The organism is Ruegeria sp. BG3, from assembly GCF_056538485.1.
The window spans coordinates 57031-283134 of sequence record NZ_JBQFTE010000002.1 but is presented as its reverse complement, the minus strand read 5'-3'; the positions used below and the strand labels follow the sequence as shown (position 1 = coordinate 283134).

The following is a 226104-nucleotide window of genomic DNA, read 5'->3' as shown; positions in this document are numbered from 1 at the left end:
GCGCCCGACAACACGAACTATGTGTTCTTTGTTGCGGATGGTACTGGAGGTCACGCTTTTGCCGAGACGTTGCAGGAGCATAACCGCAATGTCGCGAAATGGCGCGAGATTGAGTCCGAACGAAACTCGGGCAACTAAAGCGTTTTGCGTTTTGTCTGAAGCACGATTGTCGAAATGCGCGTTCGACCGCAGGGAGAGGCAGCGTATTTCGATTCAAACCAAACGCAAAGCGATCTAAGCCAAAACGAAAAACAGCGCCGCTTTCGGCGCTGTTTTTTTGGTCAGGCTGCGGGTTTGCGACGGGGGCGCCGGCGCTTGCTTTGCCCTGGTTTCGCGCCTCCGTTCGCCGGTCTCGGCTTGAAACGCCGGTTGTTCTGGCGACGCCCGCCACGTTCCGCCTCGACAGGTTCCGGCTGAGTGCCGCTGGCAACGGGGATGTCGATCTTCATCAGCCTCTGGATCTGACGCAGCAGGTCGACCTCTTCCGCCGAGCAGAACGCAATTGCCTCACCCTCGCGACCGGCGCGGGCCGTGCGGCCAATGCGGTGGACATAGTTGTCGGGCACCTCGGGCAGGTCGTAGTTGATCACATAGGCCACACCGGGAATGTCGATCCCTCGCGCGGCGACATCGGTTGCCACCAGCACGTTGATCTCTCCCGCGCGGAATGCCTTGATGGCGCGGTCACGCTGTCCCTGGCTTTTGTTGCCGTGGATCGAGGCGGCGTTGTAACCATCGGCGACCAACCCCTTCATTAGCTTCTCGGCCCCGTGTTTGGTGCGTGAGAAGACAAGGGTCAGTGCGTCGGTGTCCCGCGACAGAATCTCACGCAGTTTGCCGGGCTTCTCAGGCTTGGTGACGAAGTGAACCGATTGCGTGATCTTGTCCGCCGCTTTACCTGGAGGAGAGACCTGCACCCGCTGCGGATTAGTCAGGTAAGCGCGGCTGATCTCTTCCATCTGCTTTGGCATCGTGGCCGAGAACAGCATAGTCTGACGTGGTGTGCCCAGAGCAGGTGCGATTTTGCGCAACGCGTGGATGAAGCCCAGATCCAGCATCTGATCGGCTTCGTCCAGTACAAGGTGGCGAACCGAGCCGAGGTCGACAGCCTTCCGCTCCATCAGGTCGATCAGACGCCCCGGTGTGGCCACCAGAATATCTGTGCCGCGACCCAGAAAGGCGATCTGTTTGTTGATGGACTGACCACCCACAACAGTTGCTACGCGCAGTTTGGTCTTTCCGGTCAGAACCCGCAGGCTGTCGGCAATCTGGTTCACAAGTTCGCGCGTGGGCGCAAGGATCAATGCCTTGGCCGTTTTTGGCGCAGGTTTGCCGGGTTGCTTCAGCAGGTGATCAATCAACGGCAGGCCAAAGGCCAGCGTTTTGCCAGTACCGGTCTGCGCCAGCCCCAGAATGTCATGCCCGTTCAGAGCCAGCGGGATCGCTTGGTTCTGGATCGGAGTGGGCTGTGAAAAATTCGCACTCTTCAGTGCATCGTTGAGCGCTGGTGCAAGGCCCAGCATATCGAAGTCGAACAATATTTATCCTTTGCCGCCCGCAGCATTCGCCAACGGGCAAGTCGTGATGGGCCGCATTCGCGACCGGTAGGGTCAAGCGAGACCTCGGGACAGACAGGCGGTTCCTGCTCTATCTGGTCGTCGCGTTAAGAACCCTGCGTGATGGGGAACTGGAGAAATCTGTGGCGCTGTGGGGCAGATAGTGCCCGCCGAGGCTCACGCGTCAGCGCTGGTCAGAGGCACATGATGCGTGGCGACTGAAATGTCAAGGCTTGTGATTGATGGTTCCTTGGTCGCGCGAAAACCCTGATCCGACTTACCGGATCAGGGCATGGTAGGTTTAGGTGCGAAGATCCCCCGCATGGGCGATGCTATCGCGATTGTCTTCTACGAATTTCAGCATATGACCCATTGAGTATGTGCCGTCATCTTCTGCGCCAAGTTCTTTCCACGGCTTAAAGTCGTGGGTCGAGCAAACCAGGCTTTCCGGGTCAAGGTACAGAAGCCGCAGCAACACCGTCGCGACGATCGTCCCGCCCACCGGCCCAAGTCGACCGCTATGACCTTCAGCCTCTTGCAGACAGTAGTACCACAGCGGTGTTTTGGTGACGCCGTGGTCTGACAGCTCAGGCGGAGCGGCAAGTTCGGACACATGCATCTTGCGCGCCATTTGCTGACCTGAGGCGAGCTCCAACGTGAGGCGGTCGCGCAGCAGGTTGCGCAAGGGAAGTTTGCGGTTCTGATCTTCGGTCATTGTGGCGCCGCCGATATCGGCCGTGCCGCTGATGAAGGGGAGCGCGAAAATGGATTGCGCCATTTTGCGCCCAATGGGTCGCGCACGCGCGTCAGCAGTTTGACCTGGATAGTCGAACAATTTCTCGAAGTGAATGTTCAGGTCTGACGGTCGGAAAGAGAACTCCGGCCGTCCTAGCTTGAACAGGTCGAAATCCAGATTGTCATGATTGAGCTGGTATTTGGACTGCACTGTGGCGTGTCCGAAGCGGTAAGCAGCGCCGGAGAACTCTATCGGCATAACCGGGGAATCATCTTTGAAAGGTTTCGGAAGTGTCCCACCTTCGAGATGATCGCGCACATGTTTCAGAATGTCGGCGTCGACGAACGCCTGAAGCAAATCACGGGCCACGAGATACTGATAGTGCAGCCGACAAACTCGGCGCGCAACCAGGAAAGGCTCCTCGCTTTTCTTGAATGCATGCATGGCTGCCGCTGAAATGCCGGACAAGGCTTTGCGCGCCATGCCACTGTCTGCCTCCAAGGCTGTCATGACGATGTTGTGTAGGCAAATGAAAGCGCCCTGCAATTGCGATACGATCTGGTTCTCGTCGTTACGAGGGTCGCCAATCAGCGCCGTGCCTTGCTTGGTTCGGGCAAGATCGAGATGATTGTCAGCGTTGCCAAAAAGAAGGAACCCGTGATGGTCAGGGTGATAGAGGTGCGGCGATGCTTCGGGGCCATCGCCGTAAACGCAATCGAGGTCCAATGTCGGGGTGCGGATATTACGAATGGTGGCTGGATCAATAACTGTCCCAATGGCCGAGGTCGCGTCCAGCGTTACATCGTGGTCGACGAATTGACCGAAGAAGGTCATACCGGCGGCGACGTCATGCCCTTGTGGGTCATTGGCATCTTTCATAGAGTCGACTGCTGCATCAAATGCGGCGAGGACATCAGCGGTATCGAAGGGCTCACCGCCTGGGGCGATGCCTGAGAGAGGGTTGCGATGCCCAATTCGTCCAAACGTATCCGGCAGCGGCGGGCGTGGGGTATCTGCGCATTCTTTTACCAGCGTTTCATATCGGCTGAGCCCATGGGGTTGGCGTGACATAACTACTCCAAAAAATAAACAACTTCGTTCTAGGTTGAATCATGCTCACAAAATGATGAGCATAATGGCCAAAATAGCATAAATGAGGATCAATTTCCTTCTTTTTCTCAAAACAGGAAACGAAATTGGGAAATAAGTCTGTGTTTAATCTGCATATGCGAGCTGTATTGGTGGGGTTTTTCTGTCGATAGGGTGGTTCGCGCAGGAGGGCGCTCGCAAAAGGTTGTAAAAAATTTAATTTAAAGAACGGCTTAGTTGTTGCAGCCCGTTGCTGTCTAACTTGACACTACGCACTTAGTCTCGTAAAGGTTGTGCCATGCTAGAAGAAGTGGGCAACGGTCCCGGGGCAACCCGGTGGCCGTTTTTTCGTTTCTCTCGTGCGGGGAAAACTCACGCATGAGGTCACAGGCAAACATGACTTTGATTACCCCGGAAGAGCGGATTTCCCAGACGGCTGACTTGTTGCAGTCGCTCGAGAGGTCCATTCGCGATCTGCGCCATGCAGCGGAAGAACTGCGCCAGCAGATCGGAGCCGGGGAGGATGCAGACCTTGCCGGAACAGGCAAGCAACTCGGCCAGCTAGAGGGGCTGATCCGCAGTTGCCAGAAAGTGGAGACAAGCTTTGTCGAACAACATCACAGACAAGCCGGAATTGCCCAAGGGGGCTACGCGCTCGACCTTGACCGAGCTCGGTTTGAGGTCGGGTGCAGGCTGGCTCGCCTCCGCACCTGTTGCGGTGCAGGACAGATTTCTGAGTGAGATCGGGGAGGGGGGGCTTTGCGCCCTCCCTTTCCTTTTCGAGTTCTGGGCGCTGCCGCACCAGTTGCCGCCCGAAGGCGACTGGCGGTCCTGGGTGATCATGGGCGGGCGTGGGGCGGGCAAGACGCGCGCGGGGTCTGAATGGGTGCGTTTGATGGTCGAAGGGTCCAAGCCGTTGGACAAAGGCGCGGCGTCTCGCGTGGCATTGGTGGGTGAGACCTTTGATCAGGTGCGTGATGTGATGATTTTTGGCGATAGCGGCATTTTGCAGTGTTCGCCGCCGGATCGTCGGCCCACATGGAAAGCCTCGGAACGCAAGCTGATCTGGCCCAACGGAGCTGAGGCGCAGGCATTTTCGGCGCATGATCCCGAGGGGTTGCGCGGCCCTCAGTTCGATGCGGCCTGGGTGGATGAGTTGGCTAAATGGAAGAAAGCCGGTGAGACCTGGGATATGCTGCAATTCGCTTTGCGATTGGGCGATCAGCCTCGGGTTTGTGTGACGACCACGCCGCGCAATGTGAAGGTTCTGAAAGAGTTGCTGGCGTCTCCATCCACCGTTCAAACCCACGCGCCGACCGAGGCGAACCGTGCCAATCTGGCCGCGTCCTTCCTTGCAGAGGTGCGCGCACGCTACGCAGGCACGCGGCTGGGGCGGCAGGAGTTGGATGGGGTGCTATTGTCAGATGCCGAGGGGGCGTTGTGGACGGGCTCGATGTTGGAGGCGGCGCGTTGCGCGCATCTGCCCGAACTGGATCGGATGGTCGTAGCGCTGGACCCGGCGGTAACGGCGGGATCGGATGCGGACGCCTGTGGGATCGTGGTCGCGGGCGCACAGCTACAAGGCCCGCCGGAGGAGTGGCGCGCCTATGTGCTGGCCGACCGGACGGTGCAGGGCGTCGGCCCTGCGGGCTGGGCACAGGCGGCAATTGACGCGATGGATGAATTTGGGGCCGAGCGGTTGGTGGCCGAGGTCAATCAGGGCGGGCAACTGGTTGAAGAGGTCGTGCGGCAGGTGGACCCTCTGGTCCCGTTCCGTGCGGTGCGGGCGTCACGCGGCAAGGTCGCTCGGGCCGAGCCTGTAGCGGCTTTGTACGAGCAGGGGCGGGTGCGCCATGTGATTGGCTTGGACGCGCTGGAAGAGCAAATGTGTCAGATGACCGCGCGCGGTTTCGAAGGGCAGGGCTCGCCAGACCGCGTCGACGCGCTGGTCTGGGCTCTGCATGAGTTGATTGTGGGGCCTGCGGGAATGTATCGGCGGCCAAGGGTGCGGAGTTTGTGAGCTCTAAGAAGTGCGCTTGCCAAAAACCACATTTTGCATAGCGGACTGATCGCGTGTTGGAAGCACTCAGGTTTAGGACATCGGCTTCCCTTGGCTCCAACTATCCTCATATTCACCGAGCAATCGGGACAACGCCAACAGCGAAGAAAACAGCCTTGCATAGACATCCGGCGACATCATTGTTTTGTAGTCATCAAGCACCTGAACAAGATTTACTACACTTGAGGCAAACGCCTCGTAGACGTGTTTGTCGGCAGCGGTAGGTTCATTTGTCCAGATATCTTGCGCATCGTAGTAGATTGGCGGGACAGGGTCATTTTCATTCATCGTGTGGCCTCTTGCATTCGAAGCGCACGTGGGGGGCATATGAGACGCTAACAACATCTCTGGCATGAATTCAAAAGACTTTGGCCGCGACTGAAAAGGAATTTGGTTCAAACTTCGACGATCGGCCAATTCTTACAATTGGCCATGTTGGACTCGGGCAAGGTTCGCCCGACCACGTCAACACACTGGTCTATGCGTTGCATGAGTTGGTTGTGGGGTCTGCGAGGGCGTATCGGCGGCCTCGGGCGCGAGGCCTTTAGTTATTGCTCACCAGTTTTCTCGAATTTGGCAAACGCTCCTGCGTAGTCGGGGTGCCAGCGAGAGAGTGGAGGGCGGTTTTCGGTAATGTCTTGAATAGCCCATTGTGCTCGACGTCGGTCGCGTGTCTCGTCGACATCGTTGTCCGGGCAAAGGATATAGAAATCACCATTGGCCATTCGATTGAACAAGTAATCAACCGTTTGTTCACTGGTCCACGCCGCGGGCGGTTTTTCCGGGAGGAAAGGCGCAATCATACCAGTGTATGTAAAACCTGGCACAAACAAGTGAACAGAAATTGGCGCTCCGGCTTCTCGCAACTCATGAGCCAATTGTTCGCTGAGCACTTTGACCGCGGCCTTGGTGACATTATAGCCGGGGTTGCCCGGCGGTGTTGTAATACCCTGTTTCGAGCCGGTATTTATGACTAAAGCAGGGCGGTTCGCTTCGACCATGCGAGGCACAAAGGCCTGCACACCTCGTAGAACGCCGAAAAAATTCACCTGCAAAAGCCGCTGCCAGTTTTCCATTTCCGACCAAGCGGTTGTCGGCAGACTAATCCCCGCGTTGTTCATCAAAGCAGCAATTGGACCGATCTCAAATGCGAGATCGGCAAGTCTGTTTACCTCTTCATCTGATGTCACATCAGTCGGTATGCCTTCAACAGGCGCGTTAGCGGAGGCCAATTGACGTGCTTCTTGAACTGTTGCGTCAAGTTGTGCTCCGGGTAGATCTGCCAGAACGACGCCCAGACCCGCCTGCGCAAACCGTAGTGCCGCAGCACCTCCGACCCCACTTGCTGCCCCGGTAACGACCGCGACGCCACCATTTTTCACTGCCTCGTTGAACATATTGCGTTCCTTCCCGATCCATGAAACTGCGCAAATTTGAAATGGTAGTCCAAAAGTAAAAAGGTTGTCTCAATAGAGTATCGGTCTGGTCACCAATTCTGTCTACTACTCAGACCACAGATGATTTTGGGTGCTTGTGTTGCTCACCCTACGCGCGCTCCATTCCCAAGGTTTAAACTTCTCACCGTCATAACTCCTTTCAACAAGCCGGGCAGAGCGGCGGCAGAAAGGAGCACAGATGGTATTCGATTTCTTGCGTCGTGGATCGGCTGGCAAGGCACCCGAGGCGAAGGCGAGCGCAGCAGGCCCCGTCGTGGCTTGGCAGACGGGCGGGCGCGTGGCGTGGAGCCCTCGGGACGCGGTGTCGCTGACGCGGACGGGATTTTCGGGGAACCCGGTAGGGTTCCGCTCGGTCAAGCTGATTGCTGAGGCGGCGGCGGCCCTGCCTCTAGTTCTTCAGGATCAGGCGCAGCGCTATGATGCGCATCAGATCCTGTCCCTCATGCGCCGTCCGAATGCGGCGCAGGGGCGGGCAGAGTTGATGGAGGCTCTGTTCGGGCAGTTGCTGCTGTCGGGCAATGCCTATGTTGAGGCTGTCCAGACTGATGAAAGCTTGCCGGTTGAGCTGCATGTTTTGCGCTCGGATCGCATGAGCGTCGTGCCGGGCGCGGATGGCTGGCCTAAGGCGTATGACTATGCGGTAGGTGGCAAGAAGCACCAGTTTGCAGCAGAAAACATCTGCCATATCAAGTCGTTCCATCCGCAGGATGATCACTATGGATTCTCGCCGATGCAGGCGGCGGCGATGGCGATTGATGTGCATAACAGCGCGTCTCGCTGGTCTAAATCGCTGCTCGACAACGCGGCGCGGCCTTCGGGGGCTTTGGTCTGGAAGGGTGATGGCCACGGGGTGATGGCCGAGGATCAGTTTCGGCGTTTGTCGGATGAGATCGAGCAGAACTATCGCGGGGCGCGCAATGCGGGTCGTCCGATGGTTCTGGAAGGGGGGCTGGATTGGAAGCCGATGGGGTTCTCTCCGTCCGACATGGAGTTTCAAAAGACCAAGGAAGCCGCCGCCCGCGAAATCGCGCTGGCCTTTGGGGTCCCGCCGATGCTGCTGGGAATCCAGGGAGACGCGACCTATTCGAACTATCAGGAGGCCAACCGGGCGTTCTATCGCCTGACCGTGCTGCCTCTGGTGACGCGGGTGGCGGCGGCGGTGTCGGAATGGCTGGCGGGCTTTACCGGCGAGGATCTGATGTTGAAACCCGATCTGGATCAGGTGCCCGCGCTGTCGGCGGAACGCGATGCGCAATGGGCACGGGTTAACGGAGCCGATTTCCTGACGGATGCTGAAAAGCGGGCCTTGCTGGGCCTGCCGGAGCGTGCGGATGTCTGACGGGTATCCTCCGTTCGAATGCGCGCCGGGCCTGCGTCTGGCCGCGCATGAACGGGTGGCCGAGATCCAGCATGCGCATCTGTGCAGGCGACTGGATCAGATCGAAGAGATGATGGAGCGGCTGGAGCGCCGGTTGTGGCTGACGGTCTATGGCGTGGTCGCGGTGATCCTGGCGCAGGCGTTTCAATCCATCTTGGTGGTAACGCCATGAGTTCAGTAAGTTACATGGAGAAGTTCATGGATTTAGAGCATAAATTTGCCCAGTTCGGAGACGGGTTGTCCGTCACCGATGACGCCGTGATCGAAGGCTATGCCAGCCTGTTCGGACAGGTCGATCAGGGCAGCGATGTAGTGCAGCGCGGGGCGTATCGCGGCTCGCTCGACGGGCTGGCAAAGGCTGGGCAGCGGGTAAAGATGCTGTGGCAGCACGATCCGGCGCAGCCCATCGGTGTCTGGGACGAGGTACGCGAGGACGACCGGGGTCTTTGGGTCAAAGGGCGTCTGCTGGAGGCTACGCAAAAGGGCCGTGAGGCGGCGGAACTGATCCGAGCGGGCGCGATGGATGGCCTGTCGATCGGCTATCGCACCAAGCGGGCCGTGAAGAATGACAAGGGCCAGCGGGTCCTGACGGAACTGGAGCTTTGGGAAGTGTCCTTGGTGACGTTCCCGATGCTGCCCAGTGCGCGGGTGGCGGCAAAGGGCCTGGACCCTGAGGCCGAGAACACCTGGCGCAATATTGCCGAGGTGTTCGATGACGCCCGGCAGGAGCTGGCGCGGACCTAGCGCGCCTCAAAACCCACCCAAAAAAGGAAGTGCTGATGAGCAAGACCGAAACCCCGGCCTTGACCGGAGAGGGTGCGCCCCTGGTTCAGGAGGTGAAGCAGGCGATGGCTGGCTTTGTGAATGAATTCAAGGGCCTCAAGGCTGAAGTTAAAACCCAACTACAACAGACAGAAGAGCGACTGACTATGCTGGATCGTAAATCAACCATCGCGGCGCGCCCGCATCTTGCGGCCTCGATCGAGGACGGCGCACCACATCAGAAGGCCTTTGACGCCTATGTGCGTTCGGGCGAGGATGACGGGCTGCGCGGGCTTGAAATCGAAGCCAAATCGCTGTCGAGTGCGGTGAACAGCGATGGCGGCTATCTGGTTGATCCGCAGACCGCCGAGACGATCAAATCGGTCCTGAACTCGACCGCTTCGATCCGCTCGATTGCGTCGGTGGTGAATGTCGAGGCGAACTCGTTCGACGTTTTGATCGACCATACCGATGTGGGCGCGGGTTGGGCCGACGAGGCCTCGGCGACGACCGAGACCGCGACGCCGTCCATCGACCGCATCTCGATCCCGCTGCACGAGCTGAGCGCATTGCCCAAGGCCTCGCAACGTCTGCTGGATGACAGTGCCTTTGATGTCGAGGGCTGGCTGGCTGGCCGTATCGCCGACAAATTCGCCCGCGCCGAGGCGGCTGCGTTTATCGGTGGTGACGGGGCGGACAAGCCCAAGGGTATTCTGGACCACCCGGCTGTCGATAACGATGTCTGGGCCTGGGGCAATCTGGGCTACGTTGCGACCGGCACGGCGGGTGGCGTCGATGCGGACGCGATCGTGGATGTTGTCTATGCGCTAGGCGCGCAGTACCGCGTGAACGGCACCTTCGTGATGAACTCGAAAACTGCTGGTCTGATCCGCAAGTTGAAGGACAGCGACGGCCGCTTCCTGTGGTCGGATGGTCTGGCCGCGGGTGAACCTGCGCGTCTGATGGGCTATCCGGTGCTGATTGCCGAGGATATGCCGGATGCGGCGACCGACAGCTTCTCGATTGCCTTTGGCGATTTCCAGGCAGGTTACACCATTGCCGAACGTCCCGATCTGCGCGTGTTGCGCGATCCGTTCAGCGCCAAGCCGCATGTCCTGTTCTACGCGACCAAGCGCGTTGGCGGCGACGTAAGCGACTTTGCTGCGATCAAGCTCGTGAAATTCGGCACCGCCTAAAGCGGGCTGAATCCGGGGGGCCTTAGGGCCCTTCGGGCGGCGGGCGCGGGCCGGGGTGAGATCCCCCGCGTTGTCTAGCTGCTCCCCTCCGTCCGAGCAACGTGGGGCGGCGCGTGCCCGTCATTTTCAAGGATACGGCCCCGGAGGGGTCCGAGATTGCGGAGTGAATGGATGATGTTGATCGAAGAAACCGCCATCGCGGATGCGGCGCTGCCGGTGGATCAGTTCAAGGCGCATCTGCGGCTGGGCACGGGGTTCGCCGAGGGTGATACGCAGGATGAGGTTCTGACCGGTTTTCTGCGTGCAGCGATTGCAGCGATCGAGGCGCGCACTGGCAAGGTGCTGATCGAGCGCGAGTTTTCGTGGAGCCTGAACGGCTGGCGCGATCCGGAAAGCGAAACTCTGCCGGTGGCCCCGGTGGTTTCAGTTGGTGCTGTGACGCTGACGGATGCGCTGGGCGCTGAGACCGCGGCAGACAGTGCGACGTACCGGTTGGAGCGGGATGCGCAGCGCCCTCGGGTGCGGCCGGCGGGGTCTTGTTTGCCGAAAATCCAGACCGGCGGATCGGTAAAGATCGCCTTCACAGCGGGCATGGCCGCAGATTGGGGCGGATTGCCTGCCGATCTGGGACAGGCGGTGCTGCTGTTGGCGGCGCATTACTACGAATATCGCGACGAAACAGCCTTGGGCGCTGGGTGCATGCCCTTCGGTGTGACCAGCCTGATTCAACGCTATCGCACGGTGCGCTTCGGCGCTGGGGTGATGCAATGAACGCGCCTCGACTGAACCGCAAGCTGGAGCTGGAGGCACCGGTTCGCAGCGCTGACGGCGCTGGGGGCTATACCGAAACCTGGGCCGCTTTGGGCTCGCTCTGGGCCGAGGTGACGGCGCGCAACGGAGCTGAGCGGGCGGTCGGTGGGGCTTCGGTTTCGCGCGTTGGCTACCGGATCGTTGTGCGGGGCGCGCCTGAAGGGTCGAGCATGCGGCCCGCTCCGGACCAGCGGTTCCGCGAAGGGGCCCGCCGGTTCGTGATCCGCGCTGTGGCCGAGCGGGACCCGCGGGGCCAGTACCTGACCTGTTTTGCAGATGAAGAGGTGGCGGCATGAGCTACGGCGTTTCAGCCGCTTTACAGGCGGCGGTGTTTCAACAGCTGTCAAGCGATGCACAGGTCAGCACGCTGTCGAGTGGGGCGATCTATGACGCGGTACCTGCGGGGACCATGCCGCAAACCTACGTGACTTTGGGCCCGGAAGAGGTGCGAGAGGCCTCGGACCGCGCAAACGCGGGGGCTGTGCATCGCTTCACGGTCTCGGTGGTGTCCGAGGCAGCAGGCTTTGGCGCGGCCAAGACGCTGGCCGGTGCGGTTTGTGACGCGCTGGAAGGTGCCGCGCTGAGTTTGGACCGGGGCCATCTGGTGGGGCTGTGGTTCGAACGGGCCAGCGCCCGACGCACGGGAACTGGCGGTGCGATCCGCCAGATCGATCTGAGATTCCGCGCTCGCGTGGAAGACGACTAAGCAATCAACGGAGAGAGCATATGGCTGCCCAGAACGGAAAAGACCTGTTGGTCAAAGTGGATATGAACGGCACGGGCCTTTTTGAGACCATCGCGGGCCTGCGCGCCACGCGGATCAGTTTCAACGCGGAAAGCGTCGATGTTACCAGCCTGGAAAGTCAGGGCGGGTGGCGCGAGCTACTGTCAGGGGCGGGGGTCAAGTCGGCCTCGATCTCGGGCTCGGGGGTGTTCAAGGACGAAGGCACGGATGAACGGGCGCGTCAGCTGTTCTTTGACGGCGAGACACCCAGTTTTCAGGTGATCATCCCTGATTTCGGCATCGTCGAAGGCCCGTTTCAGGTCAGCAGCATCGAATATGCGGGCTCGCATAACGGTGAGGCGACCTATGAGATGAGCATGGCAAGCGCCGGTGCGCTGAGCTTCACGGCGCTCTGATGGCCAATCCGTGGACGGGCGAGGTGGCTTTGACCATCGATGGGGAGCAGCGGGTGCTCAAGCTGACATTGGGTGCCTTGGCGGAATTGGAACAGGAACTGGGGGCCGGGTCTCTGGTCGAATTGGTGCAGCGGTTCGAAGGCGGTGCGTATTCCAGCGGCGACGTGCTGGCGCTGTTGGTAGCGGGTCTACGCGGCGGCGGCGCGGCGGTCACACGCGATGACCTGCTGCATGCCGAAATCGCTGGTGGACCGATGGCGGGCGCCAAAGCGGCGGCCGAATTGCTGGCCCGCGCCTTCATGGTGCCGGAGCAGTGAGCGGGTTCGACTGGCCCGCGCTGATGCGGTCCGGGATCCTCGGCCTGCGGCTGACGCCAGATCAGTTCTGGCGTCTGACCCCGGCCGAGTTGCGGCTGATGCTGGGGCAGGTCGCGGGGATGCCTGCGATGAACCGGAAGGGACTCGACGCTTTGCTGTCGGCCCATCCGGACAAGGAAAAAGGAGAGCGTGATGACGGATCGTGAAGGTTTTGACGACCTGCAGGAACGGGGCGAGGCGCTGGGCGGTGCGCTGGGTGACGCAGCGAGTATGGCAGCAGCGTTTGATGGTCACTTGCAGCGGGTCAGGGCCGCCTTTGAAGAGACTGGTAAGGACGTTGCCACTTTGGAACGGGGCCTGTCCGGTGGTTTGCGCAAGGCGTTTGACGGCGTGGTGCTGGACGGGATGAACCTGTCGGATGCGCTGGATGTGCTGAAGAACTCGATGATCCGCACGGCGTATTCGGCGGCGATCAAGCCGGTGACGGATCATTTTGGCGGCATGCTGGCCAATGGGGTTGGCAGTCTGGTGCAGGGCATTCTGCCCTTTGCTGATGGCGACAGCTTCAGCCAGGGCCGGGTGATGCCTTTTGCCAATGGCGGCGTGGTCAGCAGCCCGACGATGTTTCCGATGCGGGGCGGCACTGGACTGATGGGTGAGGCAGGGCCCGAGGCGATCATGCCTCTAGCGCGCGGCGCGGACGGAAAGCTAGGCGTCCGGACGCAGGGCGGCGGGCGTGCCGTGAATGTGGTGATGAATATCTCCACGCCCGATGTGCAGGCGTTCCGCCGGTCGCAAGGCCAGATCGCGGCGCAGATGAGCCGCGCCTTGGGTCGCGGCAATCGCAATAGATAAGGGGAGCAGAAGATGAATTTCCACGAGGTGAGATTTCCCGCCAGCCTGAGCTTCGGCTCGGTCGGTGGACCCGAGAGGCGCACGGATATCGTGACGCTGGCCAACGGGTTTGAAGAACGCAACACGCCCTGGGCGCATTCGCGCAGGCGCTATGACGCCGGGCTGGGAATGCGGTCGCTTGATGACATCGAAACAATGATATCATTCTTCGAGGCACGTCAGGGCCAGATGTACGGGTTCCGATGGAAGGACTGGTCGGACTATAAGTCCGGCTCGGCCACGGCCGAGGTCGATCACGGCGATCAGGTTATCGCGCGCGGCGACGGAGAACGCACCGAGTTCCAGCTGGTGAAAACTTACAGCTCGGGCGGGGTCAGCTATGTGCGACCGATCACCAAACCCGTCCTCGGTACGGTGCGTTTGGGTCTGGATCAGGATGCCATGCGCGAAGGTGTCGACTATGAGGTTGATCTGGCCCGTGGGGTGGTCACATTCGTGGCCCCTCCGCCCGAGCAAGTCGAGATCACGGCGGGGTTCGAGTTTGACGTGCCGGTGCGTTTCGACACCGACAAGATCCAGACCAGCGTGGCCAGCTTTCAGGCCGGGGATGTGCCAAATGTTCCCGTGGTCGAGGTGCGCGTCTGATGAGCGGGGATACTCAGGCATTGCAGGCCCATCTGCAAAGCGGTCTGACCACGGTCTGCCGCTGCTGGGCGATCACCCGCAAGGATGGTCAGGTCTTTGGTTTCACTGATCATGATATGGAGCTGCGGTTCGACGGGCTGACCTTTCGGGCCAGCACCGGCCTGACCGCAGCCGCCATCGAACAGGCCACCGGGCTGTCGATCGACAATTCCGAGGCGATGGGCGCGCTGTCCGATGCCTCGGTCCGTGAGGATGATATTGAGGCCGGTCGCTTCGACGGGGCCGAGGTGCGCGCCTGGCTGGTCAATTGGGCTGCGCCCGAGCAGCGTGTGCTGCAGTTTCGCGGCTCGATTGGTGAATTGCGCCGAGCGGGTGGAGCCTTTCACGCAGAGCTGCGCGGGCTGACCGATCTGCTGAACCGCCCGCTGGGACGGATCTATCAAAAGCCCTGCACAGCCGTCTTGGGGGATTCCGCGTGCCGATTTGCCGTAAGCCAGCCCGGCTATCAGGTCGAGGCTGAGATCTCCGGTTTTGACGGTGGAACGTCGTTGCGGCTGCGTGGTGGGACCTCCTCCGACGAAGCCTGGTTTGAACGGGGACGGTTGGATGTGACCTCGGGCTCGGCAAATGGGCTTTGGGGGTCGATCAAGCAGGACCGTCGGACGGAAGACGGGCGCGAGATCACCCTTTGGGCCAGCATCGGGGGTGGATTGGCCGTTGGAGACCGGGTGCGCCTGACCGCTGGCTGCGACAAGCGGATGGAGACCTGTCGGTTGAAATTCAACAATTTTCTGAACTTTCAGGGCTTTCCGGATCTTCCGGGCGAAGACTGGGTGATGGCTGTGCCCAAGAAAGGCAACGCGAATACAGGCGGTAGCAGACGATGACGAAATGCAAGCAAGAGATCGTGGACACCGCACGCGCGTGGCTGGGCACGCCCTATGTGCATCAGGCCTCGGTTCGCGGGGCGGGGACGGATTGTCTGGGCCTGCTGCGCGGCGTGTGGCGCGAGGTGATCGGGCACGAACCCGAGGCGGTTCCCGTCTACAGTATGGACTGGTCCGAACCGCAGGGTGAAGAACGCATGTGGGCAGCTGCGCGCAGGCACCTGAGCGAAAAGCCCTCAGCCGAAATGGTCGCCGGAGATGTGCTGCTGTTCCGGATGCGGGACAGCGGCGTTGCAAAACATCTGGGCATTGTCAGCAGCATCGGCGAGGTGCCGCGCTTCATCCATGCCTATTCCGGACATGGCGTTGTCGAAAACGCCCTAAGCGACCCCTGGCGCCGCCGGGTGGTCGCCTGTTTTGAATTCCCGTTGGAGGGTCGCTGATGGCTACTATTCTTCTTTCCGCAGCAGGGGCTGCGCTGGGCGGCTCGATCGGCGGTACGGTGGCCGGTCTGTCCACCGCCATTGTCGGTCGAGCGGTCGGGGCCACGCTGGGCCGCGTGATCGACCAACGCATGATGAGCCAATCGGTCATGGGCAGCGGCAGCGAAGTGGTCGAGACCGGCCGCATGGACCGTTTCCGCCTGACCGAAACAGCCGAGGGCGCCCCCGTGGCCACGGTCTTTGGCCGTATGCGCGTGGGCGGTCAGGTGATCTGGGCCTCGGACTTTCTGGAGACCCGATCCACAAGCACGCAATCCTCGGGCGGGGGCGGCAAGGGCTCACCGAAACCGCCCAAGGTGACGACAACGACCTACAGCTACTCGATCTCTCTTGCGATTGCGGTTGGCGCGGGCGAGATCGCCGATGTCACGCGCGTCTGGGCCGATGGCGAGGAGCAGGAGCGCGCGAGCCTGAATATCCGTGTCTATCACGGGACGCGGGATCAACTCCCCGATCCCTTGATCGAAGCCGTCGAAGGCACCGGCAATGTCCCGGCCTATCGCGGTACGGCCTATGTGGTGATCGAAGATTTCCAACTGGCGTCCTTTGGCAACCGGGTGCCTCAGTTCTCGTTCGAAGTGGTGCGCCCCACACAGCCGGAAATGCCGGATCATGTGTCCGCGCTGGGCCAGATCGTCAAGGGCGTGGCCCTGATGCCGGGCACTGGTGAATATGCGCTGGCCAGCACTCAGGTGAACTATTCGCAAGGACGCGGGCGCAGTTGGGCGGCCAATGTAAACTCGGCCTCAGGCGAGGCGGATCTGGTCACCTCGACCAAAGCGCTGGCGCGTGAGCTGCCGGGCTGTGAGGCGGCATCCCTGATCGTGTCGTGGTTCGGGAATGACCTGCGCTGCGGAGACTGTCAGATCACGCCCAAGGTGGTGCGGGATGACATAGATGGTGTGAACATGCCGTGGGTCGTGTCGGGCTTGCGGCGCCATACGGCCGAGGTGGTCCAGCATCAGGATGACCGGCCTGTCTACGGTGGCACGCCGGCGGATGGTGCGGTTGTGCAGGCGATCCAGCATCTGAAGGAGACCGGCAAGGATGTGATGTTCTACCCGTTCATCCTGATGGATCAATTGCAGCAGAACGGCTTGCCCGATCCCTGGTCGGATGAAGAGCAACCGCATCTGCCGTGGCGCGGGCGGATCACGCTAGACGTGGCTCCGGGGCGCGACGGGTCGCCGAACCAGACAGCTGCCGCCGACGCGCAAGTCGCCGCGTTTTTCGGGGCGGCTCAGCTCAGCGATTTTGGCATCAGCGCGGGGCAGGTGACTTATTCTGGTCCGGACGAATGGGGGCTGCGGCGCTTTATCCTGCACTATGCCACCCTCTGCCAGATTGCAGGTGGCGTAAGTTCCTTTTGTATCAGTTCGGAAATGCGCGGCCTGACGCAAATTCGCGGAGAAAACGGCTTTCCTGCCGTCGAGCAGCTGCGCCAGTTAGCTGCGGACGTTCGGCAAATTCTCGGGCCGGATACCAAGATCGGCTATGCAGCGGATTGGAGCGAATATTTCGGCTATCAACCCGCGGGGAAAGGAGACAGGTTCTTTCACCTCGATCCTCTTTGGGCGGATGACAATATCGACTTCGTCGGTATCGACAACTACATGCCTCTGTCCGATTGGCGCGATGGAGAAGACCATCAGGATGCCGATGCCGGGTCGATTTACAATCTGGACTACCTGCGCGCCAATGTCGAAGGTGGCGAAGGCTATGACTGGTATTACGCCTCGCCCGAGGAGGCCGAGGCGCAGATTCGCACTCCGATCGAAGACAGCACCCATGATGAGCCCTGGATCTGGCGCTACAAGGACCTGCGCAACTGGTGGTCGAACTGGCATCACGAACGGATTGATGGCGTGCGCCAGAATGATCCGACCGATTGGGTGCCGGGGTCCAAGCCGATCTGGTTCACCGAACTCGGCTGCGCTGCCGTGGACAAAGGTACCAACCAGCCGAATAAGTTCCTCGACCCCAAATCTTCTGAATCGAGCCTGCCGCCACATTCCAACGGCCTCAGGGATGACTTCATTCAAGTGCAATATCTGACGGCAACGCTGGGCTACTGGTCCGAGCCGCAGAACAACCCGATATCCGAGATCTATGACGGCCCGATGCTGGACCTCTCCAACGCCTATGTCTGGGCCTGGGACGCGCGCCCTTATCCCACCTTTCCGAACCTGCGAAGCCAATGGGACGACGGCGAAAACTATGCCCGAGGGCATTGGCTGAACGGTCGATCCGGCGCGCGCACGCTGGCCTCGGTGGTGACCGAGATCTGCCATGGGGCAGGGGTCACGGACATTGACGTCTCGCAGCTCTATGGCGTGGTCCGGGGCTACGCGGTCGAGGACGTCTCGGACGCACGTTCGGCGTTGCAACCGTTGATGTTGCGCTATGGGTTTGACGCGATCGAACGGGACGGTGTCCTGCGGTTCCAGACACGTGATGGCTTTGGCGCTGTGGCGCTGGACCCGGATCATCTGGCTGTCAGCTCCGATCTCGACGGCACCGTGGAATACCGCCGTGAGGCCGAGGCCGAGATGACCGGACGTGTTCGCCTGCGCTTTGTTCAATCGGATGCCGATCATGATCTGGTCGCGGAAGAGGCCGTTCTGCCCGACGCGCAGACCCATTCGGTTGCGGTCAATGAGATGCCCCTGTCCATGACCCGTGCCGAGGGTCGCCAGACCGCCGAACGCTGGCTCAGCGAGGCGCGTGTGTCCCGTGACACCGCCCGGTTTGCCTTGCCCCCGTCCATGTTGCATCTGGGCGCCGGAGACGTGGTGCGCCTGTCTGAACAGGATGGCAGTGCGCTCTACCGTATCGACCGGTTGGAGAAAGCCGACCTGCAACTGGCCGAGGCGGTGCGGATCGAACGTGGCGTCTACACGGCCAACGGATTGCAGGATGACCCGGTCGCGATCCGGCCCTTCGTCGCCCCTGTACCCGTCGTGCCGGTGTTCATGGACCTGCCGCTGTTGACGGGGACAGAGGCTCCGCACGCGCCCTATCTGGCCGTATCGGCCGATCCTTGGCCCGGTAGTGTCGCGGTACACGCTTCTGCCAGGGATGAGGACTATGCGCTGCGCGACGTCATTTCGGACCAGGCGGTGATGGGCTTTACGGAAACGCCGCTGCATCGCGCCTCTGCCGGGATCTGGGATGAGGGCGCGCCTCTGCGGGTCAAGCTGATTGATGGCATTCTGGAATCCCGTCCGCGTACATCCCTGCTGAACGGGGCGAATCTGGCGGCCATCGGTGACGGAACACCGGGCAATTGGGAGGTGTTTCAGTTTTCTGACGCCGCTCTGCAAGAGCCGGGCGTCTATGCCCTGTCCGGCCGTCTGCGTGGTCAGCTGGGAACGGACGCCCTGATGCCCGACGTCTGGCCCGAAGGATCAACTTTCGTCCTGCTGGACGAACGCGTTGCGCAGACCAGCCTGTTGCCAAGCGAACGGCGCGTGGCCCGGCACTTTCGGATCGGCCCGGCCTCGCGCGGGTATGACGACCCATCCTACGAGTATATGGTTGAGGCTTTCGACGGGAACGGCTTGCGCCCCTATGCGCCGGTGCATGTGTCTGTGCAGACCAAGTCGGATGAGGATGCGTTCAGTTGGATCAGGCGCACGCGGATCGAAGGGGATGACTGGGCGGGTCTGGATGTCCCACTGGGCGAGGAAAGCGAGTCCTACCTCATCCGTGTCCGGGCCAACGGTGCCTTAGTCCGCGAAGAAATCGTGGCCGAGCCGCGCTGGGCCTATACCGCAGCCGCGAAGTCCGCCGGTGGTTTGACAGGTGGGTATGCGGTCGAGATCGCGCAAATCTCGGCCATATACGGCGCCGGTCCGGCGGCGCGCATTCAGGTCGCGTAGGACTTATGCGCCCCGTCCTCCACGGAGATGTCAGCGCCGCGGCACGTGCCTTGTTGGCCGTGCCGGAGCGCAGCCGCCGAAAACTCTGTATCAAGATGGTGGCAGAGGCCGAACTGGCCGACCGCCATGTCCAGCGCACTGGGCGGATGCATCCCGTCTATGGCAATGGATCATTGATGACAGCCGCCCGCACTCGGGTGCTGGCGGATGAACCGGACTTTGACGATCCGACCTATTGCCAGTGTTTTGAAATGGTTTTGCGTCAGTTGATACGGCATCAGACCCGGCGCGCTTTGGGCTGACTGTCTACATTACCAAGAGGCGCAATACCCCTCTCGGAACACATTCATTTTGGTTAAGTTACAGATCACGGGTTTGCGTTTGGCGTTTTTGCCACTAAATGGCATGCTAGGCGCAGCAAAGGATCAAAGCCATGTTTGAAAAGCGCAGCCACGTGACCCCCGTCGACCCGGTCTGGAACCGGATCACGACCGAGGCCCATACCGCCGTTGAGCAAGAGCCCCTGATGGGCGGGCTGGTGCATGCCTGTATTCTGCATCACCGCAGTCTTGAGCGGGCATTGTCGTATCGAGTGGCGGCCAAGCTGTGTTCGAACGAGATGTCGATGATGGTCCTGCGTGAGATCGTGGACGAGGCCTACGCCGACGACCCAAGCTTGATTGAGGCCGCGCGCGCCGACCTGATGGCCGTTTACGAACGCGACCCGGCCTGCCACCGCCTGCTGCAGCCAATCCTTTATTTCAAAGGTTATCAGGCAATGCAGGCCTATCGCGTGGCCCATTGGTTGTGGCGCAAGGGACGGCATGATCTGGCCTATTTCTTCCAGATGCGGTCGTCTGAGATTTTCGGCATCGACATTCACCCCGCCGCCAGGATCGGCAAAGGGATCATGATCGACCACGCCCATTCCATCGTGATTGGTGAGACTGCTGTGGTTGGTGACAATGTCTCGATGCTGCATTCTGTGACGTTGGGTGGGACCGGCAAGGAAGAAGAGCAGCGCCACCCAAAGATCGGTGATGGAGTTCTGATCGGTGCCGGGGCCAAGGTTCTTGGCAACATTGAGGTCGGCCATTGCAGCCGGATCGCCGCCGGATCGGTGGTGCTACAAGAGGTTCCCGCCTGCAAGACAGTTGCCGGCATCCCGGCCAAGATCGTGGGCGAGGCGGGGTGCGATCAGCCCTCGATCTCGATGGACCACATGCTGGGCAAGGACCAGTAAACCTCAGTTTGAGCGGTTGTTCTTTCTGTTCAACCGCTCCTGCCGTCTTTGTTCCCTGCGTTCCTTACGCTCGTCGATGCGTTGCTGGCGCTCAGCCTTTTGCTGGGCGATGACGGCTGGATCACTGGATTTGAACCTGGAGTTTTCGCCCGGATAACTGTTGGGTTTTGCCAGCGCCGTGTCAGCCGCAGTTGCGGACGCGGCAACGACAAGCAATATCTTGGGTAAATTAAAAAAGCGCATGGGCCACCTTTGGTTTTCAAAACCGTCTGGTTCAAAGGTGGGAGAGCGAAGTTGCGGAAGCAACCTTTGGGGCTATCACGCATGCTCACATCGTGGTCGTGATCGTGAGAGCACCCGCCGAGGTCGGACCCCGGCGAGTAGAGTTTTTTCAGGCCAGCATGACCATCGGATTTTCCAGGTTTTCGACGATGGCTTGCAGCAACTGTGCCCCAAGCGCGCCGTCGATGACCCGGTGATCCACCGACATCGTGACGGACATCACTGTGGCGACTGTCAGCTCGCCGTCGTCGCCGACAACTGGCTTCTTCAGGCCAGTGCCGACTGCAAGAATACCTGCATGCGGTGGGTTCACGATGGCGTCGAAATTGTCGATGCCGAACATGCCGAGGTTCGAGACCGCAAAGGTGCCGCCCTGATATTCATGCGGAGCCAGCTTGCGTTCGCGCGCGCGCCCGGCAAGGTCCTTCATCTCGGTCGACAGCGCCGACAGAGACTTGGTGTCGGCATCCTGAAGGACCGGAGTGAACAGACCGCCTTCAATAGCGACCGCAACGGCCACGTCCGACGGTTTCAGCTGTAGCACCCGGTCGCCCGCCCAGACGGCGTTGCACTCGGGAACCTGCTGCAGCGCGTTGGCGACAGCTTTGATGATGAAGTCATTGACGCTGAGCTTTACGCCACGGCCTTCCAACTGCTTGTTCAACTGGCTGCGGAACTTAAGGAGCGCGTCCAGTTTGATATCGCGGCGCAGGTAGAAATGCGGGATGGTCTGCTTGGCTTCGGACAGGCGCGCGGCAATGGTCTTGCGCATGCCGTCGAGCTTGATTTCCTCGTAGTCGCGAGTTTCGTACATCTTGGCTACTGCATCTGCCGATGGGCCAGCCGGTGCCGCCGCTGCGGGCGCGGCTGCTGCGGCAGGCGCAGGAGCGGCTGCTGCTGGTGCTGCGGTTGCGCTTTCCACATCCGCTTTGACGATGCGACCATGCGGGCCGGAGCCGGTGATTTGTGCCAGATCGAGGCCCTTTTGCGCCGCGATGCGACGGGCCAGCGGTGAGGCGAAGATACGACCACCATCGGCTTTGGCAGGCGATGCCGGGGCAGGGGAGGGCGCCTCTGATGCCGCTGGCGCGGCGACCTCGTTACTCGCGGCGGCCGCAGGTGCAGCCGCTGGGGCCGCGGCCGGTGCTGTGCCAATATCATCGGCACTTTCGCCATCTTCCAGCAGAACTGCGATGGCTGTGTTGACCTTAACCCCTTCGGAGCCTTCCGGGATCAGGATCTTGCCGATGGTGCCTTCGTCGACAGCCTCGAACTCCATCGTGGCCTTGTCGGTTTCGATCTCGGCCAGCAGGTCGCCGGAGGAGACGGTGTCGCCCTCTTTGACCAGCCATTTGGCAAGGGTGCCTTCTTCCATGGTCGGAGACAGGGCGGGCATTAGGATTTCGGTGGGCATTTCAGCGCTCCTCAATCAGAGTAATTTGGTCAAAGGGCGCCTTGGGGCGCCCGGTGCCGCGTGCGAGCGTCGCAATCGCAGCCTCGATTTTCTCTTTGTTTTCAGCCATCCAGACGTATGCGGTCTGATGAGAGGGGCGTGCACCGATCAAACGCATATCCGCCGCCAGTCGCTCGGGCACAAGCGCCCGTACGATGCGGTTGTCGATGTCAATCTCGACACGGTAGCATTCGGTTGCTGGATCGCGGCCCCTGATCTCCATTATCGGTAGGTCACCTGTTTGACGGCAGCGATCACCTCATCCGTGGTGATCAGGGCCAGCTTTTCGAGGTTCGCTGCATAAGGCATCGGAACATCCTTGCCTGTGCAGTTGATGACCGGCGCGTCGAGATAGTCGAACGCTTCCTGCATCACGACCGAGCTGATGTAGCTACCGACCGATCCTTGTGGCCAACCTTCTTCCACAGTCACGAGACGGTTGGTCTTCATCACCGAGTTGATGATCGCGCCAGTGTCCATCGGACGGATGGTGCGCAGGTCGATGACCTCCGCGCTGATGCCCTCTTCGGCCAGTTTATCGGCGGCTTCGAGGGCATATTGCATACCGATGCCGAAGCTTACAATGGTCACGTCTGAGCCTTCGCGCCAGATACGAGCCTTGCCCAGAGGAATGGACAGGTCATCCACTTGCGGCACGTCGAATGTGCGTCCGTAGAGGATTTCGTTTTCCAGGAAGATCACCGGGTTGGGGTCGCGGATCGCCGATTTCAGCAAGCCTTTTGCGTCGGCGGCCGAGTATGGCATCACGACTTTCAAACCAGGGATCTGCATGTACCATGCGGCGTAATCCTGAGAGTGCTGCGCGGCCACGCGGGCGGCGGCACCGTTGGGGCCACGGAACACAATGGGGCAGCCCATCTGACCGCCGGACATATAGAGCGTTTTGGCGGCGGAGTTGATGATCTGGTCGATCGCCTGCATGGCGAAATTGAAGGTCATGAATTCGACGATGGGTTTCAGGCCACCGAAGGCTGAACCAACCGCGATACCTGCAAAGCCATGCTCGGTGATCGGGGTATCGATCACGCGTTTGGGGCCGAATTCGTCCAGCAGACCTTGGCTGATTTTATAGGCGCCCTGATATTCGGCGACTTCTTCGCCCATTAGATAGACATCTTCGTCGCCGCGCATTTCTTCCGCCATCGCGTCGCGAAGCGCTTCACGGACGGTCTCGGTTTTCATTTCCGCGTCGGCTGGCCAATCGGGCGACAGGTCCACAACCGGAGCGGCCGGGGCGGCAGCTGCAGGAGCGGGGGCCTCAATCGCCGCAGGGGCGGCCTCGGTCACCGTTGCGGCTGCGGGGGCAGCCGCGGGCAGGGCGGAGGCGTCTTCGCCTTCTTCCACAAGGATCGCGATGGGGGTGTTGACCTTGACCCCTTCGGTGCCCTCGCTGATCAGGATTTTGCCGACGATACCTTCGTCAACGGCCTCAAACTCCATCGTGGCCTTGTCGGTTTCGATCTCGGCCATGATGTCGCCGGAAGATACGGTGTCGCCTTCCTTGACCAGCCATTTGGCCAACGTGCCCTCTTCCATTGTGGGCGAAAGGGCGGGCATGAGAATTTCGGTTGCCATGTCTTATTCGTCCTCTCAGGCGTAAATGTCAGTCCAAAGCTCTTCGACGGAAGGCTCGGGGCTTTCTTTCGAGAATTCGGCGGCTTGGTTCACGACTTCTTTGATTTCTTTGTCGATCGCCTTCAGGTCATCCTCGGTCGCATGTTTGCCGGTCAGCAGCAGCTCGCGCACATGTTCGATCGGGTCGCTTTGCTCGCGGACCTTCTGAACTTCTTCGCGGGTGCGGTACTTGGCCGGGTCGGACATCGAGTGACCACGATAGCGGTAGGTCTTGACCTCAAGGATGTAGGGGCCTTTGCCTGCGCGGCAGTGGGCGACGGCTTTCTCGCCTGCGGCTTTGACGGCCAGAACATCCATGCCGTTGACCATTTCGCCCGGGATCCCGAAAGCCTGACCGCGGTGGTAGATATCCGCCGAAGAAGTCGAGCGCGCTTGTGCTGTGCCCATCGCATATTGGTTGTTCTCAATTACGAAGACGACTGGCAGATCCCAGAGGGCGGCCATGTTGAACGTCTCGTAGACCTGACCCTGGTTCGCAGCACCGTCACCAAAATAGGTGAACGTCACGCCGCCGTTTTCCTTATACTTGTCTGCAAAGGCCAGACCCGCGCCTAGCGGGACCTGAGCGCCAACAATGCCGTGGCCGCCGTAGAAATGCTTCTCTTTCGAGAACATATGCATCGAGCCGCCTTTGCCCTTGGACAGGCCGCCCTCACGCCCGGTCAGTTCGGCCATCACGCCGCCCGGATCCATTCCGCAGGCCAGCATGTGGCCGTGGTCGCGATAAGATGTGATGCGTTTGTCGCCTTCTTTTGCTGCAGCCTCAAGGCCGACAACAACCGCCTCCTGTCCGATGTAGAGGTGGCAGAAACCACCAATCAGACCCATACCGTAAAGTTGCCCCGCCTTTTCTTCGAATCGACGGATCAACAGCATCTCGCGGTAGTAGGTTTTCAGCTCTTCCGCAGAAACGTTTGGTTTCTTTGTGGTTTTTCGCGCAGCCATTGTGGCGATCTCCCCCTTTCGGACAGATAGTTTAGCGTTAAACTATCTTTTAGAGCATTTCTTGCGATCTGGCGAGCGTAAATATGACGCAGCGTAGCTTTGCGCAATTCATGCAGGGGGAGAAGGGGGTTAGCGGATGACGATTTCATCCGCGCGGATCATGCCCAGTACGGATCGGGCCTGTTGATCCAGCAGGTCGAGATCAAGGTAATTGTCCGAGAGGCGACGGGTGAGGTTTTCCATCTCGGAAATCTCAGATTTGAGCGCCGCGAGGTCGCGTGACAGGGCGTCCCGTTCCGCCGAAATCTCGACCCGTCGGAACAGGCCATAGTCTCCCTGGACGGCGGCGAAGGTGAAATATACACCCAGCATAAAAGCCACCGAGAAGAAAAAAACTGCGCCCAAACCGGGCCGATGGGAACGGGACACTCTGTTGACCGCCGTATGAAGTCTGCCTCAATAACGGGCCCTTTGTGGGCCTCTGATTGCACTATGTCACAGGTGATTCGGGATGTGAATCCCCTGATTCGCAAAAATTGTGCGGTTGAGTCAGATTGTCTCGCGGCCCGGTTTTGAGCGCCGCGATGATCATTGCTCCAGTGCTGCGACGCCGGGCAGGGTCTTGCCTTCCATCCATTCCAGGAAGGCTCCGCCTGCGGTCGAGATATACGAGAAGTCCTTGGCCGCGCCCGATGCATTCAGCGCGGCAACGGTATCCCCGCCACCTGCGACCGAGATCAACTGACCCGCGCGTGTCAGCGCAGCGGCTTTCAGGGCGGCGGCGTTGGTGGCGGCGTCAAAAGGCTCCAACTCGAACGCGCCGAGCGGGCCGTTCCAGATCAGGGTCTGGCTTTTACTGAAGATCTCGGTGATGGCGGCGACGCTTTCAGGGCCTGCGTCCAGGATCATACTGTCTTCGGGGCATTGATCGGCGGGCAGGACCTGATGCGGGGCGTTTGCTTCGAATTTCTCGGCGACTACCACATCAAATGGCAACACGATGCTGCAACCGGATGTTTCGGCCTTGGCCAGAATCTCTGCGGCGGTGTCTTTCATCGCGGTTTCGGCCAGCGATTTTCCGACATCAACGTCCTTGGCGACAAGGAACGTGTTCGCCATGCCGCCGCCGATGACCAGATAGTCGACCTTGTCGATCAGGTTGCCCAACAGCTCCAGCTTGGTCGACACTTTCGCACCGCCAACAACGGCTGTCACAGGGCGTTTTGGTGCGCCCAAAGCGCCCTCCAGCGCCTCAAGCTCGGCCTGCATCAAGCGACCGGCGCAGGCGGGCAGCAAACGGGCCAGCGCCTCGGTCGAGCTGTGGGCGCGGTGCGCGGCCGAGAACGCGTCATTGCAGTAGACATCGCCGAGACGCGCCATGCCAGCGGCCAGATCGGGATCGTTCTCGGTTTCAGCCGCGTGGAAACGGGTGTTTTCCAGCAGCAGCACCTGACCGGGCTGTAAGGCGTCTGCGGCCAGTTCCGCCTCAGTGCCCACGCAATCGGCGGCGAACAGGACCTTCGCGCCGAAAGCAGACTCCAAGGTCGGGACAAGTTGGTTCAGCGACAGGCTTTCACGGCGTTCACCGCCGGGACGACCGAAGTGGGCCAGCAGGATGGGCTTGCCACCGGATGCCAGAATGTGCTGCACCGTGGGAACAATGCGCTGAATACGGGTGGCGTCGGTCACAACACCGTCAACGACCGGCACGTTGATATCCACGCGCACCAGCACGCGTTTGCCGTTCAGGTCCATATCGTCCAGTGTTTTCCAGCCCATCGCGCAATCCTCGTGTTTTGATACCCTTTGGGCGGTTCTTTTCCTGCATTTTGCCCTCAGGTCAATGCGTCACTTGGCATTCAGGCGCTTGGCGCATAGGTATTTGCGCAAGACAAACGACAGGAGGGCCAGATGGCCGAGATCAAGGATCCCGAAAACACAATCATCATCGAGCTGAAAGACGGCAATGTCGTCATTGAGCTGCTGCCCGACGTGGCGCCTCTGCACAGCGCCCGGATGAAGGAGCTGGCCCGTGGGGGCGAATATGACAACGTGGCCTTCCACCGTGTGATTGACGGCTTCATGGCCCAGACCGGCGACGTTCAGCACGGCGACATGGAAGACGGATTCAACATCCGCATGGCGGGCACAGGCGGGTCGTCTCTGCCGAACGTTCCGGCGGAATTCTCGAAACTGCCGCATGACCGTGGAACTCTGGGCGCTGCGCGCTCGCAGAACCCGGATTCGGCAAACTCGCAGTTTTTCATCAACTTCAAAGATAACCACTTCCTGAATGGTCAGTACACGGTCTATGGCCGCGTGATCGACGGGATGGAGCATGTAGACGCTATTGTACGGGGCGAGCCGCCTGCGAGCCCGGACCGCATGATCAGCGTCAAGGTAGCGGCAGATGCATAAGCTCGCCGCCGCTTTTGTCCTGCTGGCCAGCCCCGCGCTGGCCACTGGGCTGCAGATCGAGGTTGAGGGGGAGGCCAATGGCACCATCACCGTTGACCTGTTCGAAGATGTCGCACCCAAGCACGTGGAGCAGATCACCGCGCTCGCCAACGCAGGTGAGTATGACGGGGTCGTCTTCCACCGCGTGATCGAGGGGTTCATGGCCCAGACCGGAGATGTTCAGTTCGGCAACCAGACCAAGGGCAGCTTCAACGCTGCCAATGCAGGTCGTGGTGGCTCGGACCGTCCTGACTTGCCGGCCGAGTTCTCGGACATCACCTTTGATCGCGGTGTGGTCGGCATGGCGCGGTCTCAGAACCCCAACAGCGCGAACTCGCAATTCTTCATCATGTTCGAGCCGGGACCGTTTCTGGATGGCCAGTACACCGTTGTCGGTCAGGTCACGGACGGGATGGACGTAGTTGATGCGATCAAACGCGGTGCTGGTCAGAACGGCGCCGTTGTCGGCCAGCCCGACGCGATGAAAAAGGTCACTGTGACCGAGTAACGAAAAACCCCGGCGCAAGTTCATGCGCCGGGGTTTTCTTGTGGGCTAGGGATTGAAATCAGTCGTCGCCCATTGCTTTCCAGATCAACGCACCGATAGCCCCCCCGATCAGTGGGGCGACCCAGAACAGCCAAAGTTGTGCAAGGGCAGGGCCATCCGCAAACAGGGCCACGCCCGTGGACCGTGCCGGGTTGACCGACGTGTTGGTGACAGGGATCGAGATCAGGTGGATCAGGGTCAGGGCCAGACCGATGGCAATCGGGGCAAAGCCCGCAGGCGCTCCGCTGGAGGTGGCGCCCAGAATGATGACGATAAAGAAGGCGGTCAGCACGATCTCGATCACCAGCGCGGACATCATGGAATACCCTTCGGGTGACGCCTCGCCATATCCGTTTGAGGCAAATCCGCCCACGCCTTCAAAACCGGGCGCGCCGCTGACGATCACGTACAGCACCACCGCTGCCGCAATTGCACCCAGCACCTGAGCGACCCAATAAGGCAGCAGGTCCTTGGCGGGGAAGCGCCCTCCGATCATCAGGCCGAGGCTGACCGCGGGGTTGAAATGCCCGCCCGAGATATGGCCCACCGTATAAGCCATGGTCAAAACGGTCAGGCCGAAGGCGAAGGATACACCAAGCCATCCGATGCCAACATCAGCGACCCCTGCCGCCAGAACTGCGCTGCCGCAGCCGCCCAGAACCAGCCAGAACGTGCCGAAGAATTCGGCCGTGAGTTTTGATGACATGAATAGTCCTCCGTAAATCAATGAGGACCAGAGTAATTCAAAAACTGTGATTTGTGAAACTAGCGTTTGGGGGAATTTTCACGGTTTGCAAGTCAGTTATGCACTTCACCCCATGCTGCGGGATCGAGATTGAACAGCGCGGACAGCTGTTCGTAGACCTGAGGCACTGCCTTTTGCAGGGCGTTAGGACGCTCAAAAAACACCTCGACCGAGACGGCGAAGAACTCCTCATGGCCCTCGGCTCCGTAAGGATCGATGACGGTGCGATGCCCGGCCTCTACTGCTTTGACATGGTCGGAATAGGCCGTCAGGAAGACATGTTCCCACTCGGCATAGCTCTGCCCCTTTGCAAGGACCGGAATGCCGTTGGTGCCGCCCGACAGGTCGTCGATCTGATGCGCAAACTCGTGGAACACCACGTTGTGCCCGTCATGGTCATTCATCGCGCCCTGCTTGCTATGCGCCCATGACAGGATCACCGGCCCACGATCCCAGCTTTCGCCGGTTCGGATGATTTCCTTCTCGGTTACGACATAGCCGCTGCGCCTTTTCTGCCGAGACTTGAACGCGTTGGGATAGATCAGAACGGTTGTCAGGTTGTCGTACCAGGTGTCGGTGTTCACCACGAGCAGGCAGGCTTGCGCGGCGATGGACAATTGCATCTCATCGGTGACTTCCAGCCCGTCGCAGCCGTAAAAGCTCACCTGCTCGAGAAACAAGTTGATCTTGCCATCCAATTTCTCACGTAGGTCGGATGGGACGCGTTGGAGGATAGGGACCTGTGCCGCGATGATGCGCCGGTCGTCTTCGCTGAGCGGCTCGGCCAGAAGTGCTGCACGCGCCTTTTTCTTGGACCAGGACCAATACAGAAACGCGCCTGCGACGGCTGCGACAATAGCAAAAAACATCCACATGGGCGGAGTTTATCTGGATCAGTTCAAGCTTGGAACTGGAATCAGAGCAAGGCCCACAGTTGAATCGAAAACGCCGCAGGATGACCTGCGGCGTTTCGAAAATCCGGGTTGGATTTGCTTTACTGTTTGACTTCCGCAGCCGGGTTGGCACCCGGTTTTGCGCCGCGGCCAGGGTTCAGGGGGTCGTCCTGACGCTGAACCGAACCTTCGAAATGCGCGCCGCTTTCGATGGCGATTGTCTTGTGGATGATGTCGCCTTCTACCCGTGCGGTCGAGGTCAGGCGGACCTTCAGGCCACGCACGCGACCCACGATGCGGCCGTTGACCACAACGTCGTCTGCAGTGACTTCGCCTTTGATGGTCGCGGTTTCGCCGATGGTCAGAAGATGTGCGCGGATGTCGCCTTCGACGGTGCCTTCAACCTGAATGTCACCGGTTGTCTTGATGTTGCCGGTGATGTGCAGGTCCGAAGACAGGACCGACGCGGGCGGTTTGGGCTTGGGCGCCGTGCTGGCCTTGGGTTCGGAAGGGGCAGGGGCCGCCGGAGTCGCCGGAGCAGCAGGTTTTGCCGCCTCAGAATCCTTGGATGCGGGCTCGTTGATTTTGCTCTTAGAAAACATTTCTCGCAGCCTTGATGTAAGTCATTGGGTTTACAGGTTTTCCGTTCACGCGCACCTCATAGTGCAAATGCGTGCCGGTGGACCGTCCGGTGCTACCCATATCAGCAATATGATCCCCGCGCGAGACCCTTTGGCCGACCTTGACGTTGATCTTGGTGTTATGAGCATAAAGTGTCTCAATCCCGAAGGCGTGTTTGATCCTCACAAGGCGTCCAAAGCCCGACTGCCAGCCGGCATGGGTGACCACGCCATCTGCGGTTGCAAAGATATCGGTGCCTTGGGGACCCGCGAAATCGACGCCGTTATGCATCCGACGTCCGCCCGTTTTGGGGTCGCGGCGGGAGCCGTAGCCGCTGGTGAACCGCACAGCGGAATGAACCGGGTTCGCAAAGGGCGCTTTTTCGGCCGCCAGACGATACAGGTTCAACTGATCCATTTGTTGTAGAAGCTGGTTTGCGCGCACCTCGTCGGCGGAGATGTCACTCTCCTCGCCGCGGGTGCTCAGGGATAAAGGGGTCAGCGGACCGCCCATACCGCTATATCCGCGCCGCACCTCTTCGATGATGCGGTCCGTGGGCATGCCCGCCTGACGGAACATCTTGTCCAGAGGCTCGACCGAGATCACCATCGCCTCTTCCAACTGGCGGAAAATCTCGTCACTGCGTTCCTGCATCAGTCGGATTTCCAGCTCCAGATCATCGCGCTGGTCCAGCGCATCGCGTGCGTCAGCTGCAATCTGATCCCGCTCTTCCGCGGTGCGAGCCAGCGCGTCGGTCATGAATTCCATCTGCGCCGGGGCCGAGGCGGCCACGACATAGGCGTCCGTTGTATCCGCATCCTGTTGCAGCTTCGCCAGTTCGCCACGGGCCTCTTCGCGTTGCTTCATCGTGGCGCGCAGGGTCGTCTGGATCACTTCGATTCCGGTCTCCAGCTCGCGCCGACGGTTTTCCGAGGCCAAAAGCTCGGACTGCATCGCCGAGACCTGTGCCAGTGCAGCGTTGAACCGGTCCTGTGCGGCCAAGGCTTCCTGAGCGCGGGCGTCACGCTCAGCGGACAGGATGTTGAGACGTTCTTGATAGGTGGCCTGATCGCGTTTGGCTTGTTCGCGGAAGTTGCCAGATCCGATGCTGTCCATCAGCAGAATCGCAGTGGCGACGGCGGTCCAGCCAACCATGACGGCCACACCGGTCACCGCAGCGATCTGCGTTTCCGAGCTGAGTCGGATGTACCGTGTGTCTTTGTCAGATTTCAGAAAAACCCGGCGTTCCGGGAAGTGCCGTTCGAGCAGCGAGTGAAATTTAATTGCCAGACGTGTTCTCACGCGTCTTACCTCTCATCCCCAAGATCGGGACCGGTCGTGGTGCAATAGCCGTCCCTTGGACGGGATGCTTAATAGGGTCTCAGCATTCGGGCAAGTTTGTTGACCAATTTGTCGTCGAAGGTGCAGTTTTCCCCCTACGTATCGGCGAAAACCTGCCGAAATTAACCTTTAACCTCAGTCTGAGACCTGACCCGGCGCGGGCATATCCTCGGTTAGCGGCCAGTAGAAGTCCGGCGGCAATCCTGCCTCGGCGCGTTTCTCTTCGTTAAAGGGGGGTTTTAGGGCACCGTGGAAATAGCGCCGAACCAATTGGTGGAAGACGTCCTTGGGGTCAGCGTTTTCGCGTCCGCACAAAAAATGGAACCATTTGGAACCATAGGCGACATGGCCGACCTCTTCCGCATAGATCACCTCAAGCGCAGCGATGGCTTGCTCGGTCTTGGCCTTGCGAAAGATGTCGATCATGCCGGGTGTGACGTCCAGCCCTCGTGCCTCTAGAACCATGGGAACCACGGCTAGGCGGCCCATCAAATCCTCGGCGGTGTCTTCGGCAGCGCGCCACATGCCTGCGTGGGCGGGCAGGGCGCCGTAAAAGCTGCCCATCTGTTCCAGACAATCGCAGACCATCTCAAAATGGCGCGATTCTTCCTCGGCGCATTTGACCCAGTCATCATAAAAACCGATCGGCATGGGCACATGACCGAAGCGGGCAATGATGTCCCAATGCAGATCCACGGCATTCAGTTCGATATGTGCCACGGCGTGCAAAAGCGCGATCCGCCCGGCCTCGGACCCCGGTTTGCGCTTTGGCACTTCGCGGGGTGAGAGCAGCTCGGGCTTTTCAGGGCGTGCAGGGGTCAAAGGCGGGGTGGCGGTGCCGATTTCAATCGCGTCACCTTCGCCCTTGCGCGACGCGACCCAAGCGGCGGCATGGCGTTTGGACAGGGCGGTTTTTTCCCGCCCGTCCGCTGTTGTCAGAACTTCGGTTGCCATCTGGGTCAGTGTTTGGGGCACTGGTACGCTCCGCCTTGTCGTATCGAGGCTGGGGATAGACCGGATGGCGCTCGAGGTCGAGGGGGGCTACATCGCCTTAACGGCTTCAAGCACTGCATCCACGTGGCCAGGCACTTTGACCTTGCGCCAGACCTGTGCGATGCGGCCCTCGGCGTCGATCAGGAAGGTCGAGCGTTCGATGCCCATGGATTTGCGGCCATACATGTTTTTCTCGACCCAGACGCCGTAATCTTCGCAGACGGTCGAGTTTTCATCCGACAGCAAAGGCGTAGTCAGGTCGTGTTTGGCGACGAACTTGTCATGTTTGGCCACGCTGTCGCGCGAGATGCCGAAGACCTGAGCACCCGCATCGGCAAAGTCCTGAAGCTGCTCCGAAAAACCGATGGATTCCTTGGTGCAGCCCGGCGTATCATCGCGTGGATAAAAGAATAAAACGACGGCACTGCCGCGCAGATCCGCGAGGGATACCTCACCACCGCCGTCTCGGGGAAGGGTGAAGTCTGGGGCCATGTCTGAAACGTCGGGCATTGGAAACTCCGCTAAAGGTTTTTAAACGCTGCCCGATATCATAGGGCAACGCGGACGGGTTGAAAGGCGTGGAACGCAAATTGGTGCAGCAGGATCAGGACAATAGCGAAGAGGCGAGCCAACCGAAACGTCGCCGCTCGCGCCGTCGGACGGCGGGCATCTGGACGTTGCGCGGCGTTGTTTTGCTGGTCGTTCTGGCTGTGGTCACGGGGTTCATGGTTCTGGGCCAGCGTATGCACGCCCCGGCCTGGCTGCGCAGTCACGTTGAGGCGCGGTTGGAAGAAAATCTGGGCGGTCTCCAGATCCGCTTTGGCGATGTCAGCTTTATTATTCACGAAGGCTGGCGGCCCCGTTTGCGTCTGACGGATGTGTCCATCAGTGATCGGGCCGGACAACAGATCGCCCAAGTGTCGGATATGCGGGCCAGCCTGGCGATGCGGCCCTTGCTGCGAGGTCATGTGCGACCCAAGCGGATCATACTCAGCGGGGCACAGATCGCCCTGACTCGGGGTGACGACGGTGCGCTGACCCTGACGGTGGGCACTGGCAGCGCGCCCGTGCAAAGCGCATCGAACCTTGCCGAATTGATCGAGGCCGGGGATGAGGTGTTCCTTTCTCCGGTCCTGTCCGCGCTGACCTCGGTGCAGTTGGACGCGATCACGCTGGACTATCGCGATCTGCGGTTGGGGAGGTCCTGGATACTAGACGGCGGCCATATTCAGCTGACCCGCAATGACGATGACATGCGGTTGGCCACCGGCTTCTCGGTCCTGTCCGGGCGCGATTATGTCAGCCAGATTGAGGCCAATTACACCAGCATTCTGGGCACGCCCGAGGCACGTTTTGGCGTGACGATCACCGACCTGCCGGCCGAAGACATCTACGGCCAAAGCCCGGCATTGGCGTGGTTGCAGGTTTTGAAAACGCCGATCTCGGGCGCGGTGCGGGGCAGCGTGGATAGCTCAGGGGCGTTCGGCCCTGTTTTCGCGACGCTCAATCTAGGCGCCGGGGCGGTGCAACCCAACCCAGAGACACGTGCCATCCCGTTCGACTCAGCGAGCACCTACTTCACCTATGATCCCATCCGGCAGGAGCTGGACTTCAACGAGGTCTCGATCGATTCCGCCTGGGGATCGGTGCAGGCAGCAGGCAAAGCCTATCTGCAAGGGGTGGAAAACGGGACGCTCGACAGTCTGGATGGGCAGTGGAGCTTGACGGGGATCAACGTCAACCCGGCCAACCTGTTCCCCGAGCCGCTTAACCTGAAAAGGGCCGATCTGGACGTTCAGATGAAATTTGCCCCGTTCCGGCTGCGCGTGGGTCAGATGACGATTGAGGATGGCGGCCACCGCGTGCGTGCCTCAGGTCTGCTAGTCGGTCTAGCGGACGGCTGGTCGGCCGATCTGGATGCGCATCTGAACCAGATGGATTCTGAAGAAGTCCTAAACTATTGGCCCGAGCGTCTGGCGCCGAAGCCGCGGGAATGGGTGACAAAGAACCTCTCCAAGGGGGCGTTGTCGGATATGGATTTCGCGCTGCGTTTGCGACCCGACAACAAACCCGATATTTATCTGGATTTCGGGTTCGAGGATGCCACCATCCGTTTTGCCAAGACCCTGCCTCCGGTCGAAGGCGCGCAGGGGCAGGCCAGCCTGATTGACGACCGCTTTACCGCAACCGCGCAGCAGGGCGTGGTGATGGCCGATCAGGGTGGGTTCGTGGATGCATCGGGGACTTCTTTCATTATTCCCGATACCGAAATCAAAAAAAATACGCCGGGTATTGCACGGATAAGCGCGACGGGGGGCGTCACTGCCGCGCTATCCTTACTGGATCGCCCGCCGCTCAGCCTGCTCAGCAAGGCAGGGTTGCCGGTCGATATGGCCGAGGGAAATGTGGCGCTTACGGGCACGTTGTCCTTACCGCTGATCAAGGGCCTCAAGTTTCAGGACACCCAGTTTCACTTTACAGGCACTCTCGGAGACATGAGCAGCGATCGTCTGGTACCGGGGTTTTCCGTTAGCGCACCGATGCTAGAGCTGTCCGGAGACCAGACTGGAGTGCAGATCGAAGGGCAGGGCCTGTTCGGCGATGTGCCCGTGCAGGCCAAATGGCAACAGCCGATTGATGGCGAAACCGCGCAGCGCAGCACCTTGACGGGGCAGATCGAGCTGTCTCAGCGCCTGATGGCTGAATTGAAGGCCGGATTGCCGCAAAGCTTCCTAAGCGGGTCTGGCACGGCTGATTTTACGCTCGGTATCGGTGCAGGCGCACCGCCGCAACTGTCGGCCTATTCCGATCTGGTTGGCGTCACGCTTGCTATCCCCGAGCTAGGATGGCGCAAACCCGCGTCGACCAGCGGCACGCTGACTGCTGATGCAACGCTGGGCGATGGTCTGAAGGTTGATGCCTTGAACCTGCAGGCGGCGGGGTTGAGGACTGCGGCGTCGATCACCTTCCGGGAAGGAGAGTTTGACCGCGTGTCTTTTAGCTCCTTCGATCTGGGCAACTGGCTGGCTGTTCCGGCCGAGCTGATCGGGCGGGGCAACGCCGCACCCGACATTCGCGTTCTTGGCGGGGTGCTGAACCTGGGCCGCGCCACATTTGGCGAGTCCGAGGGTGGCGGCAGCGGGTCGGGCGCTGGCCCGAATCTCGACGTAACGCTTGACCGCCTCCAAGTCACTGAGAGCGTGGCGCTGACCGGCTTCAAGGGCACGTTTCAAACGACCGGAGGGGTCAACGGCACCTTCAACGCCCGTGTCAACGGAGGGGCTGCCATGCAAGGGCGCCTCACCCCGCGGGGCGCGCGGAGCGCGGTAGAGCTGACCTCGAACGATGCCGGCGCCGTCTTGCGCTCGGCGGGTTTGCTGACGCAAGCAAGGGGCGGAACGTTGGACGTACAGTTGGAACCGGTCGCGGCGGCTGGTAGCTATGACGTGATCCTGAGTATCGTCAGCACCCGTATTCAGGATGCGCCTGCGATGGCTGCGCTGCTGAACGCAATCAGTCTGGTCGGGTTGCTGGATGAGATGGCTGGCCAGGGCATTTTCTTCTCGTCCATCGACAGCCGGATGCGGATCACCCCGACCGAGGTCAAGATCCTCAGCGGAAGTGCTGTTGGCCCGTCCATGGGCCTGTCTTTTGACGGAACGGTGAATACGGTGGCCGGGACGTTGAACCTGCGGGGTGCCATTTCACCGATCTATTTGCTGAATGCGGTCGGCAGCGTTTTTACCAAAAAGGGCGAAGGGGTCATCGGGTTCAATTATTCTCTTACCGGGCCGTTGGCGGACCCGAAGGTCTCGGTGAACCCGCTGTCGGGCCTTGCGCCGCTGTTCCTGCGCAACCTTCTGCGTCCTCCGGCCCCTACGGTTTCAGATGGGCCGAACGCTCAACCGCGCAAACCTGACGAACCCAAGCGTACTTACGGAGCCCCGAAAAGCGACCGCTAGGGATATGGCCGAATCTCTTGCGGCCTTGTATGGCGCGGCCATGAAACTAAGCGATTTTGATTTCCACCTGCCCGAAGACCTGATTGCCACCCGGCCCGCCAACCCGCGCTCATCCGCGCGTTTGCTGGTGGCCGAGGGTAGGTCGATTTCGGACAGCCATGTGTTCGATCTGCCCAACTGGCTGCGCCCCGGCGATCGGCTTGTGTTGAACGATACGCGCGTGATCCCGGCAAGGCTCAGCGGGCGGCGGCACCGCGACAGCGCGCAGGGGCCGGTTTCCGCCGCGATCGAGGCGACGTTGCTGGAGCCTCAGGCGGATGGGTCCTGGACCGCGCTGATCAAGCCGCTGAAAAAGGTCAAGCCGGGCGAAGAGATCGTATTCTCGGACGATCTCAGTGCGACGCTGGACCGGGTAGAGGACGGGCAGGCCTATCTGCACTTCAACCTCAGTGGCGAGGATTTTGACGCCGCCCTTGAACAGGCCGGTGCGATGCCCTTGCCGCCCTACATCGCTGCCAAACGTCCGGCGGATGAGCAGGACAAGACGGATTACCAAACCATCTGGGCGCGCAACTCGGGCGCTGTGGCCGCACCAACCGCGTCGCTGCATTTTGACGATGCGCTGATGGCGGCACTGGCCGAGCGCGGGGTGGAGTTCAGCCACGTGACCCTGCATGTGGGCGCGGGCACGTTTTTGCCGGTCAAGGTCGAGGACGTGACAACCCACAAGATGCATGCCGAGTGGGGCCGGGTCAGCCAGCAGGCCGCTGATGAGATCCGCGCCACCAAGGCGGAGGGGGGGCGGGTGGTCCCGATCGGCACCACCGCCCTGCGCCTAATCGAAAGTGCAGCGCGCAGTGGTCAGATCGCGCCTTGGGAAGGGGAAACCGACATCTTCATTTATCCGGGCTTTAAGTTCCACGTGACGGACGCACTGATGACCAATTTCCACCTGCCCAAATCGACCCTGCTGATGCTGGTTTCGGCTCTGATGGGGCAGGAGCGTATGCGGTCCGTCTATGCCCATGCGATTGAACAGAAATATCGCTTCTTCTCATATGGGGATTCATCCCTTCTGATCCCCTAAAACCCTCAGCCGCGACACTGTCAGACAGGGAATGTCGTAGACAGGCGCGATCTGCATTTGTTTTGATCACATAACGACTCGCAATTCAGCTTGGCACATCCCGGAGGCCCAAATGATTCAGGTTCTGTCCACCGCTTGGGCGCTTCTTCTCGGCATGGGATTGCTGATGGTCGGCAACGGCCTGCAAGGCACGATTCTGGGTGTTCGTGGTGAAATCGAAGGTTTCTCGACCCTGGAGATGTCCTTTGTGATGTCGGCCTATTTCATGGGGTTTCTGGGCGGATCGCGCCTCGCGCCTGAGATGATCCGCAGGGTTGGCCATGTGCGTGTCTTTGCAGCCCTGGCCTCGTTCATTTCCGCGGTCATGATCATGTATCCGATGCTGACCGACCCGATCGCGTGGTTCCTGGGGCGTGCCGTGATCGGCTTCTGTTTCTCGGGCGTTTATGTGACCGCTGAAAGCTGGCTGAACAACGCGGCCAGCAATGAGAATCGGGGGCAGGCATTGTCGCTCTATATGATTGTGCAGATGCTGGGGATCATTTCGGCTCAGGGATTGGTTCTGCTGGGCGATCCAGCGGGGTATGAAACATTTGTGATCGCGTCGATCCTCGTTTCTGTCTCGTTCGCGCCGATCCTCTTGTCGATTTCTCCAACCCCCGCATTCGACACCACCAAACCCATGACCCTGCGCGAGTTGATGGGCAAATCCCCCTTGGGCTGTGTGGGCATGTTCCTGTTGGGTGGGGTGTTCTCCGCGCAGTTCGGCATGGCAGCGGTCTATGGCGCGCGCGCCGGGCTAAGCCTGATCGAGATTTCGACCTTCGTGGCCGCCTTCTACATCGGCGCTATCGTGCTGCAATACCCGCTGGGATGGTTCTCGGATCGGATGGATCGGCGTTTCCTGATCCTGCTGGCGGCAGCCATAGGCGGTGCCAGTGCCGTAGCTGGCATGCTATTCGGGGTGAATTTCCCGATCCTTCTGGTTACCGCTTTCTTTATTGGCGGTATGTCAAACCCGCTCTATTCCCTGCTAATCGCCCATACGAACGATTTTCTAGATCGCGAGGACATGGCCGCTGCATCTGGTGGTTTGCTTTTCATCAACGGCCTGGGCGCGATTGCTGGCCCGCTGATTACAGGTTGGTTGATGGGGGACGGGATCTTTGGACCTCCGGGCTTTTTCCTGTTCATCGCGGCGTTGCTGTTCGCGATGGCTGGCTACGCAATGTATCGCATGACGCAGCGCGCGGCGATCCCAGTCGACGAGACCGGCACCATGTCGCCCCTGTACCCGTCCGCATCCCCTGTTGCGCTTGAGGTGGCCCAGGAAGTGGCTATCGAAGCCGCCGAGGCCGAGGAAGACGCACAAGATGTTTCCGCTAACGCCTAAATATGTCCGAAATGTAGTAATATTTTACTGTTACAAATCTGTAAAACAGCCTTAAATGACCTTACGTCCCTGGGGAGGGCAACACACGGAGTTAAGGGCAATGGTTGGTCCTGAAGACGTATTGAGTTTTTGGTTGGATGAGGTCGGCCCCAAGGGGTGGTACATGCAGGACGACGCGCTGGATCAGCAGATCCGCGATCGCTTCCTGACCACTTGGGAAGCCGCGACAGAGGGCAAGTTTTCGCTCTGGCTGACATATCCCAGCGGGTCTCTGGCTTATATCATCCTAACAGACCAATTCCCGCGCAACATGTTCCGCGGCGAGGCACGGGCTTTTTCGTCGGATCGGGCGGCTCTTGCCGCTGCGAAATGCGCGGTGGACAAGGGCTGGGATCTGAAAATCGACGAACCCGCGCGGCAGTTCTTTTATCTGCCGATGATGCATTCCGAGAACCTGTGTGATCAGGAGCGCTGTGTGCGTCTGATGTGCCAGAACCTCAGCAGCGAAGATTCCAGCAACCTGCTGCACGCGCGCGCCCATCGCGAGGTGATCCGGAAATTCGGACGCTTCCCCTATCGGAATGAGGCCCTGTCACGCACCCCAACCGTGCATGAGACCGCCTATGTCGATATGGGCGGCTATGGCTCCACTGTGCGTGAGTTGCAAGCAGCCGGTTAACTTTCGGGCCCGCATCCACGGATGGCAATGATCCGGTCGGCTACCACGTCGGCCGAGGTCTCAATTGCATAGTCAATTAATTGGTCAGGTGATTCCGCCAACTCTTCAAACCTGGTCTGAACGGTCTGCAGCTTGGTTTCTATCGTCTCCAGCTTGTCTAGCGTATTGGACATTCGCAGAGAAACGGCGGTGTTGCTCACCACACCGTCCTCTTGAATGCGGGCCAAATCACTGCGCAGTCCGGAAAGCTGCTCGCGAATACCCTGCGCCTCGTCCCGCAACGGGGCGACAACTTGCAGCTTTTCCGACAGCCCCGAGGTGACGTCCTCCACCGTCGAAGCCAGTTTCCAGCCCAAAAACAGGCAAAGCGCCACTAGGATCAGCGTTGCATTCAGAAGTGCAAGGAGAAGGTCTTTGAGGGTCTTGGCCATGATAAGTCTTTCGAATGCTTTGTGAATATAAGACGGGTGGAGGCCCCGACTGTTCTTTTCTAGCCTTTGAAAAAGCTTGGGTATAGGCTGAAAACTGCACGTATCGACCATAACATACCGGCGTCGCTTTTGTCGCGGTATGTCTATATTGATGCGCTGTGAAAAATAGTTTAATACTAAACTAAATTTCAAACCGACCTGGGCCGAGAGGGACACATGGCTGAAAAATCTTTTGATCTGATCGTAATCGGCGCTGGTCCGGGCGGCTATGTGGCCGCAATCCGCGCGGCGCAGCTGGGCCTCAAGACCGTCGTGGTCGAGCGGGAGCATCTGGGCGGCATTTGCCTGAACTGGGGCTGTATCCCAACCAAGGCAATGCTGCGCTCTTCGGAAGTCTTCCATCTGATGGAGCGCGCAAAGGACTTTGGTTTGACGGCAGACAAGTTCGGTTACGATCTGGAAGCGGTGGTCAAACGCTCACGTGGCGTTGCCGGCCAGTTGTCGGGTGGGATCGGCCACTTGCTCAAGAAGAACAAAGTCAGTGTCGTGATGGGCGAGGCGACGATTTCCGCAAAAGGCAAAGTCTCAGTCAAAACCGAGAAGGGCACCGAAGAGCTGACCGCCAAGAACATCGTCCTCGCCACCGGCGCACGTGCGCGTGAGCTTCCAGGGTTGGAAGCAGATGGCGATCTGGTCTGGACCTACAAACACGCCCTTCAGCCGCCGCGGATGCCGAAGAAACTGCTCGTCATCGGCTCGGGCGCCATCGGGATCGAATTCGCCAGCTTCTACAACACGCTGGGCGCGGACACGACCGTGGTTGAAGTGATGGACCGCGTGCTTCCGGTTGAAGATGCCGAGATCAGCGCCTTCGCTAAGAAAGCTTTCACCAAGCAGGGCATGACCATCATGGAAAAAGCGATGGTCAAGCAGCTTGATCGCGGCAAGGGTAAGGTCACCGCGCATATCGAGGTCAAAGGTAAGGTCGAGAAGCACGAGTTCGACACGGTAATCTCGGCCGTTGGCATTGTCGGCAATGTCGAGAATCTGGGACTGGAAGCACTCGGCGTGAAAATCGACCGTACTCATGTTGTGACGGATGAGTTCTGCCGCACCGGCGTTGATGGTCTCTATGCAATTGGAGATATCGCCGGCGCGCCTTGGTTGGCTCATAAAGCCAGCCACGAAGGCGTCATGGTAGCAGACCTGATCGCAGGTAAACACGCGCATCCGGTCAAACCCGAAAGCATCGCAGGTTGCACCTATTGTCACCCACAGGTGGCCTCGGTTGGCTATACCGAAGCCAAAGCCAAAGAGTTGGGCTACGACATCAAGGTCGGCCGCTTCCCCTTCATCGGGAACGGTAAGGCGATTGCGCTAGGAGAGCCTGAGGGCATGATCAAGACGATCTTCGACGCCAAGACCGGTGAGCTGCTGGGCGCGCATATGATAGGTGCAGAAGTGACCGAGTTGATTCAAGGTTACGTAGTCGGTCGCCAGTTGGAGACAACTGAAGAAGACCTGATGAACACAGTCTTCCCGCATCCGACGCTGTCAGAAATGATGCATGAAAGCGTTCTCGATGCATATGATCGCGTGATCCATATGTGATGGGTTAGGGGCGCTCCCAAGTTGTCGATTTCACTGTTGTTTGGCGAAGCCTCAAGCTTTTCAACTTAGGCCGAAAGCTTAGGCGCTCTCGCACATTGCGGAGCGCCAAGGCGACATTGGTTTTTCACGCAGCATTGGTTTGCAAAAACAGAGAACGGACGTTTGCCGCCGATGCGGTAAGAAATTATAGGTAATGCGAAAGAGGACCTTCACCGGATTGTTAGTTGGATATTGGCGGCTGTTTCAAGAAGCGCTTTTTCGATGGTTGATCTCTGTTTTGCAAACCGAGTAGTGGGCACCGGGATAGAGATCGCGTGCAGATCGCCAACCCAATCGACGAAAGAAAACCCAATTGCGGATACACCTCCAGAATGCTCATCTAAATCATAGGCTAGGCCGTGTTCTCGGATCACATCCAGTTCTGACAGGAACTCATCTATATTCCTATGTATGCCATTCCGGTCCCATTCGTTTTTGATTAGCTTGATCGCATCCTCTTTTGTGAGTTGCGCAAGACAGGCTTTACCATTTGCCGTGGTGGTTAGTGGAAATACTTCGCCTACTTGCGAGACCGTGGTCAAACGGTAAACGCCCGGAACCTGATCCAAAAAAACCATGCCAATTCCACGCATCACAGCGAGGTCTGTGGTTTCCCCAGTTTTTTGGGTTAGTTCCATCAATAGAAGCCGGCAGTGTTCCACGATGCTGTACTGCGCGGCGCCTGCGAGAGCGCTTAGTTCGGGGCCGAGCCTCAAGCCACCTCCATTTGCATCTGCTATGATAAGATTTTCTTCAGCAAGTGCACTTGTGATTCTCTGTACCGTAGAGCGGGGCAGGTGAACACGCTCGGCGATTTTCCCCAAGCTCATTCCGGATTGGTTTTCTTTCAGTACACGTAAAATCGAGGCCGCTCTGGAAATGACCTGAATGCCACCTTTATATGCTTTTTCAGACATTTAACCCATCCCATTCTGTCTTCGCATTGTAGTTCTGGATGTTTAGCGATTTCTAAGTGTTGTACCACAATGCGGTGCAAGTCAACCGTATAGTGAGTTTTTAGTTGACCGTAATACGGTGCGTATGCATCATCATACGGGACAGGTGGGGAGGCCACCCAGACAATTGAAAACCGAACACCGCCGCGTTGTCGGCGAACAGAGGAGATATGCCCAATGGTCGAAATCCGCGGCATTGAGTTTCAGGCAAACACCGACAACGACATGGGGCTCGAGTTCTATAACCTGAGCCACAGATACGGGTTTCAGTGTCCCAACTGGCCGTATTTCAAAGACGTCCAGATCGACCGAAAGCACTATATGGCCAAGTCCGGCGTATTGTCTCAGACGATTACGACGACGATGCACGTGACCACGCATATTGATGCGCCAGCGCATGTTGTTCAGGGAACGCCGTTCATTGACGAGGTACCGCTCCCCCATTTCTTTGGCTCGGGTTTAGTGGTTTCCGTACCCAAGAAAAAATGGGAGCAAATCACCGAAGATGATCTGGAAAAGGCCTGTGGTCATGCAATCCGCAAAGGCGATGTGCTGATCATCAACACTGGTTGGCATAAGCAGTACGAAGACGGTGACTACTTTGCTTATTGCCCGGGCCTTGTTCCTTCCGCTGCCGAGTGGATGATCGAGAAAGGTGTGAAAGTCGTTGGCCACGATACGCAGGCGAACGATCACCCTCTGGCAACTGCAATCGGTCCGCAGCGAAACGGTCCGATCATGCCACACCTCGAAAAAGAGTATCTTGAGTGGTCAGGCGGGACACCGTGGGAAGTTGATTTCCCCGAGTGGGAGCCAGTGCACAACATGCTGTTCTCTAAAGGCATTCTTGGAATTGAAAACGTCGGCGGCGATCTGGATGCCGTGACCGGCAAGCGGTGCACCTTCGCGTTCTTCCCGTGGAACTGGGACCGTGGCGACGGTTGCATCATCCGATTGGTTGCAATGATCGACAAGCACCAGTCCTACCGCATCGAAGCTGGTGAAGAATTCTGAACACACACGGACCGGTCGCCGGTTCGCCGGTGGCCGCCAATAACCTTGAGCGGAGACGGACATGCATCTGAAGCGTTTTCAAGACGCGTCACCCTACGAAGCACCGAACCACTTCGGGTGTCATGGGCTTCGCTTGCAAGGGTTCGAAGAGGGTGGGCCGACAAATCAGTGGATCGGCTTCAGCCAGTTTTTACCAGGAGGTGGCGCAGGCCCCGACTCTACACCTTTTGAGAAAGTCTACGTGGTTTTGGAAGGCGAAATGACCGTCATCGTTGATGGTACAGAAACCACTCTTGGACCCATGGATAGCTGCACGATCGCATCGGGCGAAATACGCAAAATTGAAAACCGCGCCAACCACACCTGCAAAATGCTGGTGGTCATTCCGTATCCGCCAGAAAGCTAAGGACGAAAAGAATGTCTGATCCACTTAAGATGTTTGACGTAAAAAATGACGTCGCACTGATCACTGGAGCGTCGGGCGCCTTTGGCATGGTTGCTGCCCGCGTGTTGGCTGGAGCTGGTTGCAACCTTGTTTTAGCCGCGGGAAACCAAGAGGCAGTCGATGGCATTGCTAAAGAGTGCGAGGCGCTTGGTGCGACCGTAGCCGCAATAAATATGCGCCCTACTGATGAAGCGTCCTGTGGCGCATTGGTCGACGAAGCCATCAAAAGCTTTGGTAAGCTCGACATTCTGGTCGTTGCGTCAGGCATGAATAAAGTTGCGCCGATCAACGAAATGGCGCCAGAGACTTTCGATGCAGTGATGGACGCCAACGTGAACCAAACCTGGCTTTTGGCACGCGCGGCGGCGGCGCACATGAAGCAAAGCGAATACGGCAAGATCATTTTCGTCAGTTCTGCTCGTAGTATCCTGGGCCACCCGGCCGGTTACACGGCATATTGCGCTTCAAAGGCTGCTGTGAACGGGATAACCAAAGCCTTGGGATGTGAACTGGGTCCAACTGGGATTACCGTCAACGCGATCGCGCCCACGGTATTCCGTTCGCCTTTGACCGCTTGGATGTTTGAAGACACCGACGATGCAAAGGCAGTGCGCGATGGCTTTCTGACTCGTGTTCCCAAAGGACGACTTGGTGAGCCTGAAGACCTTGCGGGTCCGCTTTTGTTTCTCGCGTCGCGGGCATCTGATTTTTACACCGGGCATATCCTTCATGCCGACGGCGGATACACGGCGGGTTAAAGAATGGTGCGTAAGAAGCAGCAGATAGCGGTAATTGGCGCGGGTCTAATGGGGCACGGTATCGCCCTGACTTTGGCAAAAGCCGGTCAATACGTCGCCATCACAGATCCCGTTGAAGAGGCGCGAGCCACCGTACCCGACCGCATTCGCGCCAGTATGGCCGCGATGGGGGATGACGAGGTCACAATCACGAAAACCCTCAAGATGATTGAGATCTTTGCGACAACGGAAGGTGCGGTTCGAAAAGCGGACGCCGTGTTCGAAGCGGCACCCGAAAAACTGGAGCTCAAGCAAGCGATTTTTGCTGAGATCGAGGCGCACGCACCAGAAACTTGCATACTCGCATCCAATACCTCGGTCATGCCGATTACTCAGATCATGTCCGGTTTGCAACAGAAAAACCGAGCTTTGGGAACCCATTGGTGGAATCCCCCGCACATGATCCCGCTAGTTGAAGTTATCAAGACGGAATGGACTGACCCCAAGATTGCGCAAACCATGTTCGATCTGCTGAAGGACGCTGGAAAAACTCCGGTGATGGTCGAAAAGGACGTGCCGGGTTTTATCGGCAACCGCCTTCAGCATGCGCTGTGGCGCGAAGCTGTCAGTTTAGTGGAAAACGGTATTTGCGATGCAGAAGCTGTTGATACTGTGATCAAGTCCAGCTTCGGGCGACGCTTGGCTGTACTCGGTCCGCTGGAAAACGCTGATTTGGTGGGCACCGACCTGACGCTCGATATCCACGAAAACGTGCTGCACGATCTCGAAGTGCAAAAGGGGCCTTCAAGTTACCTCAGGTCGCTTGTCGATGAAGGTAAGCTTGGCATGAAATCAGGCGAAGGGTTCAGGAAATGGGCCGAGGGCGAAGCAGATCAGGTTCGCAAACGTGTCGCGAAACATCTGAAAAATCTCGAGAAGACTTTGTAAGATCAATCAAACACTGGCGGGAGGCCGGTGAAGGGAGGACGCAATGACAAAGACTTTTAAGACGGCCACAAGGCGCGGTTTTATTGCCGGGGCTACGGCGGCAATCGCTGCTCCGGCCATCCTCCGGGCAACGCGTGCTTATGCGGCAAACCCGACGCTAAGGATTGGCAATGTCAGCCCGCGTACCGGTCCACTGGCTGGTTTCGCCGAGGCCGACGAGTACGTGCTTCAAGCCATCCAGCAGGTCTTCTCGGCCGGGTTGGACAACAATGGAAAGACCTGGAATGTCGAGATTATCTCAAAAGACAGCCAGTCCAACCCCAACCGTGCAGCCGAGGTCGCCGCTGAACTGATCTTGGGCGATGAGGTCGATATCATCGTGGCGGCTTCAACGCCGGACACGGTGAACCCTGTCGCTGATCAGGCAGAGATCAACGAAGTTCCCTGCATCACGACCGACTGCCCTTGGCAGCCCTATTTCTTTGGCCGCAATGGCGTTCCGGGTGAGGGTTTTGAAACGACCTATCACTTCTTCTGGGGTTTGGAGGATGTGATCGCGGCGTTCCTTGATATGTGGGATAAAACGGGTGTCACAAAAACCGTCGGCGGTCTATTCCCCAACGATGCCGACGGTAATGCTTGGGGCGATGCGGAACTGGGCCTGCCTAAACCGCTCGCCGCAGCTGGCTACACGTTGACCGATCCCGGTCGCTATCAGCCTTTGTCCGACGACTTCTCAAACCAGATCGCAGCGTTCAAGGCTGCCGGCTGCGAAATCGTCACGGGTAACATGATCCCACCTGATTTCGCTACGTTCTGGAGCCAGGCCGCCCAGCAAGGGTTCAACCCAAAGGTCGTGACCATTGGCAAGGCGCTTCTGTTCCCATCCGTCATTGAATCGCTGGGAGACCGCGGTGACGGGTTGTCGACCGAGGTCTGGTGGTCCCCGCATCATCCGTTCTCGTCCTCACTCACCGGCATTTCCTCGAAAGACCTTGCCGAAGGTTATTCAGCAGAGTCGGGTCGACCTTGGACGCAACCGCTCGGCTTTAAGCACGCGCTGTTCGAGGTCGTCGCGGATGTCATCAAACGGGCGGATGATCTGGAAGACCCGTCTTCGATCATTTCGGCAATCACGTCCACCAACCTGAACACAATTGTCGGGCCGGTGAATTGGGGTGATGGGCCAATGAACAACGTCACCAAAACGCCGCTGGTCGGTGGCCAGTGGCAGAAGTCCGGAGACGTCTATGAGCTGCAGATTGTTGCGAACAGCACGGCGCCAGAGGTTCCGGTGACGGCGGACATGAAACTGCTGGGCTAACCAGACATTCGGCGCCGATCTTAGCGCCAAATCCTCCATCCGAGAGAAGCATGACGACAATCTTGAGACTCCAAGACCTGAGCAAGGCATTTGGCGCGGTCACTGTCGCCGATGCACTGAGCTATGAGGTCCAGCAAGGCGAGGCACTCGGGGTAATAGGTCCTAACGGTGCCGGCAAAACCTCGATGTTCAACCTGATCACTGGGACGCTCAAATCGAACTCGGGTGCCATAGAATTCAATGGGCAGAATGTCACCAAATGGAGCGCAGCAAAGCGCAGCCATGCAGGCATCGCGCGTTCTTTTCAGGTCCCGCAGCCGTTTTCGGGCATGACTGTTTTCGAAAACGCGATGATCGCCGCCACGCAATCAGCTGGCATGCATGGACACAAGGCCGAAAACTTTTGTCTGGAGGTTCTGGACCAAACAGAACTGCTGCCCAAGGCAAACGTTCTTGCCGGTAGCCTGACTTTGCTGGAGCGCAAACGCCTGGAACTAACACGTGCGCTTTGCGCCAAGCCCAAACTGCTATTGCTGGATGAGATTGCAGGTGGTTTGACCGAAGCCGAGTGCAAGTCACTGGTCCAGACCATCAAAGACATCCACGCCTCTGGCGTCACCATCATCTGGATCGAACATGTTGTGCACGCCCTGCTGGCCGTCGTGGATCGTCTGATCGTCATAGACTTCGGAAAGAAGATCGCCGAGGGCGAGCCGCAGGCAATCATGGAAAGCGCTGAAGTCAAAGAAATCTATCTGGGGATCGAAGCCGATGCCTGATCCTATTCTCCAAACACGGGGCTTGAACTCCTACTACGGCGATTTCCAAGCGCTCTATGATGTCGAATTGGACGTTGGTGAAGGCGAAGTTCTTGCCATTGTCGGTGCGAACGGCGCAGGCAAGACAACCCTGATGCGGTCTATCACCGGGCTACTGACGAACGGAGTGGATCAGATTCACTACCGGGGTCAGGATATCAGCCGCCTTCGCGCAGACCAGGTTGCAGAGCTTGGCTTGGCGATGGTCCCAGAGGGTCGACAGCTATTCCCCTCTTTGTCTGTCAAAGAAAACCTGATGATCGGGGCTCAAGTTGGTCGCTCAGGCCCTTGGGATTTGAAAGCCGTCTATGATCTATTCCCGATCCTTGAAGAGCGCAAAGATCAGGCCTCTACATCGCTGTCGGGTGGTCAGCAACAGATGGTCGCCATCGGGCGTGCATTGATGGCCAATCCCGATCTGATCCTCTTCGATGAAATCAGCCTCGGGCTCGCGCCGATCATCATCAAGGACATCTATGAGGCGCTGCCCGGCATCATCGGCGAGGGCATGAGCGCGATCATCGTCGAACAGGACATCACCAAGGCGCTGTCGGTCTCGAGCCGGGTCTACTGCCTGCAGGAGGGGCGCGTATCGCTGGAAAGCGCGTCTGACACCGTTTCGCGCGAAGACATTTCGCGCGCGTATTTCGGGATTGAATAGTATGGAATGGCTGAACGCTATCGTGCAGGGAACTTTGCTGGGCGGGCTATACGCGCTGTTTGCCGCAGGTCTGTCGTTGATCTTTGGGGTCATGCGACTCGTCAATATTGCCCATGGCGATCTAATCGTGTTGGCGGCATATCTCGGGCTGACCGTGACGACTGCGACCGGGATGCATCCGATGGCCGCCCTGGTGATCGTTGTGCCCGCCATGGCGGCAATCGGGTATGCCCTTCAACGCGGCCTGCTGAACCAAACTCTGGGCGACGATATTCTTCCACCGCTGCTTGTAACCTTTGGGTTGAGTGTAATTATCCAGAACGGATTGCTGGAGGTCTACACGGCCGACCCGCAAACGTTGAACGCTGGTGCACTGGAAACAGCCAGCGTTGCAGTAGGTGGTGTGACCCTCGGAATACTACCGCTACTAACCTTCGGGATTGCGATCGTTGTAGTCTGGGGGCTGCAATGGACCTTCTATCACACCGCGCTTGGGCGCGCGTTCCGAGCGGTTTCTGACAATCAAGACATCGCACAGCTCATGGGTCTCAATCGTCGGCATATCTTTGGACTGGCCATGGCGCTGGCCCTCGGCGTGACAGCTGTCGCTGGTATCCTGCTTGGTATTCGGACAAGCTTTGATCCGTCCATCGGTGGTGGTCGCCTGATCTTTGGCTTTGAGGCTGTCATTATCGGCGGGCTTGGCAACCTTTGGGGCACGCTGATTGGCGGCGTTATTCTTGGCGTCGCGCAAACCATCGGAGCCAAGATTGATCCGGGCTGGCAGGTGCTTGCCGGACATATCGCTTTCCTTGTCATTCTTGCCGTTCGTCCGAACGGCCTCTTCCCGAGGGTTTCCGGATGAACCTGCAGGACTACTCTGTTTCTCGATCGTCTAAAGCAGCACGAGTTGCCGCGATCCTTGCGGCAATCGGTTTGCTTGTTCTGGTTGCAGCGCCCTGGTGGGCAGGCCGCGCCGACATGCGCTTGATGGGAGAGCTGTTTCTCTATCTGTCACTCGCCACCCTTTGGAACCTCATGGCGGGTTACGCCGGTCTCGTCTCTGTTGGGCAGCAAGCCTATGTGGGCTTCGGCGGCTATATGCTCTTCGCACTTACGATGCTGGGTGGGCTGAGCCCGTTGGTTGCTATTGCAGCAGCGGGACTGTTAGGGGCTTCGATTTCGATCCCGGTCGCAGTTCTGATCTTCAGGCTTCGGGGCGCTTATTTTGCCATAGGCACCTGGGTCATCGCAGAAGTCTTTCGGCTGAGCTTCGCGCAAATCTCAGCGCTTGGTGGAGGGTCAGGATCTTCACTGCCCGTCGCCATCGTTAAATCAATGGCCTCCGGGCGCGCGATGCGAGAAGCGCTCAGTTATTGGCTGGCGCTTGGAGCCGCTGTGCTGGTGGTGACAGCCGTGTATCTCTTTCTTCGTTCGCGCCAAGGGTTGGCGCTGACGGCAATTCGCGACAATGAACTGGCCGCCGGAAGCCTCGGCATCGATATCTGGCGCACGAAGTTCATTGTATACGTCGTCACGTCGGCGTTCACGGCGATGATCGGCGCTCTCATCTTCCTACAAAAGCTGCGCATATCGCCGGATGCTGCGTTCAGCGTCAACGACTGGACCGCCTTCGTCATCTTCATCGTAGTGATCGGGGGCATCGGCACCATCGAAGGACCAATCATCGGCACACTCGTCTTCTTTGCGCTACGCGAAACGCTGGCTGACCTTGGAACAACATACCTGATCGTTTTGGGCGTAGTCGCAATTGTCGTCATGCTCAAGGCACCTAAAGGCATCTGGGGCGTGATCCGTAGCCGCTATGATCTGCAACTTTTCCCGCTGGGCTATCGCGTAAAGCACACCGGACAATCCAAGGAAAACTGAACCTATGGCCCGTCAGAAAAAGACTATCATTACATGTGCTGTAACAGGAGCGATCCACACACCAACCATGTCGGATGCGCTCCCGTACACTTACGACGACATCGCACGGCAGGCGATCGAGGCCGCCGAGGCCGGAGCGTCGATCCTACACCTCCATGCCCGCAACCCTGATAACGGGTCGCCATCCGTTGATCCGGACGACTTCGCGCCATTCCTGCCCCGTATAAAACAGGCAACGGACGCTGTTGTGAACCTATCGACCGGTGGGTCGCTGACATTGTCCATTCAGGACCGGATCAATCCGGCCAAGACTTTCAGCCCTGAAATGTGCTCGATGAATATGGGTTCGATGAACTTCTCGTTTCACCCATTGGCCAACCGGTATGGCGACGACGACTGGAAATTTGATTGGGAGAAAGACTATGTCGCGAACTCCGATCAGAACATCTTTCGCAACACGTTCCGGGACATTCGCGAAGCGGCAGAAACGCTCGCGCCGCATGACATCAAATTCGAACATGAATGCTACGATGTCGGCCACTTGTATAACCTGAAATTCTGCATGGATATCGGGTTGTTCAAAGCACCTATTTTCATTCAGTTCATCTTTGGAATCCTCGGTGGTATCGGGCCTGAGGTCGACAACTTGATCTTCATGAAACGCACGGCCGACAGGCTGTTCGGTGACGATTACCGGTGGTCGGTGCTGGGCGCAGGTGGAGCACAGATGTCGCTCGCTACGACAGCCAGTCAGATGGGCGGTAACCTTCGCGTTGGATTGGAGGACAGTTTGTTCATCTCTCGCGGCAAATTGGCCGAAAGCAATGCTCAGCAAGTCGCTAAGGTTCGACGTATTTTAGAAGATCTGGGCAGTCAGGTCGCGACCCCTGATGAAGCAAGGGAAATCCTAGACCTAAAGGGAGGAGACCGCGTCGCCTTCTGAAGGTAGGATGACCAAAATCAACCCTAGCCGATTAACATTTTTGGAATTTCCGAAAGCCCAAGGAGATTGAGCCATGCGATTGAAAATTCTGATATTCAGTGCGCTTTTGACGGGATCTGCTGCCGTTCAGGCTCATGCGCAAAACGAAGCTCAAGACATCACCAACCTTTTGCTCAGCAACCGGTCCGGAGATTGCGCGGACTATGTGGGAGTTTACTCTGCTTCAGTCGAGGACGTCACGCGCCAGCAACGGTTTAACTCCGAAATCGAAATCTCGGCAGAAAGCCAGCACTGCACCCTCAAGACCAATGGCATTCCCAACCATGATTTCAATGGGCCTACAGCCAACTTCGCTAACAATGTACGCGAGTTGCCTGGCACTTTTCGGATTCCCAGAAATCCGGAGAAGGCCCGCAACCAAACCGCGCTGTCGCAACGGAGTTACGACGCCATTTTGTTGAATGGCGTGCCGGTCGATTTGCTTTCGGCTGGGTGTTATCGCCCGAGCGGCCCGCGAGCAGATAAGAACGGCAATGTACTGGCGGGGTGTCGAGACACTGATCCCTGGCTGCTCGATCCGCCGTCCTACGATCAGTATTTTGGCGTAGATCTTCACAATGCTCACGCCCAGCCCGATGGGAGATATCACTACCATTCCAATCCAAATGCTCTGTTTTTGGATCACGACCTTGATAAACTGTCACCTGTTATTGGCTTCGCAGCTGACGGCTTTCCGATCTACGGGACGATTTTCAAAGACAGCAATGGTACGATAAGACCTGCGATTTCCGGCTACCAACTCAAAACAACGCCTCGGCCTGCGCCGCCTAACGGGCCGGGCGGTACTCCGGACGGGACATATATCGACGACTACGAGTTCACTGGGACCGGCGATCTGGATAAGTGCAATGGCATGACTGTGGATGGCCAGTACGGATACTATGTCACGACAAGCTACCCGTGGGTACTGAACTGTCTGGTAGGAGAACCTGATCGCTCATTCGAAAAAAGGTGATCGTTGCCCCGAAGTTTGAGGCGCGATGTTGAACTATGCCAGAGAAATGTTTCGGATCGAAGAACCCGGGACTTACCCCTACAACGCGCTTAACTCCGGCGCTGAGCCGCGATACTCTCTAACCCGTGCAACGCTTAGAGGAGCCGCCTGATGTCTCTTTTGTCAAAACTATTCGGAGGCGTTAAAGAGCCCGAGCCGGCTTCCGTCTCGTACAAAGGGTTCGAGATCTTACCCGACCTTATGGCCGAAGGTAGCAAATACCGTCTGTCGGCCCGTATCGAAAAGATCATCGACGGAGATCGCAAAACCTGTGTGGTGATCCGGGCGGATGTTTTTGACAGTCGGGATCAGGCCGAAAGTTTCAGTATCGCTAAGGCGAAACAGGTAATTGACGATCAGGGCGAACGCATTTTCGACTAGGGCAACTGACAGCTTAAGGCCTATTCCGCGATCGGGGCCGCAAATTGACAGAAGTCTCGTGCCCACACTGGATAGCCAGGGCGGAAAAAACACGTCGAAAAAGGCAGGGTTTGAACCGCCCCCTTTTTTCTATACTTTGTGCTTGCCTTTAACCGTTTACCCCTTGGTTTCTGGATTTGGTCTTGCCGTCACCTGCGGCTTACTCTTTTTCGCCCCTAGCAGTTTCTCGAATTCTTGGTCGATGCCTGCTGTACGCGACGGATGATGTTAAGTTTTTTGCTGCGCTGTTTTTAGCGGTGGCTTCAAAGTGTATGAAGACTTTTCGCCCAAAACCCTTCTCAAGCTGGCCTCCGAGAAACTGCAAAGCGGTGTCGGCACCAGGTTCAGGATGCCCAGTAGCCCGCTGGCGGCACGCACCATGCTGATCCTATGTTTGGATTTGGCTATTACGTCTACAACGATCAGGCCGTCGCGCCGCTCCACTTGTTTGCGGCTAGCATGGTCGAAATCATCGATCTTGATGCCCATCAGGACGACGGTAGCGCCGCCAATCCATCGGTTTTCCTCTCTTCAATGCACAGAGAAAGAATTTTTCCGTTCGGCAAGTTTCCGGTGGACCTCGAGGTTGCACTGCCGGATGGCTCCGGCAACGAATATTACCTTCGAGCTTTGCCCGACCAATTGCCGACTGTATTCGAATTTCGCCCCGATTTCATTCTATACCAAGCAGGCGTTGATCCGATGTTAGAAGTCAGCCGGGACGGCTTGAGCTGACCAAAAACGGCAACATCAAACTCGACGAGGGGGATGCAGCACCAATGCAAAGACCGCGGTATCCTGGTCTCAATGGCCATTGCAGGCGGTTGTGCTGACCTCGCTCAGGCTTCCGTCATGGCCTATGCCAAAACCTATCGGGTTCCAAAGAACGTTCTCCGGTTTTGATGACGGATAGTAACTCTGTGATTTGTTATTCACACTACATTTAGATAGCCCGCTCTGAACCGAAAGCACTTAGTTCTTTCTGGTTAGTGATTGCCCTTGAACATCTTGGGCCAGCGGTTGGCACAAGCCCGATAGTAGCTGCTTTAGTTGCCCCCTAGCTTCCTGAAAATATGCAAATGGAGGTTTACTAGAGCTTGATGCGGAAAGCTGCGAAACCGTCTGTGCCATCTCCAGCGTCTTCGATTGAAACGTCTTTGACGTCGCCAATGTAGTCTCGGGCCTTTGGGCCGGTCTCGAAAAGCACGGTTGTGTTCTCAAGAGGTGCAAAAGACCAATTGGCGTCCGCTTTTGGGTTGATCGTTCCCTGTTCAACAATATAGCGCACAATGACGTCGCGATTGGTGTCCGGGGCCTCGAATACAATTGTATCACCCAGTGCACCGGGGAATGAACCGCCACCCGATGCGCGATAATTGTTGGTGGCGATGATGAACTCCATGTCATCAGTGACCGGTTCACCTTGGAAGGACAAATTCACAATTCGGGCTGCATCGGGGTTCACCTCTTGGCCCTTTGGTCCAAAGCGCGACGGTTGTGAAAGGTCGATCTGGTAGGTCACACCATCCACTACATCGAAATTGTAGGACGGAAACTCAGGATTCAGTAGAACCGCGTCCTCTGAGCCTGGCTCGATCTTGTTGAACATTCCGGCCGAACGCTCCAGCCAACCACGCAGTTGAACACCGTTCACGCGCACCGCGCGCACCGTATTTGGATAGAGATACAGATCAGCCACGTTTTTTATAGCAACATCCCCGACCGGGACGTCGGTGTAGTAGTCGGGGCCTCCGCGACCACCCGCCTTGAACGGCGCTGCCGCTGACAGGATCGGCAAACCTGCGTGCTCGGTACCTTTCAGCATTTCTTCGACATACCATTTCTGTGCGATTGAAACGATCTGTACAGACGGATCGTCAGCAACCAGCGCGAAATAACTATGCAATGGAGCAGATGTCTTTCCGACTGCTCGACGGACATAGGCGAGCGTTTCGTCGTGATCCTTCGCAACCGAGTCGAGAACCTTCTGATCGTCTCCGACCAAAGCGGTGATTGAGCGGTCTTCATTGCGTTGAGAAATCGCACGGGCCTCGGACGTCGTGGTAACTACGCGCCACTCATTTCCGTCCCTTTCTAGCAACAGATCTAGCAAACCAAGATGTGAGCCCCAGAAGCCGCCCATGACAGCAGGTTTGCCCATCAGGGTGCCCTTTTCGACATCGATGCCGGGGCTGTCCGAAAAGGTCGGCGAGGGGAAGACAAGGTGATTGTGGCCCGTGACCAACGCGTCGATCCCGTCAACACCCGCCAAAACGACTGAGGCGTTTTCCATACCGTCGACATGGTTGGCGTCGCCGATCCCAGAATGTGAAAGGGCGATGACTAGGTCACACCCTTGTTCTTTCATCTCTGGCACGTATGCCCGCGCGGTTTCGACGATATCGCGGGCTTGAACATTGCCTTCCAGGTGCTTTCGATCCCAGTTCATGATCTGCGGCGGTGTAAAGCCAATTACGCCGATTTTGATTGAGTGTTTGGTCCCGTCGCCCGTTTCGATTTCACGGTCGATGATCGCGTAAGGTTTGATCAGCGTTTTGTCGTCACGTGGAGTTGCGCCTTGTGCCTTTGAAACATTGGCCAAAACGACTGGGAACTCTGCGCCTGCGAGTGATTTTTCCAGAAAATCCAGCCCGTAGTTGAATTCGTGATTGCCCAGAGTGGCGGCATCATAGCCAACTGTGTTGAACGCGGTGATGATAGGGTGGGCGTCCCCTTCTTTCATACCACGCTCATAGGCGATGTAGTCGCCCATCGGGTTCCCTTGCAGAAAGTCACCATTGTCGACCAAGATCGAGTTCGTCGCCTCAGATCGAATTTCGTTTATGATTGAGGCCGTACGGGACAAGCCCACGGTGTCACGTGGTTTGTCAGCATAATAGTCATAGGGGAACACGTGAACATGGATGTCCGTTGTTTCCATAATGCGCAAATGCGCTTGGTTGTTGGCAGCCAAGACTGAAAAAGGATGCAAGGTGATAGCCGCTGCACCGGCAGTTGTTGCAAGAAATTGGCGACGCGAAATTGACGAGAGGCTGGAAAATGACATGGGTGACCTTTCGGATTGGCTGGCAACGAGAATTGTTGCCGCTTTTGCATAACGATCTTATGACAGTTTTTCCTACCACACTTTGCAGACTTATTTCAGGTGGTTCGGACAAGCACCATGCACCTACTCCCGCGAAGTTGCTCAGTGATTGTCTGAAGTGAAATCAAGCCAGAAGTGTTTTGATAACTTATGGGTAACTTGCTCGGTGCTTCGTACCATTGTCCGTGCTGCATTGACGGCGCAAAACTATTCTGAAGGGAATTGCAGGAGCCTGTTCTGGCCGGTGCGTTGCCCAGGCCTGCCAGTGACGTACACTAACCGATAGTCGGCTTAAGCGGCATTGCCGGTGTTGCCTCCGCCTTGACCCATGAAGGACCCACTGGCATGCACCACCTATTTTTGCGCGAAATCCGGGCTTGAGACCCAGTGAAAGTTGTCTTTGAGCATTCGCCACCCGTCGATCCAGAGCAGGGGGCGGAACAATGTTTGGAGCCGCCGCGACGCTTTGAATTTCGGGCGCTACTGACGGTGAGTTATGATGTTGAAACCTTCTTCGGGTGATGGTGGCACGAAATGCCGCGAAATTCGGCGATATTGATCTTCCGTTGCTGCAAAGGCATGAGCGCCTTCTCTGTTGCGCTCGTGCAGGCGTTGCAGACAAACCTCATCTGGCACATCCAAAAAGTGAAGGTGGTGCTTCGCAGCAGTGTCTTCCAGCAGGTCGCGCATCCAAACCCTATTTTCAATTGTGTTCGCTGGAAAATCGAGAACAACGGAAACGCCAGCCTTCAGCAGAGAAGCCACGTGACGCCCCATGACCGGTCGCAGTTTAAAAGCGCAATTCACATAGTCCTGAAGGGACTTCATCTGTTCGCCAAACAGGGTGCTAAGCCATTCATCTTCTGAGATAAGCACGGCCGCATCTCTTTCCGCGAGTTCTGCTGCCAGAGTTGATTTCCCAGAAGCTACTTTGCCGCATAGCAAGTGAAGCGTTGGAATAGCCTGTGACATAAAGCGAACTCCCGGATTACCTGATGGTCCCTGCGCTAAGTTGGTCCGCCAGTTGATCAAACACCAACCTGATCCTTCTTGCGGTGTGTAACTCGGAGTGCGTCGCCAGCCAAATCGGGAACTTAAACGGCTCACGCTCGGGAAGCACGCGCTCCACACCCGGCGTTAAGGCAGCCACATCATCCGACATTACACTTATGCCAAAACCTTGGCGTACCAGTTCCCAGGATACAATCCCGCTTTGTGAGCCAATCCTGAAGCTTTTTCGGGTGACTTTAATGCCCGCCGGATCGAGAAAGCCGATCATCGTGTCGATGTCCCCGAACCCGACAAAGTCCAATTTCGCAAGTTCATTTTCATTTTTCGGCCGTCCCACCTGATCAAGATACGAAGGTGCTGCGTAAAAATGGGCGCTGGCCTCGGCGACAAGCTTTGCTGTCAGATCCGGCTGAGTTGGGCGTACATGTCGGATCGCGATATCAGCCTCACGTCGCTGTATGTCTCGTATGTCATTTGCAGCAACGATGTCTATCTCTAGTCGAGGTGCTGCAAGTCTGATCTTTTTCAGTATCGGTGGCAGCTGGTATGCAGACATCACATCGGATGCAGTAATCCTGACTTGCCCTTCAACAGCTTGCGACTGGCTTGTCGCAGTAAGAGAAATCCTGTTTGCCACATCCGCCATTTCTCTGACATGCAACAAAAGCTCGGCGCCAGCTGTCGTCAACTTTAGCGACTTGCCGACTCTTTCAAACAGGGTGATGCCAAGCGCAGTTTCCAGTGCAGCAACTTGACGGCCGACAGTGGGTTGAGTTTGCTCAAGAACGCGCGCCGCTGCGGAAAATGAGCCTTCTTCGGCTGTCGCAAGAAAGGACCGCACCTGATTCCAGTCGAAGTTTATAGCTTTCCAGTTCATGCATTTATGCATAACAGTTCTGCGGATTGTAGCAATTCCATAAATGATTGTTTGGACGTAAAGGATACGGCAACAATTTTGTAAGAGAGTAATGAAATGACTGCTTTGTCCAAGGATGCCGCGTTCTGGAGCAAAATCTCGCGAAAGTACGCGGCAGACCCAATCCGCAATATGGAAGGGTATCTGAAAACACTTGAGCTTACGAAGTCGTACCTGAAAGCAGACGACAACGTACTGGAAATCGGGTGCGGGACGGGTTCAACAGCGCTGCTGCTTGCACCGCATGTTGCCCATATCACCGCGACGGATCTCGCTCCGGGCATGATCGAGATTGCCGATGAGAAGCGTGCGAAAGAAGGATTGGAGAATGTCACTTTCAAGGTGGCCGAAGTTCTTGAGCACGGTCTTGACGAAGGGTCTTACGATGCGGTCCTGGCGCACAATTTACTTCATCTCCTGCCCGATTTGGACCAAGCGCTTGAGCACATTTCCGCACTTACAAAACCCGGTGGGTTTTTCATATCCAAAACCGTTTGCGCACCTGAGAACGGTGGTTTCAAGTATACGATGATCAGTCGGGTCGCGATCCCAATCATGCAGGCTATTGGGAAAGCCCCATTTGTGTATTTTGTGTCTGGATCAGTGCTTGAAAGTAAAATTGCGTCCGCAGGCTTCGATATCCTCTATACGTCTGATCAAGCCTCAATGCTCCAAAGCCGCTATATTGTCGCGCAAAAATCTTAAAGTTATAGTTCGTTTAGCGGCATGCATTGAAACGATCTTTGCGTCATATTACGCGTTACTCTTTTACTGTAATGAACGGAGTTACTTGGCTCTGCTTCTGCCTAAGGAAAGATATTGCGAAAGGCTGTTTTGTTCGCCCCAACGCCATCCGATGTTCTTGTAGCTAGGGTTGGCTTGGGCTCCTGTCGCTGTGGCAATCAAAAACTCAGATGGTACTAAGTATTGGCGCGATGATCGAGTTGGTTATTTCGAAGCTAAAGTGGTGATGGGTGCTACGGTTTTTGTGACAACACCTGACCTCGACTTGTAAACGAGATTCCTTGAGTGCCGCTTCCACCAACCATGATAGCTTCAACAATAGGGGGTAGTACCGGCACTTCCGCCGACCAAGTAACTACGAAATTCGCGCCAATCCCGTCTCCGACGCTACCGATAGGTACAAGAGCATTCATCGACCCAAATGGCATCAGTTGCACAGGCTCATTGATGAGAGTTTCAAGAAGCTGCCCCGCTCTGTCGTAATATTCGACACGCTCAACTTTGATCTCTGATTGAAGACTAATGTTGTGCACAACAAGGGTAGACGCGAGCGGCTCGCTGCGGCCCTCCTGCGTGAAAACGCGCGAGTAAGACGGAACATAAATGACTTGAGATGTTACAGTCTCCGCAACCTGTGCGAATGAAAGGCTTGGTACGGTCATCAACGAAGCCAAAACCATTGAGAAAGTCCAGAAAGATTTGCGGGAGAAAAACTTCATGTAGGCGAATGCTCCGTTTCTTCTGTTGTCAAAATGAGCATACGGATGACAAGATTCGGCGCAAGAATATGTCTGCTTTGTCCCCCGTCCTGTCATCTGCGGGTCTTGCGGATAAGGTCCCCACTTGAGCTCTTGTTGCAGTTGTCGGCATCGTAGCATCAAGTGAATTGACTGACAGCGAGACATAGAAATTTAGTTGATTTGACTCGTAAGTTTGTTCTGCTGACAGGGTGTTCTGGCGGCCGAAGATCAACTCCGCTGAAGGCTTTGGAAGGGCGCGGTTTCGATCCGGGTAATGGTTATGTTTTATGTTTTCTCAGTTGGGGAAGTTTTTTGGGGGGTATTGGCGGAGTTAGGATAGGTCGCTTGCCAACTCGTTTTGGTACCCAAAGAGTGCAGGCAACCCACCCGTGTGCACCATGACTACTTTCTGCCCCGGTTGAATTTTTCCTGCGTTTACCAAATGCAACAATCCAGCGAAGGTTTTCGCGGTATAGACGGGGTCAAGGAATATTCCTTCCGTGCGAGCCATCTTGTCCAATGCAGCCCGCGTCCCTCCACTGAGTTTGCCGTAGCCGGGAGGCAGCGCTTCATCCATAACGTTAAGCCTGGCATGCAACGGCGCTGCGTCGATATCCAACAAATCCGCCAGTTTCTGCAGAACGGTTTTCATTCGGACCATTTGCTTTTCGCTATCCCGGCGTACGCAAACGCCAAACACAGAAGCAGCTTTTTCTTCCAAGGCTACTCCAGTCAACAAGCCTCCATGTGTGGCTCCACTACCTGAGGGTACGACAATCGCATCGATATCAGGCATCTGCTGACACAATTCTTGTCCAGCGACGACGTAGCCCAAAGCACCCAAAGGCGGGTGGTTTAATCCCAGATGAATGACATAAGGTTTGCGTCCTTCAGCTTTCAGTTCGTCTGCACGTGCGTGCAACGCAGCATCTGCTCCGGCTTCGTCCTCACCCTCAGGGTAGGTCATGTGTTCGGCGCCCAGAATTTGTGCCAAAAACACATTCCCAGAGCTGTAATACGCATCGCCCATATCCGGCACGCGCTCTTCCAGTTGCAGGACGGATTGCATGCCCAATTTTGCTGCGGCGGCTGCAGCAGACCGAACAAAGTTTGACTGAACTGCGCCGGTGATCAGAATAGTATCCGCACCTTTCTGCAGGGCATCACCGAAATAGAATTCAAGCTGACGCGTTTTGTTTCCGCCAAACCCAAGCCCGGTGAGGTCATCGCGTTTCAGCCAGAGGTCGATGCCCAATTCCGAAGACAACCTGCCCAGCCGATCCAATGGGGTTGGGCCTGACATGAATTGGGCCCGCGGAAATCTGTCTAGTTTATTGTCTTGTGTCATCGTCTGCCCTTCGAGTTTACGCGATCGCAAATGCGCGATGAAAGAGAACGCCACAGGCTATCAGAGATACCACGCGGATCGCCGTTGTGACCAAGGTCTGCGGTAAATGTGGCCCCATTGCACGACCAAAAAAACTGCCGATCAATGTGAGCGCCACGAAGCCCCATAGCTGCGGGCCATAAGCGAAGGCTTGAGTCTCGGACAGGCTATGCAACAGGAATGCGATGCCGTATGCCACCAGCGCAATGGGTTGAACCAACTTGGCAACTTCTTTGGCAGGGCGGCCTTTCGCAATCAATCCAAAAACCATTAGCGGGCCGGGCGTCGCTGCCCAAACAGTCGCCAACCCGGACAAGCCGGAAACGGTCGAAAACCCTGCTGTTCCAATTGAGCGGCGCAGGGGCAGCAAGGTCGTTACAAGCCCGATCAGCAACAGGCTGGCTGTTAGGGCAAGGACAAACGCCTCGCTCAGCCAGGGGTATACGACAAGGCCCGCGACCACTCCGATGAGGCATCCGATGATTGCCGTTCGAATGGTCTGTCGGTCGGCCTTCAACACATTTCGGTCTGTCGCGACCGCTGAAACGACGGTATTCAAAAGCAGCAACATTGGAACAGCCGTTGACGTACCAAGCAGGATCATCATCGGCGGTCCGGCAAGGATGCTAAACCCGATGCCGACGCCGACTTGCAGCATTGCGCCAAGGCCGATGGCAACCATCAGGATGGCTAGATCAACGGACACTTAAATCCTCCAAGTCCCGCGCGATACTGCTGTTCCTTTAGGTCCAAGGCATGATGCCAACATAGGATTTGCGCGTCGCAACGGTATGCGCCATCTGCGCCAGTGTCGTCAAATCGAAGACGGGAAGCTGCAACTCGTCCTGAAGACGCGCGGCATAAGGCGGCAGATCGGTACATTCCAACACTAGCGACCGTATGTTCGGCGCTTTGTGTTTGAGTCGCCGCGCCGCCTCAAGGACTTCTGCCTCAATTAGATCGGTGTCCATGTGTGTGCGCGTGTTTCGCAGGATCACCTCAGCGAATTCGCTGGTGTCCTCTAGGCCTTGTACCGCGACGGGAATGCCGACCGCGCCGACCCCTTCGAAATGCTTCGGTGTCAGGGCAGATGCATCTGCGGTTAACACGCCCACCGGGGCATTCGCCCCGGTCATGTGAAAGGCCAAAGGCACCTGTATCAAACTGGATGCAAAGACGGGTACGGAAACAGCTGCAGCCAATTCCTTTTGAAACAAAGCCAGAAATCCGCAGCTTCCCGTGATTGCCCGAACGCCCTCGGCCTCAAGCCGTTGCGCGCCCTCGATGAAGGGTGCCAGTAGATCGGGTGTCGGGTTGTTGAGTAGGGTCGGGACAGTGATGCCGTCGATCATTTCGTAGAGAACGGGAAACGGAAGGCTGGACGGATTCTTAATGTGCCCGGGCGGTTTGGGAAAATAGCTTTCAAGGCACAAAACCCCGATCGATGCCCCGCAGATGTTTTGGCCACCTTCGTAAATTGGCATGGTGCTCAGGTCCTTTCGAATAGGGGATTTAAAAACGGGCCAGCGAGAACGGGTCCAGATTGATATTCGGGCTGCGTCCGGACACCAGATCCGCCACAAGCTCTCCGGTCTTTGGCGCCATCATCAGCCCGTAATGAGAATGGCCGAATGCTGTAAAAAACCCGTCCTTTCCGTTCAGCGGCCCAATCGCTGGCAGGCTATCGGGAAAAGAGGGGCGTCGGCCCATCCAGAACTTTGCCTCACCAGTATTTAGGTCCGGCACCAAAGATTTTGCCTGATCGGTCAGTATCTTTTCCTTGCGCGGATCGGCTGGCGCATCAACGCTGCCAAACTCGGCCGTACCGGCGACCCTAAGGCCGCCCTGCATCGAACTTGCGACGACCTTTGCGTCCACATCCATGACCGAGTTGTTCAGTACAGCCGAGGGGATCGGAAATTCAACGTGGTAACCTCGCTCGGCCACCAACGGCACGGGTAGGCCAAGGGGTTTGAGCAGGTCGGCAGACCACACTCCGGCTGCGAGGACAATATTGCGCGCGTGTAGCGTGTCATGCGATGTAGCAAGCTGCCAAATGCCGTCTTCGGTGTGGCTCAGCTTGGTGACTTCGGACCGCACAAACTCGGCCCCTTGCGCACGCGCTTTTTCGGCCAATACAGCTCCCAAACGCCCGGGAGACGTTGCTCGAGCCTGACCCTTGATCACAATCGCAGCCTTGAGGTCTTTTGACAGCGCTGGTTCCAGACGCTGCAATTCAGTGCCATCGACACGCTCCAATTCACCGCCTTTTTCCTTGCGGATCAAATAGCCAAGGTCGTTCAGCTTGGCCTGTTCAGGGTTCCGGAACGCGTGGATGTAGTAACTGTCCACAATTAGCGCTTCGTGGCCCGTGCCCTGCAGGTGCCGACGGTACAGATCAATGGACGGACGACACAAAACCTCCATTGCATCTGAGATCTCGCGAACCGACTTTTCGCCGGACTTGCCCAAAAAGCGCAGCCCCCACGGGATCATCTTCGGCCAGAAGGACGCCCGGACCGAAAGCGCGCTTTTCGGGTCCAAAAGCATTTGAGGCAGCTTTTTCCAAATGCCCGGAACGGCCTGCGGAATGATCGACCAGGGCGACACAACCCCCGCATTGCCAAACGAAGTTTCCTGTCCAGGGTCGCTCCGATCGATTAGACGGACCGATATGCCCCGTTCTTGCAGCGACAGCGCGCAACAGATGCCGACGATCCCCGCGCCGATGATGGTCACTTGTTCTGTCATCGTATCAGGCCGGGGAATGGCTGCGATTGCGCGCGATCAGTTGGGAGACAATGACCGGCGACGCGACGGCAAGCGCTATCAGGTCAGCCGTCAGGCTGGGCGCAACAAAGATCACCCCCGCGATGGCCATCAGGATACGCGACGCGATGTTCAGCGGTTTCAGCCAGTATCCGACCACAGCTGCGGACAGGGCGATGACCCCGGCGATACAACTCGTGGCGGTGTAGGTGAATTCCCACAGGTTGAACCCGGTTGAGGACACGAACAATAGAACCGGCGCATAAACGAAGGCCATTGGCGCGATCACCTTGCCCAACCCAAGGGTAAAGGCAGAGAGACCAGTTCGGAAGGGGTTTGAGTTCGCAATGGCCGCCGCGGCATAGGCCGAAGTGCAGACGGGTGGCGTGATCTCGGACACAACACCGTAGTAGAGTACGAACAGGTGGCTTGCGATCGGCGGGACACCCAGCTGCGCCAGCGCGGGCTGTGCGACTGAGACCAGCATGATGTAGAGCGCGGTGGTGGGGATGCCCGCGCCCATCAGGATGCAAACAATGGCAATGAAGACCAGCGAGATGAACAGTTGCAGGTCTTCCATCGCAAACAGCTGCCAGCTGCCAAACGAGATCATGTTGTACAGGTCAGCGGCCAGATTGCCTGCGCCTTGAGTGACCATGAACCCGATACGGAAGCCAATGCCGGTTGTGTTGATAACACCGACGACAATGCCGACGGCGGCAGCAGCGGCGCCCACGGCCAGCGAGTATTTCACTCCCAACTCAACCGCTTGCAGCATCTCGGGTACTTCGATGCGTTTCTGCGGGTTCAGCGTGGCGATCACCGACAAGGCACACAGGATCGCTGTCATCGTCAGATCGAACCCGCCATCTGAGAATTTCCATAGCACGAAGGCCAGAAACGCCGCGGCATAGATCAGCGTGGGTGGTTGTTTGATGCGCGACATGCCTGCGATCACTGCCAGAGAAATCCCGCAGAAGGCGGACATGAACGGCGTATATCCTGTGAACAGCACGACCAGCAGACCGATCAGAGGTACAATGTTGGCCCAACCTTCGGCCCAGACGGCCTTGAGTTGCGGCAGTTGCTCTTTCGCCAAGCCTTGCAGGTTCAGCTTGCGTGCCATCAGATGCACCACGGCAAAGACGCCGACATAGTGAAGGATCGCGGGGAAGATCGCGGCGATGACGATGGTAGTGTAGGGCACCTCAAGGAACTCTGCCATGATGAAGGCCGCTGCCCCCATGATCGGCGGCGTGATTTGCCCTCCGGCTGACGATGCAGCTTCGACGCCGCCCGCAAAATGGCCGGGGTACCCAAGGCGCTTCATGTTGGGAATGGTCAGCGCGCCGGTCGAAACGGTGTTGGCCACCGAAGAGCCCGAGATCGTGCCGAAGAACGCCGAGGATACCACCGACACTTTTGCCGGCCCGCCGGTATAGCGACCCGCCAAAATGGTTGCGTTGTCGATGAAGAGTTGCCCCAATCCGGTGCGCTGCGCGATCACGCCGAACAGGACGAAATGGAACACGATGGTCGAGACGACCCAGAGGGTGACGCCATAGATGCCTTCCTGCGGGAAATACATCGACGACACGAAGGTTTTGAAGTTGACACCTGGATGCTGCAGCAAGCCGGGGAAATACGGACCCAACAGGGCGTATGAGATAAACACACAAATGATCAGTGGCAGCACCCAACCCAGCGTGCGGCGTGCGATGTCCAGAACCAGCAGGATGATGATTACGCCCAAAACCACGTCATAGGTGTTCGGGTTGCCCATTCGGAACGTCTGTTCCTCGATCCCCAGAAACGGGATGCCGCGCCATGCGACCCCAACATAAAGCGCCGCGATGATCCCCAGCGCCATAAAGACCAAGTCGTACAGAGGAATGTTGCCGATACGGAACCGGCTGACCTTAAGCGCATAGAGGTTTTTGGAGCCGACAATCGGAATTGTCGCGTAGACCAGAATGAACAGCAGCGCCAGATAGATACCCATGTGCCAATGGTCGGCGGGCAGGCCAAAACCGGCCGTGAAGAATTCGTAGAACGCAAGGATCAGGGCAACAACGCGCAGTACCTTGCCTGCGGTGGGCGTGACCTGCCGGACGGCGGCGCCTTCGTCGAACTGTTCTTCGATGGCGGCCAGTTCCTCGGCCGTCAGTTCGTGGTCATCAAGTTTCTGGGTCTCGGACATGATGGCCCCCCGATTTCGCATAATTCCAGGGTGCGGTGCCCCACGCAGGGGCACCGACGACAATTGTCAGAAAGCTACGATTACTGAAGCAGACCGGCTTCTTTATAGAATTTCTCGGCCCCAGGATGCAGAGGCACACCCAGCGCCTCGACACCATCCAGCGCTGTATCGGGCGTAATCTGCTTGCCTTTGGCGTGACCATTGTCCAGCAGCTTGCGGGTATTGTCGTTCCACAGCGCCTTGGTCAGGCCGTAGACCAGTTCGTCGGACAATTCCGAAGACACTACCAGCATCGCGCTGACCGCCGGGGTTTTGGTTTCACCGTCGATACCTTCGTAAACGCCACCCGGGATGGCCGAGGGGATGTATGCCGGGATGATCTCATTGATCTTCGCCATGTCTTCGTCGCTGAAGGAATGCAGATTCATGCCCTTGGTTGAAGACAGCTGAACCATCGCAGCTACGGGCCAGCCTGCAGCGTAGAAATAGGCGTCAAGCTGACCGTCAGCCAGACGCTCGGCGCTTTGGCTGTTGTTCAGCTCGGCCTCATCCATGTTGTCACGGTTGACGCCCCATGCATCGAGCATCTGAAGCACGGCAACCTGTGTACCGGAACCGGCTTGCGCGATGCCGACGCGCTTGCCTTCCAGATCGCTTAGGTCGTTGATTGTTTCACCTGCCGGCAGAACCAAGTGCAGGTCTTCGGGGAACAGGTTGGCCACGATGCGAAGGTTGGGGTGAGGTTTGCCCTCGAACTTACCCTCGCCCAGATACATCGAGCGGGTGACGTCTGCTGCGGCCAGACCGGCCTCAAGCTCTCCGTTCTGAACGGCGGCGTTGTTGAACACCGACGCGGTGGTGGATTGAGCGATAGCAATCAGCCCCGGTACGCCGCATTGGCCGCCTTCTTCGCAGGGGCGCGAACCCGGAGGGGCGGAGATACCGTTCGCGATGGTGCCGCCGATGGGGAAGTAAGTTCCGCCTGCGCCGCCTGTGCCGATGCGGAAAAAAGTTGGGTCCTGTGCCAGTGCCGGGGCGGCAAGTGCGCCTGCCAGGGCCAGTCCCGTCAAACATTTCACAAATTTCATCATCATCTCCCTTGTTGGATCGTCGGATTCGGTTCGGCCGAATTTCGATCCTGCAAGCGTAGTAGCAATTTTCATAAATACAAATTTGTTATATTTCATAAAACTAAGGTTTAGCTTATATATTAACCATGAACCTTATGCAGTTGACTGTTTTTCGCGAGGTGATGGAGACCGGCTCTATCTCTCAAACCGCCAAGAAACTGAATCGCACCCAGCCTGCGATCAGTCTGGCCTTGAAGAACCTTGAAAAGACCCTTGGCCTGACACTGTTCGAGCGTAAGGGACGGAGATTGGTCCCGGTTCCCGAGGCGCATTACCTTTTGGCCGAAACAACAGGTATTCTGGACCGCCTTGCAACGATTTCCAGTACAATGGAAGGATTGATTAAGGGGCATTCCGGCAGCCTGAATATCGCTACAATGCCAGGCCCATCCGCTTTCTTGTTCCCGCGTTTTATCAGCCAATCAGTCGGCGAAAACCCCGAGATACGTATCACTTTGTCGACACGCAGTTCGCCTCAGATTATTGAGCTCGCAGGCACGCAGAATATTGATTTCGGCTTTGCAGACTTCGATCATTCAACCGGGAAAGAGCCTCAGTATTCAACAGAACTGATCCGGGCAGATTGTTTTTGCGCCGTTGATCGTGACAGCCCACTTGCTTCACGCGGGACCATATCCATTTCTGATCTCGACGGAGCGCCTATGGGAGGATTGCATGCCACGCACCCGTTCCAGCGTAAAATTCGACAAGAGTTTCAAGATGTTTCAGCTGACTACAACCCAACAGTGACCTGTCAGTACTTTCTACCCCTGATACCCTTTGTGAGCTCAGGTCAGTGTTATTCGATCGTGGATCCGTTGACCGTAGCGACTGAACGAGAACTAAACCTGTCCAACGGAAAAGTCGCGTTCGTGCCCTTCCAAAAGCCGCTCAGATATGAATATGCGCTCCTTGAGCCAGACCACCGACCACCGTCTCAACTGGCTTTAAAGATCAAAGCGGGCTGGAAAGCTGAAGTTATAACGAAGTTGACAGGTGTGAACGCCAACCCTCATGCAATTGGGATGGATGAAACAGTAAGCGAGCAAACTGAATAGCATTGTTTTAAAACGAAAAATTGATCGGAGGGAATGTCGACTTGGATCGACTTGCGACAAGTAAAAAAACGTCCAATGGCAGGCTTAAGCCGTTCGAGGCTTTGTTGCATGCAACGTTCAAGCTTGCCATTGAAGTGTCTGCTAACGTCTTCTGCACTCGCCATCCATGAAGGACTCATATACGTCCTTGTAGTCCGGATGCCAGCGGCTAAGCGTGGGGCGGTTTTCAATCATTTCCGCCAAGTTCCATGCGATGCGTTTTTCGTCGATTTCCCGCGTCACGTCGTTGTCCGGGCACAGGATGTAAAAGTTACCCCGCTTCACACTTTCAATGAAGAAATCAACAGTCTGCTCAGCGGTCCAGGCAGAGGCGGATTTTTCCGGTGCAGAGATCATACCGGTGTAGACAAAGCCGGGAACCAGCAGATGGGCTGTGATTTTGTGTCCCGGGCCGGTTCTCAACTCGTGTGACAGCGCTTCAGTAAAGGCCTTCAAAGCCGCTTTTGAAACATTGTAGGCCGGGTTTCCGGGCCGGGTGGTAATACCCTGTTTTGAGCCGGTGTTGATGATTGCGCCCGGCCTGCCTCTGGCGATCATATTTGGAGCAAAGACCTGCGTGCCATGGATCGGCCCCCACAGATTGACACCCAGCATTTTCTCCCAGGGTTCCGCAGCGCCTAATGTGGATGACTTGCCGACCACACCGGCATTGTTCATCAGTATATCTGTGCCGCCAAAACGGTCTGACACCTGTTTTTCAAGCGCTTGCAATTGTGAGCGATCGCTGACATCGACCTCGGCGGTAATCACATCTGCGGCCCCGGCAGCCCTGATCAGATCAGCGGCGGTGGTCAGCTTCGCAGCATCCCGATCAACGACAACAGCACGCATGCCCATTTGAGCGAATTTCATCGCGGCAGCTAGACCAATGCCGGATGCCCCGCCTGTGATGACGGCAACAGAGTCGGAATGGAATGCGGGATGGGTCATACGGTACACCTTTTCGATTGCGGAAATCTGGCGGCGAGCCCGGACGCCAACCCGAGCCTGCTGCGTGCATCACGCTGCGTCAACGACGTCGGAGTTCAAGGTCATCATGCCTTCTATACCATAGGCGATAAAGAGCGCGTTGGTGGCCGCTTCCGCCTGCTCGTTCATTGGAACAACAGGCTCTGCCATGCCGCTTTTGTCCACTTCATTGCGGAATTTGCGCTCGCCTGCGGGCGTATGGATGACCTCCAACACCGCGTCCGCTACGATTTGAGGCACCTGCAAGGGATTGTTAGCGAGGGACTCTCCCATGCCTTGAAGCATGGCCTCAGGTGCACCGGCGAACTCGCCATAACTTGCATCCCGATCACGCGACGTCGGAGCAATAAGGTTGGCTAAGAAATTCGTCGGGAAACCCCCCGGCTCAATCACGGCCACGTCTACACCGAGTTGGCTCAACTCCCAGCGATAATTCTCGCTCATGGCTTCAACCGCCCATTTTGCTGCATTGTAGGGCCCCAGGAACGGAACGGTGACCCGACCAAGAAGGCTGGTGACATTCAAGATCAGCCCGGATCGCCGCTCTCTCATCTTCGGCAGCACTGCGCGCGTCATGCGCTGGACCCCAAAGACGTTGACGTCGAAGATGCGTTGGAAGTCTTCGCCGGAGAAGTTTTCCTGTAGGCCGTGTGCACCGGCACCCGCATTGTTGACCAGAACGTCGACATGGCCAAAGGCTGCCTCGACCGCGGCGACGCCTGCTTCGACCGACGCGTCGTCGGTCACATCGATATTGACCATTTCCACACCGATCTCACGCAACGCCTTGGCAGCGTCTTGGTTGCGTCCGTCCGGATCGCGGACTGTCCCGGCGACGCGATGCCCGGCCTTGACCAAGTCAGCCACGATCAGATTGCCAAACCCGCTGCTGGCTCCTGTGACGAGAATGTTCATTTGCTTTCTCCTGCATGTGATCCCGGTCTGGGACCGTCTGATGAGCCCAAGTTAGGTATTGCCAAGAAAAAGCAACAGATGTATCAAAATGAACCAATGGTTGTGAATATTAGAACAGTCGGCTTACATGCTCTCATCAGCTTTCACACAGTCGCGCGTCTGGGAGGTATCAGTGTTGCAGCCGACCATCTGAATGTGGCGAAGTCCGGGGTCAGCCGACACATCTCTCGGCTCGAAGAGCATTTTGGTGTCAAACTGGTCGAACGCAGTGGCAGGTCAGTCAAGTTGACTCCTATAGGCATTCGGCTGCATCAGCGCATTCAATCCATTCTGGCCGATATCGACCTCCTCGAAGACATTGCGCGCGAAGAAATTGGCGATGTGTCGGGACAGGTCAATATCGCTGCTACCGCTGAATTCGGGTCGCTCATCGCCTCGACGCTACTTCCGGCTTTGCGAAACAGGTTTCCCGATCTTACTTTGGTCATGCGTCCGGCCTATGACTTTGAAGATATGCAAGACCCGAGCACGGATCTGGCTTTTCGCATAGGCACGTTCGATGACGACCGCCTAGTTGCAAAGGAACTCGGCAGCTTTTCATGCTGGTTGGTTGCTGCACCGGAGCTCGCGGCACGCTCCCCTGTAAGCGCGCCAAGCGACCTTAGCGACAAACCCTGCCTGACATTCCGCAGTGATATTGCAGAGACCACATGGACATTCTTCTCACCCAAGGATGTATCTCCAATACAGGTCTGCGGGCCGTTTGCAACGCGAAGCTTCCCGGTGTTGTTCGACTTGGCAGTGACCGGACAAGGCTATGCTTTTCTGCCAGAGTTTATGCTGGCGGAGGCCGTGAGCAATGGTCGGTTGGTCAGATGTCTTCCCAACCACGTATCGCGACCATATTCGGTTTTTTTGACCTATCGCCCAGGAACGCGTCGCATCGCGCGCGTCGACGCGGTCGCATCGCTGGCTGAGAAACTGATCCCCACACTTCTGCAGGGTGTCGAAACGGGATAGGGCACAAGGTGGCTACTCAATAAGTTATTGACAACAGCGGCTTGGGTGACGGGTTGTGCCGCAGGTTTTTCATTCAGCTCTTTTGGAATCGCGCGCAAGCAGCGAAGGTCCGGATCAAATTGCTGTAATGTAGCGGTGTTGCGCATAGGCCAATCGTAGGTAAGGGCTCATTTTATCGTTCAAACCCGAGCAATGCCTAAGAAATCGCAATCAAGGTCGATATCTGCTAGACCACAACCGCAAGAGCAACTATCGAGCGGGCCAAGGGCTTTGCCCCCTCGGCCTGCGTCCTCACCCCCAAGATATTTTTAGCCAGATGAAGCTCGGATCAACATTTTAAGGCTTGGTTCAGGCTTTTGCGGCCTGTGAAAGGGCCGAGGTCTGATGTGGTCCATCCACTGGTGTAGGTGACGCTGATGATGCGCGTCCAATCGGCGCTGGCTGTGATCAGTTCTGGCGTCTCGCCGCAGTCACGCAGGCCACCAGAGATATAGTCTTCGCCGATGCGATGGTTGGTTAAACCGGGTAGAGAGGTGATCTCGGCCAGCGCGCCCTCTTTGTAGCGCCAGATGCGTAGGGTTTTGGCGAAGTGGGGGCGGTCGATATAAGCGATCTCGGTATAGCCATCGCCATCAAGGTCGGCGGCTCCGATCGGGGCAAGCCAGCGGAAGCGGGTTCCGATATGCGGGGTGGCAGCGATCTTTGTGCCGCTTGCGTCGTAGATTGCAAGTTGTGCGCCAAGTTGAGCGTGCGACTCGACCACGATCACTTCGGGCGTTCCGTCGGAGTCGATGTCCACCAGTCGAGGAGAAAGGTCTTCGAAAACCCGATCCTGCGGCAGGCGCATCGTTTGCACATTGTCTGAACCGCGCGTTTCAACCCGGATTTCCAATGCGCCGTATTCCACCTCGTCCCCCAATACGCCATGGGCATAGCGTGTTGTGGGTTCGATAAATCGGGCTTCGATGATTTCTTCTGATGCTGCGGCGGAGCTTGCGCCCGCCAGCCAAAGGCACGACATCAGTGTCGCGCCGCGTGCCCGACGGTGCCAGGGGCAGGCTGGGGGACGCGGCGCTTTGGAGTGCATCAGATCTGTTTTTCCGGCATTTGCACGACCAGTCCGTCCAGTGCGTCCGTGACCTTGATCTGGCAGGTCAGGCGCGAGCGGGCCGGATCGGGCTCATAGGCAAAGTCCAGCATGTCCTCTTCCATGTCGTCCTTGGCGGGGATTTTCTCTACCCAGTCGGGGTGAATGTAGACGTGGCAGGTCGAGCAGGCGCAGGCGCCGCCGCAATCTGCCTCGATGCCGGGAATGTTGTTGTCTCGGGCACCTTCCATAACGGTCAGCCCATTGGCGACGTCGACTGTATGTTCGGTACCGCTATGCTCGACATAGGTGATCTTTGCCATGGCTTGCGTCTTCCTTTTGCGATGTTCGAATTCTTCCTTAATCAAGGCATTTAGCTCTTTCTAGCCTCATTTGCGACTCTGTGCGCCGCGTCTGGACTTTCTGTGCAATTGTTCTATTTTTGTTCTCATGCTTGTTGCCGCGACTTACCCTGATGTTTCAAACCGAACCTGGCCCCGACCGCCGGCCTGTTTGCCTGCCAACCGGTTGGATCAGCCGCCCGAAGGCGCGCGGGTGGCGGTGGCGGGTCTAGTGATCCTGCGGCAGCGACCCGGAACCGCCAAAGGGGTGATCTTTCTGACGCTTGAGGATGAGACGGGGATCGTGAACATCGTGGTCTGGCGCAAGATCTACGAACAATTCCGCCGCGCGGTGATCTCGGGGCGTTTGCTGAGGGTCACGGGCCGAATGCAGAAGGCCGACGCCGTGATCCATGTAATTGCGGAAGAGATCGAGGATATCTCGGGAATGCTGGATGTGCTGGTGCGGGGAGAGGGGTGATGTCTACAAAGGCGACAGCCTATCTGCCGATTACCACCGCCCCGAAGCGCCACCTCCGCCTGAACGCCCTCCGCCAAAACCACCACTGCTGCCGCTGTTATTGGAAACCTGTGCGATGTAATAGGAAAACTCTTCATTATACCCACAGTAAGAACACTCGACCCGGCGCGCACCCGAGCCAGGCATTGAGGTGGTCGGCCGCAATATGACACGACGGCTCTGACGAATGCTGCGTTGACCACAGTTTGGGCATTTGCGGAAACGAGCCAGCACATCGCCCAAAAAATCGCGCCCTTTCATCACAACAACAAAGATTGCAGACGCCGCAAAAAGAAACAGTGGAAGTTCATCATCCTGAGATTTGACCGGGCTGTCTTCGCCGGCTCGAAATGGCATGATGATATCGTCGATGACTGCCTTTGTTCCCGTCTTGATCCCGCTAGGATAATCACCGTTTTTGAACGCCGGCAGGAAATCGCTGTTTACGATATCCCGAGCGGTAGAATCCCACGTCCGGGCATAGGCCGCCCCTAGTTCGATACGCATCTCGCGGTCGTCGCGTAAAACCAAAATCAAAACACCATCATTGCGTGTGGCGTTGCCGATTCCCCAGTTGTTGAACAGCCCGGTGGCAAACTGCTCAAGGGTTTGATTCTGAGAATAATCTGACTTTCTAGCAAGAGTTACCACAGTCATTTCGACGCCGGTCTCATGGCGCAGTCGATCAAGCTGTTTGGACAGAGACACCTCTTCAGGTGCAGCTAACAAATCAGCAAAATCGTTTACTGTCGTAGTTTGCGGATCCGGATAGGTTTGGGCCGCAGCTGCACTAGCGAAAAACAAAAGGAAAAGAATCAGTCTCATTTAAATCGAATTATTTCAACAATATGTTTGCATTTAGACGCGACAATTCATCGCTTGAACAAAACACTCTGCGCTTGTTTGCTACTGTGATCCCCACGCAGCTCGGCGTGTAGCGCGCGTCCGGCTTGAACGGCGGGGCGGGCGCTGACGGCCTCTAGCCAGCGGGTGAAGTGAGGCTTGTCGTCCAGAACCTGCTGCTGACCCTCCCAAAGGCTCGCCCAACCCCAGATAGATATATCGGCGATCGAGTAAAAATCACCCGCAACATACTCGTTCTCGGCCAGACGCCGATCCAGCACGCCGTAGAGCCGGGCGACTTCGGTCCGGTAGCGGTCTTTGGCGTAGGGCAGGTCCTGCGGAGGCTCTAGGTTGGGAGCATATTTCAGGAAGTGATGCGCCTGACCCGCCATCGGGCCAACGCCGCCCATCTGCCACATCAGCCACTCTTCTACCGCAACCCTGTCCCGTTCGGTCGCGCCGTAAAACCGGCCGGTTTTACGGGCCAGATACATCAGGATCGCGCCGCTTTCGAAAACCGTGATCGGCGCACCATCGGGGCCGTCTGGATCGACGATAGCGGGCATGCGGTTATTGGGCGAGATCTTAAGGAACTCCGGTTCGAACTGGTCACCCTTGCCGATATTGATCAGATGCGTGGTGTAGGGCAGCTCCATCTCTTCCAGGGCGATGGAGCCTTTCCAACCGTTTGGGGTTGGCCAGAAATACAGGTCGATCATGATGTCTCCTCAAGCTGACGGGATCATGAAGCTTTCTGAGCAAACGGCAAGAGGCCCTGTGGGCGGGGTAGGGCAAAAAACCGTGACCAGCGCCTGTGCGGTTTTTCGGGGATACCGCGTTTGAGCCTTTGCAGGCAGAGGCGCTCGGGGTCGCGCAGCAAGGCGTTGTAGACGCGTAGCACGCCTGGGCGTGTGTAGCTGGACCAGTGGCAGATACGCCGCTCGGGCGCGGCGAGCGGGGAGATTAGCGCCGACAGGTGATCCACCGTGTCCGGGCAATCGATCTGCAATGTGACCGAGTTTGGTGCCGTCAGGCCCGCGCCAATGCTGACATCGCCACGACAGGGTGGCTGGATGAAGGTTTCGTAAAGAAAGTCGAATAGATCGTTCTCGCGGCTGATGATGTTGATGAAATCAGCTGCGCGCCCGGCAGGTGTTTTCAGGGCCGCGACGGTGCGGGATTGATAGGCGGCTCCGGTGAGAGAAATGATCCGACTGAGAGCGCCGGGTGGAATGTGATGCAGAGCCTCCAGCGCCACTTCGATACCCATGGAATGGCCGATGAAATGGATCGGACGCTTTGGATTTAAATGATGCACTTTACGAATGACGTCAGCCAGTACTTTGCCCGCTTCAACGGCACGACGTTGCGCTGACCAGAGCGGGCCCCGCGCGTCCCAACCAACGGCAATGGCAAGACCTTCGTCCTCAAACCCGCTACCAAAGCCCAGATGCTGCGGCCAGCTGGGGCTGTACCAGGGCATCGCCTTGGGGTGCAGCGATAGAATATGCCGGTGTGGGCAAGCACCGGCATCGTCGGGCCGATACTTGTATCCGTGGGTCATTAAAATGACTGGCCCGTCGGATTGCTGGGCCTCTTGCACAGCATCGATCAGGGGTCGGCAACTACCATGCAACTCAGCACGTCCATTGACAGCCTTGATCCTGACTACTGGCATAGCTCTGCCCCATACAAGATGTTGTGGTGTCGCTTTGTCATGGCGCTATGACGTTTCCGTGAATGAACGATTACAGAACCGTGACGTTGCAGGTGTCAGGCTTGACGAATTCGCAACTGCGGCGTAAGGGCAACAACACCACGTGGCGATTTGTTACCGGATTGCGGGCCACGCTAAACAACACCGCTAAAAGGTCAGGATGAAAGGCCCCTTTCGCTTGACCGCGTCTGGGGTTTTTTTGATGCGCCTCGGGGATCGAGGCCGAAAGGAATGACATGAGCGAGAACTGGACCAAACGCACCCAAGCCGTCCATGGCGGCATCCGTCGCAGTCAGTACAATGAGGTGAGCGAAGCGATCTTCCTGACCCAGGGCTTCGTATACGACACTGCTGAGCAGGCCGAGGCACGGTTCCTGGAATGTGGCCCGGATGAGTTCATCTATGCCCGCTATGGCAACCCGACAGTGTCGATGTTCGAACAGCGCATCGCCGCGTTAGAAGGGGCCGAGGATGCCTTTGCCACCGCGTCTGGCATGGCGGCTGTCAATGGTGCGTTGACCTCGATGCTGAAAGCGGGGGACCATGTTGTCTCGGCCAAGGCGCTGTTCGGGTCGTGCCTGTTCATCCTGGAAAACATCCTTACCCGCTACGGTGTCGAGGTGACGTTTGTCGATGGCACCGATCTTGACCAGTGGAAGGCGGCGATCCGCCCCGACACCAAGGCCGTGTTCTTCGAGTCCATGTCAAACCCGACGCTCGAGGTGATCGACATTGCCGCCGTTGCGGAACTGGCCCATTCGGTTGGTGCTCTGGTTCTGGTGGACAACGTGTTCTCGACCCCGGTGTTCTCGCGCGCGGTCGAGCAGGGCGCGGATGTGGTGATCTACTCGGCGACCAAACATATCGACGGGCAGGGCCGGGCGCTGGGTGGTGTGATCCTGGGCACCAAGGAGTTCATCCGCGGCACGGTCGAACCCTACATGAAACACACCGGCGGTGCGCTTAGCCCGTTCAGCGCGTGGATCATGCTGAAGGGTCTCGAGACGATGGCGCTACGGGTCAACGCGCAGGCCGCAACGTCGCAGGCCGTGGCCGAGGCGCTGGAAGGTCACTCGGCGCTGGAGCGGACGCTTTATCCAGGTCTGAAAACCCATGCGCAGAACGCTCTCGTGCAGACGCAGCTCGGGGGCAAGGGCGGAACCGTACTGTCTTTGGACATCAAGGGCGGCAAGGACGCGGCCTTTGCGTTTCTCAATGCGCTGACGATCCCGGTGATCTCGAACAATCTGGGGGATGCGAAATCCATCGCGACCCATCCGGCAACCACAACCCATCAGCGTCTGAGCGATGAACAGAAAGATGAGCTGGGCATCACACCCGGTCTGATCCGCCTGTCCATTGGTCTTGAGGATGCAAACGATCTGTTGGCCGATATCCAACACGCATTGGACGTCTCGCAGGGGCAGTAGAAAACGCCTCAAACTGGTGACGCTACAGGCAGAGAGGTGGTGCAACCTGCCTCTATGATCCACCGAGGTTGGCGTAAACTGTGTCGCTGCCGCGCGCAGAATGCCGGATTTACGCTGGGTTTTTTCGATCCATCCTGTTAATTGGCCCGTATCGGGTTAAACTGGATACTGAACTTCAGCCGTTTTTATTTCGACGGCCAACCGAGGAACCTCAGCCTATGAATGTTCACCCCCGTGACATCGACGACGCACCAAACCGGGAACAGGCCGCAGAAGCGCTGAAATTGCTGCGGCAATGGGCCAAGACCGCGCCTGCGGCCGAGATCAGCCAGCTGGACCCGTCCTTGGCGCGGCTCGTGCCCGGCATGTCGGCGGTGAACTATCCGTCCCTGTCACGTGAATATCCCGAAGGTTTTGTCGCGGATGAGGAGTACCGGGCCACATTGCCCGACCTGCAAAACGGCCCGTCCAGCCTGATACGGGGCGCCAAGCAGCAGATCCAGCACGTGGGCATCTCGAACTTTCGCCTGCCGATCCGGTTTCACCGCAAGGATGGGGACGACCTGACGCTTGAGACTTCGGTCACCGGCACGGTGAGCCTTGAGGCGGAAAAGAAGGGCATCAACATGTCCCGCATTATGCGGTCCTTCTACAAACACGCTGAGCGGACTTTCAGCTTCGAAGTAATGGAAGCCGCGCTGAGCGACTATCTGACCGACCTCGACAGTTTCGACGCGCGCCTACAGATGCGCTTTTCCTATCCGGCCAAGGTGAAAAGCCTGCGCTCTGGCCTTGAGGGCTACCAGTATTACGACATCGCGCTGGAACTGATCGAACAGAACGGTGTGCGCCAGAAGATCATGCATCTGGACTATGTCTATTCCTCGACCTGTCCTTGCTCGCTGGAACTGAGCGAGCATGCCCGGTCGCAGCGCGGACAGTTGGCGACGCCGCACTCGCAGCGCTCGGTCGCGCGGATTTCAGTGTTGGTGGATTGCGACGCTGATTGCCTGTGGTTTGAAGACCTGATCGAGTTGTGCCGCCGTGCGGTCCCGACGGAAACACAGGTCATGGTCAAGCGCGAGGATGAACAGGCCTTTGCCGAGTTGAACGCGGCCAATCCGATCTTTGTCGAAGACGCTGCGCGCCTGTTCTGTGCCGAATTGCTGGCCGATCATCACGTGGGCGATTTCCGTGTGATCGCCAGCCATCAGGAGAGCCTGCACAGCCATGATGCGGTCTCGATCCTGACGGAGGGGCCCACATTCGCGGCCTCCAGCCTTGATCCGCGTCTGTTCACGACCTTATTCCACGTGGGTTAACCCTCCGGAGATGCGGAAAATTTAGCCGCGTCCTCCCAAAAACAGCGCTTTTTCGCCGCAATGCAGCAAAACTTGCTGCGTATGCGCAGTAAATGGGCTATGAAGGCAGGGAATGCAGCTGCCGCTTGCCCGTTGTCAAACGGGTGTGCCGCCCCCGGAAGGAAGCCGAGACGTGCGACGCCTTGGACTGCAAGACCCCGCCAACCGCCCGAGTGATCGGCGCGGACTGGGCATCCCTCTCTCAGTGTTCCGGCTGCATCGCATTTACAGGAGAGACATGTCATGAACCCAATTTCCCAACCGTTGGAGCTGCAGGCGGCTGCAATGCGCGTGGCTGGATACGCCGTGGTCAGCCAGATGAAAATTATGCAGATCATGGCCCGGTCGGCCATGGAACTGCCGATGGCGCCCTTGCACGCGCTGCGCAATACTGCATCGGAGCCGGCACCGGCCAAACCTGCAGCAAAACGTGCGGCTGCACCTAAAACTGCTGCAAAACCTGCTCCGGCTAAGCGGGCATCGACTGCTAAGAAGGCGCAGCCCAAACCCGCCGCGCCGAAGCCCAAGGCCGAACCGGTTGCAAAATTCACTGCCAAACCGCGCCCGGCGGCAAAACCCGCAGCCGCCAAAGTTGCCACCGCACCTGCAACGCCTAAACCGGCGGCTAAGGCAGCTCCGGCTGTAGCAAAGCCCAAACCGGCTGCTAAGACGACCCCCGCAACAGCAAAGCCCAAAACAGTTGCCAAGGCGGCGCCTGCACCGGCGACATCCAAACCCGCGGCCAAGGCTGCCCCTGCGCCCGCAACACCTAAACCTGCGACTAAGGCAACTCCGGCAAAGACCGTGGCAAAAAAGGCGGCACCGGCCAAAACTCCGGCGGCCCCCAAGACTGCGCCAAAACCCGCGGCCAAGGCACCAAGTGCGGCACCGGCCAAAGCGGCTGCAGCGACGACAGAGTCCCCTAAACCGGCCCCTCGCAAGACGCGCGCGCCGTCTAAACCGCCCGCGATGCCCAAGGTCGTAGCGAAATCCGACGAGTAATCGGGGTCATCTGCTTGACACGGTCGGGCTGGCGCGCCAACGCTGCGCGTCATGATGGATCTTCGCCCGGTCGGATATGTGATTGGCATGCTGGTCGCCATTCTGGGGGCGACCATGCTGCTGCCTATGCTTGCCGACATGATCGAGGGGCGGGGCGAGTGGCATGTCTTTCTTGAAAGCGCGATCATCACCGTTCTGACCGGCGTTGTCCTTGCACTGAGCTGCGCTAATGGCGTGGGTGAGGGTCTGACCATCCGTCAGACCTTTTTGCTGACCTCGGGCGTCTGGGTCGCGCTGCCGGTGTTCGGGGCTATCCCGTTTCTGTTTGGCGAGACCGAGCTACGCTTTGTCGACGCATATTTCGAGGCGATGTCGGGTCTGACCACCACGGGATCGACTGTGATCTCGGGGCTGGATGACCTGCCGCAGGGCCTGCTGCTGTGGCGAGGAATCCTGCAATGGCTGGGCGGCATCGGGATCATCGTTGTCGCTATGGTTTTCCTGCCTGAGCTGCGGGTCGGTGGTATGCAAATCTTCCGCTCGGAAGGGTTTGAAACCATGGGAAAAATCCTTCCCCGCGCACAGGAGATCGCGGGCCAGATCTCATTAATCTATGTGTTTCTGACGCTAGCCTGCGGCCTTGTCTATGCGGCCGTCGGGATGGGGTTCTTTGACGCGACGGTCCACGCCATGACGACCATCGCAACGGGCGGATTTTCGAACTACGACAGCTCGTTTGCAACCTTCAGTGGCCCGGCGGAATACGCGGCCTCGGTCTTTATGATCCTCGCGGCATTGCCGTTCGTGCGCTATGTGCAACTGGCCAATGGCAACACCTCGTCGCTATGGCAGGACAGTCAGATCCGGGCCTTTTTAGCTACCATTCTGGTACTGGTCGTGGTGATGTCGGTGTTCCTGACCTCGGTCTTTCCGCACCATTGGGAGAGGGCCCTGCGCGAGTCGCTGTTTAACATCACTTCGATCATCTCGGGCACCGGCTATGCCAGTGTCGACTACATGCTCTGGGGCAGCTTCCCGATTATGTTGTTCTTCCTGATCGGCCTGATCGGGGGCTGCGCCGGATCGACCGCCTGTTCGATCAAAGTGTTCCGCTATCAGCTTCTGTTTGCGTCGATCAAAACGCAGATCCGGCGCATTCGATCGCCGCATGGGGTGTTCGTTCCGCTTTATGACGGGCGCCCCGTCAGCCGGGACGTTCTGACCTCGGTCATGAGCTTTTTCATGTTCTTCGTCCTGTCGATGGGGATTCTTTCTTGGGCGCTGGCGCTGACCGGGCTGGACTTCATCACATCCGTTTCGGGTGCCGCGACGGCGCTGGCCAATGTCGGGCCGGGGCTGGGGAGTCAGATTGGCCCTGCGGGCAATTTCGCCGGCTTGAACGACACCGCAAAATGGCTGTTGACCGCAGGCATGCTGGTTGGTCGGCTCGAGTTGCTGGCCGTCTATGCAATCTTTACCGTCCAATTCTGGAGAGACTGATGAAAAGACCCCTTGGCGCGCAAATCTCCCATATGCTGAGGGATCGCGGCGTGGATGTGATTTTCGGCATTCCCGGCGTCCACAATCAGGAAATGTATCGCGGCATTGAAGAGGCCGGGATCACCCATGTGCTGGCCCGGCATGAGCAGGGTGCTGGTTTCATGGCCGATGGCTATGCGCGCGCGACGGGTAAGCCGGGCGTTGCCTATGTCATCACCGGTCCGGGGCTGTGTAACATCATGACGCCGATGGGGCAGGCCTATAGCGACTCGGTCCCGATGCTGGTGTTGTCATCCTGTCTCGATGAGACGCAGGCGCAGCGCGGTCAGTTGCATCAGATGAAGGACCAGCAAGGCGCCGCGGGCACGGTCGCGGACTGGTCGGCGCAAGCGAACACTGCGCAGGCTGCCTATGGCCTGGTCGAGCGGGCATTTGAGGAATTCGAACTCTCGCGCCCGCGACCCAAGCACATTCAAGTGCCGATTGCTCAGCTTGAGGGCGATGCCGATCCCGCGCCATTTCCGAACCAACCGGCCCTGCGCACCAAGGTGTTTGCCCCGGACGTCGCGCCGGTTGTGTCCTTGCTGAACATCTCCAAACGACCTTTGTTCATTCTGGGCGGAGGCTGCAAGTCCAACGAATGGCGGCAAATCCTGACCCAGCTGGGGGCGGCCTGTTTCACGACTTATGCCGGACGCGGCATGGTCGGAGCGAACTATCCGCTGGATTTCGGGGCGATGCTGCCTCGTCCCGGCAGCGCCGAGGTGATCGCCTCGGCCGATCTGGTGATCGCTGTTGGGGCCGAGCTGGGTGAGGTTGACCTCTGGCGGGAAGAGCTTGGCCATTCGGCGCATCTGGTCCGCGTCGATCTGGACCCTGAGGTCCTGTCAGACCGCCACCGCGCCGCAGTCAAAATTCAGGCCGACAGTGCCAGCTTTGCCCGCGCCCTGTGGGCTGTGACCGAAAGCGCCAAACCTGCGACAGGCTGGACGGCGGAGGAAGTCGCCGAGACCCGCAACCGCTGGCGGGCCGAGGTCGATGCAGAGCGCCCGGGTATCGTGCCCGTCGCAGATATGCTGCGCGCCGCGATGCCTGCTGACACCATGATCTATTCCGACATGACCCAATTCGCCTACGCCGCGAAAGAAGTCTGGGACATGGCCTATCCCCATCATTGGCACCATCCAACCGGCTTTGGCACCTTGGGCTATGCGTTGCCCGCTGGTATCGGTGGGGCAGTGGCGCGGCGGGGACGACCGACGGCGGTGATCGTCGGGGACTATGGGTTCCACTACACGATGCAAGAACTAGGCTTGGCGGTGGAACTGGGCCTGCCGTTGCCGATTATACTCTGGGACAACGGCAAACTGAAAGAGATTGAGGACAGCATGGTCCGTAGCCAGATCGCGCCTAACGCGGTTGTGGCGCGCAATCCTGATTTCTGCAAACTGGCTGAGGCGTTTGGGGCGCTGTCCAGTGCCCCGAAAACTGTGGATCAGATGCAGGAGGCGATCAAAGCTGCATTTCAGGCCTCAGGGCCAACTCTAATATACGTCACGCCGGACATTCTTTAGTCGGGAAACAAAGAAGCCGCCGCGCAGAAGCGCAGCGGCTATTTCAGTCTTAGGACGTTGTTAGTCCCAGCAATGCACCAGAACGGTCATTCCATTTGCGCGGCGGCTCAGCTCATTGGGTGAGATCTCAGCCGTCTCTTGCGCCGCTTGGCCCGAGATGCCCGCTTGCGACAGGACATCATTCAGCCCTTGGGTCGAAACCGCCAGGCTGACCGAGCGGGGCAGGGTGCGGCCCTCGGACGGGGAGGGCAGCAGCATGCCGACGACGCTACCACTGTAGTCAAAGACCGGACCACCGGCATCGCCCGGCTGGGCGGCCAAAGCGAGGCGCTTTACACCGGTTTCACCATTTAGGCCGCGCACGTCTGCGATTTGGCCGAAGGTCAGGGTAGGCGCCCCCAAAGCCCCTTCGTAAGAGAACCCGGAGACCGCGACCTCGGACTGAATACGCGGCTGGTCTGAGCGGAACTCGGCTACGTTGATCGGGGCCAAAGACTTGCGCGGGCGCAGGACAGAGACGCCCAGAACGGCATCCGTCCAGGCCACCTGAAGCTCCTGATCACCGTCCAGCGTGACACGGCTGCAGCTGTCGGCGGCCTCGGATACGGTCAGAACAGTGCCGGACGCATCCGCAAAGAAGCCCGAACGAGACAGGCGCGGTTTGCGAACCTGAAGACCCGAGACCAGATCGACGCGTTGCTCAGCATCTGCGCCTGCGCTTGAATCCAGAACCGCATCCGTGGTGGCAAAGCTGGCCTTCATCGCGGCCAGAACGCGGGCGCGGCGGGCCTCATCGCCCTCGGGCCAGACCAGCGTGAAGCCTTTGATCTTGCCATCCTTCAGCGCCGCTTCGGTATAAGAGACGATGCCTTTGCCGCGCCCTTCAAGAGTAAAGCGATCACCGCGCAGCTCTCGCAGGCCGACCAGCGGCACGATTTCCAGCGACTGCATCACCTCATAAAGCGCGCGCAGCGTGGATTTGCCGCCCTCCTGACTGATCAGCAGCGCCTGTGCGTTCAGGTCAGAGGTGCTTTTGAAATGCGCGAAAGGGGCCTCATAGCGGTCAAAGGCGATGGCTCCCAGCGGCAGATCAACCGAGATCCCGGCCTGACCGTCGGTGTATCGCTTCATTCCAACGCTGATCAGCGGCGCGTTATAGTCTTCAATCAATGCGGCGCGTTGGACAGTGGTCAGAACGCCGGTTGCCTCATATCCGTTGAAGCTCTGCCAGTCAGCCATCGACCGGCGTGTACCTTGGCCGAAGGCTCCGTCGATGGTCGAGTTGTAGAAGCCGGCAGCCTGAAGTGCAGTCTGCAGGTCCCTGCGTTCCTGCGACGTGAGTAAACGTTCGGATTGCAACGCCTGGGCACGGGTTTCATCCGAAGGCTGCGGGGTTGCGTCGGACAGCGTGTCGATGGTGGGTTGTTCGGGTTCTAACGGCGGGACAACGGTGCCCCGGTTCAACACATTTGCCCCGATCGGCCAGTACTGCTGGCCCAAGGAACTTGAGAAAGTAATGAAGCTGTCGCGCGGGATTTGTCCCTCAGAGCGGTAAACCCGCAGCACCTGTTCTGCGTCGCTGCGCAGATAGGGGCCGATCACAATGGCGTACCAACCGCTGTTTAGGCGAAAGCCGTTCACGTCAGGCAGTGCGCGGGCGTAATCCTGCGCACGATCCTGTGCCTCACGCAGGGATGGCTGCGCCTCGACCTGAACCCAGACGCCCTGATCTTGCTGGGCGGTTGCGGCGCGTAGGCCAACTAAAAGAAACAATAGAATTGCCGTAAATACTCGTGTCATTTTCTGCCCGTTTATGCAGTTTTGATGCTTTTGCTCAGAATACCCGATTTCGGGTGGCGAAAGCCATGGTGGGAATGCGGGGAATTTGCGGTGTGGCAGCGCAGATACAGCAAGGACCCATTGGCCCGTTGACGCCCCTCGGCCCCTTGCATAGGAAGGGCCAAACCCATCGGAACCGGGCGCAGGCGCGCCCAAAGGGAATGTCATGACCGATCAGTCCAGCGCACCTCGTTCTTTTCAGGAGATCATCCTGCGGCTTCAGACCTATTGGGCCTCGAAAGGCTGTGCGATTCTGCAGCCTTATGACATGGAGGTGGGCGCTGGGACGTTCCACCCGGCGACAACCCTGCGGGCGCTCGGGTCCAAGGCATGGGCCGCGGCCTATGTCCAACCCTCGCGTCGTCCGACCGACGGGCGCTATGGTGAGAACCCGAACCGTCTGCAGCACTACTATCAGTATCAGGTTCTTATCAAACCCAGCCCGCCGGACCTGCAAGAGCTGTATCTGGGCAGCCTCGAGGCTATCGGCATCGACATGGAGCTGCACGACATCCGTTTTGTCGAGGACGACTGGGAAAGCCCGACCCTTGGGGCATGGGGTCTTGGATGGGAGGTCTGGTGCGACGGTATGGAAGTCAGCCAGTTCACCTATTTTCAGCAGGTCGGTGGTCATGATTGCACGCCGGTCTCAGGTGAACTGACCTATGGATTGGAGCGTCTGGCGATGTATGTGTTGGGCATCGACCATGTGATGGATATGCCGTTCAACGATCCTCAGTCCCCCAGCCCGCTCACATACGGTGACATCTTCAAGCAGACCGAAGAGGAATACGCCCGTTGGAACTTTGATGTGGCCAACACTGAGGTTCTGCTGCGTCATTTCGAAGAAGCTGAGGCCGAATGCGCCACCATTCTGGCGCAACAGCATGATGATCCGAAAACCGGCAAACGCATCGTGATGGCGCACCCGGCCTATGATCAGTGCATTAAGGCCAGCCACATCTTCAACCTCCTGGACGCGCGCGGGGTGATCTCGGTGACCGAACGGCAGGCCTATATCGGCCGTGTCCGAGCGCTGGCCAAGCAATGCGCTGATGCGTTTGTCCTGACCGAGGCCGCCGGGTACGAGGCCTGATGCAGCGTTCAGGCCAATCCGGGCAGCAATGCCTTGAGGCCGTCAGAAATCATGCCGATGGCGATGGCCGACAGGATCATACCCATGAAGCGGCTCATGATGACGCGTGCGTTGCTCGAAAGACGTTTGGACAGCCATGGGGCATTCCAGAAGGTGACCAGAAGCAAGGCGACGACGGTCAAGAATACACCCGCGAAAACAACAGCTTCAAGCGGCTTGTTGACGTGATGCGCGTACAGGATCAGGGTCGTGATCGTGCCCGGGCCAACCAGAATGGGAAAGGCCAGCGGATAGAACGCGACTGTGTCAGGCGCAGGATAGGCCTCTTTTTCTCCGTCCGTCCCGTGATGCGAGGTGCTTTCGTTGCCGTTCAGCATATTCAGGCCGATCATGAGCACGACCAACCCTCCGGCGACACGCAGATGGTCCACGCTGATTCCGAACAAGCTCAGCGTCTGACTCCCAATGGCTGCGAACGCGCCGCCCAGGACCAGGCAGTAGAGCGCGGTTTTAACTGCGACTTTACGTTGATCCGCAGGGGGCAGGTCCTGCGTAACACTCAGGAACACAGGCAGGTTGGTGATCGGGTTCATGATCGCAAACAGCGCACCAAAGAACCCAACGGCGAGGGTCGATTCCATGAAAACACCCTTGTGGTTTCCAGTTTCCACCCGAAACCTGTCCCATTTTTCAGGAACTTGAAAGAGGCAGCCTAAGACAATGACGGGAAAATTGCTTGCGATCATTCTGGGGCTTTCGGCCGTGCTTGCCGGGGCGGGCATGTATTACCTGCAAGTCTACGGCTTTTATTATGAGGTCGAACCCATGCCCGGACAGGACGTCGCCCTCTTGTCCGTGGGCGGTGAGACTCCTCAGCCGATTGCCTATTCGTTGTTTCAGGCGATTGATGCAGACAGCTCTCCGATCCGGTACCGGGCCTGCTTCAACACGGATCTCTCCAAGGAACAATTGTCGGGTTTCACAACGGTCGAGAATGCAGAGCCCTTGACCGCTCCGGGTTGGTTCGACTGCTATGATGCGGTCGCTATAGCCGATGCGTTGAAGACGGGGCAGGCGCAGGCCTACATGAGCGCGAAGAATATCCACTACGGGGTGGACCGCATTGTTGTGATTGCTGAGGATGGGCGTGGCTTTGTCTGGCATTCTCTGAACAATTGCGGTGAAAAAGCCTATGATGGCACCGTGGTCGGCGAGGAATGCCCACCCAGACCGCAGCAGTAAGGAGACCGCCATGCAGCACGTCGTCGAAATCCCTGAGTTTCTGACGGCGACCTTAGGTTTTGCCGTCTACCTGCTTGGCGCGCGGATCAATGATCAAGTCGCCGCACTTCGCAATTTCAACATCCCCGAACCCGTGACCGGAGGGTTGCTGGCTTCGTTTGCCGTTCTGGCGCTGTATTTGATATTCGATCTTGAACTCGCATTCGAGCTGGGTACGCGGGATTTTCTACTGGTCGTATTTTTTGCCGGGATCGGATTGAATGCACGTCTTTCGGACCTGATTTCGGGCGGCAAGCCGCTGTTTTTGCTTCTGATCCTGACCCTTGTGACGATCGTTTTGCAAAACGTGATCGGTGCGGCTGGCGCTTCCATGTTTGGTTATCCGGCGCAGGCGGGTGTTCTGTTCGGCTCGGCGGCGCTGATCGGCGGGCACGGGACCGCAATCGCATGGGCGCCCGAAGTTGCGCGGGCGACAGGGTTGGACAGCGCGACCGAGTTGGGTGTTGCCGTTGCAACGCTAGGTTTGGTTCTGGCCGCCCTGGTCGGTGGACCGATTGCGCGGTTGCTGGTTGAAGGGCGCAATCTCAGCCCCGACCGTCCAGACGAGGGGCCCAGTGTCGGATTGCCGGACGAAACAGAAGGCAGGTCGCTCGATATCGACCACGTGTCGATCATGCGCGTTTTGCTGCATCTCAACCTCGCGATCATTGCGGGTTATTCTCTGGGCGAAGCGATCTCAGCTGCCGGTCTCAAGCTGCCGCTGTTCGTGCCATGTTTGATCATGGGAATCGTCATCGCCAATGTGCGCGCCTTAGTGGCACCGTCGGCCCCACCGGTATCGCGAACGCCATCGCTGGCGTTGATCTCGGAATTTGCCTTGGGCGCGTTTCTGGCGATGTCACTGATGAGCCTTCAGCTCTGGACCATCGCCGAGCTTGGCATGGCCATTGTCGTCATCATGTCCGCCCAGACCCTTTTCACGGTAGTTTTTGTGCTGTGGGTGTTGTTCCCTGTCATGGGTTCAAACTACCGCGCCGCGGTTTTGGCTGCGGGGTTTGGAGGCTTCGCTTTGGGTGCAACCCCCACTGCTATCGCGAATATGACCGCAGTAACCAAGCGATATGGCCCATCGCCTATTGCCTTTATCGTGCTGCCCCTTGTATCCGCATTCTTTGTGGATATCGCCAATGCCATCGTCATCCAGACGATCGTAAATTTCTAAGGACCGAAAATGCCCGACCTGCTGATCGAACTGTTTTCCGAGGAGATCCCCGCGCGTATGCAGACCCGCGCGGGTGAAGACCTGAAAAAGCGGATCACCGATGGTTTGGTCGAGGCCGGTTTGACCTATGCCTCTGCCGCCGCCCTGACTACGCCGCGCCGTCTGACCTTGGCAGTCGAAGGCTTGCTGACCGAGAGCCCCACGATCCGCGAGGAACGCAAAGGCCCCAAGGTCGGCGCGCCAGACAAAGCGATCGAAGGCTTCTTGCGCGGCGCTGGTTTGACCCGTGACCAGCTAGAGGAACGCGACACCCCCAAAGGTGCGGTCTATTTCGCCCAGATCGAAAAGCCCGGACGCCCGGCGGCAGAGATTGTGGCCGAGGTGCTTGAAGCCACAATCCGCAACTTTCCATGGCCCAAGTCGATGCGCTGGGGCTCCGGTCCGATGCGGTGGGTGCGGCCTTTGCACTCGATCCTGTGCATTCTGACCGATGAGACGGGTGCGCAGGTTGTCCCGCTTGAGGTCGAAGGCATCACATCCGGTGACACGACCGAGGGCCACCGGTTCATGGCCCCGAACCGCTTTGCCGTTACCTCGTTCGAGGATTACGCCGCCAAACTCAAACGCGCCTTTGTGGTGTTGTCACCCGAGGAACGTGCCGAGCATATCTGGAACGATGCCCAGAACATGGCCTTTGCCGCTGGTCTGGAAGTGGTCGATGACAAGGGTCTGCTGGCCGAGGTAGCTGGTCTGGTTGAATGGCCAGTTGTGTTGATGGGGCAGATTGACGACGAATTCCTCGACCTGCCGCCCGAGGTGTTGCAGACCTCGATGAAAGAGCACCAGAAGTTCTTTTCCTTGAAGAACCCCAAAACGAGCCGGATCGAGCGGTTCATCACCGTCGCCAACCGTGAAACTGCCGACAATGGCGCGACCATTCTGGCAGGGAACCAAAAGGTGCTGTCGGCCCGCCTGGCGGATGCGAAATTCTTCTGGGAGAACGATTTGCGCGTCGCCAAAACGGACATCGCCCAATGGACCCGCGCGCTGGAAAACGTGACCTTCCACAACAAACTGGGCACGCAGGCCGAACGCATCGACCGCATCGCCGCGCTGGCCCGCGAACTGACGCCGGTGACCAGAGCGGATGCAGATCAGACCGAAAAAGCCGCGCGTCTGGCCAAGGCCGATCTGAGCTCCGAGATGGTCTATGAATTCCCTGAGCTTCAGGGGCTTATGGGCCGCTATTACATCGAATCCGCAGGCGAGGACGCTGCCGTGGCCGCCGTGGCACAGGACCACTACTCGCCGCTTGGTCCGTCAGATGACGTGCCGACCGCGCCGCTCTCGGTGACAGTGGCACTGGCCGACAAGCTGGACACGCTGACAGGATTTTGGGCGATTGATGAGAAGCCCACCGGTTCAAAAGACCCGTTTGCCCTGCGTCGTGCTGCATTGGGTGTGACTCGATTGATACTCGAAAACGATCTGCGGCTGTCTTTGGATCGGTTCTTTGACAGCCAACTGATACGAGCAGAAAGCGCAATCAATGAGGCGCTGCCGGAAGCCAATGTTCTTGATCTGTTAGAAGAAATCGCAGAACGAGGTGTCTTTGGCGCTGCGTTTCAGACCGTGCGAGACAAAATAGATGATTTGCCTGCGGCAGCTTTTCTTGAACTTGAGAAAAAGGTCCCAGACGCATCTGACGATCTTCTGTCGTTCTTCCACGACCGTCTCAAAGTCTTCCTCCGCGACGAGGGCATCCGACACGACATCATCGACGCCTGTATTGCGATGGACGGCAATGACGATCTCAACTTGCTGGTCAAACGCGCCCGTGCTCTGAACGCGGTGATCGCGACCGAGGATGGGGAAAACCTCGTGCAGGGGTTCAAGCGGGCCAACAACATCCTGACGCAGGCCGAAGAGAAGGACGGGGTCGAATACTCCTACGGTGCGGATGTGAAATTCGCCGAGACCGACAGCGAAAAAGCTCTGTTTGCGGCACTGGATGCGGCGCAGGCTCAGATTGATCCGGCGCTCAAGGCCGAGGATTTCCCGACCGCCATGGCGGCCATGGCCGCGCTGCGCGGGCCGGTCGATGCGTTCTTTGAGGATGTGCAGGTTAACACCGACAATGACATCCTGCGTCGCAACCGTCTGAACTTGCTCAGCCAGATCCGCTCGGTCTGTTCCAGCGTTGCCGATCTGACCAAGATCGAAGGCTAAAGGTCCGGGCGCGCGGATTTGCGCGCCCAGATCACCCTTGCGTGACGGGCGCAGGGGCCTATGCTGCGGTGAAACCAAAAGGTGCCGCAGTGCAGAATAATCCGCATACCACGCTCATCACGTCCACCGCACCCGTTGCCCCGCACACCCATGGGGGGCGGGCAAAGTGCCTGCAACGTCTGGTCCGGTTGGAGATGCCGGTGCCGCGCACGGTCGCGTTGTCTTTTGACGCGGTGCAGCGCATTGCCGAGGGACAAATCCCCGATCTGGCCGCAATCCTTGAGCAATTCGAGCCGACGGCGTTGTTGTGTGTGCGTCCCAGTTCCGAGGACCCCGATTGGGGCGGCCCCGGTGCGGTTCTGAATATCGGTATGAACGAAGCGCGGTTTGCTGAGTTGTCGAACTCGATGGGTGATGAGCCTGCCGCCGCCATGTATCTGCGCTTTGTGCAAAGCTACGCGATCCATGTGGCGCGTCTGGATGCGGATGTGTTCGACGAGATTGACGAGGATGGTGTCGCGGGGTTGAAGCGTACTCTGCACGCCTATGAGGATGAGACTGATGAGGTTTTTCCCGAGGATCGCGGTGAGCAGCTGATTGGAGTTCTGCGCTCGATGGCGCGGGCGTGGGATGGCACCTCAGCGCGCCTGTTACGTCAGGCCAAGGGCGCTCCGGCCGATGCGGGGTTGGGGCTCGTCATCCAAGAGATGATACCGGGCGTCGGACAGGGCGAATGCGGATCGGGTGTGTTGCAGTTGGTGGATCCGACAACCGGGATGCCTCAGATCACTGGCCGGTACCTGAGCCAGAGTCAGGGGCGGGATGCGTTGGGCGAAGACGTCTCGGCGCTGTATCTTGAGAAAGACCCGCGGGGACCGTCTCTGGAAGAAGTGGCGCCCAACGCATTTGCCGATCTGAAAGCTCAGGCCGCTTTGATGCGCGAGAAGCTGCGCGAGGAAATGCAGGTCGAATTCGTGATCCAGAACGGCAATGTGCATATTCTGGACGGCGTGCGCGTTCAGCGGACCTCGCGCGCGGCGATGCGGATTGCGGTGCGGCTGGCTGAAGACGGTATCATCCCGCCACAAGAGGCGGTGATGCGCGTGGACCCTCATGCACTGAACGAACTGTTGCACCGGCAGGTCCACCCCGAGGCAGAGCGGGATGTACTGACCACCGCGATTGGCGCAAGTCCGGGGGCGTCGACCGGCAAGATCGTGTTTACGGCCGCCGAGGCGCAAGCCAGCGCCGCGCGGGGCGAAGCCTGTGTTCTTGTACGCCGCGAAACCTCGCCCGAGGATGTTCGGGGCATGCATGCCGCCGTTGCCGTTCTGACCGAAAAGGGAGGGATGACCAGCCATGCCGCCGTGATCGGGCGGGGTTTGGGTCTGCCTTGCATCGTCGGTGCCTCTGAAATGCGGTTCCAGACCAAGAAGAAAATGCTGACGACCCCGGATGGGCGAGTGTTCAAGACCGGAGACGTTCTGACGATCGACGGAAGCTCGGGTCAGGTTCTGGCGGGGCAGCCCGAGATGCTTGAGGCCGCGCTGGACGACTGCTTCCAGACACTCATGGGCTGGGCGGATGCCGAGCGGGATATCGAAATCCGCGCCAATGCCGATACCCCTGCGGATGCGCAGACTGCGCGCAATTTTCAGGCGCAGGGCATCGGCCTGTGCCGGACCGAGCATATGTTCTTTGACCCCGGCCGCCTGATCGTGATGCGCGAGATGATCTTTGCGCAGACCTCCTCGGGTCGTGCCGCCGTGTTGGAGCGTTTGCTGCCTATGCAGCGCGACGACTTTGTGCAGCTTTTCCGCATCATGGAGGGGCAACCGGTCTGTATTCGCCTGTTTGACCCGCCGCTGCACGAATTCCTGCCCACCACCCGCGGCGGCCAGCGCGAACTGGCCGAAGCTCTGGATCTGCCTGTCTCGGATGTGGAGCGTCGTGTCTCCGCAATGACCGAATACAACCCGATGCTGGGCCTGCGCGGGGTTCGTCTTGGCGTTACAGTGCCTGAAATCTACGACATGCAGGCTCGCGCGATCTTTGAAGCCACGCTGGAGGCGCGGAAGAACGGCGCACCGGTCGTGCCTGAGGTGATGATCCCTCTGGTTTCGGCCAAGCGAGAGGTCGAGTTGGTCAAATCCCGCATCGACTCGGTGGCGGCCGCTGTCGCTGCCGAAAAGGGGCAGGAGTTCGAATACCGCCTCGGTGTGATGGTCGAAACACCACGCGCTTGCCTGCGCGCCGAAGAGATTGCGCCAAACACCGCGTTTTTAAGCTTCGGAACCAACGACCTGACCCAGATGACCTATGGTCTTTCACGCGACGACGCGGGGCGTTTCATGTCGGCCTATGTCCGGCAGGGGGTGTTCACAGAGGACCCGTTCCATGTTCTGGACGCCGACGGGGTTGGCGAATTGCTCAAGCTCGGGTCCGAGAGAGGGCGCGCGGCACAGCCCGATGTGACCCTTTCAGTCTGCGGAGAACACGGCGGAAACCCCGAATCAATCGCCATTTGCCGCGATCTTGGCTTTGACTATGTGTCCTGTTCTCCGTTCCGGGTACCGGTCGCTCGGCTGGCTGCCGCTCAACTGGCGATTTCGTCCAGACTTGGGGGTTGACAGCAGCCTGAAACCCAATGATTAGTGGTCAATAAGCGAACTTGTGGCGGAATTGTTTTTCTCCACGAGCGAATTTCCACTTGTATTTGTCTCTGATCTGGACCTTTGCGCAAGACTGCGCTAAATGCCTCGTCGCGCCCGCCGGGGGAGGGTTTGGCGCGTGAAGTGCCTGTGCGAGGTTATCTGATGCTACGTTACATAATGGCTGTTGCCACATTGGCGGCAACCGTGCTGCCGAGTGCGTCCTACGCTGAGAGGGAAGCTACGGATGCCAATAAGAAAGAACTAGTTACCCGCAGTGAATTGCCGGGTCAGAGCTTTCGGGATTATCTAAAATTGTTCCAGCCGCGCAAAGTGGTGGAACCGATCAAAGTATCCTATTCTAAGGATTGGCTGGACCAACAGCCCAAAGCGTCTGGAGATGAAAACTGGAAATGCCTGTCAGAGGCGCTGTATTTTGAAGCCCGCGGCGAAAGCGTGCGCGGGCAGTTTGCAGTGGCCGAGGTTATCCTGAACCGGGTCAAGAGCAGCCGCTTTCCCGACAGCCTTTGCGGTGTGATCCGTCAGGGGACCGGTAAAAAGTACCAGTGCCAGTTCACCTATACATGTGATGGCCGCAAGGAAGTGATCCACGAGAAGAAAGCCTTTGAGCGTGTCTCGAAAGTCGCCCGCGCGGCGATGGATGGCGTTGCCAAAGAGCTGACCGAAGGGGCGACCCACTATCATACCACTGCGGTTCGCCCGTCCTGGGCGCGGGTTTATAAACAGACGGCGAAGATTGGTGTTCACATCTTCTACCGTCACAATTACCGCACTGCGAGCAACTGAGGCAGGTCTAGCGCTGCGTCTTGAATTCAAGGCGCAGCGTATACCATTGCACGCAGAAAAAGCGTCGAAATCAGCGGTTGGAATGGCGTTTGTATGAATGCTATAGGCCCTCGAAACGCCTAAACTGGGCGAAAGTTTCACCGAGCCCAAGAAGGCCTGACCCATGAGTTCTGAAATCCGCCTCGCTTTTGCGCACCCCTCTGAACGGTCCGAGGCGACCTCGCCCAGAGGGCCTTTGGATCGCATCTCGCTCCGTGATCATACTGTCGAGGTTGAGATCGGTGCCTTTCAGGCCGAACGCGGCACAACCCAGCGTATCTGCTTTAATATCGTGGTTGAGGTGCGTCCGCTGACCTCGGATATTGACGATGATGTGGATCGTATCCTGTCCTATGACCGCGTGACCGAGGCGATTGCTTATGAACTGGCGGCCGAGCGTCTGAACCTGTTGGAAACGCTGGCTGAACGTGTGGCCGAACGTATCCTGCTGGAGCCGCAAGCGGTTCGCGTTTTTGTCCGGATCGAAAAGCTTGATCGTGGCCCCGGTGCGCTTGGGGTCGAGATCGTGCGCGGCAAGGACGCTGTGCATCACGACGTCGTCGAAGAGGAACGCCCTCATCCACGTCTTGTTTATCTATCGAATGAGGCGATGGCGTCGGACAATCTGACCGGCTGGATCGATCAGTTGGAAAACCGTCAGCGTCCCTTGATCCTGTGTGTCGGGGCCTCGGACCTTCCAGTACCGCAGACGGGTCACGCTATGACCCAGCGCCGCATCGACCTTTTGTCGATCGAACAGAACGCGTGGGTTCTGGCCGCGTGCGATCATCGCTGCGTGGTTGTGTCGACCCGGACCGAGCTGGATTGGGCGATGAAGAACGGCCAGATTTGCGTCTGGGCCCCGTCAAAGATCGTTCTGGATGCTGTCGACGGCCCCTCTGCCGCGCCCTCCGACGCAGTTGCGCTGGCGGCATGGTTTGCCGCCACCTTTGAGGCCAGCGAGATGATGGTGATCGGAGGCGCCTTGCCGAAAGAGCCGAAAACGCCGCTGCGTGCTGTGGCCATTGATCAGGCACAATTGTGAGCCGCTACTACCGACCGCTGGTCCAGCACGGTACGGCTCGTCCCGATGACGCCGTGCCTATGGCCGGACAGTCGCTCTGGTTCACTCATGCCGAAGCGCTTTCGCGCGATGGAGCGTCTCAGGTCGTAGCTGCAGCGGATATCCCCGCGGATGTGCTACAGCGCCTCAGCCGACCGCGCGCGGCGCTGTCCGGTTTGGATATGGCGCGCCCTCATATAATGGGTATCCTGAACGCAACGCCTGACAGCTTCTCGGACGGTGGCATCCACAGCTCGATCGAGGCCGCGCAGGCCGGAGCCCTTGAGATGGTCTCACACGGCGCCACGATTCTGGATATCGGCGGAGAATCTACGCGTCCTGGTGCAGATTTAGTCCCAGCAGACCAAGAGATCGCCCGGACCCGCCCGGTGATCGAAGCGATCCGGGCTGAAACGAATGCTTTGATCTCAATCGACACCCGCAAGGCCGTTGTGGCCAAAGCGGCTTGCGAGGCCGGGGCGGGGCTGGTCAATGATGTCTCGGGCTTCACCTTCGACCCGGAGCTTGCGCCATTCTGCGCAGGGCTGGGCGCGCCTGTGTGTGTCATGCATATGCAGGGCGATCCCGCGACCATGCAGGACAATCCGGTCTATGAAAACGTCGTGCTGGATGTCTACGATTTCCTGGCCGGTCAGATTGAACGGCTCGAGGCGTTAGGCCTGAACAGAGATCTGATTATCGTCGATCCCGGCATCGGTTTCGGCAAAACCGAGGAGCACAATCTGGCCCTGCTACGTAACCTAAGCCTGTTCCATGGTCTAGGCTGCCCGATTCTACTGGGTGTCTCGCGCAAGGGCTTTATCGGCTCCATCGGGCAGGAGCCGCGAAAAACCGCACGCGCGCCGGGATCAATCGCGGTTGCTCTGGACGGATTGTCCCAGGGCGTGCAGATCATTCGGGTCCATGACGTGGCCGAGACCGCTCAGGCCTTGCGCCTATGGGCTGCCGTCCGTTAATCCGGTCACAAGCAGAATTTACGGAGAGTCGACTATGCGCAAGCTGTTCGGAACTGACGGTGTGCGAGGCACAGCCAATACGCATCCGATGACAGCAGAAATGGCCTTGCGCATAGGTGCGGCGGTCGGGCGCTATTTCCGGCGCGACACGACCGGAGTTCACCGCGTGGTCATCGGCAAGGATACGCGCCTGTCCGGCTATATGCTGGAAAACGCGCTGACGGCGGGTTTGACTTCGACTGGCATGAACGTATTGCTGCTGGGTCCGGTGCCGACCCCTGCGGTCGGGCTGATGACCCAATCCATGCGCGCGGATCTGGGCGTTATGATTTCGGCCAGCCACAATCCAGCGGAAGATAATGGTATAAAGTTCTTCGGGCCTGACGGATATAAACTCTCAGATCAGGCCGAGCTTGAGATTGAGCGTTTGATCGAAGAAGGCGTCAGCCCCGCTCAGGCGCAGAATATCGGGCGTGCCCGTCGGGTTGATGACGCGCGGTTCCGCTATGGCGAGCGGGTCAAATCCTCGCTTCCGCGCGATGTGCGTCTGGATGGTTTGAAAGTGGTGATCGACTGCGCCAATGGTGCGGCCCACCGAACGGCGCCTGAAGTCCTGTGGGAGCTTGGTGCCGAAGTCATCCCAATGGGCGTGTCGCCGAACGGCAAGAACATCAATCTCGAATGTGGTTCGACCAAACCGCGCGTGGCTGCGGAAACCGTTGTTTCACATGGCGCGGATGTTGGTATCTGCCTCGATGGCGACGCGGATCGGGTCGTCATGATTGACGAAAACGGCAATGTTGCCGATGGCGATCAGCTGATGGCTTTGTTAGCCGGGGCGTGGGCCCGCGCCGAACAGCTGCGTGGCGGTGCTTTAGTGGCGACGGTCATGTCCAACCTCGGGTTGGAGCGGCACCTGCAAGGGCAAGGCCTGCGGCTGGAGCGGACGGCAGTTGGCGATCGCTATGTCGTGGAACGGATGCGTCAGGGCGGATTCAACCTCGGTGGCGAGCAATCCGGCCATATCGTCATGAGCGACTATGCCACAACCGGCGACGGCCTGATGGCGGGTCTGCATTTCCTGTCGGAGATGGTTCTAACTGGACGCAAAGCCTCTGAGCTTGCGCAGCAATTTGAAACGGTGCCTCAGCTGTTGAAGAATGTGCGCTATCAACAGGGTCAACTGCCGCTTGAGGTTGCCAGCGTTCAAGCCGCGATTGCCGATGCCGAAGCGCGCTTGAACGGGCAGGGTCGTCTGCTGATCCGCAAGTCAGGGACCGAGCCTCTGATCCGTGTCATGGCTGAATGTGAAGACGCCACCCTGTTGACGCAGGTGGTTGATGGCATCGTGGCCGAGGTCGAGGCAGCGGCGTCCTAGCGGCCCATCAGAGCTTTGCGCAGGCTGAACCACTGGCTGATGGCCATGCCCGTCAGGATCAAAGTCAGTGCGATGTAGAATCGCAGAGGCAGGGCCTCAGACAAAATCCAAGCTCCGAAAACCATCGACCAGACGGGGACCTGATAGTTCACGAGGGTCAGAAATACCGACCCCGCGCTGCGCGTGATCGAGACACGCAAGAGGTTCGCCAAGGCCGTCGGCACCAGGCCCAATACGATCAGCGCCAGAGTGGGTCGGGTGCCTTGCCATTCGGGCAACCCCTCGGTCATCAGCATGATCGGCAGCAGCAGCGCCGCGCCCACCAGCAGGGTCAGGGCGGCCAGTGCAACCGGATCAATCGGAGGGCACCGCCGCGTCAGGATGGATGAAACCGCATAGCACAATGCCGCCGTGATGCAGGCCATTTGCGCAAGCGGCTCGGTTCCTTGGCCCAGTTGCAAAAGCCCCGGACCAATCAGGACCAATGCGCCGGAAAACCCAAGGCACACCCCCAGAAATCGACGCAGGTTGAGCGCTTCGTCCGAGAAGAAATGCGCCAGTGGCAGCACCATCAAGGGGATAGCCGCCATAGACAGGCCCGCAAAGGCCGACGGCACAAATTGCTGTCCCCAACTGAGCAGCATGAATGGTATTGCCGTGGACAGCACGCCGATCAGGATGATTGAGCCGCTGAGTGTCGGGGTGAGCGTTGGAAACCGGCGTCCGGTGATCCGCATCAGCAAGAGCAGTGTCAAAGCGCCAAGCGTAGTGCGAGACGTTGCAACCGTGATTGGGCCATACCCCTCAAGCGCCATGGCCACGACCATGAATGTACCGCCCCAGATAAGGCCAAGCGAGAAGACGCCAATCCAATCCTGTTTTGTGGGCTGGGACACCATGTTAGTACCTGTTGCTTAGGGTAAAAAAATCGCCTTTGGTCAGGCGTTTATGGGCTGAGATTTAAGCGGGTTCAAATGAAAAAAGGCGGCCATATGGGCCGCCCTTTCGCCAACGGGTGCCGGGCTTAGTTCTTTTCTTTGTCGACCATTTTGCCGGCCGAGATCCAGGGCATCATGGCGCGCAGTTTGGCACCGGTTTCCTCGATCATGTGCTCGTCATTGGCGCGGCGCGAGGCTTTGATGGTCGGCTGGCCAACGGCGTTTTCCAGCATGAAGTCGCGAACGAATTTACCCTGTTGGATGTCGTTCAGAACCTCTTTCATACGCGCTTTGGTCTCGTCGTATTTCAGGATACGCGGGCCTGTGACGTACTGGCCGTACTCGGCCGTGTTCGAGATCGAGTAATCCATGTTGGCGATGCCGCCTTCATAGATCAGGTCAACGATCAGCTTCACTTCGTGCAGACACTCAAAATAGGCCATCTCGGGCGCGTAGCCCGCTTCGACCAGAGTTTCAAAGCCACAGCGGATCAGCTCAACCAGGCCACCGCACAGAACGGCCTGCTCGCCGAACAGGTCGGTTTCGCATTCTTCACGGAAGTTGGTCTCGATGATGCCCGAACGGCCGCCACCGATGGCCGAGCAATAGGACAGGCCGATTTCCAGTGCTTTGCCGGTTGCGTCGTTGTTGACGGCAACAAGGCAAGGCACGCCGCCACCTTTGGTGTATTCGCCACGCACGGTGTGGCCGGGGCCTTTGGGGGCCATCATGATGACATCGACGCCTTCTTTAGGCTCGATCAGGCCGAAATGGACGTTCAGGCCGTGCGCGAAGGCAATGGCCGAGCCCGGCTTGATGTTGTCATGCACGTATTTCTTGTAGGTTTCAGCCTGCAGTTCGTCGGGCATGGTGAACATGATGACGTCGCACCATGCTGCCGCTTCGGCGATACCCATGACCGTCAGGCCTTCAGCTTCGGCTTTCTTGGCCGAGGGCGAACCTTCGCGCAGGGCGACGACCAGGTTCTTCGCACCCGAGTCGCGCAAGTTCAGCGCGTGCGCGTGGCCTTGCGAGCCATAGCCCAGGATGGCCACTTTTTTGTCTTTGATCAGGTTGATGTCGCAATCGCGATCGTAGTAGACGCGCATTTTGCTGGTCCTTTCTGTTTCGATTGCTGTGCTTTTAGCCTGAGCCTTTGGTGTTGGCGATAGGGTTGAGATTGAGTATTTGTAAAAAAGATGAAGAATAATTCTCTGAATTTTGGAAACGTGAAAAAATCATGCTTGATGATGTTGATCGGCGGATACTGCGCCATTTCCAGTCGGACCCAAGCCTGACAACGGCAGAACTTGCTGAACGGTGCCGTATCAGTTCGGGTGTTTGCTGGAGGCGTATAGAAAAGATGCAGGCGGCAGGGGTGATCGAAGGCCAAGAGGCCGTGATCGACTGGGCCGCCTTGGGCTACGCGGTTGAGGTCTCGTTGCGGATCACGCTGGACAAGACGCAGGCTCGGGCGTTTGACGAATTCACCGCGGCCGCGCGCGAGGTTGCTGAGGTGATCGAAATTCAGACCTTCCTTGGCCGCGTGGATGTGCGCCTTTCGGTACTAGCGCGGGACATGGCCCACTATCAGCAGGTCTATCGGGACCGCATTCTGACCCTACCGCATATCGCCGATATCGAGGCCTTGATGCACATCGCGCGCGTCAAACGGGATGAGGTACTGCCAGTATGATCGAGCTGGATGAGATCGACCGCAAGATTCTCCGCGCACTGGTGCAGGACGCAACCCAAAGCGCCGGTGCGCTTGGGCGTCGACTGGACCTGTCGCAACCCGCCACATGGCGGCGCATTCGCCGGTTGGAAGAGGCGGGCGTAATAAAGGGCCGTCGTCTACGCCTGAACGCCGAGGCTTTGGGGTTTGGTGTCACCGTCTTCCTAGGAGTTAAACTGGCGCGCAAGGGGCAGGTGAGTCTTGAGGATTTCGAGCGCGCCGTCAGCGCCATCCCCGAGGTACAGACCGTCGAGCATGTTCTGGGGTTATACGATTACCGCCTGCGCGTGGTGGCGCGAGATCTGTCGGATTTCGAACGGGTCCTGCGGCGGCGGATCATGACCCTTCCCGGTGCCGGCGATGTGGAGGCAAATGTCTTGCTCAGCGAAGAACGGTTGCCCGGACCAATTGGTTGAACCGGATCAGTACTTGGTGCGAATGCAGAAGCCCGGATGATGCGTCATCCGCGCAAAGGTCAGGGGCTTTTCATCCTTCCAGGTTGTGCGCTCCAATCGAATCATCGACGTGCCTGCGGTGGTACCCATGAACTCGGCCAACCGGCTGTCGGCCGACACGGCGCAAAAGGCGACCTCGGCATCGGTGAACGGCGCTGCATTCAGTAGCCATTCATGTGGGCCATTATCGCTCAGGTCGGCCTGCTCGACTTCGGGGACAGTATCAAGGTTGATCCAGCGCTCTTCCAATTGAAATGGCCTGTTGTCGGCGTAGTGCATGCAAATGACGTGCAGGATGCGCGCGTCTGGCGCCACGCTGAGCTGCGATGCCAGCCAGCCGGGGCTGGTGACAATGTTGCGCTCGACCAGAGCATAGCGATACGCCGCGTTCTGGTTTTCAACCACCTGACGTGTCAACGAAAACTCCAGCTTAGCATGTTTGCTGGGCTCTTTCTTGACGCGTGTTCCGCTTTTGCGTTTGCGTTCGACGACCCCCTGATCAGCCAGTTCGCGCAGGGCGCGGTTAACGGTCGCGCGGGCGCAATTGAATTCTTCCGCCAGCTGGGTCTCGGTCGGCAGCAATGATCCCTGAGGCCAAATTCGGCTTTCGATCCTGCGTTTTACCTCATCTCGAACACTCTGAAAGCTGATCCGCTTATTTGCAGTCACGGGTTCTAATTTCCCTTCGTTTTAAAAGTGTATGCATCTGGGCAGAAGCACGCAGAAGTGTAAAGGGTATGTGATACTAGTTGGCGTCAATACTAAAATATTGGCGCGTATGAGGGTTAATTTTTACTGAAAAACAAAGATGACTTTGCGTCACCTTTTCGTCGGAAATGCGCTTTACCCGCAATGATAATGTGTTGAAGGTGCCGTCAACACTGATTGAAAGGACATCAAATGCCCGCCTTGCTGAATTCCATCGACCCAAATGGCCTCGAAGAATTTTCGGTTGTGTTCACGGACCGATCCCTGAATCACATGTCTGCCAGCTTTCAGCTGGTGATGCGCGATATCTCGGGCATGCTGAAACAGGTCTACAATGCGGATGGCATTGCCATCATCCCCGGTGGTGGCACCTATGGGATGGAGGCCGTGGCCCGTCAATTTGCCCGTGATGCCAATGTCTTGGTGGTGCGCAATGGGTGGTTTTCCTACCGTTGGAGCCAGATTATCGAAAACGGCGCTCTGACCGGATCGGTCACGGTGATGAAGGCGCGTGAGACCGGTAATGACAGTCCTTCGCCTTTTGCGCCCGCACCAATTGACGATGTGGTTGCGGCGATCCGCGAGCAGCGCCCGGATGTGGTGTTTGCGCCGCATGTGGAAACCTCGGCCGGGGTGATTCTTCCGGATGACTATGTCTCGGCCATGGCCGCAGCCGCGCATGAGGTCGGCGCGCTGATGGTTCTGGATTGCATCGCGTCCGGCTGCGTGTGGGTCGACATGAAGGCTACCGGCGTCGATGTTCTGATCTCGGCCCCGCAGAAGGGGTGGAGCGCGTCGCCTTGTGCCGGTCTTGTCATGCTGTCCGAACGGGCCGAGGCGCGGTTGCAGGACACTCAGTCCGACAGCTTTGCCATTGACCTCAAGAAGTGGCGGCAAATCATGCAGGCCTATGAGGACGGCGGTCATGCCTATCACGCGACCATGCCAACCGACGCGCTGCGCGCATTCCGCGATACGATGGCCGAGACACAGGACTACGGCTTTGAAAAACTGCGCGAGGCGCAGTGGGCCTTGGGCAATGGCGTGCGCGCGATGCTGAAGGACAAGGGCATCGTTTCGGTCGCGGCCGAGGGCTTTGGCGCTCCGGGCGTTGTGGTCAGCTACACCGCCGATCCCGAGATTCAGAATGGCAAGAAATTCGCCGCGTTGGGAATGCAGATCGCGGCTGGCGTGCCTCTGCAATGTGATGAGCCTGCTGGTTTCAGCACCTTCCGGCTGGGTCTGTTCGGTCTCGACAAGCTCTATGACGTTGATGGTACGATTGCGCGTTTGAAGCGCGTGTTGGATCAGGTTCTGTAAGCCACTTGGGCCTCAGCGCATACCGAGGCCCATCTGCATCAACGTCTTGCGTACCGGCGCCATGGAATAAAGCGCGTTGAGGCCCATGGCGCGTGCATCCCTCAGGGGTCGCGCCTCAAGCATTGAGGTGCGGTTCAGAAGGTCGATCCCCTTCACGCGCAGCTCGATCTCGGCATGGCGGGCTTTGTGGTAGGCCTCAAGCATCTGTGCATCGCCCAGAGTGTCGGGCCGAGCCTGTGCAAGGTCCAGCAGCGTTCGCAGATCGCCCAGAGACATGTTTAGACCCTGCGCGCCGATGGGCGGCACGACGTGGGCGGCTTCGGCCATCAGGGCAATACGTTCACCCGACAACCGTTCGGCGGATTGGCTGATGATCGGCCAGATCGTGCGGCGTGAGGCCAGCTTCAAAGGTCCAAACAACCCGCAGGAGCGTTCAGTCATCGCGACCTCGAAGGCCTCGGCGTCGAGGTTCAGCAGTTCGACCGCGCGCGGACCGCGCTCCATCCAGACAATGGCCGACGATGGCTGACCCTGCCAATCGGGCAAGGGCACCAAGGTGAATGGCCCGCCAGAGCGGTGGATCTCGGTCGAGATATTCTCATGCGCAATGGGGTGTGTCACCGCAAAGGCCAGGGCCTTTTGGCCGTAACGCGTGGTGTGAACGGAAATCCCGGCGGCTTCACGCATCGGTGAGTCGCGCCCGTCCGCGGCGATCACCAACTTGCAGCGGATGCGGCTGCCGTCGCTCAGCCCTACTCGGGCCTCGGCGGTGCGTGTGAACAAGCTGACCGTCGCTGTGCCGGGTCGGAAATCGACATTGGGCAGCTCGGACAGGCGCGCAACCATCTCGCGCCGCAGCAGCCAGTTAGGCAGGTTCCAGCCAAAAGGTTGCTCGGAAATGTCCGAGGCGTTGAAGTCCCGCACGACGCGCGGTTCGGGAACGTCGCCGCCCGCGTCAACGATCCGCATAACTTGCAGCGGTGCGGCGTGGCTGTCCAGCCGGTCCCACAATCCGCATTGTTCCAGCAAAATGCGGGAGGGTTGCAGAAACGCGGTGGTCCGCAGGTCGGAGCCATCCACGTCGCGTTCGGTGATTGGCGGTGTTGGGTCTACGCATACCACTTTATACCCAGCGGCGCCGAATGCGGCGGCAGCGGTCAGCCCGGCGATGCCGCCGCCGGAAATCAGGATATCACAGCTGTCAGTCATGGCGCATTCTCCGTTCCCGGCAAAACCTAGTTCGGTTCATGCCCCTGCGCCAAGCGACATCCTGTCCCGCGTGTCAGCCCCGCGAAATCAGGATGAGGACCAGAAACATCACCGGAACCATCATCAGTGCAGGGATGTATAGGCCCGGCAGTCCAAACAGCAATGCCGAACAGCCCCACATGCTCACAATCGCAGCGGCGGTATAGCCCAGGTCCTCGGGGCGGCCATCGGCCACGTCGCGGGCCATCCAGCCAAAGAGGGGAATTGCAAAGAGAAGGCGCTGCCAAATCGGCAGGCGCTGCGGCATCATTGTCGCGGTCATCAGGGTCTCCGTTCTGTTCGTCGCAGACCGGCATATAGGGATGATTTTGCAGCTGCAGAATATACAGATCGTCGCAGTGTGACAGCCTATCGCAGGCGGGCGAGGAAGGCGGTCAGATCGTCGGTATGATGGTGGATATGATCGGCATCATGCGGGTCGGGTGCGACGTGAACCGTGCGCATTCCCATCTCATGTGGGGCAGCCAGATTTCGCGGGTCGTCTTCGAACATCGCGGCCGTCTCCGCTGTGATCCCGTCCTGTGTAAAGATTGCCTCGAACGCGGCCTTTTCGGGTTTAGGCCGATATCCGGCATGCTCGACCCCGTAGATGGCATCAAACAGACCGGTCAGCCCACGCGCTTCAAGGACACGCTCGGCATAAGGGGCGCTGCCATTGGTGTAGACGATGCGGCGACCGGGCAGGGCGCGTATGTGGTCAGCCAGTTCGGTGTCTGGGTCCATATGGCTCAAGTCGACTTGGTGAACCGCATGCAGGTAAGGGTCGGGGTCCAGATCATGCTCGGCCATTAAACCAGCCAGAGTGGTTCCGTATTCACGCCAGTAGTGCCCGCGCAGACGGTCAGCCTCGGCCCGGTCGACGCCGATGGCTTGCACGACGTAATCCGTCATCAACACCTCGATCTGATCGAACAGGCGCATCTGTGGCGGGTAGAGGGTGTTGTCCAGATCGAACACCCATTGCGTGACGTGGCTGAAGGACGGTTTAACCATGCCTTGGGTGTAGGGCGCTGCGGGAGGGTTTTCAATGCCGCACTTGATTGCAGACGGTCAGGACGGATAGACAGGTCCGAACGAGGAGACCAATCGCCCCATGCCCCAATCCAGACACCCCAGCAAAGACGCGTATACGCTAATACTCGACGCCATTGATGTCGGTATCTACAAGCCCGGAGATCGTCTGGTCGAAAGCGAGTTGGCCGAACGGTTCGGCGTATCACGCACCCCCATTCGCGAGGCGTTGCAACGTCTGGAAACGCAGTCTCTGCTTGAACGGGACGGGCGATCGCTGATCGTGGCTTCCCTGAACCACAACCAAATGGCCGAACTTTACATCGTGCGGCGCGAGTTGGAGGGGCTGGCCGCAAGCCTCGCTGCTAAACATGCGACCGAGGAAGAAATTCGCGTGTTGCAGGAGATGGTCGCCGAGGATGATGCGCTGGTCGATGATCCGGCGGCGTTGTCGCGGGCGAATCGACGGTTTCATGAGCAGATCCATTTGGCGTCGCACAACCGCTATCTGGTGCAACAACTGGACCTTGTGCATCGGACCATGGCGTTGATGGCGACCACGTCTCTGGCGGCGCAAGGGCGCAGTGAAATCGCGCAGAGCGAACATAAGGGTATCGTCGACGCCATCGCTGCGCGCGACGAAGAGGGCGCGGCGAAAGCGCTGAAAGAGCATATCTCGGTCGCGTTCATGACCCGGCTGAAGCAAGATGCGATCCGGCGCGACGGCTAAAGCGTTTTGCGTTTTTCTCAGGTAAAGTTATCGAAATGCGCGTTCGACCGTAGGGAGAGGCAGCGTATTTCGATCCAAATCAAACGCAAAGCGATCTAGGCGTCCTGCGGCGGCAGGTCCTCAGAAGCCTGCCCGTGCTGGGTTTTGTCCCAGAAGAACGGTTTGGCGGCCAGTTCCCACAATGCTTTGTAGGCCGCCACGACCCCCAGTGGGAAGTATAGGATCATCGTAGGGACCCAGGGTAGCAGGAACCGTCGCTCTTTCGCCCAGACGGCGATGACGCCGATGATGAAGTTCAACGCTTCTGCGGCCAAAAACAGCCAGATCAGGGTTTTGAAGGTCTGCATCGGGATCACTTGTAGGAATGGGTTATCTAACCCCAGCGTGGTCAGCCAGAACATCCACAAGACGGGGGCCAGCAGAAACTGCCCGACCGTACCCATGAAAAATGCCTGAATGCCGATGAATTTCAGCGGCCCCAGATCTCGCAGCAGGCGCAGCGGTGCACGCATATGGACAAGATAGGTGACCATGAAGCCTTTGAGCCAGCGCGAGCGTTGCTTGACCCAAGGCCAGGCGCGAAAGTTGGCCTCTTCAAAGGTGGTGGTGTTCACGATCTCGGTCCGGTAGCCGGCGCGGCAGAGGCGCACGCCCAGATCGGCGTCCTCGGTCACGTTGTGGGCGTCCCATCCGCCAAGCTCCAGCAGTTTGTCGCGGCGAAAAAAGAAGGTCGTGCCGCCCAGAGGGACCACGAACCCGAGCTTGGCGATCCCCGGAAGAATTACGCGGAACCAACTGTTATATTCGATGGTAAAGCAGCGAGAGCGCCAGTTGGTGCGCGGGTTGTAGTAATCCAGCGCGCCTTGGAGGCAGACAACGTCAGGTGCAGCCTGCGTGAAATGATCAACGACCCGCTCAATCTGGTCGGGTTGTGGGGCATCTTCGGCATCCCAAACCCCGAGAATGTCGCCCCGACAGAAATCCAAAGCGTAGTTCATGGCGCGAGGTTTGGTGGTCAGGCCGTTCAGCTCAGGTACTTCGATGGTTCGGATCCAACCGGGAAGGTCAACCTTTGACAATGTGTCCCGCGTGACATCGTCTTTTTCCTCCAGCACTAAAATCACGTCCAAAAGCGCCTTGGGGTAGGTCAGGCGCTGAAGGCGCCAGATCAGCGCGCATGCGATCTCACGTTCTTTGTACAAAGGAACCATGATCGACACGCAGGGCTGCCGCAAAGCGGTCACCGGCGAGGAGGGTGCAGGCTGCGGCCGCAAAGCTTGGTAGGCAAAGGCCAAGAGGCCCGAGAACCGCATGATCATGAACAACAGCAGCGACACCACAGCCGCGGTCGCCAGAACGGCCATTCCAGTCAGCGGAAACGAGACGAAGGCCAGTAACGCCAGCGCAACAATGCTGGCGCTGCGGGTTCGGCTCCAGGCGGTCCAGGTGCGGCAGCTCTGATCCTCGGTCACGCGGGCCTCGGCGTTCTGGGCCAACTGGTTCGAGAAAATCTGCGCAATCGAGCGGTCGATCTGATCGGCAGCCGCGACAACCGGAACGATGGTCAAATCATAGCTCGCCATTTCGGCCGAGACCGCGGGAAAGCGATCCGGTCGCGCGGTGGCGACGAACAGAAACGGACCAATCCGCAGCCACGGGATCACATTGTGCCGCAGCCAGAACTCCATGGGTTTGAGAGCGCTTAGCTCAGCAGAAGGCGGAGTTTGCACCAGATCGGCGATCTGCAGGTTGGTTTGCGCGGACAAAGCGGCCAGAACATCCTTGCGGATGGCCCAGCCTTCACTCACCAGAATTTCTCCGAGCGGGGCGTTCTGGCGGGCCTGAAGGTCCAGCGCGTGATCCAGCTGGTCCTGCGTGATCACTCCGGCATCAACCAGACACGCTCCTACGGGTTTGCGAAGCTCAGGCGACGGGATCGGATCTGTTGCAGAGATTTGTTGTGCGTTCAAATCAACCATAAAAGAAAAAAACCCCGACGCCTTTTGTTGGCGTCAGGGTTGAACAACTAAGGTTAACGCGCGGTTAACTCTGATAAACACACGGAATTTTGGTGTTTATGCCTGTGCTTTTGCGTCCGCCATTGCGCTGGAAAAGCGTTCGAACAGGTAGAAACTGTCCTGCGGTCCGGGCGAGGCCTCGGGGTGGTATTGCACCGAATACACCGGGCGGTCGGTCATGCGGATGCCGCAGTTGGAGCCGTCAAACAGCGAGCGGTGCGTTTCCACCACGCCGTCGGGCAGCGACTGCGCATCGACCGCAAAGCCGTGGTTCATCGAGGTGATCTCGACCTTGCCGGTTTCCAGATCCTTGACCGGGTGGTTCGCGCCGTGGTGGCCGTGGTTCATCTTGACGGTCTGCCCGCCAAGCGCCAAGGCCAGCATCTGGTGACCAAGGCAAATACCGAAGACCGGCAGCTTGGTGGTGTCGAGGATCTCTTTGATCATCGGCACGGCATATTCGCCCGTGGCCGCCGGGTCGCCGGGGCCGTTGGACAGGAAGACGCCGTCAGGCTCATGGGCCAGAACCTCGGCCGCGGTGGCGGTTGCGGGCAGAACGGTCACGTCACATCCTGCGGACGCCAGGCAGCGCAGGATGTTGCGCTTGGCGCCGAAATCAAGGGCGACAACCTTGTGGGCAGGGGCCTCTTGCCGCTGGTAGCCGTCAGGCCAGGCCCAACGCATCTCATCCCAGCGGTAGCTTTGGGCGCAGGTGACGTCTTTCGCGAGGTCCATCCCCTCAAGCCCGGCAAAGCCGCGCGCGGCGGATACCAGCGCTTCGAGGTCGAAATTGCCCTCGGGGTCATGGGCCAACGCGACATGCGGTGCACCCTGCTGGCGGATTGCGCGGGTCAGGCGGCGGGTGTCGATGCCTCCGATTGCGATACGGCCACGACGCTCCAGCCAGCCCTTCAGCTCTTCAGCTGAGCGCCAGTTTGACGGCTCGGTTGGGTCCCATTTGACGACCATGCCCGCAGCCACCGGATCCCCGGTTTCATCGTCTTCAGGGTTCACGCCGACATTGCCGATATGCGGGAAGGTGAAGGTGACGATCTGCCCGGCATAGGAGGGGTCGGTCATGATCTCTTGGTAGCCGGTCATGGCAGTGTTGAAGCACAGCTCAGCCACGGTCTGTCCGGTGGCGCCGAAGCCCATTCCGTAGAACAAAGTTCCGTCGGCCAAAGCCAGACATGCGGTGGGCTTGGACGGGGCGTTCTGGGCCATGGCGCAACTCTCCTGCAGGTAAATCGGCGCATACCTAAGGGGGTTATACGTTCGGGTCAAGTCTGATCATTTTTTGGGCTATTGTTGTTTTTCAATGGGTTAGCGGTATTCGCCCCCTGTTGTATCACGCTTTTTGTTTGGATATGTTCGGGGTTCCTTTGTCATGGGGATGGACAAACCATATGGACATGCGATCACGGGTGAATGCCGCCCTGAAGCAAGCGATGAAAGACAAGGCAGCTGAAAGGTTGTCGACTCTGCGGTTGATCAATGCCGCGATCAAGGATCGCGATATCGCCGCGCGCGGCTCGCAAAACGAAGAGGCCAAGGGCTGCGGCGACGCCGAGGTTCTTGAAATCCTTGGTAAAATGACCAAGCAGCGCAAGGAAAGCGCCCGCGCCTATGAAGAGGGTGGACGTCTGGATCTCGCGGAACGGGAATTGCTGGAAGTCTCGGTGATCGAGGAATTCCTGCCCAAGCAGCTGGATGAAGACGAGGTCTCGAAAGCGATTCAGACCGCGATTACCGCGACCGGAGCGGGCTCGATCCGCGATATGGGCAAGGTGATGGGCGAGTTGAAGACGCGCTACACCGGTCAGATGGATTTCGGCAAGGTCGGTCCGATGGTCAAAGACCATTTATGCGCCGCCTCGAACGGCGACTGCTAAGACTGAACCCCTTTACTGCGCGGCCGGTCCGCGCAGTTTTGCTATCAGGTCGTCATAGAGGGTGATCCTTTCATCCTCGGACAGAAACGCGCCAATCTCGACCTCGCGACCGGCTCCGATCAAGGTCACGTAGTGCGGCACCGGCCCACCGGTTTCGTGCATCTCAGGGCGGGCCCAATACCTGTTGCAAGACCATTCCTGCCGCTGTTTTCCCGGAGACTGATGGACCAGACGCGCCTGTGAGCCGCTGAGGGTCAGAACCTCGACTGCGCTGCGTGCACGGTAGTTCGTCTGAATCGCAAGCCACAGGCCCAGAACCGTCAGCAACAGGAAGGGCAGCAACCCCCACAAAACAACCGATCCCAGCATGGCCAGAACGGGAATAAGGCCGAAGGTGAAGACCGACAGGATCACGATCATCGCGCCGCGCGGGGGCAATGAGTTATGCGGCCAGAGGCGCAATTCCTGTTCGGTGTCCGAGGTATGATTCCATTCATAGGGCATAGCGGAAAACTAGCGCAAAGTTATGTGCTGTCTAAGGATAAAGATCAAACGACGTGGCCAACCCGGACCCAGGATAGAGCATCGTCCAATCTGTCATCACCCCAGAAAACCTCGCCCCTTACAACAAGGCTCGGTGCGCCGAAAACCCCGAGGCGTTTTGCTTGTTCGGTTTCAGCCTCTAGCGCCGCGACGGCATCGGGGCTGCGCGCGCGGGAAAGGACAAGGCGGGGATCTTGCTGGCACCGCAAAAGGGCCTCGGATAGAGCGGTCTCGCTGCCTGCCTCGACGCCGTCTTCAAACCAGATCCGGTAGAGGTTCTGGGTGAAATCCTTGCCCCAACCTTCATTCATCCCGAGTAGGGCGATCTGATTGGCCAGAGGCAGGTCCGAAATGGGGTAGGGCGCGGGCAGCTTGGCATGGATGTGATACTTGGCCGCCCGGCGTTCGATATCACGCCACATATAGGCAGATTTCGCCGGCTTGCCGGCAAAGGGTACGTTCTGCTGTTCGGACATCACGCTGCGCACGTTGAACGGCCGCCAACGCACTGAGGCGTCGTTTTCGGCACACCAATCATCAAGGCGCATGATCGTCAGAAAGCTGTATGTGCTGCCGATCGAATACCAAAAGTCAATTTCGGGCATCTGGACCCTCCCCGGATTGCCGGATGAGTTTCCCTTACCAGAATAGCCTATTTTGCCCGATCTGGCGATGTGTTGTACGAAAAGGTGAATGCGCAACGAAAAACCCCGCCGGGATGGCGGGGTTTCTTTGTTTTTCAGTTCGGGCTTAGTGCGCGTGGCCTTTGTCCCAGTCTTCCTGCTTTGGCAGCTGCTCGAACGTGTGTTCGGGCGGCGGTGTGGGCAGGGTCCATTCCAGCGTATCCGCGTACTCGTTCCACGGGTTCGGACGTGTTTCTTTTGCGCCGCGGAAGAGGGCGTAGAACACGATGCCGAAGAACAGCAGGAACGATGCGAAGGACACGAATGCACCGATCGACGACACGAAGTTCCACTGAGCGAATGCTTCAGGGTAGTCGATATAGCGGCGCGGCATGCCTTGACGGCCCAGGAAGTGCTGCGGGAAGAAGGTCAGGTTGGCGCCGATAAAGAACATCCAGAAGTGAACCTTGCCCCAGAACTCGGAATACTGACGACCGGTCATCTTCGAGAAGTAGAAGTAGACGCCAGCGAAGATCGCGAAGACGGCGCCCAAGCTCATCACATAGTGGAAGTGCGCCACAACGTAGTAGGTGTCGTGATAGGCGCGGTCGATACCGGCCTGCGACAGAACCACACCGGTCACACCGCCAACGGTGAACAGGAACAGGAAGCCGAAGGCGAACAGCATTGGTGTCTTGAACTCGATCGAGCCGCCCCACATGGTCGCGATCCACGAGAAGACCTTAACACCTGTTGGAACCGCGATGACCATCGTGGCCAGCATGAAATAGGCCTGCTGACGCAGCGACATGCCAACGGTGTACATGTGGTGCGCCCATACGACGAAGCCCAGAACACCGATCGCGATGATTGCCCAGACCATCGGCAAGTAACCGAAGATCGGCTTGCGTGCGAAAGTCGCAATCACGTGGCTGATGATGCCGAAGCCGGGCAGGATCACGATGTACACTTCCGGGTGGCCGAAGAACCACAGGATGTGCTGATACAGGATTGGGTCACCGCCACCGGCCGGATCAAAGAACGTAAAGCCGAAGTTGCGGTCCATCAGCAGCATGGTGATCGCGCCGGCCAGGACGGGCAGCGACAGCAGAATCAGCCACGAAGTGACGAAGATCGACCAGCTGAACAGCGGCACCTTGAACAGGGTCATGCCCGGGGCACGCATGTTCAGGAAGGTTGTGATCATGTTGATCGCGCCCAGAATGGATGACGCGCCCGAGACGTGAACGGCGAAGATCGCAAGGTCCATGGACATGCCGCCCTCGGTCGTGGACAGCGGTGGGTAGAGAACCCAACCCACGCCTGACCCCAACTGGTCGTTACCACCGGGGCTGAGCAGCGAGGCCACACCCAGAGAGGTACCAGCGACATACAGCCAGAAGGACAAGTTGTTCATCCGCGGGAACGCCATATCTGGCGCGCCGATCTGCAACGGCATGAAATAGTTGCCAAATCCGCCGAACAGGGCAGGGATGACAACGAAGAACATCATCAGAACACCGTGATAGGTGATCATCACGTTCCACAGATGGCCGTTTGGTGTACATGGATCGGCCATGAAGCCTTCCAGGCACATATACTGAACACCGGGGTGCATCAGCTCAAGCCGCATGTAAACGGTCATCGCCACCGAGATGAACCCGGCGATAGCCGAGAAGATCAGGTAGAGAATCCCGATGTCCTTGTGGTTGGTCGACATGAACCAGCGCTGAAAGAACGAGCGCTCGTCTTCATGATCGTGGCCATGAATGGCTGCGTCTGCCATTTTAGGTGCCTCCTGTTGCAACTACGCCGCGCAACCAGACCTCTCCGGTGCGCGGGATTACTGCTGGTTTTAGATTGCGTTGAGGTTGCCTTCAATGGCCGAGTTTGATCTGGATCAAGAATAATTGTCGCGGGCAGAGCACTGCGCCGCGAATTCAGATCATCGATGGGTCGAATCTGGCTATTTCATCCCAGCTTTCAAGAGGTCGCGCAGGTTCGTCAGCCTGAATCGGCCGAGTTCCGCCTTGACCGACGCACGTTCGAACCGCAGAACTCCTTTGAACCCATTGCAAATTCAGAGGCCCGACATGTCAGCATATGATCCGGACAATATTTTCGCCAAAATCCTGCGCGGCGAGATCCCCTCGACCCGCGTATACGAAGATGATGAGACGCTGGCATTCATGGACATCATGCCCCGCGCCGATGGTCATCTGCTGGTCATCCCGAAAACTCCATGCCGCAATGTGCTGGATGCGACGCCCGAGCAGTTGAATGCCGTCATGGCGACCGTTCAAAAACTGGCCCGCGCTGCCAAGCAGGCGTTCGACGCCGGTGGGGTGACCATTCAGCAATTCAATGAAGCCGCAGGCGGGCAGGAGGTCTTCCACCTGCATTTTCACATTCTGCCTCGACATGATGGTGAACCCCTTCGCGCGCCCGGCACGATGGGGGATTTCGAAGCGATCGCCAAACACGCTGAGCAAATCAAGGCCGCGCTCTAGGCTTAGAGCATTCGTGTATTGGACCGCCATAGGCGCCTGAAACATAGCCCGGAACGAAATTGCCGTTCCGATTTGGGGTCGGAACGGCAGACTCGTACCCATACACTTCACGGGTCACCGGAGCAGATCCGGGTTACCGGTTAACATACCACTCACTCAAGACTGGTAGGACAATGCTACTCTGTAACCGGGCGAATGTATGCCGGTTTAGTGAAATTTGGTTAAGCTTTTACTTAAATGGCCACAATTGCTGTCGAATATTGCAGGGTTGAAACGACCGGTGGCCGTAGCTTGGAAACAGAGGGGCGCGTGCGCAGGGATTGTACGTGGATTTTGCCGCCTAGGCGATTCGATCAAGGCATTTAATGCGCAAGGCTCAGGACGCATAGCCAATGGAAAAAGAGTGCGGCGAACGCAGTTGCGGACACGAAGACTTTGGGGCGCTTGATGTACCTTATTGCCACGCGCTGCCAGTCCTTTAGCCTGCCAAACAAGATCGGTTTTCGAGGCATACGCAACAACCTTCTTGGCGCGCAAGCGGTCGTCTTTTGCAAAAGGTGAAAAACTAAGGCGCGTCAATGGTGATCCGTCAAAGACGGACGCAAAGCTACTTTTCAGTTGCAAAGAATAGTCGCGGCATTGAGGGAAAGCGGCCAAGCTATTGTTCTTGTTGGTGCGGTCGAGAAGACTCGAATTTCCACGGGAGTTACCCCACAGCGACCTCAAGTAAACCGCGTGTCAACATTCCGTCTAACGCACTGAAAACTTGGTGTCTTTTACCGCGTGACCTTCTTGGGTTCTTCGCACAGCTAGGTACTGCAAGTACGATTGTTACTGTAACAGAATCCGAGTGGTCAACCCGTACATGAAAGGGTGAGTCAGATTGACTCAGGATATGTAGAAAAATCAAATGGCAGACATACTAGTGAACGCAACATTGGCGTATCATAGTGGGCTGAGTTTGCTTTATTTGAAGACCAAAGGTATCCTTTCCCCATTCGACCAATTTATTGAGCAAATCGGCTAACCATGAACGATGTCATCAAGAATATTGCACCTTATCTTTGGAACTATTTGCGTGGTATCACGCTTATTTTTCGTGAGCCATACAAAACGTTTTCTGAGCGAGCAACACATCTGGAAAACTACAAAGACGCAGTCTTTTTCATGGTTGTTTCATATGCGATATGCGGGCTGTTTGCGATATCAGCGGTAAACCGTGGAGCACCAAATATTGAGCAACTGTTAGTCTTTTTATTTGTGTTCTGCACTTCCACTCTAATCTCAACTGCCACAATTTATGTGGCCTGGCGTATTTTTGGATACCTAGGCCCATCTCAGAAAATAATGACACCCTTTTTGTATGCGGTATCCTCGTACCAGTTTTGGTTTATTGTCACGTCCATATTTGTGGTTGGCGCTGTGAACCGAACAGATCCACTTGCCTACTCTTTAATCATGTCAAGTCTGGAACAAATTGAGTCGTTCAGCTATTCAGAAATAAACCACGTTTCGTTCTGGATTGGATACGATCTCAGAGACCCTAGCTTGAAGCTAAGCGACTATATTTTTTATATTTTTACTGCCTATATGCTTGTGAACGTATTTTTGATCACAACAGTTCTAGTAGGTGCTTATCGTGCGGCATTGGGTGTTTATTCAGCCTCGTCAGAAATTGGAAATGCACTGCTAGTTGGGGTATCGCTAATTGCGGGATGGACCGTTGGGTACTTTGCCGTTGAGATTCTCGCAGGAGCTTTTGCGCCAATTAGCCCATGACGCCAGCTAATTTTGTCAAAAGCGAGTAAACTAAAGGTGCGTACTCCCAAAAGAAACAAAGCTGCATAGGATAGCACCAAGACGAAAACAGCCTAATGGTTCACAGTCACGTCTAACGTCCCTTACATCCATTCAAACCGTATCGTTTCCGAAAAGCGTTGTTGGCGACGAACGCCGTTTTTTCATCAAGCTAGAATTTCTCTAGCTCTCCCAATTCCTCCCTCGGAACATCCGCCAAGAACCCAAGCTTGCCACTATCCCAACCGTCCTCAAACGCCTGGTTCAACCGGCGCTTCTCATCATCGGACTTAGAACAAGGATAACAAAGCCCGACAATGTTTTGGTACATGTGCCGCGCTCTACTCTTCTCGTCGCGGTAGAAGAACCGCATGTGACCATCAACGGCATTGAAAAGGACACCAGATTGCATGTTGGCATTTTGGCTCTGTGGTCTTTTGTTCAGTTCCTTGTTGGCTTGGTCAAACAGGTCTGGGCCAAGGATCGACAAAGCGTCGTCTGGCAGTGTGTCCAGAGAAGCCCTGAGAGACTCGCTGAGGTGTATTAGTGGTTTCGTGGTAGGTAGGGAGTCTGGTGTGGCTTTGAGTGGCTCTGAGTCGACTGAGGGGCTCATTCCACCCCTCAGGTCTATAGTTTCTATGCTCATTTCTTAATATCTTTTGGTCTTGTTATGGTTAAATGAGTGCTTTGCTACTCTCCAACATTGGTGTCGGACGACAGGTCATCGATAATTGTAGATGCGATATGGCGTCCTGATATTTCCCCGCGATCAAAGACTCTTTCGTCGGATATGCCGTACTCAGATTTGAGGGAATTAAGTAAACCATTCAGGCTCGCTATTTGCTGATCATCAAAATCGCAGAGAAGTATTTCGTTTCGAGGCTCCCAACGAGGACAGTTTATGTAGACACCGATTGTTCCCGAATTACTCCCCTGTAGAACCGCAGGGTTCGCCGAGATACTTCTTCCGGTTTCAATAGCGCCATCAGATGTTATCAGAAAATGAGCACCGACATCTGAGAACCCTAGGTTACTTCTCTGATATCTCTTTAGCTCTCGAATACTGTCGGACTGAACTGGGACTATTATAATCCTATCTATTATTCTCTCGATCGAAGTAGCTCTAGCATCAGAGGAACCGTGCCCAGAAATACCGGCTTCTATTGTCAGTCGCTTAACTTCCGTTGTTTGCTTCGCCAATTCTTGTTGCAATGCCTCCACTTTGGGATTGAACTCCGGTGGTTCTCCAGGCTCCGCTTGTTTAGTCGCCGCAATCCGTAGTGCGAGTAGTTCATTCGTTTTCTCGGCGAGATCAGCTTCAAGCTGAGCCAGTTCGTCCAATCTCTCCACTTCCTCAATAGCCCACAACTTAGCATCCTCATCATCTAGAGTTTTTGCCAAATACCTTAGTACGAAAACTCTTTCTGAGCCCTGTTGCGCAAGCGTGTTGTTTACGATCGTAAACTCTAGTGCTTGTTTGTCATTTTCGTTTTTGACGCTTTGAGCTCGTGTTTGTTCCTCAGCCAGTTTAATGTCTTGTTTTTTTGACAAATAGTCACTGATGACTTCTGGAACCGTCAAGAATGCTCCCATCAAGCCGACAATTGCAGTAACCCAAACTGGATTATGCCAAATCGGTTTCGAGTCTTCCTCTTGTTCTGTCTTGTCAGGCATTTGATCCTCCAAATTAGACTTACTTTAAAGACAACTGCGCAATTCTCGGATAGCTCAGCATAGCCAGCCGAGCCCAAAAACAGATTAGTTCAATTGACGAGAGCTCGGGGCCATGCATTAGTTTTGCAACTTCGAGCCCTCGACAAAATCAACTCTAGCCCAAGTCAACGTCCACCGGATAGTCCAATTGCTCAGCCGGTATCTGACTGTGATAGGAGGTCGCTGGAACTCTAGGATCAATCGGTTGGACCTTGTGTTCCTTCATTAGCTTTACCGCCGTTGAGAGGTCGGTACCGGTGGCGGTACCTTCCTTGATTTTGGCGATCAGTTCCCGAACAAGTAGCCCATTGAGTTCTTCGAGTTCACCTTGGGTTGCGTTCTTGATGCTATCGGTTTCCATGAGATCAGGCATAGGGTTCGCCCCGGTCCTCTATGTCGGTCAGATAGCGCCCACAGATTTCATTGAGGCGGCATCCGGTAACCCAAAGCAATCGTACTGTGACGAACATTTCGAATTGGTATTTTAGAGACGAGTTGCCAGCGATACACGCGAGAAGGCGCTCCGCTTCCTCTCGGGACACTGGCCGTAGTTTCTTTTCTCTCGGGTCAATCTTCTTTTTCTGCCCAGCCACACGTCGCAGAAGCGACGAAAAGGGATTGCGAACATCGGGATCGACCAAGCCCCAATGATCTAGGATACGCCAATAAGAGGCGAGGCAGCATTGATAGGACTGCAATGAACGGGCCGAAAGTATCTCGCCAGTTCTTTCTGACGGTGTAACTTTGAGATACTCCATGAATGACAGAGCCAACGCCCTGTTGATTTCAGTGACCTCAATATTACCAGCGAAGGCTTCAAAGCCCTCAAGGTGTTGCCGATATCTAGCCTTGGTGGACTCTTTGATACCGTCAGCCTCTCTGAGCCAACGATGTGCTGTGTCTTTGACAGTCGTCCCTTCTTGAATGGTCAGTTTCGCAATCTGTTTGACGATGGGTTCGGGCGTCGAACCTTCCCCAATCGACGCCAGAATCTCCGGCAAGACCTCTTTCCGCCTGACCAAAGCCTCAGCCAAGTCCTGCGTTCCGAGACCCCGCACGATCTCTTTCTTACCGATGATAGCTTGGTATTCGTTGGGTACTGCGACTCTGACCGCGTATCCCTTGCCTCTCTTAAAGAGGCCCTTTGGCACCCGTACATCCATCTCAAAAGGCTCCATTTGTCGTTACATTCGACGAAGAAACCTGTTGAAAATCAAGTACTTGGTGCGGTCGAGAAGACTCGAACTTCCACGGGAGTTACCCCACAGCGACCTCAACGCTGCGCGTCTACCAATTCCGCCACGACCGCACTGCCAATGACTTGGTAGCGCGGCGTATAGACCCTTAAAACCCGGATGTGAAGAGGCAAAAGCGCGTTGGTTTAAATTCAGTACCGGCATTCATATGTGTATCAGCCAACCACCCTGTAGGAGCCCCCGATGACCACCCCGGATACCCGCCCCGTTGTTCAGATTGATGTTGTCTCTGATGTTGTATGTCCTTGGTGTATCGTCGGCTTCAAACAGCTTGATCAGGCGTTGCAGCAGCAAAACGTACTCGCGCGGCTCAGGTGGCATCCGTTCGAACTGAACCCGCAGATGCCAGCCGAAGGGCAGAACCTGCGCGAACACATCATGGAGAAATACGGCAGCACCGTTGAACAAAGCGCACAGGCGCGCGAGCGGTTGACTTCGATTGGGGCAGAGCTTGGCTTTGCCTTCAATTTCACCGACGACAGCCGCATGGTGAATACGTTCCAGGCGCATCAGCTGTTGGACTGGGCCGAGGGGCAGGGGCGGCAGCATCCCCTGAAGCTTGCGCTTTTCGAAGCATATTTCACGGATCAAAAGGATGTTTCTGACATCGATGTGCTGGCAGACGCGGCTGAGGCGGCCGGGTTGGACCCGCAAGCCGCGCGGGCGGCTTTGGCATCCGGGGATCATCAGGCTCCGGTGCGAGAGAAACAGCAATTCTGGACCAGTCGCGGGATCTCCGGCGTGCCTTCGATGGTATTTGCCGGGAAATACCTGACCACAGGGGCGCAAGGGGTCGAGACATACGCCAATGTCCTCAAGCAATGTCTGGATGAGGCCGCGTGACCTCTTTCCCCCAACCGACCCGCACGGTATGAAGCAAGCATGGAATGGAAGATCTCAGACGGGCTGACCGACTACCAGGAGGCCGTCGCTTTTATGGAGTCGCGTGTAGCGGCTATTGCAGCAGGCGAGGCTGACGAATGCGTCTGGCTGCTCGAACACCCGCCTCTCTATACGGCGGGTACGTCTGCGCGACCTCAGGATCTGACTGACCCTGACCGGTTCCCTGTCTATGAAAGCAAGCGCGGCGGGGAATACACCTATCACGGCCCCGGTCAGCGCGTCGCCTATGTCATGCTCGACCTGAACAAACGGGGCCGCGATGTGCGCTTGTTTGTAAAGCAGCTCGAGACCTGGGTGATCGCCGCACTGGATGAGTTCAACGTCAAAGGCGAGATTCGCGACGGGCGCGTTGGCGTGTGGGTGCAACGAGACGACAAACCGCTGACGATCACCGGACAACCTGCGGAAGACAAGATCGCCGCAATCGGCCTGCGCCTGCGCAAATGGGTCAGCTTTCACGGCATCTCAATCAATGTCGAGCCTGAGCTGGACCATTTCTCGGGCATTGTGCCCTGCGGCATTCGGGAACACGGCGTGACATCGCTGGTTGATCTGGGGTTGCCGGTGACCATGTCCGACGTGGATACCGCGCTACACAAGACCTTTGCGGAGGTCTTTGAACAAGCCGACGCCTAGGGTGCCTAGGGTTCCAGCACTATCTCTTGCCGCAGTTTCGCGGTGGTTTTGTCGAAGATCAGGATGCGGTTGTCGTCAGTGACAACGCCGTACCAGTTGTTCCCGATCGTCACAGCCTGTGCTTTTGCGCCATCCGGCAGCTCGATCTGATCGGGTAGGGTCGGGGTCCGGTCCGATAGCCGGATGACAATCAGTGCGAATGTCACTAGAACCCCGCCAATCATCACCGCGGTCAGTAGCATGACCATGCGCCGAAGCAGCCTTAGCTGCGGCGTTTCCTGCGGTTCTTCTTGGGGTTCGGAAGGGACAGTCATGGGCACCCGACAGGTTGAGTTTCAGATCGCGGCCGCTCCGCCGCCTCGCCTTGATAAGGCGCTTTCGCGGGATGTTCCAGCCGAGGAAAACCTGTCACGCACCCGTTTGGCGCGTTTGATCGAAGAGGGCTCGGTTCTGGTCGAGGGCGCTAAGGTGCGCGATCCGAAGGCCAAGGTGGCGGAAGGGGCCATGGTGGTCATCACGGTTGCAGAGGCCGAAGACAGCCATATCGGCCCTGAAGATATCCCGCTGGACGTGGTCTTCGAGGATGACGACCTGATTGTGGTGAACAAACCCGCCGGGATGGTCGTACATCCTGCGCCAGGCTCGCCAAGTGGAACGCTCGTGAATGCGCTGCTTCATCATTTCGGGGCAGACTTGTCCGGGGTGGGTGGGGTAAAACGTCCCGGCATTGTTCACCGGATCGACAAGGAAACCAGTGGGCTACTTGTGGTTGCCAAGTCGGATGCAGCTCACCACGGGCTTGCGGCGCAATTCGAGGCGCATAGTGTTGAACGCTATTACCGAGCGGTTTGTTACGGGGTGCCAGATGCCAATGATCCACGTTTGCGGGGTGTAAAAGGCGTCAGTTTCGAGCCGGGCAACATCATGCGACTGACCACTCAGCTTGCCCGACATAAGACCGACCGTCAGAAACAGGCGGTTCTGTTTCACGGAGGGCGGCACGCGGTGACGCGAGCGCGTGTGGTTGAAACATTTGGTGCCCCGGCGGGGCTGGCACTGATCGAATGCTGGCTGGAAACAGGGCGCACCCATCAGATTCGCGTGCACATGGCCCATGCAGGTCATGGTCTGGTCGGCGATCCGGTCTATGGCGGCAAACGCAAATTGGCGGCCAAAGTGTTCAGTGCGGCAACCTCCGAGGCGGTGCGCGCCTTTCCGCGTCAGGCGTTGCATGCCGCCGTTTTGGGCTTTGAACATCCGGTAACAGGCGAAAACCTTCGATTTGAAGCGGATCTGCCGCAGGACATGCAGGATCTGATTGAAACGCTGCGGACCCCTCTGTCATAATATGCAAACTCCTGTGAGTAAGAGTTTCTTAGCTTTCCTTTACCTAAGCTTAATTTCAAACTGTTAACGGTACCTCTTGAAAGGGATGGGTTCCTTACCCATATCATATGTTAAAGAACTAAACATTTGTCGGAGGGACATCAAAATGGCAAATTACGCAAATCTCCCCGCGCCGACGCCTGAGGGCGGCCTGAACCGCTATATGCAGGAAATTCGCAAGTTTCCACTGCTGGAGCCGGAAGAAGAATACATGCTGGCCAAGCGCTGGGTCGAAGAGCAGGACACCGAGTCCGCTCATAAAATGGTCACGTCGCATCTACGTCTGGCGGCCAAGATTGCCATGGGCTACCGCGGCTACGGTCTGCCGCAGGCCGAGGTTATTTCCGAGGCCAATGTGGGCCTGATGCAAGCGGTCAAACGGTTCGACCCGGAAAAGGGCTTCCGTCTGGCGACCTATGCAATGTGGTGGATTCGCGCCTCGATCCAGGAATACATCCTGCGGTCTTGGTCGCTGGTGAAGCTGGGCACGACCTCGGCGCAGAAAAAGCTGTTCTTCAACCTGCGCAAGGCCAAGGCGCGCATCGGTGCGTTGGAAGAGGGCGACCTGCGTCCTGAGAACGTCACTCAGATTGCCAATGATCTTGGCGTGACCGAGGAAGAGGTCATTAGCATGAACCGCCGTATGTCCGGCGGCGATGCCTCGTTGAACGCGACCGTCGGGTCTGAGGGCGAAGGCACCATGCAGTGGCAGGACTGGCTTGAAGACGAAGACGCCGATCAGGCGGGCGACTACGAAGCCCGTGATGAGCTGGACGCCCGGCGTGAGTTGCTGGCTGCCTCCCTTGAGGTGCTGAATGACCGCGAGAAGGACATCCTGACCCAACGCCGCCTAATGGATCAGCCGGTGACTTTGGAAGAGCTCAGCACGCAATACAATGTGAGCCGCGAGCGCATCCGTCAGATCGAAGTCCGCGCTTTTGAGAAACTTCAAAAGAAAATGCGCGATCTGGCTCGTGAAAAGGGAATGCTTGCAACCCGATAGATCCAAGGATCGCACAGCCCGCAGATATCTGCGGGCTTTTTTCGATGATAATCAGCGCACTGCGCCGGATACCTCATGCTCTTTTCATCGTGTGTTGACACTTGCCTCGCCTGCGTCTTGAGTCTGCGTCACATCTAAATGGCCTGATCAGGGAGAGAGCGATGCAGAAACCGGTTCAATTTGGTGTTCTGGGGGCTGCCAAATTTGCGCGGCAATATATGGCTCCGGCGATCCATACGGCAGACGGGGCACGTTTGGCGGGGCTTGCGACTTCGAACGCGGCCAAGGCAGAGCCTTTTCAGGCGTTCTGCCCGGATCTGACGGTCTATGACAGCTACGACGCGCTGCTGGACGTTCCCGAGATCGAGGCGGTCTACATCCCTCTGCCAAATCACATGCATGTCGAATGGAGCCTGAAGGCGCTGGACGCGGGCAAACATGTGCTTTGCGAAAAACCGATAACGATGCAGGCCGCTGAATTCGATACCCTGATCGAAAAGCGCGATCAGACAGGCTTGCTGGCGGCTGAGGCCTATATGATCGTGCATCACCCTCAGTGGCAGTTTGTGCAAAAACTCATCGCGGATGGCGCCATTGGCAAGCTGGTCCATGTGACCGGCGCGTTCAGTTTCGACAATCGTGAGGAAGTGACGAATATTCGTAATCGCGCAGAAACCGGCGGAGGTGGGCTGCGGGATATCGGGGTGTACGTCATCGGCGGCGCGCGGTTTGCCACAGGCCAGGAGCCCTCCGCGGTTCAGTCCGCGATCCGCTGGCAGGACGGCATCGACACGTTCACCGAAATTCGCGCGCAATTCCCGGGCTTTACCTATTCGGCCTACGTATCGATCCGGATGCACCCGCATCAAGAGATGGTGTTTCACGGCGAGGGCGGTGTCATCCGCCTGACCGCTCCGTTCAACGCGCGGGTGTTCGGCGAGGCGCGGGTTGAGCTGCACCGACCGAGGCTTGAGGTTCAGGTGACCCGGTTCCCAGGCGACGATCACTACAAACTGCAGGTTGAGGCCTTCTGCCGCTCGGTCCGCGGCGGGGCGGCCTATCCGTGCCCGCTGGAGTTTTCGCGTGGGACGCAAGAGATGATTGATCGCGTGTTCGCGGATGCCGTTCCCCTCTGACTTGTCAGCAGTCGCCCGGCGAGCGTATTCTGTGCTGCATCCATAAAAGGAGAGGTGTCATGGCCGGAGGTTGGGCCCGCGATGGTGCGGTCAGCGAACAGATCGAGGCGTCGATTTCCGACGAACTGGCCCGCATGCAGGCGCAAAAACGGCCAGTTGGTGAAAGCCTGACCCATTGCGCCGAATGCGAGGAACCCATTCCTGAAAGACGTCGCCAAGCGCTGCCCGGCGTCAAGCTGTGTCTGGATTGCCAGCAGGAGAGGGATGGGACCTATCAACAGCGGTCAGGCATCAACCGGCGCGGATCAAAAGACAGCCAGTTGAAATAGGCCAGACGCAGGATGCCTAGCTCTGCTGCAAAACAACCATTGATGCAGAACGGGTTGCTACTTGGGTTTCTAGCCGCGTTTCTCTGGGGCACGCATAGTGTAATCGTGCGCTACCTAACGAGCGATCTGGGTGGACTGCAGATCGCAGTGACCCGCTTGTTCATCGCGGCACTGGCGATTTATTGCATTTTGCGGGTCATGCGTGTGCCCGTTTCGATCGAACACAAAGACTGGAACTTTCGGCTGGCCATACTGTCGACAGTCGTGAACTATATCCTGTTTCACATAGGGCTGGAACACACAGGCGCCGCCAATGCCATGGTCCTGGAAAACACCGCCCCGTTTTTTGTGCTGCTTTTCCTTTATTTCTTTGCAGATACGCCAGTTACGCGCGTTGATGTACTCGCCACGATACTGGCGATCTTTGGCGTGTTCCTGACCGTGTTCCGCGATTTCCAGGGCGGCGGAGAGCCTTTGTTCGGTGATCTTTTGGAAATTGGCGCAGGGCTTAGTTGGGCCGTGTTTCTGGTTTCAAGCAGCCGGGCCATGCGCAATTCGACCTCAACGGCCGAGCGATTGAACTTTCTATTCGGAATTTTTGTCTGCGCGGGCGTGTTGCTGCTGCCATTGGCTGCGTTTTCCCTGCAGGCCCCGACGGCGAAAGATGTGATCTTTCTGATCCTGCTGGGCGTTCTTCCGACGGCGATGGCCTACTACCTCTGGTATGAGGCCGCCGCGCGCGTATCGACTTTGACGGCAACATTGATGTTTGCCGCTTCTGTCGTTTTCACGTTTATCAATTCCTCGCTGTTTCTGGGGGCCGCGATCACACCGATTGCGGCCCTCGGAGCTGTTTTGATTGTGGCTGCAGTCTTCCTGACGACCAAGAAACAGGAGTGATCAGCCCTCCATTGCTTCCAGTTCGTCAATGAACCCCGAGATCATCGACAGGCCTTTGTCCCAGAATTTGGGGTCGCTGGCGTCCAACCCGAACGGAGCCAGCAGGTCTTTGTGGTGTTTTGATCCACCGGCGCGCAGCATCTCGAAATACTTGTCCTCGAATCCCTCTGCGCCGCTTTCGTAGACTGAATAAAGCGCGTTCACGAGGCCGTCTCCGAACGCATAGGCGTAGACGTAGAAGGGTGAGTGCACGAAATGCGGGATATAAGCCCAGAACGTTTCATAGCCTTCCATAAACTCAAATGCCGGGCCAAGGCTTTCCGCCTGAACGCTCATCCACAGGGCGTTGATGTCGTCCGGGGTCAGTTCGCCCTCGCGGCGGGCGGCGTGCAGCTTGCATTCGAAATCGTAGAAAGCGATCTGGCGGACGACGGTGTTGATCATGTCTTCGACCTTGCCGGCCAGCAGCACTTTACGCTGTTCCTTGGTTTCGGCCTTGTCCAGCATTTTGCGGAAGGTCAGCATTTCACCAAAAACGCTGGCGGTTTCGGCCAGTGTCAGCGGGGTCGAGGACAGCATCTCGCCCTGATCCGCCGCCAGGACCTGATGGACGCCGTGGCCAAGTTCATGCGCCAGCGTCATCACGTCGCGTGGTTTGCCCAGATAGTTGAGCATCACGTAAGGGTGGACATCGGTCACAGTCGGATGGGCGAACGCACCCGGTGCCTTGCCCGGCTTCACCGCCGCGTCGATCCAGCCTTTCGAGAAGAAGGGCGAGGCGATCTCACCCATGCGCGGATCAAACGCGGTATAGGCGTCCATCACCGTCTTTTCGGCCTCGTCCCAGCCGACAATGCGGGTGTCTTCCATGGGTAGCGGCGCGTTGCGGTCCCAGACCTGCATCACGTCCAGACCCAGCCATTTACGTTTGAGTTCGTAGTAACGGTGGCTCAGCTTGGGGTAGGCGGCGACCACGGCTTCGCGCAGGGCTTCGACCACTTCGGGCTCGACGTCGTTCGACAGATGACGACCGGTCTGAGCGGTTGGCATATTGCGCCAGCGGTCGACGATTTCCTTTTCCTTGGCCTGCGTGTTGTGAACGCGGGCGAAGGTTTTGATGTTCTCCTGAAACACTGAGGCCAACTCACGCGAGGCCGCCTCGCGTTTGCTGCGGTCCTGTTCTGTCAGCAGGTTTAGGGTGCCTTCGATGTTCAGATCTTCGCCGTCGACCGTGAAGGTCAGGCCCGCGATGGTTTCGTCGAACAAACGCTCCCAAGCGTCGCCGACAACGCCGAGGTCATGGAGGAATTTCTCCAGCTCGTCAGACAGTTGGTAGGGTTTCATCGCGCGGATGCGGCGGAAGACGGGCTCGTAGCGCGCAAGATCAGCATTGGCCGCGAAATGGGCCTGCAGAACGTCGTCTTCGATGCGGTTGATCTCGAGCGTGAAGAACACCAGAGGGGTCGTGAAGACGGTGATCTTTTCCTGCATGTCCGACAGGAACTTGGCGCGGTCGGCATCGGTGGTCAGTTGGTAGTAGCGCAGACCGGCGAAGGACATGATCCGCCCGGCAATGGCGTTGATCTTTTCGTTTCGATGCACGCAGGTCAGCAGGCCTGCGGCGTCCAAATCGGCCAGTTTGCCTTCGTAGTCCGAGGCGAATGAGGCGCATTCACCTTCAAGCCAGTCCAGATCCCGCGTCAGCTCGACCGCCTCTTCCGAGGCATAGAGGTCGGTCAGGTCCCATTCGGGCAGGTTGCCAAGGTTATCGGAACCGCCGACTGCATTTGCATCACGGACGGGAAAGGGCAGGTCGCGCATGGAACACCTCTGATTAGCTTTGTTGCCAAACATCTAGGGCTGGCGCGCCCGGATCACAAGCCGCCAGTCAAGATCAGTGCCGTGCGGACGCCTTAGGGGCGATTTGCCAGAAAATGCGCGGTCAGCTCGTCCAGAACCGGGTTGCGAACTTCGGGGGCCTCCATCAGCACCTCATGCTCACCATCGGGGATCTCGACCAGACGGCCGTTGGGCCAGTTCGCCATCCGTGCCCGGATCGCCTTGCGGTCAACGATCTGTTCGTGGCTGCCCAGATAGGTCAGGCACGCGGTGTCCGGCGCCGGTTGCTCCATCAGCCATTCACATTCGCTGAGCGCCTCACGCAACCATTGGTTGGACGGGGCACCAAGCGCCAGCTCGGGGTGCGCCTTCAGTTGATCCTGCATCATCTTGAACATGGCCGGGTCGCGCGTCAGCGAGTTGCCCTCGAACGGCTCCGCCAGGACATAGCTGGTCAAAGAAGTGGTCGGCGGAGTGCGTTCCCCCAATCCCAGCGCCGTGCCCCAATAGGCGGTCAGACGGCTGAGGGGTTTCATGAGCGGGACAAAGAAAATGCCCCACATCGGTCCGGTGAATGCGCAGGCTGCAAAGCAATCGTTCTGGATGACCGCCCGCAGGCCGATGGCTCCGCCCATCGAATGTCCGATCACATACCACGGGCGCGGTAGGTCCAGTGTCTCAGCCAGCTCCAATACCACGGCGACGTCATGCTGATAGTCGGTGAACTCTTCGACATGCCCGATGCGAGGCTCGTCCAGCATGCGGTCGGCCAAGCCCTGTCCGCGCCAGTCGATGGCGAGGGCGGCAAATCCGCGGTTCAGGAACTCCCCTGCGGTGCTCGCGTATTTCTCGATATACTCGGTGCGGCCCGGAAACAGGAATACCGTGCCGTTCTTTGCATCCTCGGGCAGCCAGTGCCCGACACGGATGCGTTTGCCGTCGGCGGTGTGGAGCCAATGGGCTGTACCACCGGCAGGGTCGCCGGCCACGTCATCATAAAAGGGGGCCGGCGAGTACTCCATCAGGCCAGAACCGATGCAAGCTGCATGGCGATTCCCATGTCACCGTCAACGCTGAGTTTGCCGGACATGAACGCGCCGGTTGGGTTCAGATCGCCGCTGAGAATCTGTTCGAACGTGTCCGCATCCGCGCTGAGTGTCACATCGGCGTCGTCATCACTGACGCGGGCACCGTCTCCATCCAGAACAATTGCGCCCAGATCGGCGATTGCAAACTTGGCGGACGCATCAAAGCCACCGCCGGCCAGCTTTTCGTTCAGCGCGGCCGCAGCCTTTTCAAGAATCTCGCTCATGCTTTTCCTCATATTGTTTATGCGCCGTGAATGGACATCCTCGGTCGCAACGCTACACTGACCATTGTTATGGGTATTGCAATCACCAATCTCAAAGGTACCGTTGCGGCACTTGCCGTTCTAGTCATGTTTTCCACCAGTGGTGGAGCGCAACAAGCGGATTCCCGCGACGAAGAAGCGCTGTTGCGGCAACTTGCGCAGGCAACACCGGAACAAGCCATCGGTCTGGATCGTCAGTTGCAGGCGCTGTGGTCGCAATCGGGCTCGGCCTCGGCTGATCTGTTGCTTGAGCGGGGGCGCGAAGCGCTGGATGATGGCGATATCGAGGCCGCAATCGAACATCTCACCGCGTTGACCGACCACGCGCCCGAATTTGCCGAAGGCTGGCACGCGCGGGCCTCGGCCTTTTTCGGCATCGACCGGTTTGGAATGGCCGCCGCCGATCTGGAACACGCGTTGACCCTCAACCCGAACAACTATCAGGCCATTTACGGTCTGGGCCTGATCTTCGAGGTGGTCGGCAAACCCGATCAGGCGCTTGAGGCTTATTCCCGCGCGTTGGCTATACATCCCCATCATGAAGAAGTAACCAATGCCATGAATCGGCTGAAGCCTCAGGTTGAAGGCAAGGCGCTGTAAGTCGGAAGGCGCAGGGGGCAAAGGTGAGCGGGTCATCCCGAGTAGTGGCCGTACTTGGCCCAACGAACACAGGTAAAACTCATTACGCGATCGAACGCATGCTGGGGTATCGGACTGGTGTTATCGGCCTGCCTCTGCGTCTGCTCGCGCGTGAGGTCTATGACAAGATAGTCGCCATTCGCGGCCCCTCGGTCGTGGCGCTGGTGACCGGCGAGGAGCGGATCGTACCGCCGCGTACGCAGTATTGGGTCTGCACGGTCGAGGCGATGCCCGAAGGCATGGGCGCAGATTTCGTCGCGATTGATGAAATTCAGCTCTGCGTGGATCCCGAACGCGGACACGTCTTCACCGACCGGTTGCTGCGGTCGCGGGGAACGAGCGAGACGCTGTTCATGGGGTCCGACACCATGCGCGGACCGATTGCGGCACTTGTGCCCGAGGCGCAGTTTGTAAGGCGCGAGAGGATGTCTCAGCTGGTGTATTCGGGATCGAAAAAGATCAGCCGAATGCCCCCGCGAAGCGCCATTGTCGGGTTCTCGGTCGAAAACGTCTATGCCATCGCAGAACTGCTGCGCCGCCAAAAGGGTGGGGCGGCCGTGGTCATGGGTGCACTCAGCCCGCGCACACGGAACGCGCAGGTCGACCTCTATCAGAATGGTGAGGTCGACTATCTGGTTGCCACCGATGCCATCGGGATGGGCCTGAACCTAGATGTGAACCACGTGGCGTTTTCGTCCCTGACCAAATTCGACGGTCGCCGGATGCGCCCCTTGGCCCCGAATGAGTTGGCCCAGATCGCGGGCCGGGCAGGCCGAGGTATGTCGGATGGCACGTTCGGCGTGACTGGCGAGGCCCCGCCATTGGACGAAGGTGTCGCGCAGGCGATCATGGACAGCCGCTTTACGCCGATGAAAAAGCTGAACTGGCGGAATGCCGCCCTTCGCTTCGGCTCAGTGGACGCGCTGATCGACTCGCTAGAGGTCAGCCCGAATGACGAACATCTGACCAAGGCCCGCCCCGCAGACGACCTGAACGTGTTGAAATCGCTGTCCCAGGTGACTGAGGTCGCAGCCCGCGCCAGCGATGGCCCGTCGATCCGTTTGCTATGGGATGTGTGCCGAATTCCCGATTTTCGGGGCATCAGCCATTCGGAACATGCCAATCTGCTCGAGGTGATCTACGGCCATTTGCACGAACGCGGCGCGATCCCGGATGACTTCATAGCGCGGCAAATCCGCCGGATTGATCGCACGGATGGAGATATTGATGCGCTGTCCAAAAGGTTGGCTTATATTCGCACTTGGACATATGTTGCGCAACGAAACGGCTGGGTCCGTGACGAATCGCATTGGCGTGAGGAAACGCGCACTGTAGAAGACAGGTTGTCGGACGCTCTTCATGATCGTTTGACGCAAAGATTTGTGGACCGGCGCACCTCGGTGTTGTTGCGCCGGCTCAAACAGAAGGAGGCCCTTTTGGCCGAAGTAAATGACAAGGGTGAAGTGACCGTCGAAGGCGAATTCGTCGGCCGTCTGGAAGGGTTCCGGTTTACACCGGACAAAAGCGCGCAAGGGGCTGAGGCGAAAGCGCTCAAGTCGGCCTCATTGCAAGCACTCGCGCCGCAATTCCATCTGCGTGCCGATCGCTTCTACAATGCACCCGATACCGAAATTGATTTCACGGATCAGGGCGGCCTGATGTGGGGCGAATACGCTGTCGGCAAACTGGTTGCCGGGGCCGAGCCTCTCAAGCCGATGGTCGAGGTTTTTGTGGATGAGGCCGCGGGGCCGGACGTCGAACAGAAGGTACAGCGCCGTCTGCAGCACTTCATCGACCGCAAAGTGGCCGCGCTTTTCGAACCGCTGCTGAACCTGTCGAGAGATGAGGAACTGTCCGGTCTGGCCAAAGGTTTTGCCTTCCGCATGGTCGAGGCGCTGGGTGTGCTGCCTCGCGCGCAGGTCGCGCAAGAGGTCAAGGATCTGGATCAGGACGCTCGCGGCGCGCTGCGCAAGCACGGCATCCGTTTTGGTCAATTCACCATCTTCATGCCACTGCTGCTGAAACCTGCGCCCACGCGCCTCCGCCTGGTTCTTTGGGCGCTGTCCAGTGGTCTGCAGGAATTCCCCGAGGCACCGCCTCCGGGCCTGGTCACTGTACCGGTCGCCAAGGATGCGCCTCAGGGTTATGATACAATGTGCGGCTACCGCGATGCTGGTGACCGCTCGATCCGGATCGACATGCTGGAACGTCTGGCCGATATGCTGCGCTCTGAGGACAGCCGGGGCGGCTTTGAGGCCAAGCCCGATATGCTCTCGATCACCGGCATGACGCTGGAACAGTTCGCGGACCTGATGCAGGGTTTGGGCTACAAGGCCGAACGTGGCGAGCGCGAAAAAGTCAAAGCTGCACCAGCCGAGGCACCTAGGATTGACGCGGCAGAACAACCCGCCTCCGAAGAAAGCTCGGCCGTAGAGGTTTCGCCCGAAGAGGTCGCCGCACCCACCGAGGCGCCAGCCGAGGCAACCGAAAGCACCGAGGCGGCAGCCGAGGCTCCGGCCGCGGAACCCGCAAGTGACGAACCCGAGGTCGAGGTGTTCTACACCTTCACATGGGGCCGTCAGCGCCAGCAAAATCGCGGCCCGCGCCGCGAGCAGGGGCAGGGCAAAGGCAAGCCGCGTGGGAAACCTCAGGACGGTCGCAAGCCGCAAGGCAAGAAGGGCGGCAAGCCGCAGGGCGCAAAATCCTTCTCGTCCCGGCCTCCGAAGAAAGAAAAGGCGATCGATCCCGACAACCCGTTTGCAGCAGCGCTGATGGGTTTGAAGGGCGGCAACTGATCCGTCATGGATCAGGCCAAGCTGCGGATCGACAAATGGCTCTGGCAGGCGCGGTTCTTCAAGACCCGTAGCCTGTCGGCTAAACAGGTCAGCAGCGGCCATGTTAGGCTGAACGGCAACCGGGTTCTGAAACCTGCCCAGACGGTAGCCCCAGGCGACGTTCTGACCTTTCCACAGGGCAAAATCATCCGCGTCGTGCGCGTTGAAAAACTCGGCGAGCGCCGCGGTCCGGCCCCCGAAGCGCAAAAATTGTACTTCGATATGACGGAAAAGAAGGACATACCGCCCAAAAACCCGTCATATGAGGGAAAAGGTCGCCCAACCAAGAAAGATCGGCGCGCGCTTGATCTTTCTCGCACGCCAAACGGCCCCACATCTTGAAGCCAAACCCGGACTGAACTAGCTAGACGCCAAACCTGAATGGGATTCTGAACATGACCTACGTCGTTACCGAAAACTGCATCGGCTGCAAATACACCGACTGTGTGGAAGTGTGCCCTGTGGACTGTTTCTACGAAGGTGAGAACACGCTTGTCATCCACCCTGACGAATGTATCGACTGCGGTGTCTGTGAACCAGAATGCCCGGCTGATGCTATCCGTCCCGACACCGAGCCCGGCATGGAACCTTGGGTCGAGTTCAACCGCAAATACTCGGAAATGTGGCCGGTCATCGTCACCAAAAAAGACCCGTTGCCAGAGGCGGAAGAGCGCGATGGTGAGGAAGGCAAGATGGAGAAGTATTTCTCCGAAGCTCCGGGTGAAGGCGGGTAAGTGATTCGCACCCCCATTTGGATGGCTAAGAAAAGCGGTCTTTGAAGCTTAATCCCTTGATTGCAGGCCGTTTATAAAAAAATTCCCTAAGGGAAACTTTTGAGTGTCTCATTTTTGTGATATACTCGCTCCCTACATGATGACTGAGATTGGGATGTACTCCGTAAGTATGCTCGCTTTGGAGTTCTGAATTTGCGACAAACAGACCGCCTGCCGGGGCCACAATAGGCACCGAGCGTGGGTTTTTTGTTGTTCGCATCCCGATCCAAAACCAAGGAATGAATTGAATGTCGAAGTCGAAAAAGCTTGAGTTCCGCCCGAACGACTATGTTGTCTACCCCGCCCATGGTGTGGGTCAGATCATCTCGATCGAAGAGCAGGACGTCGCTGGATTTTCGCTCGAATTGTTTGTCATCTCATTTGAGAAAGACAAGATGACCCTGCGCGTGCCGACAAACAAAGTGACCGAATCCGGTCTGCGTTCGCTCAGCTCGCCGGATGTGATCTCTCAGGCGATGAAGACGCTGAAGGGTAAGGCCAAGGTCAAACGGGCCATGTGGTCGCGCCGCGCGCAGGAATACGAACAGAAGATCAACTCGGGCGATCTGATCTCGATCGCCGAAGTGGTTCGCGACCTGCACCGCACCGATGATCAGCGCGAACAAAGCTATTCCGAGCGTCAGCTCTATGAAGCCGCGCTGGAGCGTCTGACCCGCGAAGTCGCCGCCGTGTCCGGAGACGGAGAGATTTCTGCCGCCAAGCAGGTCGATGATGTTCTGACCTCACGCGCCGCTGCCGCTTAAGGTCGCGACGATTGAAACTGCAAGGCCGCTCCGGCATCGGGGCGGCCTTTTTCGTTGCTTGGTGGATTGGCGAAAACCGGTTAGTTTTTCTGTAGATGCAAGCAGATACCGGGTCGGCATGAAGAAGACGGTCAAGTTCCTATATATCGGCAAGGCCCCGATTTCGGTCTGGTTCCGCTATGGGTTGATCCTGTTCGATGTGGTCACGATCATCTTCTTTGTCGCCACCGCGCATTTTCCGCATGGCCCATGGGTAACAGGGATCAGCTGGGTGGTTGGTTTTATTATCCTGCTGGATTTTTCGGCCAGAATGTGGATCGCCAAAGACCGCTGGAAGCTTTTGCGCAAGATTTACACCCTGGCAGATATCGTGGTGATCGTGTCGCTGATCCTCGACCCGTTTCTGACTGGCAATCTCGCATTCTTGCGTATCCTGCGCGCCCTTCGGCTGATCCACTCGTACCATCTGCTCTGGGACTTGCGGCGCGATAGCACCTTTTTCCGCACGCACGAAGATGCGGTCATCGCGGCCATCAATCTGCTGGTCTTTGTGTTTGCAACTTCGACAGCCGTTCTTGTCTTTTTCATCCCCGAAGATGCTCAGAACCCCTATATCGACGCGCTGTATTTCACCATGGCGACCCTGACGACGACGGGATTTGGGGACATCACCCTGTCGACGCCTTGGGGAAAGCTGTTCTCGGTATTTATCATGGTTGTCGGAGTTGCCCTGTTCGTGCGCCTCGCGCAGGCGATTTTCATGCCGCAGAAAGTGCGCCACAAATGCCCCAGCTGCGGGCTGTTCCGGCATGATCCGGACGCGGTGCATTGCAAGCATTGCGGCTGCACCCTGCGGATTGAGACGGGTGGCGTCTCCTAAAGCTGCGCTGCTATTGCTACCAGGATGGTGATTTCGGCCAATTGCTGAGAAGCGCCGAGGATATCTCCGGTCTGGCCGCCTATCTTGGCCTTCGCTATGAGGGCCAGAGCACCTACAACGAGCGCGGCGCATAGGGCGGGCAAAATGACCTGCCCACCGATCAGCAACAGTCCCGTCAAACCCGCCAGAGCAAGCGAAACCGCGACCGGACCCACGGACGGGGCACCGACAGAATGGCTGAGACCGGATTTACGCGCATTGGGCAATGCAGCCATCAGCAGGGGCATGAATGCACGTGACACCACACAAGCGACAATGATTGCCGGAAACGCATCGGCTGACAAAAGGGCCGCGACGGCTGTTACCCGCGTCAGCTGCGAACCAATCAGGGACAGCACGCCATATGTGCCGATATGGCTGTCCTTCATGATCTGCAACCGGCGTTCCGGCGTGAACCCGCCCCATAGGCCATCAAACGTATCGGCCAGCCCGTCCTCATGCATTGCGCCCGTTGTCATGGTCATGGTCGCCACGAGCAAAACGGCGCAGACGAATGGCGGAACCGACAGTGTCAGTGCAAGCCATCCGATGACGCAAGCCAATATACCAATCACCAAGCCGACCACCGGAAAGGCCCAAACCGCCTGCGCTTGCCGGGCAAAGACCCTCTCAGGCAAACGGGGCAGGGGTAGGCGCGTCAACAGGACCAGAGCCAGCGGGATATCCCATGCGGAAACCGGATTGGTGTCGTTTTTTTGCACTTCTGCGCCTTTCGAGGCCTTGTTGGATTCAGTGCTTCGGTTAAACACACAGGACCACTCTGATGCAATGAGGCTTTGATGCTGCCTGAACTGAATGATTTGAACACGTTCCGCGTCGCGTTGACCAGCGCTCCGGGGCCGGACATGGCGGCGGCGGATGGCGCGGCTGAACGCAACGGTCAGTTGACCAAACCTCCGGGCGCGCTGGGGCGGCTTGAGGATCTGGCGATCTGGTATGCGGCGTGGCGCGGGGATGCGCGACCGCAGGTTGCGGCCCCTCAGGTCATCGTCTTTGCGGGCAACCATGGAGTCACGGCGCAGGGCGTTTCGGCCTTTCCGCCCGAAGTGACCGTGCAGATGGTTATGAATTTTGAACATGGCGGCGCGGCGATCAACCAGTTGGCCAAGGCGGCGGGAGCAAAGATGGACGTCCACGCGCTGGATCTTGACCGGCCGACGGCAGATTTCACCCAAGCCCCGGCCATGAGTGAGGCTGAGTTGCTGAGCGCACTGCAAACCGGTTGGAATGCCGTGGACCCGCAATCCGATCTGCTGGTGGTCGGCGAGATGGGGATCGGCAACACCACCCCCGCCGCTGCTATTGCCTGCGCCCTTTACGGAGGCGAGGCCGCCGATTGGACCGGTCGCGGTACAGGGGTCGACGATGCAGGCCTTGCAAACAAGACCCGCGTAGTGGCTGAAGGCGTTGCGCTGCATGGCAGTGAAGACGGGTTGGAAGTTCTGCGCTGCCTCGGCGGGCGCGAGATCGCGGCCATGGCCGGAGCGATTGCGGCGGCCCGTATGTTGCGCATTCCCGTCATTCTGGATGGCTTCATCTGTACCTCTGCCGCAGCCTGTCTGGCGCGTATCTCGCCTTCAGCTCTGGATCATACCGTTGCGGGGCACCAAAGCGCAGAAGGTGCGCATGCAGCGATGCTGTCAAAACTGGGCAAAGAGCCGCTGCTGAGCCTCGGCCTGCGTTTGGGTGAGGGATCAGGCGGTGCGCTTGCGATCAACATTCTCAAAAGCGCAGTTGCCTGCCACTCGGGCATGGCAACCTTTGCTGAGGCGGGCGTCTCGGACGGATGACCCTAAAGCCTGACTGGGCAATTGCTCCGGTCAGGCAGAGTCCTTTGCGTGCTGCTCCGCCAATTCCAGCAACGCGGTTTCCAGATCCTTCTCAAGCTTTTGCGCGCGTTCGATGTATTTCGTATTTTCGGACGTGGGCATACCGGGAATCCAAAGCTCGGCCAAATCGCGCACGGACGTCCTGTCATGGTGATAGAAGGTCTGTTCGGCCTGCGCGGCCTCGTATTCGCTCAGCCCGATATTCTCGAGCACATAGCGGCCCGCGCGCAGAGAGCTGTCGAACATTTCACGCACGATGTCATTGGCCCCGGCCTGATACAGCTCATACACGTGGGTCCGATCATGCGCCCGCGCGATGATGTGAAGATCGGGGCGCTGACGGCGGGCGTAGCCGACCAAGCGGGTCACAGTCTTTCGATCATCCATCGCAGCGACAAGCACCGAGGCTTTCTCAAGCCCCGCAGCGCGCAATAGTTCCGGCCGGGTCGGATCACCCAGAAACCCTTTGACGCCAAAACGACGCATCAGCTGGATCGTCTCGATATCGTGGTCTAGAACAACGGTTTTGAACCCGCTGGCCCGGACTAGCCGGTTGACGATCTGACCAAACCGACCGATCCCGGCGATGATCACGGGGCCTTTTTCGTCGATCTCATCGGGTTCTGGCGCGGCGCTGGTGTCGGCCATCTTGCGGGACAGAAGGTCGTAGATGATGAACAAAAGCGGGGTGATCAGCATCGTCAGCGCAATGATCATCAGCATCTTTTGCGACAGGTCCGGCGGGATGACATTCTGCTGCGTCGAAAACGCCAGAAGGACAAAGCCGAACTCACCCGCCTGGGCCAGCCCAAGGGTGAACAGCCAGTGATCCCGGCCCTTGAGTTTGAAGGCCTTGCCCACGAGATAGAGGATGACGCCTTTAACGAGGATGACCAGCAGGGCCAAACCGATCAGGTCAAACGGGTCGTTGAAGAAATAGCCAACGTTGATCCCGGCTCCGACCGTGATGAAGAACAGCCCCAGAAAAAGGCCCTTGAACGGCTCAAGGTCGCTTTCCATTTCGTGGCGGAATTCCGAGCTGGCCAAAACCACGCCCGCGAGAAACGCGCCCAGAGCAGGGGACAGGCCCACCAGTGTCATCAGGAATGAAATCCCGACCACGATCATCAGCGCCAGCGCGGTGTACATCTCGCGTAAGCGGGTTGCGTGAATGAACCGGAACAGTGGGCGGGTAAGGTAGACGCCCGCCAGAATGACAAAGGCTATCGCGCCGATGGTGACCAGAGTGACAGCCCAGCCTGGCAGCCCTTCGACCAGAGACAGGCTATGATGCCCGGCGTCATGGAGATGCTCCGCGCCGCGGTCGATGGAGCCGTCCGCCTCGATATGCGGCATGGCAGGCAGCGCGAGCAGCGGAAGCAGCGCCAGAATCGGGATGACGGCGATGTCCTGCGTTAGCAGAACCGAGAACGTCGCGCGGCCTCCGTTCGTTTGCATCAAGCCCTTCTCGGAGAGGGTTTGCAACACAATCGCGGTCGAGGACAAACACAGAGTTAAACCGACCGCCAGAGCGACGGACCATGGGTGGTTCGCGTAGATCGCGACACCGGCAATCACGGCGGTGGACAACAGAACCTGAAGCCCGCCAAGACCCAACAGCTTGTCGCGCATATCCCACAGGGCGCGCGGCTCGAGCTCGAGCCCGATAAGGAACAGCATCATGACCACGCCGAACTCGGCGACATGCTGCAGGTCTTCGGTCTCGGCGCCGACAAGCCCGAGGACGGGGCCGATGATCAGGCCAGCCGCCAGGTATCCAAGAACCGACCCAAGGCCTAACCGCGCCGACAGGGGCACGGCGATCACGGCCGCAGCCAGATAAATAGAAGCCTGGTATAGGAAATCGTCCATCTATGTCCTCATTGCCCGCTCAGGTTGGCAGGGGTGCGTCGCGTTTGAGTTGGTCCATCACGATCTGGCTTTGTACCCGTGCCACTGCAGGATGCGGCAGGATCACCTCGTGAAGCAAGCTGTTGAGCGCAGAAAGATCGTCACAATAGACGTGAAGCAAGTAGTCTGCCTCGCCCGTCATCGTCCAGGCACTTGTGATCTCGGGTTGGGTGTTAACCATCCGGGCAAAGCTGGCGGATTGATCGGGGCCGTGTGTGCCAAGATGGACCTGAACGAAGCCCTGAACCTGCAAGCCGAGTTTCAGCGGATCCAGCCGAGCCGCGTAGCCGGTGATATAGCCCTCAGCCTCAAGGCGCTGACGGCGGCGGCCTGCCTGGCTGGGGGAGAGGTTCAGCAGTTCACCCAATTGATGCGCGGTCAAATGCGCATCCTTTTGCAGCGCTGAGAGCAGACGTGTATCGGTTGCATCAAGCATATGCGGCAAGATCTCAAATTTCAGGTCATTCATGCGCAGTTTGCGCACACTTCGAGAGTTTACATGAAAACAATGCGCGGAAACAGCACTGCTTAAGGCGTATTTTGGAATCAGCAAAGAAATTCCTGTTTTCGAAGGAGACGCGCCATGGGTCCTTTCCCGCATAACGCCCCGAAATCTATCATCAGTCCCGAAAACCCCGCAGGTACCGACGGGTTTGAATTTGTCGAGTTCGCGCATCCTGAACCGCAGGAACTGCGTGATCTGTTCGCCAAAATGGGCTTCGATCTGGTGGCGCGCCACAAATCCAAACCTCTGGTCGAGCTGTGGCAGCAGGGCGATGTCACCTACATCCTGAACGCGGATCCCGAAAGCTATGCCGACAAGTTCGTCGCGGAACACGGCCCCTGTGCGCCCTCGATGGGCTGGCGCGTTGTGGACGCGCAGAAAGCCTACGACCATGCCGTCTCAAAAGGGGCAGAGCCGTATGATGGCGCGGATAAGACGATGAATGTCCCGGCCATCAAGGGGATTGGGGGATCGCTGATCTACTTCATTGACCAGTATTACGATACCTCGCCCTACAATGAGGAATTCGCGTGGATCAAGGAATCCAAACCGCGCGGCGAGGGGTTCTACTATCTCGATCACCTCACCCACAATGTCTACCGGGGCAATATGGACAAGTGGTTCAAGTTTTATGGCGACCTGTTCAACTTCCGTGAAATCCGGTTCTTTGACATTCAGGGCAAGTTCACCGGTCTCTATAGCCGCGCGCTGACATCGCCCTGTGGCCGCATCCGTATCCCGATCAACGAAGATAGGGGCGAAACGGGTCAGATCGTCTCTTACCTGAAAAAGTACAAGGGCGAGGGCATTCAGCATATCGCCGTGGGCAGTGAGGACATCTATGCCTCGACCGACGCCATTGCCGAGAATGGGTTGAAGTTTATGCCGGGTCCGAACCAGTCCTACTATGACATGTCCAAAGATCGGGTAACGGACCACGATGAGCCGCTGGATCGGATGATGAAGCACGGCATTCTGATCGACGGAGAAGGCGTTGTGGATGGGGGCGAGACGCGGATTCTGTTGCAGATCTTCTCAAAAACCGTGATCGGCCCGATCTTTTTCGAGTTCATCCAGCGCAAGGGGGATGACGGGTTCGGTGAGGGTAACTTCCAGGCCCTGTTCGAGTCCATCGAACGGGAACAGATCGAAAGCGGCGAGATATCGGCGGCCTAAGCTGCGCCAAAGACCAGCCACGTCCAGGTCACACCAGCGCGCTGGTTGGTCGGTTGTATCGATGAGGTTCGGGACCTGTGGTGAACCCGCAGGCCTGAACCTACCGCTAGATCAACGATGGCGTCGTCCGAAATCACATAACCGGGTCGGTCCGGCGGGCAGGGGCCATGTCTGAGCGACAAAATCATCTGCCCTTGCGGTCGCAGGCGTTTAGACAGGACGCGGATCGCCATGTGTTGGTCGCGCGGGGGCAGGTGATGCAGGACTCCTATGACCAAAATGGTGTCGAACGCGGCGGCGTCTGGCAGAGCGCCTAGTCTAGGCAGACAAGCATCAAGCCATTTAACGGATTGTGCGCCGTCACCGCGCATCGCGTGGTTTCGAAAGGCGTCGACCGGCTCGATCGCCGTCACATCACAACCGCGTTTGGCCAGCCAACGCGCCACCGTTCCAGTGCCAGCGCCCACATCCAGAACACTCGCCCCGGTATCAGGCACATGATCCAGAACCGGGCGCAGGACATCGGTAGGAGAAAGGTTTTCATAGGCCGGGATCAATCGGTGGGCGGCATGCTCGTACCCAGCTTTTACAGTCTGAAAATGCAGGTCGTCTTCAGCCACGCGGCATTTTCAAAGTCAGGTTGCGACCCTTCTTCTGATACCGCAACTCACTGTCGCTGATGGCGATGACCTTGCCCCCGTCGATCCGGTCTCCGATCTTGAGCTTTTTGTACCGACCACTCGGAAGCCGGACGAGGGCACGGCGATTTGCGGGTGTGCCATAGACGCCGATCAGGTTCAGCTTGCGCAGGTTCAGAGCATTGTCGATTGTGGCCTGCCGTGCGACCGAGGCCGTTGTCGGGATTTTGGGGGCCACGGATTTCGGTTGGAATGACCCGGCCTCGTCATTGCTGGACGCGACTGCTGCGGTTGATCCCAGATTTGATCCGCTCGCGCTGGCCGAGGCTACGGCCCGCGCGGGCCGCAATCTAGGGCGCGGGACGCGAACAACGGCCAAGGCGGTAGGTGTGTCGTCGACCTCGGGCTGCACCTGCAGGCTTTCGGGCCGCAACTTGGGCCGTACGACCGCAAGCTCTTCAAGACTGCGCCCACCCAATTGCGTGCGTTCGAAATTCTCGACCAGATTGCCGGGGCGAGGCCGGGGGCGGAGTTCGGCCAGCCTTTGATTGACCTCATCGACCACAGGTTCTTCTTCGAACCGTACCGGTACTTCGGGAGGGACTTTTGATGGGCGACCCAAATAGACCAGGATACCTTCGGGCGACAGCGCGCCTTCTGCGGTCGGTACGACCAAGCCGCGTTCGTCCAGTTCGTATTGCGCGCCTGCGATTGCGGGGCCGGGGATGCGTTCAAAGGCGGCATCCGTGTCGAAACTGCCTTGATCGGGCAGGGCAATCGCGTCGCTGGACAGATCCGGGTTGTGAATAGACGCGAGGTAGAGGTCATCCTCGGAAATCAATGCCGGGGTAATCGGCGCTTCGGGGGCCTCCACTAGGGTGCCCGCGACCTCTTCGATGTCGCTTTGTGCTTCGGGGTCCTGTGCAATCTGTTCGACAGGTGTCGGCGCAACTTTCAGCGCTTCGAGGATAGCGGCATCTGTCGGGGACAATTCTGGCTGGGCTTCAGGTTCTGGCGCTTCTTCCGCTGCCGGTGCCGCCGCGATTTCGGTTTCAGGCTCTTGATCCGTCTCAGGCGGTGAAGTGTCCTGAGACTGCGGTGCAGACAGTTCGGCCATATCGTTTTCGGCAGACGTGTCGTTGTCTGGGTCTGCCCCGATCAGAGACCACGCCCAAACACCAAACCCGACGCAGAGCAGCGCGGCAATCGCAGGAAACGCCCAACGTTGCGCTTTGTTCGATGTGGGAGGTAACGCGATTGCAGCCGGAGTAGGGTCAGGAGAGCGGAACTCTGTGGGCGCCGCGTCATCCGCTATGGCGTGAACCGGGGGTCTTTCTAGCTCGGGCTCGGGTGAAGGCGCAGCGACCTGCGGCTCGCTGGTCATGTCAAATACAGGCTCGCGCGGAAATTCGGCCTCAGTCGTGGCTGCACTATAGGTGACTGGCAGGAACCCGTGCTGCGCCGCAAATGCCTGCGCTTCATCCAGCGTCTCGCGCGCGACGGCGGCGACAAAGGTGGTCGACCCCTCGGTTGCGCTGTCGTAGGACAGATCGGCCAATTCATACGGAGTTGCCTCGGCGACCGCGGCTTGGACCTCGGACGCGATCTGATCATCGCTTTGGCCCTCGGTGGGCAGGGCAAGATACCGTACCTGATCTGCTGGAAGCACCAATTTGCAGCTCAGGTCGTTTTCCAGAGCAAAAGCCTTGTCGTGCAGGGCTTTGATCTGGTCACTCAGATCAGGGGCCGACAAAGGCACTTCGCCAATGTCATACCATTCACCATCCGAATGGTGTTGAAGGGAAATTCCGGTCGCAGAAAAGGTCAGCGCAAAAGCGGGTTTCATAATCCGGAGGAACCACAGTTAACCATATCAACGCAAATACCTTTGTATTCGCAGGGTGATACTAAAGCAGGAACCCGCCGAGGGAAAGAAAAAGCCGGGACTTCCCCTTGTGCGTGTATGCCCCTCGGACCCATGTTGAGACAGAGTAAGTTGGAGGGATCACCTTGAAGACATTCGCTTTTCTGGCCGCGATGATGGCCGCAACCACCGCTGGGCTGGCACATGCGGAAGAACGTCGCATCAACGTGGATGCTACCGGAACCGTTCAGGTTGCCCCCGATATGGCGACGATCACCCTGGGTGTGACACATCAAAACCCCGAGGCCTCAGAAGCGATGAAAGCCACCTCGGACGCTGTGGCGCAGGTTCTTGCGCGCTTGGGTGAAATGGGCATCGACGAGCGGGATTTGCAGACCCGCGACCTGTCTTTGTCGCCAATCTGGTCGAATCGGAACCAGCAAAACGGGGAACCACCTGAGATCACCGGATTTGTCGCCTCGAACCGAGTGTTTGTGCGGGTGCGTGATCTAACGCAGCTGGGTGAAGTCATGGATGCCGTCATTCAGGACGGGGCCAACGACTTCAGCGGGTTGAGCTTTGGATTGCAAGACCCTGAACCGATTGAGGTTCAGGCCCGTGCAAATGCCGTGAGCGAAGCAACCGCAAAGGCCGAGCAACTTGCCCAGGCTGCCAATGTCACATTGGGGCCAGTTCAGACAATCTCGGAGCGTGGCGGCGGTGTGCGCCCGATGGCCGAGATGCGAACGATGGCTATGGCCGACACAGGTGGAGTGCCTGTGGCTGGCGGAGAGATTTCGGTTTCTGTCAGTGTCTCGATGGAGTTCGAGATTTCAGAATAGGCTCACGTTTCCGCGCGGGCCTTCAGCGGTTTTCGTTGCTGGCCCGTTTCGTCAAAATTACCCGGGGACAACCAAGCCTCAAACGCGTCTCGAATACGCGGCCATTCACTGTCGAGGATCGAATACCAGGCCGTATCGCGATTGCGCCCCTTGTAATGTGTCGCTTGGCGGAACGTGCCCTCATAGGTGAAGCCCAACCTTTGTGCCGCATTGCGAGATGGCGCATTCAGCGCGTCGCATTTCCATTCGTAGCGACGGTAGCCCAGCTCATCGAATACACGTCGCATCATCAGATACATGACCTCGGTCGATTGCGGTTTGCGCTGAAGCAGGGGCGAGAAGTGGATGTGTCCGACCTCGATCACGCCTGCGGCCGGTTCGATCCTGAGGTATGACGCCATCCCAACGGGTGCATCGTTTGCATCCAGAACCGTGTGAAACATCGGGTCGGCGTCCATGCAATTCGCACGAGCCCAAGTTTCAAACTCCTGTTCAGACCCAAACGGCCCGTAGGGCAGGTAGGTCCAGTTCCGGTGATTGGCATCATTGGCAAACGCCCGGAACAATCCGGGCGCATGCCTGTTCACATCAAGCGGCACGACCGAGCAATACTGGCCCTCCATCGGGGTATAGGGCGGTGTGGGGCGAGGGAAGTCGCCCGTGACTGGCCGTCCGATGGGTTGACCCAGTGCGTTGGTGTCGTGTCCGCTCATGGCTTTATGCGCTGGCTTTGGCCAAAGCCTGATCCAGATCGGCGATCAGGTCGTTGGCATCCTCGATCCCGATCGACACACGCACAACGTTGGGGCCCGCGCCTGCGGCCTCTTGCTGTTCGGGGGTCAACTGACGGTGCGTGGTCGAGGCTGAGTGGATGATCAGCGAGCGCGCATCGCCGAGGTTGGCGACATGGCTGAAGATCTCCAAAGCGTTCACCAGTTTGATGCAGGCGTCATAGCCACCCTTGACCGCAAAGGTGAACAGGGCACCGGCACCGCGCGAATATTGCGCCTTGACCCGGTCGTGATAAGGCGACGAGGGCAGGCCCGCATAGGTCACGTACTCGACCCGGTCATCCGCCTCGAGCCAGGCGGCGATCTTCTGGGCGTTCTCGACGTGGCGCTCCATCCGCAGCGAAAGCGTCTCGATCCCCATCAGCGTGTAATGTGCCGCCTGCGGGTTCATGGTCATGCCCAGATCGCGCAGGCCGATGGCAATGCCGTGGAAGGTGAAGGCCAGCGGGCCGAAGGTCTCATGGAATTTCAGCCCGTGATAGGCCTGCTCGGGCTGGCTGAGTGAGGGGAACTTGTCATTCGCCGACCAGTCGAACTTGCCTGAATCCACGATGCAGCCGCCGGTGACCGTGCCATTGCCGGTCAGGTATTTGGTGGTCGAGTGCACGACCAGAGTCGCGCCGTGTTCAATCGGGCGGCACAGGTAGGGCGTGGCCGAGGTGTTGTCGACGATCAGCGGAATGCCTGCGCCGTCCGCGACATCCGCCAGAGACCGAATGTCGGTGACATAGCCGCCGGGGTTCGCGATGGATTCGCAGAATACCGCGCGGGTGTTTTCGTCGATGGCGGCTTTCACGGCCTCCAGATCATCGGTGTCGACAAATTTGGCCGACCAGCCGAAGCGCTTGATGGTCTGGCTGAACTGCGTGACCGTGCCGCCATACAGACGGGTCGAGGCCACCACGTTGCAACCAGGTCCCATAAGCGGGAACAGCGCCATGATCTGCGCCGCGTGGCCCGAGGAACAGCAGACCGCGCCAACGCCACCCTCAAGCGTCGCGACACGTTCCTGCAGAACCGCGACGGTCGGGTTGGTCAGGCGCGAATAAATGAAGCCCACTTCCTGTAGGTTAAACAGTGCTGCCGCGTGGTCCGCGTCGCGAAAGACATAAGCCGTCGATTGATAGATCGGAGTCTGGCGCGCGCCGGTTGCGGGATCGGGGCGTGCGCCCGCGTGTATCTGCAGAGTGTCGAAACCGTAGGTAGGGCCGTCAGACATCGTGAAAATCTCCTGTTGGAATGTGCGTTGGCGAATCTGTAGGCTATTGCAGGCCCTTGCACAACGATCCTCTGGGTGATCCTTTGGGCGATCCTGTCAGCGCAGCCAAAGACCTTTGGCCTTGATCGCCTTGCGGATGGCCTGTTCGCGCCCGGGCAGGGCGTTCTGGTCGAACATCTCGCGGATTTTGTGGCCTTTGCCTTGGAAAATCAGCTTCTTCATCGGGTCATAGGCCTTGAGCACCTTCTTGACCTTGTTGGGGGCCGAGACGGTCTCGAGAACTTCGATCACGCGGTCACTCTCACGGGCGTAGAGCAGAGGGAAGAGCCGGTAATGACAACTGACCGATCCATCGAGAAGCCCGTCCGGCAAGGCATCGCGCCCGCCGCCGAAAGAGTGGATCACTAACGGCAAAGCAGCCTGATCCAACCAGGGATCAAGGTTCTGGCCGGTGAGTTCAGGGATCTCCTCGTCGCGAATGGTTTGCGCGTAGTCCAAGAACCGCTCGCCGAATTGGCGCGGGCATTTGTAGAAGAAATACCCTGCGTTGAAATACAGAAACCGCTTCCAGTGTTCCTTGGGCTGGCTGTTATCAATCGAGCTGTCGAAATCCAGACCAAAGCGGCGATAGAGTGCGCTCCATATTCCCTCGAACCCGGGCCCATAGAGGGTGGGTTTCGGCCAAGTCCCGTCAACCTTGAGAGAGGCGCCCGGACGGTCGAAATCAAACGGGACCGAGGTCAGGTCGCCGGTGATCAGCGTATCGCTGTCGAAGAAGACAAAAGGTTCCCCCTCGGGCAGGGCTAGCAGGGCCTCGATCTTGTTGCCATGCGGATAGCTTTCGCCGAAGACATGGTTGTCGAAGGGCAGGATCTCAGCGTCCAGCTGAGACAGCGCCTTGCGCACATCCTCGTTCTGGATGCTGGGGTTCTGGCTCCAACGGGGGCCGGGGTTTGGGGTGGCGACATACAGCTTGCCGTCAAAACCGGGGGAACAGTGGCGCAGCGAGGCGGCGAACAGAAGGGCCTCATATTGCAGGCGGTTGTTCTGCCCGATGACGACGATGTTGAATTTCTGCGAAGCCATTCGTGCCTGTTCCTGTCGCCCGTTTTCCTTGGGATTACAGCAAGCCGCAGGGGGCGTCAAAACTGTTGGATTGATTTTCGCGTTCTCCATCCCATCTCATGCAGGAAACTCAAAGCAGGAGGCCGCCATGAGGATCAACGCGGATTTCACCAAACGCGCTGCGGTACATTTTGATCAGACCGAGTGGGTGCAATCGCCAGCGGCCGGGGTCGAGCGCAAGATGCTGGACCGGATCGGTGAGGAAGTCGCCCGCGCCACCACGATCGTGCGTTTCGCCCCCGGCAGTGCCTTCGCGGCCCATACCCATGATGGCGGGGAGGAGTATCTGGTTCTGGATGGCGTCTTTCAGGACGAAACCGGAGATTTTCCGGTGGGCAGCTATGTTCGCAACCCTCCGACCTCATCCCACACCCCTTCGGCGGCGGATGGGGCGACCATTCTGGTCAAGCTGCATCAATTCGACCCCTCCGACCGGACCGAGGTTAAACGCTCGATCAACGGTCAGGGCGATCTGCGTCTGTTCAAGGATGAGCATGAGGATGTGCGCATCGCGCAATGGGCCGCGGGAGAGACCATTGATCTGAGCGCAGAAGGTGGGCTTGAGGTGTTTGTTGTCACCGGCAGTTTTGACGAAGGCGGTGAATCATTCGCCGCGTGGGACTGGCTGCGCCTGCCGCCCGGATCGCGGTCACAGGCCGTTGCGGGGCCGGATGGCGCCCGTGTTTGGATGAAGTCCGGGCATTTGACGGGCATGATCTGACCTGATCCCGCATCAATTTTGGGCAAAATCACGGAAATCCGGGTCAAAAGCCCGGATTTTTCATTTTTTGACCGAATGATAAAATTTACCAATTGATAAAAAATCAGATTGTGGCAAGCTGAGCCTCACAACAAACATATCTACAGGGAGTAGAGTGATGGCACAGGGCCAGATGGCACCCGGGATTGTCCCAGGGCGGCTTTCCAGCGATGAGCTGACCTCGAATTTTACCGATCTGCATCCGCCTTTGGCCCCGCATGAGGCCGCCGTAGCGGCAGATCGCTGTTATTTCTGCTATGACGCGCCGTGCGTGACGGCCTGTCCGACGGATATCGATATTCCGTTGTTCATTCGCCAGATCCAGGCCGGTCAGCCGCAGGCAGCCGGTCGCACGATTCTCGAGCAAAACATTCTGGGTGGCATGTGCGCCCGCGTTTGTCCGACCGAGACTTTGTGCGAGGAAGCTTGCGTTCGCGAAGCCGCGGAAGGCAAACCGGTCGAGATCGGTCGCTTGCAGCGCTATTCGACTGACACCGTTATGGTAGCGGGCGATCACCCCTTCGAACGCGCTGCGCCTACCGGCAAAACGGTTGCCGTGATTGGGGCAGGGCCAGCTGGTCTTGCCTGTGCGCACCGTCTGGCGATGCTGGGGCATGAAGTGGTAATTCACGAGTCCAAGCCGAAACCCGGCGGTCTGAACGAATACGGGATTGCAGCCTACAAATCGACCAATGACTTCGCCCAGGCCGAAGTGGACTGGCTTCTGAAAATTGGTGGCATTGCGATCGAGACGGGCTCGGTTCTGGGCGATACGATTTCGCTGGACGGGTTGGTCGAGAACTATGATGCCGTGTTCCTGTCGATCGGTCTGGCGGGTGTGAATGCGCTGCGTGCGCAAGGCACCGAAAAGGACGGTGTGCGGGCTGCTGTGGATTTCATTTCGGATGTGCGTCAGGCGGAAGATCTTGCCCACTTGCCCGTCGGGCGGAATGTGGTCGTGATCGGCGGAGGCATGACAGCGGTAGACGCCGCCGTGAAGTCAAAACTGCTGGGTGCTGAGCATGTCACTATCGCCTACCGTCGTGGCCGCGATGCGATGGGTGCCAGCCGGTACGAACAAGACCTCGCCGCCTCGCACGGGGTGCGGATTCTGACGAATGTGCAGCCGGTTGCCGTTTACGGCAATGGCTCCGCGGTCGATATCGAGCTGGAATACACAACCACTCGTGACGGTAGGCTTGAAGGGACGGGCGAGATGATCCGGCTTCCGGCTGATCAGGTCCTCAAGGCCATCGGTCAGACCCTCGAAGGCGCGCCCGAAGGTCTGGCGCTGGACGGTAACAAGATCGCTGTCACCGGGGCAGGGCGAACCTCTCTGGACGGTGTCTGGGCAGGCGGAGACTGTGCCGCAGGCGGCGAGGATCTAACCGTGACAGCCGTGGCCGAGGGCCGTGATGCGGCGATGGACATCCACGCAACGCTCGTTTCGTGATAAGGTGGGGTATTCACCCCATTTTTATTGCTGCTGAGGTATCGTCATGTCCCAGATCGAACAAGCTGTTGCCCAACATTACACAACCGGTGCCCTGACCGAACGCGTCCGCGCGGCGCTTGAGGCCAGTGGTATTGACCCGGATGCAGCCACTGTCGCCGACCTCAAGGCCGGGGACGAGTTTCATACGGGTGGTGTGAAGGCGACCGACAACCTGTTCGCCCAGCTCTCGCCCACCCACGCAACGCGCGTGCTGGACGTTGGCTGCGGTATCGGCGGGACATCGCGCTATATCGTGGATCGGTATGACTCGACGGTCACTGGCGTCGACCTGACGCCTGAGTTTGTCGAAACGGCCAAGACGCTCAGCGATCTTGTGGGACATTCCGAAAAGTCGGAGTTTCTGGTTGGCAGCGCCCTCGACATGCCGGTTCCCGATGCTGGGTTCGATCTGGCCGTGATGTTTCATGTTGGCATGAACATCGAAGACAAGGCGGGATTGTTCGCCGAAGTCTCTCGCGCTCTGGCGACAGGTGGTACTTTTGCCTTGTTCGACGTGATGGGCGGTGAGGCGGCTGAACCGTTGGCGTTTCCTCTGCCATGGTCCACCGTGGCTGAGACGTCCTTTGTCCACGCACCCGATGTCTACCGAGATGCCGCAAGTGCTGCGGGCCTGGAACTGGAGACTGAGGCGGATCGTACCGAGTTCGCACTTACCTTCTTTGAGGAAGCCTTTGCGCGTATGGCCGAAAGCGGCCCGCCCGCGTTGGGTATCCATCTGATGATGGGCGAGACGGCACCTGAGAAGTTCCAAAACTACGTAACAAACCTAAAGGCCGGGCGCATTCGCCCGACCGAAATGATATTCAAAAAAACCGGCTGAGCCGGGAAGGGAGAAGCCATGGCCGATCTGACGACAAACTTTCTGGGCATTTCCAGCCCCAACCCTTATTGGCTAGCCTCTGCGCCGCCGACGGACAAGGAATACAACGTCCGCCGCGCGTTCGAGGCCGGATGGGGCGGCGTTGTGTGGAAAACACTGGGGGCCGAGGGCCCTCCGGTCGTGAATGTGAACGGGCCGCGCTATGGCGCGATCTATGGTGCGGATCGGCGGCTGCTGGGTCTCAACAACATCGAGCTGATCACCGACCGCCCGCTGGAGGTGAACCTTGAGGAAATGGCGCGGGTCAAGGCGGACTATCCGGATCGCGCGCTGATCGCCTCGATCATGGTGCCCTGCGAGGAAGAGGCGTGGAAGGCCATCCTGCCGCGCGTCGCCGAGACAGGCGCGGACGGGATCGAACTGAACTTCGGTTGCCCGCATGGCATGAGCGAGCGGGGCATGGGGTCTGCCGTGGGGCAGGTGCCGGAATATATCGAGATGGTGACCCGTTGGTGCAAGACATACTATGACCGCCCGGTCATCGTGAAGCTGACGCCCAACATCACCGATATCCGCAAACCTGCGGCGGCAGCGCGGAATGGTGGTGCGGATGCGGTGTCGCTGATCAACACGATCAACTCGATCACCAGTGTCAATCTGGACACGTTCAGCCCCGAGCCCTCGATTGACGGCAAAGGCAGCCATGGCGGCTATTGCGGCCCTGCGGTCAAACCGATTGCTCTGTCGATGGTGTCCGAAATCGCGCGGGCCGAGGCCACGCATGGTATGCCCATCTCCGGCATTGGGGGCGTGACCACCTGGCGTGACGCGGCCGAATTTATCTCGCTTGGCTGCGGCAATGTGCAGGTGTGTACTGCTGCGATGACCTACGGCTTCAAGATCATTGATGAACTGACGGCGGGTCTGTCGGAGTGGATGGATGAGAAAGGCTATACCAGCGTCGATCAGGTCATTGGTCGGGCGGTGCCGAATGTCACCGACTGGCAGTATCTGAACCTGAACTATGTGGCCAAAGCCAAGATCGATCAGGACCAATGCATCAAATGCGGTCGGTGCTATGCCGCATGTGAAGATACCAGCCATCAGGCGATCTCGATGTCTGATGATCGTGTGTTCGAGGTGATGGATGATGAATGTGTTGCCTGCAACCTCTGCGTCGATGTCTGCCCGATCGAAGGTTGCATCACGATGGAGCCGATGGCAGCAGGTGAGATCGATCCGCGTACAGGCAAGACCGTGCAGCCGGACTATGCCAACTGGACCTCGCATCCGAACAATCCGATGGCGAAAGCGGCGGAGTAAGGGAAACACTCGTCCCTAAAACACCGGTTCGGTGCTACACTGCCGCTGACAGACAGGATCAAAGGAGAATGTCATGCCAGCGGCACCACCGGGCCGTAACAAGGGCGGCAACAAGGTCACCAAGCTTGACCGTGACACGTCCAAAAAGAACGTTGCCCTGTCCAAGGCCAAGCAACGTGACGCTATGGCCGCCAAGAATTTCCTCCAGCATCAGAAGCAACTTAAGCGGGATCTGGACAACATTCATAAACTGAAGCGCTCGATTGACGAGATGATGACCAAGCTGAAGGAGGATCGCCAACTGGATCAACGGTTCATGGGGCAGGTTATCAAGAAGGTCAAAGTGCTTCAGGACTTTGATGCCTTCGTGAAAACCTCTGCTAGGGAGCATATGGCCGGTGTTCAACAGCAGAAAATGTACACGGCGATCGTCAAAGATGCGGGCAAGGTGCCCAAGATCAATACGGTCAAGACGATGGGCGATTTCACCATCCTGCTGGCCATGGCAATCGTTATTCTGAAACGTATTCTGGCGTTGAAACCATCAAAATAGGTCTTAAGCTTTGGGCGTCAGAAGTCGCGTGAACACCTGATCGAGATAGACTTTTGCCTCAGGGTAGGGGTCGGCGTCGGGCCCGCCCAGAACCGCTCGGATCTGGACGTCAAAATCTGCGTAGTGCTGCGTCAGCGACCAGATCGAAAAGATCAGATGATAGGGGTTTACGTCAGCAATATGCCCTTTGACGCTCCAGTGGCGGATCAACTCGGCGGTTTCATCCACCAGGGATTTCAGATCGGTTGACAGAACGTCATAGATATGCGGAGCGCCGCGAATGATTTCATTGGCAAACAGGCGGCTTTCACGCGGGTAGTCGCGGCTCATTTCCAGCTTGCGATGGATGTATTCCAACAGCTCGGTCAGAGGGTCGCCATCGGGATTGATCGCGCGCATCGGGTCCAGCCAAGTGTCCAGAAGACGCTCGAGCAGGGCAGCATAAATCGCGTCTTTGCTGCGGTAGTAATAGAGCAGGTTGGGTTTACTTAGCCCGGCGGCGGATGCGATCTGATCCACGGTTGCCCCGCGAAACCCGTGGGTCGAGAAGACCTCGAGCGCGGCTTCCAGAATCGCAGCGCGATTTTTCTTTTGTATTCTGGTGGGTGCGCGGTCTTTCGGCATGTGTCCAACGTGTCTGTTTTTGCGCCATCTCATAGGGGATTTTGCTGAAAACTCCAGCGATGGCGCGCAATTTCTTGACTGATGTCGAACCCGTGATAGCGTGAGTTTGACCAGTTGGTCAAATCAAGACACCAAAAGCGAGCCAACTCGCAAGCAACAGGGAAGAAGACTATGGCAGCTCCGGCGCAGAATCTCAGGATCAACGGCGACAGGTTGTGGGACAGCCTGATGGAGATGGCCAAGATCGGCCCTGGCGTTGCGGGCGGCAACAACCGCCAGACCCTGACCGATGAAGACGCCGAAGGGCGCGCGCTGTTCCAAAGCTGGTGTGAGGATGCGGGCTGTTCCATGGGCTTGGATCAGATGGGCAACATGTTCGCGCGGAGAGAGGGCACGGACCCGGAGGCGCTGCCGGTCTATGTTGGCTCGCATCTGGATACACAACCTACCGGTGGGAAGTATGATGGGGTTCTAGGGGTGCTTGGCGGGTTGGAGATCATCCGCACGCTGAACGATCTAGGAATCAAAACCAAGCATCCAATCGTGGCGACCAACTGGACGAATGAAGAGGGCACGCGCTATGCCCCTGCGATGCTGTCTTCGGGCGTGTTTGCCGGGATGCACACGCAGGATTGGGCTTATGACCGTGAGGATGCCGAGGGTAAAAAATTCGGCGATGAATTGCAGCGTATTGGCTGGCGCGGCGAGGAAGAGGTCGGCGCGCGCAAGATGCATGCGTTCTTTGAGCTGCATATCGAACAAGGGCCGATTTTGGAAGCCGAGGATAAGGATATCGGCGTCGTCACCCATGGTCAGGGGCTGAGTTGGACCCAGATCACGGTGACCGGCAAGGATGCCCATACGGGCTCGACCCCGATGCCGATGCGCAAGAATGCGGGTCTGGCGATGGCGCGCATTCTTGAGAAAGTGGATGAGATTGCGTGGTCACATGCGCCGCATGCAGTAGGGGCTGCAGGGCATATTGATGTGTACCCGAACTCTCGCAATGTGATTCCGGGCAAGGTGGTGTTCACGGTCGATTTCCGCTCGCCCGAGTTGGATGTGATCACTGATATGGAAAACCGCTTGCGTGTGGCGGCCGAGGATATCGTGAACGAAATGGGCCTGCAGATTCAATTCGAAAAGGTCGGTGGTTTCGATCCGGTCAAATTCGATGAGGGCTGCGTGGCCGCCGTGCGCGACGCGGCAGAGCGGCTGGGGTATTCCCATACGGACATCATCTCGGGTGCTGGGCATGATGCCTGCTGGATCAACCGGGTCGCGCCGACCGCGATGGTGATGTGCCCTTGCGTAGATGGCCTGAGCCACAACGAGGCTGAAGAGATAAGCAAAGATTGGGCGGCTGCCGGGGCGGATGTTTTGCTGCATGCGGTCGTTGAGACGGCGGAGATCGTGGAATAGGGGGCGCTGCCCCCGTCGCCCAAAGGGCGACTCCCCCGGGATATTTTTAGCCAGATGAAGCAAGCGGCGCAGACCGCAACAGGGAGTTTGAAATGAGTACTGTCATCAAGAACGGGACCATCGTAACCGCTGATCTGACCTATAAGGCGGATGTGAAAGTTGAGGGCGGTGTGATCACCGAGATTGGGCCGGACCTGCGCGGCGACAAGGAATTGGATGCGACCGGTTGCTATGTCATGCCGGGCGGGATTGATCCGCACACGCATCTTGAGATGCCATTCATGGGGACCTATTCCAGCGACGATTTCGAAAGCGGCACACGCGCAGCTTTGGCCGGTGGTACCACGATGGTGGTTGATTTCGCGCTGCCCAATCCGGGCGAGAGCTTGCTGGACGCGCTCAAGCGTTGGGACAACAAATCAACGCGGGCGAATTGTGACTACTCGTTCCACATGGCGGTGACCTGGTGGGGTGAACAGGTGTTTGATGACATCAAGACTGTCATCGAGACGCGCGGCATCAACACTTTCAAGCATTTCATGGCCTATAAAGGCGCTTTGATGGTGAACGACGATGAGTTGTTTGCCTCGTTTAAGCGCCTGGCAGAGTTGGGTGGCACTGCGATGGTGCATGCTGAGAACGGTGACGTTGTGGCCGAACTGAGCGCTAAACTGCTGGCAGAGGGCAATACGGGCCCCGAGGCACACGCCTATTCCCGTCCGCCGCAGGTCGAAGGCGAAGCGACCAACCGCGCGATCATGATTGCGGACATGGCGGGCGTGCCTTTGTACGTGGTGCACACCTCGTGCGAAGAGGCGCATGAGGCCATTCGGCGCGCTAAGATGCAGGGCAAGCGGGTGTGGGGAGAACCTTTGATCCAGCACCTGACCTTGGATGAAAGCGAGTATTTCCACCACGATTGGGAACACGCTGCGCGGCGGGTCATGAGCCCTCCGTTCCGGAACAAGCAGCATCAGGACAGCCTTTGGAACGGTCTGCAATCAGGCACGTTGAGCGTGGTCGCTACGGACCATTGCGCCTTTACGACCGAGCAGAAACGCTATGGCGTGGGTGATTTCACCAAGATCCCGAATGGGACCGGAGGGTTGGAAGATCGGATGCCGATGCTCTGGACCCATGGGGTGAATACCGGTCGCTTGACGCCGAACGAGTTTGTTGCCGTTACTTCAACAAACATCGCCAAGATATTGAATTGCTATCCGAAAAAGGGTGCGGTTTTGGTAGGCGCAGATGCTGATCTGGTCGTGTGGGATCCGGATAAGGCCAAGGTGATTTCAGCTGAGACACAGCAGTCTTCGATCGACTACAACGTGTTCGAAGGTAAAGAAGTGCGCGGGTTGCCGCGGTTCACACTGACCCGCGGCGCGGTTGCCGTGCATGATGGTGAGATCCAGACACAGGAAGGGCACGGGAAATTCGTGGCGCGCGAGGCCAACACCCATGTGAACAAGGCTCTGAGCACGTGGAAAGAACTGACCGCCCCGCGCCCGGTGGAGCGGACGGGTATTCCGGCGACGGGTGTCTGACGCATTCGGGCCGCTTGTCGGGCGGCCCGCAATCAAATTTTTCAAGGCTATGGAATGAACACTGACTCTACGACCCAGCCTGTGATCGAGGCAAGGCAGCTGGATCTCACCTTCCAGACGAATGACGGCCCGGTTCACGCGCTGAAAGATGTGAACCTGACGATCGACAAAGGCGACTTTGTCAGCTTTATCGGCCCTTCAGGCTGCGGCAAGACCACCTTTCTGCGCTGCATCGCGGCTTTGGAGACCCCGACCGGCGGCACTCTGACCGTCAACGGCATGACCCCGGATGAGGCGCGGCGCAAGCGGGCCTATGGTTATGTGTTTCAGGCGGCGGGTTTGTATCCGTGGCGGACCATCTCCAAGAACATCAAACTGCCGCTTGAGATCATGGGCTATTCCGCGTCCGAGCAGGAAGAGCGCGTGAACAAAGTTCTTGAACTTGTTGATCTTGCTGGATTTGGCGGGAAGTTTCCATGGCAGCTGTCGGGCGGCATGCAACAGCGGGCCAGTATCGCGCGGGCTTTGGCTTTTGACGCGGATATCCTGCTGATGGATGAGCCGTTTGGTGCGTTGGACGAGATCGTGCGCGATCACCTTAACGAGCAGCTTCTGGCGCTCTGGGCGCGCACTGAAAAGACCATCGGCTTCGTCACGCACTCAATCCCCGAGGCCGTGTATCTCAGCACCAAAATCGTGGTGATGAGCCCTCGGCCCGGGCGGATTACGGATGTGATCGACAGCCCTCTGCCCAAGGAGCGGCCCTTGGATATCCGCGATACGCCGGAGTTTATTGAGGTTGCACATCGGGTGCGGGACGGCCTACGGGCGGGGCATTCCTATGATGACTGATGGGGCCTCGGATATGATAAGGCGCGCCACTTTGCAGGACGTGCCGGCCTGCGCCCAAGTGATCCATGATTGGGCCTGCCAGACGGAGTGGATGCCGGAAGAGCTGCCAGTTGAACAACTGACAGCCTTGATCGAAGAGGCATTCGATCATCGTGAGATCTGGGTCACCGGTAACCCGGTCGATTGCTACATGTCCGTGGACCCGAATGAGCAGAAGATCGGTGCGCTTTATTGCAGGCGGACCGGTCAGGGCATCGGCAAGCGCTTTGTCGACAAGGCCAAAGAGGGACGCGCGTTTCTTTGGCTGACGACACACACACCGAACACTTCGGCGCAACGATTCTATCAGCGCGAAGGGTTCGAGGTTACAAGCGAAGAGCCTCCCGTGCCCCCGGACACCGTGCCGGTCTACCGGATGGAGTGGCACGCATGAAGCAGGTCTTATCTGTACTGACTGTGCTGTTGGCCATTGCGGTCCTTTGGTATCTGGCCGTCGCGCCAATGAATGTTCGTGTCTCGCTCGATCAGGCGGAACGGGCAGGGGAAACCGTGACGCCCGAGACGTCGAGGGACCGTCAGCAGGTCTCGGTCTGGGTTTTGATGGTGCAGAATCCGTCGCATATCGCAGGTGGTTATGAGCTGGATCGCCCGCGCCTGCCGACGCCTGTTCAAGTCGGGCAGGAGCTTTGGAAAACCACCGGCGAAATGGTGATGAGGGGCCGGGCGATGTCGAAACGCTCGTTGATCTATCACGGGTGGATCACGCTGCAATCCACGCTCTGGGGATTTGTGCTGGGCACGGCCGTTGGCATCCTGGGGGCCGTGGCCATCGTCTATTCCCGCGTTGTGGATATGAGCTTGATGCCATGGGCCATCATCAGCCAAACCGTGCCGATTGTGGCGCTGGCACCGATGATCATCGTCCTGAGTTCTCAGTTGGGGATCGAAGGGCGCGGGGTGCCAAAGGCAATTATCTCGGCTTACCTATGCTATTTCCCCGTGCTGGTCGGGATGGTTAAAGGACTGCGCTCTCCGGCTGTTTCGCAGCTGGATTTGCTTCAGACCTACAACGCGACTGGCTTGCAGGCGTTCCTGAAACTGCGCCTGCCATCTTCGGTGCCCTACCTGTTCACTTCGCTGAAGGTTGGAATCGCGGCGGCCTTGGTTGGGACAATTGTGGGCGAGCTGCCGACCGGTGCAATTTCGGGCCTCGGCGCGCGCATTCTGATCGGAGATCAATTCGGCACGCCTTTGGCCATTTGGGCGGCCTTGTTCGCAGCGGCCATTCTGGCGGGCATTCTGGTGACCTTACTGGACATACTGCAGCGAGTGACCCTGAAACGTATGGGGATGAGCGCATGAGCTGGTTGATCTTTTCCCTCATCTTCTGGGCTGGTGCCTGGTGGCTGAACGCGTGGCTGGCACGGTCGATCTACCGGGACTCCAAAGGCGTGCGTGTCTTTGTGCCCGTACTTTTTGGTGTCACGCTGCTGATCCTGTGGGAGGGGCTGGTGCAAGGGCTGGGCGTCTCGCCCGTAATCTTGCCGCCGCCGTCGATGGTGGCGCAGACCTTTGTGAACTCGACAGATATTCTGTGGCAGGACTTCAAACAGACCGTGTTCAAAGGGGCATTCACCGGGTTTGCAATCGGTGCCTCTGCTGCCTTTCTGACGGCCGTTCTGATCGACCGGTCCGTCTTTCTGACCCGAGGGTTGCTGCCCATCGGTAACTTTGTGGCCGCGCTGCCTATCGTTGGAATCGCGCCTATTCTGGTCAGCTGGTTCGGGTTCGATTGGCACTCCAAAGCAGCTGTGGTTGTGGTGATGGTGTTCTTCCCGATCCTTGTGAATACGGTGCAAGGCCTGCGTGAGGCGGATGCGATGCAACGTGACCTGATGCGGACCTATGCGGCCAGCTACACGCAAACGCTGATCAAGTTACGCCTGCCTGCGGCCATGCCGTTCATATTCAATGGCCTCAAGATCGCCACCACATTGGCGCTGATCGGGGCGATTGTGGCCGAATATTTCGGCTCACCCACGCGCGGTATGGGCTTTCGGATTTCAACCGGGGTGGGCAGCCTGTCGATCGACCTCGTCTGGGCCGAAATCGCAGTGGCGGCAGTCGCGGGAACAGTGTTCTATGCTTTGGTGGCAGGGCTCGAAAAAATGGTAACCTTCTGGCACCCCTCACAACGCAGATAATAAGACCAACCAGACCCCGAAAACGGGGCACAATTCGTAACAAGGAGAAGATGAAGATGAAAAAGCTACTCAGCGGGGCGGTTGCCGCCTTTAGCCTGGCCGCCAGTGCATCACTGGCCGCCGATGAGGTGACATTGCAGCTCAAATGGGTCACGCAGGCGCAGTTTGCAGGCTACTACGTCGCGAAGGACAAGGGGTTCTACGAGGAAGAAGATCTGGACGTTACCATCCTGCCGGGCGGTCCCGATATCGCGCCCACTCAGGTGATCGCGGGCGGCGGTGCGGATGTAACCGTCGAATGGATGCCGGCCGCATTGGCTGCGCGTGAAAAAGGCTTGCCGCTGGTCAATATCGCGCAGCCCTTCAAAAGCTCTGGCATGATGCTGACCTGTTGGAAGGACGCGGGGATTTCTTCACCCGAGGATCTGAAGAACCGCACTCTCGGCGTTTGGTTCTTTGGAAACGAATTCCCGTTTATGAGCTGGATGAGCCAGCTGGGCATCGACACAGGCGGTAAGGCTGAAAACGGTGTAGAGGTGCTGAAGCAAGGCTTCAACGTGGATCCTCTGCTGCAGCGTCAGGCTGATTGCATCAGCACCATGACCTACAATGAATACTGGCAGGTCATTGATGCAGGCGTGAATCCGGATGAGCTGGTGACCTTCAAGTACGAAGATCAGGGCGTGGCAACGCTGGAAGATGGTCTTTACGTGCTGGAAGAGAACCTGAGCGACGAAGCCTTTGTTGAGAAAATGCAGCGCTTTGTGCGGGCCTCGATGAAAGGTTGGAAATATGCCGAAGAGAACCCGGATGAGGCCGCTCTGATCGTTCTCGACAATGACGCTACTGGTGCGCAGACCGAAGAGCATCAGAAACGCATGATGGGCGAGATTGCTAAACTGACCGCAGGATCGAACGGGGCGCTGGACCCGGCTGATTTTGAGCGTACGGTAAGTACACTGTTGGCAGGTGGATCCGATCCGGTCATCACCGCGAAGCCGGAAGGTGCATGGACACATCAGGTGACCGACGCAGCGCTGAACTAAACCAGTCAGGCATTTCTGACGCAAAGACGCGGTCCGAAAACGGGGCCGCGTTTTCTATTCTGACTGTCGGTTTCGTGTATGTACTTTTGGTGAATCTATAGTAGTATTTCCTTGTAAATTAACGCAAATCATCCATCCAGGCGCAACCAGAAGGATAAAATGCAAGGATTTGCAGAAGAATTCAGTTACGCCCTCTCTCTCATCCTCAATGGGGATGCAGAGCTATGGGCGATTGTCTTTCTTTCTCTGAAAGTATCCGTTTTCGCGGTGCTGATCTCGGCGCTGATCGGGATGCCCATCGGGGCGGCGCTGGCCGTGGCGCGCTTTCCCGGCCGCCGAGCGTTGATCGTACTGATGAATGCGCTGATGGGGTTTCCGCCGGTGGTGGTCGGCCTTCTGGTTTATCTGATGCTGTCACGCTCTGGGCCTTTGGGGGTGTTGGAGCTGCTCTATACACCCACGGCCATGATCATCGCGCAGGTGGTTTTGGTCACGCCCATCGTCGCCGCGCTGACCCGTCAGGTGGTCGAGATGCTGGCCGAGGAATACTCGGAGCAACTCCGTTCGTTGGGCGTGTCGCGTCTGGCGTCCGTTCCGGTGTTGTTGTGGGACGCGCGCTTGGCTTTGATCACCGCGCTTCTGGCCGGGTTCGGACGTGCCATTGCCGAAGTCGGTGCCGTGATCATCGTTGGCGGCAACATCAATCACGTCACGCGGGTCATGACGACGACAATCGCGCTCGAGACCTCCAAGGGCAATCTGGCCTTGGCGCTGGCGCTGGGGGCGATCCTGATTGGGATCGCCGTGGCTGTGAACGCCATGGTCAGCGCTGCCAGCCTCCGCGCCGAACAGGAGGGGTTGCGTCATGCGTGATCTGACCTTTGAGATGACACAGTCCCTGCATGTCCGCGATCTGATCATCCGGCGCAATGGCCAGGCCTTGTTGAACGTGGCCGAGCTGACGTTGGACGGGCCGGGGCCGACACTGTTGCTGGGTCCGAACGGCGCGGGCAAAAGCCTGCTCTTGAGGTGTCTGCATGGGTTGATCTCACCAGATCAGGGGCAGGTTGTTCAGGAGGGCACTCCGTTGAATGCCTCTCATACAGCGCGGCAGGCGATGGTGTTCCAGCAGCCCGTTCTTCTGCGCCGATCGGTGTCCGCCAATCTGGATTTCGTGCTGAAAAGGCAGGGGCTGACGCGTCGCGCGCGCAAACTTCGGATTGCCGAGCTGTTGGCCGAAGGTGGCCTTGAGGGCAAGGCCCGCCAGCCCGCGCGGTCTTTGTCGGGCGGGGAGGCGCAACGGCTGGCGATCCTGCGGGCTTTGGCGATGACTCCTGAGACCCTTTTTCTGGATGAGCCGACAAGCGCACTGGACCCAGGCGCCGTACAGATGATTGAGCGCATGATCCTGCGCGCCTCGGCGCGTGGGGTGCGGATCGTCATGGTGACACATGACATCGGACAGGCACGGCGGTTGGCTGCGGAAATAGTCATGATGCAGGGCGGGCGTGTGGTGGAACACGGACCTGCCAAACAGGTTCTGGATGCCCCTGAAAGCGACGCGTCACGTCGCTATCTCTCGGGTGCATTGGTTACATAACAAAAACATTGGAGCATGTGATGAGACGGGCAATTTTGCGCGCAGCGGCGCTTGGGCTTGGGATGATGGCTGGCATAGCCACAGCGGAGGAGCCGTTTATCGTGGTGCAATCCACGACCTCGACCCAGAATTCAGGGTTGCTGGACTATCTGTTGCCGGGCTTTGAGGCGGAAAGCGGCATTGATGTCCGCGTCGTGGCCGTTGGCACCGGTCAGGCCATTCGCAATGCGGTGAATGGCGATGGGGATGTGCTGCTGGTCCATTCCAAACCTGCGGAGGAGCAATTCGTCGCGGATGGTTGGGGCGTTGAGCGTTTTGATCTGATGTATAATGACTTTGTTCTGGTCGGGCCGAAATCGGACCCGGCGGGCGTCAAAGGAGGGGCGGATATCCTCTCCGCGCTTTCTGCGATCGAGGCGGCAGAGGCTGTATTCGCCTCGCGCGGAGATGATAGCGGAACGCATAAGGCCGAGATGAGGAACTGGGCGGATGCTGGTTTGGATCCGGCAAGCGCGTCGGGCGAATGGTATCGCGAGACTGGATCTGGCATGGGGGCCACGCTGAACATTGCCAGTGGCATGGGGGCGTATACGCTGACCGACCGGGCGACCTGGCTTTCCTTTGGCAACAGAGGGGATCTTGAGATTCTGGTCCAGGGCGATCCGCGGTTGTTCAACCAATATGGTGTGATTTTGGTGAATCCCGAGCGGCATCCGAAAACGCGCGCCAATGCCGGGCAGAGGTTCATTGATTGGCTGACTGGGCCGGACGGGCAGGCGGCGATTGCGGACTTCAGGCTAGAAGGGCAGCAGGTGTTTTTCCCAAATGCGCAGTAAGTTGGCCCGCGGTGAGCGTATTCTTGAAAAGAGGGCGTATTAACCGCTGGCGCCATTGTGGTGGACCTGGCCCAAACCGGTCAGGTCGTACCACCCAAACTCCGAAGCGCGCGTGTGGAACTGATCCGAGCGCATGAAGCGCAGCAGTTTCTGCATCGGTTCGTCGAAATAGGCCCGCCGCCAGATTGCCAGATCCAGCCGTTCCGAGTGGGTCGGCACGAAGCGCAGGTTGTAGAGGCCGGCCAATGCGCCCAGACCGAACCCGGCCTCGGCCTTGTTGTCGTGCAGAGTGATGGCCAGTTCTTCCTCGGTGCGGGCGCAGGTGGGTAGGGCGGTCAGGTCGTCTCGGGTCAGGCCGTGGGTTGTGAGTTCGGCATCGAACAGACGTTGGCTGGCGGCGCTGTTCTGGCGCAGGACGACGCGGCGACCTCTGAGGTCGGCAAAACCTGCAATGTCCGAGGTTTCCAGAGACAGCAAAAGCCCGCGTTGTCGCTGTGCGATCTCGATCAGGACCACGGGGGCCTCGCCCAGAGCATCGCGCAGGGATTGGGTGTTGAAGCCATTGTCCTCATGGATATGCAGCGCTGCTGCCTGTGCGCTGCGACTTCCAAGGCGACTGAGACCGTCGAAAGAGCCGTCGTAGTAAGTCGCGAGGCCAGATCCGCTCTCCCGCAATGCCCAGTCCAGCAGTGGATCATGGCTGCCCGCCACGATCGGGGGCAGGGGTGGTTCCGCCACCTGCGGGCCCGAACGCGAGGCGTTGAGCCATGCAATCACCTCGGACCGGGGAAACAGCAGCTTACCCATGGCGCGGACACAAGGCACCTCACCCGAGGAGGCGAGATCATAGGCTTTCCGCTCGCCGATCCGCAACAGGTCGGCCAGCTCTTTCGTCGTCAGGTATTCGGACATTCAGTCGAGGCGCACAGCAGGGCCAGAGGTCGCCTGTTCCGCGCTGAAGCCGATTTGGTTCAGCGCAAAGGGGGCGGCAACAGTGATGACGACCATTGCAGTTGCGGCGGCAAGAAAGGCTTTCATCGTTTCCTCCGGTTCAGTTCGGATCGACCGTTGCGCGGCGCAGAAAGGTGATCAGGTCGTCCCGGTCCTGTTCTTGCGTGATCCGCTGCATCGGCATCTTTGATCCTGGAATGTAGTGATCCGGCCCCTCATCGAAAAGGGCATTTATCGTCTCGTCATTCCAAATGATATCAGAGTCTTGCAGCGTTTCCGAGTAGAAATAACCGGGCAGGGTTCCGGCTTGCCGTCCGAACACTTCGTAAAGCGTCGGACCAGCGCGGCGTTGCCCGTCAGGTGTCAAGCTGTGGCAGATCGAGCATTTGCGGGCGAATTGCCGTTCGCCGTTGCTCATCTGGTCGGGGTCTTTCAAGAAGCTGGGTTCAGCAGTGGCCATCTGCTCCTGATCTCTCAGCGCGGCGACCGGCCAGCTATACATGGCCTCATCAATTCCCCCCGCGTGGATGTTTTGACCGTCCGCCGAGAACGCCAGCGCCCAGACCGGGCCCCGCAGCGTGGCGCGAAAATCTTGGGCAATACGCCAGTCCACCGTGTCGATCACCATGATATAACCTTCACCATCGCCAACAGCCAATAGACTGCGATCGGGGCTGAGGGCCATCGCCAGAATGGGGCGTCGGTCCAGGGTGAAATCCCTCTCTTCATCCGTGCTGAGGTCGCGGATACGGGTCCCGCCATCCACAGCGCCATAGGCGATCCAGCCGTCTTGCTCGTTCAACGCTAGCTCATTGATACCGAAGCCATGTTCGACCACGCGCCGGGTTTCCTGACCGCTGGCCACGTCCCATTCGCGTAGGCTGCCATCTACACCCGCCGAGAACAGCCGGGTGCCATCCTGTGAAAACACCACCGCGTTCACACCGCCACCGGCCGGACCCAGCATCCGCGGGGCAGAGCCGTCCACCGGCCACAACCCAATTGTGCCGTCCCAGCTGGCTGTGGCGACATGGGTTTTTGAGGCCGCAAGACCCACGATTTTACCTTTGTGCTGGCCCACGACCTCGCCGCCCGGCCAGCGGCGTAGGGTGAAGTCGTCTCCGGCGGAGTAGATAGCAGTACCGTTGAAGACGACGGAGTTGACGGCGGCTTCATGGCCTTCTAGCCATTCGGGCATTTGATCCGACCACAGGCCAACCGAGTTGTCGAAACTGGCCGTGGCGATCCGCCCGTCAGGTGCGGTTGCGATGCCCATGATCGGCCCGCCATGGCCTTTGAGCGTAAAGAACTCGGACCATGCGGGCAGGGGGAACAGGGCCAGCGCGACGGCGAGCCAGCGCATCTATTCAGCGGGAGAGGCCGCTGCTTTACCCGCCTCTTTTTCCTGCACCTCTTCCAGCCAGAGCGAGTGATGCTCACGCGCCCATTGCTCTTCAACCTCGCCGGTACCCATGGCGTCAAACGCGCCCTCCATCCCGACCGAGCCGAGGTAAATATGGGCGATGATGATGGCGATGAAGACATAGGCCACCATGACGTGCCAGACCTGTGCGTATTGCATTTCCTCCTGTGGCGACATCTGGACGGGCAGGCTCAGGCCAAGTGCTTGAGGAATGCCGGTGGAGTTGGCGATCGAGAAGGTTTTGGCGAACATCGGCAGTTCGAACGGGAACAGCAGCGACAGGCCGGACAGGCTGATCGAGATACCCAGCAGGATACAGGCCCAGAAGATGATTTTCTGGCCCGCGTTGAATTTCTTGGCGGGCGGGTGGCTGCCCTTGGTGAACAATCCCCCTCCGGCGGCCAGCCATTTCAGGTCGGTTTTGTTGGGAATGTTATGGGCGATCCAGTTCACGGTGACGATGATCAAGCCCAGCATGAAGGCCCAGGCGAGGTTGTTGTGCAGCCATTTACAGCCCTGCGCGATGGTCGCGAAGCCTTCCTTGCCGAAGATCGGGATCAGGAAGTCGCGGCCATAAAGCGTCAGCAGGCCAGTGATCCCAAGGATCAGGAACGATCCGGCAAACAGCCAGTGCCCGAACCGTTCGAAACTGTTGAAGCGTAGAACCGTGCGGCCCGTCTTTTCGCCATCAATGCGAATTTTCCCGCGGATCAGGAAGAACAGCAGAATGACGGCCGCCATCCCAGCAATGATGTAGCTGCCATATTCACGCAGCGGGCCGGTGCGGAAGTTCCACCACCACATGCCGCCATCCTGAATCAGGACACCGGCGGCAGGGCCTTGCGAGGAAACCGTTGTATCGGCCGAGCCAAAGCGAATAGCCCGATACACGTCGCTGTCCGAGGCAACACCGCTTGTTCCGAATTGCCCCAGCAGCCCCTCGACATTGCCCTGACCTGTGTTTTCCGAGCGATAGGCGTTGTCCACTTTCTCTCCCCGCTGCCGCGCCAGAATATCTTCTAGCGTCGTGGCACCGCCGGTCGTGGCGCGCGCGTCCTCGGCGGAGGCCTCGGTCTCGGTGCTTTGGGCAAGGGCGAACTGGGTCAGCCCAAGGGTGAACAGAAGGGCGAAAAGTAGACGGAACATCTGAACCTCGGTCAAAATGCCAAATGCAGGTGACCCACATTTGCGGGTCACCTGTTTCTTTCGCGGACGGATCAGCCGTCTTTCTGGTCGTAGGCGGTGCCCCAACCCCATGCGCCCGAGCCAAACCCGCGCGCGACGACACGCTCGCGGTAGATGGCCGAGACGACGTCGCCGTCACCGGCGAGCAGCGCCTTGGTGGAGCACATCTCGGCGCAGATGGGCAGTTTGCCCTCGGCGATCCGGTTGCGACCATATTTGGCGAACTCTGCGGTCGAGTGCGTTTCTTCGGGGCCGCCGGCGCAGAAGGTACATTTGTCCATCTTGCCGCGCGATCCGAAGTTGCCCGCTTGCGGGTATTGCGGCGCGCCGAAGGGGCACGCGTAGAAGCAATAGCCGCAGCCAATGCACAGGTCCTTGGAGTGCAGGACGACGCCTTCTTCGTTCTGATAGAAGCAGTCGACCGGGCACACCGCCATGCAAGGCGCATCCGAACAATGCATGCAGGCCACCGAGATCGAGCGTTCGCCCGGGTTGCCGTCATTGATCGTTACCACCCTGCGGCGGTTGATGCCCCATGGCACCTCGTGTTCGTTCTTACACGCGGTGACACAGGCGTTGCACTCGATACAGCGTTCAGCGTCGCAGAGAAATTTTGCTCTTGCTGCCATTTTTCTCTTCTCCTCCTTACGCTGACCAGATCTTGCAGAGAGTCGCTTTGGTCTCCTGCATCTGGGTCACTGAATCATAGCCATAGGTCTGGGCGGTGTTGGTACTTTCACCCAGCACATAGGGATCGGCACCTTTGGGGTATTTCTCCCTCAGATCCTCGCCCTGGAAATGGCCGCCAAAGTGGAATGGCATGAAGGCCACGCCGGCACCGACCCTGTTGGTCAGCATCGCCATCACCTTGACCTTGCCGCCCTCAGGACCTTCGACCCAGACCTGTGATCCGTCCCGAATACCAAGGTTGTTGGCATCGCGCGGATTGATCTCGACGAACATGTCCTGCTGAAGCTCGGCCAGCCACGGGTTCGACCGCGTCTCATCGCCACCGCCTTCATATTCGACCAGACGACCTGACGTTAGGATTATCGGATAATCCTTAGAAAAGTCATTCTTTTGGATCGAAGCATAAAGGGTGGGTAGACGATAGGCCTGACGGTCTTCGTAGGTTGGATAGTCCTCCACCAGATCGCGCCGGTTCGTGTAGAGTGGCTCGCGATGCAGTGGGATCGGATCCGGGAAGGTCCAGACAACCGCGCGGGCTTTGGCGTTCCCGAAGGGCGCACAGCCATGAGCGATCGCGACCCGCTGAATACCGCCGCTGAGGTCGGTTTTCCAGTTGGTCTCTGGTCCCGCAACGGCGTCGATCGCCGCGCGTTCCTCAGCCGTGAGGTCTCCATCCCAGCCAAGGTCCATCAGCATCTGCATCGTGAATTCGGGATAACCATCCTGAATTTCCGATCCGACGCTGTAGACCCCTTCGGCCAGCAGGTTGTCACCATCGCGTTCCACCCCGAAACGGGCGCGGAAGGTCAGGCCGCCTTCAGCCACAGGTTTGGACATGTCATAGAGGTTCGGTGTCCCCGTATGACCCATCTCAGCCGTTCCCCAGCAAGGCCAGGGCAGACCGTAATACTCGCCGTCGTTGGGTCCACCAATGGCTTGCAGCGTAGTTCTGTCGAACGTGTGCTGGTTGGCCATGTGGCTTTTCAGACGTTCCGGCGACTGACCGGTATAGCCGATGGTCCAGAGGCCCGAGTTGAACTCACGCGTGATGCTTTCAACATTCGGGGTTTCCGGGTCGTCCATCTCGATGTTGCGGAACAGACGATCCGCCCAGCCGAACTTGTTGGCGAACTTGGCCATGATGACCTCGTCCGGCAAGCTTTCGAACAGGGGATCCACCACCTTGTCGCGCCACTGCAGCGAGCGGTTCGATGCCGTGACCGAGCCACGGGTCTCGAACTGAGTACAGGCGGGCAAGAGATAGACGCCATCGGTGCGGTCCTGCAGAACGGCCGAGACGGTGGGATACGGGTCGATCACGACCAGCATGTCCAGCTTCTCCATCGCCGTCTTCATTTCCGTCATCCGGGTTTGCGAGTTGGGCGCGTGGCCCCACAGAACCATGGCGCGGACGTTATTGTCCTGATCCATGTTAGCAGGGTCTTCCAGAACACCGTCGATCCAGCGGGAGACCGGGATGCCGCGCTCGTTCTGGAGCGGTTTATCCTTACCTTCCTTGTCCTTGATCGTGGCGAACTGACCGGCCAGCCATTCGGGATCTTCACCCCAGACACGGGCCCAGTGACCCCATGCACCTTTCGACAGGCCATAGTAGCCGGGCAGGGTGTGGGACAAAACACCAAGGTCCGTCGCGCCCTGCACGTTGTCATGGCCGCGGAAGATGTTGGTGCCACCACCCGTGGTGCCCATGTTGCCAAGTGCCAGCTGGAGCACGCAGTAGGCGCGGGTGTTGTTGTTGCCATTGGTGTGCTGAGTGCCACCCATGCACCACACAACGGTGCCGGGGCGGTTGTTCACCATGGTCCGGGCGACGCGGCGCAGCTGCGAGCCGGGTGTGCCGGTAACGCGCTCAACCTCATCCGGGGTCCACTTGGCAACCTCTTCCTTGATCTGGTCCATCCCCCAGACACGGGTGCGGATGAACTCTTTGTCTTCCCATCCGTTATCGAAGATGTGCCAAAGGATACCCCAGACCAATGCAACGTCTGTGCCGGGGCGGAAGCGGACATATTCATCCGCGTGCGCCGCGGTGCGCGTAAAGCGCGGGTCGCAGACGATCAGTGGAGCGTTGTTCTGCTCTTTCGCACGCAGGATATGCAGCAGCGAGACGGGGTGCGCCTCGGCCGGGTTGCCACCAATGATAAAGATGGCCCGGCTGTTGTGCATGTCGTTATACGAGTTGGTCATGGCGCCGTAGCCCCATGTATTCGCAACGCCCGCAACAGTGGTCGAGTGGCAGATACGGGCCTGATGGTCCACGTTGTTCGTGCCCCAGTAGGCAGCGAACTTGCGGAACAGATAGGCCTGTTCGTTATTGTGCTTCGCAGAACCCAGCCAGTACACACTGTCCGGCCCGGATTCCTGACGGATGTTCATCATGCCGTCGCCGATCTCGTTGATCGCCTCGTCCCAGCTGATGCGCTTCCACTCTCCGCCTTCCTTTTTCATCGGATACTTCAGGCGGCGTTCGCCATGGGCGTGTTCGCGGACCGCGGCCCCCTTGGCGCAGTGCGCACCCAGGTTGAACGGGCTGTCCCAACCGGGTTCCTGACCGACCCAGACACCATTTTGCACCTCGGCAACGACTGTACAGCCGACCGAGCAGTGAGTGCAGACGGATTTGATATTCTCAACGGCTTGGTTTGCCGCTGTCTGGGCGCTGGCTTGCGTCACGGTTCCACCCGTGGCGCTGATCGCGGCAAGGCCGCCGATCGTCAGGCCCGAGCCACGCAGGAATGCGCGGCGATCGACGGTTTTCTCGCCGACCTGGGACAGGATACTTGTCCGCTGGGGGCGTCTCGCAACCCCGTTGGTCTTTTTCCTAAGCATTGTTTTCCTCCCTTGCGCGCCGTGTCAGCCACGGCTGGCTTGGTACTTCGCGAACCGACATCAGGGCCAATCGCAACCGTCCGTCGGGTAGATGACATCGTCCGGCGGCTAGGCCGGGCGCAGTCGAGGCGGCTTAGAAGCGCGCGCTTTCCAGATACGCGCGGGTATGCGCAGTGTCCTGCATGCGGGTCTCGTCCGTCGGCAGCTCGGCTGCTTCGGCTTGACCGCTCAGGCTGGCGGCGGCGACAGCAGCGGGCGCTGCGGTTCCGGCCAGTTTGAGGAAGTCGCGGCGGGTTGCGCCTTCTTCCTTGGTCTTGCTCATGGGTGTCTCCTCTCCCATTTGCGATCTAGCGCCGACTTGGGCGCTGGTGAGTGGCGGGTTATGCCGCCGTCATTCGGAATGCCTCACGCTCGATCTCCATGAACACCCGACCGGCCGTCCCGACCGAGGCATAGAGAACCGAAGCTTCGGCAGCTTCCAAATCCGAATAGAAATGTGCGGCCCACGGGCCAATATGTTTGTTCCAGAACGCTTTTTGATCGTCGAGCGAGGCCGCGGTTCCGAACCGGCCTACGATCATGCCCGCCATAATCTCCATCAGTGATGCGATGTTATCTTCGGGCTCGAACACGTTCTTGGCGCGGGTTATGCCGCGCACGGCCATATCATTGCGCAACTGAGCCAGAGGTTTTTCGTTCAGGAACCCGGTCAGGTAAAAGCTGGCATAGGGCAGCAGTTCACCACGGCCCAACCCGATGAACAGCGCGTTGAACTCGCGTTCTGCTGCGGCGGGTTTGGTCACCTTGGCCACCCGTGCCATGGCTTGAATGGCTTGGCCCAGATCGGTGTCATCGCCGCTTAGCCCCGCCATCTGATCCAATAGCAACTGATCCGGTGGGCCAGCCAGCAGCAGGCCCAGAAAATTGTAGAAATCCGCGCGCAGCCGATCCTCGGCCGAGATATCCATGTGTTGCGCGTTGCTTGCGGTCATCCGTTATCCTTCGAATTCAAATCTCATGCGGCGCGGGGCCGGGGTATTGGGCTCTTCCTCGGGTTCTTCCGCTTCAGCCAGAGCCATCGGTTCCGGCGCTGGTTCAGGTTCGGCGAGAACTGCAGGTTCTTCTTCCACAACTGGCTCGGGGACGTCGATTTCAGGCTCATTCTCTTCGGCTGCCAAAGCCTCGATATGCGCCAACATCCCTTTGCCGACTTGATAGGCGGTTTGGAGGTTTTCGATCACACAGGCGGCATCGGTATAGTCTTCGCCATAGTCGACCAGCCCGTCCACATTGGCCAATACAGGATTAAGCCGCCACAGCCGACGCAGGGCGCGGCGGCGCAAGCGGTCGGGGACTGCCTTTGCCATGAAGCCCGACACATCATCGCCAACTTGCAACTGATCGGGGTCGGGCAGGTTGAACTCGGCCAGAATTTCGGCGTCGCTCTTTTCTTCCAACTCGGCATGTTGCGCCGCAATGGTTTGTTGTTCCGCCGCGATTGCTTCGGCCTCGGTTTCGGCCTGAACGGCTGCCTTTCGGCGGGACCAGAAATCGCGGGGTTGGGTCATTGCAGCACCTTCCTCGGTGCGCGGTAGACGTCCGAGGTCTGCCGAATACGCGCATCCCCCTTACCGTCCTCCACAAGGTCCGTGCGTTTCTTGTCACGACGGCGTTTGATGAAAACTTCATCCCGGTGGTGTTCCAAGGTAAAATCCCGGACCCAGGCGATCAGGCCTTCGGTCATCGGGATTTTCTCAACGATCTCCTCGCCAGTATCTGCATAATCCTGCCCCTCGAACGGCGAAGCAGTGATCAGCGCCGCATCCATCGGGCGGTTGCCGTCCAGATCATTGCGCAGAACCAGATAAACGGAAGGCTGCCCATCGGAGAGGTTTACCATATAAGCTTCGGTCTCATCGGCCCAGAGGGTCAGGGGCAGGGTGGCGGCGTGGTATTCTACGGCATCGCCTTCGCGCCGAAGCTCGACCCAATCAGCAGGGCCAGCGCCGGGCAGCACGGCAACTGCGCGCCAGTTCCAATTCGCCCAGCGAGTTACACCGGGTGTTTTGCGCACGATGACGCCAACAGGCATTTCAATACGGCTTGCGGCCTTGGCCACTGGCTCCTCCCCGTAAGGCTCTCCCCTGCCTTACCCTAAGTCTACTATGGTACACATAGGGCGGCTCTGCCAAGTCTCAATCGCGTGAAAACCCTCTTGTACGACTAAAGTTTAACAAGTGAAATTCCGAGCATTTGTGTCGGGAAAAACAGGCGCTCCCAAAGAATTTAGTTTGCGATCCTTGGTGTTTGACAAAGACTGGATTGCCAGCCGAGCGATACCATCTAAGGTAACAAGTCAGGAAGCTGTCCGGGGGAGGGACATGGCCACCAAACTTATTCTATGTAACTGCGAAGGCTCGCAGCAGGTGGATGCCGACCGTATCGGCGCGGCCACCGAGCTGGAGTGCAGTAAAACACACACCGCCCTTTGCACGCGAGAGCTGGGTGTCGTTGCGGAGTTTATGAAGGGGGATGACCAACTGCTGATCGCCTGCGGGCAGGAGCAGGAAGTGTTCCGTGATCTGGCCGAGGATCTTGAGGTTGAACCACCCGCCTTTGTTGATCTGAGGGACCGCGCTGGCTGGTCGGACCAATCCGGTGACGCGGCCCCCAAGATGGCGGCCCTGGCGGCTGAGGCGTTGGTGCCGATGCCCATCTCGCCCAGTGTTGATGTGATCAGCGAGGGGACCTGCTGCATCGTCGGTCCGGCCGAGGTCGCCTTTGATCTGGCCGAGCGTTTGGCGACCACGCTGGCGGTGACTGTTGTCACGGGTGATGAGACCTCGCCCATCAGCCGCAGCTTTGATGTGGTGCGGGGGCAGGTCCGTTCGGTTTCGGGCGCATTGGGTGGGTTTGATCTGCGGATCGACGGGTTGCAGCAGATTGCCCCGGGTGGTCGTGGGGCGTTCGGATGGACCGATCCGCGCGACGGGGCACAGTCGGCCTGTGACATCCTGATTGATGTGACCGGAGACACGCCGCTGGTTCAAGCCCCTGCCAAGCGCGAAGGCTATTTGAGGGCTGACCCGCGGGACCCGCTGGCTGTCTCCAAACTGGCGTTTGATGCAGCGCAGTTGGTGGGGACGTTCGAAAAACCCCTCTATGTGCGTCTTGAGGAAACTCTGTGTGCCCATTCGCGGGCCGAGCAGGTGGCCTGTACCAATTGTCTCGATATCTGCCCGACCGGAGCCATCACGCCCGCGGGAGAGCATGTTGCCATTGACCCCATGATCTGCGCAGGCTGTGGGGCGTGCGCTGCGCTGTGCCCTTCGACCGCGATCACCTATGAAGACCCGCCCGTGTCGGCGGTGCTGTCGCGGATGCATGTCCTTGCCCGGACCTATCGCCGGGCTGGAGGTTCAGCGCCGTGTCTGCTTGTGCATGACGCCCACGGCGCCGAGATGATCCGTCTTGCCGCTCGGTTCGGACGTGGACTTCCTGCCGATGTCATTCCGATGGAGTTGAGTGTCATTTCCGGCTTCGGCCACGCCGAGATGCTGGCCGCTTTGGCCCACGGCTTTGCGAGGGTCGACATCCTGCTGGCCCCCACGACCGAGCGGGACGCGCTGGACCGCGAGCTGGAGCTTGCACAGGCGATCGCGCCGGATGCGGGGCTTGGACTTATTGATGAGGCCGACCCGGATGCGATGAGCGATCTGCTTTATGCGCAAGACGTACCTACGGCACTGACCGACCCGGTTCTGCCTCTGGGCAACCGCCGACAAATCGCCCGATTGGCAGCGCAGGCTTTGAACCCAAAGGCCGAGGAGCCTCTGGCTTTGCCACAGGGTGCACCCTATGGGGCTGTCGTGGTGGATACGGATGCGTGTACGTTGTGCCTCAGTTGTGTATCGCTCTGCCCATCGGGAGCCTTAATCGACAATCCGGACAAACCTCAGCTGAACTTTCAGCAGGACGCTTGTTTGCAATGCGGTCTGTGCCGCAACATCTGCCCCGAGGACGCCATTGCGCTGGTTCCCCAACTGGACCTGAGCGATGCCGCGCTGTCTCAGCAGGTGTTGAACGAGGAAGAGCCTTTTGAATGTGTCGAATGCGGTGCCCCGTTTGGTGTTAAGTCAACGGTGGAGCGGGTTATGGAGAAGCTGTCGGGTATACACCCGATGTTTGCCTCGTCCGAGCAGGCGCGGATGATCCAGATGTGCGACAATTGCCGGGTGGGCGCGCAGTTCAACATGCAGGACAATCCGTTCCAGTCCAAGCCGCGGCCCAAGGTTGTGACGACGGATGACTATTTCTCAAAACGGAAGGATCATTGATGCTGCAGCGGCGCGCCGAGATCCGCTGCGCTGATGACCGAGACAAAGGCCAGGATGGCGTCCAGATCGTCCAGCGTCATCTCAACAGGGTGTATCGGCGACGGACGCGAAGGATCGAACGGCGGCGTAAGCCCTTCGATCTGCGTGAAGGCCGGGTGGGGGTTCAGCGCGAAGAAGGCCTGAAACCTCTCATCCCAATCCGGCAATGTGCGCAACACGGCGAAAGAGGGGGTCGAGCCAAGCCCATTCATGCGGTTCTGCGGGCCGATCACATGGCAGCGGCCACAATGGGTCATCGAAAGCTCCTCACCCAATGCGGTGTTGCCGTCGATGACTTCGGAGGCCTCGGCGCTGGCAACTTCGAAACTGGCACTAAAGGGCGGGCCTTGATCCGGGGCAAAGCTTTCGATCGTGCGCTTGCCGATATCCGACAGCAGCCAGTCACGAAACCGCACCTGTTTCGGGTCGTCCTGAATGCGCAGGTGATAGACGATCTCGCCACGCGCAAAGACCGGATCGCCCTCGGCATCGGTATTCAACGACATAACGCCCTCAGCATCGCTGATTACCCGTATCCCGGTCTTGAGTGAAAAGCGCGGAAGAATATGTTGCAAAAGGCCCGAGTTTGAAACTTCGGTCGGGCTGGCCAGGCCAATCGCGTCTTGCGCCCCGGAAGGGGTGGCGGAGAGCGTCAGGCTGAGGCACAAAAGGAAAAAGCGCATGCTCAAGCCTAATCGCCAAAAGGCAAATGCGTCAAATGAACGAAAAGAGACGGAGACACATGCAATGAAGAGCAACCATGCGATGGGGCAGGTTATGGGGATGATGGCATGAGTGTCCGTGACGCGGTTCTTGCAAACTTGAAAAAGATCACTGACCCGGTTTCCGGTCAGGATATCGTCAGCGCGGGCGTCGTACGCGCCCTGAATGTCGAAGGCGATACCGTGCGCTTCGTGCTTGAGATCGACCCCAAACAGGCCGAGCGGATGGAGCCGGTGCGCGCCGCCGCTGAGCAGGCGGCGCAGATGGTCGAAGGGGTTTCGAAAGTGTCGGCCATGTTGACCGCGCATTCCGACAAGGCTCCGCCGGATTTGAAGCCGAAACCAAAGCCCTCTCAAACTGGTCCGCAGGCTGTGCCTGGAGTGGATCGTATTATCGCCGTTGCCTCGGGCAAGGGTGGGGTCGGCAAGTCCACCGTATCCGCAAACCTCGCCTGTGCCTTGGCGGCCGAGGGGCGACGTGTCGGGCTGCTGGACGCGGATGTCTACGGGCCGTCACAACCACGGATGCTTGGTGTCTCGGGACGTCCGGCCAGCCCGGACGGCAAGACGATTCTGCCTCTGCGCAATCATGGCGTGACTATGATGTCGATGGGTCTGATGACCAACGAAGGGCAGGCGGTTGTTTGGCGCGGTCCCATGCTGATGGGTGCGCTGCAGCAGATGATGAACCAGGTTCAATGGGGCGCGCTGGACGTGCTGATCGTTGACCTGCCGCCCGGCACGGGTGACGTGCAACTGACGCTCAGCCAGAAGTTCCAGGTGGATGGGGCCATCGTTGTCTCAACCCCGCAGGACGTGGCGCTGATCGACGCCCGCAAGGGGATCGACATGTTCAACCAGCTCAAGACGCCGATCTTCGGTATGATCGAAAACATGTCGACCCATATCTGTTCCAACTGCGGGCATGAGGAGCATATCTTTGGTCATGGTGGTGTCGCCTCCGAGGCCGAGGCGCTGGGCGTGCCGCTCTTGGGTGAAATCCCGCTGCATCTGGATATCCGGATGGCCGCGGACGGGGGGGCGCCCATCGTGGTCAGCAAGCCAGACAGCCCGCAGGCCGACGCGTTCCGCAAGATCGCGCGCGACCTGATCGCCGCAGGCAACGCATGAGCGAACCGGTCTTTCCCCCTCTGCTGATAGGTCATCCCGCCAAAGGTGGGGAGGATCCTTTCGAAAAGGCCCAGGCCATGGCGGCGCTGGGCTGCGATTCCGGCTCGGTCGTGTACAATATTCAGGCCGATCGCCTACGCGCGGCCATCGTATTCGCGCCCGAGGTCGCCTTGCAGGACGCCATGGCGATGCTGCCGCTATGCGCCGTTGGACTTCAGAACGCGCTGGGCGCTCTGGCCCCGCCAGAAGTGGCGGTGCATCTGGGCTGGGATGGCCTGATCTGCGTGAACGGTGCGAAATGCGGGCAGTTCCACGTTGCCGCGTCGACCAGCGATCCCGATCAGATACCCGACTGGCTGGTCGTTGGGTGGGAATTGGTACTGCTGCAAACCAGCGACGCGCCCGGCCAAACGCCGGACGTCACCGCGCTTTATGATGAGGGCTGCGCCGAGGTTTCGGCAACCCAACTGGTGGAAAGCTGGTCGCGTCATATGCTGACATGGCTCAACCGCTGGTCTGAGGAAGGCAACGCGCCTGTGCATAGCGAATGGTTGGGCCTTCTGCGCGGCGTCGGAGAACCGATCGAGGGGCAGGGCGTGTTCCTTGGCACGGATGAGTGGTTCGGCATGTTGATCCGCGACAAGGATGAAACTCACCTGCTCCCGCTCACAAACCTATTGGAGGCGACCTGATGAAACTGGCCCGCGCGATACACTTCGACGAAAGCGACATGAACGTGTTCCACTCGCCCGCGCGTACGGGGGAATGGTGCATCTCGGGCGGGTTTGAGTTTTCGAATTGGGGGCAGGGTGATCTGGAAGGCAAGGCCCGTCAGGCCTTTGTCAATGGCTGGCTGGGGTTAGAGACCTTTGGGCGTGTGACCTTTGTGGCCATCACCCAGATCGAACCTGCTGAAAAAGATCAGATCGTCGAAAATCTGGCCGAGCATTTCGTGAAATTCTACGGCGCACCATCGGTCGAAGCCGCGATGGGCGTGGCGCAATCGGAGATAGACCATATGTCCGAGCTATGCGACGAGCACGCCGCCAACACTCTGCTCACCGTTGCGCGTGAATTGACCGAAAGTGGTGTGCATGAAGCCTTCCGCGTGATCACTCCTCAAGAAACCCAGCTCGAGGCGCTGGCGGTTCACGGCTCGCTTGACGACTGACGTTCGTCAGATCAGGTCGACAAATCCGCCGAATTGACCGCGCTTGAAGATTAGGCCTTGGCCCGTGCGGTACATGACCTGATCAACATGGCCGACCATGATCAGGTGGTCGCCCGCTTCGTGGCAGGCATGCAGATGGCAGTCAAACCGCGCGAGGCAATCGGCCAGTTGCGGCCGGCCCATATCATCTGAGCTCCAGTCTGCGTGAGAGAAGTCTTCACCGTCCCGAGCGAACCGCAGGCTTTGGTCCTGCTGCTCTTGTGCCATGACATGGATGGAATAGTGCTGGCAGTCCGAAAACGCGCCGAACCGGTTGGATTCCTTGGCTAAACACCACAGGACCAGCGGTGGGTCCAGTGAAACCGAGGTGAAGGAGTTCACGGTGATCGCGCGCGGCCCAAGTGCCGTCTGTGTTGTGACGACCGTAACACCTGTCCCGAAACACCCAAGCGCTTCACGAAACGCGGTGCTTTGATCAGGGGTTGGGATAAAAGTCTTCTCGGTCATTGCACATCTGTTCTCTGCCCGATCGTCAGGTGCCATGACCGTTCCGTATTGTCCATGGTAACTTTGGTTCATCACGTTGAAAAACTAGGTCAGTTCAGGTCCTCCAACAAGCGACCATGTTTGCGGGTCTCGGTGATGATTGCGCCGAAGGTGGTGATTTCCCGCGCTTTCAGCATGGGTAGCATCCGCACAAGCGCCTCAGCCGTGGCCACCGCATCCCCTAGCGCCGTGTGACGGAGCGCTTCGGGAATTTCTACGTCTAGACGGTCACATAGCGCGTCCAGTGTATGCGTCTCGCTGGCGCCAAACAGGACAGCAGACAGAAGCACAGTGTCCAGAATTGGGTGGTCCCATTCAACACCCATCCGCTTGGCGTGACGGCGCAGGAATGCCATGTCGAATGGCGCATTATGGGCAACAATCACGGCGTCCCGTGCGAATTGGTGAAAGATGCGACCAGCCTCACCAATGTCAGGCGCGCCTTGAACCATCTGGTCGCTGACCTTGTGAACCTTGGTCGAGGCCGCTGGGATCGGGATGCCGGGATTGACCAGCATGTCGATCCGCTCGCCGTCGACAATGCGTCCCTTCACGACCCGGACCGCACCGATCTGAACGATCTCGTCCTTGTGCGGCAACAGTCCGGTGGTTTCGGTGTCGAATACCACAAAGCATAGATCTTCAATCGTTTGGGCCTCGAAGCTACCCGAGGCGGACATGTTCAACAGATCGAAATCATAGACTAGCGGGCGCGCCGCGTCCGGGGCGATCTGCGCCGCGCTGTCGTCGAAGATCAGCATGTATCCGGGCGCATCCCCCAAAGGTTTCACGCGCGCGGAATAAGTCTGCGCTCCGTCGACGCTGGTCAACGTACAGGTGACGTCCTGACCGGTTTTGACCAGCTTCGAATAGGCGGCATACAGCGCGTCTGGCTGTAGATAGTCCTCAAGCGCGGCGTTCAGGCGGGGATGTGCGATCTGGGCTAGAACCTCGGCCGCTTGCGCGTCATAGAGGACGATCTTGTGGTTCGGGCTGGCGAGCAGCATGGCGACCGGTATTTCGGTCAATAGGGCGGTGAGCCGGTTCTTTTCGGCAGCCAGCTGAGCAGTCTCGGATGCGACAGCCTCTGCGACGCTGAGCGTCTTGTGCGACAGCTGATCCGCCAGCCCAGCGGCGGCCGGGGCAAGGTCGCCCAGGTATTTTGCCGTCTGCACATCCATATTGCTGCTAACCCCGGCATGGGCCCGAGCGCGCAATTCGGCTGACAGACGCTCAATCGGTTTTGCCACGTTGTCGTCAAACAGCAACCAGACCCCGGCGACCAAGGCCAACAGCCCAAAGGCAATCACGATCCCGGCAAAAAGGAACGGGTCGAAAAGGGCGGGGTTGCCCTCGCGGGCATAGCTGAACCAAAGCGCCAGAGCGCTGACCGCTAGCCCACCAGCCGCTAACAGGCAGAAGAACAGAAAGATTCTCAGACGCAGGCTCAACTTGGTCAGCATGATCAAACTCCGCAGGTGGCATCGATGATCGGATCGCCGTTCCCGGCTTTGATCCAGTCGGCATTCAGAACGCGGCCATCGTCGCCAAATTCGGCCCCGTCGGCCAGATTGGCCCGCAGGTTTTCGGCGCAGTTTACGACCACCGGTACCTTCGAGACCGGTGCCCAGCGGCCAAAGAAATAGAGCTCGACCAGCCGTTCATCCGGCACTTGTTCATTCTTGCGTACCGAGTCTGTGTCGATGGCCGCGAACCTGTCCACGAAAGGCACGGCATAGGTCCAGGGGCGGTAAATCGCGCGGCTTTCGACCTCTTGGATGATGCTGACACTGTCCGGCAGCGTTTCGCGGGTGCGGTCGTACCACGAGTATTCGCTGGCAATCGTCATCCCGATCATGCCCAGCCCCGCAGCAACTGGCGTTGCCCACCGGGGCAACCTTCCGCCGGTCAGCTTGTTCAGCACCAGCACGATCCCAGCAAAGGCAAAGCCCGCAAATATCGTACCGATCAATTCCAGAAACATTGGTCTTCTCCAGCCTTCGGGCGCTACTCGCCCATTCTTTTCGTTTCAAATTCGATCACCGAGGGCGACCCTGATCTCTCGATTTTAACCCAGCATTCCTTTGCCGTGACCAACGGCGGATTGCATGGTTTTCACCACAACAAATGCGTCCCTCAGGTGGCTGCGCTCAAAATCCGACAGGTTTGTAGGTGGCAGGTAATTGTCGGGTTTTTCGCCGGATTTGACCAGTGCGACCTGATGTTCCAGCCGGGTTTCCGCAATCAGATCATAGGCATCCAGCAAATCGCGCGCGCCCGATGGGCTGAGGACGCCTGCAGCCTCGGCGGCTTTCAGGCGGGCGCGGGTGTTGGCTTCGGGCAGTTTGCCCTGCAGGCTGTAAATCCGCGCCAGATCGACCACGGGCACCACGCCATTGTGTTTCAGATCCAGCGTATTGCGATGCTCGCCCGAGCGGATGGTGGCAAACCCCCGCAACAGACCTAGGGGCGGTGTATGTTTCAGCGAGTTCGAGATCATATGCGCGACAAAAATCGAATTCGCATTGGCCGCGTTCAGCGTATCGGCCTGAAGATCGGCAAACAGCTCGAACGAGCCGCCGATAGGACGCAGGTCAAACATGACCGAGGCCAACATCTGCGCTTCGGGATTCGGTTTGGCGATCCACCCCTTGAAATAGTCGCGCCAGACATGCAGCGGCTGACACCAGCGCGGATTGGTCGCCATCATGTCACCTGGGCAGTAGAAATAGCCGCAGGTATCCAGCCCGTCCGAGACATATTTGGCCAGTTGCGTGAAATAGGCCATGTCGTTTTCGGTCGCCGCATCGTCCAGTATCAGGCAGTTGTCCTGGTCGGATACTCCTGTCTGTTCCTGCCGTCCTTGCGAGCCGCAGGCCAACCACAGATAAGGCACCGGCGGCGGTCCCAGTTTGGCTTCGGCGAGGCTCAGCAGTCGACGCGTGGCCGTATCGGCGATATCCGTGATCAAGCGGGTCACGATCTCGTGCCGGTTGCCGCCGGCGACCAGCTGCACCAGCAGCTGGGGGATTTCTGCCGTGACCTTGGCCATTTCCTCGGCAGTGTCGGCATGGGCAATTCCGCGAACAAGCTCGGCCGAGTTCACGGCCTGATAGTGGGTCAGGTCTGTCTGCGTGACGACCCCGACTAGACGACCGCCCTCGCATATCGGGATGTGGCCGATCCCGCGCTCCATCATGACGTGCAGCACATCGGACCCGATATCCGAAGGCGAAAGGGTAGTTGGGTTCGGCGTCATGATCTGTGAGATCGGAGTATCCGCGGGCATCGCATCCGCCACAAACTTGCCCGAGATATCACGCAAGGTGGTGATGCCTACCAGATCGTCGGCCTCTGTCACGCATAGCGACGAAATCCCCTTGTCGCGCATCAGGCGCGCGGCGTCGCGCACGGTCGTGGCCGGAGGGCAGGTGGACGGATTGTGTGCCATCAGGACATCAATGGCGCTGGTCGCCAAACTCTGCGGACCGCTGCGGCCCCCGCGTGAGCGATCGAAGAATTTCGAGACCACATCATGGTTGTCGATCAACTCTCGCACCAATTCAGGTGGCAGTACGATCAGCACAGATGGGGTATGGGCGCGCGCCTTGGTTGCAGCTTTGCCGTCTTTCAGCAGCCCGCGTTCACCAAAGGAATTGCGCAAGCCCAGATGCGAAACGACCTCATCGTTCTCATCCGTGATTTCAACCTGTCCTTCATAGATCACGAATACGCCGGGCAGTTTATGGCCCAGATCGTAAACAGGGTAATCCTCATCTACCTCCCAGACCTCGATCTGCTTGGCTACCTCATCCAGAACGTCGGCGGGCAGGGCGTCATAGGGATGTACGGATTCCAGAAACCGGGTGATCTGGTCATGGGACAGGGGCATCTAAAAACTCCGTGGAACAAAAATCCCGCCCGGTGGTGTGCCGGACGGGAGTAGTGGATCGAAAGACGCGGCCATTGGCAAGAACCTCAGGCCGCATCAGGCTCATTTGTTCTGAGCTGCGCCCGCACCACGGGGAATGCGTACGCTTTCGACCAGATCTTTGATCTCCTGCGGAGTCTCTTTGGTCATGCCGGCAACAACATACGCAACTGCGAAGTTGATCATTGCACCGATGGCGCCGAACGAGGTCGACTTGATCGGACCCAGAAGCGGATCAGCATCGGTGAACGAGTTGGTGCCAGGAATGAACAACCAGCCCTTGTGCAGGAAGATATAGACCAGAGTGACAACCAGACCAGCCAGCATACCAGCAACCGCGCCGGTGTTGTTGATGCGGGTCGAGAAGATCCCCATCATCAGCGCCGGGAAGATCGAGGCAGCCGCCAGACCAAAGGCCAAGGCCACGGTCTGTGCCGCAAAGCCCGGTGGGTTCAGACCCAGATAGGTTGCAACCAGGATGGCTACGGCCATTGCGATACGCGCGGCCAGCAGTTCACCTTTTTCCGAGATCTGCGGATTGATTGCACCTTTGACAAGGTCGTGGGACACCGCCGACGAGATCGCCAGCAGCAGGCCCGCAGCGGTCGACAGAGCAGCCGCAAGACCACCGGCAGCGACCAGACCGATCACCCAACCCGGCAGGTTGGCGATCTCGGGGTTGGCCAGAACAAGGATGTCACGGTTGAACTTGGTCAGCTCGTTTCCGACCCAGCCTTTTTCTTCCGCGATGGCGGTCATCGCTTCGGACTTGTCGTTGTAATACTGGATCTTGCCGTCGCCGTTCTTGTCTTCCCAGTCCAGCAGACCGGTTTTCTGCCACGTCTGCATCCAGTCATAACGCGGATCGGTATCGATTGCTTCGACCGAAACTGCGCCGCCTTCGATGCCACCGTTGGGCCACATCATGTCGGTGATGTTCAGACGCGCCATTGCGCCAACCGCAGGGGCGGTCAGATACAACAGAGCGATGAAGACCAGCGTCCAGCCAGCGGACCAGCGGGCGTCAGACACTTTCGGCACGGTGAAGAAGCGCATGATCACGTGCGGCAGACCCGCAGTTCCGATCATCAGCGACAGTGTGAACAGCACCATGTTCAGCGTGTTCGAGTGGTGCGCCGTATACTCGGCAAAGCCCAGTTCGGTCACGATCGCGTCCAGCTTGGTCAGCAGCGGCTCACCACTTGCGGTATCGCCAAACAGACCCAGCGCCGGGATCGGCGTGCCGGTCAGCTGCAGCGAGATGAAGATCGCCGGGATGGTGTAGGCTGTGATCAGCACGCAGTACTGAGCAACCTGGGTGTAGGTCACACCCTTCATCCCGCCAAACACCGCGTATGCAAACACGACACAGGCACCGATCAGCAGACCGGAAGTGTTCGAAACCTCAAGGAAGCGGCCAAAGGCCACGCCAACGCCGGTCATCTGACCGATCACGTAGGTCACCGATGCAACGATCAGACAGATCACTGCAACGACGCGTGCAGTCTGGCTGTAGAAACGGTCGCCGATGAATTCCGAGACGGTGTATTTGCCGAACTTACGCAGGTAGGGCGCAAGCAGCAGAGCCAGCAGCACGTAGCCACCGGTCCAACCCATCAGGAAGGTCGAGTTGTCATAGCCGGTAAAGGCGATGAGGCCCGCCATCGAGATGAACGAGGCCGCAGACATCCAGTCCGCCGCTGTCGCCATACCGTTGGTGACCGGGTGAACGCCGCGACCAGCAGCGTAGAATTCAGATGTGGAACCCGCACGGGCCCAGATCGCGATGCCGATGTATAGCGCGAAGGATGCGCCAACAAACAGCAGGTTGATGGTAAACTGATCCATTGTCCCCGCTCTCCCTTACTCTTCGTCTACGCCGTGTTCGGCGTCTAGCTTGTTCATGCGCCAGGCGTAGTTGAAGATCAGCACCAGAAAGACCAAGATTGATCCCTGCTGAGCGAACCAAAAGCCCAGATCGGTACCGCCAACAGAAATGCCGGACAGCAGCGGACGCAGCAGGATGCCGAATCCAAACGACACCAGCGCCCAGATCGCGAGGCTGATGTAGATGAGGCGCAGGTTGGCCTGCCAATAGCCCTTATCGGCTTCGGCAGTCTGCGCGGAGTTGGTAGATTGATCCGCCATTGCGGGTTCCTCCTTCGCTTCCTCGTTGGGCGGTCCTTTGCTTCGTTCCTCCAGCGCGCCGGACCGCTTTTCGAATGTGACAGATACCCCGTGGCATCTGACAAAACTCCTCTGTTCCGCCAAGGCGGTGCATCGAAGTATTCTGTTTAAGGATCAAGGTCTTACGGCCTGTCTCCCGCCCTTAATTCACCGCGCTGGCGACGATGTCCTCCAGGTCGCGCGCGATGTCTTCAATCTTGCCCATGGCGTTCGTCCGCTTCAGAACGCTCTGACCGTCGTAATAGGTGATCAGTGGGGCTGTTTGTGCGTGATAGGCGCTGAGGCGTGAGGCAACGGTTTCCGCGTTGTCATCGGCCCGGCGCTTGAACTCAGCCCCGCCGCAATTGTCGCAAGTGCCGTCGACCGACGGTTTCTTGAACGTGTCATGGTAGCCTTCACCGCAACCGGCGCAGGTGTAACGGCCCGAGATCCGGATCACCATTTCCGCATCCTCAACCTCAAGGCTGATCGCGGCGCTTATCTTCTGGTCTTTTTCAGCCAGAAGGCCATCCAACGCCTCGGCCTGAACGGTGGTGCGGGGGAAGCCATCAAGGATGACCCCTTTGGCACAGTCGGCTTCCGCCATGCGGTCACGCAGGATGTCGATGACGATCTGGTCGCTGACCAGCTCGCCGGCTTCCATCACGGCCTTCGCCGCCTTTCCGGCGTCGGTGCCTGCAGCAACGGCCGCACGCAGAAGGTCACCGGTGCTGAGTTGCACCAGCCCGAACTTGTCTTCCAGCATGCGCGCCTGAGTGCCCTTCCCGGCGCCCGGAGGGCCGAGAAGGATGAGGACAGCGGGAGTTGTCATGGTTGCAGCGTCCATCATGCCCTCACTTATTCGCTCGGTTTGCGATCAGGTCGTCGACGACCGACGGATCGGCCAGAGTTGACGTATCGCCCAACGAGCCAAAGTCGTTTTCGGCGATCTTGCGCAGGATACGGCGCATGATCTTGCCCGAGCGTGTTTTGGGCAGACCTGGGGACCACTGAATGACGTCAGGCGAGGCGATCGGTCCGATCTCGGTCCGAACCCAGGTGCGCAGCTCTTTCAACAGCTCATCCGAAGGCTCACGGTCGTTCATCAGAGTGACATAGCAATAGATGCCTTGTCCTTTAATTTCATGGGGATAGCCCACCACGGCGGCCTCGGCCACTGCGGCATGCGCGACCAGCGCGCTTTCGACCTCGGCGGTGCCCATGCGGTGGCCCGAGACGTTGATAACGTCATCGACGCGGCCGGTAATCCAGTAGTCACCACCTTCGTCACGACGGCAGCCGTCGCCGGTGAAGTAGTAGCCTTTGTAGTCCGAGAAATAGGTCTTCTCGAACCGCTCATGATCGCCCCAGACGGTGCGCATTTGACCGGGCCAGCTGTCCTTGATGCACAGTACACCTTCGACACCGTTCCCTTCTATCTCGACGCCGGATTGCGGGTCCAAAACCACTGGTTCGATGCCAAAGAACGGCTTCATCGCCGAGCCGGGCTTCATCGCATGCGCGCCGGGCAGGGGGGTCATCAGGTGACCACCGGTTTCAGTCTGCCACCACGTATCGACGATCGGGCATTTGCCCTTACCGACAACCTCGTTGTACCAGTTCCAGGCTTCGGGATTGATTGGCTCACCCACGGTGCCCAGAACTTTGAGGTCGCTGAGATCGTGCTTTTCGACCCACTCACTTCCTTGTCCCATCAGGGCGCGGATCGCGGTTGGGGCCGTGTAGAACTGGTTGACCTTATGCTTGGCGCAAACTTCCCAGAAGCGGCCTGCATCCGGGTAGGTCGGCACACCTTCGAACATCAGGGTTGTGGCACCATTGGCCAGCGGACCATAGACGATATAGCTGTGGCCAGTGACCCAACCCACGTCTGCCGTACACCAGTACACATCGCCTTCATGATAGTCGAAGGTGATCTCATGGGTCATTGCGGCATAGACCAGATAGCCGCCGGTAGTGTGAACCACACCCTTGGGCTGGCCGGTCGAACCCGACGTGTAAAGAATGAACAGCGGGTCTTCAGCGCTCATCTCGGCTGGGGCGCAATAGTCATCGGCCTCCAGCGCCATTTCGTTGTAGTCGTAGTCACGCCCATCGATCCAAGTGGTCTGACCACCCGTGCGTTTGACGACCAGGCATTTGACGCTGTCTTTGCAGTGCAGCAGCGCCGCGTCAGCGTTCGATTTCAGCGGCGTTTTGCGGCCGCCGCGCGGGGCTTCATCTGCAGTGATGACGACTTTGGCGTCGCAACCGTTAACACGGGCCGCCAGAGCGTCAGGCGAGAAGCCTGCAAAAACGATCGAGTGAATCGCACCGATGCGCGCGCAGGCCAACATGGCATAGGCGGCTTCGGGGATCATCGGAAGGTAGATGATGACGCGATCACCTTTGCGAACGCCCATCGATTCCAGAATATTGGCCATGCGGCAGGTGCGGCGGTGCAACTCGGCATAGGTGATGTGCTGGGCCGCGTCATTTGGATCATCCGGTTCCCAGATGATTGCGGTCTGATCACCGCGAGTTTCCAGATGGCGATCCAGGCAGTTGGCCGAGACGTTCAGAGTGCCATCGGCGTACCAGTTGATCTTGACCGAGCCGAAATCGTAGTTGACATCCTTGACCTGCGTAAAGGGCTTGATCCAGTCGATCCGCTTGCCGTGTTCGCCCCAGAACGCGTCTGGGTCATTTACCGATGCAGAATACATCTCGTCGTATTTAGCAGCGTCGACATGCGCGTGCGCGACGGTTTCTGCAGTTGGCGGATAGGTCTTGGCATCTGCCTGGGCAGCGGTGGTCATGTTGAGGCTCCTCCCTCTAGGCTAGTAACGTTGGGACATATCTTGCCAGTTATTTGGGCATAGTCGATCCCGTTCCTCCCCAAACGAAGTATGGCCGGGTTCAGAAAATAATGAAATAAATTGCCGTATTCTTTGGATTTGTTTGTAAAGAAATTTTTCCAAAGGGGGTGAAAGAGTCAACAAAACTCGAATGAACGTGAAAAATCCTTTCATAACAATGTTAAGTTTGTAACGTTGCTAGCTCGACCGTTAAACGCGAAAACCGGTTTTTTCGCGCGTATGTCGTTAAGCATGAAAACTTAAAAGATCAGTCTGAAAATCACCTATCAGGACGCAGGGGTTGGCACATATACATGTTGGCGCTAGCATCCTTTCAAGCGCCTCGGGAGGGGGCGCAATAAAGGGAGAACTTACTATGAAAAAGATGCTGAGCGGTGCCACCGTCGCCGCCCTTGGCGTTGCCTTCGTGTCCGAGGCCGCAGCCACCGAATGGAACGCCTCGGTCTGGGGCAAGCGCCGCGCCTTTACCGAACATGTCGAAAAACTGGCCGAGCTGGTCTCGGAAAAAACCGGCGGAGAGTTCACGATCAATGTCAGCTATGGCGGCCTGTCGAAGCCGCGCGAGAACCTGGATGGCATCGAGATTGGCGCATTCGAGATTGCACAGTTCTGTGCCGGCTATCACCGCGACAAAAACCGCGCGATTACGGTGCTGGAGTTGCCGTTTCTAGGCGTGAACAATCTGGAAGAGGAGGTTGCCGTCAGCCATGCGGTCTATGATCACCCAGCGGTGGCTGAAGAAATGGCGCAATGGAATGCGCGCATTCTGATGACCTCGCCGATGCCGCAGTACAATCTGGTCGGCACCGGCGATCCACGCAATAATCTGGCCGCGTTCGAAGGAATGCGCGTCCGCGCAACAGGTGGTCTGGGCAAAGCGTTTGAGGCCGTGGGCGGTGTCCCAACCTCTGTCCCTGCGACTGAGGCGTTTAACGCCATGGAATCCGGTGTAGTCGATACGGTCGCCTTCGCGCAGCACGCGCACCTGTCCTTCGGTACGATCAATGAAGCGGATTGGTGGACGGCAAACCTTAACCCCGGCACAGTAAATTGCCCCGTCGTTGCGAATATCGATGCGTATGAAGCGCTGTCACCTGAGCACCGCGAAGCGCTTGATAGCTCAATTGATGAGGCCATTGAGCATTATCTGGCCAACTATGCTGGGCTTCTGGAGCAATGGGATAGCGTCCTGGAAGAAAAGGGTGTGCAGAAGGTAATGATCGACGACGCGGTCATTGAAGAGTTCCGCGCCAAGGCCGCCGATCCGATCCGAGAGCAGTGGATAGCAGATATGAGCGCGCAGGGCCTGCCAGCGCAGGACCTCTACGATCTGGTTCAGACCACGCTGACGCAACAGCGCGGCGGCAACTGATCGCATTCGCCGGGCGCGTCCTAGCGCCCGGCCTTTCTTGACAAAGGGGATCACCGGAATGGCGGGACAGGCCACGGTGCTGGAGGATGGCAGTCGCCTCAGCCAGATCGATCAGCACTTGCTGAAGTTAGAGCGGGCTCTCGCCTTGATCAGCGGAATAGCCGTCTTTGGACTGATGGTCCTGGCCGTTGTCTCGGTCAGCGGCCGCAACGCGATAAACGCGCCGTTGCCGGGCTATGTGGACTGGATCGAACAGGCGATGCCACTGATCGCCTTTCTCGGCATCTCTTACGTGCAGCGCGATGGCGGCCATATACGGATGGACATTGTGATCTCGCGTCTGCGCGGACGGGCGCTGTGGTTGTTCGAGCTGATCTCGGTCATCCTGATCCTTGTCCTGATGCTGGCATTGGTCTGGGGCAGCTGGTCCCATTTCGACCGATCCTTTGATTTCGGCGCGCCGATGTGGAGCCGCGACAGCTCAATTGACATAGGCATTCCGCTTTGGCCCGCGAAACTGCTGGCCCCAGTGGCGTTCTCGGTCTTGTCACTCCGGCTGGTTTTGCAGATCTGGGGCTATGGCCGCGCTTTTGTTCTTGGGCTTGAGGCACCCGTGGCGGTGCCCTTGATCCAAGACGCCGCAGCGCAGGCTGCCGCAGAGGCAGAGCAGTTCGAAGGGCAGGACTAGCAGATGGACACGATTGACATCGGCCTTTGGGTAACGGCTGGGCTGCTAGTCCTTGTTGTCACGGGCATGCGAGTGGCCTTTGCAGCAGGTCTGGCCGGGCTCTTTGGCTTGGTTTGGATTTTCTGGGCCAAGTTCGGGTATGACCCCGATCGGTTTGGCAAGGCTCTCACCGTCGCCGTCAAAACAGCAGGGCAGGTGCCCCATTCAAAGGTCGCCGCCCATACGCTTAGCCTGATCCCGACCTTCATTCTGATCGGCTACCTTGCCTACTACGCAGGCCTGACGCGCGCGCTTTTCGAAGCAGCCAAACGCTGGATCGCCTGGGTTCCCGGAGGCCTCGCGGTCTCCACCATATTCGCCACGGCAGGGTTTGCTGCTGTCTCTGGCGCCTCAGTTGCCACCTCGGCCGTGTTTGCCCGCATAGCAATTCCCGAAATGCTGAGCGTTGGCTACAACAAGCGCTTCGCCGCAGGCGTCGTTGCAGCTGGGGGGACGCTGGCCTCGCTGATCCCGCCGTCAGCCATCCTTGTGATCTATGCCATCATCGTTGAACAGGACGTCGGCAAGCTGCTGCTGGCGGGCTTCATTCCCGGAGCGTTTTCTGCCGTGATCTATGGCTTGCTCATTGTCGGTATCGCGGTTGTGTTCAAGTCCGTTGGCCCTCCTGTCACCGGTTTCACTTGGAAACAGCGGTTCCAAGCACTTCCCGGGGCGATCCCGATTGTCGCCGTCATCCTGATCATAATCTGTTTCGTCTACAACCCATTCGGAGAACAGGCGTGGGGTACCCCAACCGAAGGCGGAGCCATAGGCGCGTTCATCGTCTTCTGTTTCGCCCTGGTTCATGGCATGCGCTGGCCCGAATTCAAATCAGCTCTGTTAGAGACAGCGAAGCTCACGGCGATGATCTTCTCGATCATCTGGGGCGTGCTGATCTACGTGCGGTTCCTGGGCTTCGCAGATCTTCCGGGCGCTTTTTCGGATTGGATAACCTCGCTAGAGATGTCACCGATGCTAATCCTGATCTGCATCCTTTTGGCCTATGCCGTGTTAGGCATGTTCATGGATGCCATCGGGATGTTGCTGCTGACCTTGCCCGTCGTCTACCCCGCTGTCATGGCCCTGAACGGAGGGGAAACCGTCAGCGCAGCAGACAGCGCTTTTGGCATGTCCGGCCCGATGTGCGCGATCTGGTTTGGGATTCTGGTGGTGAAAATGGCAGAATTCTGTTTGATCACGCCACCCATTGGTCTGAACTGCTTTGTGGTTGCAGGGGTCCGGCCGGACCTGAGTGTTCAGGACGTCTTCAAGGGGGTCACCCCGTTCTTCCTGGCAGACGCGGCCACCATTGCGCTTCTTGTGGCATTTCCGGGCATCGTTCTCTACTTGCCGTCTTTGGCTGGCTAGGAGTTTGCGAGGCTCTGCCTCGCGCTCCGGGATATTTTTAGCCAGATGAAGCAGGGATCCGCTCTCCAACATCAGCGTCGGAGAGCTTCACTTGGCGCGGTCATCGGCGTCCCCGCCTGTACCGCAAAACAAGAGTACTGAGCCTAGGTTAAGGATCCGTTTCTTCATCTAGCCAAAAATATCCCGGGGGAGTCGCCCGGAACGGGCGGCGGAGGGCAGAGCCCATTTCGACACTGACCCGGTGCAGGATCGGAAGCGGGTTAGCCGGCGCGCATGAGCATCCCGAACAAATCGCGGGGATCGTCGGGGTCGGCCAGCATGTCCAGTGGCTCAAAGAAGTCAGTCTCCGCGACCGCACTCTTGATGACGCGCAGAGCCGAAAAGTCCTCGATGGCGAAGCCGACACTGTCGAACAGCGTAATCTGCTTGTCGTCTGTCCGACCGCGTGCCTGACCGGTCATGACCTGCCACAGTTCAGTGACAGGATGATTATCTTCCAACGCCTGAATTTCGCCCTCGATCCGGGTTTGCTCGGGGTATTCCACGAATATCTCCGAGCGCAGAAGGATGTCGCGATGCAGTTCAGTCTTTCCTGGGCAATCGCCGCCAATCGCGTTGATGTGGACACCCGCGCCGACCATGTTGTCGGTCAGGATCGTGGCATATTTCTTGTCCGCGGTGCAGGTGGTGATGATCTGCGCGCCCTCGATCGCCTCTTCGGCGGTTTTGCAGGGCACTACGTTCAGGCCTTTGCCTTGCAGGTTAGCCGCGCATTTGGCGGTGGCGTTCGGGTCCGTATCATAAAGCCGCACGGTGTCGATGCCGCACATGGCTTTGAAGGCCAGGCATTGGAATTCAGACTGCGCGCCATTGCCGATCATGGCCATGGTGGTGGCACCCTTGGGGGCCAGATAACGACCGACCAAAGCCGATGTCGCCGCCGTCCTTAGGGCGGTCAGGATGGTCATCTCGGTCAGAAGGGTCGGGTAGCCCGTGTAAACATCCGCGAGCAGTCCAAAGGCCGTTACTGTTTGCAGCCCTTCAGACGTGTTCTTTGGATGGCCATTGACGTATTTGAACCCGTAGGCCTCACCATCCGATGTCGGCATGAGTTCGATCACCCCATGCGGGGAATGCGCCGGAATCCGAGGGGTCTTGTCAAAGCTTTCCCAACGTTTGAAATCGGCCTCGATCTGTTCGGCGATCCTTATGATCATCTTTTCGACACCGACATGGTGAACCAGCCGCATCATGTTGTCGACGGAAACAAAGGGCACCAGGGCCTTGTCAGAAGGTGCAGTCATCAGAAACTCCGAGTGGGGCGGTCAAAGATCCGGCGTCCCATCAGGGATGCGGCCAGATCGACCATGAGTTTTGCGGTGCGTCCGCGTTCATCCAGAAAGGGGTTCAACTCGACCAGATCGAGGGAGCAGACCAGCCCGCTTTCATGCAGAAGCTCCATGACCAGATGGGCTTCGCGTTCTGTGGCGCCTCCGGGCACGGTGGTTCCAACAGCGGGCGCGATCGCAGGGTCGAGGAAGTCGACATCTAGTGAGACATGAAGGATGCCGTTCTCAGCCCTTACGCGGTCCAGAAAGGCCATGAGGGGCGCTTTGATCCCATGCTCGTCAATGCTGCGCATATCGGCCAGCATGGCGTGGTTCTTCTCAAGCGCGGCGCGTTCAGCGGGATCGACCGAACGCAATCCGATCATACCAACGCGATTGGTCGGAACCACGGCAGACAAGGGTGGAAAATCTTCGAACCCGGGCTGGCCAGTGAAGTAGGCGACAGGTGTTCCATGCAGGTTGCCGCTGTCGGTACTGCCGGGGGTGTGAAAATCGCTATGGGCGTCCAGCCACAGAACGAACAGAGGTCGGTCGACGCGCTGTGCATGATCCGCCATTCCGGCCACGGTTCCCATCGACAAGGCATGATCGCCACCCATGAAGATTGGCACACCTTGGGGCGAGACCTCGGTTGCAACCCGGGCCAAAGCCTGCGTCCACCCGATGCACTCGGGCAGGGCGAAAAGGTGCGGGTGGTCCGAGGTCTCGACCGCATCCGGGGCGACATCTCCGTAATCGGTCACCGTATGACCAAGATCCGCAAGCGCGCGATCCAGCCCGGCCACACGGTAGGCATCGGGGCCCATTCGGCAACCCTGCCGACGCTTGCCCGCGTCCATGGGGGCACCAACCAAAACTATGTTCTTCGTATCCATATGCCTCATGTAACGTGACAGTCTGTCTTGCGTGAAGAGAGCAAATTGCTCAATAAGAAAGGTGAATATCCGAAAGGGAAGCAATTCATGGACGATTTGGATAACAGGCTGCTCAGTGCGCTACATCGGGATGCGAGGGCGTCGCTGTCTGAGCTGGCCGAGACGCTTGGCGTCACGCGCACGACCGTTCGTAGTCGGCTGCAACGCCTCAAGCAGTCTGGCGAGATCGTAGGCTTTACCGTTCAGACCAAGCGCGATGTGGCGCAAAGCCCGGTTCGGGGCCTGATGATGCTTGAGATCGAGGGGCGCGGGACCGAACGCACTATGGCCCGGATCGGAGCGCTACGGCAGGTGCGCGCCGTGCATTCCACAAACGGAAGCTGGGACCTGATCGCTGAGATCGGTACGGACACGCTTGCGGAACTTGATGAGGTCTTGTTCCAGATCCGCCGCATGGAAGGGATCACCCGGTCCGAGACGAATCTTCTGCTGTCCACGCGCAAGGGAAGGTTCTGAAAACGCTGGGTGAAACGGGCCGTTACGCTTTGTCGGCCACGGAAATTGTGCCACAGTCGGCGGAGATACAGGCAGGATTGATCGAATATGACCACTCAGCAGCACGAACCACGGGCCGTGCAATTGGCCGAAAAGATCACCGCATTCCTTGAGAAGCCATGGGTCCGCATCGCCATCCCGATCTTTGTCACCCTGATTGCATTGACGGTTCTGCATGAGCTGTCTTCTCATGTGAAATGGGCAGACGTTCAGGCGGATATCTCGGAAACGTCTTGGCGCGTGATGTTTTATGCTCTGTGTTGGACGGCGGTCAGTTTCTTTTCGCTGTCTTTATACGATGTCTTCGCGGTTCAAAGCGTGGCAGACGGGGAGGTCCCTCTGCCGGTTGCAGGAATGGCCGGAGCCAGCGGCTATGCGGTGTCCAACTGTTTGGGCTTTTCCTACATCACCGGAACGGCCATCCGATATCGGATATATGCGTCTCTGGGCCTTGATCTAAGCCGCGTTGCCGGAGTCATCGCCACGTCCTGGGTAGCGTTCTGGACGGGGCTGGTTTTGGTCCTCGGCCTGCTTTTGACCTTTCACCCCGACGGTATTTCAAACGCTCTGCCGATCAGCGCGACGGTTGAGACCGCTATCGGGTTGGGTCTGCTTGGCGCGTTGATCGCCGTTTTTGTCTGGCTCTCCACCGGTGGGCGTCGGTTAGAGGTTCTGGGGATTGGCTTCCAACTGCCGGGCGGCAAGCTGGCCTCTTGCCTGACGCTGGCGGCGATTGGGGATCTGGCCGGGGCCTCCATGGTCCTTTACGTGCTGATGCCGGACGACCTTGGGGTGGGATATCCGTATTTCTTTACCATCTTCATCGCCGCGATTGCCGTGGGGATCGTCAGCCACGCGCCAGGCGGTATTGGCGTGTTTGAGGCGACGCTGGTCGCAGGGTTGGGTGCCTCGGGTCGGTCGGATGTTATTGCGGCGCTGCTGCTTTACCGCGTCGTTTACACGTTCCTGCCCTTCGCCATCGCCAGTCTATCCATCGCTGTTGCCTCGGCGCTGACTCAGCGCCATCGGATCATCGGGGCAGGGACATGGGTGTACCGCGCCATTCGTCCCATTGTGCCGATGGTTGCGGCGGGGGTGACTGCGGTTGCTGGGATCATCCTGCTGGTCTCGGGCGCGTTGCCGACGGACAGCAAAAGCCTCGGCGCGTTGCGCGAGGTTTTGCCTTTGTCCTTCGTCGAGGCCTCGCATCTGGCAGGCAGTGCCGTCGGTGTGCTGCTGCTGCTCGTGTCGCGGGGGCTGTTCCGCAAGCTCTACCGCGCGTGGGTGGTCGCGATGTTGCTGATGGTCGCGGGCTTCGCCGCGTCACTGGCCAAGGGTTTGGATACGCATGAGGCGCTTGGCATGTTGGCCACGATCGCCGTATTGGCGCTTTTCCGTGGTGCGTTCTACCGCGTCAGCGGAGCGTCGATCTTCCGGTTGAACATCCCCTGGCTGGTCAGCGTTATGGCGCTGCTCGCTGTCATTTTCTGGATCGGCCTCTTCGCCTATTCCCACGTGCAGTACCAGAATGCCTTGTGGTGGGAGTTCGCTTGGAATGGCGATGCCTCCCGGTTCCTGCGCTCCAGCCTCGTGGTGGCGGTCATCCTCGGGATTGTGGCCGTTACGTCCTTGTTCGGGCGTGAAATACCAGCGCCGGTGCGGACGGAAATCCCAGAATGCGTCGAAAAGCTGGTGATGGAGAGCGAAGATACCGAGGCTCAGATTTCCCTCACCGGTGACAAGCAATTCCTGATTGCGCCTGATGAGTCTGCGTTCATCGCCTATGCCGACACGGGTAATGCCATCATCTCAAAGGGTGAGCCTGTGGGCGATGAAAAGGCTGGCAAGCAACTGGTCTGGCAACTGCGTGAAATGGCGGATCGAGAGGGTAAGCTTTGCGCCTTCTACAGCGTTTCGACCAAGTACTTGCCGACGTTTTTGGACCTCGGCCTGTCGATCCTGAAGATAGGAGAGGTCGCGCGCGTGCCGCTAAAAGACTTCTCGCTGGATGGCAAATCCCGCAAACGCTTCCGTCAGGCCAAGAACCGGGCCGAGCGGGAAGACTATGTGTTCGAGATCATTCCAAAAGAAGACCTTGCGCCCGTTCTGCCGCAGCTGAGGGCGATTTCCGATCACTGGCTGGAGCAAAAAGCAGGGGCCGAGAAAGGCTTCGCCTTGGGTGGTTTTGACGATGACTACCTGTCCTACTTCGACCACGCCATTTTGCGGAACGGAGAAACCGGTCAGATCATGGCCTTTGCCAACCTGTTTCAAGGTGGCCATAAATCCGAACTTTCCCTAGATTTGATGCGCTACGAACCGGAAAGCCCCAGCTTCGTCATGGATGCCTTATTTGCCGAGATGATGTCCTGGGGGGCCGAGCAGGGTTTCCACTGGTTCTCACTTGGCGCGGCGCCGTTTTCGGGGATCGAGAACCGTCAGCTCGCCTCTCTTTGGAACCGGATCGGAGGGTTCGTCTACGAACATGGTGAGCAATTCTATCACTTCGAAGGGCTACGCGCGTTCAAACAGAAGTTCGATCCGGAATGGAGTCCGAACTATCTCGCCAGCCCCGGAGGGCTTGCCGCGCCGCGTATCCTGTATGAGGTGAACATCCTGATCTCGGGCGGCCTGCGGGGCCTGACCAAATAGCGCCTAGTTTAGGCTGGCGTGGGTCGGTGTTTCCTGCAGCAGATCGCCCCAATCGGTGCGGTAGGCCATCTCGGCCAGAACGGTATCAGGCAGGAATTCTCTGTTCTCGCGAATCTGCCAACCGCCGCCAAGGCCTTTGTAAACGGCGACGAGATTGCTGGAGACCTGTTGCCGAGCCTCGATCAGATTGGCCTGAGACCGCAGTAGGGCCGTCTGCGTGTTCAATATGCGGGAGTAGTCGGCGATCCCGTCGGTGTACTGATTGACGGCGATCTCTGCCGCCTTGCGCGAGGCATCGACGCTTTGCTGATAGAACCCGACCTGCTTGCGCGCTTGTGCATAGGCAACCATGGCGCTTTCGACCTCGGAATAGGCGGTCAGAACGGTGTTTTGGTAGTTGGCGATCAGCGCCTGATAGGCGGCATCCTGCGCCCGGACGTTGTTCTTGATGCGGCCATAGTTCAGTACGTTCCAAACGACTCCAGCGCTGGCGAGGCCCGTAGTGCTGTTCGAGCTGAACAGGTTCCGCCCGCCCGAGGCCTGCAACCCAACCGAGCCGGACAGAATGAACTGCGGATAGAGATCCGCCATGGCAATGCCAACCTCAGCCGATTGCGTGGCTGCGGCCAATTCGGCGGCTCTCACGTCCGGTCGACGGCGCAACAACTCAGCCGGGACGCCAACCGCGACGTTGGAACGGGCCGAGGGGATGCGACCGGAATTGCCTAGAAGGCTGGACATGCGCGACGGGGTGGTCCCCAGCAATACGGCCAGAGCGTTCTTGGTTTGCTGGAGATCGCTCTCAAGCTCGGGCACCAGGGCCTTGGTGTTGTTCAGCAGAGCGGTGGATTCCTGTACGTCCAACTCGGTAGTGATGCCGTTGTTGAACCGCAACTGGGTCAGGTCTGCCGACTCCTGTTGTAGTTTGATGTTCTCACGCGCGACGCCCAGCGACTCCTGCAAGGCGCGGATGTTGACGTAGAGCGCTGCGACATCACCCGTCAGCGTCACCAACGCGTCATCATAGTTCGCCACCTGCAACGCCAAATTCGATCGCGCCGCCTGAACACCACGCCGTTGCGCGCCCCAGACGTCCAACTCCCACTGCGCATCAAACCCGGCCTGAGAGGTCGAGAATTCGGTATCCAGGGGAATGATCCGGTTGATGTCAGCGATGGGCCCGAGATTATCGCTGATCTGCCGCCGCTCGGTTGAGGCCCCGAGGACCTGCGATTGCGGATACAACTCGCCAAAGGCGATGCCCAACTGTGCCCGCGCCTGCAGGACCCGCGCGCCAGCGACCTGTAGTGACAGGTTCTGGGCGTAGGCCTCGGCGATTAGTCTGTTGAGGGTGGGGTCATTGAACGTCTCCCACCACTTCACGACCGGCGCGCTGCGCGAGGTCAGGCCGCTTTGCCCGGTGCTAGGGCTGTTCACCTCGATCCATTGTTTCACGACCGGAGAGTTCGGGCGTACGAAATCAGGACCAACTGGCGCGCAGGCTACCAGAAACGCGGCGCAGAGGGCTGTTCCCATCAAGTGTCGAAAGGGGGTGGCCCGTGTCATGATGCGCGTCCTCAAATGTCTAGCGGTCGAATGAAATTGGCGAAGGAATACAGGCGGATGTTGATGCGCCGCAGAAACTCGAAGCTTTTGCCCTGACCGGTGTAGATCGCCACGGCGGCATGACCGCCAGCGGGCAGGATATGCTCTTCCGGCAGATCGACGGTGATCTGTACAGCAATTCGACCGGGTAGCTTGGGCAGCTCAAAACCGGGCAGGCGGCCTGAGGGCAGGTACTGACCCTGACGGGTGGCCCACCAGATCGCCTCGACCTTGCCGGTTAGGATTTCACCGGGATAGAGGTCCAAGGCGACTTCAACCTCTTGGCCTACTTCAACAAATTTCAGGTTCTGCTGGCGGAAGGTTGCCAAAAGATAGGGGCTGTCTTCAGTGACGAAACTGGCTATCGCTCCCAAACGAATGTCACCCACTACCAAACCCGGACGGGCCTGTTGTGAGACGATCATGCCGTTTTCCGGGGCATAGATCGTAGTGTTATCCAGAAAATACTGTGCCTCGGACAGCTGCGCCTGTGCTTGCAGGATGCCCGTGTTCACGCCATCGATCTGCGAGGCGAGCGCCAGATTTGCCTTTTCAAGATTGGCTTCGGCCTGTTTGACCGAGGCGGTATCCTCGGACACCTGTTCGTTCCAGCGATCCAGCTCATCCTGACGAGCACCGCCTGCAGGCACCAGATTTTCGTACCGCGCCTGTTCGGTCAACGCGTAGGCCAGTTGCGCATTGGCGCGCTCGACGGCTTCGGTTTTGGCAATGACATCCTGTTCCAGAATCTTGGCATTCTGCTCGGCGGCAACCAGTTGCGCCTTGGCATTGTCGACGGCCAACGAAAACACGGTATCGTCAAAACGATAGAGCGGGTCGCCCTTAGTGATCTGAGTGTTCGGCTCGACTAGAACCTCGGTCAGAATCGTAGGCTGCGTCAGTTTTGGCACGATTTGAATTGTCGATCGCACCACATGGCTGTCGACCGAGAAGGGCTGAAAGAAGCGCAGCGCGACAAGGAAGATCAGCAGCAAATGCGCCCCTACCCAGAAGGACACAATCCCCCAGGCAATGTTGAACTTGAGCCACTCCATCTTGAAGAAGATGAACCAGACGAAAATGATGTAGAACAGCGTAATGCCGAGGGCGACGAACATGTCTGAGTGTTTCCTTTGGCCTTAGCTTTTCTGCGTCTCGTCAGGCGCGGCCTGATATTCTTCTTTGACCGTACCACCGAGGCGTTCGATATCCTTGCGGATGGCGTCTTTCTCCTCTTCCGGACCGCGTCGCATGTCGACCGTCACGCCATCGTGGAACGCCCACATAAAAGCATGAACCCACGGGACAACGGCCAAAAAACCCATCCATCCCATGATCTTGACCGCCTCGGCATGTGGATGATTGCGCTTGATCGCGATCCGTCCGGGCAGGCCCATAAGGAAGAGAAACAGCGCCATCACCGCTGCCAAAAGCAGGATCAATGCCACGAATGTCAGATAGTCGTAGTAGCCTAGCGGCTGCCCCAAAAGTCCCATGCTCGATGCCTCCTGTCGGGAAGGTTGTCTCATCCTCAGACGTAGGCCCCTGTCTCGTCAATGACTTTGTGTTGGGACCTAACGTTTCCGTAGTTGAGACACGGCGGATCAGTCAGAACAGACGATCAGACCTGTGCCCCATTCTGCACATTTCGCCGCGAGTTCGGAGGTAAGCGGCTGATCAGTGTAGAAGCCATCAATCTCGGCCAGCGAGGTGATGCGGGCAGGGGCAAGCCGCTGGAATTTAGAGTGGTCGGCCACCAGCAGCGTGCGTCGGGCCTGCGCGATGATCGTTTGGCTGACATGGACTTCCTGAAAATCGAAATCCAGCAGATCACCATCAGGGTCCAGCGCGGAACATCCGATCACCGCATAGTCAAACTTGAACTGACGGATGGTCGAAACGGTGAGATTGCCCACCAGACCTCCGTCCGAGCGGCGCAGGACACCACCGGCCACCACAATCTCGCAATCTGGGTTTTCGACGAGAATATTGGCGACGTTCGTGTTGTTCGTTACCACCATCAGGTCCTTGTGGTTCAGCAACTGCCTCGCCACGGCCTCGGTTGAGGTGCCGATATTCATGAAGACCGACGCGCCGTCCGGAATGTCATTGGCGCAGGCCTTTGCCATTCTGACCTTCGCGTCTGCATTCAGGGTACGGCGGTCCTCATACCCGATATTTGAAACGCCGGAGCGTAGGACAGCCCCGCCATGCACACGGTCCAGCTTGCCAGCATCGGCCAACTCGGACAGGTCTCGGCGGATAGTCTGGACCGTCACGCCAAACAGCTCGGCCAAGCCGTCAACAGTCACGCGGCCCTTGGTGCTGACAATCTCAAGAATGTCGGATTGGCGGAAAGAGAGCGACATGTGGGATCCCATTCAGGTAAGTTGCTTTCGTTTTTCTTCTTTTGGTCAAAATTAGCAAGCGGCCATGCAGAATTTTCATAGTTGTGTTACAAAACGAAAATAAACGAACATAAACATTGATTACACGAATGTAGTGCTGATTAATGCGCGCAACCAGATTGGATAGGGAATCACAAGCCATGCAAGCGACAGACGATCAGATCAGCGACCTGTTCATCATCGGCGGCGGGATCAACGGATGCGGCATCGCGCGCGATGCGGCGGGGAGGGGTCTATCTGTCACCTTGGCCGAGATGAATGATCTTGCTTCGGCGACGTCATCAGCCTCGACCAAACTGTTTCATGGCGGGCTGCGCTATCTGGAGTATTTTGAGATCCGGCTGGTGCGCGAGGCGCTGATCGAGCGCGAGACGCTGTTGCGCGCCATGCCCCATATCAGCTGGCCGATGCGCTTTGTGCTGCCCTATCACAAGGACATGCGCTTTGACTCCGAGACGCCGACATCGAAGCTGCTCAGCACCGTCATGCCTTGGATGCGCGGGCGTCGCCCCGCGTGGCTGATCCGTCTGGGTCTGTTCATGTACGACAACCTTGGAGGCCGTAAAATTCTGCCGGGAACGCAGTCGCTGGATCTGCGAAGCGCTCCGGAAGGTGGTCCATTACAGGGCAAATTCGAGACTGCCTATGAGTATTCGGACTGCTGGATCGAAGATGCGCGGCTGGTGGTGCTAAACGCGCGCGACGCCGAATCCCGGGGTGCGCGGATCATGGTGCAGACCGAAGTTGTCTCGGCCGAACGAGTTGACGAGTTGTGGCATGTCACCATCCGCGACCGGGCGACCGGGGAAAGCCAGCTGGTCCGTGCAAGGATGCTGATCAATGCAGGCGGCCCGTGGGTAGGGGACATTATCCAGACTAAGATCCGGGTGAACTCTCGCGAGGGTGTTCGTCTGGTGCGCGGCAGTCATATCGTGACAAAGAAGCTCTACGATCATGACAAGTGTTACTTCTTCCAAGGCGAGGATGGCCGCATCATCTTTGCCATTCCTTATGAACAGGATTTTACCCTGATCGGTACGACGGATCAGGACCATTCGGATCCCTCAGACCCTCCGGTCTGCACCGAGGCCGAGCAGACCTACCTGTGCGCGTTCGCAACCAAGTATTTCAAGAAACCGGTGACGCAAGACGATATCGTCTGGACCTATTCCGGCGTACGGCCGCTCTATGATGATGGGGCCAGCAGCGCGACGGCGGCGACACGGGACTATACCTTGAAGGTCGATGCGAAGGGCGGGGCGCCTGTTTTGAACGTGTTCGGAGGCAAGATCACGACCTACCGTCGCCTGGCGGAGAGCGCGCTTGAGAAAGTCGCCGAGCATTTCCCAAACCTGCCCGGACCCTGGACAGCGGGCGTGTCTTTGCCAGGTGGAAACTTTCCCGTCGATGGCGTGCAGGACCTTAAGCAGGCGTTGATCCAGGACTATCCGTTCCTCACTGAAAAATGGGCGGCTCGTCTGATCCGCGCATACGGGACAGAAGCGCGTACCGTGTTGGGGGACGCAAAAGACGCTGCTGATTTGGGTGAAGACTTCGGTGCAACCCTCACCGCGCGAGAACTCGAATGGCTGATTGACAAGGAATACGCCCTCAGCGCCGAGGACGTGGTCTGGCGTCGCAACAAGCTGGGGCTGCGTTTGAGTGCTGACCAGATCGCGCGCATTGACCAGTGGATGTTAGAGCGGTTGAAAAAGGACGACGCAGCTTGAAAACAAAAAGCCCCGCCGATTTGGCGGGGCTTTTTCTTAGGCGGTTTCCTCGGACGGGCCGGGATCATTCTTGCTGCCCTTAATCCATTCTCGCAGCCCCTGCATCAGGGCGTAGAGGACTGGCACAAGGATCACGCCAACCAATGTGGCGGCCAGCATGCCGCCGAACACGGCGACACCAATGGCCTTCTGGCTTGCGGCCCCCGCGCCATTGGCGGCCAGTAGCGGGACAACCCCCAGCAGGAAGGACAGCGCCGTCATCATCACGGCCCGGAAGCGCTGATAGGCGGCCTCGGCTGCGGCGTCCTTGATCGAAAGGCCTTTGGCGCGTTGCTCCATCGCGAACTCAACGATCAGAATGCCGTTCTTTGAGGCAAGCCCCACCAGCATGATCATCCCGATCTGCGTATAGAGGTTGATGTCACTGCCCACGATCGCTACGGCCGCGACCGCACCGAACAGGGCGACAATCACCGACAGCAGGATCGACACCGGCAAGGTCCAGCTTTCGTATTGTCCCACCAGGAACAGGTAGCCAAACAGGATCGCCAGCCCAAGGATCACGATGACAAGACCGCCCGAGGCCAGCTGCTGTTGTGCCGTGCCGGTCCATTCGAACGCATATCCGGGGGGTAGGGCGGTTGCGGATTCCTCGGTCATGACGTTGATCGCGTCACCCGTGGACAGGCCCGGGGCAGGCACAGCTGTCACCGTTGCCGAACGGAACAGGTTGTGCCGCTTCAGCAAGACCGGCCCCAACACGTTTTCCACATCAATCAATGTACCCAGAGGCACCATCTCACCCTGTTGCGAGCGGACATAAAGGTTCGAGATATCCTCGACATTATCGCGATAGGTACCATCCGCCTGAATCATCACGCGGTAGACACGACCGAACAGATTGAAGTCGTTCACGTAGTAAGACCCCAACTGCGCCTGCATCGTTTGGAAAATCTCGGCGACCGAGACCTGCAGGGTCTTGGCTTTTTCCCGATCCAAATCAACAAAAAGCTGTGGAACGTTGGCGCGGAAGGTGGTGTAGGATTGGCCGATCTCGGGCCGCTGGTTCGCCGCGTAAACGAACGAGCCAACAGCCGAAGCCAGATCCTGAGGTGTGCCGCCACCGGTCTGCTGCACCTCCATCTCGACACCGGCCGACATACCCAGGCCCTGAATGGGCGGCGGGTTGAAGGCCACGATCGAAGCCGCGGACTCACCGTTCGCGATTGCAAGCACCTTGGCGAGGATGGCGTCGGCGCTCAGGTCTTCTTCCTGACGGTCGGCCCAGTTTTCGAGGTTGACGAAGATCGCCGCGCCGTTGGTCGTGGTGCCGTTCAGCAGCGAGAAGCCGTTGATCAGAACGGTGCTGGCAACGCCCGGAATTTCGCGGATCTGGTCGTCCACACGGGCCGAGATCGTCTCGGTCCGTTCCAGCGTCGCCGCATCGGGCAGTTGGATATCCACGAACAGATAGCCATTGTCCTCAAGTGGGATAAACCCGCTGGAGGTGTTGGACATGATCGTCCCGGTTCCCATCCCCAAGGCGACTATCACACCCAGCGCGACAATAGGCAGGATCAGCAATTTGCGTACGATGGCGACATAGCCGTTTCGGACGGTTCCGATCAGACCTTCGAACAGCGCCAGCAGTCCTTTGGGCGGACCGGAGCGTGCGCGTAGAACCAGGCCACACAGGGCAGGCGACAAGGTCAGAGCGTTGATGGATGAGATCACAACAGCCGTCGAAATCGTCACGGCAAACTGCGAATACAGCCTGCCAGAGATGCCGGGCATGAAGGTCACCGGCACGAACACGGCCAGCAGAACCAGCGTTGTTGCGATGACGGGGCCGGTGATCTGGCCCATCGCCTTTCGGGTCGCTTCGGCCGGGGGCAGCCCCTCATCCGCGATGATCCGCTCGACGTTTTCTACAACCACGATGGCGTCATCCACCACGATCCCGATGGCCAGAACCAAGGCGAAAAGCGAAATCGTGTTCAGTGACATTCCGAAGGCCAGTAGGAAGGCGAATGTCCCGATCAACGAGACCGGGATCGCCACCGCTGGAATGATCGTCGCTCGCCAACTGCCCAGGAAAACGAACACGACGGAGATCACCAGAATGAAGGTCAGGATCAGCGTCGAAACCACATCGTTCAGCGAGGCTTCGACAAAGTCGGTGGTGTTGAAGGGGACACTGTATTCGACGTCTGTGGGGAAGGACCGGGACAGGCGATCAAGCTCCGCCTGCACCCGCTCGGACACAGCAAGCGCGTTGGCGCCGGGGGCCTGGTAAATGCCGATCACGGTCGCGGGTACCGCATCGAAATAGCCGGAAGCCGAATAGAACTGCGCGCCCAGTTCGACTCGTGCAATATCTCGAACGCGCACTATGGACCCGGCCTCGCCGGTGCGAATGACGATGTCGCCGAACTCGGCGGCCGATGTCAGGCGACCTTTGGTTTTGATCGTGTATTGAAAGGTCTGCCCCTCCGGCACAGGAGGCGAGCCGATCGAGCCTGCAGAGACTTCGATATTCTGCTCACGTATGGCATTGATCACATCGCCGGGCGTAATCGACAGAGCAGCCATCTTGTCGGGATCCATCCAGATCCGCATGGCGTATTCCAGATTGGTCAGAACATCCGCCTTACCCACACCCTGAACCCGCGCCAAGGCGTCTTTAAGGTTGATCGAGGCATAATTGGACAGAAACACACTGTCATACGTGCCATTGGGCGAGGTCAGCGTGACCAGCAACAGCATGTTGGTCGACGCCTTCTGCGTCACCACGCCGGAGGATGTCACCTCGGACGGAAGCGACGACATGGCCTGCGCCACGCGGTTCTGCACGTTGACCGACGCGATATCCGGGTCGGTGCCGACCTCAAACGTAATGTTCAACGAATACGAGCCGTTGTCGGACGAGGTTGACGTCATGTATATCATGTCGTCTACGCCGTTTACCTGTGCCTCGATGGGCGCGGCTACGGTGTTTTCAACGGTCTCGGCGTTGGCACCGGTATAGGTGGTCGTGACGCTGACGACCGGAGGGGTAATGTCCGGAAACTGGGCGACTGGCAGAACCATATAGCCGATGCCGCCCATGATCGTAAGGACGAGTGAAATGACAAGCGCCAGCTTCGGCCGGCTGATGAACAGGGCTGAGAACATGCCTTATTCTCCCGGCTGCTCGGACGCGACCACCGCGTCGACCGCCACACCTGGACGCACGCGTTGCAGGCCCTCGACAATCACGCTTTCGCCTTCGCGCAAACCATCCGCGACGATGATGGCCGTGCCTACAGCGTCGCCGGTCGTGATATAGCGCTGCTCGACCATCTGCTGGTCATTGACGACTAATACGAACTCGCCGCGCTGGTCCCGCTGCAATGCGGCCTGAGGGATCAGGACCTGCAGGGTCGGCTCCAGTGCCTCGATCTGCACATTCACGAAGGCACCATCGATGATCAGGCGATCTGCGTTGTCAAACTCGGCCCGCACGGTGATAGCGCCGGTCAGAGGGTCGATGCGGTTGTCGACAAAGACGATCTCACCAGTTTCGTCTAGTTCGGTTCCGTTCGGCAGAATGACATGGACATTGGGGCTTTTGTTGCTTTCCGCCAGAGAAGCGGCACTTTCACCAACCTGTTGAAGAACCGAGGTAAACTGTTTCTCATTCAAGGAGAAATTCACGTAGATTGGGGCTTCGCTGACCAAGTTAACCAGCGGTGGGTTCGTGGGGCCAACCACATCGCCTACACTCGTGGTGACCCGTCCTAGGCGACCGGTAAAGGGCGCGTGGATCTCGGTATAGCTGAGGTCCAGCTCAGCTTGCTGAATAGCGGCGTTTGCGGCTTTGACCTCGGCCTCGGCGACCAGTTCGTTGGCACGCGCGATGTCACGTTCTGACTCTGGGGTTGCGTCGCGTCTAAAGAGTTCCTCTTTCCGCGCGAGATCGACCTTGGCCAGCTCCAAATTGGCTTCGGCGCGGTCAAGATCTGCTTTCCGCGCCTCAAGCGTCGCCTCATAGAGGTCCGGTTCGATCTTGAACAGCAGATCGCCCTCGGTCACCAGGGCGCCATCTTCGACCTCCTGACTATCAAGAAATCCGCTGACGCGCGCGACGATGTCGACCTTATTGATGGCTTCTGCACGGCCGATAAAGCTTGCCTCGTCGGTGATCTCTTCGGTGTAGGCTGCGGCGATCGACACTTTTGCGGCGGGCGCTTCACTTTCGTCTTGCGCAAGTGCCGGATAGCCAAAACCGATGCATGACAAAATGACTAGAGGGCGGCACAGTGCGGTGACAGCACCACGAGACCGGTTGCGGGGCTGCTTCAGAGCGACGGACATGTCAAAAGCCTCATACATTTCAAAAAACTGAGCCTATACGCAGCCTTAAAAAGCGACGAGTCGGCAGAACTTGAGGGCAGGATGGCCGTTTTGCAAACATATCTCAAGGTGATTGAAGGGGCGGAGTGGTTGGCAGGTAGCGAAAATCCCGTGCAACCAGGCCGGTTTACGGGGTGCGTGCTGTTTGAAGGGCCCAAAAGAAAGGGGGCCGTATAGGCCCCCGTTTCAGAACTTCATGCAGCTTATGTCAGTCGCGCGTGCCTGCAAATTTCGCCTGCCACTCTTCGCGATCCTCGTCGGCGATCTTGGCGAACAGGACATCAGGTACCGAGAACGCATGACCTGCGGGCAGGGCGTTCAGCGCGGCCTCGACATCTTCGGGCCAGCTTGTATCTAGCGTATTCATTGCACTCAGCATCTTTGCCGAGGCAGCGGGAATAAAGGGCGCGCTTAGAACCGCGTAGAGGCGGATCAGGTTGAGGCCAAGGCGAACTTGCGCTGCCGCCTGTTCGGGGTCTTCCTTAAAGGTCGACCACGGGGCTGCGGATTGCAGATATTCGTTACCGGCCACCCAGATCGCCCGAAGCTCTTGCGCGGATTTGCGGACTTCCATGGCCTCCATGTGGCCTTCATAGGCGCGAACGCGGCGGGTGATGTCGGCGATAAGGTCTTGTTCGCGCGCGCCAAATGTACCGCTTTCCGGCACAGCTTCGCCGAATTTCGAGCGGCAGAACTTGGTGATCCGGCTGACGAAGTTGCCCAGTACGTCGGCAAGGTCTTTGTTCACCGATTGCTGGAAATTCTCCCACGTAAACTCACTATCGCTGCTTTCCGGCGCATGGCTCAGCAGCCACCAGCGCCAGTAGTCGGCGGGCAGAATGGCCAGCGCCTGATCCATGAACACGCCTCGACCCTGCGAGGTCGAGAACTGACCACCGTCATAGTTCAGGTAGTTGAAGGATTTCAGGTGGTCGACCATCTTCCACGGCTCGCCCGAACCCAGAATGGTGGCCGGGAAGCTGAGCGTGTGGAAGGGCACGTTGTCCTTGCCCATGAACTGCACGTAACGCACGTCGTCCGCACCTTTGTCGGTGCGCCACCAGCGTTCCCAATCCGCATCCGTCTTGCCATTCGCGTCGGCCCATTCCTTGGCGCATGCGATGTATTCGATTGGTGCATCGAACCAGACATAGAAGACTTTGCCCTCCATACCGGGCCAGTCCTGATCGCCTTTCTTGACTGGAACACCCCAGTCCAGATCACGGGTGATGCCGCGATCCTGCAGGCCGTCTCCGTCATGCAGCCATTTCTTGGCAATGGATGTGGTCAGGATCGGCCAGTCGACCTTGCTGTCGATCCACGCATCCAGCTGATCCTTCATCGCCGATTGGCGCAGATACAGGTGCTTGGTCTCGCGCACCTCAAGATCAGTCGAGCCGCTGATCGCGCTGCGAGGCTCGATCAGATCGGTCGGATCCAGCTGCTTGGTACAGTTCTCGCACTGGTCGCCACGCGCGCGATCATAGCCACAGTTGGGGCAGGTGCCCTCGATATAGCGGTCAGGCAGGAACCGGCCATCGGCATTCGAGTAGACCTGTTTTTCACTGACCTCACGGATCAGACCGGCCTCATCCAACTTGCCAGCGAAGTGCTGCGTCAATTGGCGGTTCTGTTCGCTGGACGAGCGCCCAAAGTGATCGAAGCTCAGACCAAAGCGTTTGGCGATATCGGCCTGTACCGCATACATATCCGCGCAGTACTCCGCGACGGGCTTGCCCGCCTTGGCCGCGGCCAGCTCGGCCGGGGTGCCGTGTTCATCCGTGGCGCAGAGGAACATGACCTCGTTCCCCCGGCCACGCTGGTAACGTGCGTACAGGTCGGCAGGCAATTGAGAGCCGATCAGGTTGCCGAGGTGCTTGATCCCGTTGATGTAGGGGATCGCCGAGGTGATGAGAATCCGAGCCATTTTGCGTGTCCACGTAACTGTCTGCGCGCCCGTCTACCTTATGTCATCGCTCAGCAAAAGCCCGGCTTGCGCTGCCATGTCATTTTGAGCGCGTATTTGAGGGAATAATACGAAAGGCGATTGAGGCGAGTTGCATATCCGTCAAGAGCTGCACTACCCATAGGTTGTAATTTGGAATCACAACCTCTTGAAATTCAATCAATGACTTCCCATCTCATATGTATACAAAAGTATACAAAAACGAGGGCAACCTGCTGATGTTTGACTTTTTACTTGAGGGCGCATTTGTGCCCTTTACCCTGGCGCTTGCGCTTCTGTTCGGCCTTTTGGCGCTGGAACTGATCGCATTGGTTCTGGGTGGAAGTCTGCTGGCAGGTGATGGCGAGGTCGATCTGGATATGGTCGACGCGCCGGATCTGGACATTGCCGATTTCGATCTGGATATAGACGCCGATATCGATCTGGGCGACCTGGAACTGGCCGAGATTGAAACCGAAGTGCCCGAAGTCGCCTCTACTGGCCCATTTGGCTGGCTGGGCATCGGCAAGATGTCGTTCATGATCTGGCTTGTGGTTCTGCTAGCCGGGTTCGGCCTCAGTGGTATGGGCCTGCAATTGGCACTGCGCGACCTGTTGGGTTTCGATTTACCCAGTTGGATTGCTGTCATCCCTGCGGGCGCATTTGGTCTGTGGTTTGCGCGTGGCTTTGGTGGCGTCTTCGCCCGGCTGCTGCCAAAAACCGAGACTGAGGCGATGTCTGAACGGATGCTGGCCCGTCGTCGTGGTGTGATCACTCAAGGAACCGCCTCACGCGGACGCCCGGCAGAGGTGCGCGTCATGGATCGGTTCGGCAACACACACTACCTGCGCGCAGAACCTTTTCGGGACCAAGATTCGCTGGAGCAAGGCACCGAAGTACTTGTTCTACGTGATCGACGGCGCGACCGGTTCGTTATGGTCGGCTTGTCTCACTAACCCAATTTTCAAACCCAATCCGGAGGATATTGCATGGAACTTCCATTCCTGGCCGTCACAATTGTGACTATTTTAGCGGTACTCTTGTTCATTGGCCTTGTGCTTGGCCGCCTTTATCGACGCGCAACCCGCGAAATCAGCTTGGTGAAAACCGGGGCGGGTGGCAAGAAAGTCATTATGGATGGCGGTGTCATCATCGTTCCGCTGCTGCACGAGGTCAGCCCTGTCAACATGAAGACCCTGCGCCTTGAGGTGCAGCGCAGCGGCGAGGCCGCGCTCATCACTAAAGACCGGATGCGCGTCGACGTTGGTGTTGAGTTCTACGTCTCGGTCATGGCAACCGAAGAGGGCATCGCCCGTGCGGCGCAAACTCTGGGTGACCGCACCTTTGACGTAGAGCAACTGCGCGAGATGATCGAAGGTAAGCTGATTGACGGTCTGCGCGCGGTCGCTGCTCAGATGACCATGGATGGCCTGCACGAAAACCGCGCTGACTTTGTGCAGGAGGTGCAGAACGCAGTGTCTGAGGACCTGTTGAAAAACGGTCTGTCGCTGGAATCGGTCTCGCTGACCGCTTTGGACCAGACGCCGTTTGAAGCTCTGGACGAGAACAACGCCTTTAACGCCGTTGGTATGCGTAAGCTGGCTGAGGTGATTGCTGTATCCAAGAAGGAGCGGGCGCAGATTGATGCTGAAGCTGAGGTCGAAGTGCGCCGCGCAGCAATGGAAGCCGAGCGTCAGAAGCTGCTGATTGAGCAGGACGAGGCACAAGCGCGCATCGAGCAGACGCAAAAGGTTGAAACCCTGCGTGTGGCGCAAGAGGCGGAAATCGCAGCGCGAACCGAAGACTCGGTACGTGAAACCGAACGTGCCCGGATCGCCCGCGAGGAGGCCATTCGTGCCGCTGAGATTGAGCGTGAGCGCAAGATCCGCGATGCTGAGATCGCCAAAGAGCGTGAGATCGAAGTGGCCGAGCAAGAACGTCAGATCATCATTGCGCAGAAATCCGAAGAGGAAAGCCGCGCGCGGGCGTCTGCCGATCTGGCCCGTGCCGAGGCAACAAAAGCGACCGAAGCCGTGGCAACCGCTCGTGAAGTGGCCGAGGCAGAGCGTCACAAGCAAATTGCTCTAATCGAAGCAACTCGTGAGGCAGAACGTCAGGCAACCGCGATTCGTCTGGCCGCACAGGCCGAGAAAGAGGCCGCTGCTGACCGTGCCGAAGCCCGCCGTGAGGAAGCCCAGGCCGAAGCGGATGCGCTGAACATTCGCGCCGAGGCCAAGAAGAACGACATGTTGGCCGAAGCGGAAGGAAAACGCGCGATTGTAGAGGCCGATAATGCGCTGTCCGCCGCGCAGATTCGCATGAAAGTCGATATGGCACGGATCGAGACCATGCCGTCGATCATCTCGGAAATGGTCAAGCCTGCTGAAAAGATCGACTCGATCAAGATCCATCAGGTTGGCGGGATCGGTGCGGGTTCCACAGGTGGGGCAGCCAACAGCGACAAACCCGTTGTAAATCAGGCACTGGATTCGATCATGGGAATGGCGGTACAGATGCCGGCCCTGAAAAAGCTGGGCGAAGAGCTGGGTCTGTCTATGGAAAACGGGGTCGGTGGTGTCGTGAACGGCGCGCTTGAGGCGACGCCGGAGCCTGAGGTCGAGGTTCTGGTTGAAGACGAAACGCCAGCGAACCAGTCGTAAAAACCGAAGGGCCGGGGATTTCCCGGCCCTTTCTCTATTCCTCGCGCGAGCGTTTCAACAAACGCCCAATCGTAAAGGATGTTCTGGGGGCATAGACATAGTTTGTCCGCTCTTCCGGGGTGGGGCGCGAACGCATACGGGCGAGACCAAAGACGATCAGACCCAAATGACCAACAGCGACAAAGGCAAACAGCGCACCCGGGCCGAATTTCTCGATCAGTGTGGATGAGACGTAGGGCGAGGCAATCGCGCCCAGAGCGTACCAGAACATCAGCGCCGCAGACAGCTCGACTCGTTGCTCAGTGGTGGCAAAGTCGTTGGCATGGGCCGAAGAGACCGAGAAGATCGGGAAGGTGGTGAACCCGAACACCCATGCCGCCAGCATCACCCCGAGCGTCCCAGTGTTGCTGGCCATCATGGTTATTCCACAACTCAAAACCGCAGCGGCAGACAACCAGATTAATACCCAGCGCCGGTCGTATTTGTCCGCAAGCCATCCCATCGGATACTGCGCCATTGCACCACCCAGAACAAATGAGGCGAGGAAGAAGGCGATCTGATCTATGCCCAGCCCAACCTCTTGCCCGTAGACGGGGCCGACCATGCGGAACGAGGCAGAACTGAGCGCCGCAACGATCACCCCGGCAACCGCCAAAGGAGAGCTGCGCCAGGCTAGTTTGGGGCGCAGGCGCGGCGCGTCCGGGGTTGCAGGCTGGCTGGCGCGTGTCAGGGTCAGCGGCAGCAAGGAGGCGCAGCACAGGATCGCCAGCAGATTGTACGAGACGTAAGAGGCGGGCGGCAGCACTGCGATGATCAACTGCGCGCACAGCGATGCACCCATATCGGCGATGCGATAGGTGCCCATGGCGCGCCCACGGGTCTCATTTGTGACTTTCGCGTTCAGCCAGGCCTCGATCACCGTGTAACACCCGGCGACACAGGTGCCGGATGCGATCCTGAGGAATGCCCAAACATAGGGGTTTTCGGTCAGGGTATGGCCAATCAGGCCCATCGCGCCCAGTGCGGTGCAGACGGCAAAGGCGCGGGAATGCCCGACGCTGCCCATCAGACGCGGGGCCCACCAGCAGCCGACAAAGAAACCGATGAAATGCGCCGAGCCAAGCAGACCGATTTGCTCGGTCGTGAAATTCAGCGTGATGCCGGAAATGGCATCAAGCGGCCCAACACCGCCAGTCGATAGTTGCAGCAGAATGACAGAAAGGAATAGGGCGGCAAATGAAATGATCGTGCGCATGATGGGTCCACCTTGGCGAGGCTTTCAGACAATGCGCGCAGCTATTCGACGTCAAGGAGTCGTTTTTGAACTTTTGCCTTTGGTCAGAGGCGGCTGATTTCGGCGCGAATGTCCAGTGTGACGGTGTCATTCACCAGATCGGGATAGCCCGAGGCGCCAAAGTCGTGCCGGTTCAGCGCCCCCTTCAAGCTGATCGACAGGCGATCCAGATCACCCGCCGCTGTTCCCTGTGGCCGGTAGAGGCTGGCTTGCAACGTGATAGGACGCGTCACACCCCGAACTGTCAGGTCCCCGGTGATACGGGCCCCGTCCGAGATGCGCCCATCCTGCCCAAGTTCGATCTCGGTTGAGACGAAGGTGATGGTCGGATGGCTTTCGGCGTCCAGTACACTGGGACTGAGCATGGGCGCGCGCGCAAAGGGCAGGCGGGTTTTGGCTTTGCTCACGTCCAATGCCACCTTAACCCGGCTGTTCTGCAGGCGGGTCGTATCCACTTGAACATCCGCTGTCCGGATCGGCATGGTACCGCTTTGCGCGACGCCGGACAGATCGAAGCTGAAACCAACCTTCGTATCGCTTTCCGACAGGGCATAGGGGCTGAGCGCTGCATGCAGCGTTTGGGCGAAGGGTAGGGTCGCCAGCCCCGCAAGAACGGCACGTCGGGTCAAATCTCTCATGACTGGACGCTAGGGCGCGCGACCCCTTGGACCAACAAAAAAATGCGTGATCAGGTGCGTTCAGTCCACGGCAGCGATCTGGTCAAGCTGCAGCCCGGCGCGCGGTTTGATCTGCGTGGCCGTCCAGCTGACCGGAGGCAAGGCACGGGCGCGGCGGCGGGTCAGGGTCCAGCGGCGGGCCTCGCCCTGATGCGCGGCGGCCATGTGCCAGCGGGTCTCGATCCCTTGTGCACCTCCATCACCGGGCGTCAGCACTAGGCCTAGCGGGGCCCGCCCCATAGAGCCGCCCTGTTCGGCGGCCAGATGCATCCGACGCACGGGCGTCAGCCCCGGCGCGCCGGGCAGATCCCCGACGATCAGCGGGATGGCTCCGCTGCGCAGCGCTTCCTCCATGCACCACAACAGGTCTTCGGCGCGGGTGGGACGGACAAAGATGAACCGGGCGGGATCAGCAAAGGGAATTATCCCGTCGGGGTTCAACTGCCCGGGCTCCCACGCTGGGGAAATCCATAGGACCGGCCCCTGCATCTGACCGGCCAGCCACATGGCAAAGCTGCGCCGCGCGGGGCCGCAGCCTTCATGCACGCGCCCCAGTTGCAGGGTGATCCCATCCTGTAGAGTTACCCCCGGCGCGGCGCGCGCGGGCTTTTGACCAAGAAGCTGAACAGACATGAGTAACTCATATCATGTTCTTATTTTGTTCTCAAGCACTACACATGCCTAGCGCGACAGGATCATACGTCCATCGGTGAACTGGATATTCGAAAAACGATGCAGGTAGTCCATGCCCAGAAGCGACTTGTGCAACTCACCTTCGTTGATCCAAGCCGAGACGTTCTGATCTGTGATTGGCCCTACTGTCAGCGTGTCCAGCCGCACCGGAGCGGTCCGAACCTCTCCATTGGCTGTCAGGGCGCGGCCAAAGTAGTTCAGTTGGTTCGGGTCGATCCCCGCGCGTCTGGCGTCTTTGTCGCTGAGAACAATCTGGCTGGCTCCGGTATCAACCAGAAAGGTGATCGGCTCTCCGTTCACCTGAACCGGCAGATAGTAATGCCCGTCGGCTGATCGGGGCACCTCGATCGACTCACCTGTCACCGTCATCTGCGGAGCAGGGCCGACCGTTGTACGGATATCCTCCCACAGGCCAACCACGGCCACGACGCCCACGAAGATGAACACCCAGGCCATGACCTGCTGCAGGGTTTTGCTCAGCGATTGTCGGTTCTGCGCCAGGAACCAGAACACAACAGCCGTGCCCAGTACGCTGAGGTAGACCAAACGCATTACATTGTCGGTGTCCATGCCGAAATCCTTACTCGCTACACAGCAGTATATGGGGGGTCAGGACGCGAATCCAAAGGCCTTGAGGCCATCCAGAATGAACTGAACCGACAAAGCCGCCAGCAACATACCCAGCAGCCGGGTCAGGACGTTCAGCCCGGTCTTGCCCAGAATGCGGCCGATCAACCCGCCAGCCAGAAAGAAGATCAGGACAACAGACATCACCGCCAGCATGACGATGCAGGCCTCGACAATGCCCAGCACGCCGGGATGCTGGCCGGCCAGCAGGATGATCGTCGCGATCGAACCCGGCCCCGCGATCAGCGGAATGGCCAAAGGGAACACGGACGGGTCGGGATGTTCCTCTTCCTCGGCGCGGTCTTCGCGGCGTTTGGTGCGGCGGTCGAACAGCATGTCCAGCGCGGTGAGGAACAGCAAAGCTCCGCCTGCAACGCGAAAGGCGGCCATCGAGATCCCGACAAAGCCCAGCAGTGCCTCGCCAAAAGCAGCAAAGGCGATCAGGATGAAGACGGCGGTCAGGCAGCTACGAAAGGCAGTCTTGCGCCGAGTCTTCGCATCCATGTCCTGCGTCAGCGCTACGAAAATCGGCGTGGTGCCAAACGGGTCGATCACCACGAACAAGGTGGTGAATGCTGTAATGAAAAAGGCCAGGTCCATCATGCGGCATTCTCAGCTTGCTCAAGGCGTTCCGCTGCGGCCACCCATAGGGCCTCTGCTTTTTGCATGGCTTCCGAGACCTCGGCGAATTTGCGGTTCCAGGTCTCCAGATCGTTGATCCTGTCATCCTCATACAGCGCCGGATCCGCCAACTTGGCTGAGAGCTTTTCACGCATATTCGTTAGCTTTTCGATCCGGTCCTCGCATTTGCGCAGGTCGGCGCGCAGGGCCAGCATTGCTTCACGAGACGGGCGCTTGGGCTTTGCAGCCTGCGGCTTTGTTTTGACTGGCTTGTCCCGGGCCAGCAGCATCGCGCGATAGGCCTCGAGGTCGTCGTCAAACGGCTTGACCGTCCCGTCCGAGACCAGCCACAACCTGTCGGCCACCAGCGACAGCAGGTGCATGTCGTGGCTCACCAGAACGACCGCGCCGGAATAGGCGGTCAGCGCCTCAACCAGCGCCTCGCGGCTTTCGATATCGAGGTGGTTGGTCGGCTCGTCGAGGATCAGCATGTGCGGCGCGTCAATGGTGGCCAGCAGCAGCGACAGTCGGGCTTTTTGCCCGCCGGACAAGCGGCCAACCTCTGTCTCGGCCTGATCGGCGTTCAGGCCAAACCCGGCCAGACGCGAGCGCCATTTGCCCGGCGCCTCATCCGGGCGCAGACGGCGTAGGTGGTCCAGAGGGGTCTCATCCACATACAGTTCATCCACCTGATGCTGCGCGAAATACCCGATGCGTAGCTTGTTGCTGCGGCTCATCTTGCCCGCCATCAGGGGCAGACGATCGGACAGCAGCTTGGACAGGGTCGATTTACCCTGACCGTTCTTACCTAGCAGCGCGATCCGGTCGTCCTGATCAATGCGCAGGTTCAGGCGACGCAGAACCTCGACCTCGCCATAGCCGGTTACACCACCTTCGATCTGAATGATGGGCGGCGACAGTTCCTCGGGCTCGGGGAAGGAAAACGCGCGCAAAGCGGCCTCTTGCGGGGTAGAGACCAGCTGGATGCGTTCAATCATCTTCAGGCGGGATTGGGCCTGAACAGCTTTGGACGCCTTGTAGCGGAAGCGATCCACAAAGCTTTGCAGATGCGCGATGCGGGCTTTGGCCTTGGCGTTCTCGGATTCCGCCTGCGCAAGTCGTTCGGCACGGCGCTCGGCGAACTTGTCGTAGGGGACTGCGTAGTAGGTGAGTTTGCGATCTTCCAGATGCAGGATCGAACCTACGGCCCGGTTCAAAAGACCGCGGTCGTGGCTGATGATTATGACCGTATGCGGATATTTCGCCAGATAGCTCTCCAGCCACAGCGCGCCTTCGAGGTCGAGATAGTTGGTCGGTTCATCCAACAGCAGCAGATCAGGCTGCGAGAACAGCACCGCCGCCAGAGCGACGCGCATCCGCCAACCGCCCGAGAAATCGGAACAGGGGCGCAGCTGGTCGTCGTCGTCAAAGCCCAGACCTTTGAGGATCGAGGCGGCGCGCGCCTCAGCCGACCAAGCGTCGATATCGGCAAGGCGGGTCTGAATCTCTGCGATGCGGGCAGGGTCTTCGGCGCTTTCAGCCTCAACCATCAGCGCGCTGCGTTCGGTGTCGGCGGCCAGAACAGTATTGATCAGCGACACGTCAGACGAGGGCACCTCTTGCGCCACGCCTCCAATCCGGGCGCGTTTCGGGATCGAGATATTACCCGATTCCAGTGCCAACTCCCCCCGGATCAGGCGGAACAGCGTGGTTTTCCCGGTGCCATTGCGGCCCACAAGGCCGACCTTGTGGCCATCGGGGATGGTTGCACTGGCTCCGTCGAACAGAGGGCGGCCCTCAACAGCGTAGGTGATGTCTTCGATCCGTAACATGACGCGCTCTTAGCAGAGCCGCGATGCCGCCGCCAGCGGCTAAGCATGTTCAACAGACCAGCGATGTGTTAGCGCTTTCTCGTTTGCCAATTTGAAACGGTTTTGACCATGCGCGCCGCCCAGACGCCTCCAACTTTGATCACGCTGATCTTTGCTACGGCGCTGTCGGTTCTTTCGCTGAATATGTTCCTGCCTTCGCTGGCGCATATGAGCGAGGATTTCGCGGTCGACTATGGTCTCGTGAACCTGTCAGTCGCGGGGTATCTGGCGGTTTCGGCCATACTTCAGCTGATCATGGGGCCATTGTCGGATCGCTATGGACGCAGACCTGTGCTGTTGACCTCTATGACGATCTTTGTTTGCGCTTCAATCGGTTGCGCGCTCGCCGAGTCGATCTGGCTATTCCTTGGCTTCCGCCTGTTGCAAGCGGCTGTGGTGGCGGGCTCAGTCTTGTCCAGCGCGTCGATCCGGGATCAGTACCCACCGAATGAAGCCGCCAGCAAACTTGGCTATGTCGCTATGGCGATGGCCCTCGCACCGATGCTCGGGCCGATGCTGGGCGGGGCGCTTGATATGCTTTTCGGGTGGCGGGCCGGGTTTGTTTTGTATTCTCTGTTGGGGGCGGGACTGTTGACCTTGCTTTGGTTCGATATGGGTGAGACCAATACCAATCGCTCCTCAACGTTTGCTGCGCAGCTGAGAGAATACCCGCACCTGTTCCGTGCCCGCAGGTTCTGGGGCTATGCCCTATGCGCGGCGTTCTCAATTGGGGGGTTCTACAGCTTTATCACCGGTGCGCCCTTAGTGGCTGCAGCGTGGTTCGATCTGAGCCCCGCGATGCTGGGTCTAGGCATTGGCATCATCACCGGCGGCTTCATGGTGGGCAATTTCATCACCGGTCGCATTGCTGCACGGACCCGGCTGACCACGATGATCCTAATCGGGCGAATTGTGGCCTCGACGGGCCCTTTCCTGGGGTTGCTTTTGTTTCTGGGTCAGATGGGCTCGGTCTGGGTATTCTTCGGTTCGGCCATCTGCGTAGGGTTTGGCAACGGGTTGACCAACGCCAACGCGTCGGCTGGCGTCATGTCGGTGCGCCCGAAACTGGCGGGTAGCGCCGCTGGGCTTTCGGGAGCGATGATCGTGGCACTGGGGGCTGTGCTGACCTCAATGACCGGAGCGTTTGTCAACGCTGAAAACGGTCCGTATCTGGTTCTGGGCATGATGAGCGGCAGCAGTTTCATCGGCCTGCTTGCGGTGCTCTATGTCCGCCGCGTCGACCGTCTAGAGCCTTTGCCTGAAACAACCTGAACCGCAAAGCGCGGGGCAAGGCATCATAAGGCTTTTCATGAGCCACAGACCATGTTAGGCGGCGCGCGATGGATTTCGGCGCGGACCCCGCGCCACATTGTAAGGAGAGGCCGACATGGCACTGGAACGCACATTCTCAATCATCAAACCCGATGCAACCCGCCGCAACCTGACTGGCAAAATCAACGCCAAGTTCGAAGAGGCCGGCCTGCGCATCGTTGCGCAAAAGCGCATCCACATGACCAAAGAACAAGCCGGCAAGTTCTACGAAGTCCACGCCGAGCGTCCGTTCTATGACGAACTGTGCGAATTCATGTCGTCGGCTCCGGTCGTTGTTCAGGTTCTGGAAGGCGAAGGCGCCATTGCAAAGAACCGTGAAGTCATGGGCGCAACCAACCCTGCAGACGCAGCGGCCGGCACAATCCGCGCCGAGTTCGCGGAATCGGTTGGCGAAAACTCGGTCCACGGTTCGGACGCTCCGGAAACCGCTGCGGTTGAGATTGCCTACTTCTTCTCGGGCATCGAACTGGTCGGCTAAGCCGCCGATTTGGTGAACAGATTGGGCCGCTCCTGATTGGGGCGGCCTTTTTCGTTTCAGATCTGCTTCAGATCGTGGGCTGCAACCCGCACTCCGATGGCATCCAAGTCTGAGACCATTTGGCTTTTCGGGGCCGCCCTGGTGCCGGATTTGATCGTGTCAAACCGTTGTCTTAGCGCCTTTTTCTCCTCGCCCTTGCAGTCGTTCCAAGGGCGGCCCTGCAGCCCCATCACCAGCACATAGTAGCCGATGAAATGTGGTCTTGTGCCTGCGGCCAACAGCTTGGCATAGGCGGCGTCGGCACCCAGTTCTCGCAGCTCCTGCGCCGAATGAATACCCGCGCGGGTGCAAGCCTGTTCGAAGGCGGGGCCGAGGTTGCGGATGGAGGAGACCGGATCAGACATGCCTTGGTTTTAGCCGGACGGTTTTGACCTGTCACCCGCACAAAACCCCGGTTTGGTTGATCTTGTTCTTGATGCAGCGCGCGATTCACGGTCTCATGACGATATGTAGAAGGATCGGGCAGGGGTAAGGCGTGTCGCAGGGAACAAACGGATTCTTCATCCTCCCCGGCGGGCTTGATCAGGCCGCGTTCGAGCGCGGTTTGCCCAATCACACTGTCGATATCGAGATGGGCACCGCCGCGCCGGTCCTTATGCTCGATTGTCACGATCAGTCGTTGCGCAGCTCTGGCCGGGTATTGCTCGAGAACAGAGGGAGCTTGCGGCTTGTCTCGATGCAGGGGCAGGTCTCAGAGCAGCACGCCAACGGCAAGGGGCAATTCGTACAGAACCTCCCTGAAGGTCCGGTGAAGGCGGCGCTGAGCGGCTTTCCTACTTTGCGCGCCCTGACGCCGATTGGCGCGGGTGAGTTCGATGAAGGCACGCTCGCGATTCTCGACGATCTGCAAAAGACGCAGGTTCGAGGGCATACCCTGTCGCTGCGCACGGATCGCGGGCAGGTGGCGTTTGTCTGGCTGCAAAAACTGCGCGGTTATGATCGCGCTTTTGCTGCGGCCTGTGACAGTCTTGAGAGGATGTCTTCGGGCGGTATTGACGACTTGTTCGACGTTTTGTTCCCAGACATGATGCGTTACCGTGCCAAACCGGAGATCGCGCTCGGCACGCAAGAACCCTCTTTGGAGGTTGCGACGGACCTTATCCGGACCTACCTCAGCGTCGCGCGTCAGAATGAAGCTGGCATAGTGGCGGATATTGATACCGAATTTCTTCATGACTACCGAGTGTCTTTGCGGCGCATCCGCTCAGTCGTGAGCTTGTTCAAAGGGGTGTTTTCAGATCAGCAGACGGCAGAGTTGAAACGGGTTTTCTCGGACCTGATGGCCCCAACCGGGCGATTGCGGGATTTAGATGTCTACCTTCTGGAAAAAGGTATGTATCTCAGACTCGTACCGGAAAATCTTCATGCCGGTGTGCAGGCCATGTTCGACCGGTTTGAACAAGAGCGCGCGCGGGAACTTTCCCGTCTGTCCCGCCATTTGCGCAGTGCCGCCTACGAAACTACAATGACCGATCTGGCGCAGAATTTTGCAAGCCCTGAAAACCTGATACCCGGGCCGAGCGCTGATCGCGGAGCCTATAGTTATGCCTGCGCGCTAATCTGGAAACGTTATCGCAAGACTTGCAAACTCGCCCGCAGTATTAGTGACGAGACGCCAGACCAAACCGTCCACGACCTGCGGATCGATTGCAAGAAACTGCGATATCTGATGGAGTTCTTCGGGCCTCTGTTCAATGCAAAGGACTTCAAAACGATCCTCAAGCCTCTGAAAAAGCTGCAAGATAACCTGGGCCTGTTCAACGACTACTCGGTCCAGCAAGAGGCGCTGCTGGCGTTTGTTACCGACCAAAGCACCGCCCAAGGCCGCGTGGACGCGCAGCTTGGTTTGGCCGCTGGTGGCCTAATCGCAGTTCTCGACCAACGCCAAAAGGCCGAACGTGCGCGCGTGATTTCAAACTTTCAGCATTTCGACAGCCCGAAGATCCGGCATCTTTTCCGCAGCCTGTTTCACCACACAAAGGAGTGAGGAATGAAGATCATTGCCTGCTACAGTAACAAGGGCGGGGTCGGGAAGACCGCGACCTCGGTGAACCTCGCCTACGCCTATGCGCAGGCGGGTCAGCAGGTGCTTTTGTGCGATCTTGATCCGCAGGGGGCGTCGGGTTTTTATTTCCGGGTCAAGCCGTCGAAAAAACTGACAGACGCGCGTTTTTTTGAGGATGTGGAACGGTTTACCAAGGCCATCCGAGCCAGTGACTTCGAAGGTCTGGACGTGTTGCCCGCCAACCTGACATTTCGCGATTTCGACGTGTTCCTGTCCAGGATGCGCAACAAGCGCTCGCGTTTGAAGAAGGCTCTGGTCGCGGCAGGCAGCGATTATGACGTGATTATTCTGGATTGCCCGCCGAACTTCTCAACCCTGTCCGAGAACATCTTCCGCGCTGCTGATGAGATTGTCGTGCCGGTGATCCCGACGACGCTCTCGGAACGTACCTTCGATCAACTGGTCGGCTTTTTCGACGAGCACAAGCTGCGGAAAAAGAAGCTGAGGGCGTTTTTCTCGATGGTGCAGAAGCGCAAGATTTTGCATCAGGAGACGATGGAGAAGATGCGGGGGCTATACCGCAAAAGGTTTCTGCAGACCTCGATTCCCTTCACCGCGGATATCGAGAAAATGGGCCAGCACCGCGCTCCGGTCAGCACCTATGCTGCACGCAGTGCGGCCAGTGAAGCCTATCAGGCGCTCTATGATGAATTGGAAAACGGGGTGGTTGCATCGAAATGAGCATCGAAATCGAACGCAAATTTTTGGTCGCTGAACTGCCCGATCTGGCTGGAACCAAAAAGGCCGTGGTGCGGCAGGGTTATCTGACGGCCAGTGAGGACTCGGTTGAGATGCGGCTGCGGCAGAAGAATGACAGCTATTTCCTGACCCTCAAAGGCGCGGGCGGTTTGGTTCGGGTCGAGCGGGAGGCCGAGATTTCAGCCGATCAGTTTGAAACCTTCTGGCCCGAGACCGAGGGGCGGCGGGTTGAGAAGGTGCGATACACAGGCACGCTGCCGGATGGGCATGTGTTTGAACTGGACGTGTTTGAGGGCGATCTGGCGCCGTTGTGTCTGGTTGAGGTTGAATTCACCTCGGAGCAAGATGCGAAAGGCTACACGCCGCCTGCGTGGTTCGGTGCGGATGTGACCGAGGATAAGCGCTATAAAAACAAGAACATGGCGATCAACGGACGCCCGATTTAGCGCGCCAGTTTCAGCGTAGTTTCGAGGCCGGGATCGCAGTTGCGAGCCTCGAACGCGCCGCCATGCATCCGTGAAATTGCAGCAACCAAGGCAAGGCCCAGCCCGGCATTGCGCTCAGTCCGCGCAGGGTCGAGCGTTACGAAAGGCTGTTGCAAGCGAGGAAGGTCCTGATCCGGAACGCCCGGCCCTTCATCGCGCACGCTGACGCGGGTGCAGGTGGTGTCCTCTGTAAGGGATACGGTGATGGTCGAGTTCTCTGGCGCATAGCGCAACGCGTTGTCCAGAAGGTTGGACAAGGCTTGCGACAGAAGGGGGCGGTGGCCCTGAATGGGCTTGGCTTGACCTGAAACCTCAAGCCGAACATTTTGATCCGCCGCAACCGGCTCATAGAGGTCCACGACATCCGCAACCAGTTGGTGCAGATCGACATCCTCAAACTGTTCGCGCCCCAGCCCGGCCTCGGCGCGTGAGATTTCGGTCAGTTGCCCCAGCACGCGCAAGACATGATCGACCTCGGTGGTGGCCCGGGCGATGTCGATCTCGCGGTCCAGATCGCTTTTGTCCGGGTCGGACAGCGCCTCAACCCGTTGTTTCAACCGGGAAAGAGGGGATCGCAAGTCATGCGCAATCGAGTTCGAGGTCGTGCGCAGGTTGCTGATCAGCTCTTCAATCCGGTCGAGCATTGTGTTCAAGGTCCCGGCGACCTGATCGAACTCATCTCCGGTGCCGCGTATAGGCATCCGGCGGGACAGATCACCCGAGACGATATTCTCCGCCGTGTTGGCAATATCGGACAGGCGCGAAAAGACCAGCCGGGTAAACAGCCATCCGGTCAATAGGCTGAGAAGCAGGGCAATCCCAAGTGCCAGCGCGACCGAGCGCAGCAGGACGCGGTCAAATTGCTGACGGGCAACGGCATCACGCCCGACGATAAGGCGCTCGCCACCGGGCAGGCGGATCGAGGCGGCAGAAACAGGCACCAGCTCGTCATTGTCGGCGCGGCGCACCTCAAGATCGACCCAGCCACTGCCCGCCGTGATGTCCTCCGGCCATTGCTTGAGATTGCCCGCCAGTTTGTTGCCGAACCGGTCGGTCAAAAGATAAAGCGCGTCACGTTCCGAGGCACTGGGCAGGCGGCGTTCGATGGCGGTGATAAGGCCAATGAGACCGCGCCGCTCATATTCATCGGCAAGCCCGGTCAGCTCTGCCGAAACGACCGAGCGTGTTTCGGATTCGATGCTGCGATTGGCCGTCACATAGACCAAAGCCAGCACCGTCGCCGTCAGAATGGTGCTGAGAACCATGCTGGCGACGACAAGTCTTGTTCTGGAATTATTTACCGAAAGCCGAAGGTTATCCATCAGACATCATGTAACCCGCGCCCCGGACGGTTTCAATCAGCGGTACATCTCCGCCTTCGTCCAGTTGACGCCGCAGTTTCGAGATGTGGACGTCCACTACGTTTGTGTTCGGGTCGAAGTGATAGTCCCAAACGCCCTCGAGCAGCATGGTCCGTGACACAACGCGGTTCTTGCGGCGCAGGAAGAATTCAAGGATCTGGAATTCGCGCGGGGTCAGTGAGATCTCGTGCCCGTCACGTGTGACCTTGCGGGTCAGCAAATCCATCTCAAGGTCCTTGCAGGTCAGGGTCGGTGTTTCTTCGGCGTCCTGCGGACGGCGCAGCAGTGCCTCGATCCGTGCATGAAGTTCCTGGAACGAAAACGGCTTGACCAGATAATCATCCGCGCCCGAACGTAGCCCTTTGACGCGTTCATCAACGGCGCTCATGGCGGTTAGCATCAGCACAGGCGTTTTCAGCCCGGCAGCGCGCATGGACTTGATCAGCGATAGGCCGTCCAGTCCGGGCAGCATCCGGTCCAGAACAATGGCGTCAAAACCTCCGTCAGTGGCGTGATACAACCCTTCGCGGCCATCTGCGGCAACCTCGACCACATAGCCTTCTTCGCTGAATCCTTTCGCGATGAAGTCCCGTGTATCCGCGTCATCTTCGACGATCAGCAGGCGTCTGCTCATGATGGAGGCTCCTTTCTATTCGAATTTAAACACAATTTTTGGCCAAAGCACATGGCCTGAGGAAAACACGAGCCGGGTGCGTCCTTGCGCACCCGGCACGCCCGGCGAATTGCGGACAAACCAATCCGCCAGGAGGCGCGCACCAGATCTCCCCATCATGTGGCGCGCGCGGGCCTGAGGTCAGACGATTTCAACCGCCACGAAGATCTGGTTGCCACCGCGGTTGATCAGCACGAGGGCAGGGTCCGTCTTCTCGCTGTCCAAAGCCGCCTTAAGGGCATCCGGCGAAGCGGTCTCCTGGCTGCCCAGTTTGACGATCACGTCGCCCCGCTGCAGTCCGGCCTTGGCGGCAGGGCTATCGGGCTTCAGATCAGTCACGACGACCCCGTCGATACCTTCGCCCACACCCATTTCAGCACGTGCGGCTTCGGTCAGAGGGGCAACGGTAACGCCGAGCGAAGTGCCCGATACCTCGGCTTCGACCGGCGCATCGGTCTGGGCAGACGCCGTCTGGTGTTGGCCGATGGTCAGCTCCAGCTGCTGCTCGGTGCCATCCCGCAGGACAGTCAGAACGCTGTCGGTGCCTACTTTGGTGGTGCCCACAAGGAGAGGCAGGTCGCTGCTGTTGTCCACGGGTTCATTGTTGAAGCTCAGGATCACATCGCCTTGCTGCAGTACACCATCTGCCGGGCTGTCAGTCACGACATCTGACACCAGCGCGCCGGTCGAGGCGTCGATGCCCAATGCAGCCGCCAGTTCGGGGCTGACATTCTGGATCGAAACACCCAGCCAACCGCGGCTGATCTCTCCATCATCGCGCAGATCGGTCGTGATGTGATCCACGATGTTGGATGTGACGGCGAAACCCAACCCGACCGAACCGCCGCTTGGCGAGTAAATGGCTGAATTCACGCCGATAACCTCGCCCTCCATGTTGAACAGTGGGCCACCCGAATTGCCTTTGTTGATGGCGGCATCGGTTTGGATGAATTCGGCGTATGGTCCTTGCGAAATATTGCGCCCTTTGGCGGACACGATGCCGGTGGTGACGGTGGAACTCAGACCGAAGGGGTTGCCGATGGCCACGACGTCTTCACCGACGCGGATCACGTCGCTGTCACCCAGAGTCACCGCTTGCAGCTCAGCCTCAGGCTCGATCTTCAGGACGGCGATATCGGTCAACGGGTCGGTGCCGACGACCTCGGCGTCATAAGTTCGGTCGTCGCTCAGACGGACTGTGATGGTTGATGCATTGTCGACCACGTGATGGTTGGTGACGATGTAACCCTCGGCATCCAGTACAAAACCGGAGCCCAGACCCTGGGACGGACCGCGCTGTGGCATGTCGAAGCCTTCGGGCGCTCCGAACCTTTTGAAGAACTCACCAAAGGGGTGGTTTTCTAGATCAAAGTCCTGACCCCGAGCAGGCGTCGCGACCGCGTCCTGTTCGGCAATAATGGTCACAACCGAAGGCGAGACCGTCTCGACCAGATCGGCCAGCGCTTCATCAGCCATCGAGGGCAGGGCCGTTGTGGCCAGAAGGGCTGCGCCTAAGGCACTGGCGCCAACCCAGCTGGATTTGCTCGGCAATAATAGTGAGGATTTACGGATGCTCATTTTTTGTCTCCTGTTCACGTCGCGCGAATTGAGGCGCGCGTTGAAACAGCAAATGAACCTTCAATCTGTGTCTTTCCTGACTGATGAATTAAGAAAACTTAATTTTGCCACAAAGCACATGTTCCGTGTCGGCGGAGCGCTGTTGGGATTCGCGGATTCAGGCCTGCTGACATACTGCGAATCGGAGGATTGTTGCTGAATTGGCTGTCAAACTTTGAATTAGGTTGAATTGAATATTGAACATGAACAAACGGCGGGCCGTTTGGCGGTGTTTTTATGTACTCTACCTAAAGTAGAAGGTAGCCGAAAAATATTCTGGCGATGTAAACTATATTCTTGCAATTACATGGTTATTATTGAATAAGACCACGTTTAATGGGGCCGTTGTCGGAGCTTCAGCTAACGGAAATCCCCTTAGGGTTGATCTTGACGCGACGGGATGTTGCCTAAAAACCAAACTGAGACGTCCCTCGTTAACCGTTTCTTCCAATTTTACGTTGTTTCGAAGGATCGGATCAGCAAATATAAACATGCCCAAGTGAAGGGGGAGCCAAAGGCACTAGGGGGTGCCCGTGGCTTGCTCAGTCTTAAAGCGCTGGTGGCATGTTAACGAGGGGGTCTTGTTTAGGTTTTAGCTGCTGTACGCCTAACCACCTGTATAGGTGATTTGGTTTAGCTTTATTGATTGCTGAAAGTGGTAGTCCTGTTTTGGGCACACGACCCGGTCTTTAACGACCGGGTCGTGTTCATTTACGACCCTCGTTTTCTGAGCCAGTCCGCCCATGCCTCGGGTGTGTCGAGGTCTAACAGGGCATTGTCGCCGGAAAGACGTGTGAGGTGAGCCTTGTCCTTGTGCGCGCGAATTACGGATTGGGCGCCTTGATCTCCAGTCAGCTTCCGAAGTTCTGGAAAAAGCTGACGATCAAAGATAACGGGATGGCCAGGCTTGCCAGCCGACGTGGCTCCGCGCCAGATCAGATTGTCGGGATTGGCGTGTCTCGCGTTCTTCACAGCTCTTAGGTCGTTCGAGGTTAGCTCAGGCAAATCCGCCAGCAGAACCATGACAGCCGGCGCAGCGGCATCCACTTTGGCCAGCGCGCCGCGCAGGCTGGCGTTCATGCCTTCTGCCGCATCCGCGATTGGGGCCATCTGCACGTCCAAACCGTCCAGCGCCTCGTAGCGGGCATGAGGGCGGGGAGGAAGCGAAACGATCACCGGTCCGACCTCCAAGGCTGTCATGGTAGATCGTCGCAAAAGGGGTATGCCGTCGACCGCCTGTAGTAGCTTATCTGCACCGCGCATGCGCCGAGATTGTCCTGCCGCAAGCAGTATGGTGGGTATGTCTGTCATACGGGCAACATGCCGTCCGGTTGCAGCGTTGTCAGCCCCTCATTCGGTCGCCCTCAGGATCAAACAGCGGGGTGGAGATCACCCGTGCGGTCCGCATCTGGCCAAGGATTTCGATCTGAACCTCCAGCCCGTCCTTAATGCGGTCCGTCGGAAGGAACCCCATCGCGACGGAGGTTTGGGCATAGTGGGAATAGCCGCCCGAAGTGCAAAAACCTACGACCTCTCCGTCCAGCCAGATCGGCTCGTAAGCGTTCACATCCGCATCTTCAGCCTCGACGTCGAAGGCGACCAGTTTGCGAGCCGTACCACTATGCCGCTCGGCCTCGGCCGTTGCGCGGCCAATGAAATCTGTATTCTTGGCGAAAGAGATGAACCGGTCCAGTCCCGTTTCTGCCGCTGTGTAGTCTGGTGAGAACTCCCGCATCCATGAGCCGAAGAACTTGTCCAGACGCAAGGACATCATGGCGCGCATCCCGAAAGGGACCATCCCATGGGGTTGTCCGGCCTCCCACAAAGTCCACCAGAGCTGTCGTTGCGCCATCGGATCGCAATAGATCTCATAGCCCAGATCGCCGGTGTAACTGACCCGCTGCACGAGGCAATCCGTCATGCCGATCGTCATTGGACGCACGTCGAGGAACCGGAGGGTCGAGACATCTTCGCGCGTGCAAGCGACCAGAACCTCGGTTGCCTTAGGGCCTGCAATTTGGAAGCCATTCAGCTGGTCGCTGATATTGCTGATTGAGACGCCCTCGGCTGCGTTATGCTGGAACCAACGCATGTGGTAGGCTTGGCTGCCGTATGAGGCGGTCAGGCGGAAGTCAGTCTCACTCAGGCAAGACACGGTGAAATCGCCGATCAGCTTGCCTTTGGGCGACAGCATTGGGGTCAGGGAGACGCGGCCCGGCTGAGGGATGCGCCCCGCCATGATCCGATCCAGCCACGCGCGGGCATTCGGACCCGATATGCGATACTTACCGAAATTGTGGACCTCGTTGATACCCACGTTTTCGCGAACAGCGCGGACCTCGCGCCCCGTGGCGTCAAACGCGTCCGAGCGCCGGAACGAGGGCGTCTCATAACCCGGCTCATCACCTTGCGCGAAATAATTCGGCACCTCCAGCCCATATTGCTGGCCCCAAACCGCGCCCAGATCGCTGAAGATGTCATACATCGGCGTGGTGCGATTGGGGCGCGCGGCGGGCAGTTCCTCGTTCGGGTAGGCGACGCTGAATCGTTTCTGATAGTTCTCGATGACCTTCGGGCGGGTGTAGCCGGGGCTGATCCAGTCGCCGAAGCGGGCTACATCCATGGCGAAGACGTCACGCTCCGGCTCGCCCTCGATCATCCACTGCGCCAGCGTCAGACCAACGCCACCGCCTTGGCTGAATCCGGCCATGACGCCGCAAGCGGACCAATAGTTGCGCATTCCAGGCACCGGCCCGACCAGAGGGTTCCCGTCCGGCGCAAAGGTGAACGGGCCGTGGATCACCGATTTCACCCCGGCCTCGGCCAGAACAGGGAAGCGGCGATAGGCAAACTCAATACTGTCGGTGATCTTGTCATAGTCGTCGGGCAGCAGTTCATGCCCGAACTCCCAAGGCGTTCCGTCCACGGCCCAAGGCTTGCAGGGTTGTTCGTAGAACCCGATGCACAGGCCACGCCCCTCCTGCCGCAGATAGCTCTCTCCAGCAGGGTCCATCACATGCGGATGCTCTCCGCCCGCGTCGATGATGGCCTCGATCTGAGGGATCGAGTCGGTGACCAGATATTGATGTTCCATCGGGTGAAGCGGGAAATAGACACCCGCCATTGCACCGACCTCACGCGCCCAGAGGCCGCCTGCATTGACGATATGTTCGGCGTGGATCGTGCCCTTGTCGGTTACCACATCCCAGGTGCCATCCGCCCGCTGGTTGGTTTCGCGCACCATACAATGCGTCTCGATCGTGGCTCCACCCATCCGAGCGGCCTTGGCATAGGCATGGGTCGTGCCCGATGGGTCCAGATGCCCATCCAGCGGGTCGTAAAGCGCGCCGATAATGCCGTCGGTATTGGTGATCGGCGCGATTTTCTTGATCTCATCCGGGCCGACGATTTCGGTTTCCAGCCCCATGAAGCGATGCTTGGCGCGTTCGGCTAGCAGCATGTCGAACCGATCCTGATTGTCGGCCAGCGTCACCCCGCCAACATGGTGTAACCCGCAGGACATGCCGGTGATTTCTTCCAGCTCTTTGTACAGACGGATCGTATAGCCCTGCAGCGCCGCCATGTTGGTGTCGCCGTTCAGCGTGTGAAACCCGCCCGCCGCGTGCCAGGTCGAGCCCGAGGTCAGTTCGGACCGTTCCAGCAGCATGACGTCGGACCACCCCAGTTTGGTCAGGTGATACAGAACCGAGCAGCCAACAACGCCGCCCCCAATGACCGCCACGCGGGTTTGCAGTTTCATGAAAGACTCCCAGATTTTCTGGAAGTCTGACCGGAGGCTCCGGAGGCGCAAGTATAAAAACGACAAAAAATGTCGTGCACGTCGTCCGGCGCTAGGGTCAGGACCCATTCATCTTGGGCCTCTGGCGTGTGAACGGCAAAAAAGCAGTGGTTTTGATCGCGCCGGGACTGGCGACGTCAATTCCAAGCGGTCAAAGCCGCTGCTTTGCAGCGGTTTGCACGTCCGAAGGATTTGACTGATTTTGCTTCTGAGCTGCGTTACTTCCCTTTGAAATAGAACCACTATTCCTTCAGAGAAGTGCCTAGTCAGAACCAAAATCAGTCAAACCAGTGGTGCAAGATGAATGGGTCCTGACCCTAGAGAGGCCTGATCT

The 226104-nt window shown here is 58.4% G+C and carries 219 protein-coding genes, 1 tRNA gene, 1 pseudogene and 1 riboswitch (2 of these 222 cut by a window edge); of the genes and pseudogenes, 112 read left to right on the top strand and 109 right to left on the bottom strand.

Features of this window, described 5'->3' with window-relative positions; genetic code table 11:
• Positions 1-138 carry the 3' end of an endolytic transglycosylase MltG gene (gene mltG / locus ACR0AI_RS05015; protein WP_480672063.1) on the top strand. It extends 1020 nt beyond the left edge of the window, so the window shows 138 of its 1158 coding nt (coding positions 1021-1158); its start codon lies beyond the left edge, outside the window; the stop codon is at positions 136-138.
• Between the two features lie 143 nt (positions 139-281).
• Here the strand turns inward: mltG and ACR0AI_RS05010 are convergent, their stop codons facing one another.
• Both ACR0AI_RS05010 and ACR0AI_RS05005 read right to left on the bottom strand, forming a co-directional pair.
• A complete protein-coding gene (locus ACR0AI_RS05010; protein WP_480672061.1) occupies positions 282-1538 on the bottom strand; it encodes a DEAD/DEAH box helicase in 1257 nt (418 codons plus the stop codon).
• 319 nt (positions 1539-1857) lie between these two features.
• Positions 1858-3363 (bottom strand): peroxidase family protein, encoded by a 1506-nt coding sequence (locus ACR0AI_RS05005; RefSeq protein ID WP_480672059.1) that lies wholly within the window; start codon positions 3361-3363, stop codon positions 1858-1860.
• Between the two features lie 414 nt (positions 3364-3777).
• Between ACR0AI_RS05005 and ACR0AI_RS05000 the strand changes: the two genes are divergently transcribed.
• Positions 3778-4122, top strand: coding sequence for a hypothetical protein (locus tag ACR0AI_RS05000; RefSeq protein WP_170466153.1), 345 nt, complete (start codon positions 3778-3780; stop codon positions 4120-4122).
• Positions 4100-5401 (top strand): DNA-packaging protein, encoded by a 1302-nt coding sequence (locus tag ACR0AI_RS04995; protein ID WP_480672056.1) that lies wholly within the window; start codon positions 4100-4102, stop codon positions 5399-5401. Before ACR0AI_RS05000 ends, ACR0AI_RS04995 begins: the two co-directional genes overlap by 23 nt.
• Positions 5402-5473: 72 nt before the next feature.
• Here ACR0AI_RS04995 and ACR0AI_RS04990 read toward each other — a convergent pair whose 3' ends face one another.
• The gene (locus tag ACR0AI_RS04990) at positions 5474-5728 is read right to left on the bottom strand and encodes a hypothetical protein (RefSeq protein WP_480672054.1); all 255 of its coding nucleotides are present in this window, start codon (positions 5726-5728) and stop codon (positions 5474-5476) included.
• Between the two features lie 260 nt (positions 5729-5988).
• Entirely contained in the window at positions 5989-6837 is an 849-nt protein-coding gene (locus ACR0AI_RS04985; protein WP_480672052.1) for an SDR family NAD(P)-dependent oxidoreductase, read from the bottom strand.
• 238 nt (positions 6838-7075) lie between these two features.
• Between ACR0AI_RS04985 and ACR0AI_RS04980 the strand changes: the two genes are divergently transcribed.
• From ACR0AI_RS04980 to cysE, 17 genes are all read left to right on the top strand, one after another.
• Positions 7076-8236: a phage portal protein gene (locus tag ACR0AI_RS04980; protein ID WP_480672050.1), complete on the top strand. Its 1161-nt coding sequence runs from the start codon at positions 7076-7078 to the stop codon at positions 8234-8236.
• The gene (locus ACR0AI_RS04975; RefSeq protein ID WP_170458832.1) at positions 8229-8447 is read left to right on the top strand and encodes a GTA head formation protein, RCAP_rcc01685 family; all 219 of its coding nucleotides are present in this window, start codon (positions 8229-8231) and stop codon (positions 8445-8447) included. The genes ACR0AI_RS04980 and ACR0AI_RS04975 overlap by 8 nt, the downstream gene beginning before the upstream one ends.
• 14 nt (positions 8448-8461) lie before the next feature.
• Entirely contained in the window at positions 8462-9019 is a 558-nt protein-coding gene (locus tag ACR0AI_RS04970; protein WP_480672375.1) for an HK97 family phage prohead protease, read from the top strand.
• A 35-nt stretch (positions 9020-9054) separates the two neighbouring features.
• Positions 9055-10233: a phage major capsid protein gene (locus tag ACR0AI_RS04965; protein WP_480672048.1), complete on the top strand. Its 1179-nt coding sequence runs from the start codon at positions 9055-9057 to the stop codon at positions 10231-10233.
• Between the two features lie 171 nt (positions 10234-10404).
• Positions 10405-11004 carry a head-tail connector protein gene (locus ACR0AI_RS04960; protein ID WP_480672046.1) on the top strand — a complete coding sequence of 200 codons (600 nt, stop codon included), beginning with the start codon at positions 10405-10407 and terminating at the stop codon, positions 11002-11004.
• Positions 11001-11339: a phage head closure protein gene (locus tag ACR0AI_RS04955; RefSeq protein WP_480672044.1), complete on the top strand. Its 339-nt coding sequence runs from the start codon at positions 11001-11003 to the stop codon at positions 11337-11339. The genes ACR0AI_RS04960 and ACR0AI_RS04955 overlap by 4 nt, the downstream gene beginning before the upstream one ends.
• The gene (locus ACR0AI_RS04950; protein ID WP_480672042.1) at positions 11336-11749 is read left to right on the top strand and encodes a DUF3168 domain-containing protein; all 414 of its coding nucleotides are present in this window, start codon (positions 11336-11338) and stop codon (positions 11747-11749) included. The genes ACR0AI_RS04955 and ACR0AI_RS04950 overlap by 4 nt, the downstream gene beginning before the upstream one ends.
• Positions 11750-11769: 20 nt before the next feature.
• The gene (locus tag ACR0AI_RS04945; RefSeq protein ID WP_480672040.1) at positions 11770-12183 is read left to right on the top strand and encodes a phage major tail protein, TP901-1 family; all 414 of its coding nucleotides are present in this window, start codon (positions 11770-11772) and stop codon (positions 12181-12183) included.
• Entirely contained in the window at positions 12183-12500 is a 318-nt protein-coding gene (locus ACR0AI_RS04940; protein ID WP_480672038.1) for a gene transfer agent family protein, read from the top strand. Before ACR0AI_RS04945 ends, ACR0AI_RS04940 begins: the two co-directional genes overlap by 1 nt.
• Positions 12497-12706 (top strand): rcc01693 family protein, encoded by a 210-nt coding sequence (locus ACR0AI_RS04935; RefSeq protein ID WP_480672036.1) that lies wholly within the window; start codon positions 12497-12499, stop codon positions 12704-12706. Before ACR0AI_RS04940 ends, ACR0AI_RS04935 begins: the two co-directional genes overlap by 4 nt.
• Positions 12693-13355, top strand: a complete 663-nt coding sequence (locus ACR0AI_RS04930) for a phage tail tape measure protein (protein ID WP_480672034.1) — start codon at positions 12693-12695, stop codon at positions 13353-13355. Before ACR0AI_RS04935 ends, ACR0AI_RS04930 begins: the two co-directional genes overlap by 14 nt.
• A gap of 12 nt (positions 13356-13367) precedes the next feature.
• Positions 13368-14000: a phage distal tail protein, Rcc01695 family gene (locus ACR0AI_RS04925; protein ID WP_480672032.1), complete on the top strand. Its 633-nt coding sequence runs from the start codon at positions 13368-13370 to the stop codon at positions 13998-14000.
• Positions 14000-14887, top strand: coding sequence for a DUF2163 domain-containing protein (locus tag ACR0AI_RS04920; RefSeq protein WP_480672030.1), 888 nt, complete (start codon positions 14000-14002; stop codon positions 14885-14887). Before ACR0AI_RS04925 ends, ACR0AI_RS04920 begins: the two co-directional genes overlap by 1 nt.
• Positions 14884-15330: an NlpC/P60 family protein gene (locus tag ACR0AI_RS04915; RefSeq protein ID WP_480672028.1), complete on the top strand. Its 447-nt coding sequence runs from the start codon at positions 14884-14886 to the stop codon at positions 15328-15330. The genes ACR0AI_RS04920 and ACR0AI_RS04915 overlap by 4 nt, the downstream gene beginning before the upstream one ends.
• Positions 15330-19271, top strand: a complete 3942-nt coding sequence (locus ACR0AI_RS04910; RefSeq protein ID WP_480672026.1) for a baseplate multidomain protein megatron — start codon at positions 15330-15332, stop codon at positions 19269-19271. Before ACR0AI_RS04915 ends, ACR0AI_RS04910 begins: the two co-directional genes overlap by 1 nt.
• 5 nt (positions 19272-19276) lie before the next feature.
• The gene (locus ACR0AI_RS04905; protein ID WP_480672024.1) at positions 19277-19573 is read left to right on the top strand and encodes a DUF7742 family protein; all 297 of its coding nucleotides are present in this window, start codon (positions 19277-19279) and stop codon (positions 19571-19573) included.
• Between the two features lie 131 nt (positions 19574-19704).
• Positions 19705-20514 (top strand): serine O-acetyltransferase, encoded by an 810-nt coding sequence (cysE, locus tag ACR0AI_RS04900; RefSeq protein ID WP_170374012.1) that lies wholly within the window; start codon positions 19705-19707, stop codon positions 20512-20514.
• A gap of 3 nt (positions 20515-20517) precedes the next feature.
• Here the strand turns inward: cysE and ACR0AI_RS04895 are convergent, their stop codons facing one another.
• The 7 genes from ACR0AI_RS04895 to ACR0AI_RS04865 all read right to left on the bottom strand — a co-directional run bounded on the left by ACR0AI_RS04895 (position 20518) and on the right by ACR0AI_RS04865 (position 26629).
• Complete coding sequence (locus tag ACR0AI_RS04895; RefSeq protein WP_480672022.1) at positions 20518-20757, bottom strand: hypothetical protein; 240 nt, start codon at positions 20755-20757, stop codon at positions 20518-20520.
• A gap of 148 nt (positions 20758-20905) precedes the next feature.
• Positions 20906-22210 carry a pyruvate dehydrogenase complex dihydrolipoamide acetyltransferase gene (locus ACR0AI_RS04890; RefSeq protein ID WP_480672020.1) on the bottom strand — a complete coding sequence of 435 codons (1305 nt, stop codon included), beginning with the start codon at positions 22208-22210 and terminating at the stop codon, positions 20906-20908.
• A 1-nt stretch (position 22211) separates the two neighbouring features.
• Entirely contained in the window at positions 22212-22472 is a 261-nt protein-coding gene (locus ACR0AI_RS04885) for a hypothetical protein (protein WP_170374009.1), read from the bottom strand.
• Positions 22472-23845, bottom strand: coding sequence for a pyruvate dehydrogenase complex E1 component subunit beta (locus tag ACR0AI_RS04880; protein WP_480672018.1), 1374 nt, complete (start codon positions 23843-23845; stop codon positions 22472-22474). The genes ACR0AI_RS04885 and ACR0AI_RS04880 overlap by 1 nt, the downstream gene beginning before the upstream one ends.
• Before the next feature lie 15 nt (positions 23846-23860).
• Positions 23861-24850 carry a pyruvate dehydrogenase (acetyl-transferring) E1 component subunit alpha gene (gene pdhA, locus ACR0AI_RS04875; protein WP_170466225.1) on the bottom strand — a complete coding sequence of 330 codons (990 nt, stop codon included), beginning with the start codon at positions 24848-24850 and terminating at the stop codon, positions 23861-23863.
• Positions 24851-24979: 129 nt separating this feature from the next.
• The gene (locus ACR0AI_RS04870; protein ID WP_170640755.1) at positions 24980-25279 is read right to left on the bottom strand and encodes a septum formation initiator family protein; all 300 of its coding nucleotides are present in this window, start codon (positions 25277-25279) and stop codon (positions 24980-24982) included.
• A gap of 159 nt (positions 25280-25438) precedes the next feature.
• Complete coding sequence (locus ACR0AI_RS04865; RefSeq protein WP_480672016.1) at positions 25439-26629, bottom strand: phosphoglycerate kinase; 1191 nt, start codon at positions 26627-26629, stop codon at positions 25439-25441.
• 132 nt (positions 26630-26761) lie between these two features.
• Between ACR0AI_RS04865 and ACR0AI_RS04860 the strand changes: the two genes are divergently transcribed.
• Together ACR0AI_RS04860 and ACR0AI_RS04855 are read left to right on the top strand one after the other, a co-directional pair.
• Positions 26762-27268 carry a peptidylprolyl isomerase gene (locus ACR0AI_RS04860; RefSeq protein ID WP_170374004.1) on the top strand — a complete coding sequence of 169 codons (507 nt, stop codon included), beginning with the start codon at positions 26762-26764 and terminating at the stop codon, positions 27266-27268.
• On the top strand, positions 27261-27815 hold the full coding sequence (locus tag ACR0AI_RS04855; protein WP_170374003.1) for a peptidylprolyl isomerase: 555 nt from the start codon (positions 27261-27263) through the stop codon (positions 27813-27815). The genes ACR0AI_RS04860 and ACR0AI_RS04855 overlap by 8 nt, the downstream gene beginning before the upstream one ends.
• A gap of 58 nt (positions 27816-27873) precedes the next feature.
• On the opposite strand, the gene aqpZ is transcribed toward ACR0AI_RS04855, so the two are convergent.
• From aqpZ to ACR0AI_RS04825, 6 genes are all read right to left on the bottom strand, one after another.
• Positions 27874-28560 carry an aquaporin Z gene (gene aqpZ, locus ACR0AI_RS04850; protein WP_480672014.1) on the bottom strand — a complete coding sequence of 229 codons (687 nt, stop codon included), beginning with the start codon at positions 28558-28560 and terminating at the stop codon, positions 27874-27876.
• Between the two features lie 92 nt (positions 28561-28652).
• Entirely contained in the window at positions 28653-29474 is an 822-nt protein-coding gene (locus ACR0AI_RS04845; protein WP_480701268.1) for a M90 family metallopeptidase, read from the bottom strand.
• Positions 29475-29593: 119 nt separating this feature from the next.
• Complete coding sequence (locus ACR0AI_RS04840) at positions 29594-30094, bottom strand: bactofilin family protein (protein ID WP_170374000.1); 501 nt, start codon at positions 30092-30094, stop codon at positions 29594-29596.
• Positions 30084-31415, bottom strand: coding sequence for a DUF5930 domain-containing protein (locus ACR0AI_RS04835; RefSeq protein WP_480672010.1), 1332 nt, complete (start codon positions 31413-31415; stop codon positions 30084-30086). Before ACR0AI_RS04835 ends, ACR0AI_RS04840 begins: the two co-directional genes overlap by 11 nt.
• A gap of 174 nt (positions 31416-31589) precedes the next feature.
• Positions 31590-32408, bottom strand: a complete 819-nt coding sequence (locus ACR0AI_RS04830) for a ferritin-like domain-containing protein (RefSeq protein WP_480672373.1) — start codon at positions 32406-32408, stop codon at positions 31590-31592.
• Between the two features lie 87 nt (positions 32409-32495).
• Entirely contained in the window at positions 32496-32957 is a 462-nt protein-coding gene (locus tag ACR0AI_RS04825) for a peroxiredoxin (protein WP_480672008.1), read from the bottom strand.
• Positions 32958-33025: 68 nt separating this feature from the next.
• Here ACR0AI_RS04825 and ACR0AI_RS04820 point away from each other — a divergent pair, with 68 nt between their 5' ends.
• The 4 genes from ACR0AI_RS04820 (at position 33026) to ACR0AI_RS04805 (ending at position 39568) form a co-directional block, all read left to right on the top strand.
• On the top strand, positions 33026-36409 hold the full coding sequence (locus tag ACR0AI_RS04820; protein ID WP_480672006.1) for a YhdP family protein: 3384 nt from the start codon (positions 33026-33028) through the stop codon (positions 36407-36409).
• A gap of 40 nt (positions 36410-36449) precedes the next feature.
• A complete protein-coding gene (gene queA / locus ACR0AI_RS04815; protein WP_480672371.1) occupies positions 36450-37496 on the top strand; it encodes a tRNA preQ1(34) S-adenosylmethionine ribosyltransferase-isomerase QueA in 1047 nt (348 codons plus the stop codon).
• Between the two features lie 112 nt (positions 37497-37608).
• The gene (locus tag ACR0AI_RS04810) at positions 37609-38889 is read left to right on the top strand and encodes an MFS transporter (RefSeq protein WP_170466251.1); all 1281 of its coding nucleotides are present in this window, start codon (positions 37609-37611) and stop codon (positions 38887-38889) included.
• 100 nt (positions 38890-38989) lie between these two features.
• Positions 38990-39568: a DUF924 family protein gene (locus ACR0AI_RS04805; RefSeq protein ID WP_480672004.1), complete on the top strand. Its 579-nt coding sequence runs from the start codon at positions 38990-38992 to the stop codon at positions 39566-39568.
• Here the strand turns inward: ACR0AI_RS04805 and ACR0AI_RS04800 are convergent.
• Positions 39565-39999: a hypothetical protein gene (locus ACR0AI_RS04800; RefSeq protein ID WP_480672002.1), complete on the bottom strand. Its 435-nt coding sequence runs from the start codon at positions 39997-39999 to the stop codon at positions 39565-39567. The genes ACR0AI_RS04805 and ACR0AI_RS04800 overlap by 4 nt on opposite strands.
• 216 nt (positions 40000-40215) lie before the next feature.
• Here ACR0AI_RS04800 and lpdA point away from each other — a divergent pair, with 216 nt between their 5' ends.
• A complete protein-coding gene (gene lpdA / locus ACR0AI_RS04795; protein WP_480672000.1) occupies positions 40216-41610 on the top strand; it encodes a dihydrolipoyl dehydrogenase in 1395 nt (464 codons plus the stop codon).
• Between the two features lie 209 nt (positions 41611-41819).
• Here lpdA and ACR0AI_RS04790 read toward each other — a convergent pair whose 3' ends face one another.
• On the bottom strand, positions 41820-42566 hold the full coding sequence (locus tag ACR0AI_RS04790) for an IclR family transcriptional regulator (RefSeq protein WP_480671998.1): 747 nt from the start codon (positions 42564-42566) through the stop codon (positions 41820-41822).
• 216 nt (positions 42567-42782) lie between these two features.
• Here ACR0AI_RS04790 and ACR0AI_RS04785 point away from each other — a divergent pair, with 216 nt between their 5' ends.
• From ACR0AI_RS04785 to ACR0AI_RS04725, 13 genes and pseudogenes are all read left to right on the top strand, one after another.
• Positions 42783-43619: a cyclase family protein gene (locus tag ACR0AI_RS04785; RefSeq protein ID WP_480671996.1), complete on the top strand. Its 837-nt coding sequence runs from the start codon at positions 42783-42785 to the stop codon at positions 43617-43619.
• Between the two features lie 61 nt (positions 43620-43680).
• A complete protein-coding gene (locus ACR0AI_RS04780; protein WP_480671994.1) occupies positions 43681-44025 on the top strand; it encodes a cupin domain-containing protein in 345 nt (114 codons plus the stop codon).
• 11 nt (positions 44026-44036) lie between these two features.
• The gene (locus tag ACR0AI_RS04775; protein ID WP_480671992.1) at positions 44037-44822 is read left to right on the top strand and encodes an SDR family NAD(P)-dependent oxidoreductase; all 786 of its coding nucleotides are present in this window, start codon (positions 44037-44039) and stop codon (positions 44820-44822) included.
• A 3-nt stretch (positions 44823-44825) separates the two neighbouring features.
• Positions 44826-45749 (top strand): 3-hydroxyacyl-CoA dehydrogenase family protein, encoded by a 924-nt coding sequence (locus ACR0AI_RS04770; protein WP_480701267.1) that lies wholly within the window; start codon positions 44826-44828, stop codon positions 45747-45749.
• 43 nt (positions 45750-45792) lie between these two features.
• Positions 45793-47073, top strand: a complete 1281-nt coding sequence (locus ACR0AI_RS04765; RefSeq protein ID WP_480671988.1) for an ABC transporter substrate-binding protein — start codon at positions 45793-45795, stop codon at positions 47071-47073.
• A gap of 50 nt (positions 47074-47123) precedes the next feature.
• The gene (locus ACR0AI_RS04760; RefSeq protein WP_480701265.1) at positions 47124-47852 is read left to right on the top strand and encodes an ABC transporter ATP-binding protein; all 729 of its coding nucleotides are present in this window, start codon (positions 47124-47126) and stop codon (positions 47850-47852) included.
• On the top strand, positions 47845-48552 hold the full coding sequence (locus ACR0AI_RS04755; RefSeq protein ID WP_480671984.1) for an ABC transporter ATP-binding protein: 708 nt from the start codon (positions 47845-47847) through the stop codon (positions 48550-48552). The genes ACR0AI_RS04760 and ACR0AI_RS04755 overlap by 8 nt, the downstream gene beginning before the upstream one ends.
• Position 48553: 1 nt before the next feature.
• Positions 48554-49417, top strand: coding sequence for a branched-chain amino acid ABC transporter permease (locus tag ACR0AI_RS04750; protein WP_480671982.1), 864 nt, complete (start codon positions 48554-48556; stop codon positions 49415-49417).
• Positions 49414-50442 (top strand): branched-chain amino acid ABC transporter permease, encoded by a 1029-nt coding sequence (locus ACR0AI_RS04745; protein ID WP_480671980.1) that lies wholly within the window; start codon positions 49414-49416, stop codon positions 50440-50442. Before ACR0AI_RS04750 ends, ACR0AI_RS04745 begins: the two co-directional genes overlap by 4 nt.
• Positions 50443-50446: 4 nt before the next feature.
• Positions 50447-51385, top strand: a complete 939-nt coding sequence (kce, locus tag ACR0AI_RS04740) for a 3,5-dioxohexanoate:acetyl-CoA acetone transferase (RefSeq protein WP_480671978.1) — start codon at positions 50447-50449, stop codon at positions 51383-51385.
• Between the two features lie 73 nt (positions 51386-51458).
• Positions 51459-52400: a YHYH protein gene (locus tag ACR0AI_RS04735; RefSeq protein ID WP_480671976.1), complete on the top strand. Its 942-nt coding sequence runs from the start codon at positions 51459-51461 to the stop codon at positions 52398-52400.
• A gap of 150 nt (positions 52401-52550) precedes the next feature.
• On the top strand, positions 52551-52820 hold the full coding sequence (locus ACR0AI_RS04730; protein WP_480671974.1) for an HlyU family transcriptional regulator: 270 nt from the start codon (positions 52551-52553) through the stop codon (positions 52818-52820).
• Positions 52821-53237: 417 nt separating this feature from the next.
• A pseudogene (locus ACR0AI_RS04725) lies at positions 53238-53594 on the top strand (arginase family protein); the annotation flags it as partial.
• Positions 53595-53949: 355 nt separating this feature from the next.
• Here ACR0AI_RS04725 and ACR0AI_RS04720 read toward each other — a convergent pair.
• From ACR0AI_RS04720 to ACR0AI_RS04710, 3 genes are all read right to left on the bottom strand, one after another.
• The gene (locus tag ACR0AI_RS04720; RefSeq protein WP_480701263.1) at positions 53950-55926 is read right to left on the bottom strand and encodes a bifunctional 2',3'-cyclic-nucleotide 2'-phosphodiesterase/3'-nucleotidase; all 1977 of its coding nucleotides are present in this window, start codon (positions 55924-55926) and stop codon (positions 53950-53952) included.
• 519 nt (positions 55927-56445) lie between these two features.
• Positions 56446-56937, bottom strand: a complete 492-nt coding sequence (locus tag ACR0AI_RS04715; protein WP_480671966.1) for a P-loop nucleotide/nucleoside kinase family protein — start codon at positions 56935-56937, stop codon at positions 56446-56448.
• A gap of 16 nt (positions 56938-56953) precedes the next feature.
• Positions 56954-57853, bottom strand: a complete 900-nt coding sequence (locus ACR0AI_RS04710) for a LysR family transcriptional regulator (RefSeq protein ID WP_480671964.1) — start codon at positions 57851-57853, stop codon at positions 56954-56956.
• Between the two features lie 96 nt (positions 57854-57949).
• On the opposite strand from ACR0AI_RS04710, the gene ACR0AI_RS04705 reads away from it, so the two are divergent.
• Positions 57950-58597, top strand: a complete 648-nt coding sequence (locus tag ACR0AI_RS04705; RefSeq protein ID WP_480671962.1) for a class I SAM-dependent methyltransferase — start codon at positions 57950-57952, stop codon at positions 58595-58597.
• 272 nt (positions 58598-58869) lie between these two features.
• On the opposite strand, the gene ACR0AI_RS04700 is transcribed toward ACR0AI_RS04705, so the two are convergent.
• The 7 genes from ACR0AI_RS04700 to ACR0AI_RS04670 all read right to left on the bottom strand — a co-directional run bounded on the left by ACR0AI_RS04700 (position 58870) and on the right by ACR0AI_RS04670 (position 66820).
• Positions 58870-59355 (bottom strand): DUF3124 domain-containing protein, encoded by a 486-nt coding sequence (locus tag ACR0AI_RS04700; protein WP_480671960.1) that lies wholly within the window; start codon positions 59353-59355, stop codon positions 58870-58872.
• 352 nt (positions 59356-59707) lie between these two features.
• A complete protein-coding gene (locus ACR0AI_RS04695) occupies positions 59708-60661 on the bottom strand; it encodes a D-cysteine desulfhydrase family protein (RefSeq protein WP_480671958.1) in 954 nt (317 codons plus the stop codon).
• A 79-nt stretch (positions 60662-60740) separates the two neighbouring features.
• Complete coding sequence (locus tag ACR0AI_RS04690) at positions 60741-61469, bottom strand: TSUP family transporter (protein WP_480671956.1); 729 nt, start codon at positions 61467-61469, stop codon at positions 60741-60743.
• A gap of 37 nt (positions 61470-61506) precedes the next feature.
• Positions 61507-62247, bottom strand: coding sequence for an aspartate/glutamate racemase family protein (locus tag ACR0AI_RS04685; protein WP_480671954.1), 741 nt, complete (start codon positions 62245-62247; stop codon positions 61507-61509).
• Between the two features lie 28 nt (positions 62248-62275).
• The gene (locus tag ACR0AI_RS04680; RefSeq protein ID WP_480671952.1) at positions 62276-63514 is read right to left on the bottom strand and encodes an NAD(P)/FAD-dependent oxidoreductase; all 1239 of its coding nucleotides are present in this window, start codon (positions 63512-63514) and stop codon (positions 62276-62278) included.
• Positions 63515-63518: 4 nt separating this feature from the next.
• Entirely contained in the window at positions 63519-65732 is a 2214-nt protein-coding gene (locus ACR0AI_RS04675) for a TRAP transporter permease (protein ID WP_480671950.1), read from the bottom strand.
• A gap of 80 nt (positions 65733-65812) precedes the next feature.
• Positions 65813-66820 (bottom strand): TAXI family TRAP transporter solute-binding subunit, encoded by a 1008-nt coding sequence (locus ACR0AI_RS04670; protein ID WP_170377124.1) that lies wholly within the window; start codon positions 66818-66820, stop codon positions 65813-65815.
• A gap of 137 nt (positions 66821-66957) precedes the next feature.
• Between ACR0AI_RS04670 and ACR0AI_RS04665 the strand changes: the two genes are divergently transcribed.
• Positions 66958-67920 (top strand): LysR family transcriptional regulator, encoded by a 963-nt coding sequence (locus tag ACR0AI_RS04665; protein ID WP_480701261.1) that lies wholly within the window; start codon positions 66958-66960, stop codon positions 67918-67920.
• 141 nt (positions 67921-68061) lie between these two features.
• Here ACR0AI_RS04665 and ACR0AI_RS04660 read toward each other — a convergent pair whose 3' ends face one another.
• On the bottom strand, positions 68062-68910 hold the full coding sequence (locus ACR0AI_RS04660) for an SDR family NAD(P)-dependent oxidoreductase (RefSeq protein ID WP_480671946.1): 849 nt from the start codon (positions 68908-68910) through the stop codon (positions 68062-68064).
• 69 nt (positions 68911-68979) lie between these two features.
• Positions 68980-69864 carry an SDR family oxidoreductase gene (locus ACR0AI_RS04655; RefSeq protein WP_480671944.1) on the bottom strand — a complete coding sequence of 295 codons (885 nt, stop codon included), beginning with the start codon at positions 69862-69864 and terminating at the stop codon, positions 68980-68982.
• On the opposite strand from ACR0AI_RS04655, the gene ACR0AI_RS04650 reads away from it, so the two are divergent.
• Positions 69865-70884 carry a LysR family transcriptional regulator gene (locus tag ACR0AI_RS04650; RefSeq protein WP_480701259.1) on the top strand — a complete coding sequence of 340 codons (1020 nt, stop codon included), beginning with the start codon at positions 69865-69867 and terminating at the stop codon, positions 70882-70884.
• A gap of 328 nt (positions 70885-71212) precedes the next feature.
• On the opposite strand, the gene ACR0AI_RS04645 is transcribed toward ACR0AI_RS04650, so the two are convergent.
• Both ACR0AI_RS04645 and ACR0AI_RS04640 read right to left on the bottom strand, forming a co-directional pair.
• The gene (locus ACR0AI_RS04645) at positions 71213-71905 is read right to left on the bottom strand and encodes an FG-GAP repeat domain-containing protein (RefSeq protein ID WP_480701257.1); all 693 of its coding nucleotides are present in this window, start codon (positions 71903-71905) and stop codon (positions 71213-71215) included.
• A 65-nt stretch (positions 71906-71970) separates the two neighbouring features.
• A complete protein-coding gene (locus tag ACR0AI_RS04640; protein ID WP_170376365.1) occupies positions 71971-72294 on the bottom strand; it encodes a 2Fe-2S iron-sulfur cluster-binding protein in 324 nt (107 codons plus the stop codon).
• A gap of 127 nt (positions 72295-72421) precedes the next feature.
• Between ACR0AI_RS04640 and ACR0AI_RS04635 the strand changes: the two genes are divergently transcribed.
• Positions 72422-72793 carry an OB-fold nucleic acid binding domain-containing protein gene (locus ACR0AI_RS04635; RefSeq protein WP_480671939.1) on the top strand — a complete coding sequence of 124 codons (372 nt, stop codon included), beginning with the start codon at positions 72422-72424 and terminating at the stop codon, positions 72791-72793.
• A 30-nt stretch (positions 72794-72823) separates the two neighbouring features.
• Here the strand turns inward: ACR0AI_RS04635 and ACR0AI_RS04630 are convergent, their stop codons facing one another.
• Genes ACR0AI_RS04630 through ACR0AI_RS04620 form a run of 3 tightly spaced genes read right to left on the bottom strand, consistent with a single transcriptional unit; the run spans position 72824 to position 75353 of the window.
• Positions 72824-73657 carry a TPM domain-containing protein gene (locus ACR0AI_RS04630; protein ID WP_480671937.1) on the bottom strand — a complete coding sequence of 278 codons (834 nt, stop codon included), beginning with the start codon at positions 73655-73657 and terminating at the stop codon, positions 72824-72826.
• Between the two features lie 47 nt (positions 73658-73704).
• Positions 73705-74394, bottom strand: coding sequence for a glutathione S-transferase N-terminal domain-containing protein (locus ACR0AI_RS04625; RefSeq protein WP_480671935.1), 690 nt, complete (start codon positions 74392-74394; stop codon positions 73705-73707).
• A gap of 23 nt (positions 74395-74417) precedes the next feature.
• Complete coding sequence (locus ACR0AI_RS04620; protein ID WP_480671933.1) at positions 74418-75353, bottom strand: DUF726 domain-containing protein; 936 nt, start codon at positions 75351-75353, stop codon at positions 74418-74420.
• A gap of 132 nt (positions 75354-75485) precedes the next feature.
• Positions 75486-75563: riboswitch (SAM riboswitch) on the top strand.
• A gap of 65 nt (positions 75564-75628) precedes the next feature.
• Between ACR0AI_RS04620 and metZ the strand changes: the two genes are divergently transcribed.
• Both metZ and folE2 read left to right on the top strand, forming a co-directional pair.
• Positions 75629-76822 carry an O-succinylhomoserine sulfhydrylase gene (gene metZ / locus ACR0AI_RS04615; protein ID WP_480671930.1) on the top strand — a complete coding sequence of 398 codons (1194 nt, stop codon included), beginning with the start codon at positions 75629-75631 and terminating at the stop codon, positions 76820-76822.
• A 218-nt stretch (positions 76823-77040) separates the two neighbouring features.
• On the top strand, positions 77041-78144 hold the full coding sequence (gene folE2 / locus ACR0AI_RS04610) for a GTP cyclohydrolase FolE2 (protein ID WP_480671928.1): 1104 nt from the start codon (positions 77041-77043) through the stop codon (positions 78142-78144).
• Here the strand turns inward: folE2 and ACR0AI_RS04605 are convergent.
• Positions 78141-79238: a hypothetical protein gene (locus tag ACR0AI_RS04605; protein WP_480671926.1), complete on the bottom strand. Its 1098-nt coding sequence runs from the start codon at positions 79236-79238 to the stop codon at positions 78141-78143. The genes folE2 and ACR0AI_RS04605 overlap by 4 nt on opposite strands.
• Here ACR0AI_RS04605 and ACR0AI_RS04600 point away from each other — a divergent pair.
• On the top strand, positions 79237-80685 hold the full coding sequence (locus ACR0AI_RS04600) for a TrkH family potassium uptake protein (protein ID WP_170487681.1): 1449 nt from the start codon (positions 79237-79239) through the stop codon (positions 80683-80685). The two genes, ACR0AI_RS04605 and ACR0AI_RS04600, sit on opposite strands and share 2 nt — an antisense overlap.
• Positions 80685-82259, top strand: coding sequence for a 5-guanidino-2-oxopentanoate decarboxylase (locus ACR0AI_RS04595; protein WP_480671924.1), 1575 nt, complete (start codon positions 80685-80687; stop codon positions 82257-82259). Before ACR0AI_RS04600 ends, ACR0AI_RS04595 begins: the two co-directional genes overlap by 1 nt.
• A 60-nt stretch (positions 82260-82319) precedes the next feature.
• On the opposite strand, the gene ACR0AI_RS04590 is transcribed toward ACR0AI_RS04595, so the two are convergent.
• On the bottom strand, positions 82320-84059 hold the full coding sequence (locus ACR0AI_RS04590; RefSeq protein WP_480671922.1) for a serine protease: 1740 nt from the start codon (positions 84057-84059) through the stop codon (positions 82320-82322).
• Positions 84060-84264: 205 nt separating this feature from the next.
• Here ACR0AI_RS04590 and ACR0AI_RS04585 point away from each other — a divergent pair, with 205 nt between their 5' ends.
• Positions 84265-85194 (top strand): glycine--tRNA ligase subunit alpha, encoded by a 930-nt coding sequence (locus ACR0AI_RS04585; RefSeq protein WP_170376388.1) that lies wholly within the window; start codon positions 84265-84267, stop codon positions 85192-85194.
• A gap of 8 nt (positions 85195-85202) precedes the next feature.
• Here the strand turns inward: ACR0AI_RS04585 and ACR0AI_RS04580 are convergent, their stop codons facing one another.
• Complete coding sequence (locus ACR0AI_RS04580) at positions 85203-85835, bottom strand: MarC family protein (protein ID WP_170765649.1); 633 nt, start codon at positions 85833-85835, stop codon at positions 85203-85205.
• Positions 85836-85914: 79 nt separating this feature from the next.
• On the opposite strand from ACR0AI_RS04580, the gene ACR0AI_RS04575 reads away from it, so the two are divergent.
• From ACR0AI_RS04575 to glmM, 8 genes are all read left to right on the top strand, one after another.
• Positions 85915-86436 carry a DUF6446 family protein gene (locus tag ACR0AI_RS04575; RefSeq protein ID WP_480671919.1) on the top strand — a complete coding sequence of 174 codons (522 nt, stop codon included), beginning with the start codon at positions 85915-85917 and terminating at the stop codon, positions 86434-86436.
• Positions 86437-86446: 10 nt separating this feature from the next.
• Positions 86447-87658 (top strand): sodium/glutamate symporter, encoded by a 1212-nt coding sequence (gltS, locus tag ACR0AI_RS04570; RefSeq protein ID WP_170376394.1) that lies wholly within the window; start codon positions 86447-86449, stop codon positions 87656-87658.
• A gap of 9 nt (positions 87659-87667) precedes the next feature.
• Complete coding sequence (gene glyS / locus ACR0AI_RS04565; RefSeq protein WP_480671917.1) at positions 87668-89887, top strand: glycine--tRNA ligase subunit beta; 2220 nt, start codon at positions 87668-87670, stop codon at positions 89885-89887.
• Positions 89888-89955: 68 nt separating this feature from the next.
• A complete protein-coding gene (locus ACR0AI_RS04560) occupies positions 89956-92517 on the top strand; it encodes a pyruvate, phosphate dikinase (protein ID WP_170376397.1) in 2562 nt (853 codons plus the stop codon).
• A gap of 186 nt (positions 92518-92703) precedes the next feature.
• Positions 92704-93345 carry a cell wall hydrolase gene (locus ACR0AI_RS04555; RefSeq protein ID WP_480671915.1) on the top strand — a complete coding sequence of 214 codons (642 nt, stop codon included), beginning with the start codon at positions 92704-92706 and terminating at the stop codon, positions 93343-93345.
• 163 nt (positions 93346-93508) lie between these two features.
• A complete protein-coding gene (locus ACR0AI_RS04550) occupies positions 93509-94429 on the top strand; it encodes a dihydroneopterin aldolase (protein ID WP_480671913.1) in 921 nt (306 codons plus the stop codon).
• Positions 94426-95424 (top strand): dihydropteroate synthase, encoded by a 999-nt coding sequence (gene folP, locus ACR0AI_RS04545; RefSeq protein WP_480671911.1) that lies wholly within the window; start codon positions 94426-94428, stop codon positions 95422-95424. Before ACR0AI_RS04550 ends, folP begins: the two co-directional genes overlap by 4 nt.
• 34 nt (positions 95425-95458) lie before the next feature.
• Positions 95459-96802: a phosphoglucosamine mutase gene (gene glmM / locus ACR0AI_RS04540; protein WP_480671909.1), complete on the top strand. Its 1344-nt coding sequence runs from the start codon at positions 95459-95461 to the stop codon at positions 96800-96802.
• Here glmM and ACR0AI_RS04535 read toward each other — a convergent pair.
• Both ACR0AI_RS04535 and ilvC read right to left on the bottom strand, forming a co-directional pair.
• On the bottom strand, positions 96799-97701 hold the full coding sequence (locus ACR0AI_RS04535; RefSeq protein WP_480671907.1) for a DMT family transporter: 903 nt from the start codon (positions 97699-97701) through the stop codon (positions 96799-96801). The two genes, glmM and ACR0AI_RS04535, sit on opposite strands and share 4 nt — an antisense overlap.
• 125 nt (positions 97702-97826) lie before the next feature.
• Entirely contained in the window at positions 97827-98849 is a 1023-nt protein-coding gene (gene ilvC / locus ACR0AI_RS04530) for a ketol-acid reductoisomerase (RefSeq protein WP_170665343.1), read from the bottom strand.
• A 131-nt stretch (positions 98850-98980) separates the two neighbouring features.
• Here ilvC and ACR0AI_RS04525 point away from each other — a divergent pair, with 131 nt between their 5' ends.
• A complete protein-coding gene (locus ACR0AI_RS04525; RefSeq protein WP_480671905.1) occupies positions 98981-99436 on the top strand; it encodes an Lrp/AsnC family transcriptional regulator in 456 nt (151 codons plus the stop codon).
• Entirely contained in the window at positions 99433-99891 is a 459-nt protein-coding gene (locus ACR0AI_RS04520; RefSeq protein ID WP_170376412.1) for an Lrp/AsnC family transcriptional regulator, read from the top strand. The genes ACR0AI_RS04525 and ACR0AI_RS04520 overlap by 4 nt, the downstream gene beginning before the upstream one ends.
• A gap of 6 nt (positions 99892-99897) precedes the next feature.
• Here the strand turns inward: ACR0AI_RS04520 and ACR0AI_RS04515 are convergent, their stop codons facing one another.
• Complete coding sequence (locus tag ACR0AI_RS04515; RefSeq protein WP_480671903.1) at positions 99898-100599, bottom strand: GntR family transcriptional regulator; 702 nt, start codon at positions 100597-100599, stop codon at positions 99898-99900.
• Between the two features lie 231 nt (positions 100600-100830).
• On the opposite strand from ACR0AI_RS04515, the gene ACR0AI_RS04510 reads away from it, so the two are divergent.
• Positions 100831-101958 carry an aminotransferase class V-fold PLP-dependent enzyme gene (locus ACR0AI_RS04510; protein WP_480671901.1) on the top strand — a complete coding sequence of 376 codons (1128 nt, stop codon included), beginning with the start codon at positions 100831-100833 and terminating at the stop codon, positions 101956-101958.
• A 12-nt stretch (positions 101959-101970) separates the two neighbouring features.
• Here ACR0AI_RS04510 and ACR0AI_RS04505 read toward each other — a convergent pair whose 3' ends face one another.
• The 3 genes from ACR0AI_RS04505 to ACR0AI_RS04495 all read right to left on the bottom strand — a co-directional run bounded on the left by ACR0AI_RS04505 (position 101971) and on the right by ACR0AI_RS04495 (position 104220).
• Entirely contained in the window at positions 101971-103167 is a 1197-nt protein-coding gene (locus tag ACR0AI_RS04505; RefSeq protein ID WP_480671899.1) for a UbiH/UbiF family hydroxylase, read from the bottom strand.
• A gap of 73 nt (positions 103168-103240) precedes the next feature.
• Positions 103241-103489 carry a hypothetical protein gene (locus tag ACR0AI_RS04500; protein ID WP_170470040.1) on the bottom strand — a complete coding sequence of 83 codons (249 nt, stop codon included), beginning with the start codon at positions 103487-103489 and terminating at the stop codon, positions 103241-103243.
• 86 nt (positions 103490-103575) lie between these two features.
• Positions 103576-104220, bottom strand: a complete 645-nt coding sequence (locus ACR0AI_RS04495; protein ID WP_170642214.1) for a pyrimidine 5'-nucleotidase — start codon at positions 104218-104220, stop codon at positions 103576-103578.
• Positions 104221-104320: 100 nt separating this feature from the next.
• Between ACR0AI_RS04495 and ACR0AI_RS04490 the strand changes: the two genes are divergently transcribed.
• Positions 104321-104968, top strand: coding sequence for a GntR family transcriptional regulator (locus ACR0AI_RS04490; RefSeq protein ID WP_480671897.1), 648 nt, complete (start codon positions 104321-104323; stop codon positions 104966-104968).
• Between the two features lie 95 nt (positions 104969-105063).
• On the opposite strand, the gene ACR0AI_RS04485 is transcribed toward ACR0AI_RS04490, so the two are convergent.
• Positions 105064-106947 (bottom strand): glycosyltransferase family 2 protein, encoded by a 1884-nt coding sequence (locus ACR0AI_RS04485; RefSeq protein ID WP_480671895.1) that lies wholly within the window; start codon positions 106945-106947, stop codon positions 105064-105066.
• Positions 106948-107043: 96 nt separating this feature from the next.
• Positions 107044-108210, bottom strand: a complete 1167-nt coding sequence (gene carA, locus ACR0AI_RS04480) for a glutamine-hydrolyzing carbamoyl-phosphate synthase small subunit (protein WP_480671892.1) — start codon at positions 108208-108210, stop codon at positions 107044-107046.
• A 182-nt stretch (positions 108211-108392) separates the two neighbouring features.
• Between carA and ACR0AI_RS04475 the strand changes: the two genes are divergently transcribed.
• Positions 108393-108878, top strand: a complete 486-nt coding sequence (locus ACR0AI_RS04475; protein WP_170457931.1) for a GatB/YqeY domain-containing protein — start codon at positions 108393-108395, stop codon at positions 108876-108878.
• Between the two features lie 12 nt (positions 108879-108890).
• Here ACR0AI_RS04475 and ACR0AI_RS04470 read toward each other — a convergent pair whose 3' ends face one another.
• The 3 genes from ACR0AI_RS04470 to ctaD all read right to left on the bottom strand — a co-directional run bounded on the left by ACR0AI_RS04470 (position 108891) and on the right by ctaD (position 111830).
• Positions 108891-109382, bottom strand: a complete 492-nt coding sequence (locus ACR0AI_RS04470; RefSeq protein ID WP_480671890.1) for a DUF2244 domain-containing protein — start codon at positions 109380-109382, stop codon at positions 108891-108893.
• 44 nt (positions 109383-109426) lie between these two features.
• Complete coding sequence (locus ACR0AI_RS04465; protein WP_480671888.1) at positions 109427-110026, bottom strand: DsbA family protein; 600 nt, start codon at positions 110024-110026, stop codon at positions 109427-109429.
• A 145-nt stretch (positions 110027-110171) separates the two neighbouring features.
• Complete coding sequence (ctaD, locus tag ACR0AI_RS04460) at positions 110172-111830, bottom strand: cytochrome c oxidase subunit I (RefSeq protein ID WP_170470015.1); 1659 nt, start codon at positions 111828-111830, stop codon at positions 110172-110174.
• Positions 111831-112137: 307 nt separating this feature from the next.
• Here ctaD and ACR0AI_RS04455 point away from each other — a divergent pair, with 307 nt between their 5' ends.
• Together ACR0AI_RS04455 and ACR0AI_RS04450 are read left to right on the top strand one after the other, a co-directional pair.
• On the top strand, positions 112138-112554 hold the full coding sequence (locus tag ACR0AI_RS04455) for an HIT family protein (protein WP_480671886.1): 417 nt from the start codon (positions 112138-112140) through the stop codon (positions 112552-112554).
• 1029 nt (positions 112555-113583) lie between these two features.
• Positions 113584-114333 carry a hypothetical protein gene (locus tag ACR0AI_RS04450; RefSeq protein WP_480671884.1) on the top strand — a complete coding sequence of 250 codons (750 nt, stop codon included), beginning with the start codon at positions 113584-113586 and terminating at the stop codon, positions 114331-114333.
• A gap of 190 nt (positions 114334-114523) precedes the next feature.
• Here ACR0AI_RS04450 and ACR0AI_RS04445 read toward each other — a convergent pair whose 3' ends face one another.
• From ACR0AI_RS04445 to ACR0AI_RS04425, 5 genes are all read right to left on the bottom strand, one after another.
• On the bottom strand, positions 114524-114841 hold the full coding sequence (locus ACR0AI_RS04445; protein ID WP_480671882.1) for a hypothetical protein: 318 nt from the start codon (positions 114839-114841) through the stop codon (positions 114524-114526).
• A 200-nt stretch (positions 114842-115041) separates the two neighbouring features.
• A complete protein-coding gene (locus ACR0AI_RS04440) occupies positions 115042-116025 on the bottom strand; it encodes a peptidoglycan recognition protein family protein (protein WP_480671880.1) in 984 nt (327 codons plus the stop codon).
• 154 nt (positions 116026-116179) lie between these two features.
• Positions 116180-116437 (bottom strand): hypothetical protein, encoded by a 258-nt coding sequence (locus ACR0AI_RS04435; RefSeq protein WP_480671878.1) that lies wholly within the window; start codon positions 116435-116437, stop codon positions 116180-116182.
• A complete protein-coding gene (locus ACR0AI_RS04430; protein WP_480671876.1) occupies positions 116430-117242 on the bottom strand; it encodes a DUF6538 domain-containing protein in 813 nt (270 codons plus the stop codon). Before ACR0AI_RS04430 ends, ACR0AI_RS04435 begins: the two co-directional genes overlap by 8 nt.
• Positions 117243-117286: 44 nt before the next feature.
• Positions 117287-117373: transfer RNA gene (locus ACR0AI_RS04425), tRNA-Leu, on the bottom strand.
• A gap of 130 nt (positions 117374-117503) precedes the next feature.
• On the opposite strand from ACR0AI_RS04425, the gene ACR0AI_RS04420 reads away from it, so the two are divergent.
• On the top strand, positions 117504-118163 hold the full coding sequence (locus ACR0AI_RS04420; protein WP_480565311.1) for a DsbA family oxidoreductase: 660 nt from the start codon (positions 117504-117506) through the stop codon (positions 118161-118163).
• A 39-nt stretch (positions 118164-118202) separates the two neighbouring features.
• Positions 118203-118859, top strand: coding sequence for a lipoyl(octanoyl) transferase LipB (gene lipB, locus ACR0AI_RS04415; protein WP_480671874.1), 657 nt, complete (start codon positions 118203-118205; stop codon positions 118857-118859).
• Positions 118860-118864: 5 nt separating this feature from the next.
• Here the strand turns inward: lipB and ACR0AI_RS04410 are convergent, their stop codons facing one another.
• Positions 118865-119173, bottom strand: coding sequence for a DUF6476 family protein (locus ACR0AI_RS04410; protein ID WP_170551447.1), 309 nt, complete (start codon positions 119171-119173; stop codon positions 118865-118867).
• Here ACR0AI_RS04410 and ACR0AI_RS04405 point away from each other — a divergent pair.
• The 5 genes from ACR0AI_RS04405 to ACR0AI_RS04385 all read left to right on the top strand — a co-directional run bounded on the left by ACR0AI_RS04405 (position 119172) and on the right by ACR0AI_RS04385 (position 123613).
• Positions 119172-120206, top strand: coding sequence for an RluA family pseudouridine synthase (locus tag ACR0AI_RS04405; RefSeq protein WP_480671871.1), 1035 nt, complete (start codon positions 119172-119174; stop codon positions 120204-120206). The genes ACR0AI_RS04410 and ACR0AI_RS04405 overlap by 2 nt on opposite strands.
• Positions 120207-120351: 145 nt before the next feature.
• Positions 120352-121248 (top strand): RNA polymerase sigma factor RpoH, encoded by an 897-nt coding sequence (gene rpoH / locus ACR0AI_RS04400; protein WP_170376464.1) that lies wholly within the window; start codon positions 120352-120354, stop codon positions 121246-121248.
• Positions 121249-121409: 161 nt separating this feature from the next.
• On the top strand, positions 121410-122384 hold the full coding sequence (locus tag ACR0AI_RS04395; protein ID WP_480671869.1) for a Gfo/Idh/MocA family protein: 975 nt from the start codon (positions 121410-121412) through the stop codon (positions 122382-122384).
• 59 nt (positions 122385-122443) lie between these two features.
• Positions 122444-122713: a DksA/TraR family C4-type zinc finger protein gene (locus ACR0AI_RS04390; RefSeq protein WP_480671867.1), complete on the top strand. Its 270-nt coding sequence runs from the start codon at positions 122444-122446 to the stop codon at positions 122711-122713.
• A 42-nt stretch (positions 122714-122755) separates the two neighbouring features.
• Positions 122756-123613 carry a DMT family transporter gene (locus ACR0AI_RS04385; protein ID WP_480671865.1) on the top strand — a complete coding sequence of 286 codons (858 nt, stop codon included), beginning with the start codon at positions 122756-122758 and terminating at the stop codon, positions 123611-123613.
• Here ACR0AI_RS04385 and ACR0AI_RS04380 read toward each other — a convergent pair whose 3' ends face one another.
• The 3 genes from ACR0AI_RS04380 to ACR0AI_RS04370 all read right to left on the bottom strand — a co-directional run bounded on the left by ACR0AI_RS04380 (position 123614) and on the right by ACR0AI_RS04370 (position 126764).
• Complete coding sequence (locus ACR0AI_RS04380) at positions 123614-125434, bottom strand: M3 family oligoendopeptidase (RefSeq protein ID WP_480671863.1); 1821 nt, start codon at positions 125432-125434, stop codon at positions 123614-123616.
• Between the two features lie 92 nt (positions 125435-125526).
• On the bottom strand, positions 125527-126474 hold the full coding sequence (locus ACR0AI_RS04375) for an alpha/beta fold hydrolase (RefSeq protein ID WP_480671861.1): 948 nt from the start codon (positions 126472-126474) through the stop codon (positions 125527-125529).
• Positions 126474-126764 carry an SCP2 sterol-binding domain-containing protein gene (locus ACR0AI_RS04370; protein WP_170457946.1) on the bottom strand — a complete coding sequence of 97 codons (291 nt, stop codon included), beginning with the start codon at positions 126762-126764 and terminating at the stop codon, positions 126474-126476. Before ACR0AI_RS04370 ends, ACR0AI_RS04375 begins: the two co-directional genes overlap by 1 nt.
• A gap of 30 nt (positions 126765-126794) precedes the next feature.
• On the opposite strand from ACR0AI_RS04370, the gene ACR0AI_RS04365 reads away from it, so the two are divergent.
• The 6 genes from ACR0AI_RS04365 (at position 126795) to ACR0AI_RS04340 (ending at position 132693) form a co-directional block, all read left to right on the top strand.
• Positions 126795-127403 carry a tetratricopeptide repeat protein gene (locus ACR0AI_RS04365; RefSeq protein ID WP_170469968.1) on the top strand — a complete coding sequence of 203 codons (609 nt, stop codon included), beginning with the start codon at positions 126795-126797 and terminating at the stop codon, positions 127401-127403.
• A 23-nt stretch (positions 127404-127426) separates the two neighbouring features.
• Positions 127427-130237: a helicase-related protein gene (locus ACR0AI_RS04360; RefSeq protein WP_480671859.1), complete on the top strand. Its 2811-nt coding sequence runs from the start codon at positions 127427-127429 to the stop codon at positions 130235-130237.
• Between the two features lie 6 nt (positions 130238-130243).
• The gene (locus ACR0AI_RS04355; protein ID WP_480671857.1) at positions 130244-130618 is read left to right on the top strand and encodes an RNA-binding S4 domain-containing protein; all 375 of its coding nucleotides are present in this window, start codon (positions 130244-130246) and stop codon (positions 130616-130618) included.
• Between the two features lie 53 nt (positions 130619-130671).
• A complete protein-coding gene (fdxA, locus tag ACR0AI_RS04350) occupies positions 130672-131010 on the top strand; it encodes a ferredoxin FdxA (protein ID WP_480671855.1) in 339 nt (112 codons plus the stop codon).
• A 287-nt stretch (positions 131011-131297) separates the two neighbouring features.
• Positions 131298-131813: a CarD family transcriptional regulator gene (locus ACR0AI_RS04345; RefSeq protein WP_170376497.1), complete on the top strand. Its 516-nt coding sequence runs from the start codon at positions 131298-131300 to the stop codon at positions 131811-131813.
• Positions 131814-131931: 118 nt separating this feature from the next.
• Positions 131932-132693: a potassium channel family protein gene (locus tag ACR0AI_RS04340; RefSeq protein WP_480671853.1), complete on the top strand. Its 762-nt coding sequence runs from the start codon at positions 131932-131934 to the stop codon at positions 132691-132693.
• Here the strand turns inward: ACR0AI_RS04340 and cobS are convergent.
• Positions 132690-133454 carry an adenosylcobinamide-GDP ribazoletransferase gene (gene cobS, locus ACR0AI_RS04335; RefSeq protein WP_480671852.1) on the bottom strand — a complete coding sequence of 255 codons (765 nt, stop codon included), beginning with the start codon at positions 133452-133454 and terminating at the stop codon, positions 132690-132692. The two genes, ACR0AI_RS04340 and cobS, sit on opposite strands and share 4 nt — an antisense overlap.
• Before the next feature lie 78 nt (positions 133455-133532).
• Here cobS and cobT point away from each other — a divergent pair, with 78 nt between their 5' ends.
• Entirely contained in the window at positions 133533-134543 is a 1011-nt protein-coding gene (cobT, locus tag ACR0AI_RS04330) for a nicotinate-nucleotide--dimethylbenzimidazole phosphoribosyltransferase (protein WP_480671850.1), read from the top strand.
• 30 nt (positions 134544-134573) lie between these two features.
• Here the strand turns inward: cobT and ACR0AI_RS04325 are convergent, their stop codons facing one another.
• The gene (locus ACR0AI_RS04325) at positions 134574-136454 is read right to left on the bottom strand and encodes a monovalent cation:proton antiporter-2 (CPA2) family protein (protein ID WP_480671848.1); all 1881 of its coding nucleotides are present in this window, start codon (positions 136452-136454) and stop codon (positions 134574-134576) included.
• 19 nt (positions 136455-136473) lie between these two features.
• Entirely contained in the window at positions 136474-136929 is a 456-nt protein-coding gene (locus ACR0AI_RS04320) for an Lrp/AsnC family transcriptional regulator (RefSeq protein ID WP_170376867.1), read from the bottom strand.
• Between the two features lie 147 nt (positions 136930-137076).
• Between ACR0AI_RS04320 and hppD the strand changes: the two genes are divergently transcribed.
• Positions 137077-138174: a 4-hydroxyphenylpyruvate dioxygenase gene (gene hppD, locus ACR0AI_RS04315; protein ID WP_480671846.1), complete on the top strand. Its 1098-nt coding sequence runs from the start codon at positions 137077-137079 to the stop codon at positions 138172-138174.
• On the opposite strand, the gene ACR0AI_RS04310 is transcribed toward hppD, so the two are convergent.
• Both ACR0AI_RS04310 and ACR0AI_RS04305 read right to left on the bottom strand, forming a co-directional pair.
• Positions 138171-138794 (bottom strand): class I SAM-dependent methyltransferase, encoded by a 624-nt coding sequence (locus ACR0AI_RS04310; RefSeq protein ID WP_480671844.1) that lies wholly within the window; start codon positions 138792-138794, stop codon positions 138171-138173. The two genes, hppD and ACR0AI_RS04310, sit on opposite strands and share 4 nt — an antisense overlap.
• Positions 138787-140658 (bottom strand): hypothetical protein, encoded by a 1872-nt coding sequence (locus tag ACR0AI_RS04305; protein WP_480671842.1) that lies wholly within the window; start codon positions 140656-140658, stop codon positions 138787-138789. The genes ACR0AI_RS04310 and ACR0AI_RS04305 overlap by 8 nt, the downstream gene beginning before the upstream one ends.
• A 164-nt stretch (positions 140659-140822) precedes the next feature.
• Between ACR0AI_RS04305 and ACR0AI_RS04300 the strand changes: the two genes are divergently transcribed.
• Positions 140823-141518 carry an SIMPL domain-containing protein gene (locus tag ACR0AI_RS04300; protein ID WP_480671840.1) on the top strand — a complete coding sequence of 232 codons (696 nt, stop codon included), beginning with the start codon at positions 140823-140825 and terminating at the stop codon, positions 141516-141518.
• Between the two features lie 2 nt (positions 141519-141520).
• Here the strand turns inward: ACR0AI_RS04300 and ACR0AI_RS04295 are convergent, their stop codons facing one another.
• From ACR0AI_RS04295 to ACR0AI_RS04285, 3 genes are all read right to left on the bottom strand, one after another.
• Positions 141521-142231, bottom strand: a complete 711-nt coding sequence (locus ACR0AI_RS04295) for a GNAT family N-acetyltransferase (protein WP_480671838.1) — start codon at positions 142229-142231, stop codon at positions 141521-141523.
• A gap of 4 nt (positions 142232-142235) precedes the next feature.
• Positions 142236-143528: an O-acetylhomoserine aminocarboxypropyltransferase/cysteine synthase family protein gene (locus ACR0AI_RS04290; protein WP_480671836.1), complete on the bottom strand. Its 1293-nt coding sequence runs from the start codon at positions 143526-143528 to the stop codon at positions 142236-142238.
• Positions 143529-143624: 96 nt separating this feature from the next.
• Positions 143625-144614, bottom strand: a complete 990-nt coding sequence (locus tag ACR0AI_RS04285) for a hypothetical protein (RefSeq protein ID WP_480671834.1) — start codon at positions 144612-144614, stop codon at positions 143625-143627.
• A 127-nt stretch (positions 144615-144741) separates the two neighbouring features.
• Here ACR0AI_RS04285 and ACR0AI_RS04280 point away from each other — a divergent pair, with 127 nt between their 5' ends.
• The 5 genes from ACR0AI_RS04280 (at position 144742) to ACR0AI_RS04260 (ending at position 149625) form a co-directional block, all read left to right on the top strand.
• On the top strand, positions 144742-145374 hold the full coding sequence (locus ACR0AI_RS04280; RefSeq protein WP_170718168.1) for a cupin domain-containing protein: 633 nt from the start codon (positions 144742-144744) through the stop codon (positions 145372-145374).
• A gap of 157 nt (positions 145375-145531) precedes the next feature.
• Entirely contained in the window at positions 145532-146866 is a 1335-nt protein-coding gene (locus tag ACR0AI_RS04275) for an NAD(P)-dependent oxidoreductase (protein WP_480671832.1), read from the top strand.
• A 46-nt stretch (positions 146867-146912) separates the two neighbouring features.
• Positions 146913-147749 carry a class I SAM-dependent methyltransferase gene (locus tag ACR0AI_RS04270; RefSeq protein WP_480671830.1) on the top strand — a complete coding sequence of 279 codons (837 nt, stop codon included), beginning with the start codon at positions 146913-146915 and terminating at the stop codon, positions 147747-147749.
• A gap of 18 nt (positions 147750-147767) precedes the next feature.
• Complete coding sequence (gene preA, locus ACR0AI_RS04265; RefSeq protein ID WP_480671828.1) at positions 147768-149072, top strand: NAD-dependent dihydropyrimidine dehydrogenase subunit PreA; 1305 nt, start codon at positions 147768-147770, stop codon at positions 149070-149072.
• Positions 149073-149145: 73 nt separating this feature from the next.
• Positions 149146-149625, top strand: a complete 480-nt coding sequence (locus tag ACR0AI_RS04260; protein WP_480671826.1) for a hypothetical protein — start codon at positions 149146-149148, stop codon at positions 149623-149625.
• 3 nt (positions 149626-149628) lie between these two features.
• On the opposite strand, the gene ACR0AI_RS04255 is transcribed toward ACR0AI_RS04260, so the two are convergent.
• Positions 149629-150249 (bottom strand): TetR family transcriptional regulator C-terminal domain-containing protein, encoded by a 621-nt coding sequence (locus ACR0AI_RS04255; protein WP_480671824.1) that lies wholly within the window; start codon positions 150247-150249, stop codon positions 149629-149631.
• A 171-nt stretch (positions 150250-150420) separates the two neighbouring features.
• On the opposite strand from ACR0AI_RS04255, the gene ACR0AI_RS04250 reads away from it, so the two are divergent.
• From ACR0AI_RS04250 to ACR0AI_RS04205, 10 genes are all read left to right on the top strand, one after another.
• Entirely contained in the window at positions 150421-151671 is a 1251-nt protein-coding gene (locus ACR0AI_RS04250) for a Zn-dependent hydrolase (RefSeq protein ID WP_480671822.1), read from the top strand.
• 92 nt (positions 151672-151763) lie between these two features.
• Entirely contained in the window at positions 151764-153218 is a 1455-nt protein-coding gene (hydA, locus tag ACR0AI_RS04245; protein ID WP_480671820.1) for a dihydropyrimidinase, read from the top strand.
• A gap of 54 nt (positions 153219-153272) precedes the next feature.
• Positions 153273-154070 (top strand): ABC transporter ATP-binding protein, encoded by a 798-nt coding sequence (locus ACR0AI_RS04240; protein WP_170376555.1) that lies wholly within the window; start codon positions 153273-153275, stop codon positions 154068-154070.
• Positions 154060-154503: a GNAT family N-acetyltransferase gene (locus tag ACR0AI_RS04235; protein WP_480671818.1), complete on the top strand. Its 444-nt coding sequence runs from the start codon at positions 154060-154062 to the stop codon at positions 154501-154503. Before ACR0AI_RS04240 ends, ACR0AI_RS04235 begins: the two co-directional genes overlap by 11 nt.
• Positions 154500-155432 carry an ABC transporter permease gene (locus tag ACR0AI_RS04230; protein WP_170376556.1) on the top strand — a complete coding sequence of 311 codons (933 nt, stop codon included), beginning with the start codon at positions 154500-154502 and terminating at the stop codon, positions 155430-155432. The genes ACR0AI_RS04235 and ACR0AI_RS04230 overlap by 4 nt, the downstream gene beginning before the upstream one ends.
• Entirely contained in the window at positions 155429-156274 is an 846-nt protein-coding gene (locus ACR0AI_RS04225) for an ABC transporter permease (RefSeq protein ID WP_170765549.1), read from the top strand. The genes ACR0AI_RS04230 and ACR0AI_RS04225 overlap by 4 nt, the downstream gene beginning before the upstream one ends.
• 56 nt (positions 156275-156330) lie before the next feature.
• Positions 156331-157320, top strand: coding sequence for an ABC transporter substrate-binding protein (locus ACR0AI_RS04220; protein ID WP_170376562.1), 990 nt, complete (start codon positions 156331-156333; stop codon positions 157318-157320).
• A 159-nt stretch (positions 157321-157479) separates the two neighbouring features.
• Positions 157480-158193, top strand: a complete 714-nt coding sequence (locus ACR0AI_RS04215; protein ID WP_480671815.1) for an ABC transporter permease — start codon at positions 157480-157482, stop codon at positions 158191-158193.
• Positions 158186-158920 (top strand): ATP-binding cassette domain-containing protein, encoded by a 735-nt coding sequence (locus tag ACR0AI_RS04210; protein ID WP_480671813.1) that lies wholly within the window; start codon positions 158186-158188, stop codon positions 158918-158920. Before ACR0AI_RS04215 ends, ACR0AI_RS04210 begins: the two co-directional genes overlap by 8 nt.
• 20 nt (positions 158921-158940) lie before the next feature.
• A complete protein-coding gene (locus ACR0AI_RS04205; RefSeq protein WP_480671811.1) occupies positions 158941-159756 on the top strand; it encodes an ABC transporter substrate-binding protein in 816 nt (271 codons plus the stop codon).
• Between the two features lie 39 nt (positions 159757-159795).
• Here ACR0AI_RS04205 and ACR0AI_RS04200 read toward each other — a convergent pair whose 3' ends face one another.
• From ACR0AI_RS04200 to ACR0AI_RS04155, 10 genes are all read right to left on the bottom strand, one after another.
• A complete protein-coding gene (locus ACR0AI_RS04200) occupies positions 159796-160668 on the bottom strand; it encodes a substrate-binding domain-containing protein (RefSeq protein WP_480671809.1) in 873 nt (290 codons plus the stop codon).
• Positions 160669-160794 (bottom strand): hypothetical protein, encoded by a 126-nt coding sequence (locus ACR0AI_RS04195; RefSeq protein ID WP_256439764.1) that lies wholly within the window; start codon positions 160792-160794, stop codon positions 160669-160671.
• Positions 160795-160807: 13 nt separating this feature from the next.
• Entirely contained in the window at positions 160808-162070 is a 1263-nt protein-coding gene (locus ACR0AI_RS04190; protein WP_480671807.1) for a c-type cytochrome, read from the bottom strand.
• Complete coding sequence (locus ACR0AI_RS04185; protein WP_480671805.1) at positions 162071-163276, bottom strand: formate dehydrogenase subunit gamma; 1206 nt, start codon at positions 163274-163276, stop codon at positions 162071-162073.
• 71 nt (positions 163277-163347) lie between these two features.
• Complete coding sequence (fdh3B, locus tag ACR0AI_RS04180; protein ID WP_170376582.1) at positions 163348-163944, bottom strand: formate dehydrogenase FDH3 subunit beta; 597 nt, start codon at positions 163942-163944, stop codon at positions 163348-163350.
• Between the two features lie 16 nt (positions 163945-163960).
• The gene (locus ACR0AI_RS04175; protein ID WP_170677693.1) at positions 163961-166855 is read right to left on the bottom strand and encodes a formate dehydrogenase subunit alpha; all 2895 of its coding nucleotides are present in this window, start codon (positions 166853-166855) and stop codon (positions 163961-163963) included.
• A 133-nt stretch (positions 166856-166988) separates the two neighbouring features.
• The gene (locus ACR0AI_RS04170; RefSeq protein ID WP_170376587.1) at positions 166989-167177 is read right to left on the bottom strand and encodes a ubiquinol-cytochrome c reductase iron-sulfur subunit N-terminal domain-containing protein; all 189 of its coding nucleotides are present in this window, start codon (positions 167175-167177) and stop codon (positions 166989-166991) included.
• A 58-nt stretch (positions 167178-167235) separates the two neighbouring features.
• A complete protein-coding gene (locus tag ACR0AI_RS04165) occupies positions 167236-167847 on the bottom strand; it encodes a molecular chaperone TorD family protein (protein ID WP_170376589.1) in 612 nt (203 codons plus the stop codon).
• A 3-nt stretch (positions 167848-167850) separates the two neighbouring features.
• The gene (locus ACR0AI_RS04160) at positions 167851-168423 is read right to left on the bottom strand and encodes a DUF3306 domain-containing protein (protein ID WP_480671803.1); all 573 of its coding nucleotides are present in this window, start codon (positions 168421-168423) and stop codon (positions 167851-167853) included.
• Entirely contained in the window at positions 168420-168974 is a 555-nt protein-coding gene (locus ACR0AI_RS04155; RefSeq protein ID WP_480671801.1) for a DUF3305 domain-containing protein, read from the bottom strand. Before ACR0AI_RS04155 ends, ACR0AI_RS04160 begins: the two co-directional genes overlap by 4 nt.
• A gap of 262 nt (positions 168975-169236) precedes the next feature.
• Here ACR0AI_RS04155 and ACR0AI_RS04150 point away from each other — a divergent pair, with 262 nt between their 5' ends.
• Positions 169237-171192, top strand: a complete 1956-nt coding sequence (locus ACR0AI_RS04150) for a 4Fe-4S binding protein (protein ID WP_480671799.1) — start codon at positions 169237-169239, stop codon at positions 171190-171192.
• On the opposite strand, the gene ACR0AI_RS04145 is transcribed toward ACR0AI_RS04150, so the two are convergent.
• Entirely contained in the window at positions 171186-171914 is a 729-nt protein-coding gene (locus tag ACR0AI_RS04145) for a c-type cytochrome (protein WP_480671797.1), read from the bottom strand. The genes ACR0AI_RS04150 and ACR0AI_RS04145 overlap by 7 nt on opposite strands.
• A 108-nt stretch (positions 171915-172022) precedes the next feature.
• Here ACR0AI_RS04145 and ACR0AI_RS04140 point away from each other — a divergent pair, with 108 nt between their 5' ends.
• The 3 genes from ACR0AI_RS04140 to ACR0AI_RS04130 are packed head-to-tail and all read left to right on the top strand — an operon-like array spanning position 172023 to position 174255.
• On the top strand, positions 172023-173084 hold the full coding sequence (locus ACR0AI_RS04140) for an Mrp/NBP35 family ATP-binding protein (protein ID WP_480671795.1): 1062 nt from the start codon (positions 172023-172025) through the stop codon (positions 173082-173084).
• The gene (locus ACR0AI_RS04135) at positions 173081-173776 is read left to right on the top strand and encodes a biotin/lipoate--protein ligase family protein (RefSeq protein WP_480671793.1); all 696 of its coding nucleotides are present in this window, start codon (positions 173081-173083) and stop codon (positions 173774-173776) included. The genes ACR0AI_RS04140 and ACR0AI_RS04135 overlap by 4 nt, the downstream gene beginning before the upstream one ends.
• Entirely contained in the window at positions 173776-174255 is a 480-nt protein-coding gene (locus tag ACR0AI_RS04130; protein WP_480671791.1) for a DUF6505 family protein, read from the top strand. Before ACR0AI_RS04135 ends, ACR0AI_RS04130 begins: the two co-directional genes overlap by 1 nt.
• A 6-nt stretch (positions 174256-174261) precedes the next feature.
• Here the strand turns inward: ACR0AI_RS04130 and ACR0AI_RS04125 are convergent, their stop codons facing one another.
• The 8 genes from ACR0AI_RS04125 to acs all read right to left on the bottom strand — a co-directional run bounded on the left by ACR0AI_RS04125 (position 174262) and on the right by acs (position 183717).
• The gene (locus ACR0AI_RS04125; RefSeq protein WP_480671789.1) at positions 174262-174762 is read right to left on the bottom strand and encodes a flavin reductase family protein; all 501 of its coding nucleotides are present in this window, start codon (positions 174760-174762) and stop codon (positions 174262-174264) included.
• Between the two features lie 89 nt (positions 174763-174851).
• On the bottom strand, positions 174852-176264 hold the full coding sequence (locus ACR0AI_RS04120; protein WP_480671787.1) for a 3'-5' exonuclease: 1413 nt from the start codon (positions 176262-176264) through the stop codon (positions 174852-174854).
• A gap of 2 nt (positions 176265-176266) precedes the next feature.
• Positions 176267-176785, bottom strand: a complete 519-nt coding sequence (locus ACR0AI_RS04115; protein WP_480671785.1) for a hypothetical protein — start codon at positions 176783-176785, stop codon at positions 176267-176269.
• A gap of 84 nt (positions 176786-176869) precedes the next feature.
• The gene (locus tag ACR0AI_RS04110; RefSeq protein WP_480671783.1) at positions 176870-178693 is read right to left on the bottom strand and encodes a DUF294 nucleotidyltransferase-like domain-containing protein; all 1824 of its coding nucleotides are present in this window, start codon (positions 178691-178693) and stop codon (positions 176870-176872) included.
• A 102-nt stretch (positions 178694-178795) separates the two neighbouring features.
• Complete coding sequence (locus tag ACR0AI_RS04105; RefSeq protein ID WP_170376637.1) at positions 178796-180580, bottom strand: sodium:solute symporter family protein; 1785 nt, start codon at positions 180578-180580, stop codon at positions 178796-178798.
• A 15-nt stretch (positions 180581-180595) separates the two neighbouring features.
• Positions 180596-180880 carry a DUF4212 domain-containing protein gene (locus tag ACR0AI_RS04100; RefSeq protein WP_170376639.1) on the bottom strand — a complete coding sequence of 95 codons (285 nt, stop codon included), beginning with the start codon at positions 180878-180880 and terminating at the stop codon, positions 180596-180598.
• A 181-nt stretch (positions 180881-181061) separates the two neighbouring features.
• Entirely contained in the window at positions 181062-181745 is a 684-nt protein-coding gene (locus ACR0AI_RS04095; protein WP_480565927.1) for an adenylate kinase, read from the bottom strand.
• 7 nt (positions 181746-181752) lie between these two features.
• On the bottom strand, positions 181753-183717 hold the full coding sequence (gene acs, locus ACR0AI_RS04090) for an acetate--CoA ligase (RefSeq protein WP_480671781.1): 1965 nt from the start codon (positions 183715-183717) through the stop codon (positions 181753-181755).
• 415 nt (positions 183718-184132) lie between these two features.
• Here acs and dctP point away from each other — a divergent pair, with 415 nt between their 5' ends.
• From dctP to ACR0AI_RS04075, 3 genes are read left to right on the top strand one after another with little or no spacing between them, the layout of a single operon-like run.
• A complete protein-coding gene (gene dctP / locus ACR0AI_RS04085; RefSeq protein WP_480671779.1) occupies positions 184133-185149 on the top strand; it encodes a TRAP transporter substrate-binding protein DctP in 1017 nt (338 codons plus the stop codon).
• 58 nt (positions 185150-185207) lie between these two features.
• Positions 185208-185837: a TRAP transporter small permease subunit gene (locus tag ACR0AI_RS04080; protein WP_480671777.1), complete on the top strand. Its 630-nt coding sequence runs from the start codon at positions 185208-185210 to the stop codon at positions 185835-185837.
• Positions 185838-185840: 3 nt separating this feature from the next.
• The gene (locus ACR0AI_RS04075) at positions 185841-187244 is read left to right on the top strand and encodes a TRAP transporter large permease (protein WP_170376654.1); all 1404 of its coding nucleotides are present in this window, start codon (positions 185841-185843) and stop codon (positions 187242-187244) included.
• A gap of 260 nt (positions 187245-187504) precedes the next feature.
• Here the strand turns inward: ACR0AI_RS04075 and ACR0AI_RS04070 are convergent, their stop codons facing one another.
• Together ACR0AI_RS04070 and rocF are read right to left on the bottom strand one after the other, a co-directional pair.
• A complete protein-coding gene (locus tag ACR0AI_RS04070) occupies positions 187505-188548 on the bottom strand; it encodes an ornithine cyclodeaminase (protein WP_480671776.1) in 1044 nt (347 codons plus the stop codon).
• Complete coding sequence (gene rocF / locus ACR0AI_RS04065) at positions 188548-189468, bottom strand: arginase (protein ID WP_480671774.1); 921 nt, start codon at positions 189466-189468, stop codon at positions 188548-188550. The genes ACR0AI_RS04070 and rocF overlap by 1 nt, the downstream gene beginning before the upstream one ends.
• An 87-nt stretch (positions 189469-189555) precedes the next feature.
• On the opposite strand from rocF, the gene ACR0AI_RS04060 reads away from it, so the two are divergent.
• Together ACR0AI_RS04060 and mprF are read left to right on the top strand one after the other, a co-directional pair.
• Entirely contained in the window at positions 189556-189984 is a 429-nt protein-coding gene (locus tag ACR0AI_RS04060) for an Lrp/AsnC family transcriptional regulator (RefSeq protein WP_170469819.1), read from the top strand.
• 87 nt (positions 189985-190071) lie between these two features.
• Complete coding sequence (mprF, locus tag ACR0AI_RS04055) at positions 190072-192675, top strand: bifunctional lysylphosphatidylglycerol flippase/synthetase MprF (RefSeq protein ID WP_480671772.1); 2604 nt, start codon at positions 190072-190074, stop codon at positions 192673-192675.
• 3 nt (positions 192676-192678) lie between these two features.
• Here the strand turns inward: mprF and ACR0AI_RS04050 are convergent, their stop codons facing one another.
• From ACR0AI_RS04050 to ACR0AI_RS04035, 4 genes are all read right to left on the bottom strand, one after another.
• On the bottom strand, positions 192679-194241 hold the full coding sequence (locus ACR0AI_RS04050) for an efflux transporter outer membrane subunit (protein ID WP_480671770.1): 1563 nt from the start codon (positions 194239-194241) through the stop codon (positions 192679-192681).
• A gap of 11 nt (positions 194242-194252) precedes the next feature.
• Positions 194253-195398: an HlyD family secretion protein gene (locus tag ACR0AI_RS04045; protein ID WP_170638894.1), complete on the bottom strand. Its 1146-nt coding sequence runs from the start codon at positions 195396-195398 to the stop codon at positions 194253-194255.
• A gap of 21 nt (positions 195399-195419) precedes the next feature.
• The gene (locus ACR0AI_RS04040) at positions 195420-195776 is read right to left on the bottom strand and encodes a DUF3302 domain-containing protein (protein WP_170690003.1); all 357 of its coding nucleotides are present in this window, start codon (positions 195774-195776) and stop codon (positions 195420-195422) included.
• 108 nt (positions 195777-195884) lie between these two features.
• The gene (locus tag ACR0AI_RS04035; protein WP_480672369.1) at positions 195885-196649 is read right to left on the bottom strand and encodes a DeoR/GlpR family DNA-binding transcription regulator; all 765 of its coding nucleotides are present in this window, start codon (positions 196647-196649) and stop codon (positions 195885-195887) included.
• A gap of 179 nt (positions 196650-196828) precedes the next feature.
• On the opposite strand from ACR0AI_RS04035, the gene glpD reads away from it, so the two are divergent.
• Positions 196829-198418 (top strand): glycerol-3-phosphate dehydrogenase, encoded by a 1590-nt coding sequence (glpD, locus tag ACR0AI_RS04030; protein ID WP_480671768.1) that lies wholly within the window; start codon positions 196829-196831, stop codon positions 198416-198418.
• Between the two features lie 36 nt (positions 198419-198454).
• On the opposite strand, the gene ACR0AI_RS04025 is transcribed toward glpD, so the two are convergent.
• From ACR0AI_RS04025 to metG, 3 genes are all read right to left on the bottom strand, one after another.
• Positions 198455-201592, bottom strand: a complete 3138-nt coding sequence (locus ACR0AI_RS04025; RefSeq protein ID WP_480671766.1) for an efflux RND transporter permease subunit — start codon at positions 201590-201592, stop codon at positions 198455-198457.
• A gap of 3 nt (positions 201593-201595) precedes the next feature.
• Entirely contained in the window at positions 201596-202774 is a 1179-nt protein-coding gene (locus ACR0AI_RS04020) for an efflux RND transporter periplasmic adaptor subunit (protein WP_480671764.1), read from the bottom strand.
• 247 nt (positions 202775-203021) lie between these two features.
• Positions 203022-204740: a methionine--tRNA ligase gene (metG, locus tag ACR0AI_RS04015; protein ID WP_480671762.1), complete on the bottom strand. Its 1719-nt coding sequence runs from the start codon at positions 204738-204740 to the stop codon at positions 203022-203024.
• 257 nt (positions 204741-204997) lie between these two features.
• Here metG and ACR0AI_RS04010 point away from each other — a divergent pair, with 257 nt between their 5' ends.
• Together ACR0AI_RS04010 and ACR0AI_RS04005 are read left to right on the top strand one after the other, a co-directional pair.
• Complete coding sequence (locus ACR0AI_RS04010; RefSeq protein ID WP_480671760.1) at positions 204998-205714, top strand: OB-fold-containig protein; 717 nt, start codon at positions 204998-205000, stop codon at positions 205712-205714.
• A gap of 33 nt (positions 205715-205747) precedes the next feature.
• Entirely contained in the window at positions 205748-207418 is a 1671-nt protein-coding gene (locus ACR0AI_RS04005; protein ID WP_480671758.1) for a flotillin family protein, read from the top strand.
• Positions 207419-207452: 34 nt separating this feature from the next.
• Here the strand turns inward: ACR0AI_RS04005 and ACR0AI_RS04000 are convergent, their stop codons facing one another.
• The 6 genes from ACR0AI_RS04000 to ACR0AI_RS03975 all read right to left on the bottom strand — a co-directional run bounded on the left by ACR0AI_RS04000 (position 207453) and on the right by ACR0AI_RS03975 (position 213162).
• Positions 207453-208673, bottom strand: coding sequence for an MFS transporter (locus tag ACR0AI_RS04000; RefSeq protein WP_170677735.1), 1221 nt, complete (start codon positions 208671-208673; stop codon positions 207453-207455).
• An 83-nt stretch (positions 208674-208756) separates the two neighbouring features.
• On the bottom strand, positions 208757-209350 hold the full coding sequence (locus ACR0AI_RS03995; protein ID WP_170551265.1) for a YceI family protein: 594 nt from the start codon (positions 209348-209350) through the stop codon (positions 208757-208759).
• Positions 209351-209410: 60 nt separating this feature from the next.
• On the bottom strand, positions 209411-210022 hold the full coding sequence (locus ACR0AI_RS03990) for an ImuA family protein (protein ID WP_480671755.1): 612 nt from the start codon (positions 210020-210022) through the stop codon (positions 209411-209413).
• Positions 210023-210070: 48 nt separating this feature from the next.
• A complete protein-coding gene (locus ACR0AI_RS03985) occupies positions 210071-210652 on the bottom strand; it encodes a retropepsin-like aspartic protease family protein (RefSeq protein WP_480671753.1) in 582 nt (193 codons plus the stop codon).
• Positions 210653-210691: 39 nt separating this feature from the next.
• Positions 210692-211312: a MarC family protein gene (locus ACR0AI_RS03980; protein WP_170469775.1), complete on the bottom strand. Its 621-nt coding sequence runs from the start codon at positions 211310-211312 to the stop codon at positions 210692-210694.
• Positions 211309-213162, bottom strand: a complete 1854-nt coding sequence (locus tag ACR0AI_RS03975) for an ABC-F family ATP-binding cassette domain-containing protein (RefSeq protein ID WP_480671751.1) — start codon at positions 213160-213162, stop codon at positions 211309-211311. The genes ACR0AI_RS03980 and ACR0AI_RS03975 overlap by 4 nt, the downstream gene beginning before the upstream one ends.
• A 108-nt stretch (positions 213163-213270) precedes the next feature.
• On the opposite strand from ACR0AI_RS03975, the gene ACR0AI_RS03970 reads away from it, so the two are divergent.
• Together ACR0AI_RS03970 and ndk are read left to right on the top strand one after the other, a co-directional pair.
• Positions 213271-214473: a multidrug effflux MFS transporter gene (locus ACR0AI_RS03970; protein ID WP_170718131.1), complete on the top strand. Its 1203-nt coding sequence runs from the start codon at positions 213271-213273 to the stop codon at positions 214471-214473.
• 115 nt (positions 214474-214588) lie between these two features.
• Positions 214589-215011, top strand: a complete 423-nt coding sequence (gene ndk, locus ACR0AI_RS03965) for a nucleoside-diphosphate kinase (RefSeq protein ID WP_155143779.1) — start codon at positions 214589-214591, stop codon at positions 215009-215011.
• A gap of 56 nt (positions 215012-215067) precedes the next feature.
• Here the strand turns inward: ndk and ACR0AI_RS03960 are convergent, their stop codons facing one another.
• A complete protein-coding gene (locus tag ACR0AI_RS03960; protein ID WP_480671749.1) occupies positions 215068-215415 on the bottom strand; it encodes a TfoX/Sxy family protein in 348 nt (115 codons plus the stop codon).
• 131 nt (positions 215416-215546) lie between these two features.
• Between ACR0AI_RS03960 and ACR0AI_RS03955 the strand changes: the two genes are divergently transcribed.
• Genes ACR0AI_RS03955 through ACR0AI_RS03945 form a run of 3 tightly spaced genes read left to right on the top strand, consistent with a single transcriptional unit; the run spans position 215547 to position 218281 of the window.
• Complete coding sequence (locus tag ACR0AI_RS03955) at positions 215547-217058, top strand: CHAD domain-containing protein (RefSeq protein ID WP_480671747.1); 1512 nt, start codon at positions 215547-215549, stop codon at positions 217056-217058.
• Between the two features lie 3 nt (positions 217059-217061).
• Positions 217062-217817: a ParA family protein gene (locus tag ACR0AI_RS03950; RefSeq protein ID WP_480539752.1), complete on the top strand. Its 756-nt coding sequence runs from the start codon at positions 217062-217064 to the stop codon at positions 217815-217817.
• Complete coding sequence (locus ACR0AI_RS03945) at positions 217814-218281, top strand: CYTH domain-containing protein (protein WP_480671744.1); 468 nt, start codon at positions 217814-217816, stop codon at positions 218279-218281. Before ACR0AI_RS03950 ends, ACR0AI_RS03945 begins: the two co-directional genes overlap by 4 nt.
• Here the strand turns inward: ACR0AI_RS03945 and ACR0AI_RS03940 are convergent.
• From ACR0AI_RS03940 to ACR0AI_RS03915, 6 genes are all read right to left on the bottom strand, one after another.
• On the bottom strand, positions 218278-219642 hold the full coding sequence (locus tag ACR0AI_RS03940) for a sensor histidine kinase (RefSeq protein ID WP_480701256.1): 1365 nt from the start codon (positions 219640-219642) through the stop codon (positions 218278-218280). The two genes, ACR0AI_RS03945 and ACR0AI_RS03940, sit on opposite strands and share 4 nt — an antisense overlap.
• Complete coding sequence (locus tag ACR0AI_RS03935) at positions 219635-220315, bottom strand: response regulator transcription factor (protein ID WP_170376721.1); 681 nt, start codon at positions 220313-220315, stop codon at positions 219635-219637. Before ACR0AI_RS03935 ends, ACR0AI_RS03940 begins: the two co-directional genes overlap by 8 nt.
• A gap of 180 nt (positions 220316-220495) precedes the next feature.
• Positions 220496-221932, bottom strand: coding sequence for a DegQ family serine endoprotease (locus ACR0AI_RS03930; protein ID WP_480671740.1), 1437 nt, complete (start codon positions 221930-221932; stop codon positions 220496-220498).
• A gap of 750 nt (positions 221933-222682) precedes the next feature.
• Positions 222683-223282: a nucleotidyltransferase family protein gene (locus ACR0AI_RS03925; RefSeq protein ID WP_480671738.1), complete on the bottom strand. Its 600-nt coding sequence runs from the start codon at positions 223280-223282 to the stop codon at positions 222683-222685.
• Positions 223283-223313: 31 nt separating this feature from the next.
• Positions 223314-225731: a GcvT family protein gene (locus ACR0AI_RS03920; RefSeq protein ID WP_480671736.1), complete on the bottom strand. Its 2418-nt coding sequence runs from the start codon at positions 225729-225731 to the stop codon at positions 223314-223316.
• Between the two features lie 356 nt (positions 225732-226087).
• Positions 226088-226104, bottom strand: partial view of an HlyC/CorC family transporter gene (locus tag ACR0AI_RS03915; protein ID WP_170376728.1) — the final stretch only. The gene runs 1291 nt beyond the window's last position; the window shows 17 of its 1308 coding nt (coding positions 1292-1308); the start codon falls outside the window, past its right edge — the gene reads right to left on this strand; its stop codon occupies positions 226088-226090.

Bases quoted from the DNA above. Each gene is read 5' to 3' on its own strand.
- ilvC (WP_170665343.1), bottom strand. From the start codon at position 98,849: ATGCGCGTCTACTACGATCGCGATTGCGACATCAACCTGATCAAAGAC.
- ACR0AI_RS04140 (WP_480671795.1), top strand. From the start codon at position 172,023: ATGAGTGTCCGTGACGCGGTTCTTGCAAACTTGAAAAAGATCACTGAC.
- ACR0AI_RS04405 (WP_480671871.1), top strand. From the start codon at position 119,172: ATGGGCACCCGACAGGTTGAGTTTCAGATCGCGGCCGCTCCGCCGCCT.
- ACR0AI_RS04325 (WP_480671848.1), bottom strand. From the start codon at position 136,454: ATGGACGATTTCCTATACCAGGCTTCTATTTATCTGGCTGCGGCCGTG.
- ACR0AI_RS05005 (WP_480672059.1), bottom strand. From the start codon at position 3,363: ATGTCACGCCAACCCCATGGGCTCAGCCGATATGAAACGCTGGTAAAA.
- ACR0AI_RS03925 (WP_480671738.1), bottom strand. From the start codon at position 223,282: ATGACAGACATACCCACCATACTGCTTGCGGCAGGACAATCTCGGCGC.
- ACR0AI_RS04925 (WP_480672032.1), top strand. From the start codon at position 13,368: ATGAATTTCCACGAGGTGAGATTTCCCGCCAGCCTGAGCTTCGGCTCG.
- ACR0AI_RS04670 (WP_170377124.1), bottom strand. From the start codon at position 66,820: ATGAAATTTGTGAAATGTTTGACGGGACTGGCCCTGGCAGGCGCACTT.
- ACR0AI_RS04455 (WP_480671886.1), top strand. From the start codon at position 112,138: ATGTCAGCATATGATCCGGACAATATTTTCGCCAAAATCCTGCGCGGC.
- ACR0AI_RS04225 (WP_170765549.1), top strand. From the start codon at position 155,429: ATGAGCTGGTTGATCTTTTCCCTCATCTTCTGGGCTGGTGCCTGGTGG.
- ACR0AI_RS04730 (WP_480671974.1), top strand. From the start codon at position 52,551: ATGTCTCTTTTGTCAAAACTATTCGGAGGCGTTAAAGAGCCCGAGCCG.
- ACR0AI_RS04655 (WP_480671944.1), bottom strand. From the start codon at position 69,864: ATGAACATTCTCGTCACAGGAGCCAGCAGCGGGTTTGGCAATCTGATC.
- ACR0AI_RS04340 (WP_480671853.1), top strand. From the start codon at position 131,932: ATGAAGAAGACGGTCAAGTTCCTATATATCGGCAAGGCCCCGATTTCG.
- ACR0AI_RS04665 (WP_480701261.1), top strand. From the start codon at position 66,958: ATGCAGTTGACTGTTTTTCGCGAGGTGATGGAGACCGGCTCTATCTCT.
- ACR0AI_RS03985 (WP_480671753.1), bottom strand. From the start codon at position 210,652: ATGGACACCGACAATGTAATGCGTTTGGTCTACCTCAGCGTACTGGGC.
- folE2 (WP_480671928.1), top strand. From the start codon at position 77,041: ATGAATGTTCACCCCCGTGACATCGACGACGCACCAAACCGGGAACAG.
- glmM (WP_480671909.1), top strand. From the start codon at position 95,459: ATGCGCAAGCTGTTCGGAACTGACGGTGTGCGAGGCACAGCCAATACG.
- ACR0AI_RS04295 (WP_480671838.1), bottom strand. From the start codon at position 142,231: ATGAGCGGACACGACACCAACGCACTGGGTCAACCCATCGGACGGCCA.
- ACR0AI_RS04880 (WP_480672018.1), bottom strand. From the start codon at position 23,845: ATGGCAACCGAAATTCTCATGCCCGCCCTTTCGCCCACAATGGAAGAG.
- ACR0AI_RS04640 (WP_170376365.1), bottom strand. From the start codon at position 72,294: ATGGCAAAGATCACCTATGTCGAGCATAGCGGTACCGAACATACAGTC.
- ACR0AI_RS04760 (WP_480701265.1), top strand. From the start codon at position 47,124: ATGACGACAATCTTGAGACTCCAAGACCTGAGCAAGGCATTTGGCGCG.
- ACR0AI_RS04780 (WP_480671994.1), top strand. From the start codon at position 43,681: ATGCATCTGAAGCGTTTTCAAGACGCGTCACCCTACGAAGCACCGAAC.
- ACR0AI_RS04575 (WP_480671919.1), top strand. From the start codon at position 85,915: ATGACGGGAAAATTGCTTGCGATCATTCTGGGGCTTTCGGCCGTGCTT.
- ACR0AI_RS04270 (WP_480671830.1), top strand. From the start codon at position 146,913: ATGTCCCAGATCGAACAAGCTGTTGCCCAACATTACACAACCGGTGCC.
- lpdA (WP_480672000.1), top strand. From the start codon at position 40,216: ATGGCTGAAAAATCTTTTGATCTGATCGTAATCGGCGCTGGTCCGGGC.
- ACR0AI_RS04475 (WP_170457931.1), top strand. From the start codon at position 108,393: ATGGACATGCGATCACGGGTGAATGCCGCCCTGAAGCAAGCGATGAAA.
- ACR0AI_RS03940 (WP_480701256.1), bottom strand. From the start codon at position 219,642: ATGGATAACCTTCGGCTTTCGGTAAATAATTCCAGAACAAGACTTGTC.
- ACR0AI_RS04860 (WP_170374004.1), top strand. From the start codon at position 26,762: ATGGCCGAGATCAAGGATCCCGAAAACACAATCATCATCGAGCTGAAA.
- ACR0AI_RS04345 (WP_170376497.1), top strand. From the start codon at position 131,298: ATGTCGAAGTCGAAAAAGCTTGAGTTCCGCCCGAACGACTATGTTGTC.
- ACR0AI_RS03975 (WP_480671751.1), bottom strand. From the start codon at position 213,162: ATGTTACGGATCGAAGACATCACCTACGCTGTTGAGGGCCGCCCTCTG.
- ACR0AI_RS05000 (WP_170466153.1), top strand. From the start codon at position 3,778: ATGACTTTGATTACCCCGGAAGAGCGGATTTCCCAGACGGCTGACTTG.
- ACR0AI_RS04885 (WP_170374009.1), bottom strand. From the start codon at position 22,472: ATGGAGATCAGGGGCCGCGATCCAGCAACCGAATGCTACCGTGTCGAG.
- ACR0AI_RS04745 (WP_480671980.1), top strand. From the start codon at position 49,414: ATGAACCTGCAGGACTACTCTGTTTCTCGATCGTCTAAAGCAGCACGA.
- ACR0AI_RS04805 (WP_480672004.1), top strand. From the start codon at position 38,990: ATGGTTGGTCCTGAAGACGTATTGAGTTTTTGGTTGGATGAGGTCGGC.
- ACR0AI_RS04120 (WP_480671787.1), bottom strand. From the start codon at position 176,264: ATGCTGACCAAGTTGAGCCTGCGTCTGAGAATCTTTCTGTTCTTCTGC.
- rocF (WP_480671774.1), bottom strand. From the start codon at position 189,468: ATGGATACGAAGAACATAGTTTTGGTTGGTGCCCCCATGGACGCGGGC.
- ACR0AI_RS04185 (WP_480671805.1), bottom strand. From the start codon at position 163,276: ATGTTCCGTCTACTTTTCGCCCTTCTGTTCACCCTTGGGCTGACCCAG.
- ACR0AI_RS04825 (WP_480672008.1), bottom strand. From the start codon at position 32,957: ATGCCCGACGTTTCAGACATGGCCCCAGACTTCACCCTTCCCCGAGAC.
- ACR0AI_RS04770 (WP_480701267.1), top strand. From the start codon at position 44,826: ATGGTGCGTAAGAAGCAGCAGATAGCGGTAATTGGCGCGGGTCTAATG.
- ACR0AI_RS04675 (WP_480671950.1), bottom strand. From the start codon at position 65,732: ATGTCCGAGACCCAGAAACTTGATGACCACGAACTGACGGCCGAGGAA.
- ACR0AI_RS04700 (WP_480671960.1), bottom strand. From the start codon at position 59,355: ATGAAGTTTTTCTCCCGCAAATCTTTCTGGACTTTCTCAATGGTTTTG.
- ACR0AI_RS04980 (WP_480672050.1), top strand. From the start codon at position 7,076: ATGGTATTCGATTTCTTGCGTCGTGGATCGGCTGGCAAGGCACCCGAG.
- ACR0AI_RS04755 (WP_480671984.1), top strand. From the start codon at position 47,845: ATGCCTGATCCTATTCTCCAAACACGGGGCTTGAACTCCTACTACGGC.
- ACR0AI_RS04845 (WP_480701268.1), bottom strand. From the start codon at position 29,474: ATGTGGATGTTTTTTGCTATTGTCGCAGCCGTCGCAGGCGCGTTTCTG.
- ACR0AI_RS03980 (WP_170469775.1), bottom strand. From the start codon at position 211,312: ATGATGGACCTGGCCTTTTTCATTACAGCATTCACCACCTTGTTCGTG.
- ACR0AI_RS04305 (WP_480671842.1), bottom strand. From the start codon at position 140,658: ATGAAACCCGCTTTTGCGCTGACCTTTTCTGCGACCGGAATTTCCCTT.
- ACR0AI_RS04275 (WP_480671832.1), top strand. From the start codon at position 145,532: ATGGCACAGGGCCAGATGGCACCCGGGATTGTCCCAGGGCGGCTTTCC.
- ACR0AI_RS04600 (WP_170487681.1), top strand. From the start codon at position 79,237: ATGATGGATCTTCGCCCGGTCGGATATGTGATTGGCATGCTGGTCGCC.
- ACR0AI_RS03945 (WP_480671744.1), top strand. From the start codon at position 217,814: ATGAGCATCGAAATCGAACGCAAATTTTTGGTCGCTGAACTGCCCGAT.
- ctaD (WP_170470015.1), bottom strand. From the start codon at position 111,830: ATGGCAGACGCAGCCATTCATGGCCACGATCATGAAGACGAGCGCTCG.
- ACR0AI_RS04590 (WP_480671922.1), bottom strand. From the start codon at position 84,059: ATGACACGAGTATTTACGGCAATTCTATTGTTTCTTTTAGTTGGCCTA.
- fdh3B (WP_170376582.1), bottom strand. From the start codon at position 163,944: ATGGCAGCAAGAGCAAAATTTCTCTGCGACGCTGAACGCTGTATCGAG.
- ACR0AI_RS04380 (WP_480671863.1), bottom strand. From the start codon at position 125,434: ATGCGCGACCTGCCCTTTCCCGTCCGTGATGCAAATGCAGTCGGCGGT.
- ACR0AI_RS04165 (WP_170376589.1), bottom strand. From the start codon at position 167,847: ATGACCGCAAGCAACGCGCAACACATGGATATCTCGGCCGAGGATCGG.
- ACR0AI_RS04175 (WP_170677693.1), bottom strand. From the start codon at position 166,855: ATGCTTAGGAAAAAGACCAACGGGGTTGCGAGACGCCCCCAGCGGACA.
- ACR0AI_RS03970 (WP_170718131.1), top strand. From the start codon at position 213,271: ATGCGCGCCGCCCAGACGCCTCCAACTTTGATCACGCTGATCTTTGCT.
- ACR0AI_RS04975 (WP_170458832.1), top strand. From the start codon at position 8,229: ATGTCTGACGGGTATCCTCCGTTCGAATGCGCGCCGGGCCTGCGTCTG.
- ACR0AI_RS03995 (WP_170551265.1), bottom strand. From the start codon at position 209,350: ATGAGAGATTTGACCCGACGTGCCGTTCTTGCGGGGCTGGCGACCCTA.
- ACR0AI_RS04920 (WP_480672030.1), top strand. From the start codon at position 14,000: ATGAGCGGGGATACTCAGGCATTGCAGGCCCATCTGCAAAGCGGTCTG.
- ACR0AI_RS04145 (WP_480671797.1), bottom strand. From the start codon at position 171,914: ATGCGCTTTTTCCTTTTGTGCCTCAGCCTGACGCTCTCCGCCACCCCT.
- ACR0AI_RS04840 (WP_170374000.1), bottom strand. From the start codon at position 30,094: ATGTTTTCTAAGAGCAAAATCAACGAGCCCGCATCCAAGGATTCTGAG.
- ACR0AI_RS04020 (WP_480671764.1), bottom strand. From the start codon at position 202,774: ATGTCCGTCGCTCTGAAGCAGCCCCGCAACCGGTCTCGTGGTGCTGTC.
- gltS (WP_170376394.1), top strand. From the start codon at position 86,447: ATGCAGCACGTCGTCGAAATCCCTGAGTTTCTGACGGCGACCTTAGGT.
- ACR0AI_RS04450 (WP_480671884.1), top strand. From the start codon at position 113,584: ATGAACGATGTCATCAAGAATATTGCACCTTATCTTTGGAACTATTTG.
- ACR0AI_RS04075 (WP_170376654.1), top strand. From the start codon at position 185,841: ATGGACACGATTGACATCGGCCTTTGGGTAACGGCTGGGCTGCTAGTC.
- ACR0AI_RS04715 (WP_480671966.1), bottom strand. From the start codon at position 56,937: ATGTCACAGGCTATTCCAACGCTTCACTTGCTATGCGGCAAAGTAGCT.
- ACR0AI_RS04280 (WP_170718168.1), top strand. From the start codon at position 144,742: ATGAGGATCAACGCGGATTTCACCAAACGCGCTGCGGTACATTTTGAT.
- pdhA (WP_170466225.1), bottom strand. From the start codon at position 24,850: ATGGCTGCGCGAAAAACCACAAAGAAACCAAACGTTTCTGCGGAAGAG.
- ACR0AI_RS04005 (WP_480671758.1), top strand. From the start codon at position 205,748: ATGGAACTTCCATTCCTGGCCGTCACAATTGTGACTATTTTAGCGGTA.
- queA (WP_480672371.1), top strand. From the start codon at position 36,450: ATGAAACTAAGCGATTTTGATTTCCACCTGCCCGAAGACCTGATTGCC.
- ACR0AI_RS04710 (WP_480671964.1), bottom strand. From the start codon at position 57,853: ATGAACTGGAAAGCTATAAACTTCGACTGGAATCAGGTGCGGTCCTTT.
- ACR0AI_RS04130 (WP_480671791.1), top strand. From the start codon at position 173,776: ATGAAACTGGCCCGCGCGATACACTTCGACGAAAGCGACATGAACGTG.
- acs (WP_480671781.1), bottom strand. From the start codon at position 183,717: ATGACCACCGCTGCCCAGGCAGATGCCAAGACCTATCCGCCAACTGCA.
- ACR0AI_RS04490 (WP_480671897.1), top strand. From the start codon at position 104,321: ATGCCCCAATCCAGACACCCCAGCAAAGACGCGTATACGCTAATACTC.
- ACR0AI_RS04910 (WP_480672026.1), top strand. From the start codon at position 15,330: ATGGCTACTATTCTTCTTTCCGCAGCAGGGGCTGCGCTGGGCGGCTCG.
- ACR0AI_RS04635 (WP_480671939.1), top strand. From the start codon at position 72,422: ATGCTTGTTGCCGCGACTTACCCTGATGTTTCAAACCGAACCTGGCCC.
- ACR0AI_RS04285 (WP_480671834.1), bottom strand. From the start codon at position 144,614: ATGGCTTCGCAGAAATTCAACATCGTCGTCATCGGGCAGAACAACCGC.
- ACR0AI_RS03920 (WP_480671736.1), bottom strand. From the start codon at position 225,731: ATGAAACTGCAAACCCGCGTGGCGGTCATTGGGGGCGGCGTTGTTGGC.
- ACR0AI_RS04070 (WP_480671776.1), bottom strand. From the start codon at position 188,548: ATGACTGCACCTTCTGACAAGGCCCTGGTGCCCTTTGTTTCCGTCGAC.
- ACR0AI_RS04620 (WP_480671933.1), bottom strand. From the start codon at position 75,353: ATGCCAGTAGTCAGGATCAAGGCTGTCAATGGACGTGCTGAGTTGCAT.
- mprF (WP_480671772.1), top strand. From the start codon at position 190,072: ATGACCACTCAGCAGCACGAACCACGGGCCGTGCAATTGGCCGAAAAG.
- ACR0AI_RS04470 (WP_480671890.1), bottom strand. From the start codon at position 109,382: ATGCCCTATGAATGGAATCATACCTCGGACACCGAACAGGAATTGCGC.
- ACR0AI_RS04390 (WP_480671867.1), top strand. From the start codon at position 122,444: ATGGCCGGAGGTTGGGCCCGCGATGGTGCGGTCAGCGAACAGATCGAG.
- ACR0AI_RS04510 (WP_480671901.1), top strand. From the start codon at position 100,831: ATGCCCGCCTTGCTGAATTCCATCGACCCAAATGGCCTCGAAGAATTT.
- ACR0AI_RS04915 (WP_480672028.1), top strand. From the start codon at position 14,884: ATGACGAAATGCAAGCAAGAGATCGTGGACACCGCACGCGCGTGGCTG.
- ACR0AI_RS04290 (WP_480671836.1), bottom strand. From the start codon at position 143,528: ATGTCTGACGGCCCTACCTACGGTTTCGACACTCTGCAGATACACGCG.
- ACR0AI_RS04505 (WP_480671899.1), bottom strand. From the start codon at position 103,167: ATGACTGACAGCTGTGATATCCTGATTTCCGGCGGCGGCATCGCCGGG.
- ACR0AI_RS04215 (WP_480671815.1), top strand. From the start codon at position 157,480: ATGCAAGGATTTGCAGAAGAATTCAGTTACGCCCTCTCTCTCATCCTC.
- ACR0AI_RS04495 (WP_170642214.1), bottom strand. From the start codon at position 104,220: ATGGTTAAACCGTCCTTCAGCCACGTCACGCAATGGGTGTTCGATCTG.
- ACR0AI_RS04800 (WP_480672002.1), bottom strand. From the start codon at position 39,999: ATGGCCAAGACCCTCAAAGACCTTCTCCTTGCACTTCTGAATGCAACG.
- preA (WP_480671828.1), top strand. From the start codon at position 147,768: ATGGCCGATCTGACGACAAACTTTCTGGGCATTTCCAGCCCCAACCCT.
- ACR0AI_RS04985 (WP_480672052.1), bottom strand. From the start codon at position 6,837: ATGTTCAACGAGGCAGTGAAAAATGGTGGCGTCGCGGTCGTTACCGGG.
- ACR0AI_RS04410 (WP_170551447.1), bottom strand. From the start codon at position 119,173: ATGACTGTCCCTTCCGAACCCCAAGAAGAACCGCAGGAAACGCCGCAG.
- ACR0AI_RS04525 (WP_480671905.1), top strand. From the start codon at position 98,981: ATGCTTGATGATGTTGATCGGCGGATACTGCGCCATTTCCAGTCGGAC.
- ACR0AI_RS04370 (WP_170457946.1), bottom strand. From the start codon at position 126,764: ATGAGCGAGATTCTTGAAAAGGCTGCGGCCGCGCTGAACGAAAAGCTG.
- ACR0AI_RS04750 (WP_480671982.1), top strand. From the start codon at position 48,554: ATGGAATGGCTGAACGCTATCGTGCAGGGAACTTTGCTGGGCGGGCTA.
- ACR0AI_RS04115 (WP_480671785.1), bottom strand. From the start codon at position 176,785: ATGTTTCTGGAATTGATCGGTACGATATTTGCGGGCTTTGCCTTTGCT.
- ACR0AI_RS04930 (WP_480672034.1), top strand. From the start codon at position 12,693: ATGACGGATCGTGAAGGTTTTGACGACCTGCAGGAACGGGGCGAGGCG.
- fdxA (WP_480671855.1), top strand. From the start codon at position 130,672: ATGACCTACGTCGTTACCGAAAACTGCATCGGCTGCAAATACACCGAC.
- kce (WP_480671978.1), top strand. From the start codon at position 50,447: ATGGCCCGTCAGAAAAAGACTATCATTACATGTGCTGTAACAGGAGCG.
- ACR0AI_RS04895 (WP_480672022.1), bottom strand. From the start codon at position 20,757: ATGCGCTTTTTTAATTTACCCAAGATATTGCTTGTCGTTGCCGCGTCC.
- ACR0AI_RS04110 (WP_480671783.1), bottom strand. From the start codon at position 178,693: ATGCCCCTGTCCCATGACCAGATCACCCGGTTTCTGGAATCCGTACAT.
- ACR0AI_RS04465 (WP_480671888.1), bottom strand. From the start codon at position 110,026: ATGCCCGAAATTGACTTTTGGTATTCGATCGGCAGCACATACAGCTTT.
- aqpZ (WP_480672014.1), bottom strand. From the start codon at position 28,560: ATGTCATCAAAACTCACGGCCGAATTCTTCGGCACGTTCTGGCTGGTT.
- ACR0AI_RS04855 (WP_170374003.1), top strand. From the start codon at position 27,261: ATGCATAAGCTCGCCGCCGCTTTTGTCCTGCTGGCCAGCCCCGCGCTG.
- ACR0AI_RS04990 (WP_480672054.1), bottom strand. From the start codon at position 5,728: ATGAATGAAAATGACCCTGTCCCGCCAATCTACTACGATGCGCAAGAT.
- ACR0AI_RS04645 (WP_480701257.1), bottom strand. From the start codon at position 71,905: ATGTCGTGCCTTTGGCTGGCGGGCGCAAGCTCCGCCGCAGCATCAGAA.
- ACR0AI_RS04035 (WP_480672369.1), bottom strand. From the start codon at position 196,649: ATGTCGCTCTCTTTCCGCCAATCCGACATTCTTGAGATTGTCAGCACC.
- ACR0AI_RS04320 (WP_170376867.1), bottom strand. From the start codon at position 136,929: ATGCTTGATGCAACCGATACACGTCTGCTCTCAGCGCTGCAAAAGGAT.
- ACR0AI_RS04045 (WP_170638894.1), bottom strand. From the start codon at position 195,398: ATGTTCGTCGCCCTCGGCATTACGCTGTTCTACATCATTTTCGTCTGG.
- ACR0AI_RS04195 (WP_256439764.1), bottom strand. From the start codon at position 160,794: ATGAAAGCCTTTCTTGCCGCCGCAACTGCAATGGTCGTCATCACTGTT.
- ACR0AI_RS03935 (WP_170376721.1), bottom strand. From the start codon at position 220,315: ATGAGCAGACGCCTGCTGATCGTCGAAGATGACGCGGATACACGGGAC.
- ACR0AI_RS04950 (WP_480672042.1), top strand. From the start codon at position 11,336: ATGAGCTACGGCGTTTCAGCCGCTTTACAGGCGGCGGTGTTTCAACAG.
- ACR0AI_RS04890 (WP_480672020.1), bottom strand. From the start codon at position 22,210: ATGCCCACCGAAATCCTAATGCCCGCCCTGTCTCCGACCATGGAAGAA.
- ACR0AI_RS04365 (WP_170469968.1), top strand. From the start codon at position 126,795: ATGGACATCCTCGGTCGCAACGCTACACTGACCATTGTTATGGGTATT.
- ACR0AI_RS04970 (WP_480672375.1), top strand. From the start codon at position 8,462: ATGGAGAAGTTCATGGATTTAGAGCATAAATTTGCCCAGTTCGGAGAC.
- ACR0AI_RS04830 (WP_480672373.1), bottom strand. From the start codon at position 32,408: ATGGCAACCGAAGTTCTGACAACAGCGGACGGGCGGGAAAAAACCGCC.
- ACR0AI_RS04865 (WP_480672016.1), bottom strand. From the start codon at position 26,629: ATGGGCTGGAAAACACTGGACGATATGGACCTGAACGGCAAACGCGTG.
- ACR0AI_RS04160 (WP_480671803.1), bottom strand. From the start codon at position 168,423: ATGACCCAACCCCGCGATTTCTGGTCCCGCCGAAAGGCAGCCGTTCAG.
- ACR0AI_RS04940 (WP_480672038.1), top strand. From the start codon at position 12,183: ATGGCCAATCCGTGGACGGGCGAGGTGGCTTTGACCATCGATGGGGAG.
- ACR0AI_RS04555 (WP_480671915.1), top strand. From the start codon at position 92,704: ATGCTACGTTACATAATGGCTGTTGCCACATTGGCGGCAACCGTGCTG.
- metZ (WP_480671930.1), top strand. From the start codon at position 75,629: ATGAGCGAGAACTGGACCAAACGCACCCAAGCCGTCCATGGCGGCATC.
- ACR0AI_RS04255 (WP_480671824.1), bottom strand. From the start codon at position 150,249: ATGCCGAAAGACCGCGCACCCACCAGAATACAAAAGAAAAATCGCGCT.
- ACR0AI_RS04125 (WP_480671789.1), bottom strand. From the start codon at position 174,762: ATGACCGAGAAGACTTTTATCCCAACCCCTGATCAAAGCACCGCGTTT.
- ACR0AI_RS04585 (WP_170376388.1), top strand. From the start codon at position 84,265: ATGACCGATCAGTCCAGCGCACCTCGTTCTTTTCAGGAGATCATCCTG.
- ACR0AI_RS04775 (WP_480671992.1), top strand. From the start codon at position 44,037: ATGTCTGATCCACTTAAGATGTTTGACGTAAAAAATGACGTCGCACTG.
- ACR0AI_RS04595 (WP_480671924.1), top strand. From the start codon at position 80,685: ATGAAAAGACCCCTTGGCGCGCAAATCTCCCATATGCTGAGGGATCGC.
- ACR0AI_RS04965 (WP_480672048.1), top strand. From the start codon at position 9,055: ATGAGCAAGACCGAAACCCCGGCCTTGACCGGAGAGGGTGCGCCCCTG.
- ACR0AI_RS04200 (WP_480671809.1), bottom strand. From the start codon at position 160,668: ATGTCCGAATACCTGACGACGAAAGAGCTGGCCGACCTGTTGCGGATC.
- ACR0AI_RS04960 (WP_480672046.1), top strand. From the start codon at position 10,405: ATGATGTTGATCGAAGAAACCGCCATCGCGGATGCGGCGCTGCCGGTG.
- ACR0AI_RS04190 (WP_480671807.1), bottom strand. From the start codon at position 162,070: ATGCGCTGGCTCGCCGTCGCGCTGGCCCTGTTCCCCCTGCCCGCATGG.
- ACR0AI_RS04105 (WP_170376637.1), bottom strand. From the start codon at position 180,580: ATGGATCAGTTTACCATCAACCTGCTGTTTGTTGGCGCATCCTTCGCG.
- ACR0AI_RS04170 (WP_170376587.1), bottom strand. From the start codon at position 167,177: ATGAGCAAGACCAAGGAAGAAGGCGCAACCCGCCGCGACTTCCTCAAA.
- glpD (WP_480671768.1), top strand. From the start codon at position 196,829: ATGCAAGCGACAGACGATCAGATCAGCGACCTGTTCATCATCGGCGGC.
- ACR0AI_RS04660 (WP_480671946.1), bottom strand. From the start codon at position 68,910: ATGACCCATCCCGCATTCCATTCCGACTCTGTTGCCGTCATCACAGGC.
- ACR0AI_RS04000 (WP_170677735.1), bottom strand. From the start codon at position 208,673: ATGCGCACGATCATTTCATTTGCCGCCCTATTCCTTTCTGTCATTCTG.
- glyS (WP_480671917.1), top strand. From the start codon at position 87,668: ATGCCCGACCTGCTGATCGAACTGTTTTCCGAGGAGATCCCCGCGCGT.
- ACR0AI_RS04430 (WP_480671876.1), bottom strand. From the start codon at position 117,242: ATGGAGCCTTTTGAGATGGATGTACGGGTGCCAAAGGGCCTCTTTAAG.
- ACR0AI_RS04810 (WP_170466251.1), top strand. From the start codon at position 37,609: ATGATTCAGGTTCTGTCCACCGCTTGGGCGCTTCTTCTCGGCATGGGA.
- ACR0AI_RS04095 (WP_480565927.1), bottom strand. From the start codon at position 181,745: ATGGACGCTGCAACCATGACAACTCCCGCTGTCCTCATCCTTCTCGGC.
- metG (WP_480671762.1), bottom strand. From the start codon at position 204,740: ATGGCTCGGATTCTCATCACCTCGGCGATCCCCTACATCAACGGGATC.
- ACR0AI_RS04680 (WP_480671952.1), bottom strand. From the start codon at position 63,514: ATGACAGAACAAGTGACCATCATCGGCGCGGGGATCGTCGGCATCTGT.
- ACR0AI_RS04395 (WP_480671869.1), top strand. From the start codon at position 121,410: ATGCAGAAACCGGTTCAATTTGGTGTTCTGGGGGCTGCCAAATTTGCG.
- hydA (WP_480671820.1), top strand. From the start codon at position 151,764: ATGAGTACTGTCATCAAGAACGGGACCATCGTAACCGCTGATCTGACC.
- ACR0AI_RS04485 (WP_480671895.1), bottom strand. From the start codon at position 106,947: ATGGTTGATTTGAACGCACAACAAATCTCTGCAACAGATCCGATCCCG.
- ACR0AI_RS04050 (WP_480671770.1), bottom strand. From the start codon at position 194,241: ATGACACGGGCCACCCCCTTTCGACACTTGATGGGAACAGCCCTCTGC.
- ACR0AI_RS04435 (WP_480671878.1), bottom strand. From the start codon at position 116,437: ATGCCTGATCTCATGGAAACCGATAGCATCAAGAACGCAACCCAAGGT.
- dctP (WP_480671779.1), top strand. From the start codon at position 184,133: ATGAAAAAGATGCTGAGCGGTGCCACCGTCGCCGCCCTTGGCGTTGCC.
- ACR0AI_RS04025 (WP_480671766.1), bottom strand. From the start codon at position 201,592: ATGTTCTCAGCCCTGTTCATCAGCCGGCCGAAGCTGGCGCTTGTCATT.
- hppD (WP_480671846.1), top strand. From the start codon at position 137,077: ATGGGTCCTTTCCCGCATAACGCCCCGAAATCTATCATCAGTCCCGAA.
- ACR0AI_RS04240 (WP_170376555.1), top strand. From the start codon at position 153,273: ATGAACACTGACTCTACGACCCAGCCTGTGATCGAGGCAAGGCAGCTG.
- ACR0AI_RS04355 (WP_480671857.1), top strand. From the start codon at position 130,244: ATGGATCAGGCCAAGCTGCGGATCGACAAATGGCTCTGGCAGGCGCGG.
- ACR0AI_RS04520 (WP_170376412.1), top strand. From the start codon at position 99,433: ATGATCGAGCTGGATGAGATCGACCGCAAGATTCTCCGCGCACTGGTG.
- ACR0AI_RS04685 (WP_480671954.1), bottom strand. From the start codon at position 62,247: ATGCCAATTTACGAAGGTGGCCAAAACATCTGCGGGGCATCGATCGGG.
- ACR0AI_RS04205 (WP_480671811.1), top strand. From the start codon at position 158,941: ATGAGACGGGCAATTTTGCGCGCAGCGGCGCTTGGGCTTGGGATGATG.
- ACR0AI_RS04765 (WP_480671988.1), top strand. From the start codon at position 45,793: ATGACAAAGACTTTTAAGACGGCCACAAGGCGCGGTTTTATTGCCGGG.
- ACR0AI_RS04150 (WP_480671799.1), top strand. From the start codon at position 169,237: ATGGCCACCAAACTTATTCTATGTAACTGCGAAGGCTCGCAGCAGGTG.
- ACR0AI_RS03930 (WP_480671740.1), bottom strand. From the start codon at position 221,932: ATGAGCATCCGTAAATCCTCACTATTATTGCCGAGCAAATCCAGCTGG.
- ACR0AI_RS04375 (WP_480671861.1), bottom strand. From the start codon at position 126,474: ATGGAGTACTCGCCGGCCCCCTTTTATGATGACGTGGCCGGCGACCCT.
- ACR0AI_RS04080 (WP_480671777.1), top strand. From the start codon at position 185,208: ATGGCGGGACAGGCCACGGTGCTGGAGGATGGCAGTCGCCTCAGCCAG.
- ACR0AI_RS04010 (WP_480671760.1), top strand. From the start codon at position 204,998: ATGTTTGACTTTTTACTTGAGGGCGCATTTGTGCCCTTTACCCTGGCG.
- ACR0AI_RS04500 (WP_170470040.1), bottom strand. From the start codon at position 103,489: ATGACCGCGACAATGATGCCGCAGCGCCTGCCGATTTGGCAGCGCCTT.
- cobT (WP_480671850.1), top strand. From the start codon at position 133,533: ATGCTGCCTGAACTGAATGATTTGAACACGTTCCGCGTCGCGTTGACC.
- ACR0AI_RS04550 (WP_480671913.1), top strand. From the start codon at position 93,509: ATGAGTTCTGAAATCCGCCTCGCTTTTGCGCACCCCTCTGAACGGTCC.
- carA (WP_480671892.1), bottom strand. From the start codon at position 108,210: ATGGCCCAGAACGCCCCGTCCAAGCCCACCGCATGTCTGGCTTTGGCC.
- ACR0AI_RS04720 (WP_480701263.1), bottom strand. From the start codon at position 55,926: ATGTCATTTTCCAGCCTCTCGTCAATTTCGCGTCGCCAATTTCTTGCA.
- ACR0AI_RS04060 (WP_170469819.1), top strand. From the start codon at position 189,556: ATGGACGATTTGGATAACAGGCTGCTCAGTGCGCTACATCGGGATGCG.
- ACR0AI_RS04385 (WP_480671865.1), top strand. From the start codon at position 122,756: ATGCAGAACGGGTTGCTACTTGGGTTTCTAGCCGCGTTTCTCTGGGGC.
- ndk (WP_155143779.1), top strand. From the start codon at position 214,589: ATGGCACTGGAACGCACATTCTCAATCATCAAACCCGATGCAACCCGC.
- ACR0AI_RS04230 (WP_170376556.1), top strand. From the start codon at position 154,500: ATGAAGCAGGTCTTATCTGTACTGACTGTGCTGTTGGCCATTGCGGTC.
- ACR0AI_RS03960 (WP_480671749.1), bottom strand. From the start codon at position 215,415: ATGTCTGATCCGGTCTCCTCCATCCGCAACCTCGGCCCCGCCTTCGAA.
- ACR0AI_RS04705 (WP_480671962.1), top strand. From the start codon at position 57,950: ATGACTGCTTTGTCCAAGGATGCCGCGTTCTGGAGCAAAATCTCGCGA.
- ACR0AI_RS04250 (WP_480671822.1), top strand. From the start codon at position 150,421: ATGGCAGCTCCGGCGCAGAATCTCAGGATCAACGGCGACAGGTTGTGG.
- ACR0AI_RS04580 (WP_170765649.1), bottom strand. From the start codon at position 85,835: ATGGAATCGACCCTCGCCGTTGGGTTCTTTGGTGCGCTGTTTGCGATC.
- ACR0AI_RS03990 (WP_480671755.1), bottom strand. From the start codon at position 210,022: ATGTCTGTTCAGCTTCTTGGTCAAAAGCCCGCGCGCGCCGCGCCGGGG.
- ACR0AI_RS04945 (WP_480672040.1), top strand. From the start codon at position 11,770: ATGGCTGCCCAGAACGGAAAAGACCTGTTGGTCAAAGTGGATATGAAC.
- ACR0AI_RS04630 (WP_480671937.1), bottom strand. From the start codon at position 73,657: ATGAGACTGATTCTTTTCCTTTTGTTTTTCGCTAGTGCAGCTGCGGCC.
- ACR0AI_RS04955 (WP_480672044.1), top strand. From the start codon at position 11,001: ATGAACGCGCCTCGACTGAACCGCAAGCTGGAGCTGGAGGCACCGGTT.
- ACR0AI_RS04420 (WP_480565311.1), top strand. From the start codon at position 117,504: ATGACCACCCCGGATACCCGCCCCGTTGTTCAGATTGATGTTGTCTCT.
- ACR0AI_RS04905 (WP_480672024.1), top strand. From the start codon at position 19,277: ATGCGCCCCGTCCTCCACGGAGATGTCAGCGCCGCGGCACGTGCCTTG.
- ACR0AI_RS04235 (WP_480671818.1), top strand. From the start codon at position 154,060: ATGATGACTGATGGGGCCTCGGATATGATAAGGCGCGCCACTTTGCAG.
- ACR0AI_RS04260 (WP_480671826.1), top strand. From the start codon at position 149,146: ATGCCAGCGGCACCACCGGGCCGTAACAAGGGCGGCAACAAGGTCACC.
- ACR0AI_RS04210 (WP_480671813.1), top strand. From the start codon at position 158,186: ATGCGTGATCTGACCTTTGAGATGACACAGTCCCTGCATGTCCGCGAT.
- ACR0AI_RS04440 (WP_480671880.1), bottom strand. From the start codon at position 116,025: ATGCCTGACAAGACAGAACAAGAGGAAGACTCGAAACCGATTTGGCAT.
- rpoH (WP_170376464.1), top strand. From the start codon at position 120,352: ATGGCAAATTACGCAAATCTCCCCGCGCCGACGCCTGAGGGCGGCCTG.
- ACR0AI_RS04100 (WP_170376639.1), bottom strand. From the start codon at position 180,880: ATGGCGGATCAATCTACCAACTCCGCGCAGACTGCCGAAGCCGATAAG.
- ACR0AI_RS04790 (WP_480671998.1), bottom strand. From the start codon at position 42,566: ATGTCTGAAAAAGCATATAAAGGTGGCATTCAGGTCATTTCCAGAGCG.
- ACR0AI_RS04605 (WP_480671926.1), bottom strand. From the start codon at position 79,238: ATGACGCGCAGCGTTGGCGCGCCAGCCCGACCGTGTCAAGCAGATGAC.
- ACR0AI_RS04735 (WP_480671976.1), top strand. From the start codon at position 51,459: ATGCGATTGAAAATTCTGATATTCAGTGCGCTTTTGACGGGATCTGCT.
- lipB (WP_480671874.1), top strand. From the start codon at position 118,203: ATGGAATGGAAGATCTCAGACGGGCTGACCGACTACCAGGAGGCCGTC.
- ACR0AI_RS04535 (WP_480671907.1), bottom strand. From the start codon at position 97,701: ATGGTGTCCCAGCCCACAAAACAGGATTGGATTGGCGTCTTCTCGCTT.
- ACR0AI_RS04785 (WP_480671996.1), top strand. From the start codon at position 42,783: ATGGTCGAAATCCGCGGCATTGAGTTTCAGGCAAACACCGACAACGAC.
- ACR0AI_RS04220 (WP_170376562.1), top strand. From the start codon at position 156,331: ATGAAAAAGCTACTCAGCGGGGCGGTTGCCGCCTTTAGCCTGGCCGCC.
- ACR0AI_RS04625 (WP_480671935.1), bottom strand. From the start codon at position 74,394: ATGATCGACCTGTATTTCTGGCCAACCCCAAACGGTTGGAAAGGCTCC.
- ACR0AI_RS04135 (WP_480671793.1), top strand. From the start codon at position 173,081: ATGAGCGAACCGGTCTTTCCCCCTCTGCTGATAGGTCATCCCGCCAAA.
- cysE (WP_170374012.1), top strand. From the start codon at position 19,705: ATGTTTGAAAAGCGCAGCCACGTGACCCCCGTCGACCCGGTCTGGAAC.
- ACR0AI_RS04040 (WP_170690003.1), bottom strand. From the start codon at position 195,776: ATGGGACTTTTGGGGCAGCCGCTAGGCTACTACGACTATCTGACATTC.
- ACR0AI_RS03950 (WP_480539752.1), top strand. From the start codon at position 217,062: ATGAAGATCATTGCCTGCTACAGTAACAAGGGCGGGGTCGGGAAGACC.